General features: G+C 72.5%; 210 protein-coding genes, 4 tRNA genes, 7 pseudogenes and 2 riboswitches (2 of these 223 running past the window's edge). Of the genes and pseudogenes, 100 read left to right on the top strand and 121 right to left on the bottom strand.

From position 1 onward, the window contains the following. The 24 genes from nuoN to paaA all read right to left on the bottom strand — a co-directional run. Positions 1-955, bottom strand: the 5' portion of a protein-coding gene (gene nuoN, locus ACTWO6_RS01885; protein WP_446217907.1) for an NADH-quinone oxidoreductase subunit NuoN. 599 nt of this gene lie to the left of the window's left edge; only the first 955 of its 1,554 coding nucleotides appear in the window; the start codon lies at positions 953-955; its stop codon lies off the left edge, out of view. Then, a complete protein-coding gene (locus ACTWO6_RS01880; protein WP_446217906.1) occupies positions 952-2,484 on the bottom strand; it encodes an NADH-quinone oxidoreductase subunit M in 1,533 nt (510 codons plus the stop codon). Before ACTWO6_RS01880 ends, nuoN begins: the two co-directional genes overlap by 4 nt. 64 nt (positions 2,485-2,548) lie before the next feature. Further along, entirely contained in the window at positions 2,549-4,477 is a 1,929-nt protein-coding gene (gene nuoL, locus ACTWO6_RS01875; protein ID WP_446217905.1) for an NADH-quinone oxidoreductase subunit L, read from the bottom strand. Between the two features lie 11 nt (positions 4,478-4,488). Next, on the bottom strand, positions 4,489-4,788 hold the full coding sequence (nuoK, locus tag ACTWO6_RS01870; protein WP_088959269.1) for an NADH-quinone oxidoreductase subunit NuoK: 300 nt from the start codon (positions 4,786-4,788) through the stop codon (positions 4,489-4,491). 33 nt (positions 4,789-4,821) lie between these two features. Further along, complete coding sequence (locus ACTWO6_RS01865) at positions 4,822-5,595, bottom strand: NADH-quinone oxidoreductase subunit J (RefSeq protein ID WP_446217904.1); 774 nt, start codon at positions 5,593-5,595, stop codon at positions 4,822-4,824. Further along, the gene (gene nuoI / locus ACTWO6_RS01860; protein ID WP_446217903.1) at positions 5,592-6,233 is read right to left on the bottom strand and encodes an NADH-quinone oxidoreductase subunit NuoI; all 642 of its coding nucleotides are present in this window, start codon (positions 6,231-6,233) and stop codon (positions 5,592-5,594) included. The genes ACTWO6_RS01865 and nuoI overlap by 4 nt, the downstream gene beginning before the upstream one ends. Before the next feature lies 1 nt (position 6,234). Continuing rightward, positions 6,235-7,590: an NADH-quinone oxidoreductase subunit NuoH gene (gene nuoH, locus ACTWO6_RS01855; RefSeq protein ID WP_446217902.1), complete on the bottom strand. Its 1,356-nt coding sequence runs from the start codon at positions 7,588-7,590 to the stop codon at positions 6,235-6,237. Between the two features lie 61 nt (positions 7,591-7,651). Continuing rightward, positions 7,652-10,150, bottom strand: coding sequence for an NADH-quinone oxidoreductase subunit G (locus ACTWO6_RS01850; RefSeq protein ID WP_446217901.1), 2,499 nt, complete (start codon positions 10,148-10,150; stop codon positions 7,652-7,654). Continuing rightward, on the bottom strand, positions 10,150-11,463 hold the full coding sequence (nuoF, locus tag ACTWO6_RS01845; protein WP_446217900.1) for an NADH-quinone oxidoreductase subunit NuoF: 1,314 nt from the start codon (positions 11,461-11,463) through the stop codon (positions 10,150-10,152). Before nuoF ends, ACTWO6_RS01850 begins: the two co-directional genes overlap by 1 nt. Next, positions 11,460-12,563 (bottom strand): NADH-quinone oxidoreductase subunit NuoE, encoded by a 1,104-nt coding sequence (gene nuoE, locus ACTWO6_RS01840; RefSeq protein ID WP_446217899.1) that lies wholly within the window; start codon positions 12,561-12,563, stop codon positions 11,460-11,462. Before nuoE ends, nuoF begins: the two co-directional genes overlap by 4 nt. Continuing rightward, positions 12,560-13,885, bottom strand: a complete 1,326-nt coding sequence (locus tag ACTWO6_RS01835; RefSeq protein ID WP_446217897.1) for an NADH-quinone oxidoreductase subunit D — start codon at positions 13,883-13,885, stop codon at positions 12,560-12,562. Before ACTWO6_RS01835 ends, nuoE begins: the two co-directional genes overlap by 4 nt. Next, positions 13,882-14,616 (bottom strand): NADH-quinone oxidoreductase subunit C, encoded by a 735-nt coding sequence (locus ACTWO6_RS01830; RefSeq protein WP_446217896.1) that lies wholly within the window; start codon positions 14,614-14,616, stop codon positions 13,882-13,884. The genes ACTWO6_RS01835 and ACTWO6_RS01830 overlap by 4 nt, the downstream gene beginning before the upstream one ends. Beyond that, on the bottom strand, positions 14,613-15,293 hold the full coding sequence (locus ACTWO6_RS01825; RefSeq protein WP_089011625.1) for a NuoB/complex I 20 kDa subunit family protein: 681 nt from the start codon (positions 15,291-15,293) through the stop codon (positions 14,613-14,615). The genes ACTWO6_RS01830 and ACTWO6_RS01825 overlap by 4 nt, the downstream gene beginning before the upstream one ends. Before the next feature lie 14 nt (positions 15,294-15,307). Beyond that, the gene (locus ACTWO6_RS01820) at positions 15,308-15,673 is read right to left on the bottom strand and encodes an NADH-quinone oxidoreductase subunit A (RefSeq protein WP_130330841.1); all 366 of its coding nucleotides are present in this window, start codon (positions 15,671-15,673) and stop codon (positions 15,308-15,310) included. Positions 15,674-15,809: 136 nt separating this feature from the next. After that, entirely contained in the window at positions 15,810-17,087 is a 1,278-nt protein-coding gene (locus ACTWO6_RS01815; protein WP_446217895.1) for a geranylgeranyl reductase family protein, read from the bottom strand. Positions 17,088-17,221: 134 nt separating this feature from the next. Then, positions 17,222-17,452 (bottom strand): hypothetical protein, encoded by a 231-nt coding sequence (locus ACTWO6_RS01810; protein WP_446217894.1) that lies wholly within the window; start codon positions 17,450-17,452, stop codon positions 17,222-17,224. 92 nt (positions 17,453-17,544) lie between these two features. After that, entirely contained in the window at positions 17,545-18,192 is a 648-nt protein-coding gene (locus ACTWO6_RS01805) for a demethylmenaquinone methyltransferase (protein ID WP_446220527.1), read from the bottom strand. Between the two features lie 218 nt (positions 18,193-18,410). Beyond that, positions 18,411-19,649 carry a hypothetical protein gene (locus tag ACTWO6_RS01800; protein ID WP_446217893.1) on the bottom strand — a complete coding sequence of 413 codons (1,239 nt, stop codon included), beginning with the start codon at positions 19,647-19,649 and terminating at the stop codon, positions 18,411-18,413. A gap of 290 nt (positions 19,650-19,939) precedes the next feature. Beyond that, the gene (gene mqnC / locus ACTWO6_RS01795) at positions 19,940-21,130 is read right to left on the bottom strand and encodes a cyclic dehypoxanthinyl futalosine synthase (protein ID WP_446217892.1); all 1,191 of its coding nucleotides are present in this window, start codon (positions 21,128-21,130) and stop codon (positions 19,940-19,942) included. A gap of 87 nt (positions 21,131-21,217) precedes the next feature. Then, positions 21,218-22,354, bottom strand: coding sequence for a 1,2-phenylacetyl-CoA epoxidase subunit PaaE (gene paaE, locus ACTWO6_RS01790; RefSeq protein WP_446217890.1), 1,137 nt, complete (start codon positions 22,352-22,354; stop codon positions 21,218-21,220). Next, positions 22,351-22,827, bottom strand: a complete 477-nt coding sequence (gene paaD / locus ACTWO6_RS01785; RefSeq protein ID WP_446217889.1) for a 1,2-phenylacetyl-CoA epoxidase subunit PaaD — start codon at positions 22,825-22,827, stop codon at positions 22,351-22,353. Before paaD ends, paaE begins: the two co-directional genes overlap by 4 nt. After that, a complete protein-coding gene (paaC, locus tag ACTWO6_RS01780) occupies positions 22,821-23,546 on the bottom strand; it encodes a 1,2-phenylacetyl-CoA epoxidase subunit PaaC (protein WP_446217888.1) in 726 nt (241 codons plus the stop codon). Before paaC ends, paaD begins: the two co-directional genes overlap by 7 nt. Further along, positions 23,543-23,863 (bottom strand): 1,2-phenylacetyl-CoA epoxidase subunit PaaB, encoded by a 321-nt coding sequence (gene paaB, locus ACTWO6_RS01775; RefSeq protein ID WP_446217887.1) that lies wholly within the window; start codon positions 23,861-23,863, stop codon positions 23,543-23,545. The genes paaC and paaB overlap by 4 nt, the downstream gene beginning before the upstream one ends. Continuing rightward, positions 23,860-24,930 (bottom strand): 1,2-phenylacetyl-CoA epoxidase subunit PaaA, encoded by a 1,071-nt coding sequence (gene paaA / locus ACTWO6_RS01770; RefSeq protein WP_446217886.1) that lies wholly within the window; start codon positions 24,928-24,930, stop codon positions 23,860-23,862. The genes paaB and paaA overlap by 4 nt, the downstream gene beginning before the upstream one ends. 368 nt (positions 24,931-25,298) lie before the next feature. On the opposite strand from paaA, the gene ACTWO6_RS01765 reads away from it, so the two are divergent. Beyond that, positions 25,299-26,258, top strand: a complete 960-nt coding sequence (locus ACTWO6_RS01765; RefSeq protein WP_446217885.1) for a hypothetical protein — start codon at positions 25,299-25,301, stop codon at positions 26,256-26,258. Beyond that, positions 26,258-27,193, top strand: a complete 936-nt coding sequence (locus ACTWO6_RS01760) for a hypothetical protein (protein ID WP_446217884.1) — start codon at positions 26,258-26,260, stop codon at positions 27,191-27,193. The genes ACTWO6_RS01765 and ACTWO6_RS01760 overlap by 1 nt, the downstream gene beginning before the upstream one ends. A gap of 109 nt (positions 27,194-27,302) precedes the next feature. On the opposite strand, the gene ACTWO6_RS01755 is transcribed toward ACTWO6_RS01760, so the two are convergent. Genes ACTWO6_RS01755 through ACTWO6_RS01745 form a run of 3 tightly spaced genes read right to left on the bottom strand, consistent with a single transcriptional unit; the run spans position 27,303 to position 30,125 of the window. Then, positions 27,303-28,154 carry a menaquinone biosynthetic enzyme MqnA/MqnD family protein gene (locus tag ACTWO6_RS01755; protein WP_446217883.1) on the bottom strand — a complete coding sequence of 284 codons (852 nt, stop codon included), beginning with the start codon at positions 28,152-28,154 and terminating at the stop codon, positions 27,303-27,305. 33 nt (positions 28,155-28,187) lie between these two features. Continuing rightward, positions 28,188-29,501: an MFS transporter gene (locus ACTWO6_RS01750; RefSeq protein ID WP_446217882.1), complete on the bottom strand. Its 1,314-nt coding sequence runs from the start codon at positions 29,499-29,501 to the stop codon at positions 28,188-28,190. A gap of 42 nt (positions 29,502-29,543) precedes the next feature. Next, positions 29,544-30,125 carry an ArsR/SmtB family transcription factor gene (locus tag ACTWO6_RS01745; RefSeq protein WP_446217881.1) on the bottom strand — a complete coding sequence of 194 codons (582 nt, stop codon included), beginning with the start codon at positions 30,123-30,125 and terminating at the stop codon, positions 29,544-29,546. Between the two features lie 260 nt (positions 30,126-30,385). Here ACTWO6_RS01745 and ACTWO6_RS01740 point away from each other — a divergent pair, with 260 nt between their 5' ends. The 4 genes from ACTWO6_RS01740 (at position 30,386) to ACTWO6_RS01725 (ending at position 35,225) form a co-directional block, all read left to right on the top strand. After that, the gene (locus ACTWO6_RS01740) at positions 30,386-32,557 is read left to right on the top strand and encodes a HelD family protein (protein ID WP_446217879.1); all 2,172 of its coding nucleotides are present in this window, start codon (positions 30,386-30,388) and stop codon (positions 32,555-32,557) included. A 143-nt stretch (positions 32,558-32,700) separates the two neighbouring features. Beyond that, on the top strand, positions 32,701-33,627 hold the full coding sequence (locus ACTWO6_RS01735; protein WP_446217877.1) for an ABC transporter ATP-binding protein: 927 nt from the start codon (positions 32,701-32,703) through the stop codon (positions 33,625-33,627). Positions 33,628-33,635: 8 nt separating this feature from the next. Beyond that, positions 33,636-34,373: an ABC transporter permease gene (locus ACTWO6_RS01730; protein ID WP_446217876.1), complete on the top strand. Its 738-nt coding sequence runs from the start codon at positions 33,636-33,638 to the stop codon at positions 34,371-34,373. A gap of 45 nt (positions 34,374-34,418) precedes the next feature. Beyond that, complete coding sequence (locus ACTWO6_RS01725) at positions 34,419-35,225, top strand: VOC family protein (RefSeq protein WP_446217875.1); 807 nt, start codon at positions 34,419-34,421, stop codon at positions 35,223-35,225. 43 nt (positions 35,226-35,268) lie between these two features. Here the strand turns inward: ACTWO6_RS01725 and ACTWO6_RS01720 are convergent, their stop codons facing one another. The 3 genes from ACTWO6_RS01720 to ACTWO6_RS01710 all read right to left on the bottom strand — a co-directional run bounded on the left by ACTWO6_RS01720 (position 35,269) and on the right by ACTWO6_RS01710 (position 38,133). Beyond that, positions 35,269-36,048: an ABC transporter ATP-binding protein gene (locus ACTWO6_RS01720; protein WP_446217874.1), complete on the bottom strand. Its 780-nt coding sequence runs from the start codon at positions 36,046-36,048 to the stop codon at positions 35,269-35,271. Next, positions 36,045-37,118 (bottom strand): FecCD family ABC transporter permease, encoded by a 1,074-nt coding sequence (locus ACTWO6_RS01715; RefSeq protein WP_446220526.1) that lies wholly within the window; start codon positions 37,116-37,118, stop codon positions 36,045-36,047. Before ACTWO6_RS01715 ends, ACTWO6_RS01720 begins: the two co-directional genes overlap by 4 nt. A 76-nt stretch (positions 37,119-37,194) precedes the next feature. Beyond that, positions 37,195-38,133 carry an ABC transporter substrate-binding protein gene (locus ACTWO6_RS01710; protein WP_446217873.1) on the bottom strand — a complete coding sequence of 313 codons (939 nt, stop codon included), beginning with the start codon at positions 38,131-38,133 and terminating at the stop codon, positions 37,195-37,197. Positions 38,134-38,247: 114 nt separating this feature from the next. Beyond that, positions 38,248-38,337, bottom strand: a riboswitch (cobalamin riboswitch). A gap of 172 nt (positions 38,338-38,509) precedes the next feature. Between ACTWO6_RS01710 and ACTWO6_RS01705 the strand changes: the two genes are divergently transcribed. After that, positions 38,510-39,847, top strand: coding sequence for a peptidase C39 family protein (locus ACTWO6_RS01705; protein ID WP_446217872.1), 1,338 nt, complete (start codon positions 38,510-38,512; stop codon positions 39,845-39,847). Between the two features lie 51 nt (positions 39,848-39,898). Here the strand turns inward: ACTWO6_RS01705 and ACTWO6_RS01700 are convergent, their stop codons facing one another. The 4 genes from ACTWO6_RS01700 to mqnE form a co-directional block, all read right to left on the bottom strand. Then, positions 39,899-40,378, bottom strand: a complete 480-nt coding sequence (locus ACTWO6_RS01700) for a hypothetical protein (protein ID WP_446217871.1) — start codon at positions 40,376-40,378, stop codon at positions 39,899-39,901. A 75-nt stretch (positions 40,379-40,453) separates the two neighbouring features. Next, the gene (locus ACTWO6_RS01695) at positions 40,454-40,735 is read right to left on the bottom strand and encodes a DUF4229 domain-containing protein (RefSeq protein WP_446217870.1); all 282 of its coding nucleotides are present in this window, start codon (positions 40,733-40,735) and stop codon (positions 40,454-40,456) included. Between the two features lie 44 nt (positions 40,736-40,779). Then, positions 40,780-41,205: a hypothetical protein gene (locus tag ACTWO6_RS01690; protein WP_446217869.1), complete on the bottom strand. Its 426-nt coding sequence runs from the start codon at positions 41,203-41,205 to the stop codon at positions 40,780-40,782. A gap of 10 nt (positions 41,206-41,215) precedes the next feature. Then, positions 41,216-42,385, bottom strand: coding sequence for an aminofutalosine synthase MqnE (mqnE, locus tag ACTWO6_RS01685; protein ID WP_446217868.1), 1,170 nt, complete (start codon positions 42,383-42,385; stop codon positions 41,216-41,218). 244 nt (positions 42,386-42,629) lie between these two features. Here mqnE and ACTWO6_RS01680 point away from each other — a divergent pair, with 244 nt between their 5' ends. The 4 genes from ACTWO6_RS01680 to ACTWO6_RS01665 all read left to right on the top strand — a co-directional run bounded on the left by ACTWO6_RS01680 (position 42,630) and on the right by ACTWO6_RS01665 (position 48,584). Continuing rightward, entirely contained in the window at positions 42,630-44,207 is a 1,578-nt protein-coding gene (locus ACTWO6_RS01680; protein WP_446217867.1) for a C40 family peptidase, read from the top strand. Positions 44,208-44,320: 113 nt separating this feature from the next. Then, positions 44,321-45,760, top strand: coding sequence for a hypothetical protein (locus ACTWO6_RS01675; RefSeq protein ID WP_446217866.1), 1,440 nt, complete (start codon positions 44,321-44,323; stop codon positions 45,758-45,760). Positions 45,761-45,968: 208 nt separating this feature from the next. After that, positions 45,969-47,861, top strand: a complete 1,893-nt coding sequence (locus ACTWO6_RS01670; protein ID WP_446217865.1) for a DEAD/DEAH box helicase — start codon at positions 45,969-45,971, stop codon at positions 47,859-47,861. Positions 47,862-47,963: 102 nt separating this feature from the next. Then, positions 47,964-48,584 (top strand): putative glycolipid-binding domain-containing protein, encoded by a 621-nt coding sequence (locus ACTWO6_RS01665; RefSeq protein WP_446220525.1) that lies wholly within the window; start codon positions 47,964-47,966, stop codon positions 48,582-48,584. A 15-nt stretch (positions 48,585-48,599) separates the two neighbouring features. On the opposite strand, the gene ACTWO6_RS01660 is transcribed toward ACTWO6_RS01665, so the two are convergent. The 3 genes from ACTWO6_RS01660 to ACTWO6_RS01650 form a co-directional block, all read right to left on the bottom strand. Beyond that, positions 48,600-49,691, bottom strand: a complete 1,092-nt coding sequence (locus tag ACTWO6_RS01660) for a PLP-dependent cysteine synthase family protein (protein WP_446217864.1) — start codon at positions 49,689-49,691, stop codon at positions 48,600-48,602. 22 nt (positions 49,692-49,713) lie between these two features. Beyond that, positions 49,714-50,547: an SDR family NAD(P)-dependent oxidoreductase gene (locus ACTWO6_RS01655; RefSeq protein ID WP_446217863.1), complete on the bottom strand. Its 834-nt coding sequence runs from the start codon at positions 50,545-50,547 to the stop codon at positions 49,714-49,716. A gap of 233 nt (positions 50,548-50,780) precedes the next feature. After that, positions 50,781-51,239 (bottom strand): Lrp/AsnC family transcriptional regulator, encoded by a 459-nt coding sequence (locus ACTWO6_RS01650; protein WP_446217862.1) that lies wholly within the window; start codon positions 51,237-51,239, stop codon positions 50,781-50,783. Positions 51,240-51,507: 268 nt separating this feature from the next. Between ACTWO6_RS01650 and ACTWO6_RS01645 the strand changes: the two genes are divergently transcribed. Continuing rightward, positions 51,508-51,774 (top strand): BldC family transcriptional regulator, encoded by a 267-nt coding sequence (locus ACTWO6_RS01645; protein WP_013473529.1) that lies wholly within the window; start codon positions 51,508-51,510, stop codon positions 51,772-51,774. Positions 51,775-51,800: 26 nt separating this feature from the next. Here the strand turns inward: ACTWO6_RS01645 and ACTWO6_RS01640 are convergent, their stop codons facing one another. Beyond that, a complete protein-coding gene (locus ACTWO6_RS01640; protein WP_446217861.1) occupies positions 51,801-52,445 on the bottom strand; it encodes a UbiX family flavin prenyltransferase in 645 nt (214 codons plus the stop codon). Positions 52,446-52,612: 167 nt separating this feature from the next. On the opposite strand from ACTWO6_RS01640, the gene ACTWO6_RS01635 reads away from it, so the two are divergent. Further along, the gene (locus tag ACTWO6_RS01635) at positions 52,613-53,581 is read left to right on the top strand and encodes a terpene synthase family protein (protein WP_446217860.1); all 969 of its coding nucleotides are present in this window, start codon (positions 52,613-52,615) and stop codon (positions 53,579-53,581) included. Between the two features lie 9 nt (positions 53,582-53,590). Here the strand turns inward: ACTWO6_RS01635 and mqnP are convergent, their stop codons facing one another. Both mqnP and ACTWO6_RS01625 read right to left on the bottom strand, forming a co-directional pair. After that, positions 53,591-54,502: a menaquinone biosynthesis prenyltransferase MqnP gene (mqnP, locus tag ACTWO6_RS01630; protein ID WP_446217859.1), complete on the bottom strand. Its 912-nt coding sequence runs from the start codon at positions 54,500-54,502 to the stop codon at positions 53,591-53,593. Continuing rightward, positions 54,502-55,962: a menaquinone biosynthesis decarboxylase gene (locus ACTWO6_RS01625; RefSeq protein WP_446217858.1), complete on the bottom strand. Its 1,461-nt coding sequence runs from the start codon at positions 55,960-55,962 to the stop codon at positions 54,502-54,504. The genes mqnP and ACTWO6_RS01625 overlap by 1 nt, the downstream gene beginning before the upstream one ends. 132 nt (positions 55,963-56,094) lie before the next feature. Here ACTWO6_RS01625 and ACTWO6_RS01620 point away from each other — a divergent pair, with 132 nt between their 5' ends. Next, a complete protein-coding gene (locus tag ACTWO6_RS01620) occupies positions 56,095-56,967 on the top strand; it encodes an alpha/beta fold hydrolase (protein WP_446217857.1) in 873 nt (290 codons plus the stop codon). A 4-nt stretch (positions 56,968-56,971) separates the two neighbouring features. On the opposite strand, the gene ACTWO6_RS01615 is transcribed toward ACTWO6_RS01620, so the two are convergent. Then, a complete protein-coding gene (locus tag ACTWO6_RS01615; protein ID WP_446217856.1) occupies positions 56,972-57,532 on the bottom strand; it encodes a carboxymuconolactone decarboxylase family protein in 561 nt (186 codons plus the stop codon). Positions 57,533-57,595: 63 nt separating this feature from the next. Here ACTWO6_RS01615 and ACTWO6_RS01610 point away from each other — a divergent pair, with 63 nt between their 5' ends. Beyond that, positions 57,596-58,066 carry a MarR family winged helix-turn-helix transcriptional regulator gene (locus ACTWO6_RS01610; RefSeq protein WP_446217855.1) on the top strand — a complete coding sequence of 157 codons (471 nt, stop codon included), beginning with the start codon at positions 57,596-57,598 and terminating at the stop codon, positions 58,064-58,066. A 17-nt stretch (positions 58,067-58,083) separates the two neighbouring features. On the opposite strand, the gene ACTWO6_RS01605 is transcribed toward ACTWO6_RS01610, so the two are convergent. Beyond that, positions 58,084-59,565 carry an AAA family ATPase gene (locus tag ACTWO6_RS01605; protein WP_446217854.1) on the bottom strand — a complete coding sequence of 494 codons (1,482 nt, stop codon included), beginning with the start codon at positions 59,563-59,565 and terminating at the stop codon, positions 58,084-58,086. 99 nt (positions 59,566-59,664) lie between these two features. Between ACTWO6_RS01605 and ACTWO6_RS01600 the strand changes: the two genes are divergently transcribed. Both ACTWO6_RS01600 and ACTWO6_RS01595 read left to right on the top strand, forming a co-directional pair. Next, a complete protein-coding gene (locus tag ACTWO6_RS01600) occupies positions 59,665-59,892 on the top strand; it encodes a hypothetical protein (protein WP_446217853.1) in 228 nt (75 codons plus the stop codon). Between the two features lie 59 nt (positions 59,893-59,951). Beyond that, positions 59,952-61,316 carry a hypothetical protein gene (locus ACTWO6_RS01595; RefSeq protein WP_446217852.1) on the top strand — a complete coding sequence of 455 codons (1,365 nt, stop codon included), beginning with the start codon at positions 59,952-59,954 and terminating at the stop codon, positions 61,314-61,316. Positions 61,317-61,374: 58 nt separating this feature from the next. On the opposite strand, the gene ccsB is transcribed toward ACTWO6_RS01595, so the two are convergent. Genes ccsB through hemL form a run of 6 tightly spaced genes read right to left on the bottom strand, consistent with a single transcriptional unit; the run spans position 61,375 to position 67,387 of the window. After that, positions 61,375-62,355, bottom strand: coding sequence for a c-type cytochrome biogenesis protein CcsB (gene ccsB, locus ACTWO6_RS01590; protein WP_446217851.1), 981 nt, complete (start codon positions 62,353-62,355; stop codon positions 61,375-61,377). After that, positions 62,355-63,977 carry a cytochrome c biogenesis protein ResB gene (gene resB / locus ACTWO6_RS01585; protein ID WP_446217850.1) on the bottom strand — a complete coding sequence of 541 codons (1,623 nt, stop codon included), beginning with the start codon at positions 63,975-63,977 and terminating at the stop codon, positions 62,355-62,357. The genes ccsB and resB overlap by 1 nt, the downstream gene beginning before the upstream one ends. Further along, entirely contained in the window at positions 63,977-64,825 is an 849-nt protein-coding gene (locus tag ACTWO6_RS01580; RefSeq protein ID WP_446217849.1) for a cytochrome c biogenesis CcdA family protein, read from the bottom strand. Before ACTWO6_RS01580 ends, resB begins: the two co-directional genes overlap by 1 nt. Then, complete coding sequence (locus ACTWO6_RS01575) at positions 64,825-65,397, bottom strand: TlpA family protein disulfide reductase (RefSeq protein WP_446217848.1); 573 nt, start codon at positions 65,395-65,397, stop codon at positions 64,825-64,827. The genes ACTWO6_RS01580 and ACTWO6_RS01575 overlap by 1 nt, the downstream gene beginning before the upstream one ends. Next, positions 65,397-66,044, bottom strand: coding sequence for a histidine phosphatase family protein (locus ACTWO6_RS01570; RefSeq protein ID WP_446217847.1), 648 nt, complete (start codon positions 66,042-66,044; stop codon positions 65,397-65,399). The genes ACTWO6_RS01575 and ACTWO6_RS01570 overlap by 1 nt, the downstream gene beginning before the upstream one ends. A gap of 5 nt (positions 66,045-66,049) precedes the next feature. Continuing rightward, positions 66,050-67,387, bottom strand: coding sequence for a glutamate-1-semialdehyde 2,1-aminomutase (hemL, locus tag ACTWO6_RS01565; RefSeq protein ID WP_446217846.1), 1,338 nt, complete (start codon positions 67,385-67,387; stop codon positions 66,050-66,052). Between the two features lie 190 nt (positions 67,388-67,577). On the opposite strand from hemL, the gene ACTWO6_RS01560 reads away from it, so the two are divergent. Continuing rightward, a complete protein-coding gene (locus ACTWO6_RS01560; protein ID WP_446217845.1) occupies positions 67,578-67,910 on the top strand; it encodes an STAS domain-containing protein in 333 nt (110 codons plus the stop codon). A gap of 107 nt (positions 67,911-68,017) precedes the next feature. On the opposite strand, the gene ACTWO6_RS01555 is transcribed toward ACTWO6_RS01560, so the two are convergent. Then, the gene (locus ACTWO6_RS01555; RefSeq protein WP_446217844.1) at positions 68,018-69,610 is read right to left on the bottom strand and encodes an ABC transporter permease; all 1,593 of its coding nucleotides are present in this window, start codon (positions 69,608-69,610) and stop codon (positions 68,018-68,020) included. Continuing rightward, a complete protein-coding gene (locus tag ACTWO6_RS01550) occupies positions 69,607-70,509 on the bottom strand; it encodes an ABC transporter ATP-binding protein (protein ID WP_446217843.1) in 903 nt (300 codons plus the stop codon). The genes ACTWO6_RS01555 and ACTWO6_RS01550 overlap by 4 nt, the downstream gene beginning before the upstream one ends. Positions 70,510-70,602: 93 nt before the next feature. On the opposite strand from ACTWO6_RS01550, the gene ACTWO6_RS01545 reads away from it, so the two are divergent. Next, positions 70,603-71,112: a GbsR/MarR family transcriptional regulator gene (locus ACTWO6_RS01545; RefSeq protein WP_446217842.1), complete on the top strand. Its 510-nt coding sequence runs from the start codon at positions 70,603-70,605 to the stop codon at positions 71,110-71,112. 3 nt (positions 71,113-71,115) lie between these two features. On the opposite strand, the gene ACTWO6_RS01540 is transcribed toward ACTWO6_RS01545, so the two are convergent. Further along, on the bottom strand, positions 71,116-71,673 hold the full coding sequence (locus tag ACTWO6_RS01540) for a response regulator (protein ID WP_446217841.1): 558 nt from the start codon (positions 71,671-71,673) through the stop codon (positions 71,116-71,118). After that, the gene (locus ACTWO6_RS01535) at positions 71,670-76,034 is read right to left on the bottom strand and encodes a HAMP domain-containing protein (protein ID WP_446217840.1); all 4,365 of its coding nucleotides are present in this window, start codon (positions 76,032-76,034) and stop codon (positions 71,670-71,672) included. Before ACTWO6_RS01535 ends, ACTWO6_RS01540 begins: the two co-directional genes overlap by 4 nt. 268 nt (positions 76,035-76,302) lie before the next feature. On the opposite strand from ACTWO6_RS01535, the gene ACTWO6_RS01530 reads away from it, so the two are divergent. Then, entirely contained in the window at positions 76,303-78,363 is a 2,061-nt protein-coding gene (locus ACTWO6_RS01530; protein ID WP_446217839.1) for a SpoIIE family protein phosphatase, read from the top strand. Between the two features lie 123 nt (positions 78,364-78,486). Here the strand turns inward: ACTWO6_RS01530 and ACTWO6_RS01525 are convergent, their stop codons facing one another. The 3 genes from ACTWO6_RS01525 to ACTWO6_RS01515 all read right to left on the bottom strand — a co-directional run bounded on the left by ACTWO6_RS01525 (position 78,487) and on the right by ACTWO6_RS01515 (position 81,319). Further along, entirely contained in the window at positions 78,487-79,914 is a 1,428-nt protein-coding gene (locus ACTWO6_RS01525; RefSeq protein ID WP_446217838.1) for an FAD-binding oxidoreductase, read from the bottom strand. A 155-nt stretch (positions 79,915-80,069) separates the two neighbouring features. Then, entirely contained in the window at positions 80,070-80,501 is a 432-nt protein-coding gene (locus tag ACTWO6_RS01520; protein WP_446217837.1) for a RidA family protein, read from the bottom strand. After that, positions 80,492-81,319, bottom strand: a complete 828-nt coding sequence (locus ACTWO6_RS01515; RefSeq protein ID WP_446217836.1) for an NAD(P)-dependent oxidoreductase — start codon at positions 81,317-81,319, stop codon at positions 80,492-80,494. Before ACTWO6_RS01515 ends, ACTWO6_RS01520 begins: the two co-directional genes overlap by 10 nt. A 101-nt stretch (positions 81,320-81,420) precedes the next feature. Between ACTWO6_RS01515 and ACTWO6_RS01510 the strand changes: the two genes are divergently transcribed. Both ACTWO6_RS01510 and ACTWO6_RS01505 read left to right on the top strand, forming a co-directional pair. Then, positions 81,421-82,308 (top strand): LysR family transcriptional regulator, encoded by an 888-nt coding sequence (locus ACTWO6_RS01510; RefSeq protein WP_446220524.1) that lies wholly within the window; start codon positions 81,421-81,423, stop codon positions 82,306-82,308. 117 nt (positions 82,309-82,425) lie between these two features. Continuing rightward, positions 82,426-84,522 carry a S9 family peptidase gene (locus tag ACTWO6_RS01505; RefSeq protein ID WP_446217835.1) on the top strand — a complete coding sequence of 699 codons (2,097 nt, stop codon included), beginning with the start codon at positions 82,426-82,428 and terminating at the stop codon, positions 84,520-84,522. A gap of 37 nt (positions 84,523-84,559) precedes the next feature. Here the strand turns inward: ACTWO6_RS01505 and ACTWO6_RS01500 are convergent, their stop codons facing one another. Next, the gene (locus ACTWO6_RS01500) at positions 84,560-85,501 is read right to left on the bottom strand and encodes a threonine ammonia-lyase (RefSeq protein ID WP_446217834.1); all 942 of its coding nucleotides are present in this window, start codon (positions 85,499-85,501) and stop codon (positions 84,560-84,562) included. Positions 85,502-85,594: 93 nt separating this feature from the next. Between ACTWO6_RS01500 and ACTWO6_RS01495 the strand changes: the two genes are divergently transcribed. After that, a complete protein-coding gene (locus ACTWO6_RS01495) occupies positions 85,595-85,777 on the top strand; it encodes a hypothetical protein (protein WP_446217833.1) in 183 nt (60 codons plus the stop codon). A 21-nt stretch (positions 85,778-85,798) separates the two neighbouring features. Here ACTWO6_RS01495 and ACTWO6_RS01490 read toward each other — a convergent pair whose 3' ends face one another. The 4 genes from ACTWO6_RS01490 to ACTWO6_RS01475 form a co-directional block, all read right to left on the bottom strand. Continuing rightward, positions 85,799-87,349: an FtsX-like permease family protein gene (locus ACTWO6_RS01490; RefSeq protein ID WP_446217832.1), complete on the bottom strand. Its 1,551-nt coding sequence runs from the start codon at positions 87,347-87,349 to the stop codon at positions 85,799-85,801. Next, entirely contained in the window at positions 87,346-88,047 is a 702-nt protein-coding gene (locus tag ACTWO6_RS01485) for an ABC transporter ATP-binding protein (protein ID WP_446217831.1), read from the bottom strand. The genes ACTWO6_RS01490 and ACTWO6_RS01485 overlap by 4 nt, the downstream gene beginning before the upstream one ends. Then, positions 88,044-88,580, bottom strand: coding sequence for a PadR family transcriptional regulator (locus ACTWO6_RS01480; RefSeq protein ID WP_446217829.1), 537 nt, complete (start codon positions 88,578-88,580; stop codon positions 88,044-88,046). The genes ACTWO6_RS01485 and ACTWO6_RS01480 overlap by 4 nt, the downstream gene beginning before the upstream one ends. A gap of 129 nt (positions 88,581-88,709) precedes the next feature. Further along, positions 88,710-89,276, bottom strand: a complete 567-nt coding sequence (locus ACTWO6_RS01475) for a TIGR03086 family metal-binding protein (RefSeq protein ID WP_446217828.1) — start codon at positions 89,274-89,276, stop codon at positions 88,710-88,712. 31 nt (positions 89,277-89,307) lie between these two features. Here ACTWO6_RS01475 and ACTWO6_RS01470 point away from each other — a divergent pair, with 31 nt between their 5' ends. Continuing rightward, a complete protein-coding gene (locus ACTWO6_RS01470; RefSeq protein WP_446217827.1) occupies positions 89,308-90,102 on the top strand; it encodes an AraC family transcriptional regulator in 795 nt (264 codons plus the stop codon). A gap of 18 nt (positions 90,103-90,120) precedes the next feature. On the opposite strand, the gene ACTWO6_RS01465 is transcribed toward ACTWO6_RS01470, so the two are convergent. From ACTWO6_RS01465 to ACTWO6_RS01440, 6 genes are read right to left on the bottom strand one after another with little or no spacing between them, the layout of a single operon-like run. Beyond that, positions 90,121-91,659, bottom strand: coding sequence for a SpoIIE family protein phosphatase (locus ACTWO6_RS01465; protein ID WP_446220523.1), 1,539 nt, complete (start codon positions 91,657-91,659; stop codon positions 90,121-90,123). 2 nt (positions 91,660-91,661) lie between these two features. Next, positions 91,662-92,990: a sensor histidine kinase gene (locus ACTWO6_RS01460; RefSeq protein ID WP_446220522.1), complete on the bottom strand. Its 1,329-nt coding sequence runs from the start codon at positions 92,988-92,990 to the stop codon at positions 91,662-91,664. Between the two features lie 32 nt (positions 92,991-93,022). After that, a complete protein-coding gene (locus ACTWO6_RS01455; RefSeq protein WP_446220521.1) occupies positions 93,023-94,036 on the bottom strand; it encodes a SpoIIE family protein phosphatase in 1,014 nt (337 codons plus the stop codon). Then, positions 94,033-94,452, bottom strand: coding sequence for an ATP-binding protein (locus ACTWO6_RS01450; protein ID WP_446217826.1), 420 nt, complete (start codon positions 94,450-94,452; stop codon positions 94,033-94,035). The genes ACTWO6_RS01455 and ACTWO6_RS01450 overlap by 4 nt, the downstream gene beginning before the upstream one ends. Next, a complete protein-coding gene (locus tag ACTWO6_RS01445; RefSeq protein WP_446217825.1) occupies positions 94,449-94,859 on the bottom strand; it encodes an STAS domain-containing protein in 411 nt (136 codons plus the stop codon). The genes ACTWO6_RS01450 and ACTWO6_RS01445 overlap by 4 nt, the downstream gene beginning before the upstream one ends. Next, the gene (locus ACTWO6_RS01440; protein WP_446217824.1) at positions 94,859-95,719 is read right to left on the bottom strand and encodes an STAS domain-containing protein; all 861 of its coding nucleotides are present in this window, start codon (positions 95,717-95,719) and stop codon (positions 94,859-94,861) included. Before ACTWO6_RS01440 ends, ACTWO6_RS01445 begins: the two co-directional genes overlap by 1 nt. 162 nt (positions 95,720-95,881) lie before the next feature. Here ACTWO6_RS01440 and ACTWO6_RS01435 point away from each other — a divergent pair, with 162 nt between their 5' ends. Beyond that, positions 95,882-96,238 carry an STAS domain-containing protein gene (locus ACTWO6_RS01435; protein ID WP_088976933.1) on the top strand — a complete coding sequence of 119 codons (357 nt, stop codon included), beginning with the start codon at positions 95,882-95,884 and terminating at the stop codon, positions 96,236-96,238. A 10-nt stretch (positions 96,239-96,248) separates the two neighbouring features. Here the strand turns inward: ACTWO6_RS01435 and ACTWO6_RS01430 are convergent, their stop codons facing one another. Continuing rightward, on the bottom strand, positions 96,249-97,559 hold the full coding sequence (locus ACTWO6_RS01430) for an MFS transporter (protein ID WP_446217823.1): 1,311 nt from the start codon (positions 97,557-97,559) through the stop codon (positions 96,249-96,251). A 49-nt stretch (positions 97,560-97,608) separates the two neighbouring features. Here ACTWO6_RS01430 and ACTWO6_RS01425 point away from each other — a divergent pair, with 49 nt between their 5' ends. The 5 genes from ACTWO6_RS01425 to ACTWO6_RS01405 all read left to right on the top strand — a co-directional run bounded on the left by ACTWO6_RS01425 (position 97,609) and on the right by ACTWO6_RS01405 (position 99,913). After that, positions 97,609-98,292, top strand: coding sequence for a FadR/GntR family transcriptional regulator (locus ACTWO6_RS01425; RefSeq protein WP_446217822.1), 684 nt, complete (start codon positions 97,609-97,611; stop codon positions 98,290-98,292). 39 nt (positions 98,293-98,331) lie between these two features. Next, the gene (gene mscL / locus ACTWO6_RS01420; protein ID WP_446217821.1) at positions 98,332-98,808 is read left to right on the top strand and encodes a large conductance mechanosensitive channel protein MscL; all 477 of its coding nucleotides are present in this window, start codon (positions 98,332-98,334) and stop codon (positions 98,806-98,808) included. Positions 98,809-98,888: 80 nt separating this feature from the next. Then, positions 98,889-99,137, top strand: coding sequence for a hypothetical protein (locus ACTWO6_RS01415; RefSeq protein ID WP_130330696.1), 249 nt, complete (start codon positions 98,889-98,891; stop codon positions 99,135-99,137). A 29-nt stretch (positions 99,138-99,166) separates the two neighbouring features. Next, a complete protein-coding gene (locus ACTWO6_RS01410; RefSeq protein ID WP_446217820.1) occupies positions 99,167-99,541 on the top strand; it encodes a hypothetical protein in 375 nt (124 codons plus the stop codon). 96 nt (positions 99,542-99,637) lie between these two features. After that, on the top strand, positions 99,638-99,913 hold the full coding sequence (locus tag ACTWO6_RS01405; protein WP_446217819.1) for a hypothetical protein: 276 nt from the start codon (positions 99,638-99,640) through the stop codon (positions 99,911-99,913). A 67-nt stretch (positions 99,914-99,980) separates the two neighbouring features. Here the strand turns inward: ACTWO6_RS01405 and ACTWO6_RS01400 are convergent, their stop codons facing one another. After that, complete coding sequence (locus tag ACTWO6_RS01400) at positions 99,981-101,204, bottom strand: benzoate/H(+) symporter BenE family transporter (protein WP_446217818.1); 1,224 nt, start codon at positions 101,202-101,204, stop codon at positions 99,981-99,983. Positions 101,205-101,264: 60 nt separating this feature from the next. Between ACTWO6_RS01400 and ACTWO6_RS01395 the strand changes: the two genes are divergently transcribed. Continuing rightward, on the top strand, positions 101,265-101,813 hold the full coding sequence (locus ACTWO6_RS01395) for a helix-turn-helix domain-containing protein (protein ID WP_446217817.1): 549 nt from the start codon (positions 101,265-101,267) through the stop codon (positions 101,811-101,813). Between the two features lie 4 nt (positions 101,814-101,817). Here the strand turns inward: ACTWO6_RS01395 and ACTWO6_RS01390 are convergent, their stop codons facing one another. Continuing rightward, complete coding sequence (locus tag ACTWO6_RS01390) at positions 101,818-102,840, bottom strand: AAA family ATPase (protein WP_446217816.1); 1,023 nt, start codon at positions 102,838-102,840, stop codon at positions 101,818-101,820. Between the two features lie 63 nt (positions 102,841-102,903). Here ACTWO6_RS01390 and ACTWO6_RS01385 point away from each other — a divergent pair, with 63 nt between their 5' ends. From ACTWO6_RS01385 to ACTWO6_RS01370, 4 genes and pseudogenes are all read left to right on the top strand, one after another. Continuing rightward, positions 102,904-103,623, top strand: coding sequence for a PP2C family protein-serine/threonine phosphatase (locus tag ACTWO6_RS01385; RefSeq protein WP_446217815.1), 720 nt, complete (start codon positions 102,904-102,906; stop codon positions 103,621-103,623). 60 nt (positions 103,624-103,683) lie between these two features. Further along, positions 103,684-104,880, top strand: a complete 1,197-nt coding sequence (locus tag ACTWO6_RS01380) for a GNAT family N-acetyltransferase (protein WP_446217814.1) — start codon at positions 103,684-103,686, stop codon at positions 104,878-104,880. A gap of 38 nt (positions 104,881-104,918) precedes the next feature. Then, a complete protein-coding gene (locus tag ACTWO6_RS01375) occupies positions 104,919-105,668 on the top strand; it encodes a ZIP family metal transporter (protein ID WP_446217813.1) in 750 nt (249 codons plus the stop codon). Between the two features lie 18 nt (positions 105,669-105,686). Beyond that, positions 105,687-105,965: pseudogene (locus tag ACTWO6_RS01370) on the top strand (hypothetical protein); the annotation flags it as partial. Between the two features lie 12 nt (positions 105,966-105,977). On the opposite strand, the gene ACTWO6_RS01365 reads toward ACTWO6_RS01370, so the two are convergent. The 3 genes from ACTWO6_RS01365 to ACTWO6_RS01355 all read right to left on the bottom strand — a co-directional run bounded on the left by ACTWO6_RS01365 (position 105,978) and on the right by ACTWO6_RS01355 (position 107,736). Continuing rightward, positions 105,978-107,060 carry an NAD-dependent epimerase/dehydratase family protein gene (locus tag ACTWO6_RS01365; RefSeq protein WP_446217812.1) on the bottom strand — a complete coding sequence of 361 codons (1,083 nt, stop codon included), beginning with the start codon at positions 107,058-107,060 and terminating at the stop codon, positions 105,978-105,980. 44 nt (positions 107,061-107,104) lie between these two features. Continuing rightward, positions 107,105-107,398 carry a hypothetical protein gene (locus tag ACTWO6_RS01360; protein ID WP_446217811.1) on the bottom strand — a complete coding sequence of 98 codons (294 nt, stop codon included), beginning with the start codon at positions 107,396-107,398 and terminating at the stop codon, positions 107,105-107,107. Between the two features lie 83 nt (positions 107,399-107,481). Further along, complete coding sequence (locus tag ACTWO6_RS01355; protein WP_446217810.1) at positions 107,482-107,736, bottom strand: hypothetical protein; 255 nt, start codon at positions 107,734-107,736, stop codon at positions 107,482-107,484. A gap of 149 nt (positions 107,737-107,885) precedes the next feature. On the opposite strand from ACTWO6_RS01355, the gene ACTWO6_RS01350 reads away from it, so the two are divergent. Then, positions 107,886-107,957, top strand: a tRNA-Lys gene (locus tag ACTWO6_RS01350). 83 nt (positions 107,958-108,040) lie between these two features. Here ACTWO6_RS01350 and ACTWO6_RS01345 read toward each other — a convergent pair. From ACTWO6_RS01345 to ACTWO6_RS01325, 5 genes and pseudogenes are all read right to left on the bottom strand, one after another. Next, positions 108,041-108,406, bottom strand: a pseudogene (locus ACTWO6_RS01345) (tyrosine-type recombinase/integrase); the annotation flags it as partial. 128 nt (positions 108,407-108,534) lie between these two features. Then, positions 108,535-109,194 (bottom strand): Type 1 glutamine amidotransferase-like domain-containing protein, encoded by a 660-nt coding sequence (locus ACTWO6_RS01340; RefSeq protein ID WP_446217809.1) that lies wholly within the window; start codon positions 109,192-109,194, stop codon positions 108,535-108,537. Between the two features lie 948 nt (positions 109,195-110,142). Continuing rightward, positions 110,143-110,523 (bottom strand): VOC family protein, encoded by a 381-nt coding sequence (locus tag ACTWO6_RS01335; RefSeq protein WP_446217808.1) that lies wholly within the window; start codon positions 110,521-110,523, stop codon positions 110,143-110,145. 379 nt (positions 110,524-110,902) lie between these two features. Next, complete coding sequence (locus ACTWO6_RS01330) at positions 110,903-112,132, bottom strand: IS110 family transposase (RefSeq protein ID WP_446216283.1); 1,230 nt, start codon at positions 112,130-112,132, stop codon at positions 110,903-110,905. 389 nt (positions 112,133-112,521) lie between these two features. Continuing rightward, on the bottom strand, positions 112,522-112,923 hold the full coding sequence (locus ACTWO6_RS01325; protein WP_446217807.1) for a GntR family transcriptional regulator: 402 nt from the start codon (positions 112,921-112,923) through the stop codon (positions 112,522-112,524). A 125-nt stretch (positions 112,924-113,048) separates the two neighbouring features. Here ACTWO6_RS01325 and ACTWO6_RS01320 point away from each other — a divergent pair, with 125 nt between their 5' ends. Further along, positions 113,049-113,429, top strand: coding sequence for a hypothetical protein (locus tag ACTWO6_RS01320; protein WP_446217806.1), 381 nt, complete (start codon positions 113,049-113,051; stop codon positions 113,427-113,429). After that, positions 113,426-113,726: pseudogene (locus tag ACTWO6_RS01315) on the top strand (hypothetical protein). The gene ACTWO6_RS01320 and the pseudogene ACTWO6_RS01315 overlap by 4 nt, the downstream one beginning before the upstream one ends. A 345-nt stretch (positions 113,727-114,071) precedes the next feature. Here the strand turns inward: ACTWO6_RS01315 and ACTWO6_RS01310 are convergent. Together ACTWO6_RS01310 and ACTWO6_RS01305 are read right to left on the bottom strand one after the other, a co-directional pair. Continuing rightward, positions 114,072-114,230, bottom strand: a pseudogene (locus tag ACTWO6_RS01310) (transposase); the annotation flags it as partial. 46 nt (positions 114,231-114,276) lie between these two features. Then, entirely contained in the window at positions 114,277-115,110 is an 834-nt protein-coding gene (locus tag ACTWO6_RS01305; RefSeq protein WP_446217804.1) for an aldo/keto reductase family oxidoreductase, read from the bottom strand. A gap of 255 nt (positions 115,111-115,365) precedes the next feature. On the opposite strand from ACTWO6_RS01305, the gene ACTWO6_RS01300 reads away from it, so the two are divergent. From ACTWO6_RS01300 to ACTWO6_RS01275, 6 genes are all read left to right on the top strand, one after another. Next, positions 115,366-116,010, top strand: a complete 645-nt coding sequence (locus ACTWO6_RS01300) for a class I SAM-dependent DNA methyltransferase (protein ID WP_446217803.1) — start codon at positions 115,366-115,368, stop codon at positions 116,008-116,010. Between the two features lie 343 nt (positions 116,011-116,353). Continuing rightward, entirely contained in the window at positions 116,354-116,908 is a 555-nt protein-coding gene (locus tag ACTWO6_RS01295) for a DUF1707 SHOCT-like domain-containing protein (RefSeq protein WP_446217802.1), read from the top strand. A 256-nt stretch (positions 116,909-117,164) separates the two neighbouring features. Beyond that, positions 117,165-118,340, top strand: coding sequence for a low temperature requirement protein A (locus ACTWO6_RS01290; protein ID WP_446217801.1), 1,176 nt, complete (start codon positions 117,165-117,167; stop codon positions 118,338-118,340). 170 nt (positions 118,341-118,510) lie between these two features. Beyond that, a complete protein-coding gene (locus ACTWO6_RS01285; protein WP_446217800.1) occupies positions 118,511-118,798 on the top strand; it encodes a DUF1905 domain-containing protein in 288 nt (95 codons plus the stop codon). A gap of 344 nt (positions 118,799-119,142) precedes the next feature. Further along, positions 119,143-119,643 carry a hypothetical protein gene (locus ACTWO6_RS01280; RefSeq protein WP_446217799.1) on the top strand — a complete coding sequence of 167 codons (501 nt, stop codon included), beginning with the start codon at positions 119,143-119,145 and terminating at the stop codon, positions 119,641-119,643. A 118-nt stretch (positions 119,644-119,761) separates the two neighbouring features. Continuing rightward, positions 119,762-120,391 (top strand): phosphatase PAP2 family protein, encoded by a 630-nt coding sequence (locus tag ACTWO6_RS01275; protein WP_446217798.1) that lies wholly within the window; start codon positions 119,762-119,764, stop codon positions 120,389-120,391. 94 nt (positions 120,392-120,485) lie between these two features. Here ACTWO6_RS01275 and ACTWO6_RS01270 read toward each other — a convergent pair. After that, a pseudogene (locus tag ACTWO6_RS01270) lies at positions 120,486-120,775 on the bottom strand (prepilin peptidase); the annotation flags it as partial. Positions 120,776-120,809: 34 nt separating this feature from the next. Here ACTWO6_RS01270 and ACTWO6_RS01265 point away from each other — a divergent pair. After that, entirely contained in the window at positions 120,810-120,938 is a 129-nt protein-coding gene (locus ACTWO6_RS01265; protein ID WP_446217797.1) for a hypothetical protein, read from the top strand. 81 nt (positions 120,939-121,019) lie between these two features. On the opposite strand, the gene ACTWO6_RS01260 is transcribed toward ACTWO6_RS01265, so the two are convergent. Beyond that, positions 121,020-121,871 (bottom strand): Rieske 2Fe-2S domain-containing protein, encoded by an 852-nt coding sequence (locus tag ACTWO6_RS01260; protein ID WP_446217796.1) that lies wholly within the window; start codon positions 121,869-121,871, stop codon positions 121,020-121,022. Between the two features lie 164 nt (positions 121,872-122,035). Further along, positions 122,036-122,225: riboswitch (cobalamin riboswitch) on the bottom strand. 102 nt (positions 122,226-122,327) lie between these two features. On the opposite strand from ACTWO6_RS01260, the gene ACTWO6_RS01255 reads away from it, so the two are divergent. Then, entirely contained in the window at positions 122,328-123,227 is a 900-nt protein-coding gene (locus tag ACTWO6_RS01255; protein ID WP_446217795.1) for an EamA family transporter, read from the top strand. A gap of 38 nt (positions 123,228-123,265) precedes the next feature. Here the strand turns inward: ACTWO6_RS01255 and ACTWO6_RS01250 are convergent, their stop codons facing one another. Beyond that, positions 123,266-123,514 (bottom strand): flavin reductase, encoded by a 249-nt coding sequence (locus tag ACTWO6_RS01250; RefSeq protein ID WP_446217794.1) that lies wholly within the window; start codon positions 123,512-123,514, stop codon positions 123,266-123,268. 167 nt (positions 123,515-123,681) lie between these two features. Between ACTWO6_RS01250 and ACTWO6_RS01245 the strand changes: the two are divergent. The 3 genes and pseudogenes from ACTWO6_RS01245 to ACTWO6_RS01235 all read left to right on the top strand — a co-directional run. Then, positions 123,682-123,813, top strand: a pseudogene (locus tag ACTWO6_RS01245) (XRE family transcriptional regulator); the annotation flags it as partial. 79 nt (positions 123,814-123,892) lie between these two features. Then, positions 123,893-124,084, top strand: a complete 192-nt coding sequence (locus tag ACTWO6_RS01240; protein WP_446217793.1) for a DUF397 domain-containing protein — start codon at positions 123,893-123,895, stop codon at positions 124,082-124,084. Positions 124,085-124,267: 183 nt separating this feature from the next. Beyond that, positions 124,268-125,032 (top strand): crotonase/enoyl-CoA hydratase family protein, encoded by a 765-nt coding sequence (locus ACTWO6_RS01235; RefSeq protein ID WP_446217792.1) that lies wholly within the window; start codon positions 124,268-124,270, stop codon positions 125,030-125,032. Between the two features lie 8 nt (positions 125,033-125,040). On the opposite strand, the gene ACTWO6_RS01230 is transcribed toward ACTWO6_RS01235, so the two are convergent. Continuing rightward, positions 125,041-126,528: a dihydrolipoyl dehydrogenase family protein gene (locus ACTWO6_RS01230; RefSeq protein ID WP_446217791.1), complete on the bottom strand. Its 1,488-nt coding sequence runs from the start codon at positions 126,526-126,528 to the stop codon at positions 125,041-125,043. A gap of 91 nt (positions 126,529-126,619) precedes the next feature. Between ACTWO6_RS01230 and ACTWO6_RS01225 the strand changes: the two genes are divergently transcribed. Beyond that, positions 126,620-127,669 carry a serine hydrolase domain-containing protein gene (locus tag ACTWO6_RS01225; RefSeq protein WP_446217790.1) on the top strand — a complete coding sequence of 350 codons (1,050 nt, stop codon included), beginning with the start codon at positions 126,620-126,622 and terminating at the stop codon, positions 127,667-127,669. A gap of 22 nt (positions 127,670-127,691) precedes the next feature. Here the strand turns inward: ACTWO6_RS01225 and ACTWO6_RS01220 are convergent, their stop codons facing one another. Beyond that, the gene (locus tag ACTWO6_RS01220; protein ID WP_446217789.1) at positions 127,692-128,618 is read right to left on the bottom strand and encodes a phytoene/squalene synthase family protein; all 927 of its coding nucleotides are present in this window, start codon (positions 128,616-128,618) and stop codon (positions 127,692-127,694) included. A 66-nt stretch (positions 128,619-128,684) separates the two neighbouring features. Here ACTWO6_RS01220 and ACTWO6_RS01215 point away from each other — a divergent pair, with 66 nt between their 5' ends. The 9 genes from ACTWO6_RS01215 to ACTWO6_RS01175 all read left to right on the top strand — a co-directional run bounded on the left by ACTWO6_RS01215 (position 128,685) and on the right by ACTWO6_RS01175 (position 135,526). Further along, positions 128,685-129,839, top strand: a complete 1,155-nt coding sequence (locus ACTWO6_RS01215; RefSeq protein ID WP_446217788.1) for a polyprenyl synthetase family protein — start codon at positions 128,685-128,687, stop codon at positions 129,837-129,839. Positions 129,840-129,867: 28 nt separating this feature from the next. Next, positions 129,868-131,349, top strand: a complete 1,482-nt coding sequence (gene crtI, locus ACTWO6_RS01210; RefSeq protein ID WP_446217787.1) for a phytoene desaturase family protein — start codon at positions 129,868-129,870, stop codon at positions 131,347-131,349. Next, on the top strand, positions 131,346-131,966 hold the full coding sequence (gene idi, locus ACTWO6_RS01205) for an isopentenyl-diphosphate Delta-isomerase (protein ID WP_446217786.1): 621 nt from the start codon (positions 131,346-131,348) through the stop codon (positions 131,964-131,966). Before crtI ends, idi begins: the two co-directional genes overlap by 4 nt. Beyond that, the gene (locus tag ACTWO6_RS01200) at positions 131,956-132,903 is read left to right on the top strand and encodes a MerR family transcriptional regulator (protein ID WP_446217785.1); all 948 of its coding nucleotides are present in this window, start codon (positions 131,956-131,958) and stop codon (positions 132,901-132,903) included. Before idi ends, ACTWO6_RS01200 begins: the two co-directional genes overlap by 11 nt. A gap of 77 nt (positions 132,904-132,980) precedes the next feature. After that, the gene (locus ACTWO6_RS01195) at positions 132,981-133,775 is read left to right on the top strand and encodes a polysaccharide deacetylase family protein (RefSeq protein WP_446217784.1); all 795 of its coding nucleotides are present in this window, start codon (positions 132,981-132,983) and stop codon (positions 133,773-133,775) included. A gap of 155 nt (positions 133,776-133,930) precedes the next feature. Beyond that, positions 133,931-134,003 (top strand) — tRNA-Glu (locus ACTWO6_RS01190). Between the two features lie 32 nt (positions 134,004-134,035). Next, a tRNA-Asp gene (locus ACTWO6_RS01185) sits at positions 134,036-134,109 on the top strand. Between the two features lie 103 nt (positions 134,110-134,212). Beyond that, positions 134,213-134,286, top strand: a tRNA-Phe gene (locus ACTWO6_RS01180). Positions 134,287-135,091: 805 nt separating this feature from the next. Next, positions 135,092-135,526: a hypothetical protein gene (locus ACTWO6_RS01175; protein ID WP_446217783.1), complete on the top strand. Its 435-nt coding sequence runs from the start codon at positions 135,092-135,094 to the stop codon at positions 135,524-135,526. Between the two features lie 120 nt (positions 135,527-135,646). Here the strand turns inward: ACTWO6_RS01175 and ACTWO6_RS01170 are convergent, their stop codons facing one another. Beyond that, a complete protein-coding gene (locus tag ACTWO6_RS01170) occupies positions 135,647-136,348 on the bottom strand; it encodes a DUF402 domain-containing protein (protein ID WP_446217782.1) in 702 nt (233 codons plus the stop codon). A 774-nt stretch (positions 136,349-137,122) separates the two neighbouring features. On the opposite strand from ACTWO6_RS01170, the gene ACTWO6_RS01165 reads away from it, so the two are divergent. From ACTWO6_RS01165 to ACTWO6_RS01125, 9 genes and pseudogenes are all read left to right on the top strand, one after another. Continuing rightward, positions 137,123-137,854 carry an LPXTG cell wall anchor domain-containing protein gene (locus ACTWO6_RS01165; RefSeq protein ID WP_446217781.1) on the top strand — a complete coding sequence of 244 codons (732 nt, stop codon included), beginning with the start codon at positions 137,123-137,125 and terminating at the stop codon, positions 137,852-137,854. Positions 137,855-138,663: 809 nt separating this feature from the next. Beyond that, positions 138,664-139,305, top strand: a complete 642-nt coding sequence (locus tag ACTWO6_RS01160) for a tyrosine-type recombinase/integrase (protein WP_446217780.1) — start codon at positions 138,664-138,666, stop codon at positions 139,303-139,305. Between the two features lie 90 nt (positions 139,306-139,395). After that, positions 139,396-139,680, top strand: coding sequence for a hypothetical protein (locus tag ACTWO6_RS01155; RefSeq protein ID WP_446217779.1), 285 nt, complete (start codon positions 139,396-139,398; stop codon positions 139,678-139,680). Positions 139,681-140,273: 593 nt separating this feature from the next. Then, positions 140,274-140,641 (top strand): annotated as a pseudogene (locus ACTWO6_RS01150) (YcnI family protein). A 19-nt stretch (positions 140,642-140,660) separates the two neighbouring features. Continuing rightward, positions 140,661-140,852, top strand: a complete 192-nt coding sequence (locus ACTWO6_RS01145; RefSeq protein ID WP_446217778.1) for a hypothetical protein — start codon at positions 140,661-140,663, stop codon at positions 140,850-140,852. A gap of 430 nt (positions 140,853-141,282) precedes the next feature. Next, positions 141,283-142,314 carry a permease gene (locus tag ACTWO6_RS01140; protein ID WP_446220520.1) on the top strand — a complete coding sequence of 344 codons (1,032 nt, stop codon included), beginning with the start codon at positions 141,283-141,285 and terminating at the stop codon, positions 142,312-142,314. Beyond that, positions 142,311-143,033 carry a TIGR03943 family putative permease subunit gene (locus ACTWO6_RS01135; protein WP_446217777.1) on the top strand — a complete coding sequence of 241 codons (723 nt, stop codon included), beginning with the start codon at positions 142,311-142,313 and terminating at the stop codon, positions 143,031-143,033. The genes ACTWO6_RS01140 and ACTWO6_RS01135 overlap by 4 nt, the downstream gene beginning before the upstream one ends. A 559-nt stretch (positions 143,034-143,592) precedes the next feature. Then, complete coding sequence (locus ACTWO6_RS01130; RefSeq protein ID WP_446217776.1) at positions 143,593-143,874, top strand: hypothetical protein; 282 nt, start codon at positions 143,593-143,595, stop codon at positions 143,872-143,874. A gap of 306 nt (positions 143,875-144,180) precedes the next feature. Further along, positions 144,181-144,435, top strand: coding sequence for a hypothetical protein (locus ACTWO6_RS01125; protein ID WP_446217775.1), 255 nt, complete (start codon positions 144,181-144,183; stop codon positions 144,433-144,435). Between the two features lie 133 nt (positions 144,436-144,568). Here ACTWO6_RS01125 and ACTWO6_RS01120 read toward each other — a convergent pair whose 3' ends face one another. Next, positions 144,569-145,066, bottom strand: coding sequence for an HIT family protein (locus ACTWO6_RS01120; protein ID WP_446220519.1), 498 nt, complete (start codon positions 145,064-145,066; stop codon positions 144,569-144,571). A gap of 860 nt (positions 145,067-145,926) precedes the next feature. Between ACTWO6_RS01120 and ACTWO6_RS01115 the strand changes: the two genes are divergently transcribed. Then, the gene (locus tag ACTWO6_RS01115) at positions 145,927-146,667 is read left to right on the top strand and encodes an IS5 family transposase (RefSeq protein WP_446217774.1); all 741 of its coding nucleotides are present in this window, start codon (positions 145,927-145,929) and stop codon (positions 146,665-146,667) included. Between the two features lie 508 nt (positions 146,668-147,175). Here the strand turns inward: ACTWO6_RS01115 and ACTWO6_RS01110 are convergent. Further along, complete coding sequence (locus tag ACTWO6_RS01110) at positions 147,176-148,324, bottom strand: low temperature requirement protein A (protein ID WP_446217772.1); 1,149 nt, start codon at positions 148,322-148,324, stop codon at positions 147,176-147,178. 349 nt (positions 148,325-148,673) lie between these two features. Between ACTWO6_RS01110 and ACTWO6_RS01105 the strand changes: the two genes are divergently transcribed. The 4 genes from ACTWO6_RS01105 (at position 148,674) to ACTWO6_RS01090 (ending at position 154,255) form a co-directional block, all read left to right on the top strand. Further along, complete coding sequence (locus ACTWO6_RS01105) at positions 148,674-149,957, top strand: hypothetical protein (protein WP_446217771.1); 1,284 nt, start codon at positions 148,674-148,676, stop codon at positions 149,955-149,957. Between the two features lie 1,198 nt (positions 149,958-151,155). Continuing rightward, on the top strand, positions 151,156-151,734 hold the full coding sequence (locus ACTWO6_RS01100) for a GNAT family N-acetyltransferase (protein WP_446217770.1): 579 nt from the start codon (positions 151,156-151,158) through the stop codon (positions 151,732-151,734). Positions 151,735-152,407: 673 nt separating this feature from the next. After that, entirely contained in the window at positions 152,408-152,950 is a 543-nt protein-coding gene (locus ACTWO6_RS01095; RefSeq protein WP_446217769.1) for a GNAT family N-acetyltransferase, read from the top strand. 60 nt (positions 152,951-153,010) lie between these two features. After that, the gene (locus tag ACTWO6_RS01090; protein ID WP_446217768.1) at positions 153,011-154,255 is read left to right on the top strand and encodes a Stf0 family sulfotransferase; all 1,245 of its coding nucleotides are present in this window, start codon (positions 153,011-153,013) and stop codon (positions 154,253-154,255) included. Between the two features lie 665 nt (positions 154,256-154,920). Here ACTWO6_RS01090 and ACTWO6_RS01085 read toward each other — a convergent pair. Next, the gene (locus tag ACTWO6_RS01085; RefSeq protein WP_446217767.1) at positions 154,921-155,832 is read right to left on the bottom strand and encodes a hypothetical protein; all 912 of its coding nucleotides are present in this window, start codon (positions 155,830-155,832) and stop codon (positions 154,921-154,923) included. Positions 155,833-156,049: 217 nt separating this feature from the next. Here ACTWO6_RS01085 and ACTWO6_RS01080 point away from each other — a divergent pair, with 217 nt between their 5' ends. Next, entirely contained in the window at positions 156,050-156,565 is a 516-nt protein-coding gene (locus ACTWO6_RS01080) for an SRPBCC family protein (protein WP_446217766.1), read from the top strand. Between the two features lie 30 nt (positions 156,566-156,595). Here ACTWO6_RS01080 and ACTWO6_RS01075 read toward each other — a convergent pair whose 3' ends face one another. Then, complete coding sequence (locus ACTWO6_RS01075; protein ID WP_446217765.1) at positions 156,596-157,303, bottom strand: DUF2786 domain-containing protein; 708 nt, start codon at positions 157,301-157,303, stop codon at positions 156,596-156,598. Between the two features lie 72 nt (positions 157,304-157,375). Between ACTWO6_RS01075 and ACTWO6_RS01070 the strand changes: the two genes are divergently transcribed. After that, positions 157,376-157,525: a hypothetical protein gene (locus ACTWO6_RS01070; RefSeq protein WP_446217764.1), complete on the top strand. Its 150-nt coding sequence runs from the start codon at positions 157,376-157,378 to the stop codon at positions 157,523-157,525. A 44-nt stretch (positions 157,526-157,569) separates the two neighbouring features. Here the strand turns inward: ACTWO6_RS01070 and ACTWO6_RS01065 are convergent, their stop codons facing one another. Next, on the bottom strand, positions 157,570-157,959 hold the full coding sequence (locus ACTWO6_RS01065; RefSeq protein ID WP_446217763.1) for a hypothetical protein: 390 nt from the start codon (positions 157,957-157,959) through the stop codon (positions 157,570-157,572). A 166-nt stretch (positions 157,960-158,125) separates the two neighbouring features. Here ACTWO6_RS01065 and ACTWO6_RS01060 point away from each other — a divergent pair, with 166 nt between their 5' ends. Beyond that, entirely contained in the window at positions 158,126-159,478 is a 1,353-nt protein-coding gene (locus ACTWO6_RS01060; protein ID WP_446217762.1) for an ABC transporter substrate-binding protein, read from the top strand. Positions 159,479-159,531: 53 nt separating this feature from the next. On the opposite strand, the gene ACTWO6_RS01055 is transcribed toward ACTWO6_RS01060, so the two are convergent. Together ACTWO6_RS01055 and ACTWO6_RS01050 are read right to left on the bottom strand one after the other, a co-directional pair. Further along, complete coding sequence (locus ACTWO6_RS01055; RefSeq protein WP_446217761.1) at positions 159,532-160,275, bottom strand: enoyl-CoA hydratase/isomerase family protein; 744 nt, start codon at positions 160,273-160,275, stop codon at positions 159,532-159,534. Further along, entirely contained in the window at positions 160,272-161,129 is an 858-nt protein-coding gene (locus ACTWO6_RS01050) for a 3-hydroxyacyl-CoA dehydrogenase family protein (protein WP_446217760.1), read from the bottom strand. The genes ACTWO6_RS01055 and ACTWO6_RS01050 overlap by 4 nt, the downstream gene beginning before the upstream one ends. A 167-nt stretch (positions 161,130-161,296) precedes the next feature. Here ACTWO6_RS01050 and ACTWO6_RS01045 point away from each other — a divergent pair, with 167 nt between their 5' ends. Next, the gene (locus tag ACTWO6_RS01045) at positions 161,297-161,590 is read left to right on the top strand and encodes a hypothetical protein (RefSeq protein WP_446217759.1); all 294 of its coding nucleotides are present in this window, start codon (positions 161,297-161,299) and stop codon (positions 161,588-161,590) included. Between the two features lie 39 nt (positions 161,591-161,629). Here ACTWO6_RS01045 and ACTWO6_RS01040 read toward each other — a convergent pair whose 3' ends face one another. After that, entirely contained in the window at positions 161,630-162,412 is a 783-nt protein-coding gene (locus ACTWO6_RS01040) for a class I SAM-dependent methyltransferase (protein ID WP_446217758.1), read from the bottom strand. 54 nt (positions 162,413-162,466) lie between these two features. Here ACTWO6_RS01040 and ACTWO6_RS01035 point away from each other — a divergent pair, with 54 nt between their 5' ends. Continuing rightward, complete coding sequence (locus tag ACTWO6_RS01035) at positions 162,467-162,847, top strand: PPOX class F420-dependent oxidoreductase (RefSeq protein WP_446217757.1); 381 nt, start codon at positions 162,467-162,469, stop codon at positions 162,845-162,847. A gap of 90 nt (positions 162,848-162,937) precedes the next feature. Here ACTWO6_RS01035 and ACTWO6_RS01030 read toward each other — a convergent pair whose 3' ends face one another. After that, a complete protein-coding gene (locus tag ACTWO6_RS01030; RefSeq protein ID WP_007073996.1) occupies positions 162,938-163,147 on the bottom strand; it encodes a BldC family transcriptional regulator in 210 nt (69 codons plus the stop codon). A 252-nt stretch (positions 163,148-163,399) separates the two neighbouring features. After that, the gene (locus ACTWO6_RS01025; RefSeq protein ID WP_446217756.1) at positions 163,400-164,239 is read right to left on the bottom strand and encodes a hypothetical protein; all 840 of its coding nucleotides are present in this window, start codon (positions 164,237-164,239) and stop codon (positions 163,400-163,402) included. 174 nt (positions 164,240-164,413) lie between these two features. On the opposite strand from ACTWO6_RS01025, the gene ACTWO6_RS01020 reads away from it, so the two are divergent. Continuing rightward, a complete protein-coding gene (locus ACTWO6_RS01020; RefSeq protein ID WP_130330568.1) occupies positions 164,414-165,496 on the top strand; it encodes a Glu/Leu/Phe/Val family dehydrogenase in 1,083 nt (360 codons plus the stop codon). A 302-nt stretch (positions 165,497-165,798) separates the two neighbouring features. Beyond that, positions 165,799-166,017: a DUF3073 domain-containing protein gene (locus ACTWO6_RS01015; protein ID WP_130330566.1), complete on the top strand. Its 219-nt coding sequence runs from the start codon at positions 165,799-165,801 to the stop codon at positions 166,015-166,017. Between the two features lie 146 nt (positions 166,018-166,163). On the opposite strand, the gene amcA is transcribed toward ACTWO6_RS01015, so the two are convergent. The 5 genes from amcA to ACTWO6_RS00990 all read right to left on the bottom strand — a co-directional run bounded on the left by amcA (position 166,164) and on the right by ACTWO6_RS00990 (position 170,847). Further along, positions 166,164-166,400, bottom strand: coding sequence for a multiple cyclophane-containing RiPP AmcA (gene amcA / locus ACTWO6_RS01010; RefSeq protein WP_446217755.1), 237 nt, complete (start codon positions 166,398-166,400; stop codon positions 166,164-166,166). Then, the gene (gene amcB / locus ACTWO6_RS01005) at positions 166,369-167,472 is read right to left on the bottom strand and encodes a cyclophane-forming radical SAM peptide maturase AmcB (protein ID WP_446220518.1); all 1,104 of its coding nucleotides are present in this window, start codon (positions 167,470-167,472) and stop codon (positions 166,369-166,371) included. The genes amcA and amcB overlap by 32 nt, the downstream gene beginning before the upstream one ends. 125 nt (positions 167,473-167,597) lie before the next feature. Beyond that, positions 167,598-168,752 (bottom strand): phosphoribosylformylglycinamidine cyclo-ligase, encoded by a 1,155-nt coding sequence (gene purM / locus ACTWO6_RS01000; protein ID WP_130330560.1) that lies wholly within the window; start codon positions 168,750-168,752, stop codon positions 167,598-167,600. A 65-nt stretch (positions 168,753-168,817) separates the two neighbouring features. After that, on the bottom strand, positions 168,818-170,359 hold the full coding sequence (gene purF / locus ACTWO6_RS00995) for an amidophosphoribosyltransferase (protein ID WP_446217754.1): 1,542 nt from the start codon (positions 170,357-170,359) through the stop codon (positions 168,818-168,820). A 164-nt stretch (positions 170,360-170,523) separates the two neighbouring features. Further along, positions 170,524-170,847: a sterol carrier family protein gene (locus ACTWO6_RS00990; RefSeq protein WP_446220517.1), complete on the bottom strand. Its 324-nt coding sequence runs from the start codon at positions 170,845-170,847 to the stop codon at positions 170,524-170,526. Between the two features lie 227 nt (positions 170,848-171,074). Here ACTWO6_RS00990 and ACTWO6_RS00985 point away from each other — a divergent pair, with 227 nt between their 5' ends. Beyond that, complete coding sequence (locus tag ACTWO6_RS00985) at positions 171,075-173,045, top strand: carboxypeptidase-like regulatory domain-containing protein (RefSeq protein WP_446217753.1); 1,971 nt, start codon at positions 171,075-171,077, stop codon at positions 173,043-173,045. Positions 173,046-173,376: 331 nt separating this feature from the next. On the opposite strand, the gene ACTWO6_RS00980 is transcribed toward ACTWO6_RS00985, so the two are convergent. The 4 genes from ACTWO6_RS00980 to purS form a co-directional block, all read right to left on the bottom strand. Continuing rightward, positions 173,377-174,132, bottom strand: a complete 756-nt coding sequence (locus ACTWO6_RS00980) for a 2-phosphosulfolactate phosphatase (RefSeq protein WP_446220516.1) — start codon at positions 174,130-174,132, stop codon at positions 173,377-173,379. Between the two features lie 4 nt (positions 174,133-174,136). Continuing rightward, the gene (purL, locus tag ACTWO6_RS00975; RefSeq protein ID WP_446217752.1) at positions 174,137-176,857 is read right to left on the bottom strand and encodes a phosphoribosylformylglycinamidine synthase subunit PurL; all 2,721 of its coding nucleotides are present in this window, start codon (positions 176,855-176,857) and stop codon (positions 174,137-174,139) included. Positions 176,858-176,921: 64 nt separating this feature from the next. Next, entirely contained in the window at positions 176,922-177,605 is a 684-nt protein-coding gene (gene purQ, locus ACTWO6_RS00970; RefSeq protein WP_446217751.1) for a phosphoribosylformylglycinamidine synthase subunit PurQ, read from the bottom strand. Beyond that, positions 177,602-177,865, bottom strand: a complete 264-nt coding sequence (purS, locus tag ACTWO6_RS00965; protein ID WP_322441439.1) for a phosphoribosylformylglycinamidine synthase subunit PurS — start codon at positions 177,863-177,865, stop codon at positions 177,602-177,604. The genes purQ and purS overlap by 4 nt, the downstream gene beginning before the upstream one ends. A 398-nt stretch (positions 177,866-178,263) precedes the next feature. Between purS and ACTWO6_RS00960 the strand changes: the two genes are divergently transcribed. Next, positions 178,264-178,905: a YbjQ family protein gene (locus ACTWO6_RS00960; RefSeq protein ID WP_446217750.1), complete on the top strand. Its 642-nt coding sequence runs from the start codon at positions 178,264-178,266 to the stop codon at positions 178,903-178,905. Positions 178,906-179,014: 109 nt separating this feature from the next. On the opposite strand, the gene purB is transcribed toward ACTWO6_RS00960, so the two are convergent. After that, positions 179,015-180,439 (bottom strand): adenylosuccinate lyase, encoded by a 1,425-nt coding sequence (gene purB / locus ACTWO6_RS00955; RefSeq protein ID WP_446217748.1) that lies wholly within the window; start codon positions 180,437-180,439, stop codon positions 179,015-179,017. 88 nt (positions 180,440-180,527) lie between these two features. Between purB and ACTWO6_RS00950 the strand changes: the two genes are divergently transcribed. From ACTWO6_RS00950 to ACTWO6_RS00935, 4 genes are all read left to right on the top strand, one after another. Continuing rightward, the gene (locus tag ACTWO6_RS00950) at positions 180,528-180,737 is read left to right on the top strand and encodes a type II toxin-antitoxin system VapB family antitoxin (protein ID WP_446217747.1); all 210 of its coding nucleotides are present in this window, start codon (positions 180,528-180,530) and stop codon (positions 180,735-180,737) included. Then, the gene (locus tag ACTWO6_RS00945; protein ID WP_446217746.1) at positions 180,734-181,159 is read left to right on the top strand and encodes a PIN domain-containing protein; all 426 of its coding nucleotides are present in this window, start codon (positions 180,734-180,736) and stop codon (positions 181,157-181,159) included. The genes ACTWO6_RS00950 and ACTWO6_RS00945 overlap by 4 nt, the downstream gene beginning before the upstream one ends. Positions 181,160-181,358: 199 nt before the next feature. Continuing rightward, positions 181,359-183,668, top strand: coding sequence for a right-handed parallel beta-helix repeat-containing protein (locus tag ACTWO6_RS00940; protein WP_446217745.1), 2,310 nt, complete (start codon positions 181,359-181,361; stop codon positions 183,666-183,668). 202 nt (positions 183,669-183,870) lie between these two features. Then, on the top strand, positions 183,871-186,069 hold the full coding sequence (locus ACTWO6_RS00935; protein ID WP_446217744.1) for a PKD domain-containing protein: 2,199 nt from the start codon (positions 183,871-183,873) through the stop codon (positions 186,067-186,069). 121 nt (positions 186,070-186,190) lie between these two features. On the opposite strand, the gene ACTWO6_RS00930 is transcribed toward ACTWO6_RS00935, so the two are convergent. Then, the gene (locus ACTWO6_RS00930; RefSeq protein WP_446217743.1) at positions 186,191-187,483 is read right to left on the bottom strand and encodes an acetyl-CoA C-acetyltransferase; all 1,293 of its coding nucleotides are present in this window, start codon (positions 187,481-187,483) and stop codon (positions 186,191-186,193) included. Between the two features lie 54 nt (positions 187,484-187,537). Here ACTWO6_RS00930 and ACTWO6_RS00925 point away from each other — a divergent pair, with 54 nt between their 5' ends. The 3 genes from ACTWO6_RS00925 (at position 187,538) to ACTWO6_RS00915 (ending at position 190,669) form a co-directional block, all read left to right on the top strand. Then, on the top strand, positions 187,538-188,923 hold the full coding sequence (locus ACTWO6_RS00925) for a 3-oxoacyl-ACP reductase (protein ID WP_446217742.1): 1,386 nt from the start codon (positions 187,538-187,540) through the stop codon (positions 188,921-188,923). Next, a complete protein-coding gene (locus tag ACTWO6_RS00920; RefSeq protein ID WP_446220515.1) occupies positions 188,923-189,993 on the top strand; it encodes a MaoC/PaaZ C-terminal domain-containing protein in 1,071 nt (356 codons plus the stop codon). The genes ACTWO6_RS00925 and ACTWO6_RS00920 overlap by 1 nt, the downstream gene beginning before the upstream one ends. 64 nt (positions 189,994-190,057) lie before the next feature. Continuing rightward, complete coding sequence (locus tag ACTWO6_RS00915) at positions 190,058-190,669, top strand: DedA family protein (protein WP_446217741.1); 612 nt, start codon at positions 190,058-190,060, stop codon at positions 190,667-190,669. 31 nt (positions 190,670-190,700) lie between these two features. Here the strand turns inward: ACTWO6_RS00915 and ACTWO6_RS00910 are convergent, their stop codons facing one another. Next, positions 190,701-191,339 (bottom strand): TetR/AcrR family transcriptional regulator, encoded by a 639-nt coding sequence (locus ACTWO6_RS00910; RefSeq protein ID WP_446217740.1) that lies wholly within the window; start codon positions 191,337-191,339, stop codon positions 190,701-190,703. A 79-nt stretch (positions 191,340-191,418) separates the two neighbouring features. Here ACTWO6_RS00910 and ACTWO6_RS00905 point away from each other — a divergent pair, with 79 nt between their 5' ends. The 3 genes from ACTWO6_RS00905 (at position 191,419) to ACTWO6_RS00895 (ending at position 194,871) form a co-directional block, all read left to right on the top strand. Then, positions 191,419-191,871 (top strand): SCP2 sterol-binding domain-containing protein, encoded by a 453-nt coding sequence (locus ACTWO6_RS00905; RefSeq protein ID WP_446217739.1) that lies wholly within the window; start codon positions 191,419-191,421, stop codon positions 191,869-191,871. A gap of 1 nt (position 191,872) precedes the next feature. Beyond that, a complete protein-coding gene (locus ACTWO6_RS00900; protein WP_446217738.1) occupies positions 191,873-193,087 on the top strand; it encodes an acyl-CoA dehydrogenase family protein in 1,215 nt (404 codons plus the stop codon). Positions 193,088-193,305: 218 nt separating this feature from the next. Further along, a complete protein-coding gene (locus ACTWO6_RS00895; protein ID WP_446217737.1) occupies positions 193,306-194,871 on the top strand; it encodes an AMP-binding protein in 1,566 nt (521 codons plus the stop codon). 104 nt (positions 194,872-194,975) lie between these two features. Here ACTWO6_RS00895 and ACTWO6_RS00890 read toward each other — a convergent pair whose 3' ends face one another. The 5 genes from ACTWO6_RS00890 to ACTWO6_RS00870 all read right to left on the bottom strand — a co-directional run bounded on the left by ACTWO6_RS00890 (position 194,976) and on the right by ACTWO6_RS00870 (position 205,683). After that, entirely contained in the window at positions 194,976-200,042 is a 5,067-nt protein-coding gene (locus ACTWO6_RS00890; RefSeq protein ID WP_446217736.1) for a DNA repair ATPase, read from the bottom strand. After that, complete coding sequence (locus tag ACTWO6_RS00885; protein WP_446217735.1) at positions 200,035-202,056, bottom strand: flotillin family protein; 2,022 nt, start codon at positions 202,054-202,056, stop codon at positions 200,035-200,037. The genes ACTWO6_RS00890 and ACTWO6_RS00885 overlap by 8 nt, the downstream gene beginning before the upstream one ends. Positions 202,057-202,222: 166 nt before the next feature. After that, positions 202,223-202,861 carry a hypothetical protein gene (locus ACTWO6_RS00880; protein WP_446217734.1) on the bottom strand — a complete coding sequence of 213 codons (639 nt, stop codon included), beginning with the start codon at positions 202,859-202,861 and terminating at the stop codon, positions 202,223-202,225. Positions 202,862-203,025: 164 nt separating this feature from the next. Then, the gene (gene purD / locus ACTWO6_RS00875) at positions 203,026-204,276 is read right to left on the bottom strand and encodes a phosphoribosylamine--glycine ligase (RefSeq protein WP_446217733.1); all 1,251 of its coding nucleotides are present in this window, start codon (positions 204,274-204,276) and stop codon (positions 203,026-203,028) included. A 117-nt stretch (positions 204,277-204,393) separates the two neighbouring features. Then, positions 204,394-205,683 (bottom strand): adenylosuccinate synthase, encoded by a 1,290-nt coding sequence (locus tag ACTWO6_RS00870; protein ID WP_446217731.1) that lies wholly within the window; start codon positions 205,681-205,683, stop codon positions 204,394-204,396. A gap of 124 nt (positions 205,684-205,807) precedes the next feature. Between ACTWO6_RS00870 and ACTWO6_RS00865 the strand changes: the two genes are divergently transcribed. Together ACTWO6_RS00865 and ACTWO6_RS00860 are read left to right on the top strand one after the other, a co-directional pair. Beyond that, positions 205,808-206,806 (top strand): hypothetical protein, encoded by a 999-nt coding sequence (locus ACTWO6_RS00865; protein ID WP_446217730.1) that lies wholly within the window; start codon positions 205,808-205,810, stop codon positions 206,804-206,806. Positions 206,807-206,881: 75 nt separating this feature from the next. Beyond that, positions 206,882-208,960 (top strand): chromosome partitioning protein, encoded by a 2,079-nt coding sequence (locus ACTWO6_RS00860; protein ID WP_446217729.1) that lies wholly within the window; start codon positions 206,882-206,884, stop codon positions 208,958-208,960. Between the two features lie 51 nt (positions 208,961-209,011). Here ACTWO6_RS00860 and ACTWO6_RS00855 read toward each other — a convergent pair whose 3' ends face one another. Further along, a complete protein-coding gene (locus ACTWO6_RS00855) occupies positions 209,012-209,440 on the bottom strand; it encodes a DUF3151 domain-containing protein (RefSeq protein ID WP_446217727.1) in 429 nt (142 codons plus the stop codon). Positions 209,441-209,703: 263 nt separating this feature from the next. Between ACTWO6_RS00855 and ACTWO6_RS00850 the strand changes: the two genes are divergently transcribed. Next, positions 209,704-210,921, top strand: a complete 1,218-nt coding sequence (locus tag ACTWO6_RS00850; protein WP_446217726.1) for an LOG family protein — start codon at positions 209,704-209,706, stop codon at positions 210,919-210,921. A gap of 54 nt (positions 210,922-210,975) precedes the next feature. On the opposite strand, the gene fbaA is transcribed toward ACTWO6_RS00850, so the two are convergent. Both fbaA and ACTWO6_RS00840 read right to left on the bottom strand, forming a co-directional pair. Continuing rightward, positions 210,976-211,998: a class II fructose-bisphosphate aldolase gene (fbaA, locus tag ACTWO6_RS00845; RefSeq protein WP_130330506.1), complete on the bottom strand. Its 1,023-nt coding sequence runs from the start codon at positions 211,996-211,998 to the stop codon at positions 210,976-210,978. 143 nt (positions 211,999-212,141) lie between these two features. Then, on the bottom strand, positions 212,142-212,525 hold the full coding sequence (locus tag ACTWO6_RS00840) for a phage holin family protein (RefSeq protein ID WP_446217725.1): 384 nt from the start codon (positions 212,523-212,525) through the stop codon (positions 212,142-212,144). 137 nt (positions 212,526-212,662) lie between these two features. Between ACTWO6_RS00840 and ACTWO6_RS00835 the strand changes: the two genes are divergently transcribed. After that, the gene (locus ACTWO6_RS00835; RefSeq protein WP_446217724.1) at positions 212,663-212,875 is read left to right on the top strand and encodes a hypothetical protein; all 213 of its coding nucleotides are present in this window, start codon (positions 212,663-212,665) and stop codon (positions 212,873-212,875) included. Positions 212,876-212,878: 3 nt separating this feature from the next. On the opposite strand, the gene ACTWO6_RS00830 is transcribed toward ACTWO6_RS00835, so the two are convergent. Both ACTWO6_RS00830 and ACTWO6_RS00825 read right to left on the bottom strand, forming a co-directional pair. Further along, the gene (locus ACTWO6_RS00830; protein WP_446217723.1) at positions 212,879-213,937 is read right to left on the bottom strand and encodes an LCP family protein; all 1,059 of its coding nucleotides are present in this window, start codon (positions 213,935-213,937) and stop codon (positions 212,879-212,881) included. Beyond that, positions 213,937-214,419 (bottom strand): SigE family RNA polymerase sigma factor, encoded by a 483-nt coding sequence (locus ACTWO6_RS00825; protein WP_446217722.1) that lies wholly within the window; start codon positions 214,417-214,419, stop codon positions 213,937-213,939. Before ACTWO6_RS00825 ends, ACTWO6_RS00830 begins: the two co-directional genes overlap by 1 nt. Before the next feature lie 176 nt (positions 214,420-214,595). Between ACTWO6_RS00825 and ACTWO6_RS00820 the strand changes: the two genes are divergently transcribed. The 4 genes from ACTWO6_RS00820 (at position 214,596) to ACTWO6_RS00805 (ending at position 221,112) form a co-directional block, all read left to right on the top strand. Continuing rightward, entirely contained in the window at positions 214,596-216,173 is a 1,578-nt protein-coding gene (locus ACTWO6_RS00820; RefSeq protein ID WP_446217721.1) for an LPXTG cell wall anchor domain-containing protein, read from the top strand. Between the two features lie 126 nt (positions 216,174-216,299). Continuing rightward, complete coding sequence (locus ACTWO6_RS00815) at positions 216,300-217,733, top strand: 3' terminal RNA ribose 2'-O-methyltransferase Hen1 (protein WP_446217720.1); 1,434 nt, start codon at positions 216,300-216,302, stop codon at positions 217,731-217,733. After that, positions 217,730-220,246, top strand: coding sequence for a polynucleotide kinase-phosphatase (locus tag ACTWO6_RS00810; protein ID WP_446217719.1), 2,517 nt, complete (start codon positions 217,730-217,732; stop codon positions 220,244-220,246). Before ACTWO6_RS00815 ends, ACTWO6_RS00810 begins: the two co-directional genes overlap by 4 nt. An 80-nt stretch (positions 220,247-220,326) precedes the next feature. Beyond that, on the top strand, positions 220,327-221,112 hold the full coding sequence (locus ACTWO6_RS00805; RefSeq protein ID WP_446220514.1) for a DedA family protein: 786 nt from the start codon (positions 220,327-220,329) through the stop codon (positions 221,110-221,112). 180 nt (positions 221,113-221,292) lie between these two features. Here ACTWO6_RS00805 and ACTWO6_RS00800 read toward each other — a convergent pair whose 3' ends face one another. From ACTWO6_RS00800 to ACTWO6_RS00785, 4 genes are all read right to left on the bottom strand, one after another. Next, positions 221,293-221,670: an ArsR/SmtB family transcription factor gene (locus ACTWO6_RS00800; RefSeq protein WP_007454255.1), complete on the bottom strand. Its 378-nt coding sequence runs from the start codon at positions 221,668-221,670 to the stop codon at positions 221,293-221,295. A gap of 57 nt (positions 221,671-221,727) precedes the next feature. After that, on the bottom strand, positions 221,728-222,267 hold the full coding sequence (gene pyrE / locus ACTWO6_RS00795) for an orotate phosphoribosyltransferase (protein ID WP_446217718.1): 540 nt from the start codon (positions 222,265-222,267) through the stop codon (positions 221,728-221,730). A 165-nt stretch (positions 222,268-222,432) separates the two neighbouring features. Beyond that, positions 222,433-223,242: an SDR family NAD(P)-dependent oxidoreductase gene (locus tag ACTWO6_RS00790; protein ID WP_446217717.1), complete on the bottom strand. Its 810-nt coding sequence runs from the start codon at positions 223,240-223,242 to the stop codon at positions 222,433-222,435. After that, positions 223,239-223,470 carry the final stretch of a hypothetical protein gene (locus tag ACTWO6_RS00785; RefSeq protein WP_446217716.1) on the bottom strand. 584 nt of this gene lie beyond the right edge of the window, so the window shows 232 of its 816 coding nt (coding positions 585-816); the start codon falls outside the window, past its right edge; its stop codon occupies positions 223,239-223,241. The genes ACTWO6_RS00790 and ACTWO6_RS00785 overlap by 4 nt, the downstream gene beginning before the upstream one ends.

The following is a 223,470-nucleotide window of genomic DNA, read 5'->3' as shown; positions in this document are numbered from 1 at the left end:
GCATGGTCAGCACCGCCACCGCGCCGAGGACCGGGGTGAAGTCCCAGGCCGCCCCGGAGAACGCGACGTGGAAGACCCGCAGCAGGGCACCGAACGCGGCGACCTTCGTGCAGGCCGCCATGAACCCGGTGACCGGCGTCGGGGCGCCCTGGTAGACGTCCGGCGTCCAGACGTGGAACGGCGCGGCGGCGGCCTTGAAGAGCAGGCCGATGGCGAGCAGCGCCATGCCGGCGAAGAGCAGCACCGGGCTGGCCGGGGAGTCGGTGACCGCGGCGTGCACGGTGGCGAAGTCGACCCCGGCCACCCGGCCCGGGATGCCGGAGGTGAAGCCGTAGATCAGCGCCACGCCGAAGAGGAAGAACGCCGAGGCGTACGCGCCGAGCATGAAGTACTTCATCGCCGCCTCCTGGCTGAGCAGCCGCCGGCGGCGGGCCAGGGCGCAGAGCAGGTAGAGCGGCAGCGAGAAGACCTCGAGCGCGATGAACATGGTCAGCAGGTCGTTCGCCGCCACGAAGATCAGCATGCCGCCGATCGCGAAGGTGGCCAGCGGGTACACCTCGGTGGTGCCGCCGACGCCGTCGGCCTGCCGCTGGTCGTCGGGCGACTCGGCGGTGACCGCGGCGTGGGCGACGAACGCCCCGCCCCGCTCGACCGAGCGCTCGCCGATGAGCAGCAGCGCCATCGCGGCGAGGATCAGGATCGCGCCCTGGAGGAAGAGCGTCGGCCCGTCCACCGCGATCGCCTGGCCGGCGGTGAGCAGCCGGTCGTCGGAGTTGAGGATGACCATGGTGAGCGCGCCGAGCACCGCCACCAGGGCGAGCGCGAGCTGCACCCCGTTGCGCAGGCGCCGGGGCACGAACGCCTCGACCAGGACGCCGACCAGGGCGGCGCCCAGCATGATCAGGATCGGAGCGAGCGCCGCGTAGTCGATCGACGGCAACTTGAGCTCGGTCACTTCGCGGCCTCCTGGACGCTGCCGACCTCAGGGGCGGGATCGGTCTTGCCGACGTCCTGCATGGTCGCCCGGACGGCGGGGTTGATGACATCGGTGACCGGCTTGGGGTAGAAGCCGAGCAGCACGATCAGCGCGATCAGCGGGGCGACCACGACCTTCTCGCGCAGGCTGAGGTCCCGGCGCATGCCGTCGACCTCGGTGAGGGCCGGGTTGAGGGTGCCCTGAGTGGTGCGCTGCACCATCCACAGCACGTACGCGGCGGCCAGGATGATGCCGAGCGTGGCGATCACCGCGACCGGCTTGTTGGTGGTGAACGTGCCGATCAGCACCAGGAACTCGGAGACGAACGGCGCGGTGCCGGGCAGCGCCAGCGAGGCGAGACCGGCGAAGAAGAGCACCCCGGCCAGCAGCGGGACGAGCTTGCCCGCGCCGCCGAAGTCGCTGATCAGGGCCGAGCCGCGACGCGCGATCAGCATGCCCACCACCAGGAAGAGCAGGCCGGTGGCGAGGCCGTGGTTGAGCATGTAGAGCACCGCGCCGGTGCCCGCCTGGGTGGTGAAGGCGAAGATGCCCACCCCGATGAAGCCGAAGTGCGCGATCGAGGTGTACGACACGAGCCGCTTGAGGTCGTTCTGGCCGACCGCCAGCAGCGCGGCGTAGATGATGCCGATCAGGCCCAGCGCCAGCGCCCACGGGGCGAACCACCGGGACGCCTCGGGGAAGAGCGGCAGGCAGTACCGCAGGATGCCGAAGGTGCCGACCTTGTCCAGCACGCCGACCAGCAGCGCCGCCGCGCCGGCCGGGGCCGCGCCACCGGCGTCCGGCAGCCAGGTGTGGAACGGGAAGAACGGCGCCTTGATCGCGAACGCGAGGAAGAAGCCGAGGAAGAGCCAGCGGGCGGTGCCGGTGGAGATGTCCACCTGGCTCAGCGCCTGCCAGTCGAAGGTCTTCCCGCCGACCACCCAGAGGCCGATCACCGCGGCGAGCATGAACAGACCGCCGACGAGCGAGTAGAGGAAGAACTTCACCGCGGCGTACTGCCGCTGGTGGCCGCCGTAGCTGCCGATGAGGAAGTACATCGGGACGAGCATGACCTCGAAGAACACGTAGAACAGGAAGACGTCGGCGGCGGCGAAGACGCCGATCATCGTGCACTCGAGGACGAGCAGCAGGGCGAAGTAGACCGGCACGGACCGCTTGGACGACTCGGCGTCGTGCCAGGACGCCAGGATCACCAGCGGCACCAGGATCGCGATCAGCATCAGCATGACCAGCGCGATGCCGTCGGCGGCGAAGGTGAAGTTGACGCCCCAGTTCGGAATCCAGGCGTACGACTCGCGGAACTGGAACCGGTCACCGTCGGCCTGGAAGGTGATCCACATGATCACCGACAGCACCAGCACCAGCAGCGACCAGCCGAACGCCACCTGCTTCGCCAGCTCGGGCGAGCGGCGCGGCAGCAGGGCCACGATCAGGGCGCCGACCAGCGGTGCCACGGTCAGCACCGAGAGGAACGGGAAGTTGGACATTATTCGGCCTTACCTCCGTCGTGACTGCGTGGCCCGCCGGCGGGGGCGGCCGGGAAGAGGTCGATCACGCCAGCCACCCCGCCTGCACCGCCAGGAACGCCGCCACCACGAGCAGCGCGCCGGTCAGGATCGAGGTCGCGTACGACCGCACGAAACCGGTCTGCAGCCGCCGGAGCCGGCCCGAGCCACCGCCCACCGCGGCGGCGAGGCCGTTGACCAGCCCGTCGACGCCCCGGTTGTCGAGGAAGACCAGCGCCCGGGTGAGGAAGATGCCCGGCTTCTCGAAGACCGCCTCGTTGACGGCGTCGGTGTAGAGGTTGCGGCGGGCGGCGGTGACCAGCACGCCGGCCGGCTGCGGCTCGGTGGCCGTGCCGTTGCGGAACAGCGCCCAGGCCAGCCCGGCGCCGAGCACGGTGACCAGGATCGACAGGATGGTGATCACGGCGTGCGGCAGCACGGCGTGCGCCTCACCACCCGCCTCCTCGCCGAGCACCGGGGTCAGCCAGGAGGTCACGCCGCCGTTCCACGCCATCAGGCCACCGGCCAGCACCGAACCGGCCGCGAGCAGGATCAGCGGGATCGTCATCAGCTTCGGCGACTCGTGCGGGTGCTCGATGTCCTCGGTCCAGCGGGCCGGGCCGTGGAAGGTGAGCACGAAGAGCCGGGTCATGTAGAAGGCGGTGAGCCCGGCGCCGAGCAGCGCCGCCCCGCCGAAGAGCCAGGCGGTCCAGTCGTCCCGCTCGAAGGCCGCGGCGATGATCGGCTCCTTGGAGAAGTAGCCGGACAGCGGCGGGATGCCGATGATGGCGAGCCAGCCCATCATGAAGGTCAGCCAGGTGACCTTCATGTACTTCGACAGGTTGCCGAAGCGGCGGATGTCCACCTGGTCGTTCATGCCGTGCATGACCGACCCGGCGCCGAGGAACATGTTGGCCTTGAAGAAGCCGTGCGCCAGCAGGTGGATGATCGCCAGCGCGTACGCCCCGCCGCCGAGCCCGACGCCGAGGAACATGTAGCCGATCTGGCTCACCGTCGACCAGGCCAGCACCCGCTTGATGTCGTCCTTGGCCGCGCCGATGACGCAGCCGAGCAGCAGGGTCAGCGCGCCGACGCTGACCACCACGAGCTGCAGGGTGGTGTTGGCCGAGAAGATCGGGTTGGAGCGGGCGATCAGGTAGACGCCCGCGGTGACCATGGTGGCAGCGTGGATGAGCGCCGACACCGGGGTCGGGCCCTCCATCGCGTCCGGCAGCCACGCCTGGAGCGGGAACTGGCCGGACTTGCCGGCCGCGCCGAGCAGCAGCAGCAGGCCGAGGACCAGCACCGTGGTGCCGGTCAGCGCGCCCACGCCGTTGAAGACCTCGTCGTACTGGGTGGTGCCGAGAGTGGCGAACATGACGAAGATGCCGATGGCCAGGCCGGCGTCGCCGACCCGGTTCATCAGGAACGCCTTCTTGCCGGCGGTGGCCGCGCTCGGCCGCCCGTACCAGAAGGAGATCAGCAGGTACGACGCCAGACCGACGCCCTCCCAGCCGAAGTAGAGCATCACGTAGTTGTTGCCGAGCACCAGCAGGAGCATCGCGGCGACAAAGAGGTTGAAGTACGCGAAGAACCGCCGGCGGCCCTCGTCGTGCGCCATGTACTCGACCGCGTAGAGGTGGATCAGGAAGCCCACCCCGGTGATCAGCAGCACGAAGACCGCGGCCAGCGGGTCGAACAGCAGGCCGAAGTCCACCTTGAAGTCGCCGACCGAGATGAACTGCCAGAGGCTCTGCTCGACCGACTTGTTCTCCAAGCCGCGCAGCTGGAAGAAGTAGGTCAGGCCGAGCACGAAGGCGGTGCCGACGGCGGCCACCCCCAGCCAGTGCCCCCAGCGGTCGGCCCGCCGGCCGAGCAGCAGCAGGATCGCCGCGCTGACCAGCGGGATCGCCACCAGCAGCCAGACGCTGCCCAGCAAGCCCGTGGCCTCTGCGTACCGCACAGTCTCTTCCACTTGCTTGCCCCTTAGTACTTGAGCAGGTTGGCGTCGTCGACGCTCGCCGAGCGTCGAGTCCGGAAGATCGACATGATGATCGCGAGCCCGACCACGACCTCGGCCGCCGCCACCACCATCACGAAGAACGCCATGATCTGGCCGTTCAGGTCACCGTTGATCCGGCTGAAGGTGACCAGGGTCAGGTTGGCCGCGTTGAGCATCAGCTCGACGCACATGAACAGCACGATGGCGTTGCGCCGGACCAGCACCCCGACGGCGCCGATGGTGAACAGCACCGCGGCGAGGATCAGGTAGTAATCAGGCGTCATGCTGTGCCTGCCTTTCGTTCGCGACTGCGGGGCTCACTTCTTGTCCGTCCCCTTCAGCGAGGTCTCCTCGGCGGTCAGCTCACGGACCGGCAGGATGTCCGGGGTGCTGCGCTCGGTCAGCCGGCCGTCGGGCAGGCGGGCCGGGGTGGCCACCGAGGAGGAGGTGGCGAAGACGCCCGGGCCGGGCTTCGGGCCGGGGTAGCTGCCGGGGCGGAACCGGGCCTTCATGGTGGCGACCTGGTCCATCTTGTCCTCCTTGCGCCGCTCCACGTGCGCCAGCACCATCGCGCCGACGGCCGCCGTGATCAGCAGCGCCGAGGTCAGCTCGAACGCGAAGACGTACTTGGTGAAGAGCAGCCGGGCGATGCCCTGCACGTTCCCCTCGGCGTTGGCCTGTTCGAGGCCGACCGCCCGGACGCCGTGGAGGGCCCGGTAGAGGCCGCTGCCGACCAGGCCGGCGAAGCCGAGTCCGAGCACCACCGCGGCGGTCCGCTGCCCGCGCAGCGTCTCGATCAGCGAGTCCGAGGCGTCCCGGCCGACCAGCATCAGCACGAACAGGAAGAGCATCATGATCGCGCCGGTGTAGACGATGATCTGCACCATGCCGATGAACGGGCCCGCCTGGAGCACGTAGAAGACGCCCAGGCAGAGCATGGTCAGCACCAGCCAGAGCGCGGAGTGCACCGCGTTGCGGGCCCAGACCATGCCGATCGCGCCGATCAGCGCCAGCGGGGCCAGGATCCAGAAGGTCACCGCCTCGCCGCCGGAGACCGAGGTCGCCTCGGCGAGCACCGTCTGCGTGGTCATGCGCCGCCTCCCTTGCCTGCCGCTGCCCGCTGGGCCGCCTGCTCGGCGCCGGGGAAGGTCACGCCCGGGTGCTCCTCCACCTGGTACCGGCCGGGGCCCATCGGCGAGTGCTCGGCGCCGGCCGAGGTGCCCGGGTTGGTCAGCGAACCGATGTAGTAGTCCTTCTCGCTTTCACCCAGTCGCATCGGGTGCGGCGGCTGCTCCATCCCCGGCAGCAGCGGCGCGAGCAGCTGCTCCTTCGTGAAGATCAGATCCTGCCGGTTGTCCCGGGCCAGCTCGTACTCGTTGCTCATGGTGAGCGAACGGGTCGGGCAGGCCTCGATGCAGAGCCCGCAGAAGATGCACCGGGCGTAGTTGATCTGGTAGACGCTGGCGTACCGCTCACCCGGGGAGAAGCGCTGCTCCTCGGTGTTGTCGCCACCCTCCACGTAGATCGCGTCCGCCGGGCAGGCCCAGGCGCACAGCTCGCAGCCGATGCACTTCTCCAGCCCGTCCGGGTGCCGGTTCAGGATGTGCCGCCCGTGGTAGCGCGGCGCCGAGACCGGCGGCTTGAACGGGTAGTCGGTGGTGACGACCTTCCTGAACATGTGCGAGAAGGTGACACCGAATCCCTTGAACGTTCCGGTGATCGCGCCCACGTCACACCTCCCTGGAGTCCGAGCCGGCGGCGACGTTGGCCGGCTCCCGCTCGGCGACCACGCGCTTGGTGCGCGGGCTCGGTGGTACCTGCAGGTCCATCGGGGGCAGCGGGAAGCTGCCGTGCGGGCGGCTGTTCACCTGTTCCTGGAGCGTCGGCTTCGGCTCCCGCTTGCGGCTCGGCCAGAGGAGCGTGGCCAGCAGCAGCACGCCCGCGCCGATCGCGGTGGCGAGCAGCCGGTCCCGGGCCTGCCAGTCCTCGATCGAGCGCAGCCCGGACAGGACCAGGATCCAGACCAGGTTGATCGGGAGCAGGACCTTCCAGCCGAAGCGCATGAACTGGTCGTAGCGTAGCCGGGGCAGCGTGCCCCGCAGCCAGACGAAGACGAAGACCAGGATCAGCACCTTGCCGAAGAACCAGAGCATCGGCCACCAACCCGAGTTGGCGCCGGCCCAGAAGGTGGTGATCGGCGCCGGCGCCCGCCACCCGCCGAGGAAGAGCGTGGTGGTGACCGCGGACATGGTCACCATCGCGACGTACTCGGAGAGCATGAAGAGCGCGAACTTCAGCGAGCTGTACTCGGTCATGAAGCCCGCGACCAGCTCCGACTCCGCCTCGGGCAGGTCGAACGGCGCCCGGTTGGTCTCACCGACGGTGGCGATGAAGAAGATGATGAAGCTGGGCAGCAGCAGGATCGCGTACCAGCCGGGGGCGGCGACCTCCCAGCCGCCGAGGCTCAGCCGCGTGCCGTGCGCCTGGGCGGCGACGATCCCGCTGGTGGACATCGTGCCGGCGGTCATGAACACCGCCACGATGCTCAGCCCCATCGCGACCTCGTACGAGATCATCTGGGCGCTGGACCGCAGGCCACCGAGCAGCGGGTACGTCGAGCCGGAGGCCCAACCGCCGAGCACGATGCCGTAGATGCCCATCGAGGAGCAGGCGAGGATCACCAGCACCGCCACCGACACGTCGGTGACCTGTAGCGGCGTGTGGTGGCCGAAGATGCTCACCATCGGGCCGAACGGCACCACCGACAGCGCGGTGACCGCGCAGATCACCGAGATGGTCGGCGCGAAGAAGAAGACCACCTTGTCGGCCGTCCGCGGGAGGATGTCCTCCTTGAAGGCCATCTTCAGACCGTCGGCGAGCGTCTGCAGCAGGCCGAACGGGCCGACCTGGTTGGGGCCCGGCCGGACCTGCATGTAGCCGACGACCCGGCGCTCGAACCAGACGCCGAGCAGCGTGGCCAGCAGAGCGAAGACGAAGGCGAAGACGATCTTGCCGAGGACCAGCCACCACGGGTCCTTGCCGAAGTCGGCCAGGGTCGGGTCCTGCGCCGCGAGGTAGAGGTTCACTGCGCCCACCTTTCGTCCGCGCCTGCGGGGCTCACCCGCTGCGCTCGTTCACTCCTCGCGCTCACTGGGCACTCCCGGTGTTGAGGAGCGGACCCGGCTGACCCGCCACGTCCGCGGCGACCGGACCGGTCGCGGCGGGCGCGCTGAGCCGTACGACCGTGCCGGACGTCGCGCCGAGGCTGCGCCGCACGGTCGAGCCGGGTGAGTTGGTCGGCAGCCAGACGACGCCGTCCGGCATCTCGGTGAGCTCCGCCGGCAGGGTGACCGCGCCGCGGTCGGTGCCCACCGTGACCGGGTCACCGTCGGCGACGCCGATCGCCTCGGCGGTGCCCTTGCCCAGCCGGACCACCGGCGGGCGGGCGGTGCCGGCGAGGTGCTCGTCTCCGTCGGTCAGGCTGCCCAGGTCGATCAGCTGGTGCCAGGTGGCCAGCACCGCCTCGCCCGGGCCGGGCTGCGGCACCGTGGCCGGCTCGACGGACGGGGCGGCCGGGCGGTCCACCCGGGTCGGCGGCAGCGCACCCAGCTCCCGGCGGACGCTCATCACGTCGCCGGTGCCGAGCCGGACGTCGAGCTGCGCGGCGAGCGCGTCGAGCACCCGGCCGTCGGTCATCGCGGCGGTCTCCAGCACCGCCTCGAAGGTGCGCAGCCGGCCCTCCCAGTCCAGGAAGCTGCCGGCCTTCTCGACCACCGGGGCGACCGGGAAGACCACGTCGGCCCGGCGGGCCACCGCGCTCATCCGGAGCTCCAGGCTGACCAGGAACGGCACCGCGTCGAGGGCCCGCTCGGCCAGCCGCGGGTCGGCCAGGTCGGCCGGGTCGACGCCGGCCACCACCAGCGCGCCGAGCTGGCTGTTCGCGGCGGCGGTGAGGATGCCGTCGGTGTCCCGGCCGGCCTGGCTCGGGATCACCCCGGCCGCGATGTCCCACGCCTCGCCGAGCTCGGCCCGGGCGGCCGGCTCGGTGACCAGGCGGCCGCCGGGGAGCAGGTTGGGCAGGCAGCCCGCGTCGACCGCGCCGCGGTCACCCGCGCGTCGCGGCACCCAGGCCAGCTTCGCCCCGGTACGCCGGGCGACGCCCGCCGCGGCGGAGAGCCCGCCCGGCACCGCGCCCAGCCGCTCGCCGACGATCAGGATGGCGCCCGGCGTGCTCAGCGCCTCGGCGACCGTGGCGTGCTCGGCCAGCACGCTGGCCTCCTCGCCCGGCACCACCCGGGCCAGCTTGGCCCCGAGCTTCTCCAAGCCGCGGGTCGCGAACGGCGCGATCGCGTAGACCGTGAGTTTCTTCTTCAGGTACGCCTTGCGCAGCCGCAGGAAGAGGATCGGGCACTCCTCCTCCGGCTCCAGGCCGACCAGCACCACCGCAGGCGCGTTCTCCACGTCCGCGTAGCTGACCTCGGTGACCCCGGCGACGTTGCTGGCCAGGAAGTCGGCCTCCTCGCGGGAGACCGGCCGGGCCCGGAAGTCGATGTCGTTGGTGTTCAGCGCGACACGGGCGAACTTCGCGTACGCGTAGGCGTCCTCGACGGTCAGCCGGCCGCCGGTGAGCACCGCCGTGCCCTGACCGCCGTCCCGGGCGGCGCGCAGCCCCTCGGCGGCGCGGGTCAGCGCCTCGCTCCAGGAGGCCTCGCGCAGCTCACCGGTCCGCTCGTCGCGGACCATCGGGGTGGTGATCCGGTCGAAGGCGCGGGTGTACTGGAAGCCCCACCGCCCCTTGTCGCAGTTCCACTCCTCGTTCACCGCCGGGTCGTCGCCGGCCAGCCGGCGCAGCACCTTGCCGCGCCGCCAGTCGGTGCGCTGGGCGCACCCGGCGGAGCAGTGCTCGCACACGCTGGGGCTGGAGACCAGGTCGAACGGGCGGGCCCGGAACCGGTACTGCGCGCCGGTCAGCGCGCCCACCGGGCAGATCTGCACCGTGTTCCCGGAGAAGTACGAGTTGAACGGCACGTCACCGCTGTCGTCCCCGGACTCCACGCCGTACGCGTCGTCCCGGTAGATGTTGATCTCCTCGGCGGACGACCGGCCCATCAGGTCGATGAACTTGTCGCCGGCGATCTCCTCGGAGAACCGTGTGCAGCGCTGGCAGAGCACGCAGCGCTCGCGGTCGAGCAGCACCTGGGTGCTGATCGCCATCGGCTTCTCGTACTCCCGCTTGTGCTCGTGGAAGCGCGAGTCTGTCCGGCCGGTGGACATCGCCTGGTTCTGCAGCGGGCACTCGCCGCCCTTGTCACACATCGGGCAGTCCAGGGGGTGGTTCAGGAGCAGCAGCTCCATCACCCCCTCCTGGGCCTTCTTCGCGACCGGGGAGGTGAGCTGGGTGCGGACCACCATGCCGTCGGCGACCGTCTGGGTGCAGGAGGCGACCGGCTTGCGCTGGCCCTCCACCTCCACCAGGCACTGCCGGCAGGCGCCGGCCGGGGCCAGCAGCGGGTGGTCGCAGAAGCGCGGGATCTCGGTGCCGAGCTGCTCGGCCACCCGGATCAGCAGCGCACCCTTGGGGGCGGTGACCTCGACGCCGTCGATGGTGAGGGTGACGGTCTCGGTCTGCTTTGCTACGTCCGTCATCAGTGGGCTCCAACCAGCTGCTTGTCGGAGAGCTTCGGCGCGGTACGTCCCTCGATGTAGTCGAGGTAGTCCTGCTTGAAGTACTTCAGCGACGAGGTCACCGAGCTGGTCGCACCGTCACCCAGGCCGCAGAACGAGCGGCCGAGGATGTTGTCGCAGGTGTCGAGCAGCGTGTCCAGGTCCTCGTGGGTGCCCTGGCCGGCGAGGATCCGCCGGTAGACCCGGACCATCCAGTAGTTGCCCTCGCGGCACGGGGTGCACTTGCCGCACGACTCGTGGTGGTAGAACTCCAGCCACCGGTAGGTCGCGTAGACCGGGCAGTCCTGGTCGGAGAAGATCTGGGTGGCCGTGGTGCCCAGGATCGAGCCGGCCGCCGCCACCCCCTCGAAGTCCAGCGGGACGTCCAGGTGCTCGGCGGTGAGCAGCGGGGTCGACGACCCGCCCGGGGTCCAGAACTTCAGCTCGTGCCCGGGCTGCATGCCGCCGGCCAGCTCGATCAGCTCGCGCAGCGTGATCCCCATCGAGCACTCGTACTGCCCGGGGTTGGCGATCCGGCCCGACAGCGAGTAGATCATCGGCCCGGAGGACTTCTCCGTGCCCATGGTCTTCCACCAGTCCGCGCCGCCCAGCACGATGTACGGCACGCTGGCGATGGTGCCGACGTTGTTGACCACGGTCGGGCTGGCGTACAGGCCGTGGGTCGCCGGGAACGGCGGGCGGAGCCGGGGCTGGCCCCGGAAGCCCTCCAGCGAGTCCAGCAGCGCGGTCTCCTCACCGCAGATGTACGCCCCGGCGCCGGAGTGCACGACCAGCTCCAGGTCGAAGCCGCTGCCCTGGATGTTCCGGCCGAGGTAGCCCTTGGCGTACGCCTCCTGGACGGCGTTGCGCAGCCGGCGCGCGGCGTGCACCGCCTCGCCCCGGATGTAGATGTAGGCGCGGTTGGCCCGGATCGCGTACGACGCGATGATCACGCCCTCGACCAGCGAGTGCGGGTCGTGGGTCATCAGCGGCAGGTCCTTGCAGGTGCCCGGCTCGCCCTCGTCGGCGTTGACCACCAGGTAGTGCGGCTTGCCGTCGCCCTGCGGGATGAACCCCCACTTGAGACCGGTCGGGAAGCCGGCGCCGCCGCGACCGCGAAGCCCGGAATCCTTGATCAGCTGGATCAGGTCGTCCGGGTGGGCCTTGAGCGCCTTGCGCAGGGCGGCGTAGCCGTCCAGCTTCTCGTAGGTGCCGATCCGCCAGGCGTCCGGCGACAGCCAGCGCTTGGTCAGCACCGGCGTCAGCTTGGCCAGCGTCTCCCGTCGAGGCGTCACTTCTGTGCCTCCGCTTCCTTGAGGTTGCGCTCCTGCGCACCCGCTTCGTCGCCGGCGGGCTTGCCGTCGCCGGCCGGCGGGTTGGCCGCCGCGCCGGCGGCCTCCGCCTTCTGCGCGTCGCGCGGCGCCGGCGGCGTGCTGTCCGCCGGGACCTTGGTGCCGGGCGCGTCCGGCACGGCGGTCCGCGCGTCCGGCTGCCGGGTCTCGGCGGTACGCACCTGCGGCGACTTGCCGTCCGGCGCCTTCACGTCCGGGGCGGTGCTGCCGGTCGCCGCGGCGGCGGGAGCCGGCTCGCCGGTGCCCGCGTTGCCGGCCGTACCCGTGGTGGGCTTGGCGCCGTTGCCGTTCGCGGCCTTCGCGGGCTCGGGCTTGGCGGCCTCCGCGGCCTTCGCCTTCGCCGCGGCCTGGTCGGCCTCGGCCTTGCTCCGGATCGGGGTGTTCGGGTCGAAGCCCGGCACCGCGATGCCGTGCTGCTCGGCCAGGCGCAGGCCGCGCAGGGTCGCCTCGCCCGGGCCGCCGTCGGCGACCGCGCCCTCCCGCTCGTCGGCGAAGCCGGCGAGCTGCACCGCCATCTCCTTCAGGGTGCAGAGCCGGGCGCCCCGGGTCGGCATCGGCCGGCCGCCGGCGCGCAGCTCCTCGACGACGCCGAGCGCGCCCCGCGGGTCGACGCCGTCGAAGAAGTCGTAGTTGACGGTCATCACCGGGCCGTAGTCGCACGCCGCCAGGCACTCGGCGTGCTCCAGGGTGATCTTCCCGTCGGCGGTGGTCTCGTCGTGCCCGACGCCGAGGTGCTCGGCGAGGGTGTCGTAGACCTCCTGGCCGCCCAGCACGTTGCACATCGTGTTGGTGCAGACGCTGACCAGGTAGTCGCCGGTCGGCTTGCGCTTGTACATGGTGTAGAAGGTGGCCACCGCGCCGACCTGGGCCTTGTTCAGCCCGAGCACCTCGGCGCAGAACTCGACGCCGGCCGGGGAGACGTAGCCCTCCTCCGACTGGACCAGGTGCAGCAGCGGCAGCAGCGCCGAGCGGGACCGGTCCGCCGGGTACCGGGCGATGATCTCCCGCGCCCGCTCCCGGGTCTCTTCAGTGAATACGGTCATCGGTCACAACCACCCATCACGGGGTCCAGCGAGGCGCCACCGGCGATCACGTCGGCGATCAGGCCGCCCTCGGCCATCGCCGGGAGGGCCTGGAGGTTGACGAAGCTCGGCTCCCGGTAGTGCACCCGGTAGGGCCGGGTGCCGCCGTCGGAGACCGCGTGCACGCCCAGCTCGCCGCGGGGCGACTCGATGCCGACGTACACCTGGCCCGGCGGGACCCGGAAGCCCTCGGTGACGAGCTTGAAGTGGTGGATCAGCGACTCCATCGACTGACCCATGATCTTGGCGACGTGCTCCAGCGAGTTACCCATGCCGTCGACGCCGATGGCGAGCTGCGCCGGCCAGGCGATCTTGCGGTCGGCGACCATCACCGGGCCCGGCTTCAACCGGTCGAGGGCCTGCTCGACCAGCTTCAACGACTCCCGGATCTCGGCGAGCCGGACCAGGTAGCGGCCCCAGACGTCGCCGTCCGGGTGGGTCGGCACGTCGAACTCGTACGTCTCGTAGCCGCAGTACGGCATGGTCTTGCGCAGGTCCCAGGCGAGACCGGCGGAGCGGAGCACCGGGCCGGTGACGCCGAGCGCCAGGCAGCCGGTCACGTCCAGCACCGCGACGCCCTTGGTCCGCTCGGTCCAGATCGGCTGGCCGGAGAGGAGGTCCTCGTACTCCTTGAGCTTCTTCGGCATCATCTTGAGGAAGTTTCGGATCTTGACGATCGCGTCGTCCGGCACGTCCTGCGCCACGCCGCCCGGCCGGACGTACGCGTGGTTCATCCGCAGGCCGGTGATGGTCTCGAAGATGTCGAGGATGTGCTCCCGCTCGCGGAAGCCGTACAGCATGATCGAGATCGCGCCCAGCTCCATGCCGGTGGTGGCCAGCCAGACCAGGTGCGAGGAGATCCGGTTCAGCTCCATCATCAGCACCCGGATGGTGTTCGCCCGCTCGGTCACCTCGTCGGTGATGCCGAGCAGCTTCTCCACCGCCAGCGCGTACGCCGTCTCGTTGAACAGCGGCGCGAGGTAGTCCATCCGGGTCACGAAGGTCGAGCCCTGGACCCAGTTGCGGTATTCCAGGTTCTTCTCGATGCCGGTGTGCAGGTAGCCGACGACCGAGCGGGCCTCGCGGACCGTCTCGCCCTCCAGCTCCAGGATCAGCCGGAGCACGCCGTGCGTGGACGGGTGCTGCGGACCCATGTTGACGACGATCCGCTCGTCGTTGATCGGGTCGGTGCCGGAGACGACCTGGTCCCAGTCCCCACCGGTGACGGTGAAGACCTTGCCCTCGGTGGTCTCGCGCTCGGTCGCGTAGTTCGACGTGGTCACTGGTAGGACCTCCTACGGTCCGGCGGGGGGATTTCCGCACCCTTGTACTCGACGGGGATGCCGCCGAGCGGGTAGTCCTTGCGCTGCGGGTGCCCCTCCCAGTCGTCCGGCATGAGGATCCGGGTCAGGTTGGGGTGGCCGTCGAAGACGATCCCGAACATGTCGTACGCCTCCCGCTCCTGCCAGTCGGCGGTCGGGTAGACGGCGGTGACGCTCGGCAGGTGCGGGTCCTCGACGGAGACCGCGGCCTCCAGCCGGACCCGGCGCCGGTAGGTCATCGAGGTGAGCTGGTAGACCACGTGCAGCCGGCGCTCGTCCGCGCCCAGGTAGTCCACCCCGGACACCGAGGAGCAGAGCTCGAAGCGGAGCGCCAGGTCGTCCCGCATCACCTGGCAGACCTCGGCGATCCGCTCGGGGCGGACGTGCAGGGTCAGCTCGCCACGGTCGACGACGACCTTCTCGATCGCGTCGCCGAAGGCGGGGTACGCCTCCTCCAGCGCGTCGCGGACCTCGTCGAAGTAGCCGCCGTACGGCCGGGGGGTCTCCTCGACCGGCTTGCGCTGGCGGACCAGGCCGCCGTAGCCGGAGACGTCGCCGGTGCCGTGCATGCCGAACATGCCGCGCCCGGCCGGGCTGGCCGGCGGGAATTCGGCCGGGGCTCCGCTGGTGGCGCCGGCCGGCGTGGTCGGCACCGGCACGCCGCCGTTCGCCTTGTTGTCTGGTGCGGTCACTTCTTCACGCCCTCGTGCGGGTGGAGGTGGTTCTGAGCGTTCATCCAGTTCTCGATCCGCAGCTGCTCCTCGCGCCCCTCGCGGACCGCCTTCGTCCACTCGGCACGCCGGGCCTTGTCGTTGCGGTACGACGACGGCATCGAGCCGTACGGCACGACGGGCACGTCACCGCGCTCCTTGCGGGCCTCCAGCATCTTGCGGCCGTTCGCGCCCAGCGGCTCGTACATGATCTTCTCGCGGAGCTTGAGGATCGCGTCGATGAGCATCTCCGGCCGGGGCGGGCAGCCCGGGAGGTACATGTCGACCGGCACCACGTGGTCGACGCCCTGGACGATGGCGTAGTTGTTGAACATGCCGCCGCTGCTCGCGCAGACGCCCATGGAGAGCACCCAGCGGGGCTCGGCCATCTGGTCGTAGATCTGGCGCAGCACCGGGGCCATCTTCTGGCTCACCCGGCCGGCGACGATCATCAGGTCCGCCTGCCGGGGCGAGGCACGGAAGACCTCCATGCCCCAGCGACCCATGTCGTAGTGCGGACCACCGGCCGCCATCATCTCGATGGCGCAGCAGGCCAGGCCGAAGGTGGCGCCCCAGACGGACGACTTCCGCGACCAGTTGACCAGCTTCTCCACGGAGGTGAGCAGTACGCCGGCGGGAAGCTTCTCCTCGATACCCATCTGCCGTGCCTCCCTCAGTCCCAGTCCAGGCCGCCGCGCCGCCAGACGTAGGCGTAGGCGACGAAGACCGCGACGATGAACATGACCATCTCCACGAAGCCGAAGATCGGCAGGGCGTCGAAGGAGACCGCCCAGGGGTAGAGGAAGATGATCTCGATGTCGAAGACGATGAAGAGCATCGCCGTCAGATAGAACTTGACCGGGAACCGGCCACCGCCGACCGGCTGCGGGCTCGGCTCGATGCCGCACTCGTACGCCTCGAGCTTGGCTTTGTTGAAGCGCCGGGGACCGGCGAAGCGGGCGGCGGCCACGGAGAACAGCGAGAACCCCGCGGCGAGGGCGAACAGCCCGATGATCGGTGCGTAAGGCGAGAGCGACATCTTTTCTCCTGCTCGTCCTTCCCCTGCCCCTGGTGCTTGGCGAAAATCACACTATTCACGTCCCCCGTGACGGCTGCCAGCGGGGGGTCGATCTTTGTCCTCGTCCGGGGCCGTCGCCGACCCCGGACGTGGCGGTCTAGACGGCTGGTGCCACCTTCGTCATCGCGTTGATGACCCGGTCCATCGAGTCGCCGCCGCGCGGGTCGGTGAGGTTCGCCAGCAGCTTGAGCACGAAGCGCATCAGCGTCGGGTGCGGCATGCCGTGCTTGGTGGCCATCCGCATGATCTCCGGACGGCCGATCAGCTTCACGAAGATCCCGCCGAGCCGGTAGTAGCCGCCGAAGCGGGCCTTCAGCTCCTGCGGGTACGCCATCAGGGCCCGCTCCCGCTCCGCGCCGGCCGGCCGGGCGAGCGCCTGGACCGCGACCTCGGCGGCCAGCTCGCCGGACTCCATCGCGTACGCGATGCCCTCGCCGTTGAACGGGTTGACCATGCCGCCGGAGTCGCCGACCAGCATGACCCCGCGGGTGTAGTGCGGAACCCGGTTGAAGCCCATCGGCAGCGCGGCGCCGAGGACCGGCCCCTCCGCGTTCGCCTCGTCGGTCATCCCCCAGTCCTCTGGGGTGTTGGCCAGCCAGTCGGTGAGCAGCCGCCGGTAGTTGGTCTTACCGAAGGCGGAGGAGGAGTTCAGTACGCCGAGGCCGACGTTGACCCGCCCGTCGCCCAGGCCGAAGATCCAGCCGTACCCGGGGAGCAGGTTGTCGCCGCTGTCCTTGCTGCGCAGCTCCAGCCACGACTCCAGGTAGTCGTCGTCGTGCTTCGCGGGCGAGCGGTAGTAGCGCCGGACGGCCACCCCGATCGGCCGGTCCTCCCGCTTGGCCAGCCCGAGGGCGAGCGGGAAGCGGCCGGAGACGCCGTCCGCGGCGACCACCAGCGGGGCGTGGAAGGTGGCCGGCTCCTTCTCCGGGCCGACCTCGGCCTGCACGCCGATCACCCGGTCGTCGGCGTCGAGCACCGGGCCGATGACGTTCACGCTGGTGCGCAGCTTCGCCCCGGCCGAGACGGCACGCTGGGCGAGCAGGTCGTCGAAGTCCAGCCGGGTGCGGACCAGGCCGTAGTTGGGGAAGCTGGCCAGATCGGGCCAGTCCAGTTCGAGGCGTACCCCGCCGCCGATCACCCGCAGGCCCTTGTTGTGCAGCCAGCCGGCCTCGGGCGAGGTGTCCACGCCCATCCGGATGAGCTGCCGCACGGCGCGCGGGGTGAGCCCGTCGCCGCAGACCTTCTCCCGGGGGAACTCGGTCTTCTCCAGCAGCAGCACGCGCACGCCGTGCTGAGCCAGGTGGTACGCGGTTGCCGATCCTCCGGGACCGGCGCCCACGACGATCACGTCGGCGTCGTTCTCCACCGCGGTCATCCGCGCCTCCTCCCGCATGCTCGTGAAATGCTTCACAAGCCGATCGGGTTGGAGTCTATGACCGGCGTTACACCCCGGGCCGGTGAGGGGTACCTAACTTGCCGGAAACAGGCCGGTGGGGGCCCACCTCGGCGTCAGGGGCGGGTGGGGGCGGCGGCGTCCAGACCGGCATCCGTCCGGATCGTCTCGGGGAGGTGGTCCCGCAGCGCGCCCCCGGCGGCGCGGTCCAGCGCGGCGAGTACCTCGGCGACCACCTGACGGACGTCGGCGGGATCGGCGCCGGCCAGCTCCTTGAGCTGCGCGATGAGTTCCGCGGCGTCGTCGTCGGTGGCCGCCCGCGCGGCCGCCTGGTCTGGTCCCGTCATGGGGCGAGCCTACGGGACAAAGTAGACAAAAAACGGATATTCACGAAACAACCGCTTTACGCGGCGGCGCAGCCCCGCGACGCCGCGTCGGGTCAGTCGCGGATCGCGCGGTGCAGCGCCACCACGCCGCCGGTGAGGTTCCGCCACGCCACCCGGCCCCAACCGGCCGCGCCGATCCGCGCCGCGAGAGCCGCCTGGTCGGGCCAGGCGCGGATCGACTCGGCGAGATAGACGTACGCGTCGGGGTTGCTGGAGACCGCGCGCGCCACCGCCGGCAGGGACCGCATCAGGTACGACAGGTAGACGGTCCGGAAGGCCGGGTTGACCGGGGTGCTGAACTCGCAGACCACCAGCCGGCCGCCCGGCCTGGTCACCCGGGCCAGCTCGTGCAGCGCGGCATCGGTGTCGGTGACGTTGCGCAGCGCGAAGGAGATGGTCACCGCGTCGAAGCTGGCGTCGGCGAAGGGCAGCTTGAGGGCGTCCCCGGCCAGCAGCGGCACCTGCGGGCGGGTCCGCTTGCCGGCGTGCAGCATGCCCAGCGACAGGTCCGCGCCGACCGCGTACGCCCCGGAGTGGGCCAGCTCCTCGGTGGAGACGCCGGTGCCCGCGCCCACGTCCAGCACCCGCTCGCCGGGGCGCAGGCCGAGCGCGGCCCGGGTGGCCCGCCGCCAGAACCGGTCCTGCCCGAAGGAGAGCACGGTGTTGGTCAGGTCGTAGCGGGCCGCCACGCCGTCGAACATCGCGGCGACCTCGTGCGGCTGCTTGTCCAGGCTGGCGCGCTGGCCCTGCGGGGGACGACTCACCCCCCCACTCTGCCAGCCGGTCCCCGACCCACGATCGACGGGTGCCGGTCCGGCCGCGGGCCCGACGATGACAGCAGGGGCGGGATGGTGACCCATCCCGCCCCTGCTGCCGTGCGTTATGTGAACGGCCCTCGCGGGCCGATGGAGGACGATCGTCAGGCGGTCGGCTTCTCGTCGCCCGGGGTCACCAGGACCACCCGGCGCCGACGGGCGACCAGGAACATCGCCCCACCCGCGGCCAGCACCGCCACGCCGACGCCGCCGAGCAGACCGGCCTTGGCGCCGGTCACCGGCAGGCCACCGTCGTCGTTGCCGTTACCGCCGCCACCGCCACCGCCACCGCCGCCACCGCCCTCGGCGGCGACGACGACAGCGTAGCCGTCGGAGTTGTCGCTGGCGTCCAGGTCGTCAGTCTCGATCGGGGTCATGTTGTCCGGAAGGTTCTTGATCTCGGTGGACTGGGTCGTGAGGCCCTTGGCCGGCAGGATCGGCTCGACCGAGACGGTGCCGCCGGTCAGGGCGCCCGCCGTGACGTCGGCGCCCACCGAGAGCAGGTGGTAGAAGCTCCCACCGGGAACGGCGTCACCGTCGCCCGTGTACTGCTCGAGCGGGATGAACGGGAGGTCAGGGTAGGTGCAGACGAGCGAGGCCCTGTCCGCGGCGTACTCGCACTCGTCCTCGGCCTCGGTAAAGGTCACGCCCTTGGGCAGCTTGACCGTCACCTTGAAACCGGCGGTGGCCACGTCGCCCTGGTTCCACACGTCGTAGATGAGCTGGGCAGTGCCACCCGCGTGCAGGTCGCCGGCGGCCTGGATCTTGCCGTTCTTGACCGTGACGGCGTTCTTCACGTCGTCTGCCAGGACGGCGAGGTCCGCGCCGCTCTCCTTGGTGAACTCGATGGTGGCGGACTTGGTGTTGTTCTCCTTGTTCGTGTCGTCCTTGGACAACACCGTGAAGCCCACCGGGGCGCTGTACGCCTCGTCCAGCGACTCGACCATCTTCACCAGGACGACCGGGAGGTCGATGGTCTCGCCCGGACCCGGAAGTGCTTCCTCCGTGGCCCAGCAGGTGACAGAGGTCGGCGGCTTCCCGGGCTCCGCCTCCACGTCGCAGGCCTTCTCGACGAAGGGATACACGGCGACCTTCGAGTAGTCGAGCTTCGACACGTCGATCCGGACGCCCAGCTCGGACGGGGTGTTCTCGCCCTTGTTGGTCACCTTGGCGAAGGCGTACTTGCCGGTGGCGCCGTCGGCGACCTTGGTGCCCACCACGTCGAGCGAGAGGTCCGTCTCGGTGCCCGCGGCCTGGGCGGGCGAGCCGACCGCGGTGAACACACCGGAGGCGAGCAGCGCGGCGGCACCGAGCCGCACCAGCGGCCGGTTACGGAAGATCATGGAAGGTGCCCCCGTGGGGTGAAGGAAAGGTACGAGCGCGCACGTTAGTGGTACGCGATCACCCCCGCCACCCCACGCACCGAACCTTTACCACCTGCACGGCTAAGGGTCACTTAAGGACTGTCCGAATTGATGGTTCTTGTTGCGCGTGACCCCCGACACCCGTCGTACGAACGGTCAGCGCGAACCGACCCTCCGCCTGGCAACCATTGGCCGTTCGACCGGCCGCCCCACCAGCGGTGACGTCACCGACGGTGCAGCACGACGTCGCGGGACGTCGATGGCAGGGGTCAGTTGACCTCGACGAGCGGGAGCGACTTCCCGGCCCCGCCGCCCGGCAGGGCGATCGAGGAGAAGTGCGAGACCACCCGGTCGTCGCTCGGGTCGTCGGCGGGCGTCCGGTGCACGGCGAGCCGGTTGTAGAGGGTGTCCCGCTGCGCCGGGATCCGGTCGGCGGAGCGGATCATCCCGATCAGCTCGTGCAGGTTGGAGCGGTGCCGGGCGCCCGCGGAGGAGATGACGTTCTCCTCCAGCATGATCGAGCCGAGGTCGTCCACACCCATGTGCAGGGCGAGCTGGCCGACGTCCTTGCCCGTGGTCAGCCAGGAGGCCTGCAGGTGCGGCACCGTCTCGAAGAAGAGCCGGGCCACCGCGACCAGCCGCAGGTATTCCAGGGTGGTGGCCTGGGTGCGGCCCTTGAGGTGGTTGTTCTCCGGCTGGTACGTCCACGGGATGAACGCCCGGAAGCCCTGGGTGCGGTCCTGCACGTCGCGGATCATCCGCAGGTGCTCGATCCGCTCGGCGCTGGTCTCGCCGGTGCCCATCATCATCGTGGCGGTGGACTCGACGCCCTGTCGGTGCGCCAACTCCATCACCTCGAGCCAGCGCGCCCCGGACTCCTTCAGCGGGGCGATCGCCTTGCGCGGGCGGTCCGGCAGCATCTCGGCGCCGGCCCCGGCGATCGAGTCCAGGCCGGCCGCCTTGATCCGGGCGATCGCCTCGTCCAGGCTCACCCCGGAGACCTTGGCCATGTGCAGGATCTCGCTCGGCCCGATGGAGTGGATGGCGAGCTGCGGGTACGCCTTCTTGACCGAGGAGAAGAGTTCCTCGTAGTACTCGACGCCGTAGTCCGGGTGGTGGCCACCCTGGAGCATCACCTGGGTCGCGCCCAGCTCGACCGCCTCGCCGCAGCGGCGCAGGATCTCCTCGGTCGGGTGGGTCCAGCCCTCCTTGTGCTTGGGAGCACGGTAGAAGGCGCAGAACTTGCACGCCGTCACGCAGACGTTGGTGTAGTTGATGTTGCGGTCGATCAGGTACGTGACGATGTTGTCGGGGTAGCGCCGCCGGCGTACCGCGTCCGCCGCCTCGCCGAGGGCATGGAAGGGCGCCTCGGTGTAGAGCAGCAGGGCCTCCTCGGGCGTGATCCGCCCGCCGTCCGCGCCGCGCTGCAGGATGTCGTCGATCTCCCGGCTCACCGTCACGCCCCCGAGCCTACGTCGCCCCTGGAAGGTCCCCTCCGGGGTGCCCCGCCTCTGTTGTCCATTCCACCCCGTCACCGGGACCGATGGTCACGCGTCGTAGTCGACCGTCAGCTTGTCGGTCACCGGGCTGGACTGGCAGGTGAGCACGTAGCCGGCCGCCACCTCGTCGGGCTCCAGGGCGTAGTTGCGGGCCATCGTGACCGCACCGTCGACGACCTTGGCCTTGCAGGTCGAGCAGACGCCGCCCTTGCAGGCGTACGGCAGCTCGCCGCGGACCTTGAGCGCGGCGTCCAGCACCCGCTCGTCGCGGCCCATGATGAAGCTCGACGAGCGGCCGTCCAGCATGATCGTCACCTCGGCGCCCGCGCCGGGCTCGTCGGCCGGGCGGCGCACCGGCTCCGGCGGCGCGTCGACGTGGAACAGCTCGGTGTGCACCGCCGACTCCGGCACCCCCCGACCGGTCAGCACCGCCTTCGCGTCCACCACCATCTGGTACGGGCCGCAGAGGAACCACTCCTCGATCGCGTCGCCCGGCACGATGGTGTCGAGCAGCCGGCCCAGCCGGTCGGCGTCGATCCGCCCCGACAGCAGCGGCGACTCGCCCTGCTCCCGGGAGAGCACGTGCACCAGGTGCAGCCGGGTCGGGTAGCGGTCCTTCAGGTCGGCCAGCTCCTCGGCGAACATCACCGTGTTCGCCGTGCGGTTGCCGTACACCAGGGTGAAGGTGCTGGCCGGCTCGACGGCCAGCGCGGTCGCGACCAGCGCGAGCACCGGGGTGACGCCGGAACCGGCGACCACCGCGCCGTAGTGGCGGACCCGGTCGGAGGCGAACGCGGTGGTGAAGTGCCCGAGCGGGGGCAGCACCTCGACGGTGTCGCCACCGCGCAGCGCCCCGCAGGCGAACGCGGAGAAGGCGCCGCCGGGGATCTCCCGCACGCCGATCCGCAGCCGGCCGCGCCGGGCCAGGTCGTCCGGGGTGGAGCAGATCGAGTACGACCGCCGCACGTCCTCGCCGTCCGCCCCGGCGGAGCCGGTGAGCCCGGCTCCGCCGGGACGACGCACGGTCAGGTGCTGGCCGGCGGAGAACGCGAAGGTCTCCCGCAGTTCCTCCGGCACGGCGAAGGTGATCGCCACGGCGTCGTCGGTGAGCCGGTCGACGGCGGCGACGGGCAACGGGTGGAAGGCCGGCCGGCGACGGACCGGTCGGGAGATGGTGACAGTCACAGCGCCTTCAGGTGGTCGAAGGGTTCGGAGCAGGAGCGGCAGCGCCACAGCGCCTTGCACGCGGTGGAGCCGAAGCGGCTGACCTGCTCGGTCTCCGCGGAGCCGCAGCGCGGGCAGCGGACGGCGAGGGTCAGCGGCACGACGGTGCCGGCCCGTACCGGCGCGGGCGGGGCGATGCCGGCGGCGGCGAGCTTGGCCCGGCCGCTGTCCGAGATCCAGTCGGTGCTCCAGGCCGGGCTGTAGACCGTGCGGACCTCGGCGTCCGGGTGGCCGGCGGCGGCGAGCGCCCGGCGGATGTCCGTCCGGATCACGTCCATCGCCGGACAGCCGGTGTAGGTGGGGGTGATGGTGACGACGACCCGGCCGGTGGCCGGATCCTCCTCGACCGCCCGCAGGATGCCCAGCTCGTCGATGGTGATGACCCGGATCTCCGGGTCCACCACCGCCGCCGCGGCCTCCCTCGGATTCACCACTTCGCCCCCGGGTGGGCCCGGTGCAGCACCTGCATCTCGGCCAGCAGGAAGGAGAGGTGCTCGGTGTGCACGCCGTCCCGCCCGCCGCCGGGCATCCAGCCGTCCGCCGGCCGGGTCAGCGTCGCCTCGTCGAGCACGGCGGAGACAGTGGCGTCGAAATCGGCCCGCAGGGTGGCCGGGTCGACCGGCGCCGCCGGGTCCGCCGCGAAGAGCTCATGGGTGTACGGCCAGACCTCGTCGACCGCGGCCTGCATGCGACGGTGCGACTCCTCGGTGCCGTCGCCGAGCCGCTTCACCCAGAGCGAGGCGTGGTCCAGGTGGTACGCGGACTCCTTGCGCGCCTTGGCCCCGATCGCGGCCAGCCGCTCGTCGGCGCAGCCGGCCAGCGCGGTGTATAGCGGAAGCTGGTACGCCGAGAGGAAGAACAGCTTCGCCATGGTCACCGCGAAGTCGCCGTTGGGCAGCTCGACCAGGAGGCAGTTGCGGAACTCCCGGTCGTCGCGGAGAAACGCCAGCGCGTCCTCGTCCCGGCCGGCGCCCTCCAGCTCACCCGCGTACGTCAGCAGCAGACGGGCCGCGCCGAGCTGGTCGAGGGCGATGTTGGCCAGCGCGATGTCCTCCTCCATCTCCGGCGCGCGGGAGGTCCACTCGCCGAGCCGCTGCGCCGCGATCAGCGCGTCGTCGCCGAGGGAGAGGACGAAGTCGAAGGGGCCGTTCACAGGTGGGCCACCCCGTCCGGCACCTCGTAGAAGGTGGGGTGGCGGTAGACCTTGTCGGCCGCCGGGTCGAAGAAGGCGTCCTTCTCGTCCGGGCTGGACGCGGTGATCGCGCCCGCCGGCACCACCCAGATGGAGACGCCCTCCTGGCGGCGGGTGTAGAGGTCCCGCGCGTTGCGCAGGGCCAGCTCCGCGTCGGGGGCGTGCAGGCTGCCGACGTGGGTGTGCGCCAGCCCGCGCCGCGCCCGCACGAAGACCTCCCAAAGAGGCGACTGTTCCCTCGCGCCGGCCTTGCCGGTTCGCTCGCTGCGCTCGCTCACGCGGCCACCTTCTCCTTGTTCTTCTCCGCGCGCTTCGCGGCGTACGCCGCGGCGGCCTCGCGTACCCAGGCGCCGTCGGCGTGGGCGCGGCGGCGGTGGTCCATCCGCTGCCGGTTGCACGGCCCGTTGCCCTTGATCACCTGCATCAGCTCGTCGTAGTCCGGCTGCGTGTAGTCGTACGCCTGGCGCTCGTCGTTCCAGCGCAGGTCCGGGTCGGGGATGCGCAGGCCGAGGATCTCGGCCTGCTGCACGCACATGTCCACGAAGCGCTGGCGCAGCTCGTCGTTGGAGAAGCGCTTGATCTTCCAGGCCATGGACTGCGCCGAGTGGGTGGAGTCGCCGTCCGGCGGGCCGAACATGGCCAGCGACGGGTACCACCAGCGGTCGATGGCGTCCTGGGCCATCGCCTTCTGGCCCGGGGTGCCGTGCGACAGGGTGTGCAGGATCTCGTACCCCTGGCGCTGGTGGAACGACTCCTCCTTGCAGACCCGGATCATCGCCCGGGCGTACGGCCCGTAGGAGCAGCGGCAGAGCGGGACCTGGTTGACGATCGCCGCGCCGTCCACCAGCCAGCCGATCGCGCCCATGTCGGCCCAGGTCAGCGTCGGGTAGTTGAAGATCGAGCTGTACTTCTGCCGGCCGCTGATCAGCAGCTCGACCAGCTCGTCCCGGCTGATCCCGAGGGTCTCCGCCGCCGCGTAGAGGTAGAGGCCGTGGCCGGCCTCGTCCTGCACCTTGGCCAGCAGGATCGCCTTGCGCTTCAGCGAGGGGGCGCGGCTGATCCAGTTGCCCTCCGGCTGCATGCCGATGATCTCGGAGTGCGCGTGCTGGGCGATCTGCCGGATCAGCGTCTTCCGATACGCCTCGGGCATCCAGTCGCGCGGCTCGATCTTCTGATCGGCGTCGATCACGTCCGCGAAGTACGCCTCGAGGTCCTCGTCGGGGGCCGGGCCGCCGCGCCGGGCCCGGGCGGCGGCCTCCCGCAGCGCCACCTCCGCCGCCTCGACCTCGCCCAGCAGGCCACCGCCGGGCGCGTCGTCCGGCGCGGAGAAGTCGTTGCCATACATGAGGCCAGTGTTACAGCTCGCGACCGAAGACACCAGAGGGTGTAACAGGAAACCCGCCACACCTTCCGTCACCGGATGACCGCTTCAGGTGAACGTCGCCGGCCTGGGCAAAACTGTGAGTTGGGCCACGCCGGGAAGATGAATCCTCTCAAGGACGGCATAGCGGTCGATTGCCCCGCCTTCGCGGCGAGTTGCCAGGCGTCAGGTTCTGGCGTCCGGCCTGCCCGGAAGTAGACTTCGCCCGGCACACCGATCGGCTGCTGGCGATCGCCACCGGCTCACGGCCACTCCCCCGGCCTCGGCGATCATGCCGTACCCATTCGGAAAGAGCCGGTCCCCCCGGCCAGACAACTGGAGCTCACCCACTCATGCGACCTCGCGTGACCATGGTGCTCGCCATCGTGGCTGTCCTCATCGGTGGCGTCATACTGGTGCCCGCCGCGTACACCCGCCTCTCCGGCGGGAACGCCCTCGCCAGCATCGGCGGCATCGGCGGCATCGGCGGCGGGCAGAACGTGCCCGCGCCCGCCCCCACCACACCGCCCCCGCCCACCCTCGCCGCCGGCCCGGTCTCGGTGGACTTCAAGGGGAAGTTCTTCTCCTGGGCGCTGATGGACCGGAAGACCGGGGAGATCAGCGGCGCGAAGAACATGACCGCGACCAACTCGACCGAGTCGATGATGAAGGCGTGGATCGTCTCCGACTACCTGCGGCAGCTCGGCGACAAGCCGCTGAGCCCCAAGCGGAAGCAGGAGATCGTCACCGCCATCCGGGACAGCAACGACAAGTCCGCCGAGTCGCTGTACAACGCCGGCGGGCGGCGGCCGGTCCTGGAGCGGCTGATCAAGATGTGCAAGCTCACCGACACGAAGATCGAGCCCACCCGGGCGAAGTGGGCGTACACCCAGATGTCGCCGCGGGACGCGGTGCGGATGGGCGACTGCATCGGTGACGGCACCGCCGCCGGACAGAAGTGGACCAAGTTCGTCCTCAGCGAGATGACCAAGGTCCGCGGTGGCGTCGAGGACCAGCAGGCCACCCAGGGTGGCGGCCGCTGGGGCATCATCGACGGCCTGCCGGACGAGATCAAGGCGCAGGGCCCGGTCAGCATCAAGAACGGCTTCACCATGCTGTGGGCGGACGTCCAGTGGCACGTCAACTGCCTCGCCGTGACCGACAAGTGGACCCTCGCGGTGATGATGCGCTATCCGCAGAAGAACGGCCTCGCGTACGGCGCGAAGGTCTGCGCCAGCGTCGCCACGCAGCTCGTCACCCCGCAGCCCGGCGCGGCCCTGAAGGTGCCGCAGCAGCCGGTCGGGAAGCTCTGATGGCCGGCAACCGGCGCCGCCCGGGCAGCCACCACCGCCCGCTGACGTTCGCCGCCGTCGCCGCCGTGCTGGTCGGCCTGGTGCTCGTCTCGCTCCGGCTGGTCCCCGGCTCCCCGCTGCGCCCCACGGCCGCCTCCCACCCGGCCGGGTCGGCCGGCCGGGCCACCAACGCGCCCACCGACCGCAGCGACCGGCCCCAGCCGACCCCGTCGCCGTCCCCCTCTCTGGAGCCCCTGCCGTTCCAGGCCCAGGAGCTCGACCTCGACATCAAGGGCTGGTACGCCTGGAGCGTGCTGGACAAGCGGACCGGCCAGATCATCGGCTCGAAGAACATGGGCGAGACCAGCACCACCGCCTCGATGATCAAGTCGTGGATCGTCGCCGACTACCTGCGCCGGGCGGCCGAGGCCGGGCAGACGCCGAGCGGCGCCAAGCTCGCCGACGCCACCCGGATCATCCGGGACAGCGACAACACCCGGGCCGAGCAGTTCTACAACAACGTCGGCCGGTCGGCCTCGATCAAGCGACTGATCTCGACCTGCAAGCTCACCGACAGCAAGGTGGCCGCGGACGGCGGCTGGAGCCGGACGAACCTGTCGCCCCGGGACACCGCGCGGCTCGGGCTCTGCATCTCCGACGGGCGGGCCGCCGGGCCGAAGTGGACGAAGTGGCTGCTCAACGAGATGCGGTTGGTCCGCGGCGCCGGTGACTTCGGCATCCGCAAGGCGTTCCCGGCCGCCGAGCAGAAGACCATCGCGATCAAGAACGGCTGGATCGACCGGACCCGGGAGCAGGAGATGCACATCAACTGCCTCGCCATCGGCGATACCTGGACGATGGGCGTGATGGTCCGCTACCCGATCAACATGGGCTACGAGTACGGCATGAAGAACTGCCAGAAGATCACCGAGGCGCTGCTCCGCCCGGCCACCTGAGCCGATCTGCTCCGCTTCGCCGACGTGGCGGTGTCCCGGTCCCCGGGAGGCCGCCACGTCGCCGTTCCACCGAAACCGGCCGGCTCGAGCCGGCACGCCCGCCCGAGGGTCAGCCGGCGAAGAACTCGGGGCCGCCCTCGGGCAGGGCCGGGGCCTCACCGAGCGCGGCGGCCCGCCGGGCGAACTCGCGCACGCCGGCCACCTGCCGCTCGCCGAGGGAGAAGTCGAGGGTGCGGAAGTAGGTCGCCAGGGTCGCCGCGTCGAACGGCTCCCACCGGGCGGCCGCCTCGGCGACCTGGTCCAGCTCGGCCAGGCAGAGGTCGCGCGAGCGCAGGAACGCCTCGTGCACCTCCTTGACCAGGCCGGGGTGGGCGGCGGCGAAGTCGCGGCGGACCGCCCAGACGGCGAAGACCATCGGCAGGCCGGTCCACTCCCGCCAGGCCTGGCCGAGGTCGGTGACAGCCAGGCCCCGGCGGGGCGCCTCGTAGAGGGCGCGCAGCGCCACGTCGCCGATCAGCACCCCGGCGTCGGCCTCCAGCAGCATCTGGGTCAGGTCCGGCGGGCAGCGGAAGTACTCGGGACGGACGCCGTACCGCTCGCCGAGCAGCATCCGGGCCAGGAGCACGCCGGTCCGGGAGGTCGAGCCGAGGGCGACCCGATCGCCGTCCAGCTCGGCGAGGGGCTTGGTGGAGACCACGTTGACCGAGAGCACCGGGCCGTCGCTGCCGACCGCCAGGTCCGGCAGGAGCAGCAGCTCGTCGGCGTGCCGCAGGTACTCCACCTGCGAGATCGGCCCGATGTCCAGGTCGCCGGCGACCAGCGCGGCGTTCAGCCGGTCCGGCGAGTCCTTGTGCAGGTCGACGTCGAGCAGCGCGCCGGACCGCATCAGCCCCCAGTAGATCGGCAGGCAGTTCAGGAACTGGATGTGTCCGACCCGGGGGCGGGCGATGCGGTCAGCCATGCCCCGACCGTATCCCCGCCGCCGACGCCCGGCTCAGCGGGAGGGCACCGGAGTGGCCAACTCCGCACCGGCCTCCGGCACCGCGACGGCCTCCCGCCCACCGCCGCCGGCCGGGTCGGGGTCGCCGACCCGCGGGCGGCCCACCCGCTCGGCCCGGACGGCGCGGCGCACCGGCAGCGCGACCGCGGCCACCGCCAGCAGACCGGCCACCCCGGCGCCGGCGACCAGCGGTCGTGGCTCGGCCACCTCCAGCAGCAGCCCACCGATCAGGAAACCGCCCATCCCGGCGCCCTGGACCGCGGCACCGAACACGGCGAACGCGCGGCCCCGGTCCGCCGCGGGCACCCGGCGGGCCAGCAGCAGGTTGTTGAAGACGTTGTCGCCCCCGTTGGCCACCCCGCCGGCCAGCCAGATCGGCACGAGCAGCAGCGCCGCGGGCACCGCCGCCGAGGCCAGCACCGCCAGGCAGCAGCCGCCGAGCAGGGCCAGGCCGGCGCCGAGCAGCACGCCGTCGTCGGTGAGTCGCCGGGCGAGTCGGGCGAAGAGCCAGCCGCCGAGCACGATGCCGAGCGTCCAGGAGCCGGTAACCAGCCCGTACACGGTGGTGGAACTGCCCAGGGTCTCCCGGATGAAGAAGACCTCGACCACGTTGATCGCGCCGACCGCGGTGACCACCGCGGCGAGGGCGCCGACCATCACGACCAGCAGCGGGTCCCGGCGCAGTCGCCAGGTGGGGTGCGCGCCGTGGGCGGCGGTGGGCTCGGGGCGCCGCCGGCCGCCCCGCCGGGTCCGGATGAGCAGCCCGGCCGCCACCAGCGCGAGGTAGCTGCCGGCGTCGACGAGCAGCGGCAGGCGGGCACCGAACTCGCCGACCAGCAGCCCGGCCAGCGCCGGCCCGGCGAGCGCCCCGAGGGTGCCGGCGGTCTGGTTGAGGGCACTGGCCCGGGGCAGGTCGTCGGCCCGGACCATGGCGGGCACCAGGGCGGCGAGCACCGGCTGGGTGACCGCAAGACCGGCGGCGAGCAGCGCCACCAGGCCGATGACCAGGGCCGGATGCCCGGCGTACGCGAGGGCGAGGCAGGTCCCGGCCTGGGCGAGCCCGGCGACCACCAGCAGGAGCCGGCTGTCCACCCGGTCGGCGAGCCGTCCGGTCAGCGGGGCGAGCGCCACCAGCGGCAGGGTGGCCGCGAGCAGCAGGCCGGAGACGGCCAGCCCGCCCGCCCCGGCGGACTGGAGGGCCAGCGTGAGGGCGCTGGCGGCGAGGAAGTCGCCGCAGCTGGAGATCCCCCGGGCGGCGGTGGCGAGCCAGACGTCGGACCAGCGCGACGGACCAGGTGTGAAGGACATACTTCGAAAATAATGCTTCACATCTGGTCGGCACAAGCCCCCTCACTCGAGGGGCAGCGCCCGGTACTGGACCGCGACGGGGCGCGCGCCCGCCGGCGGGTCTCGGCGGATCCGCCGGCGGTACGGCGCCAACAGCTCGTGGACGGCCTCGTTCAGCGCCGCCAACTCCTCGGCGGTGAGCAGCAACAGGGTGTCGCTGAGCCGGGCCGCGTCGTACCACTCCGCCGGCTCGCCCGCCGCCCGGTCGAGCCAGTCGAAGGTCCGCTGCGCGTCCCGGGCGGTGTGCGCCTCCACCAGCGCCCGCTCGGCGGCCCGCGCGTCCGAACCGGCCGACCGTCCCGGCTCGATGTAGTAGGACGGGCTGAACGCCCGCCACACCCGCTCCCGGGCGTCACCCCGGCTCGGCGCCGGCTCGATCAGGCCGAACTTCGCCAACGCCCGCAGGTGGTAGCTGGTCGCGCTCGGCGACAGGCCGGCGATCTCGGCGCACTCGGTGGCGGTGGCACCGCCCTCCAGCGAGCTGAGGTGTTCCATGATCGCGAGTCGGGCCGGATGGGCCAGCGCCCGCATCACCTGCGGGTCGCTGATCGTCACCCGGCGCTGCTCGGGGCGCGCCTCGGTCATGCCCCCTATGATCCCGCTCCCGCTCCGCGTGGTCCGACCGGCCGGGCCCCGGACGTGGGCGCACAGGGGCGGGACCAGCCACCATCGCCCCGCCGCAACCGGAAAATGCCTGGCCCACGGCCACGACGAGGCGTAACGTGGAGCGCCGCGCGCGAGGCCGCGCGCCACCTCGCCACCGGGCACAGCCGGCACCGCGTCTGACGGAGCGCCGGGCGGCCCAGGTCAACCGATCACACGAACGCACCGGAAGGTCGCCTCGGATGACCCTTGCCGCCGAACCCCACCGCACCAGCCTGCCCGCCCGACCCGACACCCCACCCCGCGACGACCTGGACACCCAGCTCGCCGCCGAACGCGCCCACCTGGACACCTCCCGGGCCGCCCTGCGCCGGATGCGGGAACGCGCCGAAGCCCTCTTCGCCGGCGGCGAGCAGGTCGCCGGCGACCCGTACGCGGCGGAGATGCTGGGCCGCACCCTCGCCCGGCGGGTCGCCGAACTCGCCGACGACCCGACCACCCCGCTCTTCTTCGGCCGGCTCGACTTCGGCGATACCGACCCGGACCACGCCGGGCGGGACTACCACGTCGGGCGGCGGCACGTCACCGACGAGGCGGGCGAGCCGCTGGTGCTGGACTGGCGGGCCCCGGTCTCCCGCTCGTTCTACCGGGCCAGCGCCCGGGACCCGCAGGGCGTCGCCGTCCGGCGGCGGTTCGGCTTCAGCAGCGGCCTGCTCACCAGCTTCGAGGACGAGCACCTGGACCGGGGCGAGGAGCTCGGCACGGCCAGCCGGATCCTCACCGCCGAGATCGAGCGTCCCCGCGTCGGGCCGATGCGGGACATCGTCGCCACCATCCAGCCGGAGCAGGACGAGCTGGTCCGCGCCGACCTGACCGACTCGATCTGCGTCCAGGGGGCGCCGGGCACCGGCAAGACCGCCGTCGGGCTGCACCGGGCCGCGTACCTGCTCTACCTGCACCGGGAGCGACTGCGCCGCTCGGGGGTGCTGATCGTCGGGCCGAACCGGGCCTTCCTGTCGTACATCGCGGCGGTGCTGCCGGCGCTCGGCGAGGTCGAGGTCGCGCAGGCGACCGTGGAGGACCTGGTCGTCCGGGCGCCGGTACGGGCCGTCGACGACCCGGCCGTCGCCACCCTCAAGCACGACGTCCGGATGGCCGAGGTGCTGCGCCGCGCCGTCGACGCGCACATCGGTACGCCGACCGAGCCGATCATGGTCTCGGACGGATCGTTCCGCTGGCGAATCGGCCTCGACCCGCTGCACCGGGTGGTCGAGGAGACCCGCCGGGAGGGGCTGCCCTACGCCACCGGCCGGGAACGCGTCCGGGCCCGCGTGGTCGGGCTGCTGCAACGCCAGTCCGAGGCGCGCCGCGCCGAGTCACCCAGCGACGCCTGGCTGCGCCGGATGGCCAAGGCGAAGCCGGTCAGCGCCTTCCTCGACGCGGTCTGGCCGGCGCTCACCCCCGAGGGGCTGGCGCACCGCCTGCTCGGCGACCCGGACGCGCTCGCCGCCGCCGCGGACGGCCTGCTCACCGCCGAGGAGCAGGCGCTGCTGCTCGGCCCGGCGGTCACCGGCGGACCGGCGGGGCAGCCGGGCGACGGCGCGGCCACCGACGGGGCAGCCGGGCGGCGGAGTGGCCGGACGGCGACCGGGACCAAGCTCGGCCGGACGCCGAAGGCGACGAAGTGGACGGCCGCCGACGCGGTGCTGATCGACGAGGCGGCCGGGCTGATCGAGCGGCCGGCCGGCTTCGGCCACGTGGTGGTCGACGAGGCGCAGGACCTCTCCCCGATGCAGTGCCGGGCCATCGCCCGGCGCAGCGAGCACGGCTCGATCACGCTCCTCGGCGACCTGGCCCAGGGCACCGCGCCGTGGGCCGCCACCGACTGGCGGGAGTCCCTGGCCCACCTCGGCAAGCCGGACGCGGTGGTGGTGCCGCTGAGCGTCGGCTTCCGGGTGCCGGCGGCGGTGGTCGCGTTCGCCAACCGGCTGCTGCCGGCGCTCGCCGTCGACGTACCGCCGGCCGAGTCGCTGCGCCGCGACGGCGGCCTGGACGTGCGTACCGTGGCCGACCTGACCGTGGCGACGGTGGCCGAGGTGCGGGCGGCGCTCGCGCACGACGGCTCGGTCGGCGTGATCGCCGCCGACGACGTGGTGGACGGGCTCCGGGCGGCGCTCGCCGACGCGGGCGTCGAGACCGCGAGCGCCGACGACGTGGCGGCCGCGGCGCGCGTCACCGTGGTGCCCGCGACCCTGGTCAAGGGCCTGGAGTACGACCACGTCGTGGTCGTCGAGCCGGCCGCGATCGTCGCGGCGGAGCCGCGCGGGCTGCACCGCCTCTACGTGGTGCTGACCCGGGCGGTCTCCCGGCTCTCGGTGCTGCACCGGGAGCCGCTGCCGGACCCGCTCGGCTGAGCGGTCAGCGCCAGCTCAGCCGGACGACGGCGGCGGCGGCCGAGACAGGTGAGCGCACCCATCCGCATGCGCCGGAACCGGAGATCGGTGACAACCGATACCACCGGCACCCGCGGGTGGCCCGGAGCGGCTATACAGGAGTCGTGCCCGACATCGCGCCCGCAACCGCGGCCATCCCCGGCGACGTGCTCGCCCGCGCCGACCAGGCCACCCGCCGCTACGGCGACGTGCTCGCCCTGGACCGGGTCGACCTGACCGTGCACGCCGGCGAGCTGGTCGGCCTGCTCGGTCCGAACGGCGCCGGCAAGAGCACCCTGCTCAACCTGCTGGTCGGGCTGCGCCGCCCGACCGCCGGCCGGGTGGAGCTCTTCGGCGGCGACCCCCGTGACCCGGCCAGCCGGCGGCTGATCGGGGTGACCCCGCAGGAGACCGGGCTGCCCGGCACGCTGCGGGTCGGCGAGGTGGTGGACTACGTCGCCGCGCACTTCCCCGACCCGGTCCCCCGGGGCGAGCTGCTCGACCGGTTCGGCCTCACCGAGCAGGTGCGGCGGCAGACCGGCGGCCTCTCCGGCGGCCAGCGCCGCCGGCTCGCGGTCGCCCTCGCCTTCGTCGGCCGGCCCCGGCTGGTCATCCTCGACGAGCCGACCACCGGGCTGGACGTCGAGGCGCGACACACCCTCTGGGAGGCCATCCGGGGCTTCCACGCCGACGGCGGCACGGTCCTGCTGAGCAGCCACTACCTGGAAGAGGTGGAGGCGCTCGCGCACCGGGTGGTGGTGGTGGGCCACGGCCGGGTGCTCGCCGACGACACGGTGGACGCCGTCCGCGGCATCGTCGGGGTACGCCGGGTCAGCCTCGTCGCCGACGACCTGCCGCCGCTGCCGGGCGTGGTCGCCACCGAGCGGTCCGACGGGCGTACCCACCTGCTCACCACCGACGCCGACCAGCTCGTCCGCGACCTGGTCACCGCCGGGGTCGCGTTCCACGACCTGGAGGTACGCCCCACCTCGCTGGAGGAGGCGTTCCTCGCCATCACCGCCGACGACCGGCCCGCGACCATCACCGTCTAGGAGCATCCGTGCCGCTCGCCCTGGTTCACGCGCGCTACCAGCTGCTGGAGACCCTCCGGATCCCGGTGGCGGTCTTCGGCAGCGCGTTCTTCCCCGCCGCCGCGATGCTCTTCTTCGTGGTGCCGTTCGCCGCCGACGACGCGGTCGGCGCCACCTACGCCACCGGCGCCATGGTCACCTTCGCGGTGATGAGCGCCAACATCTTCCAGTACGGCGTCGGCGTCGCCGAGGACCGCGACCAGCCCTGGAACCCGTACACCCGGACCCTGCCGGCCGGAACGGCCCCGCGTCTGGCCGGCCGGATCCTGGCCGGCCTGGTGCTGACGTACCTGTCGATGCTGCCGGTGGTGGTGATCGCCGCGGTGGCCACCGCGGCCCGGATCACCCCGGTGCAGCTCCTGCTCGGCGCGGCCACGGTCGCCGCGATCTCGGTGCCGTTCACCCTGATGGGGCTGGCCGTCGGCTACTCGCTGCCGAGCAAGGCGGCGATCGTGGTCGCGCAGATCATCTTCTTCCCGCTCGCCTTCGGCGGCGGGCTGCTCTCCGGCCCGGACGACGCGCCCGGCTTCATCCAGGCGATCGCCCCCTACCTGCCGACCCGGGGCGCCGTCGAGCTGATGTGGGCGGCGACCACCGACTGGCGGGCCGACCGGGTCTCGGTGGTGATGCTCGGCGTCTGGATCGTCGTGCTGGCGGCGGTCGCCGGATGGGCGTACCGGCGGGACGAGGGACGCCGCTTCACCTGACGTTTTGTCCGGAACCGGCCCGGCGGGCCCGGGGACGGTGCCACGATGCCGGCAGGGCGTGCCAGCGGGGCCGCCACGGCGAGAGGGGTCACCGTGAACGGCGTCGAGCCCGGCACGCCCTGCTGGGCCGACCTGGCCACGCCCGGCCTGGAGGTCGCGAAGCGGTTCTACCCGGAGCTGTTCGGCTGGACCGGCCGGGTCTCCCCCGAGCCGGAGGCGGGCGGGTACACCGTCTTCCTCAAGAACGGCAGGTCGGTCGCCGGCGCGGGGCCGCCGGCCACCCCCGACCAGGTGCCGATCTGGTCGACGTACGTGGCGACCGACGACGCCGACCTGGTCGCCACCCGGGTCGAGGCCGCCGGCGGGCAGGTCGTGGTCACCCCGTTCGACGTCTTCGGCCAGGGCCGGATGGCGGTCCTCGCCGACCGGGCCGGCGCGGTGTTCAGCGTCTGGCAGCCGATGGCGATGCGCGGCGCGGAGCTGTTCAACGTTCCGGGCGCGATGTGCTGGAACGAACTGGTCACCCCCGATCCGGAGGGGGCCCGGGAGTTCTACGCGCTGGTCTTCGGCTGGCAGCCGGAGGAGCAGCCGATGGGCCCGGTCACCTACACCGGCTGGCGCTGCGGGGCTCGGGTGGTCGCCGGGATGATGCCGCCGCTGAAGGAGCTGCCGGCCGACCTGCCGGCGTACTGGTCGGTCTACTTCGCGGTCGAGGACGCCGACGCCACCGCCGCCCGCGCCGGCGAACTCGGCGGTACCATCCTCGTCCCGCCCCGCGACATCCCGGCCGGCCGCACCGCCGCGCTCCGCGACCCCCAGGGCGCCCTCTTCTCCATCACCACCCTCCGCTGACCCCCTCCCCCTCCACGCGCCGATCTCGCATCCGGCAGGGGGTTCAGTGGGGGCGGACGGGGACCACCAGGGGGCCGTGGTCGCCGGGGATGACGCGGACGTGGGCGCGGTAGTGCTTCGCCAGCAGGGGTTCGGTGAGGACCTCGCCGGGTGGGCCGGAGGCGGCGACGCGGCCCTCGGCGAGCAGGACCATCCGGTCGGCGTACTCGCCGGCGACGGAGAGGTCGTGCATGGTGGCGAGCACGGTCAGGCCGTGCTCCCGGCGGAGCTGGTCGACCAGCTCCAGCACCTCCTGCTGGTGGCCGATGTCCAGCGCGCTGGTCGGCTCGTCGAGCAGCAGCAGGGTGGCGCCCTGGGCCAGCGCCCGGGCCAGGAAGACGCGCTGCCGCTCGCCGCCGGAGAGGGTGGCCAGCTCCCGGCGCCCGAACGCGCCGAGATCCAGCCGGTCCAGCACCTCGTGCACGGCGACCAGGTCGGCGGCGGACTCCCGGCCCAGCGGCGGGATGTACGGGGTCCGGCCGAGCAGCACGTAGTCGAGTACCGACATGCCGGCCGGCACCACCGGGGACTGGGCGACGGTGGCCACCACCCGGGCCCGGTCCCGGCGGCGCAGCGCCTGGATCGGCGTACCGAAGAGGGCGACCGCGCCCGGCGCGGGCAGCAGGCCGCCGACGGCGCGCAGCAGGGTCGACTTGCCGGCGCCGTTCGGGCCGATCACGGTGACCCACTCGCCGGCCGCGACGGTCAGGTCGACGCCGGCCAGGATCGGCGCGCCCCCCAGCCGCACGTGCAGGTCACGCACCTCGACCGCCGGCGCGTTCATGTGAACACCCGGCGGGCGGTGCGCAGGACCAGGACGAAGAACGGGCCGCCGAGCAGGGCGGTGACCACGCCGATCGGGATCTCGGCGGGGGCGGCGGCGGTCCGGGCGACCACGTCGGTCAGCGCCAGGAACGCCCCGCCGAAGAGCATCGACAGCGGCAGGATCACCCGGTAGCTGGACCCGGCCAGCAGCCGTACGGTGTGCGGCACGATGATGCCGACGAAGCCGATCAGGCCGGAGGCGGAGACCGCGGCGGCCGTGCCGAGCGAGGCGGCGGCGATCAGCAGGTAGCGGGAACGCTGCGGGTGCAGGCCGAGGCTGGTCGCCTCGTCGTCGCCGACGGAGAGGACGTCGAGCTCCCGTCGGTGCAGCAGCACCACCACGGCGGTCAGCACGAAGTACGGCAGGACCAGCCGGACGTCGTGCCAGCCTGCGGTGGCCAGCCGGCCGAGCAGCCAGGAGTAGACCTGCTGGATGTTGTCCGAGTGGCGTTGCAGCAGGTACGTCTGCCCGGCGGCGAGGAACGCCGACACCGCCACCCCGGCCAGGATCAGCGTGGCGGGTGACCGGTCCCGCCCACCGGCCGCGCCGAGCAGGTACGTCATGGCGACCGCCCCGAGCGAGCCGACGAAGGCCGCGAGGGGGATGGTGACCGGCATCCCGGTCAGCGCCCCGCCCGCCCCGGCGCCGAGGGCGATCACCGCGGTCACCGCGAGCCCGGCGCCGGCCGCCACGCCGAGCAGGTACGGGTCGGCCAGCGGGTTGCGGAACACCCCCTGGTAGCAGCCGCCGGCGAGGGCGAGCAGCCCGCCGACGAGCAGGCCGAGCACCACCCGGGGCAGCCGCAGCTCGGTGACGATGGCGATCTCGCGTTCGCTCAGCCCGCTCTCCAGGTGCACCCCGGGCAGCAGGTTGAGCAGTTCGGCGGCGACGCTGCCGGGCGGCAGGCTGACCGGCCCGAGGGACACCCCGGCGACCAGGGCGATGAGGACGGCGACGACTCCGGCGGCCAGCCACCGTTTGCGCAGCCCGGCCGGCCGGACCGTCGCACCCGGTCCGGCCGTGGGCACGCCGGACGGCCGGGACGCGTGGGGCGTCCCGGCCGGCCGGTCGGCGGATTCCGCTGGTCGCACGGTCACCGACGGATCACGCGGGCACCTTGGCGGTGGCGTCGACGATCGCCTTGAGCAGGTCGACGACGCGCGGGCCCCAGCGCGAGGCGATGTCGTCGTCGAGGGCGACGATCTGGTTGTTCTTCACCGCGGTGACGCCGGCCCAGCCGCTGCGCGCCTTGACCGTGTCGGGGGTCTGCTTGCAGCACTTGGTGTCGGCCAGGAAGACGAAGTCCGGGTTGGCCTTGACGATGACCTCCTGGGACAGCTGCGGGTAGCCGCCGTTCTTGCCGTCGGCGTCCGACGGGTCGGCGATGTTCTCCAGGCCGGCCAGGGCGTAGATCGAGCCGATGAACGTCTTGCTGGTCGCGCTGTACAGCTCCGGGCCCAGCTCGTGGTAGTAGGTCAGCTTCTTCGCCCGCTGCGGCAGGTCCTTGGTCAGCGCGGCGATGTCGTCCTTCATCTTCTTCGTGACGTCGGCCGCCTCCGTCGGGTGGCCGGTGAGCGCGCCCAGGTCGGTGATCTGCTGGTACGTGTCGTCGAGCGTGGTCGCCGCGGGGGTGAGCAGCACCGGGATCTTCAGCGTGGTGAGCTGGTCGACGATCTTGTTGGTGTCGTTGGAGAGCACCACCAGGTCGGGGCTCTTGCCGGCGATCGCCTCGGCGTTCGGCTGGAAGCCGGACAGGTCGCTCTTCGGCGCGTCGGCCGGGTGGTTCGACTGGTCGTCGACGGCGGCGACCTGCCTGCCGGCGCCGACGGCGAAGAGCATCTCGGTCGCCGACGGTGAGAGCGAGACGATCTTCTCCGGCCGCTTCTCCAGGGTCAGCTTGCCGACGGTGACCGGGAAGGCGGCGGTCGCCGAGCTGCCGCCGGCGGCGGGGGTGTCGTTCGAGGTCTTCTCGGCGCAGGCGCCGAGGGCCAACGCGGCCACCGCGAGGGTCGCGGCGAAGAGCCGGGGGGTACGTCTGGACATGGGTCCTCCTGTCGGTCGAGGAGTGTGGTGCTTCGCCGACAGGGACCGCCTTGGCGTGCCCGTCCGCGAGGCGCCCTTCCTCGAGAGCGCGTGTCGCGACCGTGCCGCAGGCGACCTGGCTCGTCCCCACACACGTCGGCGCCGGCCGGAGCCGACGCCGTGCGGGGCATCACAGTTGCGGGACAGCACCGGTTTCACACCGGCTTCGCTGCGGGTTGGTCGCTGTCACGGTAGCGCACGAGCAGCGGAGATCGTCCGGACGGGCGGGGTGGGTGGGGGCATATCGGCAATGATTTTCCATCCGTGAACACCTGGCGAAAGTTCCTTCCAAGCGGGACAGTGAACGGCAACGACGCCTCACTCCTGTGGAGCTGCCATGGCCACGACATCCCTGCGCACGGTCGCCCTCGCCGGCGTGACCGTGCTCGCCCTCCTCGGCACCACCGCCCCCGCCGGGGCCGTCACCCAGGTCACCGCCGAGCCGGTGACCCACGACGAGCAGATCACCTGGCAGGGCTGGTCCGGCGACGCCGGCTGGCAGGCCGGCACGGCCGCCGGCACGCTGGTCACCCCCGCCGGCCTCACGCTCGGCACCCCGGTCGGCACGACCGTCTACAAGGACCCGCACGGCAAGAGCAAGCGGACCTGGGCGTACGGCACCTGGACGACCCCGCTGACCGAGGTCGGCTTCGGCGCCAGCGAGCTGGTCGCCTCCTGGAACGCCGACACCCCCGCCGGCACCTGGATCCAGGTCGAACTCCAGGGCACCTACACCACCGGCGGCCAGACCCCCTGGTACGTGATGGGTCGCTGGGCCTCCGGCGACGGCGACATCATGCGGACCAGCGTCGACAAGCAGGGCGACAAGACGTCCAGCATCTGGACCGACACGTTCTCCATCGACGACACCAGCGCCGGCGTGCTGCTCGACGCGTACCAGCTGCGGCTGACCCTCTACCGTGACCCGGCGCAGACCGCCTCGCCGGTGGTCCGCTCGCTCGGCGCGATGAGCTCGAACGTGCCGGACCGGTTCACGGTGACCCCCAGCGCCGGCCACATCGCCTGGGGCACCGAACTGGCCGTCCCGCGCCACTCACAGAACATCCACGCCGGCCACTACCCCGAGTACGACGGCGGCGGCGAGGCCTGGTGCTCGCCGACCTCCACCGAGATGGTGGTCGAGTACTGGGGCCGGCAGCCCTCGGCGGCCGACACGTCCTGGGTGGACCCGACCTACCCCGACCCGACGGTCAACCACGCCGCCCGGATGACCTACGACTACCAGTACGACGGCGCCGGCAACTGGCCGTTCAACACCGCGTACGCGGCCAGCTTCCCCGGGCTGGAGGCGAAGGTGACCCGGCTGCACTCGCTGGACGAGCTGGAGCACTTCATCGCCGCCGGCATCCCCGTGGTGACCAGCCAGTCCTTCCTCTCCAGCGAGCTGGACGGGGCGGGCTACGGCACCTCGGGCCACCTGATGGTGGTGGTCGGCTTCACCGCCGACGGCGACGTCATCGCCAACGACCCCGCCTCGTCCAGCAACGAGGCGGTGCGGAACGTCTACAAGCGCGACCAGTTCGAGCAGATCTGGCTGCGTACCAAGCGGACCACCGCCAGCGGCGGCACCGGCAGCGGCTCGGGCGGCATCGCCTACCTGATCAAGCCGACCGACGTGGCCTGGCCCCAGGTGGCGGGCTCCACCAACTGGTAGTGACGACCACGCCCGGCCCGGTCCGCTCAGGACCGGGCCGGGCGCGTGTTCTCAGCCCTGTACCGGCGTCCTGGCGAGCCGGTCGATCGCGGCCTTGTCGCGGCGTCGGGTGGCGATCGTGCGGACCACGATGACCACCCAGGCGATCGCGGCGAGCGCACCGGCCAGCGTGATCCCCGTGACGAGCAGCCAGGTGGAACCGCCCTCGGCGGAGAAGACCCCCTTGCCTGCCCCGGTGTCCCGCGCGGCTGCGGTGCCACCCGCGGTCAGACCGTCGGGCGCGTCGTAGAGGATGACGTCCGCTCGGCGCGCGCCGCCCCCGGCGGCTTCGAAGTCGCCGTGCCAGGTGCAACTGCGGCGACCGCACTCCTCGCTGACCGCGGTGAACGTGCCCGCCGTGCCGCCGCCGGACTTCGCCTGCCAGGCCGGCGCGACGTCGGGCGCGGACATGGCCAGACCGATGATGGCGATGACGGGAAGCCCGACCCAGAGGAAGAACTTCATCCGCCAGCTACTGATCTTCTCAATCACGGTGACCGACCCTAGCCGGACGCACCATGGTCCCGCTGCCCCGTTTCCGGCCCGACGGCCGCCGTGGCCCCGGGGTCAGCGGTGCTGGTCGCCGGGCTCGCCCTCGGCCGGCTGGTCGTCGCCGGCCAGCGCGGAGCGGAGGCGCTCCTTCTCCGCGCGGCGGCGCTCCGCCGACTCGGCCATCTCGCCGGCCATCTCGTCCCGCCAGCCGCGGAGCAGGAAGAAGGAGAGCGCGGCGGAGAACACCAGCGCCAGCATCAGCCGCAGGAACATGTTCATCTCGACGAACCAGAGGGCCGCCAGCACGCCGACGAACAGCCCGATCCGGCCCAGCGTGTACTTGACCGCCGCGCTCACGTTCGCACTCCGTTCTCCGCCGCCGGTCTCCCGGTGCGGGAGGTTCAGCCCGTCCGGCGGGCCAGCCAGTGGACGCCATGAAACCAGATCACCGCGTACGCCAGGGTGAAGACCGCCGCGGCCAGCGCGCCGGAGACCAGCGGCGGCAGCCCGGCGGCCAGCCCGGCCGCCAGCAACCCGGCGACCACCCCGACCACGCCGGCGACCAGCGCCGCGATCACCCGGGCCGCGCCGAACTCCCAGGCCCGGAAGTCGTCCCAGAAGAGCCAGAGCGGCAGGATCACCGCCAGCCAGCCGTTGGTCCGGCCGAACTCGGCGGCGCCCATCGTGGCGAACGCCCACTCGAAGAGCACCAGCGCCAGCACCCCGATCACCAGACCGGCGAGACTCACCCCGAGCAGGTCACCCAGGGTGAGGATGCGTCCCTCGGCGTCCCGCCGGGGAAAGGCGCGCTGCTGCTGCTCCGTCATCGGTCCGGGGTCAGGCCCAGACCTGCTGCGGCTCGGAGCGCCGCTCGGCCAGCGACGGCGCCTTGTCGTACTCCCGGACCACGTTGTAGCGGGTGTCCCGCTCGACCGGCTGGAAACCGGCGTCCCAGATCAGGTGCAGCAGGTCGTCCCGGTGCATCGTGTTCGGGGTGCCGTACGAGTCGGCGTCGTGGGTGATCTTGTATTCCACGACCGAGCCGTCCAGGTCGTCCACGCCGAAGTTCAGCGACAGCTGGGCCACCGAGAGGCCGTGCATCACCCAGAAGTTCTTGAGGTGCGGGACGTTGTCGAAGAGCAGCCGGGAGACCGCGAAGGTCTTCAGCGACTCGGCCGGCGAGGCCATCGTGGTCTGTGCCTGGATCCGGTTACGGATCTTGCCGTCCGCCGAGTCCACGAAGTCGTGCTGGTAGCGCAGCGGGATGAAGACCGCGAAGCCGCCGGTCTCGTCCTGCAGCTCGCGCAGCCGCAGCACGTGGTCGACCCGGTGCCGGGGCTCCTCGATGTGGCCGTAGAGCATCGTCGACGGGGTCTTCATGCCCTTCGAGTGAGCCAGCCGGTGGATCCGCGACCAGTCCTCCCAGTGGCAGGCGTGGTCCACGATGTGCTGGCGGACCTCCCAGTCGAAGATCTCCGCGCCGCCACCGGTCAGCGACTCCAGGCCGGCGTCCATCAGCTCGTCGAGGATCTCGTCGGCGCTCAGGCCGCTGATCTTCTCGAACCACTGCACCTCGGTGGCGGTGAAGCACTTGAGCTTGACGTTCGGCAGCGCCGCCTTCAGCTCGCGCAGCACCTTCGGGTAGTAGCGCCAGGGCAGGGTCGGGTGCAGGCCGTTGACGATGTGCAGCTCGGTGAGCTGCTCGTCCTCCATCTCCTTGGCCTTGCGGACCGCCTCGTCGATCCGCATCGTGTACGCGTCCTTCTCGCCCGGCTTGCGCTGGAAGGAGCAGTACGCGCACGAGGCGGAGCAGACGTTGGTCAGGTTGAGGTGCCGGTTGACGTTGAACATCACCCGGTCGCCGTTCATCTCGGTGCGCTTGTGGTGGGCCAGCCGGCCCAGCCAGGCGAGGTCGTCGCTGTCGTAGAGGGCGATCCCGTCCTCGCGGGTCAGCCGCTCGCCCGCGTACACCTTCGCTTCGAGCTCGCGCTTGAGTCCGGCGTCCATCGAAAGCCACGTCCCTTCCACCTGCGGTCCCGGTCGAGCGTACGTCGGCCCTCCGACGAACCAACGGGCCGGTCAACCCCAGCGACGTTCTTCACCGGACTTCCAGTCCAGCGTCACCCTCCGTGCATCGACATCCCTGCGTCCGTGAGGTAAGACAGGGTGGGGCGGAACACACCCACTGGTACCGTCCCCGATCAGCGCGCCCAACAGGGTGCGGAACACGCCAGACCGGACGGGGAGCGGAATGGTCGACAGCGCACGGGGCCGACGACAGCGACGCGGAAACCCGGTGATCTCGCCGGTGCTGCGTCCGGCGCTCTGGTCCGCGCTGCTCGGCGCGGTGGCCGCCGCCGCGCTGGCCACCCCGGCCTGGGCCGAGCCACCGCTGTCCGACACGGTCCCCGACACCGGGTCCCGCCCGGTCGTCGCCGGCGGCCTGCGGCTGCCCGGCTCGGTCCCGGGCCTGCCCGGCGCCGGCCTGCCGGGTGCCTTAGGCACGACCCCCGGCGCGGCGACCGCCAACCCCGGCGACGGCCCGCTCATCGCCCAGATCAACGCGGCGGACGCGCTGGTCGGTCAGCTCGGCGACGACCTGCTCCAGATCAAGGGCCAGCGGGACGAGGCCCAGGCCCAGCTCGCCCTCGCCGCCACCGAACTCCAGCGGGCCCACGAGGCGCTCCTGGCCGCCCAGCAGAGCGCCAAGGCCGCCGCCGCCGACGCGGTCAAGGCCGCCGCCGCGCTGCCCCCCGGCGAGTTCGGCGCCGACCTGCACGACTTCAGCATGCTGCAGCGGATCACCCGCGGCGACAAGGCCGAGGGCGCGACCACCGCGGTGGCCGGCGAGGTGGCCCGGGCCACCGCCGCCGAGAACATCGCCCGGGAGGCGCACGCCGCCGCCGAGGCGCGGGTCCAGGAGCGCAACGCCGCGTACGCGACGGCCGAGGCGGCCCTGCACCGGCAGGAAGCCGCGCTGCTCAAGCTGCGCAGGGACAACGCCGCGCGGCTGGTCGAGATCGAGAAGCGCGAGGACGCCGCCGAGCAGCAGATCGGCGCGTCGTACGTCAACAGCCAGAGCGTGAGCGGGCTGGTCGCCGACCCGCGGGCGCAGGCCGCCGTGCGGTACGCCCTGGCCCAGCTCGGTGACCCCTACCTCTGGGCGGCGGAGGGACCGAACCGGTTCGACTGCTCCGGCCTGATGCTCGCCGCGTACCAGTCGGCCGGGTACCACGACCTGCCCCGGGTCTCCCGGGACCAGTACTACGCCACCCGCTCCCGCACCGTGGATCCCGCCGCCCTGCTCCCGGGTGACCTGCTCTTCTTCGCCTCCGGCAGCAGCTGGCAGAGCATCCACCACGTCGCGATGTACATCGGCGGCGGCAGGATGGTCGAGGCGCCGCGCACGGGCGACGTCGTCAAGATCTCGGTCGTCCGGTGGACCCGGCTCTACGCCGCGACCCGGGTCGTCGGCGCGGTGCCCGCCCCGGCCATCCCGGTGCCGCTGCCCACCGCGACGACCACCCCGCCGAGGCCCGGCACGACGCCGACCCCGACCCCGACGCCCAGCCGGACGGCCACCCCGAAGCCGACCCGGACGGCGACGCCGAAGCCCACGACCACGACCACGAAGCCGAGCCCCAGCACCAGCCCGTCGACCTCGCCGTCGCCGAGCACGTCCCCGTCGCCGACGCCGACCACGGCCCCCTCGCCGTCCGAGTCGCCCAGCCCGGCGACGAGCACCGAGCCCGCCCCGACGACGAGCAGCGTCGCCCCGACCGACAGCACCTCGGACACCACCTCGAGCAGCCCGAGCACGAGCGGCTGACCGCAACCGTCCACTCCGGCTGTGCTGTCGGGCCGATCTGTGGCACGGTGAGATCCAGGCACTCCCGGGCCGCCCGCCGCGGTCCGGGTGCGAGCGTGGGCGCGGAGGCGAGCATGGGCGAGCTAGAGGTTCCGGCGGGGACGGTCCATCCGGGATCCGTGCCCCGCAGCGACGGGCCGGCCGATCCCGCACCGGGCCGGGTGGCGGCCGACCCGACGGACGACGAGGGCTCGGCGGGACCGAGCCCCGGTGTGGCTCGCGGCCGGGTCAGCGTGGCCGCCACGGCCGCACCGCCGGACGGCGAACGGCCGGCCGCACCGGCAACCGCCACCACATACCGGGCGGGCAGCCCGGCTGAGGCGGCGCCGCTGGACCGGCGTCAGCCCGGCGCCTCCGTCGCGCCACCCTCGACCTGGTCCGGCTTCGCCGCCGCCGAGCGGCCCGCCGACCCCGACCCGGACCGGTCGGCCGCCCCGGACGACGCCCCGGCCGGCCCCGCACCCGCCCCGACGGTCTCCGGATCCGCCCGGGCCGCCGCCCCACCCGCCCCACCCGCCCCGGAGGGCTCGACGCCGGACCCGGCGGTGCCGGGGCAGCGCGACGCGGCCGAGGCGGCACCCGCCCGGGCCAGCGCCTCCGTGCCGGGGCTGCGCCGGATCTCCGCCGACGAGGCCGGCACCGCCGGCGCCGCGGTGGCGGCGAAGGCCGGCGGCACCACGATCTACCGGGCCGGGCCCGTCAATCCCGAGCCGCCCGAGCCGGCGCAGCCGCCGGAGCCGGCCCGGCCCCCGGTGCCGCCCACGCCGGAACCCGAGCCGGTCCCCACGCCCGTACCGGGACCGACGCCACCCTCCCCGGCGCCGCCCGTGCCGGCACCGACGCCCCCCTCCCCGGCGCCGCCGGTGCCCGCGCCGCCGCCCCGGCCGACGCCGCCCAGACCGACGCCGCCCGGGCCGGTACCGCCGATTCCCGGGCCACCGGTGCCGCCGCCCGGCCCGCCGGTGCCCGCGCCCCCGCCGCCCCCGGGCCCGATGCCCGCCCCGCCGTTCCCGCCCCCGCCCGCCATGGCCACCCCGGCGGGCGGGCCGGTCTCCGCACCACCGGTGGTGCCGGCGCCCGCGCTGCCGAGCTGGCCACCGCCGACCAACCCCACCGACCACCGCACCGCGGCGCCCGGCCGCGTCGGCGTCCACCCGTACCCGAGCAGCGCGCCGCCGGCCGCGGACCGCCCGGTCAGCGCGCTGCCCGCCGCCGGGTGGTCCGGCCCGCTCCCCCACCAGGGCGGCCCGGGCCTGGCCGGCACGGCCTACGGCAGCACCGAGGGGCCCGGCTTCGCCACCGTGTCGCTCCCGGCGGGCAACCCGCTGGAGAATTCCGGCTCGCTGACCGGGCACATCCTGGCCCAGGGCTGGGCCGAGGACGCCCCGACGACCCGGTCCAGCAACACGAAGGTGGTGATCGTGCTGGCCGCGTCGCTGGGTCTGCTGATCGCGATCAGCCTGCTGGTGGTCTTCCTGGCCAACGACGCGTTGAGCGGGATGACCGGCCGATGACGGGTGGGTGACGGGTCGGCGGGAGCATGGTGAGCCCGCCCACTACGGCCTCGCGGTGCGGTGGCGGCTCTGGCGCGCCGCCGTACACTTGGGTAGATCACTGACCTGGCGCGCCTGTCACGCGCCCATGGGCGATCTTGCGGGCGATTCGGCGGCATTCAGCCGCAGCGGGCCATCGCGAAGATGCGCCCCGCTCGAAAGGCATTTCTTGACCACCTTCGCTGAACCCGGCACGTCCCCGTCCGCCCACGACGCCCCGGCGCAGGAGAACCCCGCCGACGTCGACACCCCCGACTTCGCCGCACTGGGACTGCCCGGGCAGCTCGTCGCCACGCTGGCCCGCCAGGGCATCACCACCCCGTTCGAGATCCAGCGGGCCACCCTGCCGGACGCCCTCGCCGGCCACGACGTGCTCGGCCGGGGCCAGACCGGCTCCGGTAAGACCCTCGCCTTCGGCCTGCCGCTGATCGCCCGGCTCGCCGAGCGCAACCGGGCCCGCCCGCTGCACCCCCGGGCCCTGGTCCTGGTGCCGACCCGGGAACTGGCCATGCAGGTCAACGACGCGCTGATGCCGCTCGGCAAGGCCGTCGGCATCTTCGTCAAGACCGCCGTCGGCGGCGTGCCGTACGACCGGCAGATCGACGCGCTCCGCCGGGGTGTGGAGATCATCGTCGCCACCCCGGGCCGCCTCGGCGACCTGGTCTCGCGCGGCGTCTGCAACCTGGACGACGTCGAGATCACCGTGCTTGACGAGGCCGACCAGATGGCCGACATGGGCTTCCTGCCGGAGGTCACCGACCTGCTGGCGAAGACCCCGGCGGGCGGCCAGCGGCTGCTCTTCTCCGCCACCCTGGACGGCGACGTCGACTCGCTGGTCAAGCGGTTCATGACCGACCCGGTCACCCACTCGACCGCCCCGTCGACCGCGTCCGTGTCCACCATGGACCACCACCTGTTGCTGGTCCCGCCGCACGACAAGTTCGCGGTGGCCGCCTCCATCGCGGCCCGTTCCGGCCGGACGATGCTCTTCGCGCGTACCCAGCTCGGCGTCGACCGGCTGGTCGAGCAGCTCGCCGCGGTGGGCGTTCGCGCCGGTGGGCTGCACGGCGGCAAGACCCAGCGGATGCGTACCAAGACCCTGGCCGAGTTCCGCGAGGGTCGGATGAACGTGCTGGTCGCCACCGACGTGGCGGCCCGCGGCATCCACGTCGACGGGGTCTCGCTGGTGCTGCACGTGGACCCGCCGAAGGACCCGAAGGACTACCTGCACCGGGCGGGGCGTACCGCCCGGGCCGGCGAGTCGGGCGCGGTGGCCACCCTGGTGCTGCCGAAGCAGCGCCGGACCACCCTGGCCATGCTGGAGAAGGCCGGCGTCGCTCCGGCGGAGGCCCGGGTCCGGGCCGGCGACCCGGCCCTCGCGGAGCTGACCGGCGCGCGCGAGCCCAGCGGGGTTCCGGTCCGCGCGGAGCCGCAGGAGCAGCGCCGCTACGGCGACCGCCCGTCCGGCCCGCGCCGCTTCGGCGATCGGGACGGCCGGCGCTTCGGCGACCGCGGCTCCTTCGACCGGGACGGCCGCGGCGAGCGCCGGTTCGGCGACCGGGGCGACCAGCGCTTCGGCCGCCCGTCCGGCGAGCGGCGCTTCGAGGACCGCCCGACCGGCGAGCGGCGCTTCAGCGACCGCCCCACCGGCGAGCGGCGCTTCGACGACCGGCCGACCGGCGAACGGCGCTTCGGTGACCGCGACGACCGGCGTCCGGCCGACCGCGCCGGCCGGGACGACCAGCGCTTCGGCGGGCGCGACCCGCGGGGCGGCGGGGACCGCGCGGGCCGGGACGACCGGCGCTTCGGCGACCGCCCCACCGGCGAGCGGCGCTTCGACGACCGGCCGACCGGCGAGCGGCGCTTCGAGGACCGCCCGACCGCCGAGCGGCGCTTCGGTGACCGGGATGCCCGGGGCGAGCGCACGTCCGGCGAGCGGGGCGGCGACTTCCGGTCGGCGGACCGCCGGGGCGGGTTCCGTCCCGAGGGGCGGGGCCGGGACGACCGGCCGCGCGACGACCGGCGGGGCTTCGGCGGGCGACCGCCGGCGCGTACCCACTGACCTGACGCCCGGACGCCGCCGTGGAGCATTCGCTCCGCGGCGGCGTTTCCGCATTCCGTGCCGGTGTCCATGCCGTCGCGTAACGTCCGGTTCATGCCGACCATGCCGAAGTCGCTCTTCTGGACCAGGACGGACACCGCCGGGGCGGAGCACGTCGTCCTCGACGGTCAGCAGGGACTCGCCGCGCGGGGCGTGGCGCTGGCGGTGGACCCGATCCCCTACACCTGCCGGTACCAACTCACCGTCGGCGCGGACTGGGCGGCGACCCGGCTGGAGGCGGCGACCGAGGGGGCCGGCTGGTCGCGGAGCGTACGGCTGGAACGCGCCGGGGACGGCTGGCGGGTGCGGACCGGCGAGGAGGGTGACCTGGACGCGGCGCTGCGCGCGGCCGGGCACGCCCCGGCCGGGCTGCCGGGCACGGACGACCCGGACCGGCTGGCCGACGCGCTCGACCTCGACCTGGGCGGCTCCGCGCTCTTCAACACCCTGCCCGTACGCCGCCTCGGGCTGAGCCGGGCGCCGGCGGACCAGCCCCGGCGGATCGCCGTCGCCTGGGTGCTGGTGCCGAGCCTGGCCGTGGTCCCCGCCGAGCAGGTGTACACCTCGCTCGGGCCCGGCCGGGCGCGCTTCGCCAGCGACACCTTCACCGCGGACCTGGACGTCGACCCGGACGGCTTCGTGGTGCGCTACCCGGGCCTCGCCGAACGGATCGATCCCCGCTGATCCCGGGCCGGCCGGTCAGGCCGGCCAGGCGCCGGTGGCCAGGAAGCGGTCGATGGTGGCCAGGTGCGGGGCGAGGTCCAGCCCCTGCCGGGCCACCCACTCGTCGGCGTAGTACGTGTCGGCGTAGCGGTCGCCGGCGTCGCAGATGAGGGTGACCACCGACCCGGTCCGCCCCACCGCCAGCATCTCGGCGATCAGCCCGAACGCGCCCCACAGGTTGGTGCCGGTCGAGCCGCCGACCCGGCGGCCGAGCACGGTCGAGCCGGCCCGCATGGCGGCCAGCGAGGCGGCGTCCGGCACCTGGACCATCCGGTCCACCACCGAGGGCAGGAAGGACGCCTCGACGGAGGGCCGGCCGATGCCCTCGATCCGGGAGCCGCGGTCGGTCCGCACCGACCAGTCGCCGGCCTGCCAGGCCGGGTAGAAGGCGGAGTTCTCCGGGTCGACCACGCAGAGCTTGGTGGGCAGCCGCCGGTAGCGGGCGTACCGGCCGATGGTGGCGCTGGTGCCGCCGGTCCCGGCGCCCACCACCACCCAGGCCGGCACGGGGTGCCGTTCCAGCGCGAGCTGCGCGTAGATGGACTCGGCGATGTTGTTGTTGCCCCGCCAGTCGGTGGCCCGCTCGGCGTAGGTGAACTGGTCCATGAAGTGCCCGCCGGAGTCCTCGGCGAGCCAGCGCGCCTCGATCACCACCTTCGCCGGGTCCTGGACCAGGTGGCAGCGGCCGCCCTGGAACTCGATCTGGGCGATCTTCTCGGGCGAGGTGGTGGCGGGCATGACCGCGATGAACGGCAACCCCAGCATCCGGGCGAAGTACGCCTCGGAGACGGCGGTCGAGCCGGAGGAGGCCTCGAGGATGGTGGTGTCCGGGCCGATCCAGCCGTTGCAGAGCCCGTAGAGGAAGAGCGACCGGGCGAGCCGGTGCTTCAACGAGCCGGTGGGGTGCACCGACTCGTCCTTCAGGTAGAGGCCGATGCCCCACGTGCGGGGCAGCGGGAAGGGCAGCAGGTGGGTGTCGGCGGACCGGTTGGCGTCGGCCTCGACCGTGGCGATCGCCTCGGTCACCCACGTCCGGCTGGCCTCGTCGCACCGGTCCAGATGTGTCACGTCGGCAACGTTACAAGCGAGGTCAGCTCGGGTTCGGGCCGACCCGGCGGCGCTGCCGGCGCTGCCCGGCCCGGCCGGTGGCCCGGACCACCGGGGTCAGTGCGAGCGCCAGCCGGGGCAGCGCGTCGAGGAGCCGCACCTGGGCGCCGCGCCAGCGCGGCAGGCTGACCACCGGACGCGGCCGGCGGGCCAGCCGCGCGGCCCGCGCGGCCACCCGCTCCGGCGTCAGCATCGACCCGGTGAAGGAGGCCAGCGCGCCGGGGTCGTCGAGCCGGTCGTGCAGCATCGGCGTCCAGATCCCGTCCGGGCAGAGACAGGACACGTGTACGCCCCGAAGCCCGGCCATCCGCAGGTCGGACAGGGTGCCCAGGCTGAACGCGAGCAGGGCGTGCTTGCTGGCGGCGTAGACCGTCTCGCCGGGCGCGGCGATCAGCCCGGCGAGGGAGACGACGTTGAGCACGTGCCCGTGGCCCTGGGCCCGCATGACCTCCAGCGCGGCCAGGGTGCCGTTCATCGCGCCGAGGGCGTTCACCTCGACCAGCCGGCGGCGGGTCGCCGCGTCGTGGGTCCAGGACGGCCCGGTGACCAGGATTCCGGCGTTGTTCACCCAGAGCCCGAGCCCGCCGGCCGCCCCGCCCGCGGCCTCGGCGGCGACCGCGGCGCAGGCCGCCTCGTCGCGGACGTCCAGGGCCCGGGACCAGCCACCGAGCGGCTCGGCGGCGGCGGCCACCGCAGCGGCGTCCAGGTCGGTCAGGAGCACGGCCCAGCCGTCGGCGTGCAGCGCGGCGGCGATCGCCCGTCCGAGCCCGCCCGCCGCCCCGGTCACCACGGCCGCTCCGGGCGCTGGCGTCGTCATCGGCGCACGGTATCGCCGGACTCCCGTCGGCGCCAGAGCCGCTGCGCCACAGCCCTCGGGACGCGCGGACCTTGCCCGGTGGCCGCGCGCCCGGCATGAGCGCCGGGCGGGGCGGACGCGGTGCGGCCCGGACCGCGACATCAGCTCCACAGGATGGCCACCTGACACTCGCGGGCCGCGTCGGGGCGCGGCCCGGCCCGCCGACGAGGACGGGTCAGGTGCCGGGGGGCGGGTCAGGGGGCCTGGGGCTCGATGGGCTGGGGGCGGTTCTCCCACTTCGTCGACAGGGCGATCCCGGTGCGGGTGGAGGCCACGCCCGGGGTGCGGTTCAGCCGGACGATCAGCTGCTCCAGCTCGGCGATCGTGCCCACCCGCGCCTTCAGCAGGAACGACTCCACCCCGGCCATGAAGTAGCAGGACTCGATCTCCGGCATCCGCCGGAACGCCTCCAGCACGTCGTCGGTGTCCCCGCCGGAGTCCTCGACGATGCCGATCAGCGCGGTCACGCCGAGCCCGATCGCCTCCGGCTCCACCTCGGCCCGGTACGCCCGGATCACGCCGCTGGACTCCAGCTTGCCGACTCGTTCGTGCACGGCGGGGGCGGAGAGGCCGACCTGGCGGGCCAGCTCGGCGTACGACAGGCGGGCGTTGCCGCGCAGCAGCTCCACGAGGCTCAGGTCGATCGCGTCCACGGAGAGTGACCCTATCCGTTCGGGCGTAACGCTCGACGGTCGGCATCAGTTGAACGTGACAACATGTACCCATTCACAAACTGATGGTCATGGGAGTTCTTCGCCGGTACCATTTACTAACTTCTCAAGCCGTGCGTTTTTCGCGTTTGGCGGACAGGCCAGGTCGCTGGTGCTGTAATTGCCATACGTCCCTCATGACGGCTCTGGGCTCGCACCGGCCGGGGGCAGTGTGTTCAGCCGGGGGCTTCGTCGACGCGAGGAGGGGGCTGTGGACACTGGAGATCGCCTGCTGACACCGGGTGAGGTCGCCGCGCTGTTTCGGGTTGACCCGAAGACTGTGACGAGATGGGCGGCGGCCGGCCGGATAGGCAGCATCCGGACTCCAGGCGGGCATCGCCGGTTTCGGGAATCCGAGGTGCGGGCCCTGCTTGAGGGGGAGGGCATGCTGGACGAGGCGGAGGACATGGGTAAGGCACGCAACATGGGCCCGACCGCCTCGACCGGCCCCGGACCGGCCAACGCCGGCATGTACTGAGTGCGGATCGGCACGCGGACCGGCCGTCAGGTCCGGTCCGCGTTCCGTTGCGCCGCGGCCAGCTCGCCCGACCAGCGACGGAAGAGCGTGTGCGGCACGCCGAGCGCGTCCAGCACCTTCCCGGCCACGAAGTCGACCAACTGCTGCGCAGAGGCGGAGGCGCCCGCGCCGTAGAAGCCCGGGCTGGCCGGCAGCACGACCGCGCCGGCGTCGTGCAGCGCGATGAGATGCTCCAGGTGGCTGCGGGTCACCGGGGTCTCCCGCGGCACCACCACCACCGGCCGCCGCTCCTTCAGGTTGACCTCGGCCGCCCGCTGCAGCAGGTCCTTGGAGAGCCCGATCGCGATGCCCGCGCAGGCCGCCGTGCTCGCCGGCACCACCGCCATGCCGCGTACCCGGTAGGAGCCGCTGCTCGGGCCGGCGGCCAGGTCGCCCGCCGGCCAGTGCCGCAGGTCCGCGCCGGTCAGCTCGCGGCCCAGCCAGGTGGCCAGGTCGTCGGCCCAGTGCCCGTCCCGGAAGGGACGACCGGTCTCGTCGAGGATGGTCAGCCGGGCCGCCCGGGAGACGATCAGGTCCACCGCCTCGCCGGCGTCGAGCAGGCCCCGCACGACGGCTGCCGCGTACGGCGTGCCGGAGGCCCCGGAGACGCCGACCACCCATGGTTCGCGCATACGACAAGCCTGCCTGGTCGGCGGCGGGGACCGGCGGGCACCCCCGCCGTACCGGTCCGGAGCGTCCCCCTTGTCCCGGGACCACCGCCGTTGTCCCGCCGGGCCACGGCCGTCCCGGCGACCTGCCATGCTTCCGTCGGCGATCCACGGCCACGGAAGGGATCGGGATGACGGAGGCGGTGCTCTGGTCGCTGCGCTCCGACTGTCCACTCGCGCCCCGGCTCTCCCCGTATGCCGACCGCACCCAGCAGTGGCTGCTCGACCAGCTCGTCGACCTCGACCTGCCCCTGGACGCGGTGGCCCTGGACCGACTGCGCCGGGCGGGCTTCGCCCGGTACGCCGGCCGGCTCTACCCGGACGCCGCCGAGTCGGACCTGCGCGTGCTGACCGTCCTGTTCACCTGGTTCTTCCTGGTCGACGACGCGTGCGACCGGCCGGACCGGCTGACGCCGCCGCAGATCCGCGCGCTGCGCGACGGGGTGCTCGCCCTGCTGCGCGACGGGCCTCGGGCGCGTCATCCCGGCTTCTCGGGGCCGCTGCGGCGGCTGCTGGTGCAGGCGTGGCGGGAGCCCCGACGGCGGATGCCGGCCCGCTGGCGGCTGCGCTTCACCGACGCGGTCGCCCACCACCTGGACGGCGCCTGGCGGGAGGCGGTCGCGAAGGCCGCCGGCCGGGCCCCCGGGGTCGCGGAGTACGTGGAGCTGCGCCGGGCGACCTCGGCGGCGTACGTGTCGTACCCGCTGATCGAGTTCGCGACCGGCCGGCCGCTGCCCGACGCGGTCTACCACCATCTCGCGCTGCGCCGGATCGCCGAGGTCGGCAACGACCTGCTCTCCTGGTTCAACGACCTGGCGTCGCTGGACCAGGACCGGGTCAGCGCCGGTGGCCACAATCTGGTGCTGGCGGTGGCGACCGAGCACGGGGTGCCGGTGGAGACCGCGGTGGAGCTGGTGGCCGAGCGCTGGCGGGCGGGGATGGCCCGGTTCGTGGCGCTGCGCGCCGCGGTGCCGTCGTTCGGTCCGGCGCTGGACGAGGCGGTCACCGCCCACCTCGACGGGGTCGCCCACGCGGTGCGCGGCACGGTGGACTGGACGTTGGAGAGCGGCCGCTACCCGGCGGTCGCCCCCGCGTCCTGACCCCGCCGCTCAGGGTCGCAGGTCGAGGCGGACCACCAGGTCGAGCAGGGCGAAGACGAAGAGCGCGATGCCGACGAAGCCGTTGGCGGTGAAGAACGCCCGGTTGACCTTGCTGAGGTCGGTGGGGCTGACCACCAGGTGCTGGTAGCCGAAGGCGACCGCGGTGAACGCCAGCCCGATCCACCAGAGCCAGCCGAAGCCGACCAGGCCGCCGAACCAGATGAAGAGCGCGAAGGTGACCACGTGGGCGACGGTGGAGGCGTGCAGCGCGAAGCGCAGCCCGTAGCGCGCGGGGACGCTGTGCACGCCGATCTCCCGGTCCACGTCGGCGTCCTGGCAGGCGTAGATCAGGTCGAAGCCGCCGATCCAGAGGCCGACGGCCGCGCCGAGCAGCCAGGCCGGCCAGGAGCCGGCGAGGGTGCCGGTGACCGCGAGCCAGGCGCCGACCGGGCCGACCGCCTGGGCGATCGCCAGGATGGCGTGCGGCCAGTTGGTGAACCGCTTGCCGTACGGGTAGACGACCAGCGGGATCACCGCGAGCGGGGCGAGCACCAGGCAGAGCGGGTTGAGCAGGGCGGCGGCGGCGAGGAAGACGACCAGCGCGACGGCCGCGCCGGTCCAGGCCGTCCGCACGCTCACCGCCCCGGTGACCAGTTCCCGCTTCGCGGTACGCGGGTTCCGCGCGTCGATCCGCCGGTCGAGGATCCGGTTGGCGGCCATCGCGAACGTCCGCGCCCCGACCATCGCGACGGTGATCAGCAGCAGGTCGAGCCAGCGGACCCGACCGCCGTCGACCCGCATCGCGGTCAGCGCGGACAGGTACGCGAACGGCAGCGCGAAGACCGAGTGCTCGATCGCGACCAGTTTGAGGAAGGACTTCACCCGGCCCGGCTTCTCGGCCGGCGCGTCGAGGACCGCCATCAGATCCCGTACTCCTTCCAGCGCTTGTCGACCAGCGAGACCACCTCGGGCGACATCGACATCTCCTCCGGCCAGCCCCGGGTGTAGCCCTCGGTGGGCAGCTTGCGGGTCGCGTCGACGCCCACCTTGCCGCCCCAGAACTGCTGGTACGACGCGTGGTCGAGGTGGTCCACGGGCCCCTCGGTGAGGAGCAGGTCGCGGGCGTAGTCGACGTTGCCGAAGGCGCGGAAGGCGACCTCGTTGTAGTCGTGCACGTCGCAGTCCTCGTCGACGATCACGATCAGCTTGGTCAGCGACATCAGGTGGGCGCCCCAGATCGCGTTCATCACCTTCTGCGCGTGCTTCGGGTAGCGCTTGCGGATCGAGACGATCGCGCAGTTGTGGAAGACCCCGGCGGCCGGCAGGTCGTAGTCGACGATGTCCGGGATCAGCAGCTTGAGCAGCGGCTGGAAGATCCGCTCGGTGGCCTTGCCGAGGCCGTGGTCCTCCTGCGGCGGCTTGGAGGTGACGATCGAGTGGTAGACCGGGTCGCGCTGCATGGTCATGGCCTCGATGTGCAGCACCGGGAACGGCTCGACCGGGGTGTAGAAGCCGGTGTGGTCGCCGAACGGGCCCTCGGGCAGCCGCTCGCCGGGCTCCAGGTAGCCCTCCAGCACGATCTGGGCGTGCGCCGGCACCTGGAGCGGCACGGTGAGGCAGTCGACCATCTCGACCCGCTCGCCGCGCAGGAAGCCGGCGAACAGGTACTCGTCGATGTCGCCGGGGAGCGGCGCGCTGGCGGCATAGCTGACCACCGGGTCGCAGCCGATCGCGATGGCGACCGGCAGCCGCTGGCCGAGCCGCTCGGCGACCGCGTGGTGGGCGGTGGAGTCCTTGTGGATCTGCCAGTGCATGCCGAGGGTGTTCCGGCCGTGCTGCTGGAGCCGGTAGAGGCCGAGGTTGCGCTTGCCGGTCTCCGGGTGCTTGGTGTGGGTCAGCCCGTAGTTGTGGAAGATCCCGCCGTCGCCGGGCCAGACCTGGAGACCGGGCAGCCGGTTCAGGTCGACGTCGTCGCCCCGGTAGACCACCTGCTGGCAGGGGGCGGTCTTCACCTTGCGCGGCGGCACCGACTTGAGTTGCATGACCTTGCCCAGGCCCTCGCGGATGCCGGACCAGCCGACCGGCAGCTCCGGCTTGATCAGCGCGCCGATCCGCTCGCCGATCTCGTCGAGGGAGTCGACGCCGAGCGCCATCGCCATCCGCTTCTCGGTGCCGAAGAGGTTGATCGCGACCGGCATCTCGCCCCGGGTGGGGCGCTCGAAGAGCAGCGCCGGGCCGCCGGCCCGGACGGTCCGGGTGACCACCTCGCTGATCTCCAGGGTGGGGTCGACCGGGACGCTCACCCGCCGCAGCTCGCCCGCGCGCTCCAGCGCCGCGAGGAAGTCCTTGAGATCGGTGTACGGGAAGCCACGAGCCGCCATGTCAGCCAGTCTCCCGCACCTGCCTCCCGGTCGCCCAAGCCGGGTGGTGTGACGCGGCCGATGCCGCCGCCGGCCGGGCATGGCCGGGCCGGCGGCGGGTAGTCGAGCCGTCCGACGGCGGAGGGGACGGCAATGGGTGCGGGACGGGTCCCGGCGGGGTTCGCTGAGCAGCGGGCGCAGGTCGGCGAGATCACGATGAACTACCTGCGGGGCGGCGACGGTCCCCCGCTGGTGCTGCTGCACGGCTATCCGCAGTGCTGGTACATGTGGCGGCACCTGCTGCCCGAGCTGGGGCGCTCGTTCGAGGTGGTCGCGCCGGACCTGCGCGGCTTCGGCGAGAGCGACGCCCCGGCCGGCGGGTACGACAAGAAGAGCGTCGCCGCCGACCTGCACGGGCTGCTCACCGGGCTCGGCCTGACCGCGGACATCCGGCTGGTCGGCCACGACCTGGGCACCATGGTCGCGTACGCCTACGCCGCCGCCCACCCCGACGTGGTGTCCCGGCTGGTGCTCACCGAGGCACCCATCCCGGACGAGAGTGTCTACGCGATCCCGGCCCTGACCGCCGCCGGCCCGGCGGTGTGGAACTTCGGCTTCTTCAACCTCAACAACGGGCTGCCGGAGCAGCTGATCAGCGGCCGGGAGACGCTCTGGGTGGACCGCTTCAGCGACTCGATGATGGTGAACAAGGGCAGTATCGGCCCGGACGACGTCGAGGAGTACGCCCGGCACCTGCGCGACCCGGACCACCTGCGGGCCAGCTTCGACTGGTTCCGGGCGTTCGGGCAGGACGTGGCGGACAACGCCGCGTACCGGTCGACGAAGCTGCCGATGCCGGTCCTCGCGATCGGGGCCCGGGCCAGCCTGGGCGAGCAGGTGGCCGAGCAGGTCCGCCGGTACGCCGACACGGTCACCGGCGAGGTGATCGAGGACAGCGGCCACTGGCTCTTCGAGGAGCGGCCGGCGGAGCTGAGCGCCCTGCTGCTGCCCTTCCTGCGGGGCTGACGCCTCACCCGGCCGGCTGCCAGGCGTACGCGGCCAGCGGCGGGTCGAGCGGCGCGTCGGTGAGCCGGTTCGCGAAGGTCGAGATGGTGTAGGTCCCGACGCCGAGCACCACGTCGAGGGCGTGCCGGGGCTGCCAGCCGGCGTCGAGGAAGGCGGCCAGCTCGGCGTCCGGGACGGCGCCGCGGTGGTCGAGGATGGCCAGGGTGAACCGGCGCAGCGCCGCGAGCCGGGCCTCGGGCGGCTCGGTCCCGTCGCGCAGGGCGGCGATCAGCTCGGGGTCGGCGCCGTGCCGCTCCAGCGTGGCGGTGTGCATCGCCACGCAGATGTGGCATTCGTTCCGGGTGGCGACGGTGAGCACGACCACCTCCCGGGCGACCGGGTCGAGGTCGGTGGACTCGAAGATGGCGGTGGCGGTGAGGAAGCCCTTGAGCAGCTCGGGGGACTCCGCCATCAGGCCGACGCCGGTGGGCAGGTGGCCGAGCTTGCGGTGGATGCCGGCCATGGTCGGACGCGCGGCGACGGGCGCGGTGTCGGGCGTGTGGACGGTGAAGGCCGGTCGGGACATGCCGACCCCTCTCGGATAAGATGGTCAACGTGGTTGACCAAATAGTAAACGCGATTGTCGACTATGACAACGTCTGACCGCCCCGGCTTCGTACTTCCCCTGCTGCTGCTGGCCGGCTTCCGCACGCTCATCGACGACCTGCACGCCGAGCTGGCCCGGCAGGGGCACCCGGAGCTGCGACCCGCACACGGCTTCGTCCTCCAGGCCGTCGGCCCGGACGGCACCACCGCCTCCGAGTTGGGGCAGCGGCTCGGCGTCTCCAAGCAGGCGGCCGGCAAGACGGTGGACCGGCTGGTCGCCCTCGGCTACCTGGAACGCGCCGACGACCCCGCCGACGCCCGGCGCAAGCTGGTCCGGATGACGGACCGGGGCCTGGACGGGCTGCGCCGCTCGGCGATCGTCTTCGACGAGCTGCGCGACCGCTGGGCGGCGACGCTGGGCCCCGACCGCGTCGCCGCGATGGAGGATGACCTGCGCTCGGTCGCCTCGGCCAACTTCTTCCGCCTCGACGTCCCCGGCTGGTTCGGCGGCTGACCGTGCCGCGCTGGCACCTAGCCCGCGTAGAGCCGGTCCCGGTCCACCAGGATGACGTCCTGCCGGGCCGACGCCGCGCGGGCGAGGTCGTCGGTGAAGCCTTCCGCGCTCGCCAGCAACAGCCGCGTCCCGGTCGCGTCGAATCCTGGACGCCTCAGTAGCAGTTCCCGCACCCGGCGCAACCGTTCCAGATCGGCCTGACCCAGCCGGCGCCCCCACTTGACCTCTCCGATGGCGAGCAGCGGGCGTGGCCCGTCGCCGAGCGGCGGCTCGCCGAGCGCGACGAGATCCAGCTCGTGACTGGTTCGGGTGGACGGGTCCGTCACGGTGGCCGCGCAGGCCTCGGCAACGATTCCGCCGAAGGCTCCGAGATCGGCGAACCGGACCGCCCACTGCCGGACGATCTCCTCGAAGCGGGGGCCAAGCACCGCGCTGGCGTACCGGCGCTGCGACCGGCGCCAGACGTCCGCGCCCCGGCGCTGTTCCAGCGCCGTCCAGGCCGGACGCATGACCGCCTGGTAGAACGTGATCAGCGGTTCGGTGATCCGGTAGTTGCTGCGTCCGCTCCGCAGCGGGTCCGGCTCCCGCAGCAACAGGCCGGCGTCTTCCAACACGGTGAGCGGATGTTGCAGATCGGTCGCCTTCCGTCCGATGTAGCCGGCGATCCCGCCACGGCTGGCGTTGCCCTCGGCGACCGCCGCCAACACGGAGTGGTAGAGCGCGGCGTCACGCAGGTCAGGGTCCTCCGCGAGCAGGTAGCGCGCCTCCCGGAAGAGCGGCCGCGCCGGGTTGAGCACCGCTCGGACGACCCAGGCGTCGAAATCGTCCGGCCCGGTCGGGGCGTCGTCCTGGACGTACTCGCGCCGGTAGGCCGGCGTGCCACCGACGATGGCGAAGACCTTGACGGCCAGCAGGGGATCGTCGAATCCCCAGAAGGCCGCGGCGGCCCGGTAGTCCAGCGGCTGCACCGGTAGCTCCAGGCCGGCCCGCCCGCGCAACGGGGCGGAGCCGGCGAGAAGGCCACCCATGAAGGACAGGGCCGAGCCGCAGAGCAGCAGCCGGGTCCGCGATTCCGCCCGTTCCGGTCTGCCGGGCGTAAGCGCGTGCTGGATGATCGACGGCAGCTCCCGGGCAGCTCGGACCAGGTACGGGAACTCGTCGATGACCACGGTCACGGGCCGGTCCCGCCCCAGGGTGAGCAGGGCGTCGATCGCCGCGCTCCAGTCGGGCAGCTGCACCGGGCCCGGCGACCCCGCATACGCGCCGAGCACCTCACCCAACCGACGCAGCGAATCGACCGACGTGGCCTCCGTTGCGCCGAAGTAGAAGCCCCCGCTGGCCCGGGCAAGCTCGTAGAGCAACAGGGTCTTGCCCTGTCGACGGCGACCGCTGACAACGCCGAGGGTCGCGCCGGGACGCTCGTCGGCGGCGAAGCGGGCCAGCTCAGCCCACTCGACGTCCCGGTCGAAGATCCGGTCGGGCTTGGCCAGCAGGGTCACGGGTCACCGCATTTCGTAGGACTACAGTTCTTAGAAGTGTAGTCCTACGGATTGCGCAGGCGGGGCGACACGTCCGGCTCGTGGCGGGACGATACGAAAATGGATGACGCGTACGTGTCGGGGGACCCGGACGGGCTGTCCCCGCTGCTGGCGGAGATCCGGGACGCGGTGGCGCGGGAGCTGCACGCGCAGTTCGCCCTGCGGGCCGACCGCCTCGAACTCGCCGACCTGCCGGAGGTCGCGTACCAGGTGACCCTGCGCGTCGACGGCGTGTTGAGCCGGCGTCGCCCGACGACCGGGACGCCGTCCGTCACCGGCTCCCCTTAGGATCGGCGCGCTGACTGGGCCGGAGGGCCCGGCCGGTCCATTTACCCAAAGGGAGTTCGATGAAATCTGTGCGCGTTTCCCGCGCGTTCCGGGTGGGCGCGGCGGCGCTCGCGGCGGCGACCACGGTCGGCGCGGTGGCCAGCCCGGCGGCGGCGGAGACCGACCCCGGCTGGGTCAGCAGCTGGCTCGGTGACACCACCATCGGCGCGGCCGGCGCCCCTGGCCGGACCGCCGGCCTCGTCCTGAGCAGCGGCGGAGCGACCAACCCCCGGGTGACCTTCGACCTGAGCGGCCTGACCGGGGTGGCCACCGCCACCTTCCCGGACTGGTGCGTCACCGACGTCGGCGCGGTCACCTGCCCGATGCCGCCGACCGCCACCCCCGACGAGTTCGGCACCCTGAACGGCACCCTGCCGATCGTGCTCAAGGCGGTCACCGGTGCGGCCGACGGCACGACCGGAACGATCGGCTACACCGCGCTGGCCGACGGCGTCGACGGCTGGGCCCAGCAGGCCACGGTAACGGTGCACGCCGGGCCGGACGTGATCGACCTGGTCGACGAGTACGTCAGCGGCGCGGCCACGGGCGACCAGCTCGCCATGCCGGTGTCGGTGATCAGCGCCGGCGACCAGCCGGCGGACGACGTCCGGATCACGTTCCGGTTCCCGGTCGGGCTGGAGCCGGCCGCCTACCGCAACTGCCGGTACGGCGCCGGCGACCAGCTCAGCACCATCGTGGTCTGCGCCGTCGGGGGCGAGCTGAACCCCGGCGCCCGGTACGAGGTCCCCGGCGGCTTCGAGACCACGGTGGGTTCTGCCGCCGTCGGCGACAAGCGGATCACCCAGTCCGTGGCGCCCGCCGACACCGCCGGGCCGCTGCCCGAGGGCGTGGTCTTCACCCGCCGCGACGCCGACCAGTCCCTGCGACTGCGTCAGGTCGGCGAGCCGCTCGACGTGATCGGGGCCGAGCACCAGTCCCCGTCCGGCCAGTACTTCCTGCGGGCGATCCACGGGGCGTTCGATGTCGTCGCCCTCGGCGCGGCGGCCGCCGGCGCGCCCGGTGACAGCGTCCAGGTCCGGGTCGGGCTGCGCAATGATGGCCCCGGCGTGCCGGACGGCACGATCTCCGGTGACAGCGCCGCCCGGCTCGTCTTCACGCCGCCGGCCGGCACGGCGGTGACCAGGTCCCCGTCGGGCTGCTGGCCGATCGGGGGCGAGGAGGAGGCCACCGAGGAGACCGTGCCGACCGGCTGGTACTGCACCAGGCCCGGTGGGGTCTTCCCGGCGGACGAGACCTGGCTCGTCGACTTCGACCTGCGGGTCGACGGCCCGCTCGGCACGCCGGGCGAGGTCCGCCTCGCGTACGGCTACCCACGGGTCGACGACGACCCGGCGAACGACACCGCCCCGGTGACCGTGGGCTGACCCGGAAACGACGCGACCGCCGGGAGCCACGCGGGTCCCGGCGGTCAGCGCAAGCAGGTCAGCTGACGCCAGCGTACGAGTGCAGGCCGGTGAAGAAGAAGTTCACCCCGAACAGGTTCATCAGCATGGTCAGGAAGCCCAGGATGGCGATCCAGGTGGCCACGTTCCGCTTGATGCTCGGGGTGGCCCGGGCGTGCAGGTAGCCGGCGTAGACCACCCAGGAGATGAACGCCCAGGTCTCCTTCGGGTCCCAGCCCCACGCCCGACCCCAGGCCGCCTCGGCCCAGATCGCCCCGGCGATCACCGCGAAGGTGAAGATCGGGAACGCGAAGGCGTGCAGCGCGAAGGTCATCCGCTCCAGCCCGGCCGCCGCCGGCAGCCGACGGGCCAGGGTGTACGGGAAGCTGCGCCGCCCCTGCTCCCAGCCGGCCCGCATCAGGTACGCCGCCGCCGGCACCACGCCCAGCAGGAAGATGCCGGAGGCGAAGACGATCGTCGACACGTGGATGACGAACCAGTACGACTGGAGCGCCGGCATCAGCGGCGTGACCTGGACGTAGAGCTTCAGCTCGGCGAAGGCCAGCAGCAGCACCATGACCAGGGTCAGGAAGAGCCCGAGCTGGCGCAGCGAGGGGCGCCTCCAGAGCACCGCCAGCCAGGCCGCGGTCCCGATGAACGTGACCGTCAGCACGAACTCGTACATGTTGCCCCAGGGCATGCGCTCGGCGGCGAGCCCCCGGGTGACCAGCGCCCCGAGGTGGAGCGCGGCGGCGAGCGCGGTGACCCAGCCGGCGATCCGACCGGCTACGAGGGCCCGCTGCGCCGACCGGCCGGGCCGGTTCTCGGCCGGGGCGGCGGGGGCCTCGACGGTCCCGCCGGCGCCGCCGACTCCCGCGCCGACCAGCTCCCGGGCCGGGGCGGCGGCCCTCGCCGGCACCGCGCGGGCGTTGCCGAGCGCGTACTCGACGGCGTGGCTGATCATCGCGACCAGGTACGCCAGGATCGCGAAGGTCACCAGCTGGTCGGAGAGTGCGGACATCACTCGACTCCTTCTCGCGCCCGCTCGTCGCCCCGCTCGTCGGCGCTGACCGCGGCGACCAACTGGGCGAACTCGTCGGCGAACCCTGGATGTTCGGTGCGCGGCAGCCCACCGGCCTCCACCAAGCTACTACCGCTCGTCGGAGATCCACTGTCGGGGGGCGTCACCCGGAACCAGACCCGCCGCCGCCGGCCGAAGAGGGAACCCATCAGGCCGGTGAGCAGCACCACGCAGGCGCCGAGCATCAGCGTCTGCCCCGGGGCGTACCGGACGGAGAGGGTGACGTACGGCTTCGTCCCGACGAACTCCAGCGTGCTGCCGTCGTCCAGGGTCCACTTCTCGCCGACGCCGAGCTTCTTGTCGCCGACCTGCTTGAGCTTGCCGTTGGCGACCTGCCCCTGGTCGAGCTTGTAGACCGACCCGGGGATGCCGGCGTCCAGCCCGAGGTTGCCCCGGTACGCGACCAGCACCACCGCCGGGTTCCGCTCGGTCGGGTACTGCGACGCGACGAAGGGCGCGGTGTCCGGGGCGGTCGGCAGGTAGAGCCCGTCGAAGGCGACCTGCTGGTCGGCAGCCCGCTTGCCGGTCTTCGGGTCGACGTTCGCGTCGGGGAAGGCGGCCACGCCCTCCTCGGTCGCGTTCGGGTCACCGGTCCGCAGGAACGGCACCGTGCTGGTCTGGGTACGGCCGTACTTGTCGGTGTACTTCAGGATCGGGGCGTACCCGTTGCCGAGGAGGTAGACGTTTGCCGAGCCGAGCCGCAACGGCGAGTTGACCGAGAAGCCGGCGGTCCGCGTCGACCCGTCGTCCAGATGGTCCACGGTCACCGTGGCCCAGTAGTGCGAGGCCTGCCCGGACGGCAGGTACGCCGCGTCGAACTTGTCCAGGGTGAGGCAGAACGGCGGCAGGTCGGCGCTGTCCACCCGGGGGCCGAGGGTGGCCTCGGCGTACTGCTGGCGGGTGTTGCAGAAGGCGTTCTCCGCGCCGGCCACCAGCAGCCGGTTGCCGTGCCAGCCGTACCAGGAACCGAGCGCGACCCCGAGCAGCACGGCGACCAGCGAGGTGTGGAAGAGCAGGTTGCCGGTCTCCTTGAGGTAGCCCTTCTCGGCGGAGATCTCGTTGCCGCGGACCTCGACCCGCCAGCGGCGGCGGCGCAGCAAGGCGGCGATGGCCGCCGGGTCGGCGGCGGCGGGGGCCTCCAGCACCGCGTGCTGGGGCAGCCGCTCCAGCCGCTTCGGGGCGGCCGGCGGCCGGGAGCGCAGCGCCCGCAGGTGGTCCCGCATCCGGGGCAGGACGCAGCCGACCAGCGAGGTGAACAGCAGCAGGTAGATCGCGGAGAACCAGATCGAGCCGAAGACCTCGAAGGCGCCGATCCGGTCGAGCTTCGGGGCCAGGTCCGGGTGGTCGAGGAAGTACTGGTTGACGTTCTCCGGGTTGACCCCGCGCTGGGGCAGCACCGAGCCGGGGATGGCGGCGACCGCGAGCAGGAAGAGCAGGATCAGCGCGGTACGCATGCTGGTCAGCTGCCGCCACGAGTTGCGCAGCAGGGCGATCGCCGGGTTGACCCGCCGCCGGGGCGCCTCGGCGGGCGGCGTCGCCGGCCGGTCGTCCACGGTCGTCATCAGATGCTCACCTCGCCCACGCCGACGTGCGTCTGCAGCCAGATCACGAAGTTCTGCCAGCCGCCGGTGACCAGCGCCAGGCCGATCAGGATCAGCAGGGCGCCGCCGATCCGGGTCACCCAGCGGCTGTTGCGCCGGACGGCGCGGAAGACCCCGAGCAGGCGGTGGAAGCCCAGCCCGAAGACGACGAACGGTGCCCCCAGCCCGAGGCAGTACGCCACGGCGAGCAGCACCGCCCGGTCGCTCTTTCCCTCGACGGCGGCCATGCCGAGCACCGCGCCGAGCGTGGGGCCGGTGCACGGCATCCAGCTCAGCGCGAAGACCGCGCCGAGGACCGGGGCGCCGAGCAGCCCGGCGGCGGGTAGCCGGTGGATCCGGAACTCGCGCTGCATCCCCGGCACCAGGCCGAGGTAGCCGAGCCCGAGCACCACGACCAGCCCGCCGATGACGATCTCCAGCGCGCGCTCGTGCTCGAAGAAGACCCGGCCGACGCCGGAGAAGAGGATCGCGGTGGCGGTGAAGACGGCGGTGAAGCCGGCGATGAAGAGCAGCGTCCCGGCGAGCACCCGCCCCTTGACCGCGGCCGCCGGCCGGGCCGCGACGGCCACCCCGCCGGTCGCCACGGCGACCCCGCCGCCGGTCGGGGCGTCCCCGCCGGCCGGCGCCGGCTCGGTGCGCGCCCGGCCCTCGAGGTCGGCGCCGGCCAGGCCGGTGACGTACGACAGGTAGCCCGGCATCAGCGGCAGGACGCACGGGCTGAGGAAGCTGACCAGCCCGGCGAGCGCCGCCGCGCCGATCGCCAGCAGCAGCGGCCCGGACTGGGCGAGCTCGCGGAACGTCTCGCCCATCAGCGGTTTCCGGAGGCCGCTTGCTCGGCGGCGATCCGCTCGACGACGGGGCGCAGGCCGTCCTGGGTGACCGCGGCCCGGATCACCGTGGCGATCCGGCCGTCCCGGTCCAGGACCACGGTGGCCGGGATGGTGTTCGGCGGGATGTCCAGGGCCAGCGCGAGCCGGCTGGCCGGGTCGAAGAGGCTCGGGTAGGTGACCCGGCCCTCCTCGAACGCGACCGCCTTGTCCTTGCTGTCCTGCACGTTGATGCCGAGGAAGGTCACCCCGGAGGCCTTGGTGGCCTGGTAGGTGGCCTCCAGGTCGTCGGCCTCGGCCCGGCAGGGCGCGCACCAGGAGCCCCAGAAGTTGAGCACCACCACCTGGCCGCGGGCCTGCGAGACGTCGTAGTTGCCGCCGGTGAGCAGCTCACCGGCGATCTTCGGGGCCGCCGACCGCTGGTCCGGGGCGCACTCGATGACGCCGGCCTTGTTGGCGCACTTGCTCTCCTCGCTGCCGGAGGAGCAGCCGACCAGCGCCGTCGCGACGGCGACGGCGGTGAACAGGGCGGCGACGGGCCTCCGGGAACGCATCAGGCCCCCTTGGCCGTCCGGGCGGTCGGCGAGATCGCGACCAGGTGGGCCGCCGGCTCGGAGTAGCCGATGCCGACGACCTTGGCGCCGTCGAAGTGGAACGAGGTGAGGCTGGCCAGCCCGCACTGCCGCTTGCGGGGGTCGTGCCAGAGCCGCTTGCGCTCGACGTACCGGCGCAGCGTCCAGATCGGCAGCTGGTGGGAGACCAGCACGGCCTCGCGCCCCTCGGCGGCGACCCGGGCGGCGTGCAAAGCGGCGAACATCCGCTCGGCGATGACCTGGTACGCCTCCCCCCAGGACGGGGTGACCGGGTCGCGCAGCACCCACCAGTTGCGCGGGTCGCGGAACGAGCCGTCGCCCGGGGAGACCTTCTTGCCCTCGAACCAGTTGGCGCTCTCGATCAGCCGCTCGTCCACCCCGACGGGGAGGCCGAACTGCGCCGCGATCGGCTCGGCGGTCTGCTGGGCGCGCTCCAGCGGGCTGGCCACCACGTGCACCACGTTCCGCTCGGCGAGCCCCTGCGCGGCGGCCTTGGCCATCTGGACGCCCAGCTCGGAGAGGCGGAAACCGGGCAGCCGGCCGTAGAGAACGCCCCCCGGGTTGTACACCTCGCCGTGCCGCAGCACGTGGACCACCGTCTCGCTCACGTTCCCTACCCCCCGTGACCCGCCGCTGCCGCCGCCGTCGCCGCGCCCGGCAGGGCGGCGGCGATCTGCTCCAGGGCGGCGTCGTCCAGCGCCGCCGACACGAACCACGACTCGAACGCGCTCGGCGGCAGGTAGATGCCGGCGGCGAGCATCGCGTGGAAGAACGCCTTGAACGCGGGGACCTGCTGGGTCCGCGCGCTGTCGTAGTCGACCACGTCGGCGTCGGTGAAGAAGATGGAGAACATGCTGCCCGCGTACGACAGGCGGTGCGGGACCCCGGCGGCGGCCAGCGCGTCGGCGGCGAGCTTGCCCACGACGGCGGCCGTCTCGTCGAGCTTCCGGTAGAGCGCGTCGTCGGCGAGCCGCAGCGTGGCCAGGCCGGCGGCGCAGGCGAGCGGGTTACCGGAGAGGGTGCCGGCCTGGTAGACCGGGCCGGCCGGGGCGAGCCGCGCCATGATCTCCGTGCGCCCGCCGAAGGCCGCGGCGGGCAGGCCACCGCCCATGACCTTCCCGTACGTCCACAGGTCGGCGTCGGACGGGTCGAGGCCGTGCCAGCCGGCGCGGGAGACCCGGAACCCGGTCATCACCTCGTCGACGATGAGCAGCGCGCCGTGCGCGTGGGCGATCCGGGCGAGCTGCTGGTTGAAGCCGTCGCGGGGGGCGACCACGCCCATGTTGCCGGCGGCCGCCTCGGTGATGATCGCCGCGATGTGCGGCCCCTCGGCGGCGAAGGCCTCCTCGACCGCGGTGATGTCGTTGTACGGCAGCACGATGGTGTCGCCGGCCGCCGCGCCGGTCACGCCGGGCGAGTCGGGCAGGCCCAAGGTCGCGACGCCGGAGCCGGCGGCGGCGAGCAGGGCGTCGGAGTGGCCGTGGTAGCAGCCGGCGAACTTGATGATCTTGGCACGCCCGGTGAAGCCGCGGGCCAGCCGGATCGCCGACATGGTCGCCTCGGTACCCGAGTTGACCAGCCGGACCTGCTCGACCGGGGTACGCGCGACGATCTCCGCGGCCAGCTCGACCTCGCCCGGGGTGGGCGTGCCGAAGCTGGTGCCGTACGCGGCGGCGGTCTGCACGGCCTCGACCACCTCGGGGTGGGCGTGGCCGAGGATCAGCGGCCCCCAGGAGCAGACCAGGTCGACGTAGCGCCGGCCGTCCGCGTCGAACATCCAGGGACCCTCCCCCCGGACCATGAAGCGCGGGGTGCCGCCGACGGCACGGAACGCGCGCACGGGGGAGTTCACCCCGCCGGGCACGATGGCCTTGGCGCGGTCGAACAGGGCCTCGGAGGCCGGCGCGTCGGCCGGGTAGCGGCCGGATCCGGCGGAAAGGGTATCGGTCACGATGCCGCCATTGTGTCAGCGCCGGCCGGCGAATCGGCAGCCACCCCGCACCGGGGTTACCGGGCTCACCCGCCACGCGGATCGCCGAGCCGGGGCGGGATCAGCCATGGAAGGCAGCCGGGCCCGGTCGGACGCCCAGCCGGGGGCCGCTCGGCGGGCCGGGTGGTCGAGACCGCGATAGGGTGACCGGGTGGATCGTGCCGAACTGTCCATCACGGTACACCGGACGGGCGATGAAGTGGTTCTTCGCCTGGCCGGTGAGATCGACATGCTCACGGCCGCCCAGCTGTCGACCGTCGTCAATGAGGTGCTGACCGACCCCCCGCCGCGCATCGTGCTCGACCTGGGTGGGGTCGGCTTCTGCGACTCGCAGGGGCTCGGCACCCTCGTCGTGCTCAGCCGCAAGGCCAGCCGCGCGCAGAGCCTGCTGGTGCTGAGCAACGTCGGCGACTTCCTGCTCCGCGTCCTCGACATCACCGGCCTCCGCTCCGCCCTGATGATCCGCAACGAGACCGCCTCCTGACCCCCGTCCGGCCCTGTTGATCAAGAAGTTCGCGTCTTCCGCAGGCGGATTCCTGACGCAAACTCCTTGATCAACGCGGGCCTGGACCGGGTGCGACGCGGGGCGGGTCAGGTGGTGGGGACGTCGCGGCGGCGGAAGGCCGTCAGGCCGGTGGTGGCCAGCAGGAGGGCGACGGCGGTCAGGAGCCAGAGCGGGGTGGCGTGCCAGTGGTCGCCCAGCACCTGCGGCGTGTGGGTGAACGGCGAGAGGTCCAGCAGCCACTGGCTCAGCTCCAGCACCGCGCCGAGCTGGCCGAGCAGCACGCAGACCGCGAGCACCGCCCAGGCCACCCCGGCGAGCCGCGGCAGCAGCCCGTACAGCAGCACCGCGAGGCCGGCCAGCACCCAGGCCGCCGGCAGCTGCGCCAGCCCGGCGCCGACCATCCGGGGCAGCTCGCCCGGCACGTCGTGGACGCTGATCCCGTAGGTGAGGCCGGTCGCGAAGCCGGTGACGGCGAGCACCACCGCCGGTCCGACCAGGGCGAACAGCACGTGCGACAGGAGCCAGCGGGTCCGGGTCACCCCGGTGGCCAGCAGCGGCTCGGCCCGCCCGTCGGTCTCCTCCGACCGCATCCGCAGCGCGGCCTGGATGCCGTAGCCGGCGGCGGCCAGCCCGGCCAGGCTCAACGTCGCCCCGAGGTAGGCCTCGGCCAGCCCCGAGGCGCCACCGATCCTGGTCATGATCTGCTCCAGCTGGGGGTTGCCCTCGACCGAGCTGCCGGCGGCCTTCGCCGCCCCGCCGAGGATCAGCCCGAGCAGGCCGAAGCCGACCGACCACCAGAGGATCTGCCCCCGGTGCAGCCGCCAGGCCAGGCCGAACGGCCCGGCCAGGGACTCCCCGGCGGTGGCCGGGCCGAGCCGCGGCGGCAGCAGCCCGGCGCCCAGGTCGCGGCGCACCGACAGCGGGTACGCGACGGCGGCGAGCAGCGCGGACAGCACCACCGGCAGCGCCAGCACCCACCACCGGTCGCCCTCGTACGCCCGGATGCGCGGGCCCCAGCCCAACGGGGACAGCCAGCTCAGCCACTCCCGCTCCGCCGCGTCACCGGCGAGGCGGAGCGCGAAGGCCGCCCCGAGGACGGCGATGGCGATCCCCCGTGCCCCGCCCGCCGTCTCGGTGAGCTGGGCGGCGAGCCCGCCGACGGTGGCGAAGACGACGCCGACCAGCGCGCCGGCGAGCCCGTACGCCAGCGAACCGGCCGCCGGCAGGCCGGTGGCGACCAGCCCCGCGGCGGTGAGCAGGCCGAGCAGCAGGTTGGCCGCGTACGTCACCAGCAGGGCGGCGGTCAGCCCGGCGTACCGGCCGAGCACCGTGCCGCCGAGCAGCTCCCGGCGGCCGGCCTCCTCCTCGGTCCGGGTGTGCCGGATGACGGTGAGCAGGCTGGCCAGCGCGATGATCACCAGCAGGAAGCCGCCGCGCTGGGCGGTGAGCGCGCCGACGCTCTCGCCGTAGACCGGGCCGAGCAGCGCGACGATCGACGGGTTGCGGGCGGTGCCGGCGGCGTACGCGGCCCGCTCGGCGGCGGTCGGGAAGAGCTCGAAGAAGCTGGTCGCGTACGACATCGGCAGCACGGCGAGGACCAGCACCCAGAGCGGCAGCAGGACGCGGTCCCGGCGCAGGATCAGGCGGACCAGGTGACGGGTGCCGGTGAGGGTGCTCATCGGGTCGCCTCGGCGCCGGTCGACTCGTAGTGCCGCAGGAACAGCTCCTCCAGCGTGGGCGGCTGGCTGACCAGGCTGCGTACGCCGATCTCGGTGAGCCGGCGCAGCGCGGCGTCCAGCGCGACGGTCTCCACGTCGAAGCGCACCCGGTTGCCCTCGACCCGCAGGTCGTGCACGCCGGGCAGGGTGGCGAGGCCGTCCAGCGGGCCGGCGAGCTCGGCGTCGATCGAGGTGCGGTGCAGGTGGCGGAGCTCGCCGAGGGTGCCCGTCTCCACGTTCCGGCCGTTGCGGATGATCGTCACCCGGTCGCAGAGGGCCTCCACCTCGGCCAGGATGTGGCTGGAGAGCAGCACGGTCCGGCCGTCGGACTTGGCTCGGATCACCCACTGCTGGAAGACCTCCTCCATCAGCGGGTCCAGCCCGGAGGTCGGCTCGTCGAGGATGAGCAGCTCGACGTCGGAGGCGAGGGCGGCGACCAGGCCGACCTTCTGCCGGTTGCCCTTGGAGTAGGCCCGGCCCTTCTTGCGCGGGTCCAGCTCGAAGGAGTCCAGCAGCTCGGCCCGGCGCTTCGGGTCCAGCCCGCCGCGCATCCGCCCGAGCAGGTCGATCACCTCGCCGCCGGAGAGGTTGGGCCAGAGGGTGACGTCGCCGGGGACGTACGCCAGCCGGCGGTGCAGGGCGACGGCGTCCCGCCAGGGGTCGCCGCCGAGCAGTCGGACGGCCCCCGCGTCCGCCCGGAGCAGACCGAGCAGCACCCGGATGGTGGTCGACTTGCCGGAGCCGTTGGGGCCCAGGAAGCCGTGCACCTCCCCGGCGCGGACGGTGAGGTCGAGTCCGTCGAGCGCCCGGGTCCGGCCGAAGGTCTTCACCAGGCCGGACACCTCAATCGGAGTTTCCATGATTTGGAAGCTACACTTGTTTCACAAACTTGTGAAGGCTGTGAGATCTGGGGCACGATCGGGTCCACGACACGCAGTGAGGAGCGCCCGCAGATGCCTGACGACCACCGCCCGACCCGGAACGAGGAGGAGATCCACCTCTTCGTCGAACGGATGGCGATGGCCTTCGCGGACGTCGGCTTCCCCCGGATGGCCGCCCGGGTGCTCTTCACCGTGATGAGCGCCGACGGGCCGCTCACGGCCGCCGAGATCGGCGAGCGGCTGGGGGTGAGCGCCGCGGCCGTCTCCGGCGCGGTCCGCTACCTGACCCAGTTCGCCATGCTGGTCCGCGAGCCGGTGAAGGGCTCTCGGCGGGACCGTTACCGGATGCCGGACAACCCCTGGTACGAGGCCACGGTGACCAAGACCGGGCTCTACAAGAACTTCATCGACATCGCCTCGGGCGGGGTGGAGGCCCTGGCCGGGCGGGAGACCCCCGGCGGCGAGCGGGTCAGCGAGATGCGGGACTTCTTCCTCTTCGTACAGGAGGAGATCGACTCGCTCGGCGAACGGTGGCGGGCCCGGCGCGCCGCGACGGGACACGGCGGCCGGGCCGACATCTGACGGTCAGGGGGTGTTGCCCCAGCGGGCCTGTTCGAGGATGTCCACCGCGCGGTCCCGGGACTCCGGGCCGTCGTCGCCGCGCAGCAGGGCGGTGGCGTCGTCCACCGCGTCGGTGAGCACCCGCCACTGGGCGTCCCGCTCGCGCACCACGTCGGACTGGGCGGCGAGCTGCCGGGTCTTCACCCACAGCTCGACGAAGACCGAGACCTTCGCCCGCAGCACCCACGGGTCGAACGGCTTGGTCAGGTAGTCCACCGCGCCGACCGCGTAGCCGCGCAGCGCGAGCTGGGCGTCCTTGTCCGCGGCGGTGAGGAAGATGATCGGCACGTGCCGGGTCCGCTCCCGGCGCTTGATGTGGCTCGCAGTCTCGAACCCGTCCATGTCCGGCATCTGCGCGTCCAGCAGGATCACCGCGAAGTCGTCGACCAGCAGCTGCTTCAGCGCCGCCTCGCCGCTCTCCACCGCCACCGACTGCACCGGGAGCCCCTGGAGGATCGCCTCCAGGGCCATCAGGTTCTCCCGTCGGTCGTCCACCAGTAGCGCCTTGGCCGTCTGGGTCACGAAGTCTCCTCGCCTCGGCTGCCGGTGATCCAGGACGCCATCAGCTCGATGAGCTCGTCCAGGTCGACCGGCTTGGTGATGTAGTCGCTGCCGCCGGCCGCGAGCGCCGACTCACGGTCGCCCGGCATCGCCTTCGCCGTCAGGAAGACGATCGGCAGGTCAGCGAAGCGGTGGTTGCGCCGGATCTGCCGGGTCGTCTCGTACCCGTCCTGGTCCGGCATCATCGCGTCCATCAACACGATGTCCACCTCCGGATGCTCGGCCAGCAGGCGAACCCCGTCCGCCCCGTTGTCCGAGTACAGCACGGTCATCCCGTGCAGTTCCAATGCGGAGGTCAGGGCGAAGACGTTGCGGACGTCGTCGTCGACGATCAGCACGGTCGCCCCATCCAGCCGCCGGGTCACCGGGGTCTCCGGCGGCTGGGGCAGCTCCATCGGCACGAGCAGCGACGACGGCAGGCCCGCGCGGGTCGGCGACGGTGGCGCCGGCGCCACCACCGCGTCCGGCGCCAGCACGTCCGGTACGAAGAGGGTGAAGGTCGAGCCCTGCCCGGGCGCCGACGACACGGTGATCGTCCCGCCGATCAGCCGGGCCAGGTCCCGGCTGATCGACAGGCCCAGCCCGGTCCCGCCGTACCGGCGGCTGGTGGTGCCGTCCGCCTGCTGGAACGCCTCGAAGATCAGCGACAGCTTCTCGTCCGGGATCCCGATGCCCGTGTCGATCACCGTGAACGCGATCACCTGCCGGGCGTTGGTCAGCGCCGGCACGTCGAAGACGGCGTTCTCCGGGGCCGGGGCGATCCGCAGCGTCACCGCGCCGTTGTCGGTGAACTTGACCGCGTTGGAGAGCAGGTTGCGCAGGATCTGCTGCAACCGCTGGGCGTCGGTGACCAGCGCCGGCGGCAGGTCCTTGGCGACGCGGACCTGGAAGTCCAGGCCCTTCTCCTCGGCCTGCGGGGCGAACGCCTGCTCGACGTAACCGCGGATCTCGGAGAACCGGACCTCGGTCGGCTCGACGTCCATCCGGCCCGCCTCGATCTTGGACAGGTCGAGGATGTCGTCGATCAGCGAGAGCAGGTCCGAGCCGGCGCTGTGGATCGTCCGGGCGAACTCGATCTGCTTGCGGGTGAGGTTCTGCTCCGAGTTCTCGGCCAGCAGCCGGGACAGCAGCAGCAGCGAGTTCAGCGGGGTTCGCAGCTCGTGGCTCATGTTCGCCAGGAACTCCGACTTGTACGCCGACGCCCGGGTGAGCTGCTGCGCCTTCTCCTCCAGGCCGAGCCGGGCCAGCTCGATCTCCCGGTTCTTCGTCTCGATGTTGCCCTTCTGCTCGGAGAGCAGCTGGGCCTTGTCCTCCAGCTCGGCGTTGGTGCGCTGCAACTCGGCCGACTGCTCCTGCAGCTCGTGGGCCAGCCGCTGGGACTGGGCCAGCAGCTCCTCCGTACGCCGGTTCGCCTGGATGGTGTTCACCGCCAGGCCGATGGTGAGCACCAGCCGCTCCAGGAACGACAGGTGCAGCTCGGAAAAGGTGGTCACCCCGGCGAACTCGATCACGCCGAGCAGCTCGCCCTCGAAGAGCACCGGCAGCACCACCAGGTCGGCCGGCGGCGTCTCGGCCAGCCCGGAGCGCAGGACGAGCCGACCGTCGGGCTGGGCGTTGACCCGGATCGTCCGGCGGGAGAGCGCGGCCTGCCCGACCAGCCCCTCCCCCGGACCGAAGGTCACGTCGTGTCCGCGCGCCACGTAGCCGTACGAGGCGGTCAGCCGCAGCCGCATACTGCCGTCGGAGCTGTCCGTCAGGAAGAACGCGCCGAGCTGCGCGTCGACCAGCGGGGTCACCTCCATCATGATCATGCGGCAGACCTCGCCGAGGTCGCGCTGACCCTGGAGCAGGCCGCCGATCCGGGCCAGGTTGGAGTCCAGCCAGCCCTGCTCGGCGTTCTTCTTGGTCGTCTCCCGGAGGGTGACGATCATCTGGTTGATGTTGTCCTTAAGCTCGGCGACCTCGCCCTGTGCCTTGACCGCGATCCGCTGGGTCAGGTCGCCCCGGGTCACCGAGGTGGAGACCTGGGCGATCGCCCGGAGCTGAGTGGTCAGCGTCGAGGCAAGCTGGTTGACGTTCTCGGTGAGGTCCCGCCAGGTGCCCGAGACGCCCTTCACCTGCGCCTGGCCGCCGAGCTTGCCCTCGGTGCCCACCTCGCGGGCCACCCGGGTCACCTCGTCGGCGAACGACGAGAGCTGGTCGACCATCGTGTTGACCGTGTTCTTCAGCTCCAGGATCTCGCCCTGGGCGTCCACGGTGATCTTCTGGCCGAGGTCGCCCTTCGCCACGGCGGTGGTGACCGAGGCGATGTTCCGCACCTGGCTGGTCAGGTTCGACGCCATCGAGTTCACGTTGTCGGTCAGGTCCCGCCACGTACCGCTGACGCCCTTGACCTGCGCCTGGCCGCCGAGCTTGCCCTCGGTGCCCACCTCACGGGCCACCCGGGTCACCTCGTCGGCGAACGACGACAGCTGGTCCACCATCGTGTTCACCGTCGACTTCAGCTCCAGGATCTCGCCCCGGGCGTCCACGGTGATCTTCTGGCTCAGGTCACCCTTCGCCACCGCCGTGGAGACCTGGGCGATGTTCCGCACCTGGGCGGTCAGGTTCGACGCCATCGAGTTCACGTTGTCGGTGAGGTCCCGCCAGGTGCCCGCGACGCCGCGCACCTGGGCCTGGCCGCCGAGCTTGCCCTCGGTGCCCACCTCGCGGGCCACCCGGGTCACCTCGTCCGCGAACGACGACAGCTGATCCACCATCGTGTTCACCGTCGACTTCAGCTCCAGGATCTCGCCCCGGGCGTCCACCGTGATCTTCTGCGACAGGTCACCCTTCGCCACGGCGGTGGTGACCGAGGCGATGTTCCGCACCTGGCTGGTCAGGTTCGACGCCATCGAGTTCACGTTGTCGGTCAGGTCCCGCCACGTACCGCTGACGCCCTTGACCTGCGCCTGGCCGCCGAGCTTGCCCTCGGTGCCCACCTCGCGGGCCACCCGGGTCACCTCGTCGGCGAACGAGGAGAGCTGGTCGACCATGGTGTTGACCGTGTTCTTCAGCTCCAGGATCTCGCCCTGGGCGTCGACGGTGATCTTCTGCGACAGGTCGCCCTTCGCGACGGCGGTGGAGACCTGGGAGATGTTGCGGACCTGGCTGGTCAGGTTGCCGGCGAGCTGGTTGACGTTCTCGGTCAGGTCGCGCCAGGTGCCGGAGACGCCCCGCACCTGGGCCTGACCGCCCAGCTTCCCCTCGATGCCCACCTCGCGGGCCACCCGGGTCACCTCGTCCGCGAACGACGACAGCTGATCCACCATCGTGTTGACGGTGTCCTTCAGCTCCAGGATCTCGCCCTGCGCGGCGACCGTGATCTTCTGCGACAGGTCGCCCTTGGCCACCGCGGTGGAGACCTGGGCGATGTTGCGCACCTGCGCGGTCAGGTTCGACGCCATCGAGTTGACGCTGTCGGTCAGGTCCTTCCAGGTGCCGGCGACGTTCGGCACCTCCGCCTGACCGCCGAGCTTGCCGTCCGTGCCCACCTCCCGGGCCACCCGGGTCACCTGCTCGGCGAAGAGCCGCAGCGTGTCGGTGAGCGAGTTCATCGTGTCGGCCAGCTCGGCGACCTCGCCCCGGGCGCCCACGGTGATCTTCTGGGACAGGTCGCCCTTCGCCACCGCCGTCGCCACCTGGGAGATCGACCGCACCTGCCCGGTCAGGTTCGACGCCATGGTGTTCACCGAGTCGGTGAGGTCCTTCCAGGTGCCGGCGACCCCACGGACGTCGGCCTGGCCGCCGAGCTTGCCCTCGGTGCCCACCTCACGGGCCACCCGGGTCACCTCGTTCGAGAAGGACGAGAGCTGGTCGACCATGGTGTTCACCGTGCGGCCGATGCGCAGGTACTCGCCGCGCAGCGGGCGACCGTCGATCTCCAGCGCCATGTGCTGGGAGAGGTCGCCGTCGGCCACCGCCACGATCACCCGGGCGATCTCCGTGGTGGGGCGGCCCAGGTCGTCGATCAGCGAGTTGATCGCCCGCTGGCCCTCCGCCCACGAGCCGTCCAGGCCCTCGTCGTCGAGGCGTTCGGTGAGCCGGCCGTCCCGCCCGACGATCCGGCTGATCCGGCGCAGGTCGAGGTGCTGCCGCTCCTGGAGCGACACGACGTCGTTGAAGGCGTCGGCAACCTCGGCGGCCAGGCCGGCCCGCCGGGGCAGCCGGACCTTGAGGTCGCCGCGGCGGACCCGCCGCAGCGCCTCCACCAGCTCGCCGAGCAGCACCTCGTGATCGGGGGCGGACGGGTCCGCGGCTGTCGATTGTCTCGCCGTGGTCATCATTCCTCGCTCAGCTCGGGGCCAGCGGCTCGTGCCGACACGCCATCCCACCATTCTGCCCGCGCCGCCGTCGAGGCCAAGGCCGCCGAGCAGCCGCCACGCCCGCGCGTCGTCCCGACCGGCCCGGTGCGCCCGTCGCCGGACCCCGGATCCCGCCCGCGCCGGCGCCCGCCCGCGGGGGATCCGGCCACGCAAACGACCGGGAGGTTTGGCACCCGGGGCGACGGCGGTGGAGGATACGGAGGTGTCAGCGGAGGCGGAGCCGGGCATGACCGACATGTCGGACGAACACGTCCGACATGTCCGGCTCCCGGCTGACCGGCGTACGCCCGCCGCCGCCCGAGCCCTGGTCCGGTCCGTCCTCGCCGAGGCGGACCTGGAGGAGCTGCTCAACGAGGCGCTCCTGCTCACCACCGAACTCTCCACCAACGCGGTCGAACACGCCCGCACCGAACTGGACATCGAGGTCGCGGCGGACCAGACCGGGCTCACCGTGACGGTCTCCGACTTCGCGGTCGGCCCGGTGGACGAGCTGATGGTCGGCGCGCGCAACGACTCCGACGAGATCACCGAGGTCGCCGAGCGGGGACGCGGGCTGCTGCTGGTGGACCACTTCGCCAGCCGCTGGGGCACCACCTACCTGCCCACCGGGAAGGGCGTCTGGTTCCGGCTGGACCGGCACGACGCCGCGCCGCCGGAGCGGCCGACCGCGGCCGCGGAGGCGCACAGCCCGCTCACCGGCGCCGTCTCCAACGGCGACGACGCGGCGCACGGCGCGCCGAGCGCGGCCGCGATGAGCGAGCTGATGCAGACCAGCCCCGACCCGTACGCGGAGGACCCGCTGCCGGAGTTCGCGACCGGGCTGGTGACCCGGCTGGCGGAGATGGTCGGCGCGGCCGGTGGCGTGATCCGGCTGGACCGGGGCGACGGACAGGGCACCCAGGTCCTGGGCCGGTACGGGCGGCAGCCCCGGGACGACAACGAGCTGATCCGGGTGCCGCTGGCCGTGCACCGCCCGTACGCGGGTGAGCTGGAGCTGGACGCGGCGCCGTCGGCGTACGCCCGGCCGCTCGCGTTGCTGGCGGCCGAGCGGCTCTCGCTGCACCTCGAGAACGACCGGCTGCGCCGGGCGGACGTCCGCCGGTCGGCCTGGCTGACCTTCCTCGCCGAGGCGAGCGAGCTGCTCGCCCAGTCCCTGGACGTCGAGCTGACCATGGCGCTCATCCCGCAGCTGGTGGTGCCCCGGCTCGGCCAGTGGTGCGCGGTGCACACCACCGACGAGTGGGGCCGGCTGCGGCTCGCCGCGTCCAGCCACGCAGACGAGTCGGTGCTGCCACAGCTGCACAAGGTGCTCCAGGAGACCGGGCCGGAATCGGTCCAGGCCCGGCTGCGCGAGGCGTCGCGGAGCGCGTCCCAGGTCCCGCTCGGCGCCCCGATGGAGGGCTTCGCCGTCCCGCTGATCGCCCGTGGCCAGCGGCTCGGCACCCTCGCCGTCGGCCGGCACCAGCGGCACCGGCACGACCCGGACGAGGTCTCGGTGCTGGAGGACGTGGCCCGCCGGGCCGCCCTGGCGATCGAGAACGCCCGGATCCACGCCGAGCGTCGCCGGGTCGCGCAGACCCTCCAGCAGTCGCTGCTGCCGCCGGTGCTCCCGGTGGTGGAGGGCATCGGCTTCGCCGCCGAGTACGTCCCGACCGGCGACGACGCCGAGGTCGGGGGCGACTTCTACGACGTGGTGCCGCTGCCGGACGGCCGGTGGCTGGTGGTCATCGGCGACGTCTCCGGCAAGGGCGTCCAGGCGGCGGCGGTCACCGGCCTGGTCCGGGACGTGATCCGGGTGCTGGTCGGCGACGGCAAGCCGCTGCCGGAGGTGCTGGGCCGGTTGAACGAGACGCTGGTCGAGCGGGGCGGCGGCCGGTACTGCACCCTGGCCCTGGCGGCGGTCGGGCCCGGCGGAAACGGCCAGCTCGACGTGGCCCTGCACCTGGCGGGCCACGACCGGCCGGTGCTGCTGCGCGGCGGTGGCGGCGCCGCCTTCGTCGGCACCGGCGGCACGGCGCTCGGGCTGCTCGACTCGATCGCCACGCCCACCGCCGAGATCCCGCTCGGCCCGGGCGACGCGCTGATCTTCTACACCGACGGGGTGACCGAGCGGCGGCGCGGCCGGGAACTCTTCGGCACCGAGCGGCTGCGCGACGCGGCGGCGCCGCTGGCCGGCTACTCGGCGGACGTGACGGCCGCCCGACTGCGCGCCACCGCGATCGGCTTCTCGGTGGAGGCCCCCCGCGACGACATCGCGATCCTGGTCCTCCGCAACGACGCTTTCTAGCCCCCACCCCGGGCCCCACCGCGGCCGGTTGATCAAGAGGTTCGCGTCCGCCGGAGCTCGTCTCCTGACCGAAGCTTCTTGATCGACACGGCGAAGTGGGGCGCCAGGGCGGTGGGTGGGGGGTCAGAGGCCGCCGGGGAGGCGGCCGGGGGCCAGGCGCTGGTGCGGGTCGAGGTGTGCCTTGGCGGCGCGGAGGCGGGGCAGCGTGGGCAGTTCGCCCCAGAGGTCGACCACCCGGCGGACCGGGGCCGGCGCGGCCACCACGACGCAGCGGCCCTGCCGGGCGAGCAGCACCCCGCGCACCGCGGCGAGGATCGACGCCACCCGGTCGGGCGGCAGGGACCCGGGCAGCGCGGCGTGCACCGTGCCGACCCCGGCCGAGCCGCGCACCGGCACCGGGGTGCCGGCCGCGTCGCGCAGCGCGTACACCGCCGCGTGCAGGTCGTTGATGGGCACCTCGATCCGCAACGCAGTGTCGCCCGGGCCGAACGGGTAGTGCCCCCACCACTCCGGCGCGGCGTGGCCGACGACGGTCTCCCCGCCGAGCACGGCGACCAGGCGGTCAGCCCGCTCGGCGACGTCGGCCGGGCCGCCCTCCAGCAGCACCACCAGGCTGCCCGCCGCGGCCGGCCCCCCGGCGCGCCGGGCCACCGAGGGATGGTCGGGCCGGTGAAGGACCGACGGGTGGTCGGGGTGGACCCGGCGGCGGGGCAGCGGCACCGGCACGGGCAGGTCCAGCTCGACGGCCGCCGGGTCGAGCCGGGCGGCCAGGATCGCGCGGACGAGGTCGTGCACCTCCAGCGGGGTCCAGACCGGCCGGGTCACCCAGACCCGGCTGGCCGGGACGGCCTGCACCCGCATGGTCGCCGAGACCAGCACGCCCAGCCCGCCCTGCGAGCCGCAGAGCAGCCGGGCCACGTCCAGCCCCGGCACCTGCCCCGCGCCGAGCAGCGCCGCCGCGCCGCCGCTCGCCGGCCCGGCCCGGCCCGGCGGCGCGGTGCCGGCCGCACCCAGACTGACCAGCTCGCCGTCGGCGTCCAGGTAACGGACCCCGACCAGCTGGGCGCACGGACTGCCGTGCCGGTGCCGCAGCGGGCCGGCCTCGTCGGCCGCGAGCACCCCGCCCAGGGTCGCCCCCGGCGAGGGCGCGTCGATCGGCAGCCGCTGGCCGGTGCGGTCCAGGGTCGCCTGGACCGCCCGCAGCGGAGTGCCCGCGCCGATCTCGGCGACCGGCGAGCCCTGCGGCTCGTGCCAGATCCCGGCGAGCCGGCCGGTGTCGAGCATGATGTCGACCTGCGCCGGGGCGGCACCCCAGTCGATCTTGGTGCCCGCGCCGCGCGGCACGACGGTGAGCTGGTGCGCGGCGGCCAGCCGCAGCACCTCGGCGGCGGCGTGCGAGCCGCCCGGCACCGCCACCCAGCGGGCCGCCCGGCCGGCCACCTCGTCGGCCGGCCCGGCGAAGCGGGCGAAGGGCAGGCCGCAGATCTCCGTCAGCCGATGGGTGATCTCGAGGGCTCCGGACCGACCGGTCGAACGCGCTGCTGCCGCCATGCCGGTATCGTACATGTGTTCGAACACCGATGGCGGAGAAATCCGCGTCCCGACGGATGAGCTGCGGAAACGCGTTTGGTCGTCCGGCAGCTCACCGTCGAACGGGCAGACACCCCCACGTCAGACCGACCCGTCCTCCGGTGGACCCGCTCGGCTCACCGCGACGGCAGGCCCCGGTCCGCAGGCCAGGTCGCGGCGGTGATCTCGATCTCGATCAGCGCATCCGGCAGAAACAGGCGGCTCACCTCCACCGTCGTGCTCGCCGGAGGCGGCGCGGCCGCGAAGTACCGACGGCGGACGGCGCCGTAGCCGGGCAGGTCGTCGAGATCGGTCATGAACGTGCGGATGTGCAGCACGTCCTCGAAGCCGGCGCCGTGCGCGGCGAGGATCCCGCGGATGATCTCGAAGATCCGCTCGGACTGCACGGTGATGTCGCCTCGACCGACCACCTGGCCGGCGTCGTCGACGGCGACCTGCCCGGAGAGCACGAGCAGTGCGCCGCCACCCAGGTCGAGGCGCGCGACGTGAGCGAAGCGATCACCGAACGGGGCGGCGACGGTGGCGGGATTGTCGAGCGTCAGTTCCATGAGTGCTCCTTGGTGACGAGGACACCGATGTCGGCGGTCGGATCGACGGTGCCGCGCAGCCCCTGCGCGGCCGCCCGAGCGACCGGGGCGGGCTTCCGGCCCAGCTCGACGAGGGCGAGATCGAGGTCCTTGGCGGCGAGCGCGACGGAGAACGAGGCGCCCGTTGCGGTGGCCCGCCGGACGGCGCCGGCCAACGCGCTGGAGGCGAGCACGTCCAGGGCGTCGGCCAGGTCGACGCCGACCGCGCGGGCGACGGCGACCGTGTCGGCGAGTCCGGTGATCGCCGTGACCAGCGCCGTGTTGAGGACCAACTTCATTGCGGCACCGCAACCAGTCACGCCACAGTGACGCACCGTGCCGAGCGTCCGCAGGACCGGCGCGACGCGCTCGACGGTCCGGGCAGCGCCGCCGGCGAGCACGAGAAGGTGTCCGGCTTCCGCTGCGGCCACACTGCCGCCGACCGGGGCGTCGACGAGCTCGACACCCTCGGGCAGACGCCCTGCCAGGTCGCGGACCGCCGTCGGGCCGATTGTGGACATCTCAACCAGACAGGCCTCCGGGGTCAGCGCGGACACCGCGCCCCCGGGACCGAACAGGACCGCGTTCACGGCAGTCGCGTCGGCCAGCATCGTGATCACGATCTCGGCGTCACGAACGGCGTCGGCAGGGGACGTGGCCATTCGGGCGCCGGCCTGAACTGCCGGGCCGGCCCGCGACGTGGTGCGGTTCCATACGGACACCCGGTAACCGACGGCGAGCAGACGCAGGGCGATCGACGAGCCCATGCGGCCGGTGCCGAGAACGGCGATCTTCGTCATGGTGCCAACACTAGGCAGCAAGGCGAGATGCTACCAACGAATGTTTCGGGGAGCTGCCATGCGTGCTATGCATGCCTTGAGCTAGCGTTCCCGGAGTGCAGATGCAGGCGTTGGAGGTCTTCCGGACCGTGGCCAGACATGGATCGATCACCGCCGCGGCCCGCGAACTCCGCTACACCCAGTCGGCAATCTCCCGGCAGATCGCGGCCATCGAGGCGGACCTCGGCGTCGTCCTGTTCGACCGGCTCCCCCGCGGGGTGGCACTGACGCAGGAGGGACGCTGCCTGCTGCCACACGTCGACGCGATGCTCGACCGGCTCACCACCGCGGAACGCGAACTCGACGCGCTCCGCGGGTTGGGCGGCGGGCGGGTCCGCGTGGGCGCGTTCCCGACCGCGGTCGCGGCCCTGGTGCCCCGCGCCCTGGCCGCGTTCCGGGCCCGACATCCGGAGGTGACACTGTCGCTGGTCGAGGGCTTGACGCCGGTCCTCCTGGAGCGGCTGCACGTCGGTGACGCCGACCTGGCCGTGGTGAGCGCGTCACCCGACCGGCCGCTGGACGGCAGTCGGTTCGCCCTGCACCACCTGCTCGACGAGGCCCTCCTGGTCGCCGTCCCCCGGGACCACCCGCTGGCCGGACGCACCACCGTGCGCCTGGCCGAACTCGCCGAGGATTCCTTCATCACCGGATCGGCCGACGACGAGGACAGGCTGATGCGCGCCACCATGCCCACCGGCTTCCAACCCCGGACCGACATCGTCGCGGCCGACTGGACCGGCAAATTGGGCTGCGTCGCCGCCGGCCTCGGGGTCGCATTCGTACCGGCGCTCGCCATCCGCGCGGCCCCGGCCGACCTGGCCCTGCTCCGGCTACACCCCGACGACGCCCCGGTGCGACGGGTGTACGCCGCCACCGTCGCGGGACGCACCCGTCCACCAGCTGTCAGCCGGATGCTCGCCGAACTGTCGGCGGCGGCCGCCGAGCTGTGAACCGGACCGGAGACCGGATCGTGGGAAGCCGGCAGGCGATCCCGGTGACTCCCGGCGCGATCCGCACCGGCCCGCGTACCGGTAAATCTGGCTGGCCGGGCCGGTAACGTGACCGCCGTGACCACCGAGACCCCCGTACCCGTCGCCAAGCGCGTCCCGACCGAGCGCACCCACCACGGCGACACCGTCGTCGACGAGTACGCCTGGCTCGCCGCCAAGGACGACCCGGAGACGATCGCCCACCTGACCGCGGAGAACGCGTACACGGCGGCGCGCACCGCGCACCTGGAGGCGCTGCGCGCGGAGCTGTTCGAGGAGACCCGCCGCCGCACCCAGGAGACCGACCTGTCGGTGCCGACCCGCAAGGACGGGTACTGGTACTACAGCCGCACCGTCGAGGGGCAGCAGTACGGCGTGCACTGCCGCCGGGCCGTCCGCGACGGCGAGACCGCGCCCCCGATCAGCGCCGACGGCGCCCCGCTGGACGGCGAGGAGGTGCTGCTCGACGGCAACCAGCTCGCCGAGGGGCACGACTTCTTCTCGCTCGGCGCGTTCGACGTCAGCCCGGACGGCCGCTGGCTGGCGTACTCGACGGACTTCACCGGCGACGAGCGGTTCACCCTGCGGGTCAAGGACCTCACCACCGGCGAGGTGCTCGCCGACGAGGTGCCCGACACCTTCTACGGCACCGCCTGGTCCACCGACGCCTCCACGCTCTTCTACGTCACCGTCGACGAGGCGTGGCGGCCGAACCGGGTCTGGCGGCACACCGTCGGCACCGCGTCGGGCGAGGACGTGGTGGTCCACCAGGAGGACGACGAGCGGTTCTGGGTCGGCGTCGAGCTGACCCGCTCCGAGCGGTTCGTGGTCATCGACATCCACAGCAAGATCACCAGCGAGGTACGGGTGATCCCGGCGACCAACCCCACGGGCGAGCCGGCGATCATCGCGCCCCGCCGGCAGGGCGTCGAGTACGCGGTGGAGCACCACGGGCACCGGTTCCTGATCCTGCACAACGACGGCGCGGAGGACTTCGCGCTGGCGTTCACCTCGGCGGACGCGCCCGGCGGCTGGACGCCGCTGATCGAGCACTCCCCGGGCACCCGGCTGGAGTCGGTCGACGCGTTCGAGAACCACCTGGTCGTCTCGCTGCGCACCAGCGGCCTGACCGGGCTGCGGGTGCTGCCGGTCGGCGGCGCCGACGCGTACGACATCGACTTCCCCGAGCCGATCTACAGCGTCGGGCTGGACGCCAACCCGGAGTACCGCACCAGCGCGGTGCGGCTGCGCTACACCTCGCTGGTCACCCCCGACTCGGTCTACGACTACGACCTGGTCACCCGGCAGATGGTGCTGCGCAAGCAGAAGCCGGTGCGGCCCGGGCCGGACGGCCGGCCGTACGACCCGGCCGACTACGAGCAGCATCGGGACTGGGCGCTCGCCGACGACGGCACCCGGGTGCCGATCTCGCTGGTCTGCCGGAAGGGCACCCCGCGCGACGGCTCCGCCCCCGCCGTCATCTACGGCTACGGGTCGTACGAGGCGAGCATGGACCCGTGGTTCTCCATCGCCCGGCTGTCCCTGCTCGACCGGGGCGTGATCTTCGCGGTGGCGCACATCCGCGGCGGCGGCGAGCTGGGCCGGCGCTGGTACGACCAGGGCAAGCTGCTGGCCAAGAAGAACACCTTCACCGACTTCGTGGCCTGCGCCCGGCACCTGGTCAAGGCCGGCTGGACGGCGAGCGACCGGCTGGTCGCCCGCGGCGCGTCGGCCGGCGGCCTGCTGATGGGCGCGGTGGCCAACCTGGCTCCGGACGCGTTCACCGGCATCGTGGCGCAGGTGCCCTTCGTGGACGCGCTCACCTCGATCCTCGACCCGTCGCTGCCGCTGACCGTCACCGAGTGGGAGGAGTGGGGCAACCCGCTCGACGACCCCCAGGTGTACGCGTACATGAAGTCGTACACCCCGTACGAGAACGTGGCCCCGGTCGACTACCCGGCGATCCTCGCGGTGACCAGCCTCAACGACACCCGGGTGCTCTACCACGAGCCGGCGAAGTGGATCGCCCGGCTGCGGGCGGTGGCACCGCAGGGCGACTACCTGCTCAAGACGGAGATGGGCGCCGGTCACGGCGGCCCCAGCGGCCGGTACGACGCCTGGCGGGAGGAGGCGTTCATCAACGCCTGGATCCTGGACCGCCTCGGCCGGGCCTGAGTCCGACGGGAGGGGCCCGCACGGGCCCCTCCACCGGTCAGGCCAGGGCCGACGCGAGCACCGCCGGGTCGACGTTGCCGCCGGTGACCACCGCGACCGTACGTCCGGACGGCAGCTCGTCACGGCGGAAGAGGCGCGCGGCGACCGCCACCGCGCCACTCGGCTCGACCACCAGCCGGGCCTCGCGGCCCAGGCGGCCCATCGCCGACCGGATCTCCTCCTCGGTCACCGTGACGATGCCGTCCAACCGCTCACGCAGATGGGCGAGGGTCAGCTCCGACAGGTGGGTACGCAGACCGTCCGCGCTGCTCCGGTAGGTGCGCTCGACCTCCCAGACCACCACCTCGCCGACGGCGAGCGAATCCCGGGCGTCCGCGGCGAGCTCCGGCTCCACCCCGATCACCGCGGTCGACGGGCGGAGCGCCTTCACCGCCGTGGCCACCCCCGAGGACAGCCCGCCGCCGCCGACCGGGACCAGCACCACGTCCACGTCCGGCAGGTCCGCGAGGATCTCCAGCCCGACGGTGCCCTGCCCGGCGATGATCCGCCGGTCGTCGAAGGGCGGCACCAGCGCGGCCCCGGTGTCGGCGGCGATCCGTTCCGCCTCGGCGAGCCGGCGGGTCGGCGGCACCAGCACAACCTCGGCGCCGAGGGCCCGGATACGGTCCACCTTGACCGGCGGCGCTCCCTCCGGGACGACCACCGTGCAGGGGATGCCCGCGGCCCGCGCCGCGTACGCGAGCGCCTGGCCGTGGTTGCCGGACGAGTGGGTCACCACGCCCCGGGGCCGGGTCGCCGGGTCGAGCCGGGCCACCGCGTGGGTCGCCCCGCGCAGCTTGAACGACCCCACGGGTTGCAGGCTCTCCGGCTTGAGCCACAGCTCGCCGTCCCACGGGGTCGGCAGCAGCGGCGTACGCACCACCGTCCCGGCGATGTCGTCGGCGGCGGCCCGGACGTCGTCGAGCGAAACAAGATCCATCACCCCATCCTGCCCGACCGACTCACCTCCGTCGTCCCCGTCTCGCGCGAAGATCGCGCGCACCTAGACTGCCCGAGTGACCGGGGCCGCGCGGTGAGCGCCGAGGAGGTGCCGACCGGAGTGGACGTACCGCCGAGAGCGGGCGCGGCCCGGCGCGGGACGGCCTGGGTGATCCTCGGCGTGGTCGCCGCCGCCCTGCTGATCTGCTGCTGCTCCGCCGTGGTCGGCCTGGCACTCTCCTGGTCCGTCGGGCTCTTCGGCAACCAGCCCGGCTGACGTCGCCGCCCGGCGGCCGGGTCAAGTCGTCCGCAGCTCCTCTACCGCCGTGCTGGACCGCAGGAAGAGCAGGCCGACCCCGACGGTCATCAGCACCGCGGCCAGGCCGCCCGCACCATAGAGGGCGAGCAGGTCGACCGGTATGTGCACCGCCCGCTCGACCGCCGGGACCACGATCTCGCGGGTGTGCTGCGCCGCCGTCACCGGGTTGTCGCACACCTCTGGACCGGCATCGCAGACGCCGTACGACGACGTGCCGCTCTCGGCCGTACGGCCGAAGACGCCAAGGACCAGCAGCGTGCCCACGGTCAGCGCGGTCAGGATCGCCGGCACCGCCGGCGCCACGGCCTGCCAGGCGATGGACCGCCCGAGCACGGCCCGCGGCACCCCGGTCGCCACCAGCGCGGCGTACGCCCGGCGACGACTGACGACGCTCTCGCTGAGCGCGACGAGCAGCCCGAGGGCCGCGATCACCAGGGCGACCACCACCGAGGTGTGCACAAGATCCATGGTCCGCAGGTAGAAGTCCTCCTGCTCGGCGAGTGGCACGTGCGGCTGCCCGACCAGGTCGTCGAACCGTCGCTGGCCCTCTTCGTAAGCGGCATTCCGCGCCTCGAACGAGGCAGTCATGCCGGCTGCCCCCGCACCGAAGATCAGCGCAGCGAGGAGCGCGGCGAAGGTCCGGCTGCCCGCCCACGGATCGGCCATGAGCCGGCGCGCGGCCAGCAGGGTGGCCGGTCGCCGGGCGTGCCGGTGCAGCAGGCGGCCCGTGGTGTGCGAGATCCAGCCGGTGCCGGTGACCACCCCGATCATGGCGAGCAGGCCACCGCCGACCAGCAGCGTCGGCAGCAGCCAGATCGGGGGCTCGCTGTGTCGCCGCTCGTACCAGAGCAGCACCGGCCGGAAGGCCGCAAAGGCGGCCAGACCCATGATGATCAGCAGGCCGGGCAAGGGCCAGGGGGCTCGGTTCCGCACCCTCCGCACCACGCCGAACGGGGTGGTGGTGACCCGGCGGAGCATCAGCGCGGTGGCCAGCGCGGCGACCACTGGCAGCCCGAGCACCACCGCAACCGTCCCGACGGCCGAGGGATAGACGTCGGTGGGCAGCGGGAGGTGGCCGTCGGCGTCCGGCCGGTGCAGCAGCCGGTGGCCGGCCAGGTACACCGCGAGACCGGCCAGGGTGCCGAACAGGCTGGCGAGCCCGGTCTCCGCCATCGCGATCCGGGTGACCTGGCCGGGGGTGGCCCCGGCCAGCCGCAGCGCGGCCAGCCGCCGGTCCCGGGCCGGGGCGCCGAGCCGGGCGCACTGGCCGGCCAGCGCCAGCACCGGGATAGTGAGCAGCAGCAGCGCGAACGCGGTGCCGCCGCGGAGGCCGGGCTCGCGCAGCAGTGCATTGCTGTACTGCTCGGACTGGGTCCACGCGTCACCGGGCGGCTTGCGGATGGCCAGCACGGTCAGCGCGGCCATGCCGGTGAGCGTGGCCAGGGCGGCGCTCAGCGCGGTCAGCGCCACCCGGGCGGCGTCGGTGCGGGTACCGGCCAGGGCAAGGCGGGACAGGGTGTACGGCCTCACCGGTGGCCGCCCGCGAGCGGCGCGTCCAGCCCCAGGCCGGTGTGGTCGACCCGGCCGTCCCGGAGCACCACCTCCCGGTCGGCGTACGCGGCGATCCGCGGCTCGTGGGTGACCAGCACGACGGTGGTGCGCTGCTCGCGGGCGAGCCGGACCAGCTGGGTGAGCACCTGCTCGCCGGCGAGCGTGTCCAGCGCACCGGTCGGCTCGTCCGCGAAGAGCACCCGGGGCTCGGTGACCAGCGCCCGGGCGGTGGCGCAGCGCTGCTGCTGGCCGCCGGACATCTCGCCCGGCCGGACGTCGGCGACCTCGGCCACCCCCAGCCGCTCCAGCCAGGTCAGCGCCGCCGTCCGCGCCTCCCGCCGCCCCGTGCCAGCGAGCAGCAGCGGAAGGGCGACGTTCTCCGCCGCGGTCAGCTCGGCGACGAGCTGGCCGAACTGGAAGAGCACCCCGAACTCCGTGCGGCGCAGCCGGGACCGGGCCGCCTCGGACCAGGTGTCGATCCGCGCGCCGCGCCAGGTGACCTCGCCCGCGTCGGGGCGCAGGATGCCGGCTAGGCAGTGCAGCAGGGTGGACTTGCCGCAGCCGCTCGGGCCGGTCACCGCCACGATCTCCCCCTCGGCGACGTCGAGGGTCACCCCGCCCAGCGCGGGCGTCCTGCCGTACGCCTTGACCACGCCGCGAGCTTCCAGGTGTGTCACGAGTGCACCTCCCGGTGCCAGTCGGCGACCCGGTCCAGGGTGGTGTGCAGCCACCGCAGGTCGGCGTCGAGGTGAGCGATGGCGAAGTCGGCCGCGACGACGTCGTCCAGGGTGGCCGAGGGTGCGGTCTTGACCGCGGTCAGCTCGCGCAGCCGTGCGGTGTGCGCCCGGCGCTGGGCGGTCAGGTACGCCCGGGCCCGGTCGACGTCGGCGGCCAGGAGCGCGACGACCACCTTGGCGAAGAGCGTGCTGGCCACGTACGGCAGGGGTGGCTCGACGGTGCTGAGCCAATGCTCCAGCGCGGCCCGCCCCTCGTCGGTGAGCGCGTACGCGGTGCGGTCCGGACCGCCGTCGCGCTCCTGCCCGGCGGGCACCACCAGCCCGTCGCGCTCGAGGCGGGCGAGGGTGGCGTAGACCTGCCCGAAGGCGAGCGGCCGGGCCCGGGGCAGCCGCGCGTCGTGGGCCCGCTTCAGCTCGTACCCGTGCCGCGCCCCGCCCGCCAGCAACCCCAGCAGAACGTGCTGTGTGGACACCCCGCCACTATTCACTCAACGAATAGCGCCGTCAATCCCCTCCCGCGCGATCTTGCAGTTGGTGCCCGGACATAGCGGGCATGTGCCGCGTAACGCGGGCCCGAAGTGCAAGATCGCGGAGAGCGGGGGTCAGGGGTGCCAGGTGGGGTTGCGGCCGGTGCGGGCCAGGAGGCGGTCCAGGGGGGTGGCGTGGGGGGTGGTGGGGCGGGGTTCGGCGAAGGCACCCATCTGCTGGCCGGTGTCGCCCATCCGGTCCATGAAGCCGTGCAGCGCGGCGAGGACCTCCGGCTCGACGTCCAGGCGCTGGCCGGTGGCCCGGGCGAGGTCCCAGGCGTGCACCGTCAGGTCGGTCAGGGCCATCTCGCCGACCGTCTCCTGCGGCAGGCCCATGCCGGGCGAGACGCCCTCCAGCGCGGCCGGGTCGGCCCACGCCTCGATCAGCCGCCCGGTCTCCGCCGCGAACCGGTCCCGCCAGCCCTCGGTCAGGTGGTCGGTCTTCGCCGACCAGTCCACCTCCCGTCGCCGCGCGAGCGCCTGGAAGTTGACCACCACGTCGTACAGGTGGTTGAGCAGGTCGCGCACCGCGTAGTCGGGGCACGGGGTGGGCCGGGAGAGCTGGTCGTCGGAGATGCCGCGGACCACCGCCACCGTCCGGGGTGCGGCGGCGGCCAGCAACTCACTAGTCTTCGTGCTCATAGGGCCAGCGTATGAAGGCGGTCTTGAAGAAATGCGACAGCGAGCGCGGCGGGACAGTCGGGGCATCCTCGACCCCGGCCGGCTGCTCCGACAGGTCCGCTTCCGCCGCCGGCTGCCCGACCCGGCGCTGCACCCGTACGTCGAGCACTACTGGCTCATCGACTGGGAGCTGACCGAGCCCTTCGAACAGCGGGTGGTGCCGCACCCGGCGGTCAACGTGGTCTTCCACGGCCAGGAAGACGGCCCGGAGACCGCCGAGGTGGCCGGCCCCGCCAACGAGCTCTTCGCCATCACCCTGCACGGCGCCGGCCGGGCCAGCGGCGTCCAGTTCCGGCCGGGCGGCTTCCGGCCCTTCTGGCGGCGTCCGGTCGCCGAGCTGACCGGCGAGCGTCGGCCGCTCGCCGCCGTCGGCCTCCCCACCGACGGCCCGGTCTGCCCCGGCACCGACGACGACCGGTGTCGGCGGCTGGACGCGCTGCTCACCGGCTGGGCGCCCGGGCCCGACCCGCTGGCCGCCGAGGCGACCGCGCTGGTCGAGGAGATCCGCGCCGACCGGGGCATCCTGCGGGTGGACGACTTCGCCCGGCGGCACGGCGTCTCCACCCGACGGCTCCAGCGGCTCTTCCTCGACCACGTCGGCGTCGGTCCGAAGTGGGTGATCCGGCGGTACCGGCTCCAGGAGGCGATCGAGCAGGCCGCCGGCGGGCCGCTCGACTGGGCCGGGCTCGCCACCGACCTCGGCTACGCCGACCAGGCCCACCTGGTCCGCGAGTTCACCGCCGTCACCGGCGTCTCCCCCGCCGCGTACGCCCGCTCCCTGAGCTGACCGGGCTGGCGCGGGCGGTCAGCGGCGGCGGACGGCGACCACGGCGACGTCGTCGTTGATCTCCGGCGGGGCCAGCTCGACCAGGAGCCGCTGGCAGAACTGGTCCAGGTCGTCGTCCACCCGGGCGGCGACCGCGCCCAGCGCGGCCATCCCCTCGTCGATGGTGGCGTCCCGCCGCTCGATCAGGCCGTCGGTGTAGAGGAGCAGCGTCGCGCCGGCCGGCAGCACGAACTCCAGGTCCGGCGGACGGGGCGCGCGGACCCCGAGCAGCGGGGCGGACTGCTCGACGAACTCCACCCGGCCGTCCATGCTGATCAGCGCCGGCAGGTGCCCCGCGCTGGCCAGCCGGATCAGGCCGCTCCCCGGGTGCAGCAGCAGCAAGCAGATGGTGGCCAGCTCGTTCGGCAGCAGGGTGAGCATCAGCTCGTTGACCCGGTCCAGGATCACCCCCGGCTGGTGCCCCTCCACCGCGTACGCCCGCACCGCGTGCCGCAGCTCGGCCATCACGGTCGCGGCGTGCAGCGAGTGGCCGGCGACGTCACCGATCGCCACCAGCAGGTGCCCGTCGAGCATCACCAGCTCGTAGAAGTCGCCGCCCACCTCGGTCTGGGCGCTGGCCGGCTCGTACCGGACCGCCAGGTCCAGGCCGGCGACCTCGGGCAGCCGGCGGGGCAGCAGGCTGCGCTGGAGGGTGACCGCGATCCGGTGCTCCTCGTCGAAGGAGCGCTGCGCCTCCACCGCCGAGGCGACCGCCTGGGCGAGCTGCACCAGCACCGGCGTCCGTACGGTCTGGGTCGCGGTCGGCACCACCACGTAGAGCGGGGCCCGGTCCTCGCGCAGCTTGGCGGCGGCCACGGTGACCGTGTCGCCGGCCGGCCAGTCGATCCGACCCCATGCGGCGGGCTCGTCGACCCGGACCGTGGTGCCGATCGGCACCCCGGTGTCGTCGACCATCCACGGGACGATGCGCGGCTCGGCGTCCGGCCCGGCCACCACGCCCGCCAGGCAGTCACCGTCGAAGGTCTCCGCGACCACGGCCGCCGGGCTCTTGAAGATCTGCGCCGCGCCGGCCGCCGCCGCCTCCAGCAGCCCGACGAAGTTCGGGGCGGCGTGCATCTGCACCGTGGCGTCGGCGAGCGCGGCCAGCCGCTCGGCGAGCAGCTCGGCCCGCTGCCGCGCCTGGTAGTAGCGGAGCACCGCGTGCGCGGTGGCCGCCAGCTCCTCCGGCTCGATCGGCTCCGCCAGGTAGGCGTCGGCGCCCCGGGTCAGCCCCTGCGCCCGGTCCACCACGTCGACCGCGTGCGCGGAGACGTGGATGACCGGCATCGCCGGGTGACGGTCCTTGATCCGTTCGCAGACCTCGAAGCCGCTCAGGTCCGGCAGCCGGACGTCGAGCACCACCAGGTCCACCCGGTCGGTCTCCACCCGGGCCAGCGCCTCAGCGCCGTTCTCCGCCTCGATCGTCGCGAACCCGGCCCGGGTCAGCCAGCTGACCAGCAAGTAGCGCTTGGCACGACTGTCGTCGACCACCAGCACGGTCGCCGCGCCGCCCTCCACCGTCACGCTCCGCCCACGGGCAGGGTGACCGTGAAGGTGCTGCCGCGGCCCAGCTCGCTGGACAGCTCCAACGTCCCGCCGAGCAGCATCACCAGCCGGCGCGCGTACGGCAGGCCGAGGCCGGTGCCGCCGACCCGGGTCGCCCCGGGCACCTGGTAGAACTCCTCGAAGACCCGCTCGTGCAGCTCGCGCGGGATGCCGACGCCGGTGTCCGAGACCGACAGCGACCAGCGGTCGTCCCGCCGCTCCGCGCGCAGCCGCACCTCGCCCCGCTCGGTGAACTTCAGCCCGTTGTGCAGCAGGTTGCGCAGCACCTGGGCGAGCAGCACCTCGTCGGAGCGGACGGTGGCCGGGTGCGGCGGCTCCTCCACCACCAGCTCGACCTCCGGCCGGGTGGCGAGCGCCCGCAGCGTGCCCCGGAGCTGCCCGTAGAGCGGCCGCAGGTCCACGTCGGCCCAGTTCGGCTCGATCCGGCCGGACTCGGCCTTGGCCAGGTCGAGCAGCTCGTTGACCAGCCCGAGCAGGTCCGCGGCCGAGGAGCGGATCAGCCCCACCTGGCGGGCCTGCTCGGCGGTGAGCGGGTCGGAGGCGGAGTCGGCCAGCAGCCGGGACAGCCCGATGATCGCGGTGACCGGGGCGCGCAGCTCGTGGCTGACGTTGGCCAGGAACCGGCTCTTCGACTCGCTGGCCGCGCGCAGCTGGGCGGACTTCTCGTCCAGCTCGGCGTAGAGGGCCACCACCCCGCGGTTGGTCTCCTCCAGCTCCTCGGTGAGCTGGTTGTAGAGCGCCATCACGCCCCGGTTGGTCTCCTGGAGCTCGGAGTTGAGGACCTCCAGCTCGTCGCGCTGGCTGCGTACCTCGTCCAGGGCGGCGATCAGCTGCCCGTTCTGGTCGGCCAGCTCGTCCAGGGCGGTGCCCGGAGCGGTGCTGCCCAGCTCCGCGCGGAGCTCGGCCAGCCGTTCGGGGGTCAGCGCCGGGGAGTTGGCGGGGACACGTCGGGACATCCTCACGACCGTATCCCCCTCGTCCGCCACGACGCCCAGCATGTCCACCAGTCGCGCCACCGCGCCGGACTGCGGTTGGTAGCTGCCGTTCGGCAGGGGGCGCACCGGGGCGAGATCCACGTACAGCACGTGCCGCCCGGCGACGACGTCGAACCCGATCAAGAAGGTGACATCCGCCCCGTCTGCGGTCCGCAGCAGATCCCGGGCGACCTCGCTGAGCGCGGTGGCGATCCGGACCTGGTCCTGGTGTTCCAGGCCGACCGCCGCGGCGACCTCCCGACCGCGCTGCCGGACGACGAAGATGTCCTGTTCGACCCGCAGCGCCATCTGGAGCAGCGGGGGCGTGCCGACCGCCCCGGTCACGACCAGCCCCGGGCGACCAGGACGGAGGCGTCGTCGCGGCGGGTGCCGGCGTCCCGGAGCAGGGTGGCGGCCGTCACCAGGGGAGACCGCCCGAGCAGGCCGGGGTAGTCGGCGAGGTCCCAGCGGTCGACCACGCCGTCGCTGTGCATGACCAGCGTCGCGCCGGCCCCGAACGGGTACTCGTACTCCCGCACGGCGGGACGGTGGTGGCCGGCGATGCCGGGCAGCGAGACCAGCCCGCGACGCCGCTCGCCCTCCACCGCAATCATGGCTGAGATGTTGCCGAGGCCGGCGTACCGGAGCAAGCCCACGGCCGGATCCAGCTCGGCCACGGCCAGCGCGGCCCCCCGGGTGTGCCCGATGGCGCGGTGCAGGTGCTGCACCACGGTGGCCGGTGGGGCGGCCGGCGCGGCCCGGAACGCGGCGAGCGCCGCCTCCGTGGCGGCCGCCGCCAGCGGGCCGTGCCCGAGGCCGTCACACACCAGCACCTGGCGGCGCCCCTCGGCGATCCGGACGCCGTACCCGTCGCCGCTGACCTGCTCGCCGGTGATCGGCCGGACCAGCCCGCCCGCCCAGGACGGCTCCGGCGCCGGGCCGGACCAGATCTGCACGGCGAGGACGGTGCCCCGACCGGGCCGCGAGTAGCCGTCGTACCAGGTCGCCTGCCGGGCGATCGCGCCCAGGCCGATGCCGAGCGTGCCGGTGGTGGAGTGCCCGTCCCGCGACGAGACGGTCAGGTCGGCCATGCCGGGGCCGGAGTCGATCGCCACCAGCTCCACGCCGGCCCGCCCGGCCCGGCGCACCGGGCGGAGCAGCAGCACCCCCTCCTGGGCGTGCTTCACCAGGTTGCTGGTCAGCTCGGCGGCGACGATGGCCAGGTCGGCGACGCGGCGCTCGCCCAGCTGCAGCTGCATGCCGAGGCGCTCGGCCGCCCGGCGTACGCCGCTGCCCGCGCCGCTGCTCTCCACCCGGAACCAGAGACCGTGGTCGGCGACCACGTCCCCGATCATCGGGACCACTTGACGAGGGTGATCCGGGTGCCCTCGCCGACGGCGGTGACGATATCGAAGTGGTCCACGAGGCGGCGGGCCCCGCTCAGCCCGAGGCCGAGGCCGCCGCCGGTGGTGTACCCGTCGGTCAGCGCCATGTCGAGGTCCGGGATCCCCGGCCCGGAGTCGGTGAAGACGATCCGCACCCCGCGGCGGCGGCCGTCCTCGACGCCTGCCACGTCGGCGGTGCCACCCCCGCCGTAGATCAGGGTGTTGCGCGCCAGCTCGCTGGCGGCGGTGACCAGCTTGGTCTGGTCCACCAGCGAGAGCTTGGCGGCCACCGCGACCGTACGCACCAGCTGCCGCACCCGGACGACGTCGTCGTCGCTGCGGATCGCCTGGGTCTGCGGCACCCCCAGGTCGACACCGGCGGTCATGTCGTGGCCGTCGTCTCGGCGTCCTCGTCGCCGTCGACCATGACCCACTCGTCGGCGCGGGCGGCCGCGATCAGCTCCATGCCGCGCTCGACGTTCAGCGCGGTCCGGATGCCGTTGAGCGACAGACCCAGCTCGACCAGCGTGATGGCGACGGCGGGACGCATCCCGACCACCACCGTCTCGGCGTCCAGCACCTTGGAGATGGACGCGATGGTGGAGAGCATCCGGCCGACGAACGAGTCGACGATGTCCAGCGCCGTGATGTCGATGATCACGCCGTGGCAGCCGGTGGCGACGATCCGCTCGGCCAGGTCCTCCTGGAGCATCACGGCCGTCTGGTCGGACATGTCGACCTGGATGGAGACCAGCAGGATGTCGCCGATCTTGAGGACCGGGACCCGCTCCATCAGGCCTCCCGGCGCTGGTGGCGGCGGGCGTTGTCCACGCCGGTCAGTCGCAGCACGTGGCGCAGGGCGTCGGCGAGGCTCGCCTTGGTGGCGATGTCGCCGAACTCGATGCCGAGAGCGACGATCGTCTGGGCGATCTGCGGGCGGATGCCGGAAATGATGCAGTCGGCGCCCATCAGCCGGGCGGCCACCACGGTCTTGAGGATGTGCTGGGCGACCTGGGTGTCGACCGCCGGGACACCGGTGATGTCGATGATCGCGTACGGCGAGCCGGTGTCGACCAGGGTCTGGAGCAGCCGCTCCATCACCACCTGGGCGCGGGCCGAGTCGAGCGTGCCGACCAGCGGGACGGCGACCACGCCCTCCCAGATCTTGACCACCGGGGTGGAGAGTTCGAGCAGCTGCTCGGCCTGGTCGGCGATCAGACTCTCCCGAGTGCGGACGTAGCTCTCGAAGGTGAAGAGCCCCATCTGGTCGATCAGGGCGGAGAACGCCACGAAGTCGCGGAGACGGGCCTCGTCCTGGCCCTCCTCCATCAGCTCGAGCAGGACGTCCTTCACCGAGAAGACGCTGAACGCGGTCTCGGTGGCGGTGAAGCCCTGCCGGGCCCGGCCCCGGGACAGCTCGGCGAGCACGGCGCGCAGCTCGCCGCCCGGCTCGGACGCGAGGTCGGTGAGGCCGTTCTCGGCGGCGTCGATCATGCTACGGTGCAGCTCCTGCACCTGGCGGGTGAGCTCGGCCTGGCTGAGGCGGCCGCGCAGCGACGCGCCGACGACTTCCGCCCAACGTCGGATCAGCCGCTCTTCGTTTTCCCTGAGCAGACGGGCGAGCCGGCCACTTTCCTCGGCGCTCAACGCCATGCTGACCTCCCTGGACTGGCGAACCGGCCGGACTCTATCACCGGAGCTGGCCAGGCTACTTGCCGCGCGGCAAAGAATGATCGGCGGCACCCGTAACGGCTCCCGTTCTGCGGGTCCCCCGCTCCGTGGGATACCGTTCCACCGAACACAGGAGGTCGACGAATGTCCCTGACGGTGCACACGGAACAGCGCGGCGACGTGGTCGTCGTGTCGGTCGCGGGCGAGCTGGACATGGCGACGGCACCGCAGCTGCAGGACCAGATCACGGACCTGCTGGACAAGGGACGCAGCCGCCTCGTCTTCGACCTGGCGAACGTGTCGTTCTGCGACTCCACCGGGCTGTCGGTGTTCGTCCGCGCCAAGAACAGCTGCGACGAGGCCGGCGGCGTGGTCCGGCTGGCCGCCCCGCAGCGCGGGGTGCTGCGCATCCTCGAGGTCAGCGGCCTGGTCGAGGTGCTGCACACGTACCCGACGGTGGAGCAGGCCGTCGCGGGCGACCCCACGCCGGCCTCCTCCTGACCCACCCTCCTCAGCGCTCGTCCTCGATGTAGCGGGGACGGGCGATCACCATGCCCGCCGTCGTCTGCACGACGAGCGCCACCAGTAGGAACCCGATCGGCGCGGTCCAGCCGCCGGTGGCCTCGTAGAGGATGCCGACCAGCAGCGGGCCGAGCGCGGCGATCACGTACCCGGTGCTCTGCGCGAACGCGGAGAGCGCCACGGTGCCCTCGGCGGTGCGGGCGCGCAGCCCGATGGTGGTGAGGATCATCGGGAAGGCACCCTGGCCGAGGGCGAGCAGCAGCACCCAGAGCGGCGCGAGGCCGTGCGGGGCGAGCGCCAGGCCGACGTAGGACGCGGTGGACGCGGCGGTCAGCGTGAGCACCAGCGGCCGTAGCGTGCGCAGCCGGCCGGCCAGGGTCGGCATCACCAGCGCGACCGGCACGCCGAGCGCGGTCACCCCGGCGAGCAGCAGCCCGGCGGCCTCGGGACGGTAGCCGGCGTCCCGGAAGAGCTGCGCCAGCCAGCCCATGATCGCGTACCCGCTGAGCGACTGCGCCCCGAAGTAGACCGCCATCGCCCAGCCCAGCCGGGTGCGCCCGGGCCGGATCCGGCCCGGGGTGGCGACGGCCGCCGTCGGGGCCGCCGCGCGCCGGGCGGCGCGGGCCCGCAGCGCCAGCGGCACCCACGGGACCACGGCCACCGCGGCCAGCCCGGCCCAGACGCCCAGCCCGGCCCGCCAGGAGCCGAAGGCGTGCGCGACCGGCACGGCGGACGCGGCGGCCACCGTCGTGCCGATGGTCAGCGCCATCGTGTACGCGCCGGTGACCAGCCCGGTGCGGTGCGGGAAGTGCTGCTTGACCAGCATCGGCAGCAGGATGTTCGCCACCGCGATGCCGGCCAGCGCCAGCGCGCTGGTGAGCACGAAGACCGCGGCGGAGTCGGTCGCCACCCGGAGCACCTGCCCGACGGTGAGCGCGAGCATGGCCACGACCAGGACCCGGGCCGGCGCGTACCGGCGGACCAGCCACGGGGTGAGCGCGCCGAGACCGGCGAAGGCGATCGTGGGCAGGGTGGTGACGAAGCCGGCCATCGCGCCGGAGAGGGCCAGACCGCCGCGTACCTCGTCGAGCAGGGCACCGAGGCTGGTCACCGCGGCGCGCAGGTTGAGCGCGACCAACAGCATGCCGACCAGCACCAGCGCGCCCCCGGTAGCCGGGGAGGGCGTCCGGGCCGGCGCGGCGACCGGCGCCGGGCCGGGCGCCACGTCGGCGGTGGGCGCGACGGCGGCGGTGGTCGGGTCGGCGGAGGGGGCCGCGGTGCCGGTGGGTGGCGGGGTCATGACCTCGAACCTACAATCATGGGATGAATTTCGGCAGGAGGTGTAACCGGTGACACCGTCGGTCGATTCCGTCGTCGTGCCGCCGCGTGGCCAGCGGGTGCGGGAGACCATCGCGCAGCTCCGGGAGCGCATCCTCGGCGGCGAGTGGCCGGTGGGCGGCCGGATCCCGACCGAGCCGCAGCTGGTCGCCGCGCTCGGGGTGGGGCGGAACACCGTCCGCGAGGCCGTCCGCGCCCTGGTCCACGCCGGCGTGTTGGAGTGCCGTCAGGGCTCCGGGACGTACGTGGTGTCGACCGACGAACTGGCCCCGGTGGTGGCCCGACGACTCACCGACGACCGGATGGCCGAGGTGGTCGAGGTGCGCCGCGCCTTCGAGGTGGAGGCGGCCCGGCTCGCCGCGCTGCGGCGTACGCCGGAGGACCTGGCGGCGCTCGACGCCGCGCTCGCCGCCCGGGAGGCCGCGTGGCGCTCCGGCCGGGTGGACGAGTTCGTCGAGGCCGACGCGGCGCTGCACACCGTGGTGGTCGCCGCCGCGCACAACGCCATGCTCGCCGAGCTGTACGCCTCGGTCGGCGCCGCGCTGCGCAGCACCGTCGCGCAGGCCATGGGCGGTGCGCTGGAGCCCGAGCGGTACGTCGACCACGGTCGACTCGTGGCCGCCATCCGGGCCGGCGATCCGGCGCGCGCGGCGATCGAGGCCGGTGCTTTTCTGGAGTCACCCTCCGGGGCATAGGTTGTCCGGGACCCAGAATCGGACAGCACGGGAGTACGGATGCTCAAGGGCTTCAAAGACTTCATCATGCGCGGCAACGTCGTCGACCTGGCGGTCGGTGTCGTCATCGGTGCCGCCTTCACCGGCGTGGTCACCCAACTCACCAAGTCGTTCCTGGAACCACTGGTCCGCGTGATGATCCTGCTGATCACCGGCAGCGACAAGGGCATCAGCGGGACCATCCCGAAGTTCCGCGGGGAGATCCCGTTCGACTGGGTGGCCTTCGTCAACGCGGTGATCACCTTCCTGCTCACCGCGGCGGCGCTGTACTTCCTGGTGGTCTACCCGATGAACCGGCTGGCCGAGCGCCGTCGGCGCGGCGAGGAGCCGCCGCCGAAGGCGCCGAGCGAGGAGATCAAGCTGCTCACCGAGATCCGGGACGCCCTGGTCGCGGGCGGTCACGCCACGCCCGGGCAGCGGCGCGGGGCGCTGGACGACGTGCTGGGGCGACGGAACGAGCCGCCGGTCGCCCGCTGACGTACCGCATGCACATCGGCCCCTGTGGGAATCCCGCAGGGGCCGTCCTATGTCGTACAGGTGTTCGATAGAGTCCCGCCATGGAACAGCGCAGGCACTGGTGGAACGGGAAGTGGGGGCGGCTGGCCCGGCGGGACGTCTTCCTCCGGGTGGACGGGGACCGCTGGCACGTCGAGCAGCGGGCCGGCGGCGCCGAGGGGGTCTCCCAGTTCTACGAGTACGCCAGCGTCGAGGAGGCCGAGGAGACGGTCCGGGCGCTGCTGGAGGGACCGGACGGCTGGCGCGAGCTCTCCCCCCGCCCGCCGAGCGGCTGGACCCCGTCCGTTTAGCGCAGGCGCGGCCCGGGAACCGCGCCTGAATGAACCAGCAGGGTACGCAGCAGCAGGCCACCCTCTCCCGGGTCACCACCGGCATGCGGGTGGTCGACTCGACCGGCGTCGAGGTCGGCACGGTCGATCTCGTCCAACGCGGCGACCCGACCGCGGTGACCGTCCAGGCGCCCACCGCCGACCCGGGCAGCAGCCTCGACGAGCTGATCGAGTCGGCGGCGGTGGAGGAGCCGGACGTGCCCGCCGACCTGGCCGCCCGGCTGCTCCGCAGCGGTTATCTGAAGGTCGCCACCGAGCTGGCCCGGACGGGCGCCGTCTACGTGCTCGCCGACCGGATCGCCACCGTCACCGACGACCAAGTACGCCTCGACGTCCCCGCCGCGGAGCTGCCCGCGGAGGAGTGAGCCCGCTCCCGGGGCGGGTCGTCTGCTCCCGGATCCCTGACGACCGGTCGCCCGAAGGGCCGGCCGAGCCGCGCCGACCGCTCTAACGTGGACCGGATGTGGATGGTGATCGGAGAACAGCGCGGCACGCCGGCGGATCCCGACGAGCGGTCGGCCCAGTTCACGCACATGGCCGAGGTGACCCGGCAGAGTTCCGGCTTCGTCCGGGGCTGGTGGGGGGCGGACGACGTCGACCCCGACATCACGCACGTCGTGGTGCTGCTCGACACGCTCGACGACGCCCGGGCGTTGCGGCGGATGGTGGAGGAGAACGTCACCGGGGTACGCCTGCAGACCATGGAGGTCGGCGTGGAGGTCGCCGAGGCGGCCTGACCCGGCCCGGGTGGGGTGATGACGCGAACGATTCAGCTCCGGAGGAGGCCAGGCCCCCTGCCGGCCCTCAGCGGACCGGCACCGACAGCGACCGTCCGTCCGTGGCCTCCGCCTGCCCGGGCGGCGCCCCGGCGGCGGCCGGCCGGCGGCGGAACAGCAGCAGCATCAGCCAGCCCGCGACCAGGCCCCAGAACGCGCCGCCCACCCCGAGCAGGCTGACCCCGGAGGCGGTCACCACGAAGGTCACCACGGCCGCCTCCCGTGCCTCCGGTGCGGTGACGGCCCCGGCGACCGCGCCGGCCAGCGCGCCGAGCAGGGCTAGCCCGGCCACCGCCTCCACCAGGACCGGCGGCGAGAGCAGCACCAGGGCGGTGGCCACGCCGGCGCCCAGGCCGAGCAGCGCCAGGCCGATCCCGGCGGTGACCGAGGCGATCCAGCGGCGGTCCGGATCCGGATGGGCGTCCGGGCCGGCGGCCAGCGCGGCGGTGATCGCCGCCAGGTTCACCGCATGCCCGCCGGCCGGCGCGCCGAGCGCGCTGGCCAGCCCGGTCACCCGGAGGGCGGAGCCGAGCGGCGCCCGGTAGCCGTAGCCGGCGAGCACCGCCATCCCGGGGACGTTCTGCGCGGCCATGGTGACCAGGAAGAGCGGCAGCGCGAGTCCGACCACCGCCGAGAGCGTCCAGGCCGGCGTGGTCACTTCGACGGTGGGTGCCAGGTGCAGCCGCCCGGGCCCGGCGGCGGGGGCGGTGAACGCGATGGCCACCGCCGCCACCGCCAGCGCGGCCGGCACCGCCCAGCGGCGGGCGAACCGGTGCAGGACGAGCCAGGTGAGCACCACCGGACCGGCCAGCCGGGGCACCTCCACCAGCGCCCGCACCGGCGCGGTGCAGAGCGGCAGGAGCACCCCGGCGAGCATCGCGCTGGCGATCGGGCCCGGGATCGCGGCGACCGCCCGGCCGAGCGCGGGGATCAGCCCGGCCGCCGCGATCAGCACGCCGGCGACCAGGAACGCGCCGACCGCCGCCGGCCAGCCGCCGGGCACCGGGCCCGTGGCGACCAGCAGCGCCGCCCCCGGGGTGGACCAGGCGACGGCCATCGGCAGTCGGTGCCGCAGCCCGAGCCAGACCGCGCAGAGGCCGGCGGCCACGCAGAGCACCAGCAGCCCGGAGGCGGCCTGCGCGTCGTCGGCGCCGACCGCCCGCAGCCCGGCGAGGACCACGGTGAACGAGCTGGCGAAGCCGACCAGGGCCGTCACGACGCCGGCCAGCACCGGTTGCAGTCGGCCCGCCACGCGCTCCCCCTCCGCTGGCCGTTCCGTTTACGGAACGGCGACCTGTAGCACCATAGCGGCATGGCGTCGCCCCCACCAGCTCGTGATCCCGCACCCGGCGCGGTCGGCCTGCGGGTCCGCGCCCTGCGCGAGGAGCGGGGGATGTCGCTCTCCACCCTGGCCCGGCGGGCCGGCGTCGGGAAGGCCACCCTCTCCGGCCTGGAGAACGGCACCCGCAACCCGACCCTGGAGACCCTGTACGCGGTCACCGCGCAGCTCGGCGTGCCGCTCACCGCCGTGCTCTCCGGGCCCGCCGAGACGCCGACCGTACGCGGCGCGGCGGTGAGCGCCACCCTGCTGGAGGTCTTCACCGACAGCGACGCGACGTACGAGCTGTACCGGATGCGGGTCGCGCCCGGCCCGGGACAGCTCTCCCCCGCCCACCAGGCCGGGGTCACCGAGCACGTCACCGTCTTCGCCGGCGTGCTGCGCGCCGGGCCGGTGGACGCCCCGCTGACCGCGGCGGCCGGCGGGCACCTGCGCTGGACCTCCGACGTGCCGCACAGCTACGCCGCCGTCGGCGACGAGGAGGTGTGGGCGAGCCTGCTGCTGCGCTACCCGCGCCGCTGACCGGTCAGCCGTGCGGCGCGGCCACCGGCAGCCGGTGGCGTACGGCCCAGAGCGCCGCCTCCGTCCGCGACGCCGAGCCGGTCTTGCGGAGCAGGTTCGAGACGTGCACGGTGACCGTCCGCACCGAGATGCCGAGCGCCCGAGCGGCCTGCTTGTTGGACATCCCGGCGACCAGGCAGCCGAGCACCTCGATCTCCCGGCCGGTCAGCTCGGCGTCCGGCGGCGCCGCCGGCCGGGGCACCAGGTGCTCCGGCAGCGGCTCGTGGACCAGGCCGTCCGGCCCGGAGCCGGCGTGCGCGGCGAGCAGCTCGGTCAGCACGTACGGGTTGCCGCCGGTGCGCCGCCGGACCGCGGCCACCACCGCCTCGGCGGGGCGCGTCCCGTCGTACACCTGGGTCAGCACCTCGGCCACCTCGGCGGCGGTGAGGGGCGCGAGGTGCTGGCGCACCGCGCCGCGTACCCCGCAGAGGCGGGCCAGCGCGCGGACCGTGAGGTCCGGCGCCACCGCGTCGGCCGGCGGCCGGCTCGCCACCACCAGCAGGGCCGGCAGCTCCGGGGCGGCGGCCAGCTCGCCGAGCAGGTTGAGGCTGGCCGGGTCGAGGGCGTGCAGGTCCTCCACCACCAGCACCGCCGGGCCGGCCCCGACCAGCAGCCGGACCGTGCGGACGGCGAGCCGCAGCAGCGTGCCCGGGGCGTACCGCTCGCGCGGCGCGGTGGGTTGCTGGGCGAGCCAGGCCAGCGCGTCCGGCGGCAGGTCGAGGCCGCTGGTGTCCCGGCCGCTGAGCACGGCCGCCAACCAGTCGTACGGGGCGGGGTCGTGCACCCGCGCGGCACCGGTGAGGACCACCGCCGGCCGCGGGGTGAAGCCCTCCAGGGCGGCCGCGACCAGCAGGCTCTTGCCCACTCCGGCGTCCCCGGTGATCACCGTGACGGTGGGCGCCGGCCGTTGGCCGGAGGCCACGGCGGCCCAGGCCCGGTCGAGCTCGGCCAGCTCGCCGGCGCGCCCGACCATGGACACCGGCATCATTTCTCACACCCTACGCAGTAGTGCGTAGAGACGGCGGCAGGGTCTTCTTGGCAAGCTGGACCCATGACGCTCATCCTCCGCTCGGCCATCCTCAACGACGTCGGCCTCGTCCGGACCAACAACGAGGACTCCGCCCTCGCCGGTGACCGCCTGATGGCGGTGGCCGACGGCATGGGCGGGCTCCCCGCCGGCGAGGTGGCGAGCGAGATCGTCATCCGGATCCTGGACGAGCTGACCCCGCCGACCGTCCCCGACGAGGCCGCCGACGCGCTGCGGGCCGTGGTGAGCACCGCCAACCAGCGGATCCGGGCCGCCATCACGGTGGACCCGGCCCGCGACGGCATGGGCACCACGCTCACCGCCGCCCTGCTCGCCGGGGACACCCTGGTCCTCGCCCAGGTCGGCGACTCCCGCTGCTACCTGCTGCGGGACGGGGAGCTGACCCAGCTCACCCGGGACGACACCTTCGTCCAGGCGCTGGTCGACCAGGGCGCCCTCGCCCCCGACCAGGCCCGGCACCACCCGCAGCGGTCCCTGGTCACCCGGGCCGTGCAGGGCTCGGACGCGCCCCCGGCGATCGGGGTGCTCACCGTCTTCCCCGGCGACCGGCTGCTGCTCTGCAGCGACGGCCTCTCCGACTACGTCGAGGACCCGGCGATCGCCGCGGCGCTCGGCACCTACGGCGACCGCCAGCAGTGCGGCGAGCAGCTGGTCAAGCTCGCCCACCAGGCCGGCGCGCCGGACAACGTCACCGTGGTCGTCTCCGACGTCGCCGCCGCCTGACCGGTCCCCCGAGCCGGCGAAAGCGGTTGCGCCGGCCACCGGCCCGGGTTGGGATGAGGAGTGATCATCCGTCGGTTGGCCGCCGAGGACCGCCTGGCCACCAGCTTCCCGCTCCAGGCGTACGCCTTCGAGGCGTCGCCGCTGGCCGCGTCCCGGGTGGCGGAGTTCCGCGACTACCTCCCCTACAACGCCGGCAACCGGACGCTGGTCGCCGACGAGGACGGCACGGCGGTCGCCGCCGCCTCGGCGATCCCGATGCGGCAGAACCTCCGCGGCGCCGTCCTGCCGATGGCCGGCATCGCGGGGGTGGCGACCCACCCGCTGGCCCGCCGGCGCGGCCACGTCCGGGCGCTGCTGCACCAGCTCCTCGACGAGATGCGCGACGAGGGGCATCCGCTCACCGCGCTGTACCCGTTCCGGGCGTCGTTCTACGAGCGCTTCGGCTACGTCGGGCTGCCCCGGGCGCGTACCGCGACGTTCTCCCCGGCCGACCTCGGGCCGCTGCTCCGCGCCGAGCTGCCCGGCGAGGTGGTCTGGGAGCGGGTCGGGGCGGGCTACCCGACCTGGCGCGCGTTCACCGAGCGCTGCCTGCACGAGCGGCACGGCTTCGCGGTCTTCCCCGACTTCCGGGCCGTCGGGCTGCGCGACCGGGACGACCGGTGGCTGCTCACCGCCGTGGTCGACGGGAGCACGGTCGGCGCGGTGACCTACCGGATCGACGACCACGGCGGCGAGTTGATCGCCGACGACCTGCTCGCCACCGACCCGTACGCCCGGGCGTTGCTGCTGCAGTTCTTCGCCCGGCACGTCGACCAGCTCGAGCGGATCCGGGTCCAGCTTCCCGCCGACGAGCTGCCCGAGCTGTGGCTCACCGACCTGGCCGTGCACGTCGAGGCGCGGGTGTCCCGGCCCGGGTCGCCGGCGCCGATGGCCCGGCTGCTCTCCCTGGATGCGCTGACCGGCCTGCCGACCGGAGCCGGTCGGGTCCGGGTCGACCTGGTCGGCGACCGCTGGCTGGCCGGGTCGCACCTGCTCGACGGCGCCACCGGCCGGCTGGAGCTGCGGCCCGGCGACTCCGCCGGGGGCGGTGTCCCGGCCGCGACGCTCACCGCGGCCGGGCTCTCCGCCCTCGCGTACGGGGTGCTCGACCCGGCGGAGGTCGACATCCGGGACCTGGGTGACGTGCCGGCGGACGCGGCGGCCGAGCTGCGCCGCATCTTCCCCCGGCAGGTGCCGTACCTCTTCGCCGACTTCTGACGGTTCCACCGCCGCTCGGGCAGGGTACGGTCCTGCGAATGCCGGAGTGGTTGCAAGCGGGGTCGTGGGGTCTGCTGGCCGGTTCGGCCCTGCTGATCGGCGCGGTCACCGGGTTCTTCGCCCGGGTGCCCCGGAAGGTCATCGCGTCGGTCATGGCGTTCGGCGCCGGGGTGCTGCTCAGCGCGGTCTCCTTCGAGCTGATCGCCGAGGCGCACGAGCAGGGTGGCCTGCTGGCCACCGCGGTCGGCGCGACGGTCGGCGCGCTGGCGTACACCGGGGCGAACGTCCTGCTGGCCCGGCGTGGGGCCCGGCACCGCAAGCGCTCCGGCGACGTGCAGCCCTCCGAACAGGAGCAGCCCGGCTCGGGTACGGCCATCGCGGTCGGCGCGCTGCTCGACGGCGTACCGGAGTCGGTGGTGATCGGCGCGAGCCTGCTCACCGGCGGCCCGGTCAGCCTGGTCACCGTGATCGCGGTCTTCCTGAGCAACGTGCCGGAGGGCCTGTCCAGCGCCGCCGGCATGCGCCTGGCGGGCCGTTCCCGGCGGTACGTCTTCCTGCTCTGGACGGCGATCGCCCTGGTCAGCGGGGCGGCGGCGCTGGCCGGCTACACGCTGCTCGGCGGCGCTCCGCCGGAGGTGCTGGCCACCATCACCGCGCTGGCGGCCGGCGCGATCCTCGCGATGATCACCGACACGATGGTCCCGGAGGCGTTCGAGGACGCCCACCTCCTGGTCGGCCTGATCACCGTCCTCGGTTTCCTGACCGCCTTCGCCCTCTCCCACAGCTGACCCCCGTCCGCGCGGCGGGCGGTCGGCAACGGCGCCAACCCGGCGCGGGCCGGCACCCCGGGCGGCGGCAGCGGCGGCGCGATCTACTGCGACGGCAACGAGTTCGCCGTACGGATCGCCGGCACGATCATCGAGGACAACCACGCCAACGAGGGCGGTGGCGCGATCTTCTTCGTCAGCAACAACCGCACCGGCACGCTGCGGATCGAGAACTCGACCCTGCGCCGCAACCCAAGCGACGGCTTCGAGACGAAGGGCCACCCCGGCATCTTCTTCCTCGGCGCCCGCCTCTCCTGACCCTGCCCAGCCTCAGTAGGGGTTGCCGTGGCCGGGAGTGCGGGCCTTGCGGAGGGCGGCGGGGCGGCCGGGGAGGTCCGGGTCCCTCGACATGGGTGGGGCGCTGGTGCCGGCGGTGCGGGCCATGCCGGTGATGAGTTCCTTGAGGGTGGTGAGTGCGTCCATCCTGGGTGTCCAGCCGAGTTCGGTCTCGGCGCGGTGGCTGGACATCAGCGGCGCGTTCAGGCCCAGCTCCACCCAGCCGGCGTCGACCGGTTGCAGCCGCGCCCGCCAGGTCAACGCCGCCGCGACCCGCAGCACCGGGGCGGCCACCGGCACCGTCCAGCCGTGGAAGTGCCGGGCCACCAGCTCCGGGGTCAGCACCGGGTCCGCGGCGACGTTGAAGGCGCCGCGTGCCTCACCCAGCAGAGCCTTCGCGTACGCGTCAGCGACGTCGTCGGCGTGCACCGCCTGCATCCGCAGCCGGCGGTTGGTCGGGACCAGCGGGATCCGGCCGTACCGGAGCAGCCGCACCGGGGCCAGCGGGCCGAGGAAGTAGCGGGTGATCTCGGTGCCGGCGTCCCGCTGGAAGGTCAGCCCCGGGCGCAGCCGGACCACCCGGAGCTCCGGGTGCTCCCGCTCGGCCGTGTCCAGCAGCGCCTCCACCTCGGCCTTGTCCCGGCTGTACGACGACCCGGGCACCCCGGTCGCCGGCCAGTGCTCGCTGACCGGGTGGTCCTTCGGGCCTGGCGCGTACGTGCCGACCGAGGAGGCGTACACCAGGGCGGGAACGCCGGCCCGGACGACCGCGTCGATGACGGCCCGGCTGCCCCCGACGTTGGTCCGGTGCAGGGTGCGCTGGTCGTGGCTGGGCTGGATCTGCCAGGCCAGGTGCACCACCGCCCCCGCCCCGGCGAAGATCGCCGCGAGCTGCTCGGTGGCGCCGGGCGCCCCGACGTCGCAGGAGTGCCACTCCACCCGGTCGTACGGCTCACCGGCGTCCGGCCCGGGCAGCCGCCGGGCCACCCCGGCCAGCTCCAGCCCGGACTCCTGCCGCAGCCGGCGCAGCACCGCCGTCCCGACGTTGCCGCTCGCCCCGACGATCACGATCCGCATACCGGCTGCCGTACCCGCTGAACCGGACTCCAACCCCGGACCGGTCACGGCCGGGGCGACTGGCGTACCCAGCTCCTCTCCTGCCGGCGGCGCCCCTGCGTGGCGGCCAGGCAGCGCGGGCAGATGAAGCCGACCGGGTCGGCCTGGGTGAGCACGTCGGTCGAGGCGTAGTCGAACGGCACATGGGGGAAGCGACGCAGCCGGGTACGGCTGAGCGGGAGCCCGCAGACCGTCTGGTTCTGCCCCGGCAGCCAGGCGTGCACCTCGCCGCCCGGCTGCCGTACGCCGTCCGCGCCGACCACCTCACTCGACGCGGCCACCGCGGGGGTGCTGCTCATCCTCATGCTCGTCCCGGTTCCCCCGGCCGCCTGCCCCATGCGCCTCTTCACCAGATCGTCGATCTGGCGGTCTCTCGGGCGGCTCAGGGGCGGCGGGTCAGCAGGGCACCGATCAGCGCCACCGCCAGGGCGAACAGCAGCACCGCCCCGAGGAAGGCGGCCAGGAACCAGCCGTTCAGGATCCGCCGGTTGATCCACTGCATGGTCCCGACGAAGCTCCGGTCGTCGGTCGCGGCCAGGCCCGGCATCACCCAGCACGAGTACGCGAAGAAGCGTCCCGCCATCAGCCCGGTCGCCAGCGTCGCCCCGGCCAGCACGGCCGTACGCAGCAGTGTCATGGCCCCCAGCGTGGCGGGCCACGGCGCCGCGGGCCATCGTCGAGCGGCTCGCCCGCATGCGCGGGCGTCTCGGCGTCGGGCGTCGGACATCGACGGGCGGCGGGAAGCCGGAAGGCTCGCGCGAGCGGGTTCCGGTAGCCTGAGCGGGCGGGCCGCTAGCTCAATGGCAGAGCTGTGGACTTTTAATCCATAGGTTCAGGGTTCGAGTCCCTGGCGGCCCACTCTGTTGCAGCTCAGCGGCCCTTGCGGGGCCGCTGTCTTTGTCAGCACGGCTCGTACAGCAGCGAAGTACAGCAGTAGCGCCTTACCGGCCCAGTGCGCTGCCGAGCCGCTTGAGGGCGTCGCGGGTGGCCGCCGAGGACACCACCGTGTAGATCTCCATGGTGATGGCGAACTGCGCGTGCCGAAGGATCTGCATCGCCACCCGGGGATGCACATCCAGGTCGGCCAGGAGCGAGGCACAGGTCCGCCGGGCGTCCCTGACGGTGATCCGCCGGACGCCGGCCGCGTCACAGCGGCGGTCCCAGAAGCGGTTGAAGTTGCGTGGCTCGACCGGCCGGCCGTAGCGGGTGGTGAAGATCAGGTCGGACGGCTGCCAGGCCGGGCCGGCGGCATCCCGGGCGGCGGTCTGGGCGGCACGGCGGCGGCCGAGGGCCACGGTGCAGATGTCGGTCGGCTGTCCCGGTGCGTAACTGGCGTGCCGCCTATCGCTGGGGCATGCGATCCTCGACGCCGGTCGAGACGCGCGATCAGCGGCATGAGCGGGTGCTTCGCCACGCCGATCACTGATGGCCGCGGCTACGAGGGGAACCGCTTCCAGTGCCCCTCGGAGACGACCTCGACGGTGCCGTCGATCACCTTGATGGCCGTCTGGTCGTCGATTGCGTACGCCGGACCCGCGATCTCGGCCGCCCATCTCTCGGCACCAGCCATGGTGTTGTCCGGCTCGAGACCTAGGTGCGGGAAGATCGAGAAGTCGACGACCCCCAGTGTGCGGTCGTCGGGCGCGGACTGCCACTCGACGAAGTCCGCACCGATCCGGGGGGTCAGCACCATGCTCCCAGCACTCAACCCCACCCAGACGGTGTCCCGCAGCGACGGCAGGAGGTCCGCCAGCCCGGATTGCCGCATCCAGTGGCACAGGTACGTCGCATCGCCGCCGGCCACGAGGATGACGTCAGCCTCCCGGACCCAGGGGACCCACCGCTCCTCGCCGATGCTGGGCAGCGCTGTCAGCTCGAGGACGCCCAGCGACTTCCAGCCCAGGCCGCACATGGGTAGCGGCGTCTGACCGGTGATGAAGCGCCAGGCCGAGGCTGGCCCGGACATGGGGTTGCCGTACACCGCCGTAGGGATGCAGAGGGCACTGGAGTCGGCGATCGGCTTGCCCAGCAGGTCGACCAGCGCATCGCGGATGCTCGGGTTCGTGACGCCCGCGGACGTGAGAAGAAGCTTCACGCTTGCCTCCTGTACGTAGCGCTCATGACGCTCTCCTCGAGAGTCGGGAGATCGGGTGTATGGGAATACAGACTGGACACCGTAACGAAACTCATCGCCGTTGCGACCCCTCAAACCCCCCACACGCACATCGGCAGGAGCGGATGCCTGGCACACCAGCCGTCGTGGACAGTCGGCGTCACGGTCCGTATCCGGCATGCTCAAGGCCCGTGTAACCCATCAACTGAAGTCACCGTGTAACGCATCAAGCGGAGTACGACAGCCGGCTGCCAGCCAGTGCGGGAGAACTTTCTGTACGTCTATCAAGGCGGCCCGCAACGGGCCGCACGCGCCGCCGCCTGGGCGCGCGCCGGCCGCTGCCGCTATCGCTCTGCGGCCGTCACGCCTGACGCCCGGCGGCTGGCGCGGACAGCGGGAAGCCCGGGGGCCGCCGCAGAACGACAGACCGTTGACGAGTGAGGGGTGGGCCGGCAGCCGGCCGGGCCGCGCGGCCACGTGCCCGCGCGGCGTAGGGGAGGGCACGCCAGCCGCGTCGGCGAACTGCCGGCGGTCGCGGGGTTGCGGCTAGTGCGCCTCCGGCGGGGGCGCTCCGGCTCCAGGATGGCCGGGGCTCCGTCGGCGGGTCGCGGTCCGTGGGTGGTTGCGGTAGCGCCATCCCACCGCCGAAGACCCGGGGCGAGCCGAGCAGACCGCCGCCGGGACCGCCAGCGTCCGTCCGTGCGTCAAGGCCGTCTTGACGTGGCGGCCCCGACGGCGGCCCGCTCCCACAAGGGCGGGTCGACGGCGACGGGATGGCGAGGTTCCGCTGGCTGGGTCAATGCCTCACCAACACGCATGCGACACGGGGCTGGTCGAGCGTCCACCCGGCCCCCAGCTATTGATGGGGGTCGCCAGATCTTGTCGGCGGCTGCGGGGTGGCGGCTGCGTCGATCGTTTGGGCGAGGGCCGTCAGAGTGGGTCGAGGCGGCGCTTGAGCAGGCAAAACTCGTTGCCTTCTGGATCGGCGAGGACGTGCCAGGACGCATCCGCAGGCTGACCGATGTCGACGAGTTTGGCCCCGGCGGCCAGGAGGCGCTCGAGCTCGGCGTCCTGATCGCGGTCGGTGGGGTTGACGTCGATGTGCAGCCGGGCATGCCCGTTCTTCGGCTCGTCGTTGCGGATGAGGAAGATCGTCGGCTGCGGGCCGCCGAACCCTTCGCGCGGGCCTATCTCGATGTAGACCTCCGCTTCGCGATCGAGCTCTATGAAGTCCAGGACCTCGCACCAGAACCGCGCCAGCACCTCGGGGTCGCGGCACTTGAGCACGAGCTCACCGATACGGCATGCCATTGACGAAACCTACTCTCAGCATGGGAACTGCCGGGGCGGCCGCACGCGGATCTCATGGGCTCCCTGCAGTGAGAACAAGCTCGCGATCGTACCGGGCGAGGCGAGCGGGCTGGACGAGGGTGCCCGTCGAGCTGAGCCCAGCACCGCTCGCCGGCCCGAGGTGAGGACCGGCGGGGCTGACGGTCGTCAGTCAGCAGGAAGTCAGCGAGACGCGCGACAACAGCCGTCAACCGTTGGTACGGGACAGCAAAGTCCCGGACGACAACACCAGTCGTCTGCATTGATCAGCAAGCATCAACTGTGTGGAGCCGCCTTTGCAAGGCAGCGTCCGGCGACCAGGTCACGATGGCTGTTGACAGACATCCCATGAGCGCTGCGGTCAAGCAGCGGCGTCTTGGTGGTGCTGTTCGCGGTGTTGCCAGGCGGTGTTCTCGTCGTAGTGGGTGCCGGTTTTGAGGCAGCCGTGGAGGATGCCGACGAGGCGGTTGCCGAGTTGGCGTAGTGCGGCGTGGTGGCCGAGGCCGCGGTGGCGTTGCTGGTCGTAGTAGGCGCGGGCGCCGGGGGAGGCTTTGAGGGCGGCGAAGGCCTGCCGGCCGATGGCGTCGATGAGTCGGTCGTTGTGCACGTAGCGGGCCAGCACGATCTTCTTCTTGCCGGACTGGCGGGTGATGGGGCTGGTTCCGGCGTAGTTGCGGCGGGCTTTGGCGTCGGCGTAGCGGGTGGTGTCGTCGCCGAATTCGGCTAGCACCCGGGCGCCGAGGATTCGGCCCAGGCCGGGCTGGCTGAGGTAGGTCTCAGCGTCCGGGTGCTGCCCAAAATGCGCCTCGACCTGCTCTTCCATTGCCTTGATCTGGGTGTGCAGCGTGGTCAGGATCGCTACCTGGGCGCGGACGGTGGCTGCGTAAGCGGCGGTCACGAGCGGCGGCTGGCCCAGCTGCTGGGTGCGTAACGCTGCCTGCACCTTCTCGGCCTTGGCCGGCACATCACGGCGGCGGGCCCGTTTCAGCGCGGCGGTGATCTGCGCAGTGGTCAGCCGGGCCGCCGACGCCGGGTCGGGAGCCTTGCCCAGTAGCTGCAGGGCGTCGGCGGCGGCGAGGTCGTCGAACGCGACCAGGGCGGCGGGGAAGAACTCCCGCAGCGTCTGCCGCAGCCGCAACGTGTGACGGGTGCGTTCCCAGATCAACGTCTGGTGCGCCCGGGCCACGACCTTGACCGCCTCGGCTGCAGCGCTGTCGCCGGCGACCGGGCGGAGCTGATGCCGGTCGGTACGCACCATGTCGGCCAGGGCGTGGGCGTCACCAGCGTCGCTTTTCGCACCTGAGACACCGTGCCGTTCCCGATACCGGGCCACCTGCAGCGGGTTGATCGCATACACCTGATAGCCGGCCGCGATCAGCGCCTGCACCCACGGGCCCCGGTCGGTTTCGATGCCGACCACCACCTGGACCGGGTCGCCGTCCTCGCCCAACTGCTGGCCGATCAGCGCGTGCAGGCGGGCGATGCCGGCGATCCCTTCCTCAAGTTTGGCCTTGCCCAGCCGTCGGCCCGCCTCGTCCTGTATCTCGACATCGTGGTGGTCCTCGGCCCAGTCGTCTCCCACGAACAACACGTCGTCCTCCCGCAGGTCCACAGTCGCGCGAGCTGTCTGGCAGCCTCCGGGAGACCCTCCGCAAGCTAATGATCAAGTGCTCACGCACCTGCGGCGGGCACGACATCCCATCAGCGATTCCGTCCCCCGACCACCGGCAGGGGCACGATCTGTCAATAGGACTGCCACGCGTCCTGCAACGGGGAGTGCTCACCCGCCAGCGGCTACCGGACCCGAGTCTGCCGTAACTGACCCGGCAACTCTCATTAGCAACGGCGACAGCAACCCCGCCGGACGAGGGTGCCCGCCGGCAGCCGAGTACGGACCGTCGTCCGAGGTTGCGAACGTGGCCGGACGCCGTCGGACGACCTGCACAGAGCTTGTAAGCGAGGGCTCACCGGCTGGGATGGCTAGCGGCCGACCCGGATGCGGTCGGCGGGGTACAGCTCGCGGGATCCGTCGGCGCGGAAGACCACCAGGACTGGGACGCCTTCGCCGATGTCCAACTCCTTGCGCTCCGCAGGGGTCGGCATTCGAGCTGAGGCGGTGTCGCCCTTGAGCAGGGTCACCGTCTCGGTCGGCTCCATGCTGCGGACGAACGTGCCGCGCGGCGGTTGGACGATCACGAGCCCTTCCGACCGGAGTAGGGAGATGGCCTGCCGGACGCTTGTCCGACTCAGTCCATACTCCTGAGCCAGTCGCAGCTCACTCGGCAGCGACGCGCCGGGCGCAAGGTCGCCGGACGTGATCCGGTCACGCAGCAGGTCGGCGAGCTGCCGAAACACCGCCCGATCCGCGCTGGGGTCGATCACGAATGTGACGCTACGTGTCCAACAGTTCTACAGGTTATTGTATCTACAGTCCTACGTCTGTACGGTGATCTAGCAGGTGCGGCGGTCGGATGACCAGCTGAGGCCCGGCCGCCGTGCCGTCGCCCATGCCCGAGAGGAGATCCGGTGCGGCGTGTCTCGTACGAGGAGTACCTGCTCGCCGCCGCGATGTCTCTCGCAAGACGGCACCGGCCGGTCTGGTGCTGGCGGAAGTGGCGGTGGATCTGTCGCTGCGGGGCCGATCTGCCCTGCCATGCCCGGCACCGCATCCCCATCAACCGTGGCCACTGGCCAGGAGAGGAGGCGCAGTGAAAGACGACCAGGAGCACGCGATCCTGGCCGTACACGTCCGAGGGCTCGACGGCATGTGCGCCGGCTGCCGCGCCTGGTGGTCACGGCTGACGCCGTACCCGTGCTGGCAGGTGGAATGGGCGACCAGCCGGCAGGCCCGGACGATCACCGCTCGCTTTCTGGAGGGCGTGCGGTGACCACCCACGGCCCGGTCATGCCGATCTGGAGCTGCGGAGGCTGCGACCTGCCCTGGCCCTGCCCCACCCGCAAGCGGGAAGCTACGGGCGGAGTATGCGGATGCTCCGGTGTCGCTGGCCCTCTACCTCGGCTCCTACCTCGTCCAGGCGACCGAGGACATGCTCTGGACGCCGGCCGGCGTGCTGCACCGCCGCTTCCTCGGCTGGACCAGGGAGGCCGCTCGGCCGACGCCAGCAGTACAGCAGCGATGTACAGCAACCGTGCCAGCCGAACCCGGCCGAGAAGCGGGCCAGTAGGCCGGATGACCTCGCACAACACTCGATCCGGCCGGCTCGCCGGCAATCCATAGGTTCAGGGTTCGAGTCCCTGGCGGCCCACCACAGACCGCTTCTGAGCTGCGGCAACGCTGGGAGAGATCATCGGGCACAACCAGGGCACAAGCTAGCGCTGATCTTGGCCTGCGGGGATGCCCTGCCGGTTGTCGGCGGCCTGGCGTAGCAGCTCCCCCCACCACGCCGCGCGGCCGGTCCTTCTTCGGCAGCCAGTGGACGCAGGTCTCCAGGGTGATCCGCAGGTTGGCGTGCCTCAGCGCCTTCTGGACGTCCTGTGGCTCGAAGTCGTTGCTCATCAGAGTCGTACCGAAAGACCTCGGCCAGATGGGCCTGGATCCCCCCGGTCGTGAAGCCTTTGGCGGACAGGGAGATCACCGTGCCGTCCACCCCGGACAGCCTGCGCTGGCGCCTCTTGACGATCTGTGAGCTGAGGCTGCCACCACGGTCGCGGGGCACCTCGATCTCGACCGTTGATCAGGATTACACCGTTCGCTTCCAGTCCCGGTGCTGGCGCTCATGACGCGATGTGGTTCAGCTCGGTCAGCGCGTCCTTGGGGAGGGCCAGGGCAGCAGCGGAGACATTCTCGCGCAGGTGCGTAACTGATGAGGTGCCGGGGATGAGCAGGATGTTCGGGGAGCGCTGTAGCAGCCACGCCAGCGCGACGGCCATCGGTGTGGCGCCGAGACGGGTGGCGACTGCGTTCAGTTCCTCGGACTGGAGTGGGGAGAAGCCGCCGAGCGGGAAGTAGGGCACATAGGCGATGCCCTGTGCGGCGAGGGAGTCGATCAGGTCGTCGTCGTCCCGGTTTGCGATGTTGTAGAAGTTCTGCACGCACACGACCGGCGCGATGGACTGCGCCTCGGCGATCTGCTCGGCAGAGACGGTGCTGAGACCGAGATGCTTGATCAGTCCCTCCTGCTGCAGCTGCACGAGCACCGTGAACGGCTCGGAGATGGGGCCGGGAGTGGGCCTGTCGAACCCGCCGACACGCAGGTTGACGACGTCGAGCACGTCCAGCCCGAGGTGATCCAGGTTGTCGTGCACGGCTTGGCGCAGCTGCTCGGGAGCGAGCGCTGGCAGCCAGTTCCCCTCGGCGTCTCGCAGCGATCCGACCTTCGTCACGATGTGCAGGTCGCCTGGGTAGGGGTGCAGGGCCTCCCTGATCAGCTCGTTGACGATGACGGGTCCGTAGAAGTCGGCAGTATCGATGTGATTGATGCCCAGGCGCACGGCCTCGCGCAGTACGGCCACGGCAGCCTCGGGGTCGGCCGGTGGGCCGAATACGTGCGGGCCAGCCAACTGCATTGCGCCATATCCCATGCGAGTGACCGTCAGATCCTCGGCCATGGCGAACGTCCCGCCGGGAAGTCTGGTCGATGTCACGAGAATTCCTCCTCCTTGTGGTCGCAAGCCCACTGGGCTTCCCGCCGACGCGGTCGCCAAACTGCGGCGATGTCAGTTCGGATGCACGCTCCGCCAGGCGGCGCGAACAGGCAGAGCCCCGGCGATCCTGGGAGCGGCAGGCCTGCTGTCGCGAGGTCGAGAACGGCCATTCGAGCCGGTTGATGCGTGCCATTCCGTCGAGTCACTACCCTGTCCGGGATGAGCGATCAAGGCTGGTTGGCTGACACCCGAACCTCCTATGACACAGTCGCGGTCAGCTATGCCGACCAGGTGCGCGACGCTCTCGCTGGCGAGCCCTACCTGCGAGCGAGTCTGGCGTTGTTCGCCGACATGGTTCACGCCGCCGGCGGTGGGTCGGTGGCGGACGTGGGCTGCGGACCAGGGCACGTCACCGCCCACCTGCGCAAGTTGGGCGTCGACGCTTTCGGTATCGACCTTTCACCCGCGATGGTCGACGTGGCTCGGCGTGACCACCCCGGCCTGCGGTTCGAGGTGGGCTCGATGACGGACCTGGACCTCGCCGACGCCTCGGTTGCCGGCCTGCTCGCCTGGTGGTCGCTGATCCACGTGCCCGACGACGCTGTCTCCAGGGTTTTCGGCCACTTCCGGCGGGCGTTGCGTCCCGGCGGACCGCTGCTGCTCGGCTTTCACGTCGGCGACGAATCGCGGCTGAAGACACAGGGCTACGGTGGCCACCCGATGAACGTCTACGTCCACCGCCGCCAGCCTGGCCAAGTGGCAGCATGGCTGCGCGATGCCGGATTCACGGTCGAGGCTCAGATGCTGCTCGATCTGGACGAGAGCGTTCCAGGGGCCGTCCTCTTCGCGCGACGCCAGCCCTAGCTCGATCTGCGGGAGTCGCTGCCGGGTGCGGCCACGACGCCCCCAACGCCCAGCCGTCCGCGTCGTCCAGCGCGGACGGCCCCGCAGCTTGGCTCGACGTCGCGAAATGCACGCGGGCCAACGGGTACCCCAACTTCCCGGACCCGGTTCAGAACAGACAGGGGGGATGGGAGATCCCGGAATCGGCCGACGCTCCTGGGCAGGCCGACGTGCCGGCGTGTGACGCGCTGGTCAGGGCGGCCGAGCTATGCCGCTGGCACTGCGCCTCGGATTCGCGGCCAGCCCAGGTCGCCGTCCCCGATTCAGCCTGCCGTTCGGTCGCGGTACGTCGTAGGTTGGGCGCGTGACGGGAGAGCTGATGCCACGGCCCGAGATGCGAGTATCCGATGCCGAACGGAACCGGGTTGTCGAGCAGCTGAACCAGGCGGCAGGCGAGGGACGGCTCACGCTCGCCGAGTTCGAGGACCGGATCGGCGGCGTGCTGGCCGCTCGTACCCATGCTGATCTGGCGTCCTTCACCGCGGACCTGCCGGCGGCCGTCGAGCCCGAGGTGCTCGAGTTGCGGTCCCGCGCCTCGTCGCTCAAGCGGGCCGGACGGTGGGTCGTGCCCCGCCAGGTGGTCGTTGAGGCACGGTCGTCGAAGATCCGGCTGGACCTGACCGAGGCGGTGATCGCTTCACGAGCGGTGCAGGTGACGCTCAACGTCCGGTCCAGTTCGGTGACGTTGGTGCTGCCGCACGGGGCGTCTGCCTCGCTGCACGAGGTTGAGATGTCGTCCAGCTCGGCCAAGCCAAGGGTGCCTGACTCAGGCGGCCTGCACATAGTGGTGCGTGGCAGGCTTCAGTCCTCGAGTCTGAAGGTGCGATACCGCCGCCGGTTCCTGCGCTGGCGGTGGTGACCCGGTGCGCCGGCAACGCCAGCCAGACCGAGTGCCACCGGGCCGGTCCGTGCGCTCGTGGCCGCTGTTGTCAAGCCTGCGCTTGAGCTGGTAATCCGGCCGCCGGTCGGAATTGCCGATCCGGGGACGGGCCAACCCGACGGCACCGATAATCCTCGAGGATGCAGCGCCCCGGGGCCGTACGCCCGGCGGCCGGCGCGCAACGCGGCACCCGCGTCGCCCGCCACCGGGTGTGACGGGCGGCGGGAGGCCGGGCATGACGACCGGAGGCAGCACCGAGCTGGTGCGCCGGCCGAACGGGTCGACCCGGGCGACCCTGCTGGAGCTGCTCTTCGACGTCGTCTTCGTGGCCGCCCTGGCGCTGACCTCGATGCTGATCGCCGAGCGGGACTCGTGGACCGGCGTCGGGCAAGTCGTGCTCATGCTGATGGCCATCTGGTGGACCTGGTCGATCACCTCGACCACCACCGACTTCTACGACCCCGACCAGCGTCCGATCCAGGCCATCCTGATGGTGACCATGCTCGGTGCCGTGTTGATGGCGGCGGCGCTGGCCGCCAACACGCACGCGCTGATCTTCGCCGCCGGATACGTGACCCCGCACGTGGTGCGGGGTCTGGTGCTGGTGAGCGTGTTGCACCAGCACCGGCAGCAGGCCGAGGAGCGTGCGGCGCGCTTCCTTTTCTGGTTCCTGGTCTCCGGCGTCTTCTGGATCGTCGGGGCGCTGCTGCCGGACGCGCCGCGATGGACGCTCTGGACCGTCGCGGTGGCGATCGACTACGTCGCGGCTGCGGCCCGCTACCCCACACCCTGGCTCGGCCGGGTACCGGTCGGACAGTACGAGAAGACGACCGAGCACCTGGGCGAGCGGTACCAGCAGTTCGTCATCCTGGCGCTCGGCGACGTCATCCTGGTACCAACCCTGGAGATCAACACCGCGGACTTCACCCGCGCACGGCTGGCCGCCTTCCTGGCCGCCTTCGTCACCATGCTGCTGCTCTGGCAGATCTACGTCCTGGGGGCCGGTTCCATCGTGCGGACGTCGTCCGCGCAGCTGCTCCGGCGGGCGACACGGCTGGCACCGTACACCCACCTGCTGATGCTGGGCGGCATCGTCTGCACCGCCGCCGGTTTCGACCTGGTCATCGACCGGCCCACCGGCGACACACCGGCGCGCTGGACCGCCCTGATCCTCGGCGGGCCCGCGCTGTTCCTGCTCGGACGCACCCTGTTCACCTACCGGATCGCCGGCATGGTCCCGTGGCACCGGGTGCTCTGGCTGCTGGTGCTGGCGGCTGCGGCACCGTGGGTGGGCGGCTGGCCCCCGGTGCTGGTCACCACCCTCGCCGTGCTGGTGTTGACCGGGGTGGTGGTCGGGGACGCCATGGGTGGGCGGTTGACCCGGCCCATGCTGCGGGGGTGCCCCGGCTGACCGCGGAGGTGGGCGGAGACGCTGACGGCAAGCGCGCTGGACGGCGACGACGGGCCCCTTTCGGCAGCCAGGGCACGTAGGTTTCCAGGGTGTTGGCGTGCCTCAGCGCCTTCTGCGCGTCCTGTGGCTCAACGCCGTTACGGGAAACCCGAGGTGGGCGGGGTGATCGGATGAACCTGGAGTTCACCGGCGAGATGTGGTTCTGGAAAGGCCCGGCGCCGTGGCACTTCATCACGGTTCCGGAAGAGGAGTGCGGTGAACTGGCAGCGACGTCCGCGTTGGTGACCTACGGCTGGGGCATGGTTCCGGTCAGGGCGCAGATCGGGGGAACCGGGTGGCAGACATCGCTGTTCCCGAAAGACGGGCGGTACATCGTGCCGGTGCGGGCGTCGGTGCGGAAGGCCGAAGGGCTTGAGGTGGGCGACATGGTGACGGTCCGCCTGGCCGTCGACGTCTGACCAGTCGACGCCGGCATCGGCGTACCAGGGCCTGATCGGCTGGACCGGCGCCCGAAACCGACCGGCGGCAAGGACGGTCAGCGGCGGACGCCGACCCCGCCGTAGCCGCGCTCCCAGCGGGGCGGGTGCTCTGCCGGTAGACCGCCTGCCCTTGCTGGGCCGGCAGCGGCGGGGCGCCGTCCATGGTCAGGTGGGACACGGCGAGGGACCGGACGATCTCGTGCCCTGATGTGTAGCACCGTGCGCGACACACCGCTGACCCGTCGTTTCATGTCCTTGATCCGGCTGCGCGCCCCGTTTACCTGATAGGACGGTGATGCCACCGAGCGTCGAGGAGGTACCGCATGACCAGCAAGCGCGAGACCGTGGAGGTGGATCCGGTCGTGTTCCGCGCCGTCTACGACTCGCCCGCATCGCTGCCGGGTCGGCACCGCTGGACGACGCCGGAGTCGGACGTACGCCGGCTGGAGAAGCTGCTCGGGATGCCGGCCCGCACCATCGGCGCGCCGCTCTGGGTCAGCGGCGACGAGCCGGACTGCCCGAAGTGCGGCCGGCGGGCCAACTGGTACGACATTGTCGCGTCGGCGCTGCACGGCGTGCACGACCGGGCGATGATCGCCCGGGTGATCCTCGGCGAGCGCAAGTACGTCAACACAGAGGTGCCGGAGGCGATCCCCGGGGTGTACTGCGCCGACTGCCGCACCCCCATCGAAGGGCTGCGCAGCTTCAAGTGCCACAACTGGGCGTACGCCTTCGAGGCGCTGGAGGCGGTGGTCGAGCGGATGTCCGGGCTGACCGCCCAGCCGGGCCAGCGCCAGCCCGCCGGGCCTGCGACCACCGACTGAGCGGAACCCCGGACGAAGGTCAGGTGAGGGGCCGGACCTTCGCGCACTGTGTGGGCACCCGCCGATTCCTACTGTGCTGGGGAGGTGAACGGAGTATGAACATTTGGTGAGGTGATTCATGACTGGCACCGTTATGACCGATGTTCCCGACATCAGCGTCGAGTGGTACCGCGACATCGTCGACTTCGCCGACGGCACGCCGCAACCGGTCCACTGGTTCGCCACCCACTTCACCGAGGGGGCGGTCCTGCTGCTCGGCGTACTGCTGCTGCTCGCCGCGGCGACCCGGCTGCTCGGCGGTGACATCCGGGGGCGGGCGCTCGCCCTCGCCGCCCCGGTGTCGGTGCTCATGGCGTACGGCGGCAGCGAGGGACTCAAGGACCTGGTCGCCGAGGACCGCCCCTGCCGCAGGCCCGCCGACCTGGTGATCGTCGCCGCCCACTGCCCGCCGGCGGGCGACTGGTCCTTCCCCAGCAACCACGCCACCATGGCCGGCGCCCTGGCCGCCGCGACCCTGCTGCTGCACCGCCGGATCGGGCTGGTCGCCGTACCGCTGGCGCTGCTGGCCGCGCTCTCCCGCACCTTCATCGGCGTGCACTACCCGCACGACGTGGCCGCCGGCCTGCTCCTCGGCGCCCTGGTCGGCACGCTGCTCACCCCACTGGCGGCCCGCCCACTCGCCGAGGCCCTGCGCTGGCGGGTCCGCCGCGCGGCCCGCCGCCCCCTGACCCACCCCGCCCGCCGCTGACGCCGCGCCCCGCCGCCCGCCCCGTCGTCGATCATGAGGGCTGTGGTCGTGGACGGGAGCCGCCAGAGCGGACGTACCGGGCACCGCCGGGCGGTCAGGGGGTGAGGAGGAGGGTCAGGGGGCGGCGATGATCAGGAACGGGCCGAAGGGGAGGTGGCTGGACCAGCGGGCCCGGCGGGTCGCCAGCAGGGTGACGGCGACCAGCGCGGAGAGGGCGAAGGCGAGCACCAGCCCGGCCAGCAGGACCGGCCAGCCGTACCAGCCGAGCAGCGCCCCCACGCCCAGCGCCAGCTTGGCGACGCCGAGCCCGAATCCGCGCCGGCCCAGCAGCAGGGTGGTCGCCGCGAACCCGAGCGCGAGGCCCGACCCGGCGAGCGTGGTGCGACTGGCAATTCGTGAGGCGAAGGAGCACGGCGCGATGCGTACCGGCACGCTCGTTTCCGATCCCACCGTCGTTTCGGTCAGCCTGGCCGCCGATTTGCGGCGGCGGCCGGTGGTCCGGACGGCCGGGCGGGCCCTCTCCAGCGGCCGGCACCGCAAGGACTGACCGACAGAGCCCGACCGCCGCCGGTCCGGCGCTCGCGGGCAGGCGGGCGCTCCGGCGACCGGCGCGGTCCGGCGGCCGCCGTCAGGGCAGGCGGGTCTCCAGGACGCCGCCGACCACCCGGGTCGGCAGGATCTGCTGGTCGTTCGCGGACGGCCCGTGCACGACCTCGCCACCGTTGAGCCGGAACGTGCTGCCGTGCCAGGGGCAGACCACGCAGGCGTGGCCGTCGATCTCCTGCACCTCGCCCTGGCCGAGCGGGCCGCTCTGGTGCGGGCAGCGTTCCAGCATCACGGTGACGTCGTCGCCGTGCCGGTAGAGGACCACCGAGACGTCGTCGACCTCCCGGGTGACCAGCTGCCGCTGCGGCAGGGTGGCCAGGTCGGCCAGCGAGTGCCACCCGTCACTCATCCGGTGCAGCTCCGAGACGCTCTGCGTGGTCTGCGCCCCCTGCTTGTACGCCAGGTGCCCGCCCAGGTACGCCCCGGCGCTCACCGCGGAGAGCCCCAGGTACGCCAGCGCCCGGCCCAGCCCGTGCCGGCCGTTCAGCCGGGCGGCCAGCGAGCCGGCGTAGAGGGCCACCCCGACGGCGTTGGAGGCGGCGTGCACCAGCCCGACCCGGCGCTGGTCACGGGTCAGGGTGGCCCAGTCGTTGATCCCGGCCACGGCGGCGGGCACCGCGCTGACCGTGCCGAGCCCGACCAGCGCGGTGGCGGCTCTGCGCTGCCCGGGCAGCAGATCGACCACGGCGGCGGAGATCCAGGCGCCGACCGGCACCTGCACCATCGCCGGGTGCAGCGGGTGCCCGAGCCAGACGCCGTGCAGCGCGTCCCGGACCCGCTGGGGACGCAGGGTGGCCTGGACGGCGCGCTGCAACCGGTCGCCCACCCGGTCCAGCGCGGAGGCCTGTTCGAGTTTCGTCAGAAGTTCGCGCACGCGGTCCGACTTCCCGGCAGGGGCCGCCCCAAACCGGGCGGCAGCGCCGAATCACCCGTCCGATACCCGGACCACCACGCCTGCGCCCGCCCTCAGGAGACAGCGCGATCCTGCCGGCGCCGCCGGAGGGCGGGCAGGGTCAGGCGGACCAGCGGTCGGTGTGCAGCGCGTCGGCGAGCGGACGGCCGGCGCGCCAGCCGGGATCGACGCCTGGCCGTCCGCCTTCCCAGCCGTACGGCCAGTGGCTGCGCGTGACGCGCGTGGACGATGGCTCCCCGGTCACCGCGGCGGGCCCGTGCCGGATTCGCACCGGCTTCCCGATTCTCCCCGCTCGCGCGGGGCACCTCACATGATCGTGCCGCCGCCGATGCTAGCGCCCGCCCCGATCGGCGGGGCCGGCCCGGGGAGCGGGAAATCCGGTCGCGCCCGGCCCGGTCCGCGACCATCGTGACCGGGGTGTACGCACACGCCTCCCGCCCCCTGCCGGTCCACCCGGCCGTCCGGCTCACGGCGGCGCTCGGCCGCCCGGAGGCCGTACCACCGCCGTTGCTGATGCTGCTCGGGATGGTCTCCACGCAGGTCGGCGCGGCGGTGGCCAAGCAGCTCTTCGCCTCGACCAGCCCGGGCGGCACCACCAGCCTGCGGCTCGGCCTCGGCGCGCTCGTCCTGCTCGCGGCCAGCCGGCCCACGCTGCGGCTCGGCTGGCGGGCGGCCGGGCTGGTCGGGGCGTTCGGGGTGGCCATGGCCGCGATGAACCTCGCCTTCTACGCCGCCCTGCAACGGGTGCCGCTCGGGGTGGCGGTCACCGTCGGCTTCGCCGGCCCGCTGCTGGTGTCGCTGCTGGGCAGCCGCCGCTTCACCGACGTGCTCTGGGCGGCGCTGGCCGGCACGGGCGTGCTGCTGCTCGCCGGACTGGGCGGGGTCGGCGTGGACGCCGTCGGCCTGCTGCTCTGCGCGCTGATCGCGGTCGGCTGGGCCGGGTACGTGCTGCTCGGCAAGGCGATGAGCGGGCACGTGCCGGGCCCCCGGGGGCTGGCGCTGGGGATGGCGGTGGGCGCGGCCTGCGTACTGCCGTTCGGGGTGGCGTCGGGCGGCGCGGAGCTGCTCGACCCCCGGATCCTCGCGCTCGGGCTCGGGGTGGCGCTGCTGTCGTCGGTGCTGCCGTACTCGGCGGAGCTGGCCGCCCTGCGCCGGCTGCCGGCGCGGGTCTTCGCGATCCTGCTCAGCCTGGAACCGGCGGTGGCGGCGCTGGTCGGCGCGCTGCTCCTGGGCGAGCTGCTGGCCTGGCCGCAACTGCTCGGGGTGGGCTGCGTGGTGGGCGCCGCCCTCGGCGCCACCCTGGCCCGCCGCGCCTGACCGCCGGCGGGGGCCGCCGGGAGCCACCGTCGCGCTGGTCAACGGGCGCGTGCCCAGGACAGGAACCGGTCGGTCAGATTCTCCGGAGCGACGTGGCCGTTGAGTTGGGACAACTGCGCGCCGGCCTCGGCCATCAGGGTGCCGAGGTAGACCAGCAGCGCGGCCCGGTCCTCGCGGTACTCGACCAGTAGGGACAGTCGCGCCGGCTGGCAGGGCCACTCCGCGCCGCAGCCCCGGCAGCGCCACAGCGGGCGCATCGGCAGGTGCGGCCGGGACGGGCGGCTCACCTCCGGCCGCCGTCGCGCCGCCACCCGCCGGCCCGCCAGCGCTGCGCCGGAGTGAGGTTGCCCGCGCGACCCGGGTCGCTCGTCGGAAAGACCTCGGTCGGCCGGGTCGCCCACGCCCTGGTGGCCGCCTGCGCCGAACCGCACGTCCGAATCCACGTCGTGCCGTCGTGGTCGGTGCCTACGCCGGCCTGAACGGTCCCTTCGTGGTCGCGGCCTGCCCGGACCATCGGCTCGCCGGCTACCTCGACAACCAGCTCCAGGGACAAGTGGTTAACGACGTCCATGAGATCGCGGCGATAATGGCCGCCTGGGAGAACGTGCGCGGCGAGGCGTTGTCCCACTGGCAGTCGGTCGACCTATCAGGGAAGTGGCGGAGACATGGAGCTGACGGGCGCCCGGTGGCGCAAGAGCAGCCGCAGCAGCGGCAACGGGGGCGACTGCGTCGAGGTCGCCGACAACCTCCCCGGCCTGGTCGCGGTCCGCGACTCCAAGAACCCGACCGGCCCGGCCCTCACCTTCACCCCGACGGCCTGGCGGGCATTCGTCACCGAGCTGCGTGAGCGCGCCTGAGGCTGGCCGACACCAGCGATTCATTCACGTCATCAGCTTCGTAGCGGGCACGGGCCTTGGCGGGGCCGATGAAGGAGAAGGATGGCAGCCGGCCCACGAGCGGAGCGGCCTGACCCGGCGAGGGGCAGCACGGCATCGGCTCAGACCTGGCGTGCCGGTGCCGTCGGCGGGCATGCTGACCCGATGGGCGTACGCGTGGAGCACGACGGGCCGGTGACCACGGTGATCCTGGACCGGCCCGCGGCCCGGAACGCCGTCGACGGACCGACCGCCCGGGCGCTCGCGGACGCGTTCCGCGCCTTCGAGGCCGACTCGGACGCGGCGGTCGCCGTGCTCTGGGGCGCCGGCGGCACGTTCTGCTCCGGCGCCGACCTGAAGGCCATCGGCACGCCGAGCGGCAACCGGGTCGAGCCGGAGGGCGACGGTCCGATGGGCCCCACCAGGATGCGCCTGTCCAAGCCGGTGCTCGCCGCGATCTCCGGGTACGCGGTGGCCGGCGGGCTGGAGCTGGCGCTCTGGTGCGACCTGCGGGTCGCCGAGTCCGACGCGGTGCTCGGGGTGTTCTGCCGGCGGTGGGGCGTCCCACTGATCGACGGTGGCACGGTCCGGTTGCCCCGACTCATCGGCGAGAGCCGGGCGATGGACCTGATTCTCACCGGCCGCCCGGTGCCCGCCGAGGAGGCGTACGCGATGGGCCTGGTGAACCGGCTGGTCGCGCCGGGTGCGGCCCGGGCGGAGGCCGAGCGGCTGGCCGCCGAGATCGCCCGGCACCCGCAGACCTGCCTGCGCAACGACCGGGCCGCGCTGCTCGCCAACGCCGGCCTTCCGGAGCCGGAGGCGATGGCCACCGAACTGGCCTTCGGCATGGAGTCCCTCATCATCGACGCGATGCCGGGCGCCGCCCGCTTCACCGCCGGCGCCGGCCGCCACGGCGAGCCGCGGGAGTAAACAGCGAGTCACTTCAACTGGCGGAGGGCGTCCTCGATGGCGCGGTGGAAGGTCGGGTACGCGTAGATCATGTGCCGGAGCTGGCTCAGCGGCACCGCCGCGTGCACCGCCACCACCAGCGCCGACAGCACCTCGCCGCCAGCGGGGCCGGCCGAGGTCGCGCCGATCAGCACGCCCTGGTCGGCGTCGGCGATCAGCTTGATGAAGCCCTGGTTGCCGGCCTTGTGGATCCAGCCCCGGGCCGAGGACGACAACTCGGTGAAGCCGACCTGGATGTTGATGCCGCGCTCGCGGGCCTGCTTCTCGGTGAGCCCGACCGCGCCGACCTCGGGGTCGGTGAAGGTGACCCGGGGCAGCGCCCGGTAGTCGGCGCGCGGGACGCTGCCCGGCGCGGCGATCGCCCCGCCGGCGCTCATCGCGCCGCCGACCGCGCTGGCCACCCCGGCCGCGCCGCCGACGACGCTGGCGGTGCCGCTGGCGTCCGGGCCGCCCTTGCTACGCCGCATGTGGTCGAGGACGTCGGCGACGACGATGGCCGCCTGGTACATGGCGATGTGGGTGAACGCGCCCTCACCGGTCAGGTCGCCGACCGCCCAGATGCCGTCGGCCGCGTGCATCCGCTCGTCCACCGGCAGGTAGCGCTGGGACGCGTCTACGTCGACGGTCTCCAACCCCAGCTCGTCCAGGTGCGCCTTGCGGCCGGTCACCACCAGCAGCCGCTCGGCGGTGAACTCCGCGCCGCCGCCCCCCTGCACGGTGAAGCTCTGTCCGTCGTGGCTGACCCGCTCCGCCTTCACCCCCGTGGCGATGATCACCCCGTCGGCTTGCAGCGCCGCCGCGGCCACCTCCGACGCCTCCGGCTCCTCGACGGCGAGGACCCGGTCCGCCGCCTCGACCACGGTCACCCGCACGCCGAACCGGGCGAAGACCTGGGCCAGTTCCAGCCCGATCGCGCCACCGCCCAGGATGAGCAGCGACTCTGGCAGCTCCTCCACCTCGATGGCCTGGTGGTTCGTCCAGTACGGCGTGTCGGCCAGCCCGTCGATCGGCGGGATCGAGGGGCGGGTGCCGGTGCCCAGCACGATGCCGTACCGGGCCTGGAACACCTGGTCGCCGACGCGGACCCGGCCGGGCCCGTCGAGCCGGCCGCTGCCCCGGACGAACCGGCCGCCCTTGCCGACGAAGCGGTCCACCGCCACCTTGTCGTCCCAGGTGTCGGTGGCCTCCTCCCGGATCCGCTTCGCCACCGGCGCCCAGTCGGGCTGGACCTGCGCCGCGCCGGCCAGCTCGTTGACCCGGCGCGCCTCGGCGAGCGCGTTCGCCGCCCGGATCATCATCTTGCTCGGGACGCAGCCCCAGTACGGGCACTCCCCGCCGACCAGGTCCCGCTCGATCCCGACGACGTCGAGACCGGCCTCGGCGAGTCGCTCGGCCACCTCCTCGCCGCCGACCCCGAGCCCGACCACGACCACGTCCACCAGTTCCGGCTCCGCCATCCCGCCAGCATTCCGCACCGGCGAAGGCTCGGCCACCACACCCGCCGGACTTCCCGCGCCCGTAACACCTGGGACCCCCTACGGTGGCCGGATGCACCCACGCTTCGCCCCGGTCCGGGGCTGCTTCCAGGACCTCTTCGCCGGCGGCCGGGAGACCGGCGCGGCGCTGACCATCTGGTACGACGGCGCGCCGGTGGTCGACCTGCTCGGCGGGCCGGGATGGCGGCCGGACACCCTGGTCAACGTCTACTCGGTCGGCAAGCCGGTGGCCGCGCTCTGCCTGCTGAAGCTGGTCGACCGGGGCCGGGTCGACCTGGACGACCCGGTGGCCGCGCACTGGCCGGGATTCCGCACCCCGGCGACGGTCCGGCAGGTGCTCAGCCACACCGCCGGGCTGCCGGTGTTCCCGGTCCCCCGACCGGCGGAGGCGATCGGCGACTGGACGCTGCTCTGCGCGGACCTCGCCGCGGCCGAGCCGGAGTGGGCGCCGGGCACCGTCGCGGGCGAGCACGCCTGGACGTACGGGCACCTGGTCGGCGAGCTGGTCCGCCGGGTGGACGGCCGGTCGGTGGGTCGGTTCCTGGCCGAGGAGATCGCCGGGCCGTGGGGCCTCGACCTGGGCTTCGGCCTCGACGCGGCGGACCGACGGCGCTGCGCGGAGCTGTCGTACGGCGATCCGGGGTGGCCGACCCGGATGCTGGGCGAGCCGGGGTCGCTGCGCGCCCGGGCGCTGGGCAACCCGGCCGGCGGCCTGGACCTCGCGGTGGTGAACAGCCCGCTCTGGCGGGGCGCGGAGGTGCCGGCGGTGAACCTGCACGCCACCGCCGCCGGCCTGGCCCGCCTCTACGCGGGCCTGCTGGCCGGCGGCACCCTGGACGGGGTACGCCTGTTCAGCCCGGAACTGGTCGCCGAGGCGACCCGGGTCCAGTACGACGGCCCGGACCTGGTGCTGGACCGGCGGGCGTACTGGACGTTGGGCATGCAGTGGGAGCCGGACGGCAGCTGGGGCATGGGCGGGATCGGTGGCAGCAGCGCCTGGGCCGACCCCGAGCGCGGCTACACCTTCGCGTACGCGACCGCCCGGCTGGCCGAGCACGACCGGGTGGACGAACTGGTCGAGGCCCTGCACTCCTGCCTCTGACCGTCCACTCCGGTTCCCCGGTTCAGTGCACCGCGACCGGGGTCAGGGCCGGTCTGGGGATCACCACCGGCGTGCCGGTCGGGGTGAGCAGCGCCCGCGCGGCCACCGCCAGCCGCCGCCGCTGGGGTACGAGGGCGCGCCGGGTGAAGACGTCGTACCCCTGGGCGGCCACCTCGTCGAGGATCCCGCCGTAGAGCGCGTACGCGGTGCGCATGCAGGCCTGCGAGGCGGGGGCGAGCAGGGTGATCCCCGGCGCGGCGGCCGCGTAGTGGGCCTGGGCGCGGGTCACCTCGTACTCGATCAGCTCCCGGATCCTCGGCGTGGTGCGGCCCTGCGCCTTCGCCGCGAGCAGGTCGTTGCGGGTGACGTCGAACTTGGCCAGGTCCTCGTCGGGCAGGTACGTCCGGCCCCGGTCCAGGTCCTCGGCGACGTCCCGGATGAAGTTGGTGAGCTGGAAGGCGAAGCCGAGCTGCCGGGCCGGCTCGCGGGCGGCCGCCGGGTCGGAGCTGCCGAGGATCGGCAGCATCATGGTGCCGATGACGGCGGCGGACCCCTCCATGTAGTCGAGCAGGTCGTCGTAGCTCTGGTACGACATGACCGTCAGGTCCATCGCCATGCTCATCAGAAACGACGCGAAGTCGGCCCGGTCCAGGTCGAAGACGGCGATGGTGTGCAGCACGGCGGGGAGCAGGGGGTCGTCGACCGGCTCGCCGTGCAGCCCGGCGACGAAGCGGGCCGACCACTCGTCCAGCCGGGCGGCGCGCTCGGCCGGCGGCAGGTCCTCGGTCCGGTCGACGATCTCGTCGGCGTACCGGGTGAATCCGTACAGGGCGTGCACATGCCGCCGTTTCCAGGCGGGGAGCAGACGGGTGGCGAGATAGTAGGTACGCCCGTGTCGTCTGTGCAGCTCCCGGCAACGGGCATAGGCAGCGGTGAGATCAGTGTCCACCGGCCCTCCTCGAGATTCGACGCGGCAATCGACGCAACTCGTAAACCCTAGGGTACGCTCGCCGACATGGCCAACGACGCAGTTGCGGAGAACGCGCTCCGCGTCGCGCCGGCGCAGCCGGGAGCGACTGACGATCCGGTCCGCGGCGTGCTGGCCGCGTTCACCCAAGACCTGATCAAGGGGGTCGACGACACGCTGGCGGCATTCCTGGCCGCCGAGGTCGACTCGCTCACCGAGATCGACGCAGCCATGGGTGGTTTCGCCGCGACGGCACGCGACTGCGTGCTGGCCGGCGGCAAGCGGGTCCGCCCGACCTTCGCCTACTGGGGCTGGCGCGGGGTGGTCGGCGGGGACGGTCCGCTGCCGGCGGTGCTGCCGGCGCTCGCCGCCCTGGAGCTGCTGCACACGTTCGCGCTGGTGCACGACGACGTGATGGACGCTTCCGACACCCGACGCGGCCTGCCCACCGCGCACCGGGCCGCCGCCGCCCGGCACCGGGCGGCCGGCCACGCGGGCGACCCGGACCGGTTCGGCGAGGCGGTCGCCGTGCTCATCGGCGACCTCTGCATGGTCTGGGCCGACCGGCTGCTGGCGCACGCCACCGTGCCGCCGACCCGGCTGCTGGACGTCCGGCGCTGCTACGACCAGATGCGGATCGAGACCGTCGCCGGGCAGTACCTCGACGTGCTCGGCGAGAACGACGCGGCGAACTGGTCGATGGACCGGGCGCTGCGGGTGGCCCGCTACAAGACCGCCAGCTACACCGTGCAGCGACCGCTGCTCTTCGGCGCCTGCCTGGCCGGCGTCGCGGCCGACGCGCCGCTGATCGCCGCGTACACCCGCTACGGCCTGGCCGTGGGCGAGGCGTTCCAGCTCCGCGACGACCTGCTCGGCGTCTACGGCGACCCGGCCGCCACCGGCAAGCCGGCCGGTGACGACCTGCGCACCGGCAAGCCGACCGCGCTGCTCATGCTGGCCCGGCAGCTCGCCACCCCGACCCAGCGCCGGGCGCTGGACCGGGCCGGCTCGGTCGCCGGGCCGCGCGAGGTGGCCCGGCTGTCCGAGACGGTCGCCGACACCGGGGCGGTCGCCCGGGTCGAACGGATGATCTCCGACCGGGTGGCCGAGGCGCTGACCGCGCTCGGCACCGCGTCGATCGACGAGACCGCGCGCACCGCGCTGACGGGCCTCGCCATCGCCGCCACCACGCGGCGGGCATGATGGGCAACTTTGTGAAGGAGGTGGTCACGTGCGAACCGTGAACGGACGTACGGACCGGGTGGTGGTCGTGGGCGCGGGCCTGGGCGGGCTGGCGTGCGCGCTGCACCTGGCCGGGAGCGGCCGGCAGGTGACCGTCCTGGAACGCGAGCCGGTGCCCGGCGGCCGGGCGGGCCGGCTCAGCGTCGACGGGTACGAGTTCGACACCGGCCCGACCGTGCTCACCATGCCCGACCTGATCGCCGAGGCACTGGGCGCGGTCGGCGAGGAGATGTCCGACTGGCTCGACCTGACCCCGCTCGACCCGGCCTACCGGGCCTGGTACCCGGACGGCTCGACGCTGGACGTGATCACCGACACCCCCCGGATGGCGGCCGAGATCGCGCGGGTCTGCGGCGCCCGGGAGGCCGACGGCTACCTGCGCTTCGTCGACTACGCGCGCCGGCTCTGGGAGCTGGAACGGAACGACTTCATCGAGCGCAACCTGGACGCGCCGACCGACCTGCTCACCGGCAACCTGCTGAAGCTGGTCGCCGGCGGGGCGTTCCGGCGGCTCCAGACGAAGATCAACCAGTTCTTCCAGGACCCGCGTACCCAGCGGATCTTCTCCTTCCAGGCGATGTACGCCGGCCTGGCGCCGCACGACGCGCTGGCCATCTACGCGGTCATCGCGTACCTCGACTCGGTGGCCGGCGTGTGCTTCCCGCGCGGCGGCATCCACGCGGTCTCCCGCGGGATGGCCGGCGCGGCCGAGAAGCACGGCGTGCAGATCCGCTACGGCACCACGGTGAGCCGGGTGGAGACCGCCCACGGCCGGGCCACCGGGGTGGTGACCACCGACGGCGACTTCGTCCCGGCCGACGTGGTGGTGCTCAACCCCGACCTGCCGGTCGCCTACCGGGACCTGCTCCCCCCGGCCCGGGCGCGGAAGCTCACCTACTCGCCCTCCTGCGTCGTGCTGCACGTGGGCTCCAAGCAGGGCTATGACCAGATCGCCCACCACAACATCCACTTCGGACGGTCCTGGAAGGGCACGTTCGACGAGGTGATCCGGCGCGGCGAGCTGATGACCGACCCGTCGCTGCTGGTCACGAACCCCAGCCGGACGGACCCGTCGGTCGCCCCGGCCGGCCGGCACACCTACTACGTGCTCGCCCCGGTGCCGAACCTCCAGCGGGCCCCGTTCGACTGGCGCGGCGCCCTCAGCCGCCGCTACACCGACCAGCTCATCGACACCCTGGAGGAGCGCGGCTACGTCGGCTTCGGCGAGGGCGTCGAGGTGCTGCGCACCATCACCCCCGCCGAGTGGGAGGAGCAGGGGATGGCCGCCGGCACCCCGTTCGCCGCCGCGCACAGCCTGTTCCAGACCGGCCCGTTCCGCCCGTCGAACCTGCACCGCACGCTGGACAACGTGGTCTTCGTCGGCTCCGGCACCCAGCCCGGCGTGGGCGTGCCGATGGTCCTCATCTCCGGCAAGCTCGCCGCCGGCCGCATCACCGGGGCCACGTCATGACCGCCCGGGAGGGACACCTGGTCGAGCTGGTCGACGACACCGGGCACCCGCTCGGGGAGACCACCGTGTCCGCCGCCCACCAGCCGCCCGGTCGGCTGCACCGCGCCTTCTCCGTGCTGCTGGTCGACCCCGACGGCCGGGTGCTGCTCCAGCGCCGGGCCGCCACCAAGACCCGGTTCCCGCTGCGCTGGGCCAACTCCTGCTGCGGCCACCCGCTGCCCGGCCAGTCGCTGGTCGAGGCCGCCAACCGCCGACTCCGCGAGGAGCTGGGCGTCGAGCCGGTCGCCCTCACCGAGATCGGGGTGTACGTCTACTACGCCGAGGACCCGGCGACCGGCCGCGTCGAATTCGAGTACGACCACGTCCTGCGCGCCGACGTGCCGGCCGAGCTGCCCACCCTGCCCGACCCCGACGAGGTGGCCGAGCTGCGCTGGGTCGACCCCGCCGAGCTGGAGGCCGACCTCGACGTCGAGCCCCGCGCGTACGCACCCTGGCTGGGCGGGGTGGTGAACCGGCTCCGGCGCTCCGCGCGCCCCGAGCCGGGCACCCCCGGCGCCGCCGCGATCCCGTCCGGCGTTCCGGCGGATGAGGCGTCGGAGCGGTCAGGTGGCCGATGAGGCACTGAGCGCGGGGGCCGTCGCGCGCCGGTTGGGCGTCGCGGTCACCACGCTCCGCACCTGGCACCAGCGCTACGGTCTCGGTCCCAGCGAGCACGTACCGGGACATCACCGGCGTTATACGCCGGCCGACCTCGCGCGCCTGGAGATCATGCGCCGGCTCACCGCGGAGGGGGTGACCCCGGCCGACGCGGCCCGCTGGGCCCGCCAGGCGCCGGCGGAGAGCGGCTTCGACGTCGCCGGGCCGCCGGCCCGGCCGGGCGCCACCCGGGACGGCGGTGGGATGACCATCCCGGTCGGCCGGGCCGGGCCGGTCGCCCGTGGCCTGGCCCGGGCCGCCATGCGGCTGGACTCGGTGGCCATCGGCGAGACCATCGCGCACGCCCTCGCCGCCGAAGGCGTGGTCGCCACCTGGGACGGGCTGCTCCGCCCGGTGCTCGCCGGAATCGGTGAACGGCACGCCGCCACCGCCGGGCTGATCGACGTGGAGCACCTGATGTCCCGGTGCGTCTCGGAGGCGTTCGCGGCGACCGCCCGGGCGCACCCGGTCAGCGGGCCGGCCCGGATCCTGCTCTCCTGCGCCGACGAGGAGCAGCACACCCTGCCGCTGGAGGCGCTGGCCGCCGCCCTGGCCGAGGTCGGGGTGGGCTACCGGATGCTCGGCGCCCGGGTGCCGGTGGCGGCGCTGGTCGAGGCGGTCAACCGGACCGGGCCGGCTGCCGTCGTGGTGTGGTCGCACACCCTGGCCACCGCCGACCCCGGCCAGCTCTCCGACCTGCTCGCGGCGCCCCGCCGGCCGCTGCTGGTGCTCGCCGCCGGCCCGGGCTGGCGGGCCGACACGCTGCCCGCCGGGGTGGTCCGTCCGGTCGACCTGGGCGAGGCGCTCTCGCTGGGACTCGCGATACGCGACTGCCTGAACCAGTCGACGACGGACTGACCGCCCCTCCCGCTCCCGGGCCGCGTCCCGTACCGTCGGGGCGTCCGCCTAGCCCGACCCCCCCTCGGGAGCGACACATGCGTTCACGCGCCGTGCTGGCGTTCGGCCTCGGCCTGGCCCTGTTCCTGGCCGGTTGCGGCGACCCCGCCCGCAACCCGTCCCAGGCTGCCGGCCCGATGCCCTCGGCCGCCGCGACCCCGCCGGCGCCGAAGCCGACCGCCTCGCCGCGGCCCAGCCGCACCACGCCGCCGAAGCCCCGGCTGCGGCCGCTGCCCACCACGCTCCCGGCCGGGCTGCACCGGAGCACCGGCGACCAGGCGGTAGCGCTGACCTTCGACGACGGGCCGGACCCGAGGTGGACGCCCCAGCTCCTCGATCAACTGAAGGCCGACCACGTCACCGCGACCTTCTGCCTGATCGGCAGCCGGGCGAAGCGCTACCCGGAGCTGGTGGCCCGGATCGCCCGGGAGGGGCACCAGCTCTGCAACCACAGCTGGCGCCACGACATCAACCTCGGGCGGCGACCGGTGGCGGAGATCCGGGCCGACCTGATCCGCACCGACAGGGCGATCAAGGCGGCCGTACCGAACGCCCGGATCCCGTACTACCGGCAGCCGGGGGGCCGGTGGACCCCGGAGGTGGTGGCGGTGGCCCGCAAGCTCGGGATGCGCTCACTGCACTGGAGCGTCGACCCGCAGGACTGGGACCACCCGACCGCGAAGACGATCGCGAAGCGGGTCGAGTCCGCGGTCCGCCCCGGCGCGATCGTGCTGATGCACGACGGAGGCGGCGACCGCCGACCCACGCTGGCCGCCTGCCGGCACCTGATCCCCGAGCTGAAACGCCGGTACGGGATCTCCCCGCTCCGCTGACACCGCCCGTGAACTGCCGTTTTACCCGTGGGTGTGCCGCCCGCCATACCGGTTTGGTCCACCGGCCGGCCATCACGTATGCTTTCCAAGCCTCCGGCGGGGCCGGATGGGAGCAAGTCCGCTTGAAGTTGCGAATGTGCAATGATGGCGGGGCCGCCCTCATCGTCTAGCGGCCCAGGACGCCGCCCTTTCAAGGCGGTAGCACGGGTTCGAATCCCGTTGGGGGCACGGTCCGGCTTCGGCCGGATGCAACAGAGCTAGGTCCTGTGGAGCAGTTGGAGTGCTCGCCGCCCTGTCAAGGCGGAGGTCGCGGGTTCAAGTCCCGTCAGGACCGCAAGCGCTGACGCCGCGCGAAGGTTGCGCGGCGTTCTGCGTATCGGAGCATGTGACCCTTCGGCGGGCGACCCGCCTTCCGGGTAGCATGAGCCGAGCAGCACGGCCAGGTAGCTCAGTTGGTACGAGCGTCCGACTGAAAATCGGAAGGTCGGCGGTTCGACCCCGCCCCTGGCCACATAGCCTTTCGCCGGGCTACAGAGGTCCCCACCAGCGGAAACGCCGGTGGGGATCTTGCTTTGCGCGCCCTTGCCGGCTGGATCGCCGGTGCCCGTGGTTGACCGCTCTTGGCCCTTGATCGCCGCCGCTAGTTGCACGTTCGCTGCACGCCGCTCTCCGGTGAACCGGTCACATCGGCCCTGGACGCAACCCGTTATCCCTCACAATGAGCCCGATCTCGCGCAGACGAGCTGACCGCCGTTGATCCTCGGCTCCCGTGTCAACGGACACGCAACGGGCACGGCGACCGAGGGATTATGAGATCAAAATGCCCGCCCCGCCGACCTGGGCGCATGGGGCTCTAGCAGCGGAAACACCTCTCGACATCTCACACCACTCCCCCGCCTTCGGTCGGCCTCTTGCGGACTAGATGCGGACTGCGGGGTCGGGCGTCACCGAGCGACAGTTTGAAGGTCGAAGATCACGGCCGCGAAGCACGTGGTGGGCCAGATCAGTGCATGAAACGCATGACCGTTCGTGCCCCCGATGACCGCCCGGGGCACCGGCTACTGGCACGTGGATGGCACGGGCAGCGCCATGCGCATGCGCGTTGTAGCGTGCGCTGTCATGACGTTGACGCCGGTGCACGTCCCCACGCGGAGGCCCCTGTGACGCGCCGTCGGCGGCTCCTGGTCGCCGCGACGCTAGCTGTCGCACTGTGCGCCGGGTATCTGTCGGCCACCCTCGGCCATCGCCTCGATCACGGCAGTTCGTGGTGGCACGGGGCTGACGCGGAGTCCCGCACGGAAGGGCCGAGGACGGAGGTGCGGTTCGCGTTCAATCCCGGAGGGCAGATCACGTTCGGCGCGTCCATCCGCAATCCCGGTCCGTCGCCGGTCACGATCACCGGCATCGCGGTCGATGACGGTCCTGCCGATCAGCACGTGTTCAAGGTCGCGGGCTTGGCGGCAAACCATGCCGTCGATGAGTCCACTGGCGTCGTGTTCGACCCGGCTACGGCGGCACCGTTCCGGTCGATCAGGGTGGGAGCGGGCATGGAGCTGCCGGTCTTCGTAACGGTCACGATCCCGGACGTGGAGCAGGCTCCCGGAGCAGGGCTCTTCTTCGATGACCTCGCGGTCGACTACGACGTGCTCGGCCTGCCTCGCCACCAGCGGGTGCCGATGGGCTTCCGCTTGTTTGTCCACTCTCCAAAGGGCTATGTTCCCGCCGAAGGCCGGAAGCGGCCTGGGGATTAGAAGAAGATCGCGGAAGGCTGGTCGGGTGGCTGCGCACCTGGTCAGCCCGTCCGTCGTTGTCGGATGGCGTCGGCGTCAGCCGGTGGTCTTGGCTGTACGACTGGCTGTACAGCCGCACGTCTAGGAACTGGTTGCGGACATCTCAGGCTGGAAGTAGTCGGGACCCCAGCAGGTCGCGTCCGCCGGCAACTCCCACCAGTGCGGCATCAACGTCGGCCCCCACGCCGGATCCGGTTGGAAGTCCATCCACTGGCCGTCGAAGGGTGCGGCTTCGGCGCGGGCCAGGGTAAGCAGTCGTTCGCCCTCAGCCCGGACCTCGGCGGCTTCTTCTTCGTCCCAAAACGCCGGCTCGCCGGTGTACTCGGCGAACGCGTCCTCGTCCTTCCACGACCACTTACCATCCGGGAACACGAGCAGGTCAAGTTCCTGGTCGTAGACGTCGACCCCTCCGGCCCACCGGGTGACCGGGCGCTCCAGGTTGACATACCAGCCCTCGAAGTCGCCGCCCGGTCGCCAGCTCCACCAGACGGAGTGGGCCGCACCAGGCGGCATCAGCATCAGAGTCCGGAAAGGCTGCCACGTACTCAGGCTGAGCATCGTGGTCATCCGCAGCGACGTGAGCAGTGACAGTTGCCGGGTCGGCTGGCCAGCGCCATCAACCCGTCGCATGGCCTGTGAGCCCGCCTCGATCCACAGCGCCAGCCCGCGCTCGTCGTCGCTGGCCACCCGCCCGCACAGCACCGAGCCGACCCGGCCGTCCGGGTAGAGGTGCCGGCGGATGATCGTCTGCCCCCGCTCAAAAATCATCTGAGCACGATACACAATCGAGGGACAAGCGGGAGCTTCGTGAGGGAGATCGATCGGAGAGCCGCCACTGCCCAGTGTGCAATGCCAAGCCTGGGCAGTTCTGCATAGCGGTGCCGGGGCGCCCGTTGGGCGACTCGGCAACCACGCACCGGGAGCGGGCGACCGAGGGGGCGTGCGCCTAGTTGCACGCTAGTTGCACGGCGACCTCCGGCGGCTCCCTGGCCTGCCGAAATGCGGGTGCCTGAAAATCGGAAGGTCGGCGGTTCGACCCCGCCCCTGGCCACATAGCCTTTCGCCGGGCTACAGGAGCGCCGACCAGCGGAAACGCCGGTCGGCGTTCTGCTTTTCACCCCGGAAACCCGGCTGTCCGGTCTGACCCTCGTTGACCCCGGAATCCCGCTGCTGGCCGCTCCTTGTCGCACGTAGATCGCACGGCCACTCGTCATCCCGGCCGGGTGAGCGTCGCCGACCTCTGCTCTGCAAAGATCGAGACTTGTGTCGGAGGGTGTCAGTGACTGCCGCTGACCTGCTCGGCCCGTCGTCTTGGGTCTGCCTATGACGGCGCTAGTCAACGGGCTTGGCTGTACGAATGGCTGTACGTCGCTGTTCCGGCCCTGCGGTCTCTGCACGCTCCTAGGGTGTCCGCCGGCCTCTTGCGGACTGGACGCGGACCGCTAAGCCCGCGGATCCGTAGCCTCGACGCGAGGCCGGTCACGGATGGGGCAACGACTGGCCTGAGCGACGGGTAACATCTCCACGTTTTGGCCTGCAGCGGGGAGGAAGACCCACATGCGATGGAAGCTACCGGCCGGCGTCCTAATGGCGCTGGCCTTCCTGGTTCCGGCGGCGCCGGCGATGGCTCAAACCGAACCACCCGTGCTGAACGAGGCCTGCCAAACGGTCGAGCGCAAGGTGTACAAGGATATCCGCGAGCTTGTCACCATCGACCTGGATACCGCCACCAATGTAGAGGTGCGCGTGTTGGCCAACCAGATCCTGGCCGCGGCGAACGCCGACTCGTTGCCCGTTCTGCCTGACGCCATTCAGGAGCGCCTGGACGGCACCGCGGATGATCTGCGTGCATTCCTCAAGGCGGACGTGCAGAACGCCTGGTCAACGGCTCTGCGGGTCACGGTGGTCCGGACGTTGACGGGCGCTGGTACCAACGTGAAGGCGGCCGCGCAGAAGGCGCTCGACGACGGGACCATCGATGCCTACCTGGCTTACCTGAACGACGGCCTGTATGCCGCACGTGCGCTTGACTGCGCGTCTCAGCCCGCGCCGACAGCAACGTCTCAGCCCACACCGACGCCGAGCGCCACGCCCAGCGCCACGACGACCGTTGCACCGGCGCCTGCTTCCTCCGCCAGCCTGGGCGCACCCGGCGGTGGCGAGGGCGGTGGGCTGCCCGTCACCGGTGACGATACCGCGACCGTGGCCGGCATCGGCGGTGCGCTTCTGCTCCTCGGCGGCGCTGGCTACCTGATCGGACGCCGACGCCGTTCCCGCTTCGTGGCATAGCCTGCTCGACGCGCCCGGCTCGATGCTCCGTCGGGCTGGGCGCGATCGGCGCTGTGCTTGGCTCGGTTCGTCGCGGCCCGAAGGCGTGCTGCCAGCTGCGAAAGCAACCCGCAACGTATGTGGGCCGACGAGCCGGCGGCAATCCCCGTACCACTGAGGCATCGTGACAATGACGGAAGCGCTTTGGAGCGCCCAACACTCGCGTCACGGTGGAGGACCGAACTCGCGACGCCAGGACCAGGACGAGGCGGAGGCCGCGGTCAACCTGGCGGTATTCCGGATTCAGTGGCTCGCAACGGGTGTGCTGCGGAAGGCTTAGTTGCGCTAGAGGATCTCCTCGTCGGGCAGTCGTAGACCGTCCAGCCTTCCCGGACGGGGACAAGGTGGAGCGCCCTACCGGACGAACGACCTTGGCCCCGTCCGGGAAGGCTGGTAGCCCTCGTGGTGCCCGGCGAGGTGATCCGCTCTGGCTGATCTCTGAGGAGGGCCGGGGTTCGGGGCAGAGCCCCGAGGTCTTCGAAGTCTGGCAATCCCGAAGCGTGGCCGGCCGGCCCGGCCGATGCCGGCCGGAGGTCGCCAGCAGGCCGGGGCCGGGCCGGCGCGGCCCGCTTGCGGGCCGCCTTGATCTGATAGAGGCCAATTCGGCAGTGCAGACCGACTCAGTCGTCGGGGCGCACTGTCCGGCAGAGGTGTCTTGTTCCGAGGAATCGTGCTCGGCGAAAGATACTCACCAAAGCTGCTCGCTGCTGTCCGTCCCGCCTTTGCTAAGTCGTCCAGTCAACCCGTGCCAGATCCCCGGCGCCGGTACGGTGCGCGTCGCTGAGCGGCCAGTCGCCACGCCCGCTCAGGTCGTCGCCCTGGTCGACGCCATCAATCCGCGCTACCGCACCGCCGTTCTCATCGCCGCGTGGTGCGGCCTGCGGCGCGGTGAAATCGCCGGCCTGCGTGTCTCAGACGTGGACCTGACCGAGCACACGATCACGGTTCGGAAGGCTCGCGTCGAACCGCTGCACGCTCTTGGGCAGGCGTTCGACAAGGATCCCAAGTCAGAGGCAGGGAAGCGGACGATCGCCATTCCGCCCCACGTCGTGCCGCTGGTCCGGCTGCACCTGGATCAGTACGCGGGTAAAGATCGGCTGTTCGTGAGCCGCGATGGCACGCCGCTGCGAGGCAACACCTTGTATCAAGCGTTCGTCCGGGCACGGAAGAAGGTGGGTCTCAACGATCTGACCTTCCACGACCTGCGGCACACCGGGCAGACCCTCGCCGCGCAGACCGGCGCGACCTTGGCCGACCTGATGAAGCGACTCGGGCACTCGTCCATGGCGGCGGCCCGCCGGTACCTGCACGCCGTCGACGGGCGTGATCGTGAGATCGCCAAAGCCCTGTCGGAACTCGCCGCGCACGGTGATGTTGCACGGCTGCCCCGGCACATCACCATGCGGCACTAGTTGGTGAGTGCCATGGAAGGCTTTCCCGGGTGTTTCATGAAGCCTGGAACGGGGACACGGCGCACTGGGCGAGCTGTAGGAGGTTCCCTCGTGACCGAGCAACAGCAGCACATGAACATCGACATGCAGGATGCGCTGCTGATCATTCACCGCGCTGCCGTAAGGCACCAGGACGACCAACTGCACGAGGTGGCCGGAAGCATCAGCCGAGCGCTGGAAAAGCTGGGGCAGCCGTGCCCCGAGAGACCGGAATATCGCCACTGCCCAGTGTGCAATGCCAAGCCTGGGCAGTTCTGCATAGCGGTGCCGGGGCGCCCGTTGGGCGACTCGGCAACCACGCACCGGGAGCGGGCGACCGAGGGGGCGTGCGCCTAGTTGCACGCTAGTTGCACGGCGACCTCCGGCGGCTCCCTGGCCTGCCGAAATGCGGGTGCCTGAAAATCGGAAGGTCGGCGGTTCGACCCCGCCCCTGGCCACATAGCCTTTCGCCGGGCTACAGGAGCGCCGACCAGCGGAAACGCCGGTCGGCGCTCTTGCTTTGCGCCCCGGAAGCCCGTCTGTCCGGTCTGACCCTCGTTGACCCCGGAATCCCGCTGTTGGCCGCCCCTTGTCGCACTAGATCGCACGACCCCTCGTCATGCCGGTCGGCCGGGAGAGCGTCGCCGACCCCTGCCTTGCAAAGATCGGGACTGCTGTCGGCGGCCGTCGGTGGCTGACGTTGACCTGCTCGCCGAGTCGTCCTGCGTCTGCCTATGACCGGCTGGGTCGGCCGGCTTGGCTGTACGGATGGCTGTACGGCGACCATCTGATCCGTAGATCCCCAAGACCACTCCGGAGCCGTTCGGCAAGTCCGCGTCGCCCTGGTCGCCGCGATCTCGGCAACTGGATCGGTCCGGGCTCGTCCGGCTCCGTTCGCCCCGGTGGCTTACAGCGGGCGATGGTCGACCGGATGATGAAGACCTCGGCCGGTGCGTGGCGTGACCTCACCGGAGCGGTCCGGCAGGAGTCGGATCGCAGGCGCCAAGGTCGAGGTGAACCTTCCCGCCAGCTCGCCCATTGGGTCGGTGTCGCTGAAGCAGCTGGCCGGGTGGACCGCGCAGACCGAGACGTCGAAGCTCGCCACGCCGATCAAGGTCCACGACTCGGAGTTGACTGAGGCGGTACGAAGATCACCTGGACCGCTGACGCCAACTCGGCGATCAAGTCGGGCCAGTTCCAGGAGTTCGACGTCTCCCTCGGCCCGCTGCCGGAAACCGACCAGCTCGTGTTCAAGGCCCTGCAGACCTACTCCGACGGTGACGTGGTGGTGGATCGAGGAACCGACCAGCGGCGCTGAGCCAGAGCACCCGGCCCCCGTGCTGAAGCTGACGAAGAAGGACGCCGCCACGCCCGCTGCCGCCGCCCCCGTCGCCAACACCGCTGACACCACCAACGACGACTCCAGCAACGGAACGGCTATCGGGCTCGGCGTTGCCGGTCTCGTCCTGGGTGCCGCTGGGCTCGTCGCCAGTCTGCTGGCCTACCGCCGCGCCACACAGGCTCGCTGACGAAGAGGCAGCCAGGCCGTCGCCAGGCCGTCAGAGGGCGAACAATGCCCACCAATGACGACCACTGGCGGCGGCCTTTGCCAGGTTGCGAAGGGTAAGGATGAGCCGACCAGCGACGAAGGGTGGGTCTTGCCCCCGTAGTTGGTGAACCGGTGGGCCGGCAGCCGGCCGGGGCGCGGCCGCCGACCGCCGATCTGTAGCAGGAGTCGGGTCGGGTCATTCACCCATGCGAGGTCGCTGTCTGCGACGTCGGCGAGATCCAGGCCGTGCACCGCGACTGGCGCCGTTTCCATCGGCACTGTGAACTGACCGCACGATCGCGATGCCCGTCCCCGGCTCCCCACGGGGACGGGCATCGCCCGTTCCGGACGCTGTGTGACGAGTTGGTCACAGTAGGATGCTGTCGTTGACTGGGAGAAGGTGATCCGCCCTGAGCACGACTGATCCAGCAGCCTCTGTCACGCCAGTCGGCCCGGCCAGCGCCGACGACGAGCCCGCCGTCCACGACAGACAAGGGCTGGTCGGCTCGACCGAGGTGCTGTGCTTCCTGCTCATCCTCCTCGGCGTGCTGCACCGGCAGGTCGGCGCGCTCGTGGCGGATCCGCGTCTGCAGACCTGGCTGACCGTGTTCGTGTCGGTCATGGTGCAGGCGGTGCCGTTCCTGGTCTTCGGCGTGGTCCTGTCGGCCGTCATCGCGGTGTTCGTACCCCGCGCATTCTGGGCCCGGGTCCTGCCCCGGCACCCGGCGCTGGCCGTGCCGGTCGCCGGCGTGGCCGGGGTGGTGCTTCCCGGCTGCGAGTGCGGGTCGGTGCCCATCGCCGGGTCGTTGATCCGGCGCGGGGTCACCCCGGCCGCGGCGCTGGCGTTCCTGCTCGCCGCGCCGGCGATCAACCCGATCGTCCTCACCGCCACTGCCGTGGCCTTCCCCCGCAACCCGGAGATGGTCGCGGCCCGCGGCGGCGCGAGCCTGGTCGTCGCCCTGCTGATGGGCTGGTTGTGGCTGCGCCTGGGCCGCACCGAATGGATCCGGTTGCCGCACCGCGCCCACCTCGATGGGCTGCCTCGGATGGCGGCGTTCTGGACCGCCTGCCGGCAGGACGTCATCCACGCCGGCGGGTTCCTCGTCCTGGGCGCGATGGCCGCAGCCACCATCAACGTCGCCGTGCCCCAGCGATTCCTGCACGACCTGGCGGCGCGACCGGTACTGTCGGTGCTCGCGCTCGCCGCGCTGGCCGTGCTGCTGTCCATCTGCTCCGAAGCCGACGCGTTCGTCGCCGCATCGCTGTCCCAGTTCTCCCTGACCGCTCGACTGGCCTTCCTCGTCGTCGGCCCGATGGTGGATCTGAAGCTCGTGTCCATGCAGGCCGGCATCTTCGGACGGCGGTTCGCCGCCCGCTTCGCCCCGGCCACCTTCGCCCTCGCCGTGCTCGTCGCGGCCGCAGTCGGAACGGTGATCTGGTGAGTCGCGGCACCCAGGCGGTCGTGCTGGTCTTCCTCGGCGGCGCGATCCTGCGCGCCAGCGTCACCGACCTGTACCTGCGCTACGTCAAGCAGGGGCTGCGACCGTTCCTCATCGTCGCCGGGGTCGTGCTGGTCGTCGCCGCGGTCGTGGCCCTCGTGCAGGAGCTGCGCTATCTGAACCGACCCGAGGCCGAGCCGGACGACGACGGGCACGGACACGGCCGGTCAGGCCCCGTGGTCGGTTGGCTGTTGCTACTGCCGGCGATCGCGCTGCTGTTTGTCGTTCCGCCGGCGTTGGGCGCCGACACCGCGTCACGCGCCGGCTCCGCCCTGACCGAGAATCGGGACGTCGCCTACCCGCCGCTGCCGCCCGGTGATCCGGCTGAGCTCACTCTCCTCGACTATGGCTACCGCGCCGTCTACGACGAGGGCCGCACCCTGAGCGGCCGGCGCATCAAGCTCACCGGCTTCCTCGCCACCGGCCCGGACGGCGAGCCTATGCTCGTGCGTATCGTGCTGTCCTGCTGCGCCGCCGACGGCGTCCCGATCAAGATCGGGCTACGCGGTGACGTTCCTGGCGTCCCGGACAACACATGGATGCAGACCACCGGCCGGTGGATCCCGCACACCGCAAAGGATCCTGTCAATGACGCCGACGTCCCCTACTTCCAAGTGGAGGAGTGGCAGAAGATCACCGCCCCCGCCGAGCCATATGAGTAGACGCGGACGGTTGCACGGGCGGTTCCGGCACCGCGACCGCAACGACGAACGGCACGATCGCCGTCGTCGTGGACTGGACTGGCGGCCATCCGGCCTGTTGGCGATCATGCGCCGCTAGGTAGTGGGTGAATGACATCGCAACACGCCCGCGGCTTCCTTGGCAGCCTAATGAAAATGGGTTCCAATTGCACCAGTTGCCGGCTCATAGAGGGCCGGCGGAGAGTTCGTCTCGCCCGCTGGGCAGTTGCGGAACCAGTCACCGGAACTACGCAACTGCTAGGCATCGAGCCTGCCCCGGAATCCCGCTGATGTGGCCCTGGCCTGGGGGTTAGAAGAAGATCACGGTCCGCTGGTCAGGGCGGCTGCCGCTGGTCAGACCGTCCGTCACTGTCAAGTCGTGCGTTGGCCGGCGGTCTTGGCTGTACGGATGGCTGTACCGGGCCGCTACGGTGACCGACGTGAAGGACGATGTGCGCGTAGTCGAGGTGGTGGCCTACAACCCGGCACCGTGAATACCGACCGTGGCAAGCCCGGCGGGTGGCCGAGGAAAGGAGCAGGCATGTCAACCGAACCGGAGCCGGGGCTCGCGCCCGAGCACACGAGACCTCGCCATGCCAAGGATGATCCGATCATGATGACCGTCGACGGGCAGGACTTTCGCATTCGTGAGCGTGCTGAGAAGCCCGGCGAGTACGACTTCGACTGGCTGAGCGGGCCGCACGACTACGGCTTCGGGATCACCAGAGCTGACGGCTCCGCAATGACCCTGCCTGAGATGGAGGAGGCCATCCGCAACTTCCTCGCTGAGATCGACCCCGCCACCGGATACCTGAAGGAGTAGCTGAGCGAGCATGACCTCCCCCGGTAGCTCCGCGACCGAGGGATTACGAGATCAAGATGCCGGTTCCGATGACCTGGGCGCACCGCGCTCTAGCAGCGGAAACGGCTCTCGACATCTCACACCGCTCCCCCACCGCCCGTCGTCCTCTTGCGGACTAGATGCGGACCGACATGACCCTGGTTGTAGTCCCCAGCGGTCGTCAAGGTCAGCGCGTCGGTTGGCATCGCCACCGGAGCAGACATTGCTTCTTGCCTCGCTCGTTGGCGGCCGACAGTATGAGCCGACCACGAGTGAGGAGACCTCGGCATGCAGGCAGACCCACCGGAAAACCGAGGCCTGGGTGCCCTCATGGTCACTTCCGGCGTCGGCGGGCTGATACTGCTACTTGCCGGCAATGGCGGGCGCTCATTAGTCCTTGCCTTGGTGGCCTTCGCCTGCTTCATCGTCTGCGTTGCCCTGCTTGGCTTGAGTTCGGTGTTGCAGGAGCACCAGCGATGGCGCGTGGACCTCAAGCGGCAGCGGCTAAGCGAGCAGGCTGAGGGCGACAACGCAAAGCAGTAGGTCACAGTCCAGGGCCGATCGCACCGCCAGTTTTGGAAGGGCGCGCTCAACCGGCCGTGATGCCCGAAACGCCTGCGGCCGGCGGCAGAGCTACCTACCCCTCGTGCCCGCGAATGACCGCTGCACGCCACGGTTACTGGCCCGTGGATGGCCCATGACGGCCTTGAGCGGTGTCGGCTGTACGAGCCAGCCACTGTGTCAAGGCGCTCGCCACAACGTCCATCTGGTCAGCGCTGACCGCTTGGCCATCCGGCTGTCCCAGGAACCCGAACACGTTCGGTCCGCGCCGGTCAGCTGGCAGATCAGCCGGCCGTGGGACCACGTGGAAGTGGACGTGACCGAAGCCCTCTGCCTCCGCGAACTGCACGACGTACGTTTTTACGCAACCCGTCACGGCTTGCAGCGCTCGCGAGAGTCGGACCTGCCAGTAGCCCAACCCGGCGGCCTCGGCATCGGTCAGGTCAGCGATGGTGAGCACATGACGGCGCGGAACGAGCACGAGCCAGCCCGGTAGCCTGGTACCTACGGCATGTGCCACACGCCAGCGCTCGTCGGCCGCGATCCGCTCACGCGGTGGCAGCTCGTCAAACCGGCCGGTGTTCTCACAGGTGAAGCATCCTGGATTGATCATCACTGTGGCAGTAGACCTTTCCCCGTTCCTTTCTGCCACCCCGCCGTTTGGTTGGCGGACCTCCTCGGGGCAGTCGCAGACCGTCCAGCCTTGCCAGACGGGGACAAGGTGGAGCGCCCTACCGGACGAGTCTCAATGGCGGTCAAGGGCGGCGGCGGCCAGGAGCGGCCTGGGGGTTAGAAGAAGATCCGGGATGGTTTGTCAGGCGACTGCACACCTGTCAGCCGGTCCGTCGTTGTCGGCGAGCGTCGGTGTCAGCGGGCGGGCTTGGCTGTACGGATGGCTGTACGAGCCGCTGCCTTCGGCTGCTACCTGCTAGGCGTCTTCTACCGCCCATCTGTGGCGCCGCAACTCGTCCGACACCTCAGTCTCCGACCGTCCAGCCCTTGTGGTGCCCGGCGAGGTGATCCGCTCCCGGCTGATCTCTGAGGAGGGCCGGGGTTCGGGGCGGAGCCCCGGGGTCTTCAGTCTCTTGTCGTCCCTCAGCGTGGCCGGCCGGCCCGGCCGATGCCGGCCGGAGGTCGCCAGCAGGCCAGGGCCGGGCCGGCGCGGCCCGCTTCCGGGCCGCCTTGATTCCTAAGAGCCTGGTAAATAAGGGGGTTCGGGCGGTCGCCGGTCCTGGCGAAGATCGACAATCGTGACGGCGCCGGCGTGGCGGCGTGACATGGGGAAGGGCCTTCGGTACGAGCAAAGGCGACTAAACCAGCACGACCGAAGGCCCAACCCTGTCTGTATACCTTGTCGCCGGCGTCGCCGCATCCGCCACCCCGGCTATCGTTGACGATCACCTGCCCACCGCCCGGCCACGGCACTATCCGTCCGACACCTCGGATGCCGAATGGCAGGTCCTGGCTCCGCACGTGCCGGCCGGGACCGGGCGCGGCCGGCCAATCACGTACCCCCGCCGCGACGTCGTGGACGCGATCCGCTACCTCAACCGGACCGGCTGCCAATGGGACGCGCTGCCTGCCGACTTCCCGCACCACAAGCTCGTCTACCACTACTTCAAGACCTGGACCCGCGACGGCACCTTGAACCGCATGCACAACAGCCTGCGTGAACAGGTCCGCGAGCACGTCGAGGGGCGTCACCGACAGCCGTCGGCCGCGCTGGTCGACTCCCAGTCGGTACGGGGCGCGGAGACCGTCGGCCGGCCCAGCCGCGGCTACGACGCCGGCAAGAAGATGAACGGCCGGAAACGCCACATCGCCGTCGACACCTGCGGACTGCTCCTCGTCGTCCTGGTCACCGGCGCGAACGTGCAGGACCGCGACGCCGCCAAACCGCTGCTGTGGGCACTACGCGCATGCTTCCCCACCATCCGCCTGACCTGGGCCGACAGCGGCTACGCCGGCAAACTCGTCGACTGGGCCGCCACTCACCTCGCCCTGACCGTGCGCATCGTGGCCAAGCTCGCCGGGCAGACCACCTTCGTCGTGCTGCACCGCAGATGGGCGGTCGAGCGCACATTCTCCTGGATCAACCGGTGCCGACGCACCGTCCGCGACTACGAACGGCTACCCGACCACCACGCCGCGATGGTCCAATGGGCCATGATCATCGTCATGACCCGCCGCCTCGCCCGCCACCAAAACACCTGAAACCCTTATTTACCAGGCTCTAAGAGAAGAATTCGGCAGTGGCCACCCATCACGTCACCCATCACGCCCGGCTGCGCCAGATGTCGAGGCACGACCAGCGGCAGAAGCGGATGTTTGCATGGGAGCGGACCTGGCGGACCTCATGAAGCGGCTCGGGCACTCGTCCATGGCGGCGGCTCGCCGGTACCTACACGCGGTCGATGGGCGTGATCGTGAGATCGCCAACGCGCTCTCGGAGCTAGCCGCACACGGTGATGCCGCACGGTTGCCCCGGCCACATCACGATGCGCAGCTAGTTGCACGGGCGCCTGGCCACATAGCCTTTCGCCGGGCTAAGCAGCGCCGACCAGCGGAAACGCCGGCCGGCGCTTTGCTTTGCAGATCCGTGCGTGTCATCGGATGTCCGTTTCGTCACCGCGCTGACTGCAGTCTGACGACAACGACTCCTTGCCGATGCGCTCATCGAGCCGGGCCAAGAACAGTCTCAAGACTGAGTGGCACTTTCCGGCTAGCCGGGTGGTGACGGCGGCTCGGGTGGGCGGCCGTGGGCGCGTGTCGCGTCGGCAACGGCGATCCCGGTGAGGACTGCGATAGCGACGGTGGCAGTCACCAGCGGCGGCACGAGGAGCATCGGCGGTGCCAGGGCGGCCAACGCGAGGACGCCGATCCACCGATTCCGGGACACACGGGCGAAGATGACGTATTCGAAGCCGGCCCGACCGACCAGGAACAGCGCGGGTCCGCCGAGGATGACGGCGACCCAGGCTGTTTGGGTGTGTTCGAGTGGATGAGCGATGACGAGTTTGTCGCCGACGGCGGTGACGACGATGCCGGCCAGCATGATCAGATGAGCGGCCGCCGCCGTTAGGGCAACGCGGTCCGGATTGCGGGCCGCTTCGATGGCGGCGGGCAACAGCTTCCCGGCCCGGTGGATGTAGATCCGCCAGAACAGGGCCGTGCCGACGAACGACGCCACGAACGCCGCCGTCCGATCGGCCGCGAATCCGGTGCCACTGAGAGTCATCGTGGTGACCAGGATCAGCTCGCCGAGCGCGATGATGAAAACTTGCTGGTACCGCTCGGCCAGGTGCTCAGCCACAATCGGAAACCGCGATATGGGCGAGCGACGCAGCCCCGGGGTCGAGTAGCGGAGGGCGGCGCCCGTGTAGTCCATGGCAACCGCCAGCGTCCACAGGACCACGCGCCCCGTATCGGGCACGAGTGCACCCGCGATCCACGGCACCGCCGAGACACCGAACCAGGACAGCACCCGGATGCTTCTGCCCTGCAACTCGTGACCACGCAGGGCGAGGACCAGGACGAGTTGGCGGCCGACATGGATAGCGACGTACGTGCCAGCGAAGACCAGACCTCGCTCGCCGAACGCGTCGGGCAGCGCGACCACCATCACCAGGCTGCCGAGCATGGTCGCGGTGACCACCAGCTGAATTGCCGGCTGTTGCGGGTCGTACAGGTCGGTGACCCACACCGTGATGCTCCACATCCACCACATGGCCAACAGCAGCACCAGCGTCTCGAAGGCGCCGCTCCACCTGAGATCCTCGAGCAGCCCTTGGGAGAGCTGGGCGAGCGCGACGACGAACACCAGGTCGAAGAACAGCTCCAGGAAGTTCGCCCGCCGCGGCTCCTCGGGCATCCGCAGGAACCGGGCGCCGCTCGTCGTCATCATCCCGCCCGTTCTGCCGGCTTTGTCCCGCGCCTAAGGCATTCATACCATGAGGCATGGCTGGTGAATGCGGAGGTGGGTGGGCTGGAATCGGGCGGCCGGTTTTCACGCGGACGACGCTAGAGGCCGATCAGTCCTCTATCCGTCGCCGCCTGTTCGGCTCAGCGACGGTGATGTGACGTTGGAGCAGTTGCTCGCCCAGCTGGTTGGTCATCCACTGTCCAGGAAGGACGGATGTAACCCTTTGGACGATGCCGACGCTGCTGCTGTGAGCGGGCCAAGATCCGCTCGACCATTGTCCGACAGACGAGAGGACCGTATGCACCGCATCCCCACACGTCCGGTCAGAGCCGCGGCGGCCCTTCTCACCCTGGGTCTCGGCGCCGCCCTCGCGGCGCCCGCGAACCCGGCCAACGCCGCTCCACGACGGGCGGACCTCGCGATCACCGTCACCGCCGACCGGACGGAGATCTCCACGGTGGGCGGCCGAGCGGACGTCACCATCGACGTGCGCAACGTCGGCACCGGCACGGCCAACGGCGTCACCGTCGCCATCTCCCGACCCGACGGCACTGGTTACAGCGGCTGGGGCGAGAATCCGTCCCCACCCGGCTGGAACTGCGACTTCGGCGCCGAGTGGACCTGCACGCGGGAGCCGTTGGCCGCCGGCGCGGTCGCCGGGCCGCTGCTGCTGCGCCTCTCCCTCCCGGCCGGGCAGGCCGGCGACACCGCGGTGGTCGGTGCGGCGGCGACCACCTCCAGCCAGGAGCCCCTGCTCGGCAACAACAGCGGCCAGGTGGCCCTGCGCTACGTCGCGCCGGACCTGGCGATCAGCATGACGGCGAAGCCGACGCAGGTGATCGTCGGAGGCCAGGTCACCTACTGGATCGACGTCCGCAACCTCGGCGCGGCGACCGGCAGTGTCAAGGTGGAACTCTTCGTCCCGGCCGGCATGCGGGGCGTCTCCTACAGCGGCCCGTACGGCTGGGACTGCAGCCGGGGCACGGACACGGTGACCAACATCCAGTCGTACCTGTGCCTGCACAACGCGGTGCCGGCCGGTGGCAGCGCGGGGCCGCTCACCCTGACCCTGCAGGTGGAGAACGCCGCGGCGGGTGACACCCTCACCGCCACGTCCACCGCGGCCGACGAGTCCGGCGCGGAGCAGGTGACGACGAACAACACCGCGACCTCGCCGATCACCGTCGTCGAGGCCGGCCACCTCAGCGGTGTGATCTGGGGGGACACCGACCGGAACGGGGTACGCGACAGCTTCGACTCAGGCGACTACATGCTGGCCGAATCGGTCACCATCCTGCCGCAGGACCCGGCGGACGGAGATCCGCAGGAGATCCCGGTGTCGCTGCAGTACGACGGGGACTACCGGGTCGCGCTGAAGCCCGGCCGGTACGTGCTCGAAGTGGCCGTCGACAAGGGCGAGCTGAAGGACTTCAGCCCGCCGAACGTCGGCGACGACGCGGCCGACTCGGACGTGATCGCCACCGAGGACACCAACTCGTACTACCGGATCGCCCGGAGTGCGGTGGTCGAGGTGACCGCGGGCGGCGAGACAGTGGTCGACGCGGGCGTCGTCAGCCCCTGACCGGATGACGTGGTGGGGCCGGGCGATCTCCACCGGGCCCACCACGTCGTCCCTAGCGCCCCGGCGGTCGGTCCGCCCCTCAGCCCCGCAGGTGCATCTGGCCGATGCGGATCTGTTGCCGAGCGGGTCGCGGATGCCGAAGTGATCCCGTACGGGCGCTCGGTCGGCTCGCTGGTGATGTCGACGCCCGGAGCGACAGCGGTCGCGGGGCGTTCCGGGTCCTCAAGTGGGAGAGGCAGCCAGGAGGCAGCGAGAGGACCAGCAGCGGGCGGTAAGAGACGACACGCGGCAGCAGAGGAACGGAGCTGAGCAGGGCGGCGAGAAGGGTCAAGGACTCAGCCATGCCGAGAAGTATTGTGCCGGTGCCGTCATCAGGAAACCCAAGGCGCGTCACTGTGTCGGGGGTCTGACACGCCGTTCCTGGCAGCGATGATCTGACGTCTCCAGTAGCAAGCGAGTGCGGCTCCGATCGATGATCTCGCAGTGAGACTGCCGAACGATGAGCCCATCCTCATAGGTGCCGGTCTGCTCGCTGTCTTTGAGCACACGCACGGCCAGCCGACATCACGGACAGGAGCCGCCGGGGCGGTGTCTGGCTCGTGCCTGCGCCGCAGCTTCGAATAGCGGCGGGCCTGCCCGCTGACGGCAGCATGACGGCAACGGGAACGGACGCGGAACACCTGGCCCGGCATCGAGCGATCGGCCGCCCGTCGTCGGCATGCCTGCGACCCCTGGCGCTTGGACCTGAAAATCGGAAGGTCGGCGGTTCGACCCCGCCCCTGGCCACATAGCTTTGCGCCGGGCTACAGCAGCGCCGACCAGCGGAAACGCCGGTCGGCGTTTGCTTTGTGCCCCGGGATCCCGACTGTCCGGTCTGAGCCTCGCTGACCCCGGAATCCCGCTGATGGCCGACCGTTGTTGCACGGGGATTGCACGGACGGAGCTTGCTGCGGCTGGTAGCCCTTGTGGTGCCCGGCGAGGGGATCCGCGGCTGATCTCTGAGGAGGGCCGGGGTTCGGGGCGGAGCCCTGAGGTTTTAAGGGTCTTGTCGTCCGTCAGCGTGGCCGGCCGGCGCGGCCCGCTTGCGGGCCGCCTCGAACCCAGCGTCTGCCAGCGGAGTCCACACAAAAGGCAGTAGCGCCCGGACCGTGACGCCGTAACATCAACCGCGATCACAGACCAGCAGCGTGAGGATGCCATGCAGGTCAAACCACCCGGAGTCATCACCAAGCCCACGGACCGGTTAGTGCTGACTGTTCCGCAGCGAGGCGACTTGGGGGAGCTGCACCAGCTATACGCGGATCCGCAGGTGTGGCGGGATGACCCAATGACCCGCCACTCCACCCGCGACCAGACGGAAGCCATGATCGATCGCTGGCAGGCGGCCTGGCTACGTGACGGTCTCGGCATGTGGGTGGCACGCAGTGCCGAGCCGGCAACGCACGGGCAGCTGGTGGGGATCGGTGGCACCTTCATCCGTTATGGCGTGGCCTGGAACCTCGGGTTCCGCCTCTCCCCGATCTTCTGGGGCCAGGGGTACGCCCAGGAGATCATCCGTGCTGCGGTCAGCACTGCTCGCGACGTGCGTGGGGACCTCCCGCTGACCGCGTACCTGCTCGAGGGGAACACGCGATCGCAGCGAACGACCGAGCGAGCTGGGCTGCGCCTGGTTTGGCGTGGCCCGGATGCAGGCAACCCCGACCCGCAGGCCGTGCGGCTGCTGTACGCGGATCAAGACCTGTCGCCCGCGTTGGTGAAGGCACTGACGGACGACTAGCTGCATAGCTGCGCGAGCGGTTGCACGGCGGAGTGCGGCAGCCCTGTGACCTGGGGAAATGTCGGTGCCTGAAAATCGGAAGGTCGGCGGTTCGACCCCGCCCCTGGCCACATAGCCTTTCGCCGGGCTATTAGAGCGCCGACCAGCGGAAACGCCGGTCGGCGCTCTTGCTTTGCGCCCCAGGAGCCCGTCTGTCCGGTCTGACCCCCGTTGACCCCAAAATCCCGCTGATGGCCCACCCTTGTCGCACGGGGATCGCACGGCTGACCTTGCCGCGCTTGAGCGCCACGTTGGCATCGGTCTGCGATCACCGCGCGAGCCGCCGTCGAATTGACTAGCGGCTCACGCCCGCCTCAGCAAGGCTGCGGGACATGATCGAATTGGAGAAGGTCCTGTCCACCACGCTCCATGGGTAGCCCGCGCCGGCAGCTGAGTCCGTGGACTTTGATCTCCTCGTCGGGCAGTCGTAGACCGTCCACCCCCTTGTGGTGCCCGGCGAGGGGATCCGCGGCTGATCTCTGAGGAGGGCCGGGGTTCGGGGCGGAGCCGCGAGGTCTTCAGGTCTTGTGGTCCCTCAGCGTGGCCGGCTGGCGGGCGAGCCGTCGTATGGCGTCAAGCGTGGCCACAAGATCCGCCGTCACGCCACGAGTCAGGGAAGCTGATACTGGGGGACATGTCTGAGCCGCCACTGCCGATCCGTACCGAGCGACTGCTCCTTCGCAAGTACCGAGTCGATGACGTGGATGCCTTGCTCGCCTACTACAGCGACCCGCTCGTTGCTCGCTACATCCCGTGGGAGCCGTGGTCGCGCGAGTTCGCGGCCAAGGTGGTCGCCAGGCGCATCGACAGCACGGGCATCACCGGGACGGAGTCCCGTCTGGCGCTGGTGGTGGAGCACGAGGGCGAGGTCGTCGGCGATGTTGTGCTGTGGCCGGCCGACGAGACGCTGTCCCGCGGAGAGATGGGCTGGGCCTTCCACCCGTCGGTGTCGGGCCGCGGGTTTGCCACGGAGGCAGTTCGCGCGCTCATCGGCGTGGCCTTCGAGCACTGCGGCATGCACCGGGTGATCGCTCAAGTCGATGCTCGGAACGAGGCGTCGGCGCGCCTGTGCGGACGTGTGGGCATGGTCAACGAAGCGCACCTGCGCCAGGACCACTGGGCGAAGGGCGAGGGCACCATGATCTACGGACTGCTCGCCGAGCAGTGGCACGGTTAGCTGGAGCGACCCCTGTCAATTCGGTTGTCTGGCACGCCTGCGCTGCGGTTACCTGCGGCCATGCCGACAAACCCCGCCGATCGTGTCGACTCGTACTTCATCTGCGCCACCCCGCGCACCGGCAGCTCGCTGCTGCTCGGGTTGTTGGAGTCCACCGGTGTCGCCGGCCGTCCCCAGGCCTACTTCCGGTCCCCTGACGAGCCGCTGTGGGCCGACCGGTGGCAGCTCTCCCGCACCGCCGGGGGTGGCTTCGACTACGCGGACTACGTGCGAGCCGCGCTCGCCGGCGGCCGGACGGAGAACGGGGTGTTCGGCGCGAAGCTCATGTGGGGCACGCTGGACGAGGTGGTGGGCAAGCTCGCCGCGCGCCACCCCGACCTTGCCGGCGACCAGGTCGCGCTGCTGAACCGGGCGTTCGGCCGGACCCGCTTCGTCCTGCTGCGCCGCGACGACGTACTGGCACAGGCGGTGTCCTGGTTGCGCGCCGAGCAGACCGGCACCTGGTTCGTCGGCGGCAACGGCGAGATCGGCGGGAACGCCGGCGACGGGCGGCCGCCCCGCTTCGACCCGGACCAGATCAGGCACTTCATCGGGAAGATCAGGGAGCACAACGCGGCCTGGGAGGCGTGGTTCGCCTCGTGGGGGATCCGACCGCACGTCGTGCGCTACGAGGAGCTCGACGCGGACATGGTCGCCACCACCCACCGCATCCTCGACTTCCTCGGCCTCGACGTGCCGGAGGGATGCACCATCACCGCCCGGCATCAGCGCCAGACCGACGAACTCAACCGGCTGTGGATCGAGCGGTACGGCGCCGCCATGGACCAGTCAAGACCAGTGGTGTATCTGCTCGTGGGTCTACCAGGCTCGGGGAAATCGACATATGCCGAGGCGCTGGAATCGACTGGCGTAGTGAGGCTCTCCGTTGACGACGCTGTGCAGGCACGACATGGGCGGCTCGGGAAGGACTATCCAGCCGATCGCCACATGTCCCTGCTCGGTCCTGTCGTCGAAGACGTACGACGACAGCTCGTGGATCTCGTCCGGACCGGCCGCTCGGTCGTCCTGGATCACGGCTTGGGGCAGCGCCGCGAGCGCGACGAGTACAAGCAGCTTGTTGAATCTCTCGGAGCTGAGTGGCGGCTGCTGTACTTCCGGGTCGATCAAGCCGAGCTGCAGCGCCGCCTCGTCACCCGCAACGAGGATCCACGATTCGGCGTCATCTCGCCGGAGACGTTGGATTGGATGGCCGCCGTCTCCGAGGCACCGCACGGCGAGGGGGAAGAGGTCATCGCCTCGATCTAGTGCGGTGTCCACTAACGTTCACCGGGTTTGCGGTGGGTGTTGTGGATCCTCGCCTTGGGGGCGAGCGACTCCCCACCGGGTGGTGGGGCGGGCTTCCGCGGGCCAACTGATCCTCGCGCCGCCGGTGGTGGGCGGCGGGGGTCACGTCGGGACCGGCCAGCGACCGGCGCCAACCCCCGCCGGCGGCGCGGGAACCGCGCCGACACGTCACAGGCGCTGCGGCGTTTCGCCGCCGCGAACCACGCATCGGAAAACCGCCGCAACACCGACCGCGCACCGACGGAATCGAGTTCAGCGAAGGTGCCCGGCCCGGATGCCGCCAACTCACGGCACAGCTGCTGATAGCCGACCAGCGGCGCGTCGTGGCGCCGCCGCCGCCACGCGTTGACCTCCAACACGCACGCCCACACGTCACCGGCGGAGCGCAGCAGCCCGAAACAACGGCGCCGCTGGCCCGGCGTCACCCGCAACGCGACCCGTGCGGTGCGATGCACTACCCGCGGAGCGGCGGGATCCCGACGGCGAGGCACGAACCGAAGCCAAACACCACCCCTACGACACTTACCCAACCCCGACCAACCCGGCCAACGTTTGTGGACACGGCACTAGCTGCCTGAGCGGACCTCCGAGGAGGGCCGGAGGTTCGGGGCGGAGGCCCGAGGGCTTCAGCGCTTCGGGCGCTGCTGCTGCCGGGGATGGCCCATGCCGCTCTGGATCACCTCCCAGACGCTCCGGCCGGCCTGGCGCAGCGTCTCGCCGGCCTGGCCCGCCACCTGGGCCGTTCCCGAGCCGCCCGGCGGCCGCGCACCGGCCCGTCCGCCCCCGGGGCCCTCGCCCCCGGTGCCGCCCGACGGCTCCCCGGTCTCCGCCCCACCCGCGGCCGGTCCGCCGGCCGCCGGACCCCCCGACGGCTGCTGCCCCGCACCGGCACCAGAGGGCCCAGCCTGGCCGCCGGCGGGCGGCCCGGTCGGTGGCCGCGGCGGGCGGGCGCCGGACGGCGGCGACGGTGGAGTGGGCGTGGGCTCGCCGGCGCGCTCCCGCAGCGGCCGGTCCGCCACCGCGCCGACGGCGCCGACCTGCTGCCCCGCCTGACCGGCCTGCTGACCCGCCTGCTGCACCGCCTGGCCCACCTGCTGCCCCGCCTGGCCGAGCAGCGGGCTCGCGGCCCCGGCGAGCTGCTGGGCGGACCGGTTGACGTCGTCGATGCTGGTCTGCACCGTCCGGGCCAGTGCCTCGAGGACCTGCGGATTGCGGTCGATCGTGCTGAGCGCCCGGTCCAGGATCGTCACCAGCTTCTCCAGCCGCACCTTGAGCATCGCCTCGGCGTGCACGCCGGTGATGTCCAGCTCCACGCCCTCCAGGTGCACCCGGACTCCCGCATCGATCTGGAGCAGGTTGGCCAGCCGGGCGCGCAGCGACAGGTCGGCGTCGAGCCCGTCGACCGCCAGCCGGATCGAGTCGACCGACACCTCCGGGATGTCGAGCAGGACGTCCGGCTCGGTCGAGCCGGTCTGGTGGTGGGCCAGCCGCTCGCTGGTCGGGTCCGATTCCCGTTCGTTCGCTCCGCTCTCGGTCATGCTCTCCGCTCCAAGCTGGCCCGGTGCGCCGGGCCGGATCAGCCGCGGTTACCCGCTTTCCGGGCGGCCACCCGTGGCGGTGCAGGCCCGGCCGTACGCGGGAAAGGGTCCGGAAGCCCACCGGCCACGGCCGGCCGGGAGAGCGGTCTCCCGGTGTCCGGAAGCGGGCACACCGCGAAGCTGCACACCCGGGCATCAGCCGGTATGGTCCGGGCCTATGGGACAGGAGATGGCTGATCCGGATGAGGTCCGCCAGGATGTCGCTCGGTTCTCGCTACGCAGCAGCCTCCTCGCCCCAGCCTCCGCGGAGCGGGCGTTCGCGGTGTTCACCGGGGCGCTGACCGACTGGTGGGTGCGCGAGTACACCTGGTCCGGCCCGGAAGCGCTGGCCGAGCTGGGGATCGAGCCACGCGCCGGCGGCATGCTCTACGAGATCGGCCCGTACGGCTTCCGGGGCGACTGGGGCCGGGTGCTCACCTGGGACCCGCCCCGCCGGCTCGTCTTCACCTGGCAGCTCGGCCCCGACCGGGTGCCGGTGCCCGATCCCGCGCGGGCCAGCGAGGTCGAGGTCCTCTTCGTCCCCGAGGGCGACGGGCAGACCCGGGTGGAGGTCGAGCACCGGCACTTCGACCGGCACGGCGAGGCGGCCGAGGGCTACCGCAAGGCGTTGACGGCCGGCTGGCACGAGCTGCTCTGCCGCTACCTGGCCACGGTGGCCCGCACCGGCTCCTGATCCGACCGGCGAGGGCTCAGCCCGCGACGGTCACCGTCCGATGCCCCGCGCCGACGCCGGGCCGGTGGTCACCCCGGTGCCGCCGAGGTCGGCCCGGCGGCCCGCCTCGACCCCGGAGCCGAAGCCGGTGCCGGCCAGCCGGCGGGGCGCCGCGGTCCGCAGCCGCGGGTAGGCCTCGGCGAGCCGGCGCCGCACCCGGTCGGAGCGGTCGGCCAGCACCAGCGCCATGGAGGGTGCGCCGGAGCCGGCGACCGCACCGGCCTCGGCGGCCCGCAACCGGTCGCCGACCACGTGGGCGAAGCCGGCCAGCCAGGTACGGCGGAAGGCGGCCGGATGCTCACCGGCCGGTACGACGGCGCCGGCCAGCCCGTGCGCGGCCTGCACCAGCAGCGAGGTGAAGAGCAGCTCGACCCGTTCCAGGTCGCTGGCGAAGCCGAACAGGTGCATGGCGAAGCCGTCGCCCTGGCGGCGGCGTACGCAGCGGCAGCGCAGCGGGTCGGCGACCGCGGCGAGCAGGCCGGCCTTGTCCCGGGCGTAGGGGGCGACCACGTCGACCACCCGGTCACCGACCGGGTCGGTGGCCGGGTCGCGGGCGGCGAGCAGCGCCCGGTCCACCCCGTAGCGGGCGATCAGCTCGGTGGCCTTGGCGGTGAAGGCGGCCGACTCGGCCGGCGTGCAGGCCGGGTCCTCCGCCTGGGCGAGCAGCTTGCGGACCTTGCTGAGCATCGCCTCGGACATGCACCAGAGGTACCACAGCGGTAGGACGCGAACGGGATGAGGCGGCGCGGAGATCGACGTCCCCGGTCGTCCGTGCTCGCCCCGACGGCGGCGCTCTCGCTGCTGACCCTCGGCCCCCCCGCCCAGGCCGGCACCTACGTCCGCGACGGCGTCGACTTCCGGGTCCGCTTCTCCAACCTGCGCCACGAGTACGAGCCGCTGGTCGCGCACCACGCGTTCTGATCCGGCGGCGCGCGGCGCCCGTCCCCCCGGCGGCCGCCGCGTGGTCAGTCGGCCCGGCTGCGCAGCGTCGCCACGGTCGAGCCGGCGAGGGTGAGCAGGCAGTCCGGCAGCAGCCCGTCGGCCATCGCCGCGCCGAAGAGGGCCTCACCGGTGTCGGCGTCGTCGTTGGCGTACGCGCTGACGAAGCGGGCCACCCAGCGGGTGTCGTAGTCGGCCTGGTCGATGCCGGGGAAGTCGAGCGCGCAGGCCCCCGCGGGGGCAACGTCGCCGACCATGGTGCCGGCGAGGCACCAGGCCACCCCGTACGCACCGGCGAGTCCGGCCCGGTCGACCACCGCGTCGAAGGTGCCCACCACCGCGTCGCCGTCCCCGGCGAGCGCCGAGCGGAGCACGGCGCTCGCGTCGTCCAGCGTCTGCTGTGCTTCGTCGGTCACGTGCGGCACAGTAGGACGGCCGGTCAAGCGGTGACCAGGGCACGGTCCCACCGTCACGCTCCGTATGGCAATTGGTCGGCCTCCCGACCGCACCGACCTCCACGGTCCCGCCGTCCCCGCCGGCACGCTAATGTGCCTCCGGACCGTTGGCGGAGGAAGGACGACCATGCTCGTATCACGCGGTTCGCGCGCGGCCGTGATCACAGCCTGTGCGGGGCTACTGCTCGCCACCAGCGCCTGCGGCAGCGACAAGACCGAAGACGGCGCCACCACCACCCAGGCGCGCCTCTACGGCACCGACGGCAACATGCTCAACTCGTACGCGACGGAGCTGAAGGACCGTGCCGATCTCCTGAACGGGATGAAGGGCACCACCCCGCTGACGCCGCTCCCCGAGAACTTCAAGGAACGGCTACTCACCGTAGACCCGAAGCTCAGCGACTACCTCTACTCCGCCGAGACGTACGACGCGGTGGTGATCAGTGCGCTGGCCGCTCAGCTCGCGGGCAGTACCGACCCGGCCGCGATCGCGAAGCAGATCGTCGGAGTGACGACCGACGGTGAGCGTTGCGAGGACCCGGCGACCTGCCTGGAGCTGGCCCGAGAGGGGCGGGACATCGAGTACCGGGGGGTGTCGCTCACCCGGGCCGGGTTCACCGACGCCGGCGAGCCGGCCACGGCCAGCTACGCCACCCTGCACTTCGACGATCAGAAGATCGACGACGGCAAGACCGAGTTCGTCGGCGCCGGGGACGAGTCGGGGGCGAGCACCAAGGCGCCGCCGCGGGCGAAGAAGCAGCGCGGTGGCAAGTCGGACAAGAGTGACGGGTCCCCGCTGGTCCTCGGCGGGCTGCTGCCGCAGACCGGTGACCTGGCGCTGGCCAACCCGCCGATGGCGGCCGGCGCGGCGCTGGCCATCCAGGATGTCAACGCGGCCGGCGGGGCGCTCGGCGAGCCGGTGGTCTGGATCGACGGCGACGACGGCACCGACCCCGCGGTCGCGAAGGCGACCGTGGCCTCGCACATCGCCAAGGGCGTGCAGGTCCTCATCGGCGCGGGTGCCTCGGGCATCTCCCGCGAGGTGCTGCCGGACGTGGTCGCGGCCGGCCGGGTGCTCTTCTCCCCGTCGAACACCGACGCCGGGCTGACCACGGTGGACGACAAGGGTCTGTACTTCCGTACGGCCCCGCCGGACAGCCTGCAGGGCCGAGCCCTGGCGGACGTGATCCTGCGCGACGGGCCGCACAAGATCGTCATCGTGGCCCGGAAGGACTCCTACGGCGAGGGCCTCCAGGAGAACGTGCGGGCGGAGCTGGAGCGGGCCGGCATGGGCGCCGACAAGGTCAAGCTGCTGACCTACGTGCCGCCGGCCGGCGTGAAGCCGCCGCCGGTGGACTTCAGCGCCGGGGCAAAGGAGATCAAGGACTACGGGGCGGACGCCGTACTGATCATCGGCTTCGGCGAGTCGGCGCGCGTGGTGACCGCGCTGGCCGACGCCGGGGTGCAGATCCGGCACTGACCGACGACGAAGGCCGCACCGGGCGAACCGGTGCGGCCTTCGTCGTGTCCGGGTCAGCGGGAGCGCCGCCGCTCCAGGAACTCGGTCATCCGCCGGTGCTTCTCCTCGTCCTCGAAGAGCACCGCCTGGCTGACCAGGTCGAGCTGCGGATGGGCGGCGGGTGGGGCGTCCACGGCCAGCTTGGTCAGCCGCAGCGCCAGCGCCGAACCCTTGGCCATCTCGTCCAGCAGCCCGTGCGCGGTGGGCAGCAGCTCGGCGGGCTCGGCCACCACCCGGTTGACCAGCCCGATCCGCAGCGCCTCGTCGGCGTCGACCCGGCGGCCGGTGAAGAGCAGCTCCTTGGCCCGGGCCTCGCCGATCAGCGCCGGCAGGCGGTGCGTCGCGCCCGCGCCGGCCAGGATGCCCAACCGCACCTCGGGCTGGCCGAAGACCGCCCGGGCCGTGCACACCCGCAGATCGCAGGCGTACGCCAGCTCGGCGCCGCCGCCCAGCGCCGGACCGTCCACGGCCGCCACGGTCGGCATGGGCAGCGCCCGGATCCGGGCGAACGCGGCCGAGTTGATGGCGGCGAGGGCGTCGAGGCGGCCCCGCTCGCGGAGCTGGCCGATGTCCGCCCCGCCGGCGAAGATGCCGTCGGCCCCGCCGGTGAGCAGCAGCAGCCGGGGCCGGGCCTCCAGCTCGGCGCAGACCGCGTGCAGCTCGCCGATCAGGTCGGCGTCGATGGCGTTGCGCTTCTCCGGCCGGTCCAGCGTCACCACCAGCCGGTCCGGCAGCTCCTCGATCTTCAGTCCGCTCACTTCTTCGCGCCGCCTTCCCAGGTGTAGAAGCCCTGGCCGGACTTCTTGCCGAGCTTGCCGGCGGCCACCATCTCCTCGAGCAGCGGCGGCGGCGCGAACCGGTCCCCGTACGCGGCCTGGAGCGTGCGGGCGATGTCGAGCCGGACGTCCAGCCCGACCAGGTCGGTCAGCTCCAGCGGGCCGACCGGGTGCCGGTAGCCGAGCACCATCGCCTTGTCGATGTCGGCGGGGCTGGCCACCCCGTCGGCGACCATCCGGATCGCCTCGAGCCCGAGGGTGACCCCGAGCCGCGAGGTGGCGAAGCCCGGCATGTCGCGTACGACGACGGGGTCCTTGCCCAGCCGGCCGGCGAGCGCGACGGCCGCGTCGGTGGTCTCCGGCGCGGTGGCCGGGCCGACCACGATCTCCAGCAGCGCCATCGCCCAGACCGGGTTGAAGAAGTGCAGGCCGAGGAACCCCTCCGGCCGGTCCAGGCCGGTGGCCAGCTCGGCGATCGGGATGCTGGAGGTGTTGCTGCCGAGCAGGGCGGGGCGCCGGGCGGCGGCCTCGCGGAGCACCGCCCGCTTCAGGTCGAGCCGCTCCGGGACCGCCTCCACGATCACGTCGGGCTCGGGCGCCACCTCGCTCAGCGCCGGGCGCAGGACCACCCGCTCCCGGTGCCCGGCGGCCTCCTCCGCGCCGAGCTTGCCGCGCTGCACCGCCCGCTCCCACAGTGCGGCGAGCCGGACCGACGCGTCCGCCGCCCGCCCGGGGTCCACCTCGACCAGCTCGACCGCGTAGCCGGCGCCGGCCGCCACGTAGGCGATGCCGAGCCCCATGGTGCCGGCCCCGACGACCACAAAACGACCACTCATGACGTCCCCTCGCCGCGGGCGGCGACGCGCGGGGTCTCCGCCACGCCCGACCGCTCGCTCCGCTCGTTCCTGGGTGCGACCCTAGGCGGCACCGGTTCGTCGGGGATGCGTGGGGGCGCGCCGGATCGGGTACAGACGGCCGTCAACCGAGGGAAGGACCAGCCGACATGAGCCAGGCACCGGAGAACGCCGCCACCGAGGACAACGGGACGGTGGAGACCCGCGGCGACGAGCGGGTGGACCTGCTGCGCGCGGACACCAACAACGACGGGAAGACCGACGTGTGGGTGGTGGACACCGACGGCGACGGCAAGGCTGACCTGTTCCAGTTCGACACGGACGGCGACGGCAAGGTGGACATCACCATGGTCGACATCGACGAGGACGGCACCCCGGACGAGGTGGTCGACGGCGACGGCGGCCTCCCGCCGGAGGAGCACTCCCCGACCGTCCAGGTCTGAGCCACGACGCCGGCCCCCGGGTACGCCCCGGGGGCCTCGTCACGCCCCGGTCAGCTCGAGGGTGGCCAGGTAGTAGGGGCGGTCGGCGTCGTCCACGTCGACCAGTCGCCACGGCGAACCGTGGACCAGCTCGGCCAGCTCGTCGACCGAGCACACCAGATAGTCGAACCACTCGGTGCCGAGCTCCCGGTACCGCAGCCGCAGCCGTAGCTGCCCGCCGAGCCGGCCGCGCCGCCGGTTGAGCTCGTGGTAGCCGGTGTGCACCGGGTCCCTGGTGCCGTACGGGTCGGTGCCGTGCGCGATGATCCGCGCGCCCGGTCGGGCCAGCGCGGCGAGCGCGGCGAGGAACCCGGGCGCCCGCTCCCGCCCCTCGATCAGGCCGAGGTTGTTGCCGAGCAGCAGGAAGGTGTCGTACCGGCGGCCGTCGGCGACGTGCTCGTCCACGGTGCCGAGCACCAGGTCCCGTACGCCCCGGTGCCGGCACACCCGCAGCGCGCCCGCCGAGGTGTCCAGCCCGGTGACCGGCGTCCCGCGCTCCTGGAGGTGCAGCGCGATCCGGCCGGCGCCGACGCCGACGTCGAGCGTCCGGCCGCGGACCCGGTCCACCGCCCGGTGGTCGTGCGGCGGCCACGCCTGCGGCGGGTCCAGGTAGTGGGCGGCGGGTGCGCCGTTGACCAGCCCGTCGTCCCGCTCGATGATCTCGATGACCGGTCGGGGCAGCCGCCCGCCGGCCAGTGGCCGGGGTCCGATCCCGGTGGCGACCGCGTACGCGTCGCGGATCATCTCGCCGAAGACGTCGCCGATCGTCGGTTCCCCCGTCACGGCGCTCACGCTATCCGGGCTGCGAACGGTTGTCGCGGCCGTATCCTGAGCGACGTGACCGACCTGGACCGCCTCGCGGCGGAGAAGTACGTCCTGCTGACCACCTTCCGAAAGGACGGCCGGCCGGTGTCGACCCCGGTGTGGGCGGTCCGGGACGGCGACGCGCTGGCGGTGTGGACGGCGTCGGACTCCGGCAAGGTGAAGCGGATCCGGCGCGACGGCCGGGTGACGGTGGCCCCGTGCGACGTGCGCGGCAACCCGCGCGGCGAGGCGGTGCCGGGGCACGCGACGATCTGCGACCTCACCGGCACCCGCCGGGTACGCGACCTGGTGAAGGGGAAGTACCGGCTGCTGGGCCGACTCGGCCTGCTCGGCAGCCGGCTGCGTCGGGGCGAGCGGGGCTCGGTCGGGCTCCGGATCACCCTGGACGAGTGACCCCGGACGCGATTCAGGGGCGGCGGATCGTCGCTGTCGCGTACGTCCGGCCGCCCCTGAATCGGAACGCCTGGTGAAACGTCCGGGTCGTCAGTCTCCCTGACGCTGCTGCGGGATCTGACCCTGCAGCAGAGCCCTGACCTCCGACTCGCGGTAGCGGCGGTGGCCGCCCAGGGTCCGGATGGCGCTGAGCTTGCCAGCCTTGGCCCACCGGGTCACCGTCTTCGGGTCGACACGGAACATCGACGCCACCTCGGCCGGCGTGAGTAGCGGCTCTGGTTCGTGCGTTCGCGATGCCATCGGGTCACTCCTCCACGTGTATAGACATCGGCCGGGGTCCCGCCGGCCGACGCGTCTCCCATGGTCCGGCTAGTCCCCGATGTCCGACATGGGCCGAACGGATGAAGGTCCCTAGACGGACGGATGAACCATGCCCGATTTTTACGACTTTTACACCGCAGAAGGTACCTTATTCGGACTCATGATCACGGTTCGTGATGCGTCAACTACGAGCAACCCTCGAATTGGGAGCGCTTCATGGGGGATTTGCGGTTAGTTGCACCGCTCCAACAATTGCACCGCGCGCCACCGGGCGACGAGCTTGTCGTACGCCGCCGAGGCCTCCTCCGCCTCGCCCCGGGAGAGCCCGGCCAGCCCGGTCGCCACCAGCTCGGCCGAGTCGTCGGCCGCCAGGGTCTCGTCCGGGAGCAGCTGCACCAGGCCGCCGTAGTCCAGCTCCACCACCGAACGCGGGTGGAACTCCTCCAGCCACCGGGCGGCCTCCTCGACCGCCTCCGTGATCGGCGCCTCGCCGACCGACTTGCGCAGCACGGACAGCGCCCGGGACGACCGGCGGCGGGCCTTGGAGATCTCGGTCCGGTAGCGCAGCGCCCGGCGACCCGGGTCGGTGACCAGCTGGCGCTCCGCCGATTCGAAGAGCACGAACCAGCGCAGCGGCACCCCCCAGGTGGCGATCTGCTCGTGCACCCGGGGCACGCCGTGCTCCAGCACCCGCGCCCCGCTGCGCCAGTCCTCCACCACCGCCTTGGCCTGCCCGGCCAGGATCGGCGGGACGAACGCGTCGGCCAGCACCGACGGCACCCCGTCCCGGGCGCTCAGCGCCGCCTCAGCGACCCGGATCCGCAGGTTCCACGGGCAGACCAGCAGGCTGTCGTCGGTCTCCAGCACGTACGCCTCGTCCGGCAGGTCGGGCAGGCGGGTCCAGCCCGCGCCCAGCGCCTCGATCACCGCCGTCCGCTGCCGGACCGGCCCCTCCAACGGGGCCACCGCGCGACCCTCGTTGACGTACCGGCGCCAGAACGACTGGCGGTCCCGATCGAAGGCGGTCAGCGGCTCGTACACGCGCAGGTAAGAAGCGAAGAGCGACGGCACGGCGCGATCCTCCCACGAGACGGAACCCGCACGCCGTCAGCGTGGCGGGGACACGTGACGCGGGCGGCGGTACGGCTTCGGCCGATATTAGGCTCAGCAGCACCGGCAGCATCCCGCCGGCGTGCCACCAGGGTCCGCGCCCCACAAGGGCGCCCACCGTCACAGGAGTCAGCCATGGGCGTATTCGCCAGCACCGACGACCCGGGATCGACCGGTCACGAACAGGTCGTCTTCTGCCAGGACAAGCAGTCCGGCCTGAAGGCGATCATCGGGATCTACTCCACCGCGCTGGGCCCCGCGCTCGGCGGCACCCGGTTCTACCCGTACGCCAGCGAGGACGACGCCCTCGCCGACGTGCTCGACCTCTCCCGCGGCATGGCGTACAAGAACGCCCTGGCCGGGCTCGACCTCGGCGGCGGCAAGGCGGTCATCTGGGGTGACCCGGAGCAGATCAAGAGCGAGGCGCTGCTGCGCGCCTACGGCCGCTTCGTGGAGTCGCTGGCCGGGCGCTACTACACCGCCTGCGACGTCGGCACCTACGTCGCCGACATGGACGTGATCGCCCGGGAGACGAGCTACGTCACCGGCCGCAGCGTCGAGCACGGCGGCGCGGGCGACTCCTCGATCCTCACCGCCTGGGGCGTCTTCCAGGGCATGCGGGCCGCGGCCGAGCACGTCTGGGGCACCCCCTCGCTCGCCGGCAAGCGGGTCGGCGTGGCCGGCCTGGGCAAGGTCGGCAAGTACCTCACCGGGCACCTGCTGGACGACGGCGCCGAGGTGGTGGCGACCGACGTCAACCCGAAGGCGCTGGAGTGGGTGCGCGCCACCCACCCGCAGGTCGCGCTGGTCGACGACGCCGCCGCGCTCGTCGCCGCCGACATCGACGTGTACGCCCCGTGCGCGCTGGGCGGCGCCCTGAACGACGACACCGTGCCGGCGCTGCGGGCGAAGGTGGTCGCCGGCGCGGCGAACAACCAGCTCGCCCACCCCGGCATCGAGAAGGTCCTCGCCGACCGCGGCATCCTCTACGCCCCCGACTACGTGGTGAACGCCGGCGGCGTGATCCAGGTCGCCGACGAGATCGAGGGCTTCAACTTCGACCGGGCCAAGCTGCGGGCCACCCGGATCTACGACACCACCCGGGAGATCCTCCGGCTCGCCGACGACGAGGGCGTCCCGCCGGCGGTCGCCGCGGACCGGCTCGCCGAGCGGCGGATGGCCGAGGTCGGCCGGCTGCGCACGATCCACCTGCGGTGAACGTCACCCCGGGGGCGGGCCGTCGGGTCCGCCCCCGGGCCACGGATCGCGCGGCGGCGGCGTTAAGCTGGAGATTGGGAAGCTTCGTACCGGTTTGACCGCTGTCACGGCCGGTCCCGGGTTCGCTCCTTACCGGGTACACTTTGTGACGGCCGGATCACTGCGAAGCGCAGGGCCGGCTGACGGTAACCCGAGGTGCCGAACGGCGGCATCCCCATGTACCGTAAGAGCCACGAGAGATGCCTGACGTCATCGGGGCCCGCCTTCGGGCTGCCCCGCATTCTGTGCGAGGGGGTCGAGCCATGGGGCGCGGCCGTGCTAAGGCCAAGCAGACGAAGGTGGCCCGGGAGTTGAAGTACCACTCCCCGAACACCGACCTCACCGCCTTGCAGCGCGAACTGGCGGGTGCTGGTGGGAAGTCTGAGCAGCACTTCGACGACGACTACAAAGAGTATGTCGACGACGATGATGAGGATCACGCGGACGAGGACCCGGACACCTGGGTCCGTCCGACCCGCTGACCTCCGGACGCAGCTGAGCACGCGGTAACTCCCCGCGTGCTCACGCATGTGCCCATCAAAGCGGCGTAACCGACGATCAGGGACCTCGCCCTGCCGGAAACCTCTCCGGCTGGTCGGCGGGGTCCCTGATCTCGGACGCGTACCCCTCAGCGGGGCCGGTTGTTCCAGTTGTAGAACGTCGGGATGTTCTCGAAGTGGTTCCACGCGCAGACCGCGCTGGCACCATCTCCGCCCGCCACCTCCGCCCGCAGCCGACGCGCGGCCTCGGCCTCGTGGAGCAGTGCGGTCAGTCCAGGGGCGGCTTCCCGTACCCGGTCACCGACCGGATCCGGGTCGGTTCCCCCGTCGCCCTCAGGCTGCCGGCGACTCGTGGTCTCTGGCATGCTCCAACACTCCCTCCAGTAGGCGGATCTTGCTGTTGCGGCAGTGCTCGGTCTCCGTACCGTCGAAACGCCCCAGCTCGAAGTAGCGGTTGGCGGCGTGACCGCCCCCGCAGAACCCGAAGTAGGGGCAGGACGACCGGCACGCCTCCACCCCGGCGAGGAACTCGCCCACCCAGGGCGTCCGGCCGGCGGCGGCCAGGATCTCGACCAGCGGCGTGGCCAGCACGTTGCCGCTGCTGAAGTCGCCGTACCGGGGATCGGTGAAGCCGGCCAGCTCCGGGGAGAGCACCACCACCGAGCCGTCGTGGGCGACGGTGGGGATCGGGTCCAGGCTCCGCGGCAGCAACTCGTCCGCCGTGCCGGCCAGGACCGCCCCGGCGTACCGGAGCGACCACTCCACCTCCCGCAGGTGGATCCGGGGATCCCGGCGCCAGGCAGCGACCAGCTCCGCCCAGAACGCCGTGACCGCGCCGGCGTCCCGGGCGTTCGTCCGTGTGTTGACCCCCTCGGTCTCCTCGATGTTGACGCCGAGCACGTCGCAGCCGAGGTCGAGGAAGTAGTCGTACAGCTCGGTGGCGAGCCCGGGGCCGGGCCGGGAGACCACCGCGAGCGCCGAGAAGGCCACCCCGTGCCGGCGGAGCGCCGCCACCCCGGCCAGGATCCGGTCGTACGCCGGCCGGCCGCCCCGGGTGACCCGCTCGCCGTTGCGCTCCCGCGGCCCGTCCACGCTGACGCTCACCCGGACGCCGTGCTCGGCGAAGAACGCGCACCAGGCTTCGTCGATCAGCGTGGCGTTTGTCTGGACGTGGTGCTCCACCTCCGGCCCGAACGGCGCCAGCAGCGCCGCCAGATGCTCCCTACCGGCCGCCAGCGGCTCCCCGCCGTGCCAGACCACCGAGAAGCGGCCGGCGGCCGCCCACGGGTTGACCGACGCCGCCACCGCCTCGGCGACCGCCACCGGCATCCGCCGGTCCGCCGCCCGCATCGGCAGGTAGCAGTAGACGCAGTCCAGGTTGCAGAGAGTCGTCGGCTGCATCACCACGTACGACGGGACGGCGGCGATGCCGCGCATCCCGCTCGGTGTACGAGCAGCCATCAACCCTCCCCCGTCTAGCCCGAAGTGCCCCTTCAGGCTAGGCGGCGGTGGCCACTCGGGTGAACCCCCGATCAGGTGCCCGGATGATCACCAGAGTGTGATCAGCCCCGGGTGTGCTGCCCGATCATCTGCACGTTGCCCGAGCCCTCGATGATCTCGCCGGCCTGCCAGGCGTCCACGCCCCGGCCGGTCAGGGTGGCCAGCGCGCGGTCGGCGTCCTCGGCCGAGACGATCGCGAACATGCCGACGCCCATGTTGAACGTCGCCTCCATCTCCGGGTCCTCGATCCGGCCCTTGGACTGGATCAGGTCGAAGATCGGCTGCGGCTTCCAGGTGGAGCGGTTCACCACCGCGTCGACGTGCTCCGGCAGGACGCGGACCAGGTTGCCCGGGATGCCGCCGCCGGTGACGTGCGCGAGCACCCGCACCTCGGCCTCGGCGATCAGCTTGAGGCAGTCCTGCGCGTAGATCTTCGTCGGGGTGAGCAGCTCCTCGCCGAGGGTCCGCTGCCGGCCGAAGTCGTCGATCACCACGTCCAGCCGCATCCGGCCGGCGCCGAGCAGCACGTGCCGGACCAGCGAGTACCCGTTGGAGTGCAGACCCGAGGAGCGCATGGCGATCACCACGTCGCCCACCTCGACCCGCTCCGGGCTGAGGATCTCGCTCTCCTCGACCACGCCGACGCCGGTGGCGGAGATGTCGTACTCGTCGGGGCGCAGCACGCCGGGGTGCTCGGCGGTCTCCCCGCCGAGCAGCGCGCAGCCCGCGTACCGGCAGCCGTCGGCGATGCCGGCGCCGATCTCGGCGACCTTGTCCGGCACGACCTCGCCGGTGGCGATGTAGTCCAGCAGGAAGAGCGGCTCGGCGCCACAGGCCACCAGGTCGTCGACGACCATCGCGACCAGGTCGATGCCGACCGTGTCGTGGATGTCGAGCTGCTGGGCGATGACCAGCTTGGTGCCGACCCCGTCGGTGGAGGAGGCCAGGATCGGGTTCTTGTACTTCTTCGTGTCCAGCCGGAACAGGCCGGCGAAGCCGCCCAGGTCGCCCATGACCTCCGGGCGACGGGTCTGCTTGACCTTGGACTTCAGCAGCTCGACCGCGCGGTCACCCGCCTCGATCGACACCCCGGCGTCGGCGTACGAGACCGAGCGTTTGCGCGGCGAGCGGCTGGTGCCGGCCGTCCAGGGCTGGCGGTCGCCGCCGGCGCCCGTCGGGCTGCTTCCTGCGCCGCTGCGCTCGGACACGTGCGTCACGGTTCTCCCCTTTGTGGTTCTCGCGGGGCCGGCGTTGCGGTAGCCGGGTTCCGCGTCGGGTGGTGCTATGGGCGGTGGGTGGCAACGCCGCCCGGAGTGGCGACGAGCGGAGGGGTGGTGTGCCCGCCGGCGGCGGACGCCTCGGCGGCGACCCGGCGGCCGACTCCTTCGAGCACGTGCTTGCCGATCAGGTTTCCGGCCGGCAGCTCGATCGGGTACTCCCCGTCGAAGCACGCCCGGCAGAGCCGGGTCTTCGGCTGCTCGGTCGCGGCGATGAGGCCGGGGAGCGAGACGTAGCCCAGCGTGTCGGCGCCGATCGAACGCCGGATGCCTTCGTTGTCCAGGCCGTTGGCGAGCAGCTCGGCGCGGGTGGCGAAGTCGATGCCGTAGAAACAGGGCCAGTTGACCGGCGGCGAGGAGATCCGGACATGCACCTCCAGCGCACCGGCCTCGCGCAGCATCCGGACGATGGCCCGCTGGGTGTTGCCGCGGACGATCGAGTCGTCCACCACCACCAGCCGCTTGCCCCGGACGTTCTCCCGCAGCGGGTTCAGCTTCAGCCGGATGCCGAGCTGGCGCAGGGTCTGCGACGGCTGGATGAAGGTGCGCCCGACGTACGGGTTCTTCATCAGTCCGGCGCCGTAGGTGATGCCCGACTCCTCGGCGTACCCGATCGCGGCCGGCGTGCCGGACTCCGGCACCGGGATCACCAGGTCGGCCTCGACCGGGTGCTCCTTGGCCAGCTGGCGGCCGATCTGGACCCGCGCGGCGTGCACGTTGCGACCGGCGATGGTGGCGTCCGGACGGGCGATGTAGACGTACTCGAAGAGGCAGCCCTTGGGCTCCGGCGGGGCGAACCGGGTCGAGCGCAGCCCGTCCTCGTCGATCGCGATCAGCTCACCCGGCTCGACCTCACGGACCACGCTGGCGCCGACGATGTCCAGCGCGGCGGTCTCGCTGGCCACCACCCAGCCGCGCTCCAGCCGGCCGAGCACCAGGGGCCGTACACCGTGCGGGTCGCGGGCCGCGTAGAGCGTCGACTCGTCCATGAAGACGAAGCTGAACGCGCCGCGCAGCTGCGGCAGCACCTCCAGGGCGGCCGCCTCGACCGAGAGATCCGGCCGGCTGGCCAGCAGCATGGTGACCAGCGAGGTGTCGTTGGTCGAGCCGTCGGCGACGAGCCCGCGGTCAGCCACCTCGCGCTGCAGCTCGGCGGTGTTGACCAGGTTGCCGTTGTGGGCCAGCGCGATGGTCGTGCCGGAGCTGGTCGAACGGATGGTCGGCTGGGCGTTCTCCCAGGTCGAGCCGCCGGTGGTGGAGTAACGCGCGTGGCCGATCGCGAGGTGGCCGCGCAGGCTGGCCAGGGTCGGCTCGTCGAAGACCTGGGCCACCAGCCCGAGGTCCTTGTAGACCACCACGCCCGACCCGTCGCTCACCGCGATGCCGGCCGCCTCCTGGCCGCGGTGCTGGAGGGCGTAGAGCCCGAAGTAGGTGAGGTTGGCGACCTCCTCGCCCGGCGCCCAGACGCCGAAGACGCCACACGCGTCCTGCGGGCCGGGTCGCTGGGGGTCAAGGTCGTGGCTCAGCCGGCCATCGCCTCGGGGCACGTGCCGCTCCCTCATGCTGGTCTGGACTGGCCTGGGCGGAGTCGGGGGGCAGCTCCGCACGGTCGGCCGGGGACCGTCGTCGCCTGACAGTGTACGCGAACCATGGTCGATACCCATAGTCACGATTCGCCTTCGGATCGTGACCGGAGGGGACGTCCGCCCAGCTAGAGGGGAAGGTGGCCGGACAGGTCCGCGCGGATTCCGCTGGTGCGTACGCGACCCTCGGTGACCGCCTCCGACCATGCGAGGCGGCCGGTGGCCAGCGCGAGCCAGGTGGCCGGGTCCATCTCGACCACATTCGGTGGCGTACCGCGGGTGTGTCGCGGGCCGGCCACGCACTGGACGGCACCATAGGGTGGGACACGCACCTCCACCGATCGGCCGGGGGCGCGCTCCGCGAGGACGGCCAAGAGCGTACGGACCGCTTCCCGGTACACCGGCCGTTCGGGCGTACGCCCCTCGTCCAGCGCCGTCAATGCCGCGACCACTGCGGCGGACTTAATGTGCGGAGAGGACACGACGGGACGATACGACCTCGGATCGGCAGCCGCGACGCTGGCCCTGGGTCGCGCTGATCCCGTCAGACAAGGCATAGTTGCCGACGGCGTATTCGTACCGTGATGATCCCCGGCCCGGCGCCCGCCGGCCAGGGAAGTCAGACCGGAAGGCGGTGGACGTGTCAACACACCGACGTGCCTGGAAGCATCGGGCCGGTGTGGTCGTAGCGCTGGTTGCCGGCGCGCTGCTAGCCGTCCCCGCCACACCAGCCCTCGCGGCCAGCATCACCGTCTCACCCGGTTCGACCACCGTGAATGCCGGCAGCGACACCACGGTGACCGTGCAGATCACTCCCGGCCCCGACGACAAGGGCGGCAGGATCAGCCTGACCGGCCTGCCGTCCGGCGTCAGCTGCACCAGTGGCTGCGGTGACTTCCAGTTCACCGGCCCGCCGCTGTCGAACAAGACGCAGCTGCTGACCCTCAAGGCGAACGACAACGCGCCGGACGCGAACGGCGCCTCGGTCACCGTGCGGGTGGAGCCGGACAACTCCAGCCCCGCCACGGCGAGCTTCTCGCTGAGCGTCAAGGCCAAGGCGGCTCCGCCGCCGGAGACCCAGACCGTCAAGGTGATCTCCGGCAAGGTGGTCGTCAGCGCCAACGGCGAACCCGTGCCGAACGCCACGGTGATGCTGCTCGACTCCCAGCAGCGCCGCCAGACCACCACCAGCGACAGCAGCGGCAACTACCGGTTCAGCGGCTCCGCCACCAACCCGATCGCGCCGGGCCGGATCGAGCTGGGTGCGAGCAAGAACGTGAGCGGCCAGGACTACTTCGCCACCAAGACGATCAACGCGAACGCCGGGCAGAGCGTGACCGGCCAGCGGATCAGCCTGGCGGTCAAGGTCGAGGTGAGCCCGAGCGCCAGCCCCTCGGCGAGCGAGGAAGCCGCGCCGACGGACGAGGCGACGGACGACGCCGCCACCGACGAGCCTGCCGCCGATGCCACCGCCGGCCAGCAGCAGGCCGCCGCCAACGAGGGCTCCGGCACCTCCTGGCTGCTGATCCTGCTCGGCGGCCTCTTCGTGGCCGTGGGCGTCGGCACCATCGTGCTGCTCTACATGCGGCGCAAGAACGATGGCGACGACGTCGACGGGGACGGCCCGGGCGGCCCGGGTCCCGTCGCCGGCGCCGGCGCCGTGCCGGGCGCCCGGGGTGGCTACCGCGGCGCGGACGACCAGACCCGGGTGGTGAACGGGATGGGCGCCGGTCCGGCCCCCACCATGGTCGGCGGCGCCTCGCTCAGCGACGCGCCGACGATGATGCACCGACCGATCGTCGACGACGTCCCGCCGGACCCGTACGGCGCTCCGCCGCCCTCGTACGGCCCCGGTGGGCAGCCGGGCTGGGCCGGCAACGGCTACGGCGAGGAGGCGCCCGGTCAGGGCGGCTACGGCGCCGGCAACGGCTACGGCAACGCCCCCTCCTCGGGTGGCGGCTACGGCAACTCGCCCTCCTCTGGAGGCGGCTACGGCAGCCGGGACTACGGCGCCGGGGCGGCCGGCTACCCGCCGGCCCAGGGCACCGGTGGCTACGGCGAGCCGGCCCAGGGCGGCGGCTACGGCGAGCGCTACGACGAGCCGACCGGCCGCTACGCGGGTGACGGCACGCAGTCGTACGCCCCGCCGGCCGACCCGTACCCGACCAGCACCTACCAGCCCCCGGCGGACCAGGGGCGAGGCTACGGCCAGCCGGACCCGGGCCAGTACAGCCGCGGGCCCGAGCCGACCAACGGCTACGGCGCCGGCGCCGGGTACGTCGCCCCCGCCGGCGGTTACGGCAACGGTCCCGCCGGTGCCGGTGGCGGCTATGACAACGCGCCCGCCGGCGGCTACGACAGCGCCCCGGCCGGTGGCGGCTACGACAGTGGCCAGCAGCAGGGCTACGACGGCTATGACCAGCGCGGCGGCTACCGCGGCGACGGGTACGGGCAGCCCCAGCAGGGTGGGTACGGCCAGCAGGGCGGCTACGGCCAGGAGCAGCCCCCGCCGCAACAGCGCAACGGTGGCTACGACCAGGGCGGATACGACCAGGGCGGCTACTACGCCGACCCGGCGCAGGCCGGTCGGGGCCGTCCGGACGCCCCGCAGGAGCGCGGCGGTCGTCGGCTGGACTGGCTCGACGACTGACCGGTCGGGGCGTGACCGCCCCGCTCATCTCGACGGTGGCCGTCCGGGACTCCCCGGGCGGCCACCGCTCCGTCCGGCCCGGCCGAGCCGGACGGAGCGGTGGATCCGGCATGCCTCCGGACCGCTACGAACCTGATGTCGTGAACGGATCGAGATCCACACCTGTCGGTCCGGGCCATGCTGGTTGACCCATGCCAGGCTGATTGACCCGTGCCGTCCTCGGGACGCGGCCTGAGCCGTTCACGTCATCAGGTTGGTAGCGACCAGTCCCCCGTCGACGGCCCGCCGAGCGCGGACCAGGGCCAGGCAGGACCAGGGGGCGGGCCCGCGGTCAGGCGGCGGCGAAGAAGTCCTGGCGCAGCACCGGCACGACGTTCGAGACGTCGACCTGGACCGCGACCTCCACGTCGGCGGCGAAGCCGCCCTCGACGAGTTCCCGGCCGGAGACGCAGCCCCGGACCGCCGCCGGGACGTCCGGCGTGCTGGCCAGCGCGGCCAGCGCCATCGCCGCCTCCACCGAGAGTCCGCCCGGCACGCCGGCGAGGGCGTCCAGCACGCTGGCCGCCCCGAGCTGGTCCTCCACCGAGGGGCGCAGCGAGCCGTCCGGCCAGCGTTCGCCGGCGGCGACCACGCCGACGGGGGCGTCGGTCGAGCCGTACCCCTGGGCGCGCAGCCATCGCCCGACGGCGCGCGCGTTGCGCAGACACGCCGCGACCACCGGCAGGCCGGTGGCGCTGGCGGCGGCGCTGATCGCCGAGCCGTTCGGCGAGGGCAGCACCAGGTCGGCGACGACCGGCGCGGTGAGCAGCGCGGCCGGTGACAGCGACCACGGATGCTCCGGGGTCATCCGTCGGCGGCCGACGGCCGCCACGGCACCCACCCGGCGGGCGTACTCGGCCGCCTGGTCCCCCCAGGGGAACGGGTACACCCGCATGCCGCGGCCGACCGCCACCTCCACGGCGGTGGTGAACGAGAGGACGTCCACCACCACCAGGGCGGCACACACCCGGCCGAGTTCGGCCGCCCCGGTCAGCCCCCAGTCGAACCGGACGCCGGAACCGGGCTGCGCGTAGACGGCCGCGGCCAACGCGTCAGCGCTGATCGGGCGCGGCGGGCTGGTCCGGGTCACCGGAGGAAGCCGTCGCGGACCCTTCCGGACCGGTGCCGGCCGGCTCGGTCGCGGCGGGGCCGCCGTCGGTCGTCGTCTCGTCGGCGACGGCCTCGGCCGTGGTCACCGTGCCCTCGGTGGGCTGGTCCAGCGGCTCGACCGAGGTGGCTGCGGCGGCGTCGGTCACCTCGGCCGCCGGCTCGGCGGACGCGTCCCCGGTGCGGGCCGCCTCCACCTCCACCTGGGCCGCCTCCTGGCCGCCGAAGAGCCGGGGCAGGGTCTCGGTGTGCGCCGCGCGCAGCTCGTCGAGGGCGATCCGGAACTGGCCGCGCACCTCGAGGGCGCCGCCGGCCGGGTCGGTGACCCCGATGAACTCCCACGGCACCCCGCGCTCGGCGCAGAGGCCGGTGAACGCCTTCTCGTGGCCGCGCGGCACCGACACCAGGACGCGCCCGGCGGACTCGCTGAACAGGTAGACGAACGGCATCGAACCGCCGGTGAAGTGCTCCGGCACCGCGATCCGGGCGCCGACGCCCCGCCGCAGGCAGGACTCGACCAGGCTCTGGGCCAGACCGCCGTCGGAGAGGTCGTGCGCGGAGCTGACGTGCCCCACCCGGGCCGCCTCGGCCAGCAGCTCGGCGAGCTGCCGCTCCCGCGCCAGGTCGACCTGCGGCGGGATGCCGCCCAGGTGCTCGTGGGTCACCCAGGCCCACTCCGAGCCGGAGAGCTCCACGTGCGTCTCACCGAGCAGGAAGAGCTGGTCGTGGTCGCCGGCCGGCCGCGGCACGAAGCCCATCGGCACCCGGTCCGCGACGTTGTCCAGCACGCCCAGCACGCCGACCACCGGGGTCGGGTGGATGGCCGCCGCGCCGGTCTGGTTGTAGAAGCTGACGTTGCCGCCGGTCACCGGGATGCCCAGCTCGAGGCAGCCGTCCGCCAGGCCGCGGACGGCCTCGGCGAACTGCCACATCACGCCCGGGTCCTCCGGCGAGCCGAAGTTGAGGCAGTTCGTCACGGCGATCGGCTTCGCGCCGGTCACCGCCACGTTCCGGTACGCCTCGGCGAGCGCCAGCTTGGTGCCGTGGTACGGGTCGAGACGCGCGTACCGGCCGTTGCCGTCGACGGAGAGGGCTACGCCGAGGCCGGTCCGCTCGTCGATCCGGATCACGCCGGAGTCCTCCGGCTGGGCCAGCACGGTGTTGCCCAGCACGTACCGGTCGTACTGCTCGGTCACCCAGGTCTTGTCGGCCAGGTTCGGCGACGCGATCATGCGCAGCACGGTCTCCCGCAGCGCCTCCGGGTTGCTCGGCCGGGGCAGCGTCTCGGCCCGGTCCGCCTGGAGCAGGATCAGGTCCGCCGGCTCGCGCATCGGGCGGGCGTAGACCGGCCCGTCGTCGACCAGCGAACCCGGCGGGACATCGACCACGAGCTGGTCGCGCCAGGTGATCAGGAGTCGGCCCGGCTGGCCGTCCGGCGCCGGCGGGGTGACCTCACCGATGGCGGTGGCGAGCACGCCCCACTTGTCGGCGGTCTTGAGCACCGCATCCAGCTTCTCCGGCGTGACGACCAGCAGCATCCGCTCCTGTGACTCGCTGGCCAGGATCTCGTGCGGCTCCATCGAGGGCTCGCGCAGCGGCACCCGCTCCAGCCAGACCCGCATGCCGGTGCCGGCCGACGCGGCGGTCTCGGTGAGCGCACAGGTCAGCCCGGCGCCGCCGAGGTCCTGGATGCCGACGACCAGCTCGGCGTCGTACAGCTCCAGGCAGGCCTCGATCAGCAGCTTCTCGGTGAACGGGTCGCCCACCTGGACCGACGGGCGGCGCTGCTCGCTGCCCTCGTCGAAGGTGGCGCTGGCCAGCACCGACACGCCGCCGATACCGTCCCGGCCGGTCTTGGCGCCCATCAGCACCACGACGTTGCCCGGGCCGGCGGCGTCCTTCTTCTGCAGCCGGTTGACCGGCAGCACGCCGAGGCAGAGCGCGTTGACCAGCGGGTTGCCCTGGTAGCAGGGGTCGAAGACGACCTCGCCGCCGATGTTCGGCAGGCCGAGGCAGTTGCCGTAACCGCCGACGCCGGCGACCACGCCGGGCAGCACCCGGGCGGTGTCCGGGTGGTCGGCCGCGCCGAAGCGCAGCGGGTCCATCACCGCGACCGGGCGGGCGCCCATGGCGAGGATGTCCCGGACGATGCCGCCGACGCCGGTCGCCGCGCCCTGGTACGGCTCGACGAAGCTCGGGTGGTTGTGCGACTCGACCTTGAAGGTCACGGCCAGCTCGTCGGAGACCTGGACCACGCCGGCGTTCTCACCGATGCCGGCGAGCAGCCGGTCGCTCGGCGGGGCCTTCTCGCCGAACTGGCGCAGGTGCACCTTGCTGGACTTGTAGGAGCAGTGCTCGCTCCACATGATCGAGTACATGGCCAGCTCGGCCTGCGTGGGCCGGCGGCCGAGGATGTGCCGGATCCGGTCGTACTCGTCGTCCCGGAGGCCCAGCTCGGCGTACGGCTGGAGCTCCTCCGGGGTGCCGGAGGCCCGGGGCACGGTGTCCACGCCGAGCGCCCAGTCGCCGGACGGGGCCGGGTCGGCGGTGCGGACGGCGTCGGCCGGGCCGGCCTGCGGCACCACGGCGGCCGCACGCGGCTCCGCCGGGGCGGCCGGGAAGGCGCCCGGTGTCTCCCGAACGGCCGGGTCCGGATGGGTGGTCATGACCTCTCCTCGCTGCGCTCGCCGCCGTACCGGCGGGTGAGCCGACCGATGATCCCACGCACGGTCACGCCGGCGCCCCCACCAGGTGCTTGAGCACCGAGGTGAAGAAGCCGAGACCGTCCAGGGAGGGGCCGGTGAGCGCCTCCACCGCGTGCTCGGGATGCGGCATGATGCCGACCACGTTGCCGGCCTGGTTGGTGATCGCGGCGATGTCGCGCTGCGAACCGTTGGGGTTGCCGTCGAGGTAGCGGGCGACGACCCGGCCCTCGGCCTCGAGCTGGTCCAGCGTCGCGGTATCGGCGACGTAGCAGCCCTCGCCGTTCTTGACCGGGATCAGCACCTCCTGGCCCGGCTGGAACGTGTTCGTCCAGGCGGTGCCGGCGGACTCGATCCGCAGGATCTGGTCCCGGTTGCGGAAGTGCAGGTGCTGGTTGCGGGTGAGCGCGCCGGGGAGCAGGTGCGCCTCGCAGAGGATCTGGAAGCCGTTGCAGATGCCGAGCACCGGCAGGCCGCCCCGGGCCGCGTCCACGATCGTCTCCATCACCGGCGCGAACCGGGCGATGGCGCCGCAGCGCAGGTAGTCACCGTAGGAGAAGCCGCCGGGGAGGACGACCGCGTCCACCCCGTGCAGCGCCGGGTCACCGTGCCAGAGGCGCACCGGCTCGGCGCCGGCGATCCGGACGGCACGGGCCGCGTCCCCGTCGTCGAGCGAGCCGGGGAACGTCACCACACCGACCCGGGCGGTCACTGGTGCGCGTCCACGGTCTCGTCGGCCTCGACCAGGCGGACGGTGAAGTCCTCGATGACCGGGTTGGCGAGCAGCTTGTCGGCGATCTCCCGGGCCCGGTCCAGGTCCGGTTCACCGGTGAACTCGATCTCGATCCGCCTGCCGATCCGGACCGAGGCGACGTCGCTGACGCCGAGCCGGGGCAGCGCGTTTGCGACGGCCTGGCCCTGGGGATCGAGGATCTCGGGCTTGAGCATGACGTCGACGACGACGCGAGGCACTGGGCACTCCTGACTGTGTACGCAGTTGGGTGCCGACCCACAACGGGCGAGCGCAGCCAGCCTACCTGGCAGATACCGCCCCGGCCGCACCGGCCGGGCGCAGTCCAGGCACTGATCAACATAACCGGCGGGGAGCGGGCCGGCACGCCGTCCGGTCGGCCGCGAAAGCTGCCCGTACCAGGCGATTCGCGCCGCGACAGGTGGCCAAATCGTTACATCGGCGGTCGTCCCACTACCGCATGTAGCACACCCCACAACAGGCGGAGCGCATCGGCGGACCTCCATGCCGGCGGGCCCGCCGGGGAGATCCCGGCGGAGGGCCGGCCCGGACCGGGCCGGACGCCAATCCGGCGAGTCATGTCCCGCGGTGTCGGCTCCGGCCGCTTTCGGGGTGGATCATGCTTTCTCGCACGCTCGCCGCCGCCGCGACCGGCGACCGCCCCACTGGCCGATCTCCGACAATTCCCGCCGTACCGGCCCGGCACGGCCCGGCCGACCCCGGCGGGTGGTTTTGCAGCATCCGATCAGGTGAACAACCCTCACGAACGGTCCGCTCTCCGGCTGACAGCATCGGAACCGTGCTGGTCGTGACGACGGATCAACTGCCCGGCTACGAGATCCGCCAGATCCTCGGCGAAGTGGTTTCCTCGATGGCCAGGACCCGGAACCCGTACCGCGAGGGGGTCAAGAACCTGCGTGGTGGCGCCTACGACCCGATGGCGCCGGACAACCTCACCCGCTGGCGTACCGACTCGGTGGCCCGGCTCGGCGAGGAAGCCGAGCGGCTCGGCGCGAACGCGGTGATCGGCATGCGCTTCGACAGCCGGGACTGCGGCGAGATGTGGATGGAGATCTGCGCGTACGGCACGGCGGTGATCGTCGTACCCAGGATGCCGGACGTCATGCCGGCCGACCAGCCCATGGTGGCCGCGGAGTCCGCCCACGAGCCGGGGATCGTCGAGGCTCCCGGCGGCATCGCCGAACCGGCGAGCGCTCCCAACCTCTCCTCCGCCGCCGAAACCCCCACCCGCGACTCCTGACCGGACCTGCCCAGCTGGGTCGATCATGAGGTTGTTGTCGTCGCCGTCGGCGTGTCGCGGCAGCAACTTCGTGATCAACGTCGGCTCCCCGAGAGCCGGGGAGGGGCGGTCAGAGGATGGGGGGTGGGGAGTAGGCGGCGGCTTCGGGGTGGGCGGCGACCACGTCGGCGATGCGGGCGGTGACGCGGTCCACCTGGGCGGCGGCGGCGCCGACGAAGGCATTGCGGTCGGCCACCAGGGCGTCGATCTCGGCGCGGGTGAGGCCCAGGCGACCGTCGGCCGCCAGGCGGTCGAAGAGGTCGTTGTCGGGGGCGCCCTTCTCCCGCATGGCGAGGGCGACGGCGACCGCGTGCTCCTTGATCACCTCGTGCGCCACCTCCCGGCCGACGCCCCGGCGGACCGCAGCGACCAGGATCTTGGTGGTGGCCAGGAACGGCAGGAAGCGCTCCAGCTCCCGGTTGATCACCGCCGGGTACGGCCCGAACTCGTCCAGCACGGTGAGGAAGGTCTGGAAGAGCCCGTCGGCGGCGAAGAACGCGTCCGGCAGGGCGACCCGGCGGACCACCGAGCAGGAGACGTCCCCCTCGTTCCACTGGTCGCCGGCCAGCTCACCGACCATCGACAGGTAACCCCGGATGATCACCGCGAAGCCGTTCACCCGCTCGGAGGAGCGGGTGTTCATCTTGTGCGGCATCGCGCTGGAGCCGACCTGACCCGGCTTGAAGCCCTCGGTGACCAACTCCTGGCCGACCATCAGCCGGATCGTGGTGGCCAGCGACGACGGCGCGGCGGCCACCTGGGAGAGCGCGGCGAGCACCGCCAGGTCGATCGAGCGCGGGTAGACCTGCCCGACGCTGTCCAGCACCCGGCTGAACCCGAGGTGCTCGGCCACCCGGCGCTCCAGCTCGGCCACCTTGCCGGCGTCGCCGTCGAAGAGGTCGAGCTGGTCCGCGGCGGTGCCGACCGGGCCCTTGATCCCGCGCAGCGGATACCAGTTGATCAGGTCTTCCAGCCGCTCGTACGCGAGCAACAGCTCCTCCGCCGCCGACGCGAAGCGCTTGCCCAGCGTGGTGGCCTGCGCCGCGACGTTGTGCGACCGGCCGGTCATCACCAGGCCGGAGTACTCGTGCGCGTGCCAGGCGAGCCGGACCAGGGTGGCCACCACCCGGTCCCGGATCAGCTCCAGCGAGGCACGGATCTGGAGCTGCTCGACGTTCTCGGTGAGGTCCCGGGAGGTCATCCCCTTGTGCACGTGCTCGTGCCCGGCGAGCGCGCTGAACTCCTCGATCCGGGCCTTCACGTCGTGCCGGGTGACCCGCTCGCGCTCCGCGATCGAGGCCAGGTCGACGTCGTCGACCACCCGCTCGTACGCCTCGACCACCCCGTCCGGCACCGGCACGCCCAGGTCCCGCTGGGCCCGGAGCACGGCCAGCCAGAGCCGGCGCTCCATCCGTACCTTCTCCTCCGGCGACCAGAGGGCGACCAGCTCGGGCGAGGCGTACCGGTTGGCGAGCACGTTCGGGATCGTCGTCACGAGAGCATTCTTCCGCACGTGGCGTCCGCCCCCGGACGGGGTCATCGGCGGATATACTGATGCCCGTTGCCGTATATAGGAGGCGCGGATGACCAAGATCCTCGTGGACGTCGACGACGAGGCGCTCGCCGACGCGGCGAAGGCGTTCGGCACCCGGACCAAGAAGGACACGGTCAATGTCGCGCTTCGCGAGGGAGCGGCGCGACTGCGCCGGGCCCAGGCGCTCGCCGAGCTGGCCAGCCGCGGGCAGGCCGGCGACTTCGACGAACTGCTCGACAAGCCCAGCTACCGGTCGTGAAGCTCGCCGACTACCTGATCGACACCAGTGCCCTGGTCCGGTTGCTCCGGGACGCGGAGGTGCTGGCCCGGTGGGAACCCAGCATCACCGCCGGACTGGTCGCCATCTGTCCCCTCGTCGAGCTGGAGTTCCTCTACACGGCCCGGTCCGGCGCCGATCGCGACCTACTCGTGCAGCAACTCCACGCCGCCTTCGGCTGGGTGGCGATGCCCGACCGAATCTACGAACGGGCAGCCGACACACAGCTGGAGCTGACCGAGCGGGGCACGCACCGGTCGGCGGGCGCGGTGGACCTGCTGATCGCCGCCGTAGCCGAGTACCAGGGGCTCTCCGTGCTGCACTACGACCGGGACTTCGAGCAGATCGGCGCGGTGACCGGGCAGCCGATGCGCTGGTTGGCACCGGCCGGCTCGATCAAGTGACCGGCGGGTCAGGGCGGCGCGAGGGTCGGGTCCAGGGTGATGGGCGCCTTCCCGACCTGATCGGGGTGTTCGTCACCCGAGAACGGCGGCGTCTGCGAAGCGGGGCGGGGCAGCGGGACACCGGCCGGGTGGGCGATGATCTACTGAGCCTTCTTCCCGGCCCTCACCCCGGGACCTTCCTCCTCCACCGAGGACACGCATGCGCAGACCTTCCGTCGCCGGCCTCACCGCAGTCGCGCTGACCGGCGGTTCCCTGCTGTCCCTCGCCACCCCCGCCCAGGCCGCCGACGCGACAGTCCTCTACGTCCGGCAGATGTCGACCGCCTGCTCCGACACCGGAGCCGGCACGCTCGCCCAGCCGTTCTGCTCGATCGGTCCGGCCGTCGCGCGGGTAACCGCCGGCCAGACCGTCGACGTCGGTCAGGGCAACTATCCGGAACGCGTCACCATCGGCAGCTCCGGCACGCCCGACCAGCCGATCACCATCCTCGCCAGCAACGTCGCCACGCTCAGTGGTGCGACGGCGGGTTTCGTCATCGACGGCCAGCACGACATCGTGCTCCAGAACCTCCGGGTGACCAAGGCCGTCGACGTGCCCGCCCTTGACCTCAAGAACGCCACCGGCATCACGATCCAGGGCGGCAGCTACGCCATGGCGGACGTCTCCACGGCGCCCGCCGTACGGCTCACCGGGGTGACCCGGTCGACCCTGAAGCAGCTCACCGCCAGCGGGAACGCGCTGGTGGGGGGCCTGGTCCTGGACGCCGCGACCACCGGTGTCGTGGTCCGCTCCACGAACGTGGTGACCGTCGCGACCTACAGCACCGCCGACCACAGTGTCGGCGTCCAGGTCGACGGGCCGGGCAACACCGTCCTGAACAACACCATCGCCGGATTCACGGGCGCGGCGATCGCGGTCGGCCCGGGCGCGGCCGACACGGTGGTCGCCAACAACCAGGTCGGCGGTGGCGCCGGCCTCGGGATCTACAACCGCGGGGCCACCGGTACGGCGATCACCAACAACACCGTGCGGGACCGCTGCCTCGACGGCGTCCGGGTCGACGGGGCGTCAACCGGGGTCTCGGTGCAGAACAACGTGCTCTACGGCAACGGCCCTGCCACGCAGACCTACTGCGATCCGCTGGCGGACCCAACCGCGGAGATCGGCGTCTACGACGACGCCGGCCGGAACACGGTGATTGACTACAACAACACCCAGCACAGTTCGACGTCGGCCGGCGCCAACTACTCCTGGAACGGCACCGGCATGGACCTGGCGGCCTTCCGGAGCCAGTCGGGGCAGGCCGCCCACGACAAGAACACGGCCTCCGTCAAGGACAACGAAGACTCAGCGAACTCGGCGGCGCCGGGCTACCAGACCACCGACAAGAGCGGCACCGCACGGGCCGACGACCCGGCCGTCCCGAACACCGGCGCCGGTCCCGTCAGCTATGCCGACCGGGGCGCCCTCGAGACCGTCGGCAGTCCGGTCGCGAAGTTCGACTTCGCGCTGGACCTCGGGGCCGGCTCGGTCACCCTCGACGCCTCGACCTCCACCCCCGGCTTCGTGCCGATCACCTCGTACGTGTTCGACTTCGGCGACGGCACCGTGGTCACCCAGGGCACGCCGGTCGCCTCGCACACCTACGCGGCCAAGGGCACCTACACCGTCTCGGTGACGGTGTCCGGCAGCGACGACCGGAGCAACAGCGCCTCGCAGAGCGTCAGCGTGCTGCGGCGTACCGGCACCATCGGGCTGCTCTCGCTGTACAACCTGCGGTACGCGGCCTCGGCCGTCGCCGGGCAGGGCCTGGTGGCCAACCAGACGGCGCTGGGCGCCACCGGCCAGCTCGACCTGGCGGACGCCGGCAACGGCCAGGTCGCCCTCTTCTCCCGGGCCATCCGCCGGTACCTGAGCAACAGCGGATCGGTGCGACCGCTCACCACGGCGGTCACCGTGACCGAGAAGTTCGACCTGCTCCGGAACGCGGACGGCACGGTCAGCCTGCGGTCGGGCGGAAGCACGTACGTGAGCACCCCATCGGCCACGGCGCCGCTGGCGGCCACCGCCACCACGATCGGCACCCGGGAGAAGTTCTACCGGGTCACGGTCACCGACGCCGACCGCTCGTTCAAGGCCGGCGCCAACAGCCGCTTCGTCACCGCCGAGAGCGGCGGCAGCAAGCCGCTGATCGCCAACCGGACCAGCGTCGGCCCCTGGGAACGGTTCGACCTGGTCGATCTCGGCAACGGGCAGATCGGCATCCTCGCCCGGGCGAACAACCTCTTCGTCTGCGCAGACGGCACGGGCACCAAGCCGCTGATCGCCAACCGGACCAGCGTCGGCGCCTGGGAGAAGTTCACCCTGATCCGCAACGCCGACGGTACGGTCAGCTTCAAGGCGGCGGTCAACAGCCGGTACGTCACCGCCGAGAGCGCCGGCACCAAGCCGCTGATCGCCAACCGCACCACCATCGGCCCCTGGGAGAAGTTCACCCTCGGCGGCTGATCCGCACCACAGCGACCGACGCCCGCCAGGCAACCGCCCTGGCGGGCGTCGGCGCGTCCGCCGCCTGCTCGGGCCCGCTGCGACAATCACCGCCGGCTGTCTGTTATGCGGCAGGGGGGGAGGCAAGTACCGGCAGGTAGGGGACCATCACTTCCATCTGAGTTCCGGTACGAGCCGGATCCTTTCCCCACCAGAGGCAGCCATGCGCAAACGCTCTCTCGCCGGCCTCGCCGCTCTCGCCTTGACCGGCGGCACCCTGTTGGGCAGTCCAATCGCGGCCCAGGCCGCCGACGCCACCGTCCTCTACGTCAAACAGAACGCCACCGCCTGCTCGGACACCGGGCCAGGCACTGCGGAGCAGCCGTTCTGCACGATCGGGGCGGCCGCCGCGGTGGTCAGCGCCGGGCAGACGGTCGACGTCGGCGGTGGCAACTACCGCGAACGCGTCACCATCGCCAACTCCGGCACGCCGGACCAGCCGATCACCTTCCGCGCTGGCTCGGCGGCCAGCCCGATCCTCATCGGACCGACGGCCGGCTTCGTCATCGACGGTCAGCACGACATCACCATCAAGGGGCTCCGGGCCAGTGGGGCGGTGGACGTGCCCTCGCTCGACCTCCACGATGCCTCCGGAATCGCCATCGAGGGCGGTGCCTTCGGGACGCCGGAGGGCACGACGGCACCCACCATCCGGCTGGCCGGTGTCACCCGGTCGTCCCTGAAGCGCCTCACCGTTACCGGGCTGCGGCTCGCCGGCGGCCTGACGATGGACGCCGCCACCGCCGGCGTGACCGTTAGCTCGACGACCCTCACGAGCGGGACCTCGTACGGCTTCGCCGACCACAGCGTCGGCATCCGGGTCGCCGGGCCCGGCAACACGATCCTCAACAACGTCGTCGACGGCTTCACGGGAGCGGCCGTCGCCATCGAGGCCGGCGCGGCCGATACGGTGGTGGCCAACAACCAGGTCAACGGCGGGGCCGGCTACGGAATCCGCAACCACGGCACCGCCGGCACGGCGATCGCGAACAACACGGTCAGGGACCGCTGTCTCGACGGCATCCGGGTCGACGGCGTCTCCACCGGGGTCTCCGTGCAGAACAATGCGGTGACCGCGAGCGGCAACTTCAACAAGGGCTTCTGCGACCCGTCCGGGGGTGACGCGGTGCAGATCGGGATCTACGACGGCGCCGTCGGAAACACCGTGGTCGACTACAACAACGTGTACGACTACCAGACGCCGTCCCCGGCGGTCTACGCCTGGGACGGCGCCCGGATGGGCCTGGCCGCGTTCCGGGCCGCGTCCGGTCAGGCGGCCCACGACCTGGAGACCTCGTACCCCCGGGACAACTACGACTCGGCGAACTCGGCGGCCCCCGGCTACCAGGACACCGACCGGATCGGCACGGCGCGCGCCGACGACCCGGCCTTTCCGAACACCGGCGCCGGACCCGTCGCGTACGCCGACCGCGGCGCGATCGAGACGATCCGGAGCCCGTCCGCCTGGCTCGATGCCACCCTGGACCTCAGCGCACGCTCGGTGACAGTCGACGCCTCCGCCTCCAAGCCGGGCCTCGCCCCGATCGCCTCCTACCAGTTCACCTTCGGTGATGGAACGGTGGTCACCCAGACCTCGCCGGCCGCCTCGCACCAGTACGCGACGCCGGGCGAGTACGCCGTCAACGTCAAGGTCACCGGGACCGACGGCCGGTCGGACAGCAAGTCGGAGCAGGTCAGCGTGCTACGGCGGACCGCCACCGTGGGCCTGCTCGCCCTGTACAACCTCCGGTACGTCGCTCCGTCGGACCCCGCAGGGGCACTCGAGCCGAACCAGGCGGGGCTGGCGACGACGGCACAATTCGACCTCGCGGACGCGGGCTCCGGGCAGGTCGCCCTGGTGTTCCGGGCGACCGGCAAGTACGTCTCGGCCGACCTCGCCGGCATCGACCTGCTCCGCACGACGCGTACCAGGATCGACACCACGGAGCGATTCACGATCGTCCGCAACGCCGACCGCACCGTCAGCCTCAAGGCGGTGGCCAGCAACCGCTACGTCAGCCTCCTGTCGAGGACGTTCCCGTACCTGATCGCCAACCGAGCCAGCATCGGCGCCTGGGAGAAGTTCCACCAGGTCGCGGTCACCGACGCCGCCCGGTCGCTGAAGGCCGGCGCGAACGGCCGCTACGTCAGCGCCGACGGAGCGGGCACCAAGCCGCTGATCGCCAACCGGACCATCGTCGGCGCCTGGGAGAGGTTCACCATCGTCCGCAACAGCGACGGCACGGTGAGCCTCAAGGCCGCCGCCAACGGCCGCTACGTGACGGCGGAGAACGCCGGAGCGAAGCCGCTCATCGCCAACCGCACCAAGATCGGCCCCTGGGAGAAGTTCACTCTCGGCTGATCCCGCACCAAGGCGTCCGACGCCCGCCCGGGGACCCCTGGGCGGGCGTCGACATGTTCAGCCGCGCCGAGCACCTCCGCCGACGCGGCGGCCCAGGTACGTCACGGCAGCCGGTCGCGGGTCAGCGCTCCAGGATCGCCGTGACGCCCTGGCCGCCCGCGGCGCAGATCGAGATCAGGCCCCGCCCGCTCCCCTTCTCGGCGAGCAGCTTGGCCAGGGTGGCGACGATCCGGCCGCCGGTGGCCGCGAACGGGTGCCCGGCCGCCAGCGAGGAGCCGTTGACGTTGAGCCGGTCCCGGTCGATCGACCCGAGCGGCGCGTCCAGGCCCAGCCGTTCCTTGCAGAACTCCGCCGACTCCCAGGCGGCCAGGGTGGCCAGCACCTGCGAGGCGAACGCCTCGTGGATCTCGTAGTAGTCGAAGTCCTGGAGCGTCAGCCCGGCCCGGGCCAGCATCCGGGGCACCGCGTACGCGGGGGCCATCAGCAGCCCCTCGTCGCCGTGCACGAAGTCGACCGCGGCGGTCTCGGACCAGCTGAACCAGGCCAGCACCGGCATGCTGTGCTCCCGTGCCCACTCCTCCGACGCCAGCAGCACGGTCGAGGCGCCGTCGGTGAGCGGCGACGAGTTGCCCGCGGTCATGGTGGCCCGCTCGGCGTCCGGGCCGCGGTGACCGAAGGCCGGCTTGAGCGAGCCGAGCTTCTCCAGGCTGGTGTCGGGGCGCAGGTTCTGGTCCCGGGTCAGCCCGAGGTAGGGGGTCATCAGGTCGTCGAAGAAACCCTTGTCGTACGCGGCGGCGAGCCGCTGGTGCGAGCGGAACGCCAGCTCGTCCTGGGCCTGCCGGTCGACGTTCCAGCGCAGCGCCGTCCGGGCGGCGTGCTCCCCCATCGACAGCCCGGTACGCGGTTCGGCGTTGCGCGGGATCTCCGGCTTGAACGGCTGGTGCGGGCGGAACTTCGCGGCGACCTTCAGCCGCTCGCCGAGGGTGCGGGCGGAGTTGAGCTGCAGCAGTGTGCGACGCAGGTCCTCGTTGACGGCGAGCGGCGCGTCCGAGGTGGTGTCCACGCCACCGGCGATGCCCACGTCGATCTGCCCGAGGGCGATCTTGTTGGCGACCAGGATGGCCGCCTCCAGCCCGGTGCCGCAGGCCTGCTGGATGTCGTACGCGGGGGTGTGCGCGTCGAGCCGGGAGCCGAGCACCACCTCGCGGGTGAGGTTGAAGTCCTTCGAATGCTTGAGCACCGCGCCCGCGACCACCTCGCCGACCCGCTGGCCGCCCAGGCCGAACCGGGCGACCAGCCCGTCCAGGGCCGCGCCGAGCATGTCCGCGTTGGACGCGTGCGCGTACCGGGAGTTGGACCGGGCGAAGGGGATGCGGTTGCCACCGATGACCGCGACCCGCCGGACACTTTGCACGATCGGCCTCCTCGAAGCTGTTGCCCGAACCCTACTCGCCAGTAGGCTACGCCCATGACCGACAGGTACGCGAGCTTCGTCCAATCGGGGGCCGGTCGCGCGCTGGTCAAGCGCCTCGGGCTGCCCGACCCGCCTCGACTGCGCCGGCACACGCCGGGCGACCCGCTCGTCCCCGGGCCCGTCCTGCTCGGCTCCTCGGCCGACGGCCGGCTCGCCGAGCCGGTCACCAAGATCCTGACCTTCGCCGGGGTCGAGCTGCGCGATCCGGCCGCCGCCACCGACGCCACCGCGCGCTACACCGCCCTGGTGTACGACGCCACCGGCATCACCGACTCCACCGAGCTGCGGCAGCTCTACGACTTCTTCCACCCGCAGGCCCGGGCGCTGCTGAGCAGCGGTCGGGTGATCGTGCTCGGCACCCCGCCCGGCGAGTGCGACTCGCCGCGCGAGGCGACCGCGCAGCGCGCCCTGGAGGGGCTGACCCGCAGCATCGGCAAGGAGTTCGGCCGGGGCGTCACCGCCCAACTGGTGTACGTGACGAAGGCCGCCGGTGATGGCCCGGACGGCCAGGACCTGTCACCTGGCACGCTGGCCAGCCTCGAATCGACCCTCCGGTTTCTTCTCTCCGGGCGCTCCGCGTACGTCTCGGGCCAGGTGATCCGGGTCGGCGCCGGCACCGCCCAGCCACCGGCCGACTGGGACCGGCCGCTGGACGGACAGGTCGTGCTGGTCACCGGCGCGGCCCGGGGCATCGGCGCCGCGCTGGCCCGGGTGCTCGCCCGGGACGGCGCCCAGGTCGTCGCGCTGGACATCCCGGCCGCCGGGGACGAGTTGGCCGCGGTCGCCAACGAGATCGGCGGCACCGCCGTCCAGCTCGACCTGACCGCCCCGGACGCCCCGACCCGCCTCGCCCGGCACCTCGCCGACCGGCACGGCCGGGTCGACGTGGTGGTGCACAACGCCGGCATCACCCGGGACAAGACGCTGGGCCGGATGGACGCCGACCGCTGGGACTCCGTCATCGACGTGAACCTCTCCAGCCAGGAGCGGATCAACGACGTGCTGCTGGAGCGCGCCCTGATCCCGACCGGCGGCCGGATCGTCTCGGTCTCCTCGATCGCCGGCATCGCCGGCAACCGGGGCCAGACCAACTACGCCACCAGCAAGGCCGGGGTGATCGGCCTGGTCGACTCGCTCGCCCCGGCGCTGGGCGAACGCGGCATCAGCGTCAACGCGGTCGCCCCCGGTTTCATCGAGACCCGGCTGACCGCGCGCATCCCGCTGATGCTCCGCGAGGCGGGCCGACGGATGAACAGCATGTCCCAGGGCGGCCTGCCGGTGGACGTGGCCGAGACGATCGGCTGGCTGGCCTGGCCGGCGAGCGGCGCGGTCAGCGGGAACGTGGTCCGGGTCTGCGGCCAGAGTCTGCTGGGGGCGTGATGGCCAGGCGGAAGGACCGGTCGGCGGACGGCCCGACCGAGGACCTGTCGGTCCACGAACTGATCGACGGCCCCACCCAGAACCTCTCCGGCCTCGTCGTCACCCCCGACGCGGTCCAGGAGCTCGGCACGCACGACCTCAGCGTCCACGCCACCCAGGACCTCTCCGGTCTCGACCCGGCCGGGCAGGTGGCGACCGCGGAGGGCGGCGGGCCGGCGGGCCGGGCCCTGGTCGAGCTGCCCCGGATGCCGGCGGCCGGGGCGCTGTACCGGCGGGCCCTGCTCGGCGCGCTGCCGGGGGTGGGCGGCCGGCGGAGCGAGACGCTGCCGGCGGTCGAACTGGCCGTGGCCGGCGTCGCCGTGGACCGGGCGCACCTCGCCGACTACGACCGGGTCTGCGGCTTCCGGCTCGCCGACCGGCTGCCGGCGACGTACCCGCACGTCATGGGCTTCCCGCTGGCGTTGCGGCTGATGACCGCGCCGGAGTTCCCCATCCCGCTGACCGGGGTGGTGCACGTGGCCAACCGGATCACCGTGCACCGACCGGTCGAGGCCGGCGAACGGCTGGACTTCCGGACGTACGCGGAGAACCTGCGCCCGCACGACCGGGGCCGGCAGCTCGACGTGGTGCTCGTCGGGTCGATCGACGGGGAGGAGGTGTGGCGCGGCGTCTCGACGTACCTCGGCAAGGAGCGCACGGCCGGCGGCGGTGAGCGGCGCGACCGGGGTGACCGGCCGACCCCGCCGACCCCCTCCGCGCACTGGCGGCTCACCCCCCGGGTCGGTACGGACTACGCACGGGTCTCCGGCGACCACAACCCCATCCACACCTCCCGGCTGGGCGCGCGGCTGTTCGGCTTCCGCCGGCCGATCGCGCACGGGATGTGGAGCAAGGCCCACTGCCTGGCCGCGCTGGAGAGCCGGCTGCCGGACGCCTACACGGTGGATGTGGCGTTCAAGCTGCCGGTGCCGCTGCCGTCGACGGTGGCGTTCAGCGCCACGCCGGGCTGGGACTTCGCGCTGCACGACGGCCGGTCCGGCCGCCCGCACCTGGTCGGCACGATCCGCTGAGCGAGGGGCCCCGCATGTGCGGGAAGGAGCCCCTCGCCACCCGCCGGCCCCCGAGCATGGGGGCATGGAGTCCGTGCTCGACCTGCTGCATCACACGGTCACGTCGCCGTGGGTGTACCTGGTGGTCTTCGTGGTCACCGCGGTCGACGCGTTCTTCCCCGCCGTGCCCGGCGAGACGGTGGTGATCACCGCGTCGGTCTTCGCGGCGGGCGGCGAGCCGAACGTGGTCGCGGTCATCGCGGTGGCCGCGTTCGGCGCACTCGCCGGCGACCACGTCTCCTACGGCATCGGCCGGGGCGGCGGCGCCCACCGGGTGGCCCGGCTGCCGGCCGACAGCCGCCGGCGGGCCGGCTCCGAGTGGGCCCGCCGGGCCGTCGATCGGCGCGGCGGGATGATCCTGACCACCGCCCGGTACGTGCCCGGCGGGCGCACCGCGGTCACCCTGACCATGGGCGCGGTCCGCTATCCGCTGCGCTCCTTCGTGCTGTACGACGCCCTGGCCTGCGGCAGCTGGGCGGTCTACTGCGGGCTGCTCGGCTACTTCGGCGGCCTGGCCTTCGCGCGTGACCCGGTCAGGGGCCTGCTGGTCGGCATCGGCCTGTCGATCGCGGTGACCGGCCTGGTGGAGGTCGCCCGCTGGTCCCGCCGCCGCGCCCGCGCCACCGCCCGCCGCTGACCGACCCGCACCGCCCCGGAAGTGTGGGCGGTCAGGGGGTGGGTGGGTGCCAGGTGGTGCCGTGCAGGAGCTGGGCGGCGCCGAGCCAGGCGACGTTCATCATCCGGGTGGCGGTCTTCTCCGGGTCCGCCTCGGGATGGTCGGCGAGCCAGTCCGCGAGCGACTCGGTCGCGCCGACCAGGGCGTACGCGACGACCTCCAGGTCGGTCGGGCCCACCTCGCGCCCCTCGGCGCGCAGCGCGTGGTCCAGCATGCCGGCGACCACCTCGACCAGCCGGCCGCGCATGGTGGCCAGCTCCCCGGCGAAGGGCTGCTCGCCGCGGGCCTGCCGGTAGAGCACCGCCCAGCCGTCCCGGTGCGCGCCGACGAAGCCGAAGAAGGCGCGCAGGCCGCGCCAGAGCCGCTCGTCGGCGGGGAGGTCGGAGGCGGCGGCCCCGGCGATCGCCTTCATCATCCGGGTGCCCTCGCGGTGCAGGCAGGCGACGAAGAGCTCCTCCTTGGTGCCGAGGTACGCGTAGACCATCGGCTTGGAGATCCCGGCGTCCTCGGCGATCTCGTCCATGCTGGCGGCGTGGAAGCCGCGGCGGGAGAAGACCTTGACCGCCGCGTCGAGCATCTGCTGCTCGCGGACGGCCCGGGGCAGGCGCTTGAAGGTGGGGTTGCTGGACACTCTTGCGAGCATACCTACTCGTGCGTAAGGTTACGCGAGAGTAACCAAAGTCGGCCCGCTCCGAGAGGTGCATCCCCCCATGACTGACTTCGACCCGGCCAACTTCGCGAACGTCGGCCCCAAGGAGTTCGCGCAGCTGGTCAAGTCCACCCCCGACGACAAGATCGCCGAGGTGATGTCGGGCGACCTGCGCGGCAAGATCCTCAGCGCGGTCTTCGGCCGGATGCCGGAGCTGTTCCGCGCCGACCGGGCCGGCTCCACCAACGCGGTGATCCACTGGAACATCACCGGACGCCCCGACGGTGGCACCGACACCTACGAGATCGTCATCGAGAACGGCACGTGCACGGTCAACGAGTCCGCGACCCGCGACCCGAAGCTGAGCCTCACCATGGGCCCGGTCGAGTTCCTGAAGATCGTCTCCGGTGGCGGCAACCCGGTCATGATGTTCATGACCGGCAAGCTGAAGGCCAAGGGCGACCTGGGCCTGGCCGCCAACATCGCCAACCTGTTCGACATCCCGAAGGCCTGACGTGGCCGAGTTCTCGCTCGACCTGAACGAGGAACAGCGGGATCTGCGCGACTGGGTGCACGGCTTCGCCGCCGAGGTCGTGCGCCCGGCCGCGGCCGAGTGGGACGCCCGCGAGGAGACCCCCTGGCCGGTCATCCAGGAGGCGGCGAAGGTCGGCCTGTACGGCTTCGAGTTCCTCGCCACCTGCTGGGCCGACCCCACCGGCCTGTCCCTGCCGATCGCCAGCGAGGAGCTCTTCTGGGGCGACGCCGGCATCGGGCTCAGCATCTTCGGCACCGGCCTCGCCGTCGCCGCCATCTACGGCGCGGGCACCCCGGACCAGCTCGTCGAGTGGGTGCCGCAGTGCTTCGGCGACGTCGACTCCCCGGCCGTCGCCGCGTTCTGCACCAGCGAACCGGAGGCCGGCTCGGACGTCGGGTCGATGCGCACCCGGGCGGTCTACGACGAGGCCACCGACGAGTGGGTGCTGCGCGGGCAGAAGGCGTACGCCACCAACGGCGGGATCGCCGGGGTGCACGTGGTCACCGCCTCCGTCGACCCGTCGCTCGGCTCCCGCGGCCAGGCCGCGTTCGTCGTACCGCCGGGCACGGCGGGGCTCAGCGCCACCCGCAAGCTGCGCAAGCTGGGGTTGCGCGCGTCGCACACCGCCGACGTCTTCCTCGACGACGTACGGGTGCCCGGGCGCTGCCTCCTCGGCGGCCGGGACGCCCTGCTGGAACGGCTCGACCGGGCCCGGTCCGGCCAGCGCGCCTCCGGCCAGGCCGCGATGCGGACGTTCGAGCTGTCCCGGCCCACGGTCGGCGCGCAGGCCCTCGGGGTGGCCCGGGCGGCGTACGAGTACGCCCTCGACTACGCCAAGGACCGGGTCCAGTTCGGACGGGCGATCATCGAGAACCAGGCGGTCGCGTTCGCGCTGGCCGACATGAAGATGGAGATCGACGCGGCCCGGCTGCTGGTCTGGCGGGCCTCCTGGATGGGGCGCAACAACCGGCCGTTCACCGCGGGCGAGGGCTCGATGTCCAAGCTGAAGGCCGGCGAGGTGGCGGTGTCGGTCACCGAGAAGGCGGTCCAGCTGCTCGGCGGCGCCGGCTTCCTCCGCGATCACCCGGTCGAACGCTGGTACCGGGACGCCAAGATCTACACCATCTTCGAAGGCACCTCCGAGATCCAGCGGCTGGTCATCTCCCGCGCGATCTCCGGGGTGCAGATCCGCTGACCGCGGCCGGGTCCGGACCACGGTCCGACCCGGCCGCCGGCGCGGGTGACCCCGTCCTCACCTTCCGTTCCGGCCCGGACGACCCACGGTGTCCGCCGGGTGGGCAGGGCGAACGCCGGCTGGGCTCCCCGCCGCCGCGGGTGCATGATCGAGAGGACACGCTCGGCGTGGCAGGGCTCCTCGGGGCCCTTCCGTGCCCCCTTAAGGAGGGTTGCGGCTTGGACCTGCCGTTCATCGTCGCCACGCTGACCCGGCGCGGGCTGCTCACCCCCGGCCGCCCCATCCGGGTCGCCTCCCAGCTCGGCGCGCTGCGCAAGTGGGGCTGGAGCCTCGCCGGCGAGCTGCGCCAGGCCGCCGCCCGCGACCCCGGCCGGACGGCCGTCGTGGACGAGCAGGGCGTCGAGCTGACCTACCAGGAGCTGCTGGACCGGGCCGAACGGCTGGCCCGGTCGATGCGCGCCGGACTCGGCGTCCAGGCCGGGGACCGGATCGGGGTGCTCTGCCGCAACCACCACGGGCTGATCGAGGCGGTCGTCGCGGCGATGCTGCTCGGCGCGGACGCCGTCCTGGTCAACACCGGGCTCTCCGCCGCGCAGCTGACCACCGTCGCGGAGGAACAGTCGCTGCGGGTGCTGGTGCACGACGCCGAGTTCGCCGAACGGGTCCTCGGCCTCCCCGCCGAGGTGCAGCGGGTCGACGAGCGCGGCCAGGAGGAGCTCATCGCCGGCGCCCTCCCCGGTGATCAGCTCCAGCCGCCCGAGCGGGACGGCCGGACCATCGTGCTCACCTCCGGCACCACCGGAACGCCCAAGGGCGCCCGGCGGCCCACCCCGCACGGCTTCGGCCCGCTGGTCTCCATCATCGACCGGATCCCGCTGCACGCCCGCGACACCGTGCTGATCGCCGCGCCGCTCTTCCACACCTGGGGGTACGCGGCCCTGCAGGTGGCCTTCGCCCTGCGCTCCACCATCGTGCTGCACCGCCGCTTCGACCCGGCCGCCACGCTGGCCGCGCTGGCCGCCCACCCGTGCGACGCGCTCTTCGCCGTGCCGGTGATGCTGCAACGGCTGCTGGAGGTGCCGCCGCCGAGCCCCCGACCGCCGCTGAAGGTGGTCGCGGTCAGCGGCTCCGCCCTGCCCGGTGGGCTGGCCCGGAGGTTCATGGACGTCTACGGGGACGTCCTCTACAACCTGTACGGCTCGACCGAGGTCTCCTGGGCGTCCATCGCCGGCCCGGCCGACCTGCGCGAGGCCCCGACCACCGCCGGCCGCCCGCCGCACGGCACCCGGCTGGAGATCCTGGACGAGGCCGGTGAGCCGGTCCGGGACGGGCGGGTCGGGCGGATCTTCGTGGGCAACGAGATGCTCTTCGAGGGGTACACCTCGGGGGCCCGCCGGGAGACCCACGACGGCCTGCTGGACACCGGCGACCTGGGCCGGGTCAACCCCGAGGGTCTGCTCTTCGTCGACGGCCGGGCCGATGACATGATCGTCTCCGGGGGCGAGAACGTCTTCCCCTCCGAGCTGGAGGACCTGCTCGCCCAACTGCCGCAGGTCCGCGAGGCCGCCGTGATCGGGGTGCCGGACCCCGAGTACGGCCAGCGCCTCGCCGCGTTCCTCGCCCTGCACCCCGGCGAGACGCTCGACCCGGAGGCGGTCCGCGAGTACGTCCGGCACTACCTGGCCCGCTTCTCCGTGCCCCGGGACGTCATCTTCGTGAAGTACCTGCCGCGCAACGCCACCGGCAAGGTGCTCAGCCGCGAGCTGCGCCGCTACTACGGCTGACCCTGAGGGCGACGCTCCGGGGCGGGTGCGGGGAGATCACCCGGGGCGCCCGGGGCGGCGGCGGGGGGCGGACCGGCGTACCGGAGAGCGCCCCGCCGCCGACGTCAGGCCCGGTCGGCGGCGCGGCCGATCGCCGCCGCCACCCCACCGACCCGGTCGGCGAGCAGTCCGAGCGCGCCCACCGCCCGGTCCACCGGGTCGTCGGAGGCGCCACCGAGCGCGCGGGCCCGCAGGTAGCCGGCCTTCACCTCGGCCCACCGCCGGGCCTGCTCGGCCGTGAGCCGGCCACGCAGCTCGGCCAGCTTCAGCAGGTTCGCCTCGGCGCCCGAGGCGAGGGTCTGCGCCTCGCCGAGGTAGTGGTCGTCGATGACCGCCTCCAGCTCCTCGTCGCTGAGCACCGGGACGATCCGCTCGGCCAGCTTGTTCATGTTCCGGTACGACCCCTGGAGCTGGAAGGGCGGCTCGGTGCGGGACGCGTCGGACTGCGCCGCCGAGGCGATGTACGCCTGGTTGTTGGCGAGCACGACCTGCTGCACCCGCAGCAGTTTGCGCAGCACCGAGACGATCTGCTCCAGCTCCACCGGCGAGTACGGGTGGGAGAGCTGGTCGGCCCGGACCGATTCGTCGCCCCGCGCCATCCGGACCAGCAGCTCGACGTCGCCGCGGTCCCGGCCGGAGAGCGGCGCCAGCACCGGGTTCGAGGTGAGCGCGTTCTCGATGTAGCTGAGCGCGAAGACCTCCTCCCGGCCGGAGAGCACGTCCCCGAGGTTCCACACGTCGGCCCGGTTGGCCAGCATGTCCGGCACCCGGAACCGCTGCCCCGACTCGGTGTACGGGTTGCCCGCCATGCACACCGCGAACCGCTTGCCCCGCAGGTCGTAGGTGCGGGTCCGGCCCTCCCAGACGCCCTCCATCCGGCGCTGCCCGTCGCAGAGCGAGATGAACTTCTGCAGCAGCTCCGGCGAGGTGTGCTGGATGTCGTCCAGGTAGAGCAGGACGTTGTTGCCCAGCTCCAGGGCGAAGGAGATCTTCTCCACCTCCTGCCGGGCGGTCGCGTCGGGCGCGTCCGCCGGGTCGAGCGAGGTGACCCCGGAGCCCAGGGCCGGCCCGTTGACCTTGACGAAGACCAGGCCCAGCCGGCTGGCCACGTACTCCATCAGGGTGGTCTTCCCGTAGCCGGGCGGGGAGATCAACAGCAGCAGGCCGGACTGGTCGACCCGCTTGGCGTCGCCGGTCGCGCCGACCTGGCGGGCCAGGTTGTCGCCGATCAGCGGCAGGTAGACCTCGTCGAGCAGTCGGTTGCGGACGAACGCGCTCATCACCCGCGGCCGGTACTCCTCCAGCCGCAGCCGGTCCCGCTCCGCGGCCACCAGCGCGTTGCGCCGGCGCTGGTAGTCCCGGTACGCGGGCACCAGCTCCGTGCGGAACCGGCGGGTCCGGGCCAGCGTCTCGTCCAACCGCAGGGTGAGCGCCGACCCGACGATCCGGGAGTGCGCGCCGAGCAGCCCGCCGACGGTCTCCGACATCGTCGCCGCCGCCTCGTGGCGCGGCAGGTCGGCGCCGCACAGCTCCACCGCGACCGCCTCCGGCAGGTCGTACCCGGAGAGCGCGCCGTCGTCGGCGGCGAGGAACGCCGTCAGCCACGCCTCGACCAGCTGGTGGCGGCTGGTCAGGTCGCCGTCGAGGGCCCGCAGGTCGGCGTTGAACTCCCGGGCGGAGCGGGACTGCGGGCCACCGAGGGCGCGGCGGAACCGGTCCAGCATGGCCCGCGCCCCGGCGCCGGTGACGAAGCCCGCCGGCGGTCGGGACAGCTCCTCGAACAGGTACTCCCCGGCCAGGGCGGCCTCCGCGGCCGGCCCGGTCAGCCCGGCGTCGGTCAGGAAACGGCCCACCTCGGCGGCCAGCTCGGCGTGCAGCCGGTCGATCGCGTCCCCCGCCTCGGCCCGGTCGCCGTCCGGCGCGGCACCCCGGTCGGGGCGGCCGAAGCGGTCCCGGGCCCGGGCCAGCGAGGTGGCCCGGGCGGTCCAGCCGGCCCGGTCCGGCTCGGCCGCGCCGAACCGCCAGAAGAGCTGCGCGGCCGCCCGGGCGGCCGGCGGGTAGCGGAGCAGGCCCGCCCCGGCGTGCAGGCGCAGCAACGCCCGCAGCAGCTCCGTGGCGTCGTGGTCGTGCACGCCCCGCTCGTAGCCCTCGTCGTAGCGGGCCTCGGCGAACCGGCGGACCAGCTCGCGCAGGTCACCGGCGTCGGCCGCCGCCGCCCGCAGCCCGTCCAGGGTCAGCCCCTCCCGGCCCGCCTCCGCGGCGGTCAGGATCGACGTGGCCAGGTACTCCGCGCGGTACACCTCCGGCGACTCGGAGACCAGCAGCTGGTCCCAGAACCGGCGGGTGCGGGCGAACTCCTCGTCCCGGACCGGGGCGCGGTAGTCGGTGCCGGTCACCGCCACCGCCAGCCCGCCGTCGTGCGGCACCACGGTGACGTCGACGGGCTGGGTGTTCACCGCGAACCGGTGCCGGCCCAACCGGATCGTCTCGCCGCCGTCGGCGTACAGGTCCAGGCGGTCGCGCAGGCCGCGACCGGCCTCCTGGCGCGCGGCCCGGATCCGGCCGTCCAGCTCCTCGGCCCGGACCGGGTCGCCGAGGGTACGCAGCTCGTCGACGACCGCACGCAGCTTGCCCACCATCGGGTCCGCCGCGAAGTAGGTGTTGATCTCGTCCAGCGAGCCGAGCGTGCCGATCCGGCGCCGCACGCTGACCAGGATGCGCTCCGCCGACGAGACGAGCCGGTCGGCCCGCCGGGCCCGCTCGTCGAGCAGCGCCTGCTTCCGGGAGGAGAACGCCTCGTAGATCTCGGTCCGCCGGGTCCCCAGCTCGGCGAGGAAGTCGTCGAACTCCCCGAACCGGGACTCCAGGTCCTCCACCCGCAGCAGCAGCCGGCCGAGCTGCTCGTCGCAGCGCTCGGCAGTGTCCGCCGCCGCCAGCGCCCCGGTCACCGCCTGCCCGAGCAGCGCGAACTCGGCCGCGAAGCCGGCCCGGCCCTCCACCTCCAGCAGCTCCCGGCGGCGGTTGTCGAGCACCGCCCGGGCCCGGTTGACCGCGCCGAGCACCTCACCGACCCGGGTCAGGATCCCGGTGCGTACGGTCGCGTCGGCGATCTCCAGCCCGCCCACCACGTCGGTGATGGTCTGCAGGCCCTCGGCGCGCCCGGCCAGCTCGTCCCGGACCGCCCCGGCCTCGGCCACCGTGCCGATCGCAGCGCCCTGCCCGGCCAGCCGGTTCACCTCGGCCTGGTAACCGGTGAACGCGTCGTCCCGGCGCAGGAAGTCCACCGCCCGCCGGCCGGCGGCCGTCAACTCCTCGTCCAGCCGCGCCGCCAGCTCGTCGATCCGCCCGTGGTCGACGTACCGCAGCTCCCGCAGGGTCTCCAGGTGGCCGCGCGCCTGGCGCAGCCCGGCGAGCTGCCGCACCCAGTCGTCGGCGGTGAGCGGCGCCTCGCCGCGGGCCCGCCGGGCCAGCGAGGCGATCCGCTCCGCGCTCTCGTCCAGCGCCGTCCGGGCCTGCTCGGTGAGGGCGCGGACCTTCTCGTACTCGTCGAGCACCGCGACGGCGGTGCGCCGCAGCTCGGCCAGCGGCGCCAGCAGGTCGCCGAGGTCGGCCTCGCCGAGCCAGTGGTAGTGGTCGACGATCCGGGCGCAGGCCGCGATCAGGGCCTCGTAGACCCCGGTGGTGGCCGCCGCGCCGTCGACCATCCGGGCCACCGACAGGCAGTCGGAGATGCCCCGGACCAGGTCGGCGTTGCCGATCCGCTCCAGCGGGCCGGTGCCCGCCGGCTGTGCCGCCGCGTACGCGTCGGAGACGTACGGCGTCTGCCAGATCTGCATCGGGTGGACCCGGGTCGGCTCCTCGGAGGTCGCCCGGAACACCACCAGCGTGCCGTCGTCGAAGAGGGAGAAGCCGTGGCACGGGATCGGTGCCGCCACCTCCTTGCGGATGGCGTTGTACGGCAGCAGCAGCGAGCGGCCGTCGGCCCGGGCGTGGAAGACGTAGAGGACGTCCTCCCCGTTCGGGGAGCGGACCACCCGCTCGAACTCCAGCCCGGACACGTCGGTGTCGAAGGTGCGGGTGACCCCGGTGGCCAGGTGGTAGCCGCCCGGGAAGATGATGCCGTGGTCCTCCGGCAGCCGCTGGCAGGCCGGCCCGATGCCGTCGAGCCGGACCACCTCCCTGGTCAGCGTGTTGAAGACCAGGTGCCGCCACTCGGTCTCCTTGTACGGCCGCATCCGCAGCAGGATCAGCGGGCCGACCCGGGCCCAGCTCACGTCGGCGTCGGCCAGGCTCTGCAACGGCTCGGCCACCGGCTCGTCGTAGATGCCCTCGCCGACCTCGGTGTTGTTCTCCAGCTTGACGGTCAGCGTGCCGCCGACCGTCTCCACGAAGATCTCGTCGGCGATGGAGATGTGCGGGTGCCGGCCGAGGACGTGGTTCTCCCGGGTCGTCTCGATCCACTCGAAGTCGTGCGAGGGCGGAAAGACGTGGTCCCGCTCGCCCCGGTTGTCCAGGTACCCGACGCCGCCGTCGGCGTCGAGCCGCCAGCGCAGCACCCGGATGTCGTCGGTCCGCGGGCCGGTCTGGAACACCGCCAGCAGCCGCCCGTCGAGCCGCCGAAGTTGCAGCAGCCGGGTCTGCCGGTAGTAGCGGTACAGCTCCGCGAAGTCGCGCTGGAACACCGGGTCGCGCAGCAGACCGGGCAGCTCGTCCGGGCCGGCCCGGTCGAACCGGAACGTGTCGGCGCCGCCCTCTTCGCCGGCGGCGTCACGCTCCCGCTCGAAGCGGTGCAGCGAGAAGACGTCGTCGACAGTCGTCTCCGGCTTCAGTCCGATGAAGACGTTGTAGCCGAAGAGCATCAACCCGCCGACCGGGACGATGTCCCGGGGCACGCAGTTGTTCCCGGTACGGATCCGCTCGGTGCTGAGCAGGCGCAGCTCGGTGCTGCCGAAGACCTCCAGCCGGCGGGCGTTCAGCCGCTCCGCCCGCCGGGCCAGCTCGCCGGCCTGCCCGACGAGCCGGTTCCGCAGCACCTCGTAGCTGCCCGCGTCCAGCCCGGCCGGGCCGCCCGCGTCCGCCCCGGTCGGCCCGGCCGCGTTCCCGCCGGTCGAACCGGGCACCGGCTCACTCACCGGCGCGCTGCCGCGGACCGGCCAGGGCGGCCAGCGGGGTGTCGGCCACGCCGAGGCGCTGCGCGGCGTTCAGCAACTCCTGGAGCTTGCCCTTGTCCGCGCCGCCGGCCCGCATCTGCTGCAACAGGAAGGCGGAGAGGGTCAGGTTCTGCACGTCACCGGTGTTCACCGAGCCGAGGATCCGGGTCAGGTCGTCGGTGAAGCTGGCGGTGCCGTCCAGCCACGGCTGGGTGAGCCCACGGGCCACCTCGGAGTGCGCGACGAAGCCGTCCACGCTCTTGCCGAACGAGATCGAGCTGAGCAGCCGGTCGAAGAAGACGCTGTCCCCGCCGACGATGTCGATGTTCGCCTTCTCCAGGCCGGTGGAGATCAGCCTCGCCTGCGCCTCGGCGACCTGCCGCTGCGCGTCCAGCCCGGCGAGCCGGACCTCCTTCTCCAGCTCCAGCCGCAGCCGGTACTCCTCGTGCTGGCGGGTGGCGTCGTCCAGCGCGGCCATCGCCGCCGCCTTGTCGGTGAGGCCCTCGGCCTCGCCCTTCAGCTTCTCGCGTACCGCCTCCGCGGCCAGCAGGGCCTTGTCGCGCTCGACGGCGACCTCCGCGCGACCGACCTTCTCGATCGCCTCGGCGCCCCGCTCGCGGACCTGCACCTCGGCCAGGCCGACGGCCGCCGCCTCGGCCTGGAGGCCCTCGGCCAGCCGGATCTTCGCCCGGGTGTCCAGCTCGGCGGCCTGCTGCCGGGCCTCGGCGAGGACCAGTTCCTCACGCGCCTTGAACTTCGCCGCCGCCTCGGCGGCCTCCGCCGCCTTGATGTCCTTGACCAGGTTCTCCTGCGCCTCGGCCTCGGCCTGGATGACCACCGCCTGACGGGTCCGCTCGGCCTCCTCGACCACCCGCAGCCGCTTGATGTTCTCCTCCTGCTCGGCGACGGTCTTGTCGACCGCGATCCGCTCTCGGACGACCTCGGCGATGGCCCGCTTCTCCGCCTCGACCTCCTTGTCCTTGGCGATCGTGCTGAGCTCCGTCTCCCGCTGCCGCCCGATGACCTCCAGCAGCCGGTCCTTCTCGATCCGCTCGGTCTCGATCGCGATGACCCGCTCCCGGTTCTTCTCGGCGACCGCGATCTCCCGGGTCCGGTTCTCGTGCTGGACGCCCAACTGCTCGTCGGTCCGGATGTTCGCCGTCTCCGCCCGCAGCCGCTCCTCCGCCCGGACCCGGGTGATCTCGGCCTCCTCGCGGGCCCGCACCGTCTCGATCTCACGCCGCTGCTTGGCCTCGGCGTCCGCCTGCCGCCGCTCCAGCTCCAGGATCGCCTCCCGGGCGTCGACGTTCTGCCGGGTGATCTCCTTTTCCTCGCTGCGCTGGAACTCGTTGGTCTTCACGTGTTCGATCGCGGTCAGCTCGGTGATCTTCCGAATGCCCTGAGCGTCGAGGATGTTCTTGGCGTCCAACTGGGACATCGGGGTCTGCTCGAGGAAGTCGATCGCCGCGTCCTCCAGGCTGTAGCCGTTGAGGTCGGTGCCGATCACCCGGATGATCTGGTCACGGAACTCGTCGCGCTTGGTGTAGAGGTCGACGAAGTCGAGCTGCTTGCCGACCGTCTTCAGCGCCTCCGAGAACTTGGCGTTGAAGAGCTCCTGGAGCGTCTCCCGGTCGCTGGCCCGGGCGGTGCCGATGGCCTGCGCCACCTTGATGACGTCCTCGGTGGTCTTGTTGACCCGGACGAAGAAGGTGATCCGGATGTCGGCCCGGATGTTGTCCCGACAGATCAGACCCTCGTTGCCGGTCCGCTCGATGTCGATGGTCTTCACCGAGATGTCCATGATCTCGGCCTTGTGCAGCACCGGCATGACGACCGCCCCGGTGAACGTGACGTCGACCCGGCGGACCTTGGAGACGATCAACGCCTTGCCCTGTTCCACCTTGCGGAACAGGCGGCTGACCAGGAAGACCACGCCGAGGGCGACGAGCAGGAGGACGGCGAGCAGTACGCCGATCCCGGTGGTGAGGACATCCATGGCTGAGCGCGCGGTGCCGGTCCGGTGGGGGCGGGCCGGGGGTGCCGCGCATCCTCCTTTCGATAAGGGTGCGGTGGCAGCGTGGGACGAACCGGCGGCGGGGTGACCGGCCGGTCGAGGCTGAACGGGGTGACCCGCCGTCGCGGGAGAGGGTCACCGACGGCGGTTACATCGGTGCGTGACGCGAAGGGTCGGGGTCGAAGGCGATGCCGGCGGGCATGACCCAGAAGAACTCGCCGTCGACGTCGTAGTCGTAGATCAGCGCGGAGCTGCCGGCGCGCAGTGGCTCGGCGCCGGGCTGGCGGACCTGGACGATCGCGGAGGAGCCGTCCGCCGCCGTCACCTCCGCCTGCCCGAAGTCGGCGGTCACCCGGCCGGTGCGGATGGTGCAGAGGCTGCCGACGAAGGCGTGCCGGCTGGCCTCCGTACCGGTGGGGAGGAGGCGGCTCAGCGGCACGGCGACCAGCCGGGTGACCAGCCAGGCGCCCAGCAGGGCCACCAGCAGCACCCCCACCGACAGGGCGACCCGGGCGCCGACACCGAGGCCGAGCCCGTCGAGCAGCACGGTGCCGGCCAGGCTGACGAACCAGGCCACCGCGACGAGCAGGGAGAACACGATGGCGGCGGGCAGCCCGCCCAGCCCGAGGCCGGCCAGGAAACCACCCGGCGCACCGTCGACGTCGAGGTCGTCGCCGAAGTCCAGCACGCCCGTCAGCACCAGCAGCCAGTAGCCGACGACCACCAGCAGCAGGAAGCTGAACAGCACGGTGGGGAAGCTGAGCGCCGTATCCAGAAACCCGGCCACCGCGAACCCCCTCCCCGTCACCGGCTAGGCCTCACCCCCGACCGGCAGGGTTGATCGTGACACGGGGAGTCAACGCCGGACGGCCGCCGAACGGTTGGTTTCGCGGCGGCCCGACCGGCCGGCCCGACCTGCGGAACCGACCGGCCCGGCGGGCAGCGGCGGGGTCAGCCCGGCAGGGCGATCCGGCCCGCCACCGCGGCGGCGGCGATGTCGGTGCGGTGGTGCGAGCCGGCCAGCTCGATGCCGCGTACCAGGGCGTAGGCGGCCTCCCGCGCCGCGGCCAGGTCGGGGCCGGTGGCCGTACCGCAGAGGACCCGGCCGCCGGCGGAGAGCAACGCGCCGTCGGAGGCCCGGCGGGCGGTGCCGGCGTGGATGACCCCCGGGCGGTCCGCGCCGGTGATCACGTCGCCGGTACGCGGCGCGGCCGGGTAGCCGTCGGCGGCCACGACCACGGTGACCGCCGCGCCGTCCCGCCAGCGCAGCGGCGGGTGCGCGGCCAGCGTGCCGGTCGCGGCGGCGTGCAGCAGCCCGGCGAGCGGCGTCTCCAGCAGCGCCAGGACCACCTGGGTCTCCGGGTCGCCGAACCGGGCGTTGAACTCGATCACCCGCGGCCCCGCGGCGGTGATCGCCAGCCCGACGTAGAGCAGCCCGGCGAAGGGCGTGCCCCGGCGGCGCATCTCCGCCAGCGTCGGATGCACCACGTCGCGCATCACCTCGTCGACCAGGCCGGGCGGCGCCCAGGGCAGCGGCGCGTACGCCCCCATGCCGCCGGTGTTCGGGCCGGTGTCGCCGTCGCCGGCCCGCTTGAAGTCCTGCGCGGGCAGCAGCGGCAGCGCCGCCTCGCCGTCGGTGACCACGAAGAGCGAGACCTCCGGGCCGGCGAGGTACTCCTCGATCACCACCCGGCCGCACTCCCCGGCGTGCTGGAGCGCCACGGCCCGGTCCTCGGTGACGACGACGCCCTTGCCGGCGGCCAGGCCGTCGTTCTTCACCACGTACGGCGGGCCGAACTCGTCCAGCGCCCGGCCGGCGCTCTCGGCGTCGGCGCAGGTGAAGGCGCGGGCGGTGGGCACACGCGCGGCGAGCATGACGTCCTTCGCGAACGCCTTGGAGCCCTCCAGCCGGGCCGCCTCCGCCGACGGGCCGAACGCGGGGATGCCCTTGGCGCGCACCGCGTCCGCGACGCCGGCCACCAGCGGCGCCTCCGGCCCGATCACCACCAGGTCGGCGCCGAACTCGACCGCGAGCCCCGCGACGGCCGCCGGATCGGTCGCCTCGACCGCCCGCAGCTCCGCCACCCCGGCAATCCCCGGGTTACCCGGTGCCGCGGTCAGCGCCTCGACGGAAGGATCCCCGGCCAACCCGAGCGCGAGCGCATGCTCCCGCCCGCCACCACCCACAAGAAGAACCCGCACGACCCCGCATCCTACTGACCCCACCCCCGCCCCCGTTGATCATGAAGTTGTTGTCTCGAAACGCCGCGGCGACGGGCAACAGCTTCATGATTAACGCGGAGAGTCGGGCGGGTGAGGTCAAGGGAGGAGGGGGTGGCGGACTACGTTTTCTTCGCGGCCGGGGCCCACGCCTACGACGCTGACGCGGGTGCCGGTGAGTTCTTCGATGCGGGCGATGTAGCGTCGCGCGTTTTCGGGGAGCTCGTCCTCGGTGCGGGCCTTGGTGATGTCTTCCCACCAGCCGTCGAGCTCTTCGTAGATCGGCGTGGCGTGGTGGAACTCGGTCTGGGTCATCGGCATGTCGTCGACCCGCTCGCCGTTGATCTCGTACCCGACGCAGATCGGCACCTTCGGCAGGCCGGTGAGCACGTCCAGCTTGGTGACCACCAGGTCGGTCACGCCGTTGAGGCGGGACGCGTACCGGGCGACGACCGCGTCGAACCAGCCGGCGCGGCGCTCCCGGCCGGTGGTCGTGCCGTACTCGTGGCCGATCTTGACCAGGTGCCGGCCGTTGTCGTCGAAGAGCTCGGTCGGGAACGGCCCGGCGCCCACCCGGGTGGTGTACGCCTTGCTGACCGCGATGACCCTGGTGATCGCGGTCGGCGGGATGCCGGCGCCCACGCACGCCCCGCCGGCCGTCGGGTTCGACGAGGTGACGAAGGGGTACGTGCCGTGGTCCATGTCGAGCATGGTGGCCTGGGCGCCCTCCAGCAGCACGGTCTCGCCGCGGTCCAGCGCGTCCCAGAGCATCACCCGGGTCTCCGCGATGTACGGCCTGAGCCGCTCCGCGTACTCCAGGTACTCCTCGATCGTCGCGTCGACGTCGATCGCCTTGCGGTTGTAGACCTTGAACAGCAGCTGGTTCTTCTCGCGCAGCGCCAGCTCCAGCTTCTTGCGCAGGATGCCCGGGTCGAGCAGGTCCTGCAGCCGGATGCCCATCCGGGCGACCTTGTCGCCGTACGCGGGGCCGATGCCGCGGCCGGTGGTGCCGATCCGGGCGGAGCCGAGGTAGCGCTCGACGACCCGGTCCAGCGCCCGGTGGTGCGGCATGATCAGGTGCGCGTCGCCGGAGATGCGCAGCCGCGAGACGTCCACGCCCCGCTCGGCGAGGCCGTCGATCTCCTGCAGCAGCACCTTCGGGTCGACCACCACGCCGTTGCCGATGATGATCATCGCGCTGGGTGAGAGGGCACCCGAGGGCATGAGGTGCAACGCGTACTTCTGGCCGTCCGGGGTGATCACCGTGTGGCCGGCGTTGTTGCCGCCGGAGTAGCGCACCACGTAGTCGACCCGCTCACCAAGCAGGTCGGTAACCTTGCCCTTGCCCTCGTCGCCCCACTGAGCGCCAAGGAGCACGATCGCTGGCATCTTTTCCGCCTCCAGAAGGCTCGGGTGCCAGGTGGCGACCGGTTGGCGAGCCCGGGGTGTCAGGCTAACAAGTAGTGACGGCGCGGCTGGCAGGGGTCGCGGCGAGAGGCAGGAGGCTCGGCCGGTGTACGACGTGGTGCTGCTCACCCTCGGCTCGGAGCGGGACGCTCCCGGTGGGGGCTGCGGCAGCGGTGGAGCCTGCTGCGGTGGCGCCGACGAGGCCGCCGGGGAGAAGACCGAGGAGCGCTGCGAGACGCCGCGCGTACCGGTGCTGGCCTGCGCGGACGCGCTGACCGCCCGCGGAGCCCGGGTGGAGATGGTCACGGCCCGCTCGGACGCGGAGATCGACGAGGTGCTGGCCCGGCTCGACGGCCCGCCGCGCTCCGACGGCCTGACCTGGCCGGACCCGGATTCGAAGACCCGGCTCGTGGTCGCCACGGCCAGTGACGGTCAGTTGCGCGCCGTCGTGCGCCGGCTCGTCCGGCGGTACGCCCCGCCGCCCAGTCGCCGCCCCGCCGACCTGCCCGCGAACCGGACCGTGCCGGACCTGCCGACGGTCGGCGTACTCCCGTTGGATCCGGCCCGGAGCGGCACGCACCGCGACCTGGCCGCGCAGCTCGGGCTGCCCCGCGACCCGGCGGCGGTGGCCGCGGCGGTGCTGGACGGCAGCGCCCGGCGGCTCGACCTGCTCCGCAACGACGGCGGCTCGGTGACACTGGACGGCGCGCTGCTCGGCGCGGCCGACGAGGCCGGCCGGCCGCTGCACTGGCGGGCCCGGGTCGAGGTGGACGACGCCGTCCTCTCCGACGGCGACGAGCCGATCATGGCCTGCGCGGTCGGCAACGCCGGCGGGTACGCGCGCCTCGACGACGTGGCGCTGCTGGCCGACCCGGACCCGACCGACGGCCGGGTCGAGGTGGCGGTAGCCGTTCCCGTGGTGACCCGGACGGCGTTGGGCCGGAAGCGGGTACGGCTGGAGGTGCGCCGGGCCCGGGGTCGCGCGGTGGCGGTCGTCCCGCGCGACGAGAAGGTGCCCTTCCTCGACGACGGCGTCGAGGGCGAGCTGAGCCGGAAGCGGTCCTGGTGGATCGAGCCGGGCGCCTGGGCGGTGTGGACGGTCTGACCCCCCGTCGATCCGTGGGCGGGCCCCCGGGAAATCCGGACGGCCTATCCTCGGCGGGAGGAATGGGGAGGAACCGTGGTGCACGAGAACGCCGACCGGGCCCACGTGCCGGGCCAACAGCCGGTGCCCGAGCGGGACATCGAACCGCTCTGGCCGCCGGACCCGGCCGAGCCGGTCACCGCCCAGCCGTGGGCGGTGCCGACCCAGCCCGCCGCACCCGCCTGGCCCACCCCGCCGCCGAACGGAAACCCGCCGGCTCCCGCCGATGAATCCGCGCCGGCCGGTTGGGCGTTGACCGCGCCGCCCGGCGCGGGCGCCTGGCCACCCGCTCCGGCCTGGGCACCGCAGCACCCCGCCGACCAGGCCGCCGCTCGACCGGACCTGGGCGAATCCGGGCCCATCCCCGACGGCGGGACGCCCGGGCGGCGCGCCACGCAGCCGGCGGTCGACCTGGACCTGCCGTTCACCCTCGACCAGCCCACGGCGATCGGACCCGGCATCCCGGCGACCTCCGGTGCCGACGCCGTTTCGAACCCGGTGACCGACGCCGTGGGAAACCCGGCGACCGGCGACTCGGACCCGGCGCGGTACCCGGCGGCCGGGTCCGACGCCACGCCGGAGGCGGCAGCGGGGACCGACCTTCCCGCCGCCGGGCCCGAGGACGACGCGGATGACGCCAGCGGAGACGGCCGGACCGAGGCCGGCCCGGCGGCGGGCGTGCCCCGGAATCCGGGCGAGTCGCCGTGGGCCCAGCCGCCGCAGCGGCTGACCACCGCACCGACCGAGCCACCCGGGAACGCGACCGGCCCGGCGGAGACCGCCCCGACCCCGCTCGCCGCAGCCGGCGACGCGGTCCCGCCGCCGGCCGCCGAAGCACCCCACCCCGAACAGCCCGACGAGGCGCCCGCCCCGCCCCGGCTCGGGCCGTTCCCGCCCGCGCCCGGCCTACCGGTCCACCGCCCCGACCAGCAGCCGCCGGCACCCGGACCGGTCCCGGCGTACGGCGACGGCACGAGGTACCCGCCAACGCCGCCGTACGGCCAGCCCGGCTATCCCGGCACGTCCGCGTACCCGCCGCCGCAGGCGCCCGGGCCGACCCCGGCCGCCCCGCCCGGCTGGTACCCGCCGGCCTGGCCGCAGCAGCCCGGCCCGCCGCCGCAACTGCCGGTCCCGCCGCAGCCGACGCCCGTGGCGTACCCGGACCCGGTCTGGACGCCGGAGACCGGCGCCACCCCGACCGCCGAGGACTTCGCCCGCCGCCGGCAGGCCCGGCCGGTGGACCCGGTGGCCACCATGGGCGTCCGGGCCGTGGTCAACCGGATGGGGCTGGTCCGGCTCGCGCCCGGGCGGCACGAGCAGGAGCTCAAGCGCGACATCGAGATGGTCCGCCGCAACTTCGGCGGGCTGCGGCAGGTGACGGTGGTCAACCCGAAGGGCGGCGCCGGGAAGACCGTGGCGATCCTGCTGCTCGCCATGACGTTCGGGCAGAAGCGCGGCGGCTACGTGCTGGCCTGGGACAACAACGAGACCCAGGGCACCCTGGGGATGCGGGCCCAGCAGGACTTCCACTCCCGTACGGTCCGGGACATGCTGCGCGACCTGGGCCAGTTCCAGGGCGCGCACGGCCGGGTCGGCGACCTGTCGCAGTACGTCCGCTCGCAGGGCGAGGGGATGTTCGACGTGCTCGCCTCGGACGAGTCGGCGACCGGCGGGGAGATGCTGACCGCGGCCGCGTTCGCGGAGATCCGCGAGGTGGTCAGCCGCTTCTACAAGCTGATCTTCGTGGACACCGGGAACAACGTCCGGGCGCAGAACTGGCAGGCCGCGATGGACGCCACCGACCAGTTGGTGGTCACCATGTCGGCCCGGAACGACTCGGCGGAGACCGCCGCCCGGATGCTCGACCATCTGGAGCAGAGCGGTCGGCAGCGGCTGGTCCGGCAGGCGGTGACGGTGGTGTCGATGCCGCCGTCCCGCAAGGAGATCGACCTGCCGGCGATCCAGGAGCACTTCGCCGCCCGGACCCGGGCCGTGCTGCTCGCGCCGTACGAGCGACTGATCGACACCGGGGAGCCGATCCGGTACGGGCAGCTCTCCTCGGCGACCAGGGACGCCTGGTTGAAGATCGCCGCCGCGGTCGCCGAAGGGCTCTGAACAGGCACGACGGCCGGCCCGACCAGGTGTCGGACCGGCCGTCGGCGCGGGTCAGTTGCTGGCCAGGGCGTCGCCGGCGGCCGGGTCGCAGTCGCGGAGGAACTGGGCGCAGCGGGCCGCCTCGTCCGCCTCGCCGATCTCACCGGCGGCCCGGGAGAGCACGTAGAGGCAGCGCAGGAAGCCCCGGTTGGGCTTGTGCGACCAGGGCACCGGGCCGTGGCCCTTCCAGCCGCTGCGGCGCAGCTGGTCCAGACCGCGGTGGTAGCCGGTGCGCGCGAACGCGTACGCGGGAATGACCTGGCCCTTGGCGAACGCGCGAGTGGCCAGCGCCGCCCAGGCCGCGCTGTGGGTCGGGAAACGGGCCGCCACCTCGGCGTACGCCTCGTCGGTGTCCTGCTCGGCGGCGTCGGCCAGGGCGGCGTCGGCCTCCTCGTGCGCGGGCAGGAGGGTGGCCGGTGGCTCAGGCAACAGGTTCTGCATCGCCCCATTCAACCCGCTTCGCCCGGGGGCGCGCGAGGGGGTCCGGCGAACCCGGTCGGCTGAACGGATGAGGGCTTCGTCACGCCTGCGGCCCGCCGCGCACGTACCCGCGGCCCATGCCCCGCAGCGATGTTTTCCATTACAACTATTGGTCCGGAGCCTCCCCAGGACCCGGTTACGCAGGAGCCCGGCGGCCCGACCGCCGGGCTCCTGCCCGTCCTGCCGGGGTTTGCCGGGTTGCCCGCTCCGGGCAGGATGACCTGGTGCCGACCCCACCCCCCGCAGACGTCATCGAGCCGCACGACACCAGCGTCCACGAGATCGAGACCCGCGCCGACTTCGACCGGCGGCTGGCCACCGGCAGCCTCGCCGGGATGACCGTGCAGGGCCTCCGGCTCGACCTCGACCCGGTCCCCGACCTGACCGGCACCGAGATCACCGGCACCCTCTTCGTGGGCTGCCGGTTCGCAGACCGCGAGGTCGGCGCCGACCTGGTCCGCCGCGGCGCGAACGTGGTGCCGCCCTTCTCCGGGCTGCCCTACCCGACCCAGCCGTCCCACCTCTACACGCCGGACGACCTGGCCGCCGGCTTCGCCGAGGGTGGCTTCGCCGGGATGTACGACACCCGGGTGTACGAGCACTTCCGCGCCCACGGCGGGGCCCTGCCGGACGTCCGCGAGGCGCTCGGCCAGCGGCTGCACGACCACGGGGTGGACAACGCCCTGGCCGACGCCACCCGGGCCTGGCTGGCCGCGCACGGGCCGCAGTCCGTGGTGGGCGTGATGGGCGGGCACGCGGTGCCGCGCGGCAGCGCCGCGTACCGGATGGCGGCGGTGCTGGGCTGGGAGCTGGCCCGGGCCGACCGGCTGGTGGTGACCGGCGGCGGTCCGGGCGTGATGGAGGCGGCCAACCTCGGCGCGTTCCTCGCGTCCCGGCCGGCGGAGGAGCTGACCGCCGCGATCGACCTGCTCGCCACCGCCCCCGACTTCACCGACCACGACCGGTACACCTCCGCCGCCCTGGCGGTACGCCAGCGGTACGCGCCCGGGCCGGCGCTGCCCGCGCAGCGCCCAGCGGCGGCCGGCACCGAGTGGGCCCGCTCGGGCGGGCTGGCCATCCCCACCTGGCTGTACGGGCACGAGCCGGCGAACCTCTTCGCCGGGCGGATCGCGAAGTACTTCTCCAACGCGATCCGGGAGGACACCATCCTGCGGCTGGCCCGGGGCGGGATCGTCTTCGCGCCCGGCCGGGCCGGGACGGTGCAGGAGGTGTTCCAGGCGGCCACCAAGACGTACTACGGCACCGACGGGGCGAGCGGCGCGTACGTCTTCCTCGACCGGGCGTACTGGACGACGGAGCTGCCGGTCGAGACGCTGCTGCGGCCGCTGCTGGCCGCCTCGCACTTCGGCGACCTGTCGGCGACGGTGCACCTGACCGACGACGTCCGCGAGGCGGTCCGGGTGCTGACCGCGGCGGCCTGACACGGCGAGGGCCGGCCCCCACACGGGAGCCGGCCCCTCCGGGGTACGTGCTGGTTACTTCATCTTGGTGCCGGTGGAGCGCAGGTGCTCGCAGGCCTCCACGACCCGGGCGGCCATGCCGGCCTCGGCGGCCTTTCCCCAGACCCGCGGGTCGTACATCTTCTTGTTGCCGACCTCGCCGTCGACCTTCAGCACGCCGTCGTAGTTGCGGAACATGTGGTCCGCGACCGGCCGGGTGAAGGTGTACTGGGTGTCGGTGTCGATGTTCATCTTCACCACGCCGTAGTCCAGCGCCTCCCGGATCTCCGAGAGCAGCGAGCCGGAGCCGCCGTGGAAGACCAGGCTGAGCGGCTTCTCCTTGCCGTACTTGGCGCCGACCGCCATCTGGATGTGGTCGAGCACCTCGGGGCGGAGCTTGACGTTGCCCGGCTTGTAGACGCCGTGCACGTTGCCGAAGGTCAGCGCCGCCATGTAGCGGCCCTTCTCGCCCAAGCCGAGCGCCTCGACCATGGCCAGGCCGTCCTCGACGGTGGTGTAGAGCTTCTCGTTGATGGCGTTCTCGACGCCGTCCTCCTCGCCGCCGACCACGCCGACCTCGATCTCGAGGACGATCTTGGCCTCGGCGGCCCGGTCCAGCAGCTCGGCGGCGATCTGCATATTCTCCGCCACCGGCACCGCGGAGCCGTCCCACATGTGCGACTGGAACAGCGGCTCCTGGCCGGCAGCGACGCGCTCCTTGGAGATCTGCATCAGCGGCCGGACGAACTTGTCCAGCTTGTCCTTCGGGCAGTGATCGGTGTGCAGCGCGATGTTCACCGGGTAGTTCTTGGCCACCTCGCGGGCGTACGCCGCGAACGCCACCGCGCCGGTGACCATGTCCTTCACGGACGGGCCGGAGAGGTACTCCGCGCCACCGGTGGACACCTGGATGATGCCGTCGCTCTCCGCGTCGGCGAAGCCCTTCAGCGCCGCGTTCAGCGTCTGCGAGGAGGTCACGTTGATCGCGGGGTACGCGTACCGGCCGGCCTTGGCGCGGTCCAGCATCTCCGCGTACGTTTCGGGGGAAGCGATGGGCATGTCTAACGCTCCTTACTTACCGCTCTCGGCCGTGCAGGCCGCTGTCTTCCATGGGTGCGCCGGACCGCGCTGTCCACCGCGGGCAGTATCCCGTAGAAGGTGGCGACGGGCACAACCGACCCGGGGCCAGCCCACCGGCGCGCTCACCGGCTCTCCAGGCGGTCCGGCACGACGACGCTGATCAGCCAGCTCACCACCGCCATCACGATGGCGCCCCAGAAGGCCGCCCAGAAGCCGTCCACGTGGAACGGCAGATCCAGCCCCCGGGCGATCCAGTCGGTGAGCAGAAACAGCAGCGCGTTCACCACGAGCGCGAACAGACCGAGGGTGAGCAGGTAGAACACGCAGCCGAACACCTTGATGACCGGCTTGAGCACCGCGTTGACCACGCCGAAGATGAGCGCCACCACGACCAGGGTGAGCGCGGTGTTGGCGCCGTTGCGGCCGGTCACCTCGACCCCGGGCACGATGAGCGTGGTGACCCACAGCGCGATCGCGGTGATCGCCAGTCGGATCAGAAAGCCCACGTCCCCATCCTGGCACCGGGGTCCCGGGTACGGAGGAACAATCCGCCGACTCCGGTTCCGCTCGGCTCCGAGCAGGCTGCGTGCGCAGCCCGTACGGTGTGTGGGTAGCTGCCCGCACCGAGATCCAGGGAGGGACGATGGGTCAGCCCGACGAGGACTTCGCCCCGAGCGACCACCTCGCTCCGGAGGAACGGGATCTGGAGGCGGAACCGGCCGACGCCGTCGAGCAGGCGATCTCCACCGACCCGAGCGACGCCGAGACCGAGCCGCACCGCGGCCTGGAGGTCGCCGACTGGGACGCGATGGAGCAGGCCCGGGTGGTCGCCGGCGACGAGGACGACTACCGCTGACCCTCACTCCAGGCCGGTCACCCGGTCCGGGTGGGCAGCCGTCCACTCACCGAGCCGGTCGTCCCGCAGCGCGGTGAGGAACCCCGGGCTCAGCGTGGGGTCGAGCCGGAACCGGTAGCTGGGCTTCTCGACGTACTTGACCGGCAGGACCACCGCGACCGGCGGGGCGCCGGTCCCCTGCGCGGCCACCGCGAGCAGCGCCGGCAGCGACGTCTCGCCCGTCTCGGTCACCAGGCCGGTGCCGACCTGCCTGAGCAGCGTGGAGAGCAGCACCGGGTTCGTCAGCACACCCCGCTCGTCGACCCGGCGGAGCAGGCCGGCCGCGTACCGCTGCGCGTTGCGGTCGCGGTCCAGGGAGCCGTCGGGCATCCCGTACCGCTGGCGGAGCAGGTCCACCGAGGCGGCGCCGTCGAGCTGCTGGCAGCCGGCGGGGAACACCCGGCGGGTGTGCACGGAGCGGACCTCCGCCGGCAGGCAAACCGGCACGCCGCCGACCGCGTCGGCCAGCTTGCGCAGCGCCGGGTACGTCAGCACGGCGCCCGCGTCGATCCGTACGCCGGTGGTGTCGGAGACCACCCGCCGGGTCAGCGCGTAGCCGCGGGCCAGGTCCGGGCGCGGCGTGCCGGCGCCGAAGGACAGGCTCGCGTTGAGCTTGTTTCTGCCGTGGCCGGGGATCGACACCTCCAGGTCACGCGGGAGCGAGACCAGGTAGAGCCGGCTGCGGTCCGCCGGTATGTGCACGAGCAGCACCGAGTCGGCGAACCGGTAGGGCCGGTCCGCCGGCCCGTCCGCCCCGACCAACAGCACGTTCAGCGCCCCGGTGGGCTTCGACGGCGCGGGGCCGACCAGCAGCTCCGCGGGCGCCGGACGGTCCGGGGTGAACGCCGGCACGCCGACCAGGGCGGCCACGACCAGCGCCAACGCCGTACCGCCGAGGCGGAGCCGGAACCGGCGGCGCCGCCGCCGGACCACGGACCGCTCGATGGCGGAGCGGACCGGCCCGGTGGGCGGGGTCAGCGTCTCGTGTCGCGCGAAGGCGGCCCGCAGGTCGTCCTCGATCATCAGCAGGCCTCCACGTACTCGGCTCGGAGGGTGGCCAGCGCCCGGGAGATGCAGGAGCGGACGGTGCCGACGGCGCAGCCGAGGATCTCGGCGATCTCGGCGTCCGGCAGGTCCTCGTAGTAGCGCAGCACCAGCGTGGCCCGCTGCCGGCGGGGCAGCCGGGACAGCCAGGACCAGACCTGGTCCCGGTCCACCGCGGACTGCGCGTGGTCGGTCGGTGCGGGCACTCCCTCGTCCGGCTCGCCGCGCAGCAGCACCCGGCGCGCCCACGACCCACGCCGCCAGTCGACGTACTGGTTGGTGAGCATCCGGCGGACGTACCGCTCCGGCGAGTCGGTCCGCGCCACCCGCCGCCAGTTCAGCTGGACCCGGACCATGGTGTCCTGCACCAGGTCCTGGGCCTGGTGCGGATCTCCGGTCAGCATCACCGCGTACCGCAGCAGAGCACCCAGCCGCGAGTCGGCGAACTCCTCGTACGTCACTGCACCTCCCGGTGTCCCGCCCTGTTGACGGGTGCGGGCCGGCGAAACGTTGCGGCGGCGCCGCTCATCCTTTCGGCTCATTCCCGCATCGATCTGCGACCAGGGGCAGCGGCGCGCCTTAAGGGTTCTTTAAGATCCACGAGCTCCACCTGCACCCCCACGGGAGGAACCCACCAATGTTCACGCACCCCACCCGGCGCTGGCTGGCCGGGCTCGGCGTCGCAGGCGCGTTCATCGCCGCCTCCGCCACCCCCGCCGCGGCCGAGGAACCCGCTGTCGCGCTGGGTCTCTACTTCAACGACACCACCATCGCCGTCGGCAGCGAGGGCAAGATCGAGTCGCCCATCGTGTACGCCAGCGAGCCGGTGGTGGTCAACAACCTCACCGTCCGCTACGACTACTCCGGGCTCGCCGGCAAGGCGCAGCTCACCCCGGAGATCGAGGGCGACTGCACCACGCCGGAGGAGAACGTCCTGGTTTGCCAGGAGCACTTCGAGATCGGCATCGACGACTGGGGTATCGCCGGCCTGCTCGCCGTCAACATCGCGCCGACGGCCGGCGCGAAGGACGGCGACTCCGGTGACCTGAAGGTCACGGTCAGCGCGGACGGCGCGAAGTCGGCCAGCCACACCGCCAAGGTGAAGATCGGCGAAGGCGTGGACCTCGCCGGCGGTCCCGAGGTGACCCGCAGCGCCGCCCCGGGCGGCACGTTCACCGCGCCGCTCGCGCTCAGCAACGTCGGTGAGACCTCCGCGAAGGGCGCGGTGGTCATCTTCGACCAGGACTACGGCATCCGCACGAGCAAGCACTACAGCAACTGCACCTACGCGGACGACTGGCTGCGCACCTGCCGCTTCACCGACACGATCGTGGCGGCCGGCGAGACCTTCGCCGCGTCGGTGCCGTACGCGCTGGCCAAGGACACCTACGCCCCCGGCGCCCAGTACGGCTACCACAACTGGATGACCGTCGACGAGTTCGACGACTTCACCGCCTACCTGGACAGCCGGGGCATCTCCATCGGCGAGCCGGGTACGGACGAGGCTCTGGTGCTCACCAAGCAGCCGGCCGCGCAGGCGCAGTCCTTCCAGGCCGACCCCAACCCGGAGAACAACTGGTCGGGCATGCAGGTCAAGGTCACCGGCAAGAACGGCGTGGACCTCGCCGCGATCGGCGACGAACTCACCGGCAAGGCCGGTGCCGTCGTCACCGCCACCGTCGGCGTCCGGAACAACGGCCCCGCGTCGCTCGACTTCGGTCGCGTCGGCGCGCCGGTGACGAAGATCGACGTGACGGTCCCGACCGGCACGACCGCCGTGCAGGTGCCGGACAACTGCGTGCCGATGAAGGGTGACGACGCCGACTGGGAGGAGCCCGGCAAGCCGGGCGCCAAGGCGTACCGGTGCTTCCCGGACATCTTCATCGGTGTCGGCGAGGAGCAGACCGTGGAGCTCGGCCTCCGGATCGACAAGGTCGTCCCGAACGCCACCGGCACGGTCACCATCAACGCCAAGTGCCAGTGCGAGGGCTTCCAGGACGACACCAACCCGGCCAACGACACCGCGAAGCTCGTGGTGAACGCGGCCCCGGGCGGCGGTAACGGCGGTAACGGCGGTGGCGAGGGTGGCGGCGGCACGCTGCCGATCACCGGTAGCTCGACCGCGCTGATCGCCGGCCTCGGCGCGCTGCTGCTCGCCGCCGGCGCGGGCGGCTACGTGGTGGCCCGCCGCCGCAAGACCCGCTTCGTCGCCTGACGGATCCCGCACCACCCAGCGACACCCGGTGCCCCGCCGACCACCCGGTCGGCGGGGCATCGCCGTACCGGCCGCGGTAGGAAAACGGGACGACGCAAGATCGATCTTGCTGGCACCATCGACGGCGTGCTGCTCACCCTGACGACCACCCACCGGCCGGCGACCGACCTCGGTCACCTGCTGGTCAAGCATCCGGACCGCGTGCAGAGCTTCGACCTGCCGGCCGGCACCGCGCACGTGCTCTACCCGGAGGCGGGCGAGCAGCGCTGCACGGCCGCGCTGCTGGTCGAGGTCGACCCGCTCCGGCTGGGCGGCGGTCGCGGCCGCGGGAAGGCGCAGGCGGCGACCCCGGAGAACTTCACCCTCGGGCAGTACGTCAACGACCGCCCGTACGCCGCGTCCAGCCTGCTCTCCTCGGCGCTGGCCAAGGTGTTCCGGTCCGCGCTGCGCGGCGAGTCCCGGGACCGGCCGGAGCTGGCCGCCACCCCGATCCCGCTGGAGGTCCGGGTGCCGGTGCTGCGCTGCCGGGGCGGCGCGGAACTGGCCGTACGGGTCTTCGCCCCGCTGGGCTGGACCGCGACGGCCGACCCGATCCCGCTCGACGAGACGCACCCCGAGTGGGGGGACAGCCGGTACGTCGCGCTGACCCTCGCCGGCACGTTCCGGGTGGCCGACGCGCTCAACCACCTGTACGTCCTGCTGCCCGTGCTGGACGACGCCAAGCACTACTGGGTGGCGCCGGACGAGGTGGACAAGCTGCTCCGGGCCGGCGCCGGCTGGCTGGCCGACCACCCGGAGCGGGCCCTGATCACCCGTCGCTACCTGGCGCACCGGCGGGCCCTGGCCGGCCAGGCCCTGGCCCGGCTGGCCGAGCTGCGCCTCGCCGACGAGCCCTCGGCCGACGACAGCGTGACCGACGAGCCGACGTCCGAGAGCGCTCCGCGCGCCTCGCTGGCCGTGCGGCGTCGGGAGGCGGTGCTGGCCGCGCTGCGGGCCAGCGGGGCGACCCGGGTGCTGGACCTGGGCTGCGGCGGAGGGGCGCTGCTCACCGCGCTCGCCGCCGACCGGCGGTTCACCGAGATCGTCGGCACCGACGTGTCCAGCCACGCGCTGACCCTGGCCGCCCGCCGGCTCCGGCTGGACCGGCTGCCGGAGCGGCAGCGGGACCGGATCCGGCTGTGGCAGTCGGCGCTGACCTACCGGGACGACCGGCTGCGTGGGTACGACGCGGCGGTGCTGATGGAGGTGATCGAGCACGTCGACCCGCCCCGGCTGCCCGCGCTGGAGGACGCCGTCCTCGGCCACGCCCGGCCCGGCACGGTGGTGGTGACCACCCCCAACGTCGAGTACAACGTCCGCTACGAGGGGCTCGGCGCGGGCCGGTTCCGGCACGCCGACCACCGCTTCGAGTGGACTCGGGCCGAGTTCGCGTCCTGGGTCGGGCGGGTCGCCGCGTCGTACGGCTACACCGCCACGATCAGCGGGATCGGCGACGACGACCCCGGGGTGGGCGCACCGACCCAGCTGGCCGTGCTGACCCGGCAGGAGGAGAGCCGATGACCACCCTCGACATCCCCGAGCTCGCCCTGGTGGCGCTGGTCGGCGTCTCCGGCTCGGGCAAGTCCACCTTCGCCCGCCGGCACTTCCGGCCCAGCCAGGTGCTCTCCTCGGACGCCTTCCGGGCGATGGTCGCCGACGACGAGAACGACCAGTCGGCCTCGGCGGACGCGTTCGACGCACTGCACCACGTCGCCGGGGTCCGGCTGCGGCGCGGCCGGCTCACCGTGGTCGACGCGACCAACCTCCAGCCGCACGCCCGCGCCGCGCTGGTGAAGGTGGCCCGGGAACACGACGTGCTGCCGGTGGCGATCGTGCTGGACGTGCCCGAGGCGCTGGCCTGGGAGCGTACCGAGGGGCGCGCCGACCGGACCTTCGGCCGGCAGGTGCTGGCCCGGATGCAGCGCGACCTGCGGCGGTCGTACGGGCAGCTGGCCCGGGAGGGCTTCCGCAAGGTGCACGTGCTGCGCGGGGCCGAGGAGATCGACGCCGCCGAGATCCGGTACGAGAAGCTGTTCAACGACCGGCGGGAGCTGACCGGGCCGTTCGACATCGTCGGCGACGTGCACGGCTGCCGGGAGGAGCTGGAGGCGCTGCTGCTCCGGCTCGGCTGGACGCTGCGTCGCGACGACGCGGGCCGCCCGGTGGACGCCGTGCACCCGGCTGGTCGTACCGCGGTCTTCGTGGGTGACCTGGTGGACCGCGGCCCGGACTCCCCCGGCGTGCTCCGCCTGGTGATGGGCATGCTCGCGGCCGGGCACGCGATCTGCGTGCCCGGCAACCACGAGCAGAAGCTGCTGCGCAAGCTGCGCGGCCGGGACGTGCGGCTCACCCACGGCCTGGCCGAGACGATGGCGCAGCTCGACGCCGAGGACCCGACGTTCGTGGCGGAGGTGGCGGCCTTCGTCGACGGCCTGGTCAGCCACTTCGTGCTGGACGGCGGCCGGCTGGTGGTCGCGCACGCCGGGCTGAAGGAGGCCTACCAGGGCCGCGCCTCGGGCCGGGTCCGCGCGTTCGCGCTCTTCGGGGAGACCACCGGCGAGACCGACGAGTACGGCCTGCCGGTCCGCTACCCGTGGGCGCGCGACTACCGGGGCTCGGCCATGGTCGTGTACGGCCACACGCCCACCCCGGAGCCGGAGTGGGTGAACAACACCATCTGCATCGACACCGGCTGCGTCTTCGGCGGGCAGCTCACCGCGCTCCGCTACCCGGAGCAGGAGCTGGTCGCCGTCCCGGCGGTCAAGGAGTGGTACCCGCCGGTCCGCCCGCTGGTGGCGTCCACGCCAACCCGGCCGGGCACCGTGCTGGACCTGGCCGACGTCACCGGCCGCCGGCACATCGAGCACGCGTACGGGTCGCTGACCGTGCCGGCGGAGAACGCCGCCGCCGCGCTGGAGGTGATGAGCCGCTTCGCCGTCGACCCGGGCCGGCTGGTCTGGCTGCCGCCGACCATGGCCCCCTGCTCGACCTCGACCGTCGACGGGTTCCTGGAGCACCCGGCGCAGGCGTTCGCCGACTACCGGGCGGCGGGCGTCGAGCGGGTGGTCTGCGAGGAGAAGCACATGGGCTCGCGGGCGGTGGTGCTGGTCGAGCGGGAGCCCGGCCGGTTCGACGGCGGGGTGGTGCACACCCGGACAGGCCGGCCGTTCTTCGGGCCGCCGCTCGACGAGGAGCTGCTGGCCCGGGTCCGGGCCGCGGTGACCACGGTCGGGCTCTGGACCGAGCTGGGGACCGACTGGCTGCTGCTCGACTGCGAGCTGCTGCCCTGGTCGGCGAAGGCGGGTGGGCTGATCCGGGAGCAGTACGCGGGCGTCGGCGCCGCCGGCCGCGCCGCCCTGCCCGCGGTGCTCGCCACGTTGGACGCGGCGGCCGGGCGGGGGCTGCCGGTCGACGAGCTGCGCGGGCGGATGGCCGACCGGGCGGCGGAGATCGAGGCGTACTCGGCGGCGTACCGGGCGTACGTCGGGCCGACCGACGGGCTGCGCGGGGTGACCCTCGCGCCGTTCGCCGTGCTGGCCGGGGCCGGGGCGAGCTACGCCGACCGGGACCACGGCTGGCACCTCGACCTGGCGGACCGGCTCTGCGCGGCCGACCCGGAGTTCTTCACCCCGACGCGCCGCCGGGCGGTCGACCTGACCGACGCCGCGGCGGTGGCGGCGGCCACCGAGTGGTGGCTGGCGCTGACCGCGGCCGGCGGGGAGGGCATGGTGGTCAAGCCGTACGCCGGCCCGGCCGCCCGGTCGGCGCGGGGTTCGCTGCTCCAGCCCGGGATCAAGTGCCGGGGCCGGGAGTATCTGCGGATCATCTACGGCCCCGGGTACACCGAGCCGGGTCAGCTCGCCGCGCTGCGCCGGCGGTCGCTGGGCCGCAAGCGCGGCCTGGCCCTGCGCGAGCACGCCCTCGGCCTGGCCGCCCTGGACGCGCTGGCGGCGGACGCCCCGCTCTGGCGCCGCCACGAGCTGGTCTTCGCCATCCTCGCGTGCGAGTCCGAGCCGGTCGACCCCCGCCTCTGACCCGCGTGGCCCGGTCCGGCGCGACGCCGGACCGGGCTTCGGTAACCTGTGTGGCCGTGGACACAGCTGAGAAGACCCGGATGCTCTCCGAGAGCGTCGCCCTGAACCCGCTCGATCCGAAGGACCTGATCCACACCTTCGGGTTGATCGGCGTCTGGGCGATCCTCTTCGCCGAGACCGGCCTGCTGGTCGGCTTCTTCTTCCCGGGCGACTCGCTGCTCTTCCTGGCCGGCGTGGCCGCGTCGCCGGTGGCCGACGCGATCTTCGGCAGCGGCACCCGGCTCTCGCTGGCCGGCCTGCTGATCGGCGGGCCGCTCTGCGCGATCGCCGGCGCGCAGCTCGGGCACTGGCTGGGCCACCGGTACGGCCGCCGGATGTTCGACCGCCCCAACTCCCGCCTCTTCAAACGGGAGTACGTGGAGAAGGCGGAGTACTACTTCCAGAAGTTCGGCCCGGCGAAGGCCGTGGTGCTGGCCCGCTTCATCCCGATCGTCCGGACCTTCCTCAACCCGGTGGCCGGGGTGCTCGGCATGCCGGCCCGGCAGTTCCTGATCTGGAACATCGTCGGCGCGGTCCTCTGGGTGGACGGCATCCTGCTGATCGGCTACCTGCTCGCCGACCAGATCTACAACGCGATCGGCGACAAGATCGACCGGTACATCCTGCCGGTGGTCGCCCTGATCATCGTGGTCTCGGTGCTGCCGATCTTCTTCGAGTTCCTCCGCGACCGCCGGGCGCGCAAGCGCGGCGAGGCGGCGGCGATGGTCGCCGCGGCCAGCGCGGCGGGCGTGGTCGACGCGGTCCGCGACGCCGCCGACGGCGACGACCACCCGCGGCACGGCCCGCACGGCCACCGCGGCAGCTGATCCCGGACACGCCGATGGCCGGTCCCCTCGCGGGGGCCGGCCATCGGCAACGACCTGTCGACCTACGGGTGGTACGGATGACGGGCAGCCGTCACCGTCCGGTGGTGGCGCCACCCCTGGCACGCCACCCGACGTCACCCCGGGCAGGGATGACCATCCGGCCGTCGGACACGTCCGGTGTCAGCGGGCCTTCTTGGTGGCCCGCTTGCGCGGCGGGGTCAGCAGATCCGCGATCGTCGCGATCGCGCTCGGCACCAGCCGGTAGTACGCCCAGACACCGCGCTTCTCCCGCTCCAGCAAGCCGGCCTCGGTGAGGATACGCAGGTGGTGACTGACCGTCGGCTGAGAGAGGCCGAGCGGCGCGGTCAGGTCACAGACGCACGCCTCGCCCTCGGGGGCCGACTGGATCAGGCTGAGCAGCCGCAGCCGGGCGGGATCGGCGAGGGCCTTCAGGACCCCCGCGAGACGCTCGGCATCGGCACGTTCGATCGGCTCGCCGGCAAGCGGCGAGATCTGAGGCATGGTCATTTCAGCCAACGCAGTTCCCACGTATTCCATCCTTCCACCAGCAGCATCGATCCGCCTGCATATCAGCAGATCCGAATCGGCAAACTTTTACGCCACAAGGCCGAGGTCAGCCAACGTATAGGCCGCCCGATAAGGCAGTCCGGCGGCTCGCACCGCGTCGCCGGCACCTCGATCAACAATAACCGCCACGCCCACCACTTCGGCCCCGACCTCGCGCAGTGCCTCGACGGCGGTCAACACACTGCCACCCGTGGTCGAGGTGTCCTCCACCGCCAGGACCCGACGACCCGCGACCTCCGGCCCCTCGATCCGTCGTTGCAGACCGTGCGCCTTGCCCGCCTTCCGGACCACGAACGCGTCCAGCGGGCAGTCGGTCGCGGCGGCCGCGTGCAGCATCGAGAGGGCGACCGGATCGGCCCCCAGGGTCAGCCCGCCGACGGCGTCGTACTCCCAGTCGGCGGTCAGATCGCGCAGCACCCGGCCGACCAACGGCGCCGCCCGGTGATGGAGCGTGACGCGACGCAGATCGACGTACCAGTCCGCCTCGCGACCCGAGGAGAGCACCACCCGTCCATGGACCACAGCCAGGTCGGTAATGAATTTACGCAGGTCGTCGTGGTGCCCCATGGCGATAGAGGGTACTGCGCAAGTCTGGGAGCCGTCTGCGGGGTCCACCCGGGTCAACCCTGCGGGCGACGATGAGTGGCGATATCCGACTACTCTGCGCGACTGTCCACCCCGGTCGGCGCCGGCAGGCACCGCCGGCGGGACCGCCGCCCGGCCGGCGGACGCTCAGCCCTCGTCCCGTTCCACCCGGCCCCGGGTGTCCCGGGCGACCCCGCGCAGCAGCCGCCGCGGCGCGTGCCGCAGACCCGCCACCGCCAGCTTGTACTTCCAGTTCGGAACGCTGACCAGCTTGCCTTTCCCCAGGTCACGCAACCCTTCGGCGACCACGTCGTCGGCCTTGAGCCACATCCAGCGCGGGGTCGCGGACATGTCGATGCCGGCCCGCTCGTGATAGCCGGTGCGGGTGTAGCCGGGACAGAGCGCCATCACCCGTACGCCGAGCGGAGCCACCGAGCGGGCGATCGATTCACTGAAATTCGTCACCCACGCCTTGCTCGCCGAGTACGTCGAACCGGGCATGACCACCCCGAAACCCGCAACCGAAGAGACATTTATCACTGTCCCTCGCCCGCGTTCGATCATCGGGGCGAGGGCGGCGTGGGTCAGCCGCAGCACCGCCAGCACGTTGAGCCGCAGCAGCCGGGCCTCGTCCTCCACCGTCGACCGGAGGAACGGGGTGTTCAGGCTGATCCCGGCGTTGTTGACGAGCAGCTCGACCGGTGGGCCGGCGGCGAGCCGGCGCTCCACCGCCGCGCAACCGTCGTCGGTGGACAGATCGGCGGAGATCGTCTCGACCTCCCGGCCGTACCGGCCGGTCAGCTCGGCGGCCGTGGCGTCCAGCCGGCCGGCGTCCCGGGCGACCAGGACCAGGTCCCAGCCGTCGGCGGCGAGCCGGTGCGCGAAGGCGGCCCCGATGCCGGCGCTGGCGCCGGTGATCAGGGCACGTCCCGGGGTGAGGGGTGGTTCGGTGCTCACGGGCGATCCTCGGGCGGAGTCGGGCCGGGCGGCTCCGAGCCGGCCGGCGGGGATGGGGGCGTTCCGGGCGCGGCCGGCGGGGATGGGGGCGTTCCGGGCGCGGCCGGCGGCGACCAGGAGGTGGGTGGGCCCGGCGGCGGGCCGTAGGCCGGCGGGGCGGAGGGCGGGCCGTAGCCGGGCGGGGGCGGGTAGTTCGGCGCGGCCGGAGGCATCGGGCCGCGCGGTGGC

The sequence above is a fragment of the Micromonospora sp. IBHARD004 genome, from assembly GCF_052814115.1.
This window is presented reverse-complemented; position numbering and strand designations above follow the sequence as displayed.

What these genes read in the sequence shown, in the direction of transcription:
- ACTWO6_RS00925 (WP_446217742.1), top strand. Translation starts at nt 187,538, where the DNA reads ATGACCGACAGGTACGCGAGCTTCGTCCAATCGGGGGCCGGTCGCGCG.
- ACTWO6_RS01300 (WP_446217803.1), top strand. Translation starts at nt 115,366, where the DNA reads ATGAGCGATCAAGGCTGGTTGGCTGACACCCGAACCTCCTATGACACA.
- ACTWO6_RS01215 (WP_446217788.1), top strand. Translation starts at nt 128,685, where the DNA reads ATGGCCAACGACGCAGTTGCGGAGAACGCGCTCCGCGTCGCGCCGGCG.
- ACTWO6_RS01355 (WP_446217810.1), bottom strand. Translation starts at nt 107,736, where the DNA reads ATGACACTGCTGCGTACGGCCGTGCTGGCCGGGGCGACGCTGGCGACC.
- ACTWO6_RS01365 (WP_446217812.1), bottom strand. Translation starts at nt 107,060, where the DNA reads ATGCGGATCGTGATCGTCGGGGCGAGCGGCAACGTCGGGACGGCGGTG.
- ACTWO6_RS01500 (WP_446217834.1), bottom strand. Translation starts at nt 85,501, where the DNA reads ATGGATCTTGTTTCGCTCGACGACGTCCGGGCCGCCGCCGACGACATC.
- ACTWO6_RS00935 (WP_446217744.1), top strand. Translation starts at nt 183,871, where the DNA reads ATGCGCAAACGCTCTCTCGCCGGCCTCGCCGCTCTCGCCTTGACCGGC.
- ACTWO6_RS01235 (WP_446217792.1), top strand. Translation starts at nt 124,268, where the DNA reads ATGGGCGTACGCGTGGAGCACGACGGGCCGGTGACCACGGTGATCCTG.
- ACTWO6_RS01815 (WP_446217895.1), bottom strand. Translation starts at nt 17,087, where the DNA reads ATGACCGCGGTGGAGAACGACGCCGACGTGATCGTCGTGGGCGCCGGT.
- ACTWO6_RS00940 (WP_446217745.1), top strand. Translation starts at nt 181,359, where the DNA reads ATGCGCAGACCTTCCGTCGCCGGCCTCACCGCAGTCGCGCTGACCGGC.
- ACTWO6_RS01535 (WP_446217840.1), bottom strand. Translation starts at nt 76,034, where the DNA reads ATGACCACGGCGAGACAATCGACAGCCGCGGACCCGTCCGCCCCCGAT.
- ACTWO6_RS01725 (WP_446217875.1), top strand. Translation starts at nt 34,419, where the DNA reads ATGCCGGCAGGGCGTGCCAGCGGGGCCGCCACGGCGAGAGGGGTCACC.
- ACTWO6_RS01765 (WP_446217885.1), top strand. Translation starts at nt 25,299, where the DNA reads ATGCGACCTCGCGTGACCATGGTGCTCGCCATCGTGGCTGTCCTCATC.
- ACTWO6_RS00835 (WP_446217724.1), top strand. Translation starts at nt 212,663, where the DNA reads ATGGGTCAGCCCGACGAGGACTTCGCCCCGAGCGACCACCTCGCTCCG.
- paaA (WP_446217886.1), bottom strand. Translation starts at nt 24,930, where the DNA reads ATGTATGGCAACGACTTCTCCGCGCCGGACGACGCGCCCGGCGGTGGC.
- ACTWO6_RS01285 (WP_446217800.1), top strand. Translation starts at nt 118,511, where the DNA reads ATGAACCTGGAGTTCACCGGCGAGATGTGGTTCTGGAAAGGCCCGGCG.
- ACTWO6_RS01280 (WP_446217799.1), top strand. Translation starts at nt 119,143, where the DNA reads ATGACCAGCAAGCGCGAGACCGTGGAGGTGGATCCGGTCGTGTTCCGC.
- ACTWO6_RS01430 (WP_446217823.1), bottom strand. Translation starts at nt 97,559, where the DNA reads ATGACCCCGCCACCCACCGGCACCGCGGCCCCCTCCGCCGACCCGACC.
- ACTWO6_RS00885 (WP_446217735.1), bottom strand. Translation starts at nt 202,056, where the DNA reads ATGGATGTCCTCACCACCGGGATCGGCGTACTGCTCGCCGTCCTCCTG.
- ACTWO6_RS01635 (WP_446217860.1), top strand. Translation starts at nt 52,613, where the DNA reads ATGACGGAGGCGGTGCTCTGGTCGCTGCGCTCCGACTGTCCACTCGCG.
- ACTWO6_RS01515 (WP_446217836.1), bottom strand. Translation starts at nt 81,319, where the DNA reads ATGACGAAGATCGCCGTTCTCGGCACCGGCCGCATGGGCTCGTCGATC.
- ACTWO6_RS01665 (WP_446220525.1), top strand. Translation starts at nt 47,964, where the DNA reads ATGCCGAAGTCGCTCTTCTGGACCAGGACGGACACCGCCGGGGCGGAG.
- ACTWO6_RS01050 (WP_446217760.1), bottom strand. Translation starts at nt 161,129, where the DNA reads ATGAGTGGTCGTTTTGTGGTCGTCGGGGCCGGCACCATGGGGCTCGGC.
- ACTWO6_RS01275 (WP_446217798.1), top strand. Translation starts at nt 119,762, where the DNA reads ATGACTGGCACCGTTATGACCGATGTTCCCGACATCAGCGTCGAGTGG.
- ACTWO6_RS01240 (WP_446217793.1), top strand. Translation starts at nt 123,893, where the DNA reads ATGGAGCTGACGGGCGCCCGGTGGCGCAAGAGCAGCCGCAGCAGCGGC.
- ACTWO6_RS01265 (WP_446217797.1), top strand. Translation starts at nt 120,810, where the DNA reads ATGCGTACCGGCACGCTCGTTTCCGATCCCACCGTCGTTTCGGTCAGC.
- ACTWO6_RS00920 (WP_446220515.1), top strand. Translation starts at nt 188,923, where the DNA reads ATGGCCAGGCGGAAGGACCGGTCGGCGGACGGCCCGACCGAGGACCTG.
- resB (WP_446217850.1), bottom strand. Translation starts at nt 63,977, where the DNA reads ATGACGACCGTGGACGACCGGCCGGCGACGCCGCCCGCCGAGGCGCCC.
- ACTWO6_RS01410 (WP_446217820.1), top strand. Translation starts at nt 99,167, where the DNA reads ATGAACCAGCAGGGTACGCAGCAGCAGGCCACCCTCTCCCGGGTCACC.
- ACTWO6_RS01595 (WP_446217852.1), top strand. Translation starts at nt 59,952, where the DNA reads ATGAAATCTGTGCGCGTTTCCCGCGCGTTCCGGGTGGGCGCGGCGGCG.
- ACTWO6_RS01455 (WP_446220521.1), bottom strand. Translation starts at nt 94,036, where the DNA reads ATGATCGGGGACGTGGTCGCCGACCACGGTCTCTGGTTCCGGGTGGAG.
- ACTWO6_RS00950 (WP_446217747.1), top strand. Translation starts at nt 180,528, where the DNA reads ATGACCAAGATCCTCGTGGACGTCGACGACGAGGCGCTCGCCGACGCG.
- ACTWO6_RS01625 (WP_446217858.1), bottom strand. Translation starts at nt 55,962, where the DNA reads ATGGCGGCTCGTGGCTTCCCGTACACCGATCTCAAGGACTTCCTCGCG.
- ACTWO6_RS01120 (WP_446220519.1), bottom strand. Translation starts at nt 145,066, where the DNA reads ATGATCAATCCAGGATGCTTCACCTGTGAGAACACCGGCCGGTTTGAC.
- ACTWO6_RS01195 (WP_446217784.1), top strand. Translation starts at nt 132,981, where the DNA reads ATGCGTTCACGCGCCGTGCTGGCGTTCGGCCTCGGCCTGGCCCTGTTC.
- ACTWO6_RS01615 (WP_446217856.1), bottom strand. Translation starts at nt 57,532, where the DNA reads ATGTCCCGACCGGCCTTCACCGTCCACACGCCCGACACCGCGCCCGTC.
- ACTWO6_RS01865 (WP_446217904.1), bottom strand. Translation starts at nt 5,595, where the DNA reads ATGACCACGCAGACGGTGCTCGCCGAGGCGACCTCGGTCTCCGGCGGC.
- ACTWO6_RS01620 (WP_446217857.1), top strand. Translation starts at nt 56,095, where the DNA reads ATGGGTGCGGGACGGGTCCCGGCGGGGTTCGCTGAGCAGCGGGCGCAG.
- ACTWO6_RS01880 (WP_446217906.1), bottom strand. Translation starts at nt 2,484, where the DNA reads ATGTCCAACTTCCCGTTCCTCTCGGTGCTGACCGTGGCACCGCTGGTC.
- ACTWO6_RS01060 (WP_446217762.1), top strand. Translation starts at nt 158,126, where the DNA reads ATGCTCGTATCACGCGGTTCGCGCGCGGCCGTGATCACAGCCTGTGCG.
- ACTWO6_RS01445 (WP_446217825.1), bottom strand. Translation starts at nt 94,859, where the DNA reads ATGGAGCGGGTCCCGGTCCTCAAGATCGGCGACATCCTGCTGGTCTCC.
- ACTWO6_RS01740 (WP_446217879.1), top strand. Translation starts at nt 30,386, where the DNA reads ATGACCCTTGCCGCCGAACCCCACCGCACCAGCCTGCCCGCCCGACCC.
- ACTWO6_RS00800 (WP_007454255.1), bottom strand. Translation starts at nt 221,670, where the DNA reads ATGGAATACGTGGGAACTGCGTTGGCTGAAATGACCATGCCTCAGATC.
- ACTWO6_RS01320 (WP_446217806.1), top strand. Translation starts at nt 113,049, where the DNA reads ATGCCCGAGAGGAGATCCGGTGCGGCGTGTCTCGTACGAGGAGTACCT.
- ACTWO6_RS01045 (WP_446217759.1), top strand. Translation starts at nt 161,297, where the DNA reads ATGAGCCAGGCACCGGAGAACGCCGCCACCGAGGACAACGGGACGGTG.
- ACTWO6_RS01750 (WP_446217882.1), bottom strand. Translation starts at nt 29,501, where the DNA reads ATGTCCTTCACACCTGGTCCGTCGCGCTGGTCCGACGTCTGGCTCGCC.
- ACTWO6_RS01130 (WP_446217776.1), top strand. Translation starts at nt 143,593, where the DNA reads ATGTCAACCGAACCGGAGCCGGGGCTCGCGCCCGAGCACACGAGACCT.
- pyrE (WP_446217718.1), bottom strand. Translation starts at nt 222,267, where the DNA reads ATGGGGCACCACGACGACCTGCGTAAATTCATTACCGACCTGGCTGTG.
- amcB (WP_446220518.1), bottom strand. Translation starts at nt 167,472, where the DNA reads ATGCGCGGCATCGCCGCCGTCCCGTCGTACGTGGTGATGCAGCCGACG.
- ACTWO6_RS01760 (WP_446217884.1), top strand. Translation starts at nt 26,258, where the DNA reads ATGGCCGGCAACCGGCGCCGCCCGGGCAGCCACCACCGCCCGCTGACG.
- mscL (WP_446217821.1), top strand. Translation starts at nt 98,332, where the DNA reads ATGCTCAAGGGCTTCAAAGACTTCATCATGCGCGGCAACGTCGTCGAC.
- ACTWO6_RS01510 (WP_446220524.1), top strand. Translation starts at nt 81,421, where the DNA reads ATGCAGGCGTTGGAGGTCTTCCGGACCGTGGCCAGACATGGATCGATC.
- ACTWO6_RS01675 (WP_446217866.1), top strand. Translation starts at nt 44,321, where the DNA reads ATGGGCGAGCTAGAGGTTCCGGCGGGGACGGTCCATCCGGGATCCGTG.
- ACTWO6_RS01125 (WP_446217775.1), top strand. Translation starts at nt 144,181, where the DNA reads ATGCAGGCAGACCCACCGGAAAACCGAGGCCTGGGTGCCCTCATGGTC.
- ACTWO6_RS01530 (WP_446217839.1), top strand. Translation starts at nt 76,303, where the DNA reads ATGACCGACATGTCGGACGAACACGTCCGACATGTCCGGCTCCCGGCT.
- ACTWO6_RS01755 (WP_446217883.1), bottom strand. Translation starts at nt 28,154, where the DNA reads ATGGCTGACCGCATCGCCCGCCCCCGGGTCGGACACATCCAGTTCCTG.
- ACTWO6_RS01165 (WP_446217781.1), top strand. Translation starts at nt 137,123, where the DNA reads ATGCGATGGAAGCTACCGGCCGGCGTCCTAATGGCGCTGGCCTTCCTG.
- ACTWO6_RS01710 (WP_446217873.1), bottom strand. Translation starts at nt 38,133, where the DNA reads ATGTCCAGACGTACCCCCCGGCTCTTCGCCGCGACCCTCGCGGTGGCC.
- ACTWO6_RS01090 (WP_446217768.1), top strand. Translation starts at nt 153,011, where the DNA reads ATGCCGACAAACCCCGCCGATCGTGTCGACTCGTACTTCATCTGCGCC.
- ACTWO6_RS01470 (WP_446217827.1), top strand. Translation starts at nt 89,308, where the DNA reads ATGCGACAGCGAGCGCGGCGGGACAGTCGGGGCATCCTCGACCCCGGC.
- ACTWO6_RS01600 (WP_446217853.1), top strand. Translation starts at nt 59,665, where the DNA reads ATGGATGACGCGTACGTGTCGGGGGACCCGGACGGGCTGTCCCCGCTG.
- ACTWO6_RS01705 (WP_446217872.1), top strand. Translation starts at nt 38,510, where the DNA reads ATGGCCACGACATCCCTGCGCACGGTCGCCCTCGCCGGCGTGACCGTG.
- ACTWO6_RS01820 (WP_130330841.1), bottom strand. Translation starts at nt 15,673, where the DNA reads ATGTCGCTCTCGCCTTACGCACCGATCATCGGGCTGTTCGCCCTCGCC.
- mqnP (WP_446217859.1), bottom strand. Translation starts at nt 54,502, where the DNA reads ATGGCGGTCCTCGACGCGCCGGCCGAGAAGCCGGGCCGGGTGAAGTCC.
- ACTWO6_RS01640 (WP_446217861.1), bottom strand. Translation starts at nt 52,445, where the DNA reads ATGCGCGAACCATGGGTGGTCGGCGTCTCCGGGGCCTCCGGCACGCCG.
- fbaA (WP_130330506.1), bottom strand. Translation starts at nt 211,998, where the DNA reads ATGCCCATCGCTTCCCCCGAAACGTACGCGGAGATGCTGGACCGCGCC.
- ACTWO6_RS01230 (WP_446217791.1), bottom strand. Translation starts at nt 126,528, where the DNA reads ATGGCGGAGCCGGAACTGGTGGACGTGGTCGTGGTCGGGCTCGGGGTC.
- ACTWO6_RS01095 (WP_446217769.1), top strand. Translation starts at nt 152,408, where the DNA reads ATGTCTGAGCCGCCACTGCCGATCCGTACCGAGCGACTGCTCCTTCGC.
- ACTWO6_RS00805 (WP_446220514.1), top strand. Translation starts at nt 220,327, where the DNA reads ATGCTCTCCGAGAGCGTCGCCCTGAACCCGCTCGATCCGAAGGACCTG.
- ACTWO6_RS00915 (WP_446217741.1), top strand. Translation starts at nt 190,058, where the DNA reads ATGGAGTCCGTGCTCGACCTGCTGCATCACACGGTCACGTCGCCGTGG.
- ACTWO6_RS01415 (WP_130330696.1), top strand. Translation starts at nt 98,889, where the DNA reads ATGGAACAGCGCAGGCACTGGTGGAACGGGAAGTGGGGGCGGCTGGCC.
- ACTWO6_RS01680 (WP_446217867.1), top strand. Translation starts at nt 42,630, where the DNA reads ATGGTCGACAGCGCACGGGGCCGACGACAGCGACGCGGAAACCCGGTG.
- ACTWO6_RS01385 (WP_446217815.1), top strand. Translation starts at nt 102,904, where the DNA reads ATGACGCTCATCCTCCGCTCGGCCATCCTCAACGACGTCGGCCTCGTC.
- nuoK (WP_088959269.1), bottom strand. Translation starts at nt 4,788, where the DNA reads ATGACGCCTGATTACTACCTGATCCTCGCCGCGGTGCTGTTCACCATC.
- idi (WP_446217786.1), top strand. Translation starts at nt 131,346, where the DNA reads ATGACCGCCCGGGAGGGACACCTGGTCGAGCTGGTCGACGACACCGGG.
- ACTWO6_RS01450 (WP_446217826.1), bottom strand. Translation starts at nt 94,452, where the DNA reads ATGACCGCCGGTGTCGACCTGGGGGTGCCGCAGACCCAGGCGATCCGC.
- ACTWO6_RS01825 (WP_089011625.1), bottom strand. Translation starts at nt 15,293, where the DNA reads ATGGGTATCGAGGAGAAGCTTCCCGCCGGCGTACTGCTCACCTCCGTG.
- mqnE (WP_446217868.1), bottom strand. Translation starts at nt 42,385, where the DNA reads ATGGACGCCGGACTCAAGCGCGAGCTCGAAGCGAAGGTGTACGCGGGC.
- purL (WP_446217752.1), bottom strand. Translation starts at nt 176,857, where the DNA reads ATGACCACCCATCCGGACCCGGCCGTTCGGGAGACACCGGGCGCCTTC.
- amcA (WP_446217755.1), bottom strand. Translation starts at nt 166,400, where the DNA reads ATGCCAGAGACCACGAGTCGCCGGCAGCCTGAGGGCGACGGGGGAACC.
- ACTWO6_RS01525 (WP_446217838.1), bottom strand. Translation starts at nt 79,914, where the DNA reads ATGGCGGCAGCAGCGCGTTCGACCGGTCGGTCCGGAGCCCTCGAGATC.
- ACTWO6_RS01075 (WP_446217765.1), bottom strand. Translation starts at nt 157,303, where the DNA reads ATGTCCGAGGCGATGCTCAGCAAGGTCCGCAAGCTGCTCGCCCAGGCG.
- ACTWO6_RS00820 (WP_446217721.1), top strand. Translation starts at nt 214,596, where the DNA reads ATGTTCACGCACCCCACCCGGCGCTGGCTGGCCGGGCTCGGCGTCGCA.
- ACTWO6_RS01555 (WP_446217844.1), bottom strand. Translation starts at nt 69,610, where the DNA reads ATGAGCACCCTCACCGGCACCCGTCACCTGGTCCGCCTGATCCTGCGC.
- ACTWO6_RS00870 (WP_446217731.1), bottom strand. Translation starts at nt 205,683, where the DNA reads ATGCCAGCGATCGTGCTCCTTGGCGCTCAGTGGGGCGACGAGGGCAAG.
- ACTWO6_RS01335 (WP_446217808.1), bottom strand. Translation starts at nt 110,523, where the DNA reads ATGGCATGCCGTATCGGTGAGCTCGTGCTCAAGTGCCGCGACCCCGAG.
- ACTWO6_RS01610 (WP_446217855.1), top strand. Translation starts at nt 57,596, where the DNA reads ATGACAACGTCTGACCGCCCCGGCTTCGTACTTCCCCTGCTGCTGCTG.
- ACTWO6_RS01745 (WP_446217881.1), bottom strand. Translation starts at nt 30,125, where the DNA reads ATGACCGAGGCGCGCCCCGAGCAGCGCCGGGTGACGATCAGCGACCCG.
- ACTWO6_RS00810 (WP_446217719.1), top strand. Translation starts at nt 217,730, where the DNA reads ATGACCACCCTCGACATCCCCGAGCTCGCCCTGGTGGCGCTGGTCGGC.
- ACTWO6_RS01720 (WP_446217874.1), bottom strand. Translation starts at nt 36,048, where the DNA reads ATGAACGCGCCGGCGGTCGAGGTGCGTGACCTGCACGTGCGGCTGGGG.
- ACTWO6_RS01435 (WP_088976933.1), top strand. Translation starts at nt 95,882, where the DNA reads ATGTCCCTGACGGTGCACACGGAACAGCGCGGCGACGTGGTCGTCGTG.
- ACTWO6_RS01030 (WP_007073996.1), bottom strand. Translation starts at nt 163,147, where the DNA reads ATGGCATCGCGAACGCACGAACCAGAGCCGCTACTCACGCCGGCCGAG.
- ACTWO6_RS01690 (WP_446217869.1), bottom strand. Translation starts at nt 41,205, where the DNA reads ATGACGGAGCAGCAGCAGCGCGCCTTTCCCCGGCGGGACGCCGAGGGA.
- ACTWO6_RS01405 (WP_446217819.1), top strand. Translation starts at nt 99,638, where the DNA reads ATGTGGATGGTGATCGGAGAACAGCGCGGCACGCCGGCGGATCCCGAC.
- ACTWO6_RS01580 (WP_446217849.1), bottom strand. Translation starts at nt 64,825, where the DNA reads ATGGGCGAGACGTTCCGCGAGCTCGCCCAGTCCGGGCCGCTGCTGCTG.
- ACTWO6_RS01460 (WP_446220522.1), bottom strand. Translation starts at nt 92,990, where the DNA reads ATGGCGCTGCGGGTCGAACAGGACATCTTCGTCGTCCGGCAGCGCGGT.
- ACTWO6_RS01800 (WP_446217893.1), bottom strand. Translation starts at nt 19,649, where the DNA reads ATGATCTTCCGTAACCGGCCGCTGGTGCGGCTCGGTGCCGCCGCGCTG.
- ACTWO6_RS01395 (WP_446217817.1), top strand. Translation starts at nt 101,265, where the DNA reads ATGGCGTCGCCCCCACCAGCTCGTGATCCCGCACCCGGCGCGGTCGGC.
- ACTWO6_RS01390 (WP_446217816.1), bottom strand. Translation starts at nt 102,840, where the DNA reads ATGATGCCGGTGTCCATGGTCGGGCGCGCCGGCGAGCTGGCCGAGCTC.
- ACTWO6_RS01810 (WP_446217894.1), bottom strand. Translation starts at nt 17,452, where the DNA reads ATGACGGGACCAGACCAGGCGGCCGCGCGGGCGGCCACCGACGACGAC.
- ACTWO6_RS01020 (WP_130330568.1), top strand. Translation starts at nt 164,414, where the DNA reads ATGGGCGTATTCGCCAGCACCGACGACCCGGGATCGACCGGTCACGAA.
- ACTWO6_RS01110 (WP_446217772.1), bottom strand. Translation starts at nt 148,324, where the DNA reads ATGCCCGAGGAGCCGCGGCGGGCGAACTTCCTGGAGCTGTTCTTCGAC.
- ACTWO6_RS01080 (WP_446217766.1), top strand. Translation starts at nt 156,050, where the DNA reads ATGGGACAGGAGATGGCTGATCCGGATGAGGTCCGCCAGGATGTCGCT.
- ACTWO6_RS01520 (WP_446217837.1), bottom strand. Translation starts at nt 80,501, where the DNA reads ATGGAACTGACGCTCGACAATCCCGCCACCGTCGCCGCCCCGTTCGGT.
- ACTWO6_RS01655 (WP_446217863.1), bottom strand. Translation starts at nt 50,547, where the DNA reads ATGACGACGCCAGCGCCCGGAGCGGCCGTGGTGACCGGGGCGGCGGGC.
- ACTWO6_RS01550 (WP_446217843.1), bottom strand. Translation starts at nt 70,509, where the DNA reads ATGGAAACTCCGATTGAGGTGTCCGGCCTGGTGAAGACCTTCGGCCGG.
- ACTWO6_RS01850 (WP_446217901.1), bottom strand. Translation starts at nt 10,150, where the DNA reads ATGACGGACGTAGCAAAGCAGACCGAGACCGTCACCCTCACCATCGAC.
- ACTWO6_RS01375 (WP_446217813.1), top strand. Translation starts at nt 104,919, where the DNA reads ATGCCGGAGTGGTTGCAAGCGGGGTCGTGGGGTCTGCTGGCCGGTTCG.
- ACTWO6_RS01440 (WP_446217824.1), bottom strand. Translation starts at nt 95,719, where the DNA reads ATGGCGTTGAGCGCCGAGGAAAGTGGCCGGCTCGCCCGTCTGCTCAGG.
- ACTWO6_RS01575 (WP_446217848.1), bottom strand. Translation starts at nt 65,397, where the DNA reads ATGCGTTCCCGGAGGCCCGTCGCCGCCCTGTTCACCGCCGTCGCCGTC.
- ACTWO6_RS01290 (WP_446217801.1), top strand. Translation starts at nt 117,165, where the DNA reads ATGACGACCGGAGGCAGCACCGAGCTGGTGCGCCGGCCGAACGGGTCG.
- ACTWO6_RS01360 (WP_446217811.1), bottom strand. Translation starts at nt 107,398, where the DNA reads ATGAGCAGCACCCCCGCGGTGGCCGCGTCGAGTGAGGTGGTCGGCGCG.
- ACTWO6_RS01100 (WP_446217770.1), top strand. Translation starts at nt 151,156, where the DNA reads ATGCAGGTCAAACCACCCGGAGTCATCACCAAGCCCACGGACCGGTTA.
- ACTWO6_RS00960 (WP_446217750.1), top strand. Translation starts at nt 178,264, where the DNA reads ATGCTTTCTCGCACGCTCGCCGCCGCCGCGACCGGCGACCGCCCCACT.
- ACTWO6_RS00905 (WP_446217739.1), top strand. Translation starts at nt 191,419, where the DNA reads ATGACTGACTTCGACCCGGCCAACTTCGCGAACGTCGGCCCCAAGGAG.
- ccsB (WP_446217851.1), bottom strand. Translation starts at nt 62,355, where the DNA reads ATGTCCGCACTCTCCGACCAGCTGGTGACCTTCGCGATCCTGGCGTAC.
- ACTWO6_RS01085 (WP_446217767.1), bottom strand. Translation starts at nt 155,832, where the DNA reads ATGACCGAGAGCGGAGCGAACGAACGGGAATCGGACCCGACCAGCGAG.
- ACTWO6_RS01305 (WP_446217804.1), bottom strand. Translation starts at nt 115,110, where the DNA reads ATGGCCGAGGATCTGACGGTCACTCGCATGGGATATGGCGCAATGCAG.
- ACTWO6_RS00830 (WP_446217723.1), bottom strand. Translation starts at nt 213,937, where the DNA reads ATGATCGAGGACGACCTGCGGGCCGCCTTCGCGCGACACGAGACGCTG.
- nuoE (WP_446217899.1), bottom strand. Translation starts at nt 12,563, where the DNA reads ATGACCGTATTCACTGAAGAGACCCGGGAGCGGGCGCGGGAGATCATC.
- ACTWO6_RS01805 (WP_446220527.1), bottom strand. Translation starts at nt 18,192, where the DNA reads ATGTTCGACGGCGTGGCGGCCCGCTACGACCTGACCAACACCGTGCTC.
- ACTWO6_RS01475 (WP_446217828.1), bottom strand. Translation starts at nt 89,276, where the DNA reads ATGAGCACGAAGACTAGTGAGTTGCTGGCCGCCGCCGCACCCCGGACG.
- ACTWO6_RS01545 (WP_446217842.1), top strand. Translation starts at nt 70,603, where the DNA reads ATGCCTGACGACCACCGCCCGACCCGGAACGAGGAGGAGATCCACCTC.
- ACTWO6_RS01225 (WP_446217790.1), top strand. Translation starts at nt 126,620, where the DNA reads ATGCACCCACGCTTCGCCCCGGTCCGGGGCTGCTTCCAGGACCTCTTC.
- ACTWO6_RS00855 (WP_446217727.1), bottom strand. Translation starts at nt 209,440, where the DNA reads ATGCAGAACCTGTTGCCTGAGCCACCGGCCACCCTCCTGCCCGCGCAC.
- ACTWO6_RS01105 (WP_446217771.1), top strand. Translation starts at nt 148,674, where the DNA reads ATGCACCGCATCCCCACACGTCCGGTCAGAGCCGCGGCGGCCCTTCTC.
- ACTWO6_RS01015 (WP_130330566.1), top strand. Translation starts at nt 165,799, where the DNA reads ATGGGGCGCGGCCGTGCTAAGGCCAAGCAGACGAAGGTGGCCCGGGAG.